This window comes from Salinisphaera sp. PC39 (genome assembly GCF_040361335.1).
GTDB lineage: Bacteria > Pseudomonadota > Gammaproteobacteria > Nevskiales > Salinisphaeraceae > APNM01.
The window spans coordinates 1-229,882 of record NZ_APNM01000003.1 but is presented as its reverse complement, the minus strand read 5'-3'; the positions used below and the strand labels follow the sequence as shown (position 1 = coordinate 229,882).

Below are 229,882 nucleotides of genomic sequence, written 5' to 3'. Positions count from 1 at the left end.
GGGCAGGGCGCGCAGGGCGTACATGGCATCCGCCGCCAGACCGGCGGCCTGGGCGTTGTCCAGGTCGACGGCTTCCTGGATGCGATCGACGACCCAGTTCACGGCCGCCCGCGCCATTTTCTCGTAGCGTCCCGGGAAACGCCCGGGCATCTCGCGCATCAGCACGCCGCGCACGATGTCGTGCGGGAACAGGCCCGTGTCGCCGCGCTCTATGAAGGACAGGCCGGCGAGCCAGTCGAACAGATCGCGGGCGTCGTCCAGCCCCAGCATCGCGGCAAGCAGATCCTCGTTGAGCTCGCGCGCCACGGCACAGGCATCCAGCGCCTGGCGCTGCCGCGCATCGCGGGCCTCGCGCGTGAAGCTCTCCAGCAGCGCCTGGTAGACGGGATGCCCGCCCTCTTCCTCGACCATGTGCACGGACTGGCCGGAAAGCACCGCGTCCGCGGCCATGGCCAGGGCCAGGGCATGGCCGCGGGAAAAGGCGGTGAGCTCGCGGGCCCGCGCCTCGGGCACCCCGCGCCGCCGCAGGTATCGGTCGCAGTCCGCCGCCGCCAGCGCACCCAGCCGGCTGATGTGCATCAGGGCCCGCCATCCGGGATCGGCATACCAATCGGTGCCCGGACCGTGACGGCCGGCGATGACCACGCACGGCTCGCCCGGCAGGCGCTGCAGCACCTCGTCCCGGAACCAGGCTTGCAGCTCGTGCCAGTATTCGAACGAATCGATCATCAGCACCGGCCGCCCGCTACCGCGGCAGAATTCGTCCAGGAGCATCCCCCCGGCGGCCCGCTCCAGCGCCGCGCCTGCGGCCGGCGGATTCGCGGGTACCTGCCGGGCATCCAGATGGAGGCAAGCGTGGCCCTGTTCCCCGGCGATCTCGCGACAAAGCTGCAACAGGGTCGACTTGCCGATCCCCCCCGGCCCCACCAGGAACCAGAGCGGCGGCGCGCCGGTCCCGTCCAGCATGCGGCGGAAATGGGCGATCTCGGCCTCGCGACCGACGAAGACGCCGCGGCGGGCGGCCGCGACCCGGTCGGCCAGGGTCACCGCCGTGCGGGTGTCGGACGGCCGCCTCATGCGCCCGCTCCCGCCCGCCGACGGTCGCGCCATAGCCGGCACGTCAGCTCGGTGCGCGCCGCGGCCAGATGGCGGCGAAAGGTCGAATACCCCATGCCCAGCGCGCGCGCCGCCGCACGCTGGCTCTCCGCCGGCGCGAAGTAGGCCCGGCGCAGCAACCGCCGCGCGCGCGCATCGCAACCGTCGGCGGCGCGTTCGATCGCGGCGCGGACAGCCGTCGCCCGATGGCTCGGGTCGCCGGCCGGCACCGGCGACCAAAGCCAGGCGCCCAGTTCGCTTTCGGCCAGGGCCCGGTCGTTGCGCCAGTGGCACAAGGCCGCCGCGACCGCCGCCTCGAACTCCGGCGCCGGCGGCATATCGGCCGCGCCGCCGTCATGACGCGCGAGCAGGTTCGCGACCAGGGCCTGCGCATGTTCCCTGGGCGACACTTGCCCCCACTCGCGATGGAACAGGCGTAGCCCGCACCCCGCGACCGCGCCGGCCACGGGCGACATGCCCAGCAGGCGCGGCCAGACGGCGGCCGGCGAACGGGGCGCCAGGGCCATGGCGACACGGCGCCGGCCGCGATCGGCCAGCAGGCGGACCGCGAGCACGGTCATCAGGCGGGTGACCTCGGGCGCGTCCCGCGGATCGCCGTCCCCGACCGACCAGTGGCGTATCAGCGTCAGCGGGCCGTGCCCCGGTGCCCGGCGCCGCAGCGTCCGGACCACCGGATCGGATTCGGCGCCGGGAACATCCGCGGGCCGGACCTCCAGGCATGCGGCCCGCACGCCTCCCTGCACGTCGCGGATCACGTACAGCCCCGCCGGCCGGCGCGCGCACCAGTCCCGGAACCAACGGGCGGACGCCGCGCCCTCGCGCCGCTGGATGGCATCCGCGAGCGCGGGCAGATCGCTGTCGCGGGCGATATCCGGATACAAACAACGCCCCGCGGCACCGCCGACCAGGCGGCGCACACGGGGCGGCGGGCGCAGGATGTCGGCGATGCGATCCGCCGTCCGGGCGGCCCGCGTCAGCGACCGCCCGGCGTCGCCGCTCCGATCCAGGACGCAGGCGACCGCGCGCCGGGCCAGCCGCTCGTAGCAATGCGGACGCTTTTGCCGCATCGCCGACAACCACGTCTCGCGGACCCGCTCGTGCAGACTCACGCCGCGATCGGCCGCCGTCGCGAACGGTAGGCCGCGCAACCAGGCGTGCAGGCGATCGGCGTCGTCGCCGGGCGACAGGCGGGCAAGCATGTCACGGTCCAGATCGGCCACCACCGCCGCGGCGTCCAGCGCCCGGCGCTGTGCGTCATCGCAGGCCGCCGACGCGAAAGCGGCCAGCAGACCGGACAGCGGCGCCTGGTCGTCGACTTCCGGAAACCCGGCCCCGGGTCGGGCACGGACCGCTTCGGCGGCCACGACGAGGGTGAGGGGACAGCCGTCGGCCAGGGCCAGCAACCGGCCGCGGAAACGGTCCGGCACACCGCTCGCGGCGAGGAGCCCCTCGGCCTCGCCGGGCGCCAGGCCCGCGAGGCGACGCACCCGGCACAGGCTCTGCCAGCCGGCATCCGTGCGCCACTCCAACCCGGGCTCGCGCCGGCTCGCGATCAGGAGCCTGAGATCGCCAGGCAGCCGCGGCAGACATTCGTCGCGCAGCCAGGGCTCGACATCGTGCCAGGCCTCGAGGCCGTCGATCACGATCAGCGGCGGACCGGCGGCGGCAGTGGGGCGATCCAGGGCGGCGCGGATCTCGTGGGGCACGGGGGGCACGTGGCGGGCGTCCACATACGGACCGGCGCGGCCGGCCGCGCGCGCCTCGGCATGGCATGCCCCCAGCAGCCGGGTCTTGCCGATGCCGGCGGGGCCGACCAGGAACCGGACGGGGCACGACTCGCCGTGGTCCGTCAGCCAACGGCGCAACGCGACCAACTCGGCGCGCCGCCCGTGGAATCCCGCCTTGTCGGCCGCGACCGGCGCATAGGCCGGCGGCAGGCGTTCCTCCGGACGGACGCCCGACATCTGCCACCTCTTGTGTGCAAACCCTGCGTCGCCATGCGTGGCCACGCATCGGCAGTGTAGGCAAACGCGGGCACACGATCCAGGCGCGGCGAGCAAATTCGAGCGCTTGCGGCCTTGGCAGCGAGCGCATCCCGGCTCGATGGTTACGTCCGACGCATTTCTGGCAGAGGGGACTGGGGAACCGACAAGAACCCACGTCGCGAATGCGGCCTGCCGAGTGGGCGCAAACCCTGCGTGCAAACTGGACCCGGCCCCTGGCCGGGTCATCTTTTGCCGACCGTTTCCGCGCCCGAGCGGCCCCGCCGCCGGATGGCGATATATCGATCCGCATGACACAGGAGTAATCACCGATGAGGGAACAACGTCATCACGGCAACCCGGGCCACGGCCTGTTGATCGTCGCGGCCGCGGGCGCCCTGGCGCTGGCCGGATGCAATGACGGCAGCAGCGGCGATGGCGACAGCGGCGACGGTCTGCCCTCCGCCTCCCAACAGGCACAGATCGCCGCCCTGATCGGCACCGACGCGATCTCCGAATTCGAGGAGCCGCCCGTCGGGGAGACGCCCCCACAGCAGGGTCAAAGCAGCATGCAGGCCCGGACGGCGGCGACGGATACGACCGACCAATGCGAGTCGCTCGGCGGCGAGGGCACCTACACCGTCGACGACGACCGGGCATTCAACCTGCGGGAACAGGGTTTCCCGGATGACTTTTCCAACGTGCCCGCCGACCCCGTCACCGGCACCCGGATCGTCGCCGATTGCGAGTCCGACGATTTCTCGTTCCGCGGACAGTTCGACATCGCGGACGCCGCCATGGACGGTGGCGAGATCGTTTATTACCGCGCCGGCGGCGACGGCGACGGTGGCGCCCCGGACGTCGATGCGTTCTACGATGTCGCCTCCGCCCAGGCCGGCGATGTCCGCACCCGCGGCGTGCTCTACTTCTGCGACGGTTGCGTCGCCGGCGACCTCGGCGACTTCTCCGGCACCGCCGGGGTCGACGCCACCCTGGCCGCGTTCCTGGTCATGGAGGTCCTGGAGTTCCGGCTCGAGGCCGGCAACGGCCTGGATGACCTCCTGGTATTCCAGCAGGAGGACCGAGGATCCGGCGCCGTGGAACAGACCATCGACGGACGCATGGCCTTCCGGCTGAACGTCGAGGACGGCGACCGGTGTGCCTTCGATGTCGACTACCGCACGGACACGCCGTTGCGAATCGAGGATTTCGACACAGCCGACGCCCGGGTCTCCACCGGCGCGCTCACCATCGCGGTGACCGGCACCGACGAGGCGTTCGACATCGAATACAACAACGGCACGGTATTCGTCGACGGCGAGGAGGTGACCCCGGAGGATGTCTCGGACCTCTGCCCGGAGGAGGCCTGAGCCGGACCCGGCCCGGGAGCCGCTCGCGGCTTCCGGGCTGGGCCCGCGGTCACCGCTGCCGTAAGATTCCGACCAGGACACCACGAGGAGATAGGGACATGCGAACAACGATGACGCTGGCGGGTTGCATGCTGCTGCTGGCGGCCGGCGGGGCCCTCGCCGAACAGGACCCCATATTCGGCGCGGTCCAGGAAAAGAGTTCGGAGAAGGTCGAACGCCAGGAGGAACGGCAGAAGCAGCGGGTGGAGTCCCGGGTCGACCGCGAGAGCGACAAGGCCATGGACAAGGCGGTCGACAAGGCGTTGGACAGCCTCTTCGACTGAACCGACGAACGTCAGGGAGAACGATCATGCCTCACCAACGATTCACCGCCGGACTGCTCGGCGGGCTGCTCGCCGCCCTATCCGCCGCGGTCTGGGCCGACGGCAGCGCCACGTGGGGCGCCGGCGGCCAGAGCATGAGCATCGCCTGGCGGGACGCGCAGACAGTGCGCATGGACGTCCAGGGTGGCGACTATATGTTGGTCCGCGACGGCAACGCCTACATGGTCAGTCATCGTGGCGGGCAGCCGATGGTGATCGACCTGTCCGCCATGCGCCAGGCCATGGGCGGCATGGCCGGCTCCGCCGGTCCCGCGGCCCCGGCGGCCGGCCCCAGCGGCGGCGACGCCCTGGTCGAGATCGAGGCCACCGGCCGCACGGAGACGGTGGCCGGTATCGAGGGCGAGATCTATCGCGTCGTGTACCGCGACGACGGCGGTCAGGGCACCCAGGAAATGGTGCTCTCGGACGATCCGTTGGCGGTGGAGATGACCCAGGCCTGGTTCGCGGCCATCGCGGCGTTGAGCGGCGGGAACGGCGGCGCCGACGCCGACCGCATGGACCGCGAACTCGCCGAGCGCGGCCTCGGCCTGTTGCGCGCCGGCGACGATTTCAAGGTGAGCTCAATCTCCGCCGGGGCCCGCGCGGCCGGCGATTTCGAGCTGCCCGCCGAACCGCAGGCCATGCCCGGCATGGGGCGCTAGGCCGAGTACGCGAAGCCGCCCGGCGTTACCGGGCTACGAAACGTGGCGAGCGAAGGCGGGTTGGTCGCCGCCGGAGCGCGGGAAGCGCGGCGCGTGTACGTATACATGAGCCCTCTTTCGGAAAGAGGGAGCACCGCCGGCGGCCAAGATGCCGGGCGCGGCAGTCTTGTAGACACCCTCCTAGACGATCGGCGGCTCGTCCCATTCCTCGTCGCCGCCGCCGTTCTCGGGCTCGTGCTCGCTCTGGAACGCCTCCACGCGGCCGGCCACCTTGCGCGCGGACGATACCTTGGCCACGTGGTAGAGGGCGTCGCCGGCGTGCGCCAGCGGCAGATTGGAGCGGCCGATCACCACCCCGGCGTGCTCCGCGCGCACCTCGACCTCCTTCTCGCCGAACGGGTCGGCGACCAGCGCCAGGGTCTGGCCCTTCACCACCCGCGCGCCGAGCTCGACCACCGAGCGCAGGATGCCCGACTCCGGCGCCCGGACCCAGTTGCTGTCCAGCGCGATCACCGGCGTGGGCGCGGCCTTGCGGCGGCCGCGCAGCGGCAGCATCTTCAGTTCCCGCAGCACGCCGGTCACGCCGCGCACCCCGGCCCGGATCGAAAACTCGTCGAAGCGCAGGGCCTCGCCGGCCTCGTACAGTAACAGCGGCACGCCGCAGGTATGCGCGTACTCGCGCAGCGAGCCCTCGCGCAAGGCGGCGTTGACCATAAGCGGACAACCGAAGGCCTCGGCCATGCGACGGGTCTCGGGATCGTCCAGGTTGGCGCGGATCTGCGGCAGGTTCGGACGATGGATCGCGCCGGTGTGGAGATCGATGCCGTAGTCGGATTTCTCCAGGATCTCGGCGACGAAGACCCGCGCCAGCCGCGCCGCCACCGAGCCATGTTCGGAGCCGGGGAAGCAGCGATTGAGATCGCGCCGGTCCGGCAGGTAGCGCGAATGCCGCAGGAAGCCGTGCACGTTGACGATGGGCACCGCGATCAGCGTCCCCCGCAGGCTCCGCAGCGCCGCCATCTTGAGCAGCCGGCGGATGATCTCCACGCCGTTGATCTCATCGCCGTGCAGGGCGGCCGAAACGAACACCGTCGGCCCCGGCCGCCGGCCGCGCACCACGTGCACGGGCATGGTCAGCTTGGCGTGGGTATAGAGATCAGTGATCGGCAGATCGAGGGTGACGCGCTGCCCGGCGGGGATGTGGGTGCCGCCGATGGTCAGGGCCGGTATGGATGCTTGCTTGGATTTCACCATGGATTCGGTTTCCGACCGGAAACCGCTCTTTGGAAACTGGAAACTGCTCTCCGGGTACTAAAAGCTACCCTCCGCCCCGCGTCCGCGTCTTGCCGTAGCGACTGTGCTTCTCGATGAACTGGATGATCTGGCCGGCCACATCCTTGCCGGTGGCGGTCTCGATGCCCTCCAGTCCGGGCGAGGAGTTCACCTCCATGACCACCGGGCCGTGGTTGGAACGCAACAGGTCCACGCCGGCCACGTTCAGGCCCATGATCTTGGCGGCCCGCACCGCGGTGGAGCGTTCCTCCGGGGTGATCCGGATGGGCGTGGCGACACCGCCGCGATGGATGTTGGAGCGGAACTCGCCCTCCTTGGCCTGGCGCTTCATGGAAGCCACCACCTTGTTGCCGATCACGAAGCAGCGGATGTCGGCGCCCTTGGCCTCCTTGATGAACTCCTGCACCAGGAAGTGGGCGTCCAGGCCGCGGAAGGCGTCGATCACCGACTCCGCGGCCTTGCGGGTCTCCGCCAGCACCACGCCCTTGCCCTGCGTGCCCTCGGTGAGCTTGATCACGAACGGCGGCCGGCCCACCAGGTCCAGCAGGTCGTCGGTGTCGTCCGGGGAGTGGGCGAAACCGGTCACGGCCACGCCGATACCCTTGCGCGAGAGCAACTGCATGGAACGCAGCTTGTCGCGGGAACGCGAGATGGCCACCGATTCGTTGAGCGGATAGACCCCGATCATCTCGAACTGGCGCAGCACCGCCGTGCCGTAGAAGGTGACGGAGGCCCCGATACGCGGGATCACGGCGTCACCGCCCTCCAGCTTGCGCCCCTTGAAGTGGATCTCGGGCGCATGCGGGACGATGTTCATGTAGCAGCGCAACGGGTCGATCACCCACACCTCGTGATCGCGCTCGCGCGCCGCCTCCACGAGCCGGCGGGTGGAGTAGAGATTGCGGTTGCGGGAGAGAATCGTGATCTTCATCGAATCCATCCAGTTATCCCTCTTCGCCGCCGGTCAGATAGGAGGCACTCGGGTCGACCCACAGGGCGCGCATCGCCGTGCGCCCGACCAAAAGCCGGAAAAGCATCGTATCGCGCGCGGTCAAGGTCAGCTCCACCGGCCAGGTGTCCGGCCCCAGCCGCAGCCGCGTGCCGATGACGTAGCGCCACTCGCGGTGGCCGCCCGAGTCCGAGACGCGACGCTCGTCGATGATCTCGGCCGTGCACCAGATCTCGCGCGTGTGGTTCCGCTGCAGGGGATGCACCCCGAACCGGACCCAGGGCGCGCCCTTGTCGCGGTAGGCCTCGAGCGCGAAGCTGTGCAGTGCCGATGTCCGCGCGCCGGTATCGATCTTCGCCTTGATGCGGTCGATACCCAGGTCCGGCAATCCGACCCATTCGCGCCAGCCTACGACCGCTTTCGCGGCATCAGGTTGCAGGTTACAGGTTACAGGGGACAGGGGGGAGTCGTCTTTTGGAGTCATGGTGGATCGAACTTACCGTGGCCGTTCATCGCGCGCCATCATAAGCCAAGCCCGCCACTTGTAACCTGTAACCCGTAACCTGCAACCTGCCTTCAGCGCCTGAGCCGCACCCGCGGCTCAGGCGCTGAAGGCTATCCGGTTTTCCAGGTTGTCGCGGGAATCGGCGTTCGCCAGGGCCACCTCGCGGTCGATACGGCCGGCCTGGTAGAGCTCGTAGAGGGAGTCGTCGAACGTGCACATCCCCTTGCTGTGGGCGGAATCCGCCATGGCCTCGCGTACGGCCTCGAAACGGCCCTTCAGGATGAGCTCCGCGACATAGGGTGTGTTCACCAGGATCTCCAGCGCGGCCACGCGGTGGCCCTCGCGGCTCGGCACCAACCGCTGCGACACGATCGCCCGCAGGTTCAACGACAAATCCATGTAAAGCTGCTCGCGCTGCTCGTGGGGGAACAGGCTCACGATCCGCTGCAGGGTCTGGTAGGCGTTGTTGGCGTGCAGGGTCGAGATGGCGAGATGGCCGGTGCCGGCGAGCTGCACGCAGGCCTCCATGGTCTCGCGATCGCGGATCTCGCCGATCAGGACCACGTCCGGCGCCTCGCGCATGGCCGAACGCAGCGCATTGCCGTAGGAACGGGTGTCCACGCCCAACTCGCGCTGGTTCACGATCGAGCGCTTGTGCGGATGCACGAATTCCACCGGCTCCTCCACCGTGAGGATATGGCCGGTGGCGTTCTCGTTACGGTGGTTGATCATCGCCGCGAGCGTGGTGGACTTGCCCGAGCCGGTGGCCCCCACGCACAGCACCAGACCGCGCTTGCGCATCGCCAGTTCGGACAGGATCGGCGGCATGCCGAGGTCCTCCAGGCGCGGCACGTCGCCGATGTTGCGCAGGACCATGGCCACCGAGCCGCGCTGCCGGAAGACGTTGACGCGGAAGCGGCCGCCGTCGCGGAACCGGATGGCGAAATCGACCTCGCGCACCGACCGGAAGGTGGCCTGTTGCTCGGGCGTCATGATGCCGTAGGCCAGCTCCGCGATCTGCTCCTGGGACAGCCGCGAGCCGCCCTGACCGCTAACCGAGTAGGTCTCGCCCTGGATGCGGACCATCACCGGGGCGTTGGTGGTGAAATAGAGATCGGAGGCGCCTTTGTCGACGGCCAGTTGCAGATAGGGGGCGATATCCTTCATGGCGGTTCGGTTAGCGGGTCAGGGTTCCCGGATCGTCCTCGTCCTCCTGCACGCTCATCGAGCGCACCATCTCGTCGTCGTCCAGATCCTGGCGGCTACGCTTGGAATGCAGCTTGATGTTGAGCCGCAGCTCGTTCTGGGAGTCGGCGTTGCGCAGCGCCTCGGCGTAGTCGATCACGCCACGCTCGAACAGCTCGAACAGGAACTGGTCGAAGGTGACCATGCCCTGCTCGGTGGAGCGCTGCATCACTTCCTTGATCTGGTTGACCTCGCCCTTGAAGATCAGGTCCGAGATCAGCGGCGTGTTGAGCATGATCTCCATGGCCGCGATGCGACCGCCGCCCTCGCGGCGCACCAGCCGCTGGGAGATGATCGCCCGCAGATTCAGCGAGAGGTCCATGAGTACCTGCTCGCGCTTCTCCTCGGGGAAGAAGTTGATCACACGATCCAGGGCCTGGTTGGCGCTGTTGGCGTGCAGGGTGCAGAGCACCAGGTGACCGGTCTCCGCGAACTGGATCGCGTATTCCATGGTCTCGCGCTCGCGCACCTCGCCGATCAGGATCACGTCCGGCGCCTGGCGCAGGGTGTTCTTGAGGGCGTTGTCCCAGGAATCGGTATCGGTGCCGACCTCGCGCTGGGTGACGACCGACTTGTTGTGCGGATGCACGTACTCGATCGGATCCTCGATGCTGATGATGTGGCCGGCGGCGTTGGCGTTGCGATAACCGATCATCGCCGCCAGCGAGGTCGACTTACCGGAGCCGGTGGCGCCCACGAAGATCACCAGGCCGCGCTTGGACATCACCACGTCCTTGAGCGCCTCGGGCAGATCGAGATCCTCGAAGGTCGGGATCTCGGTGTTGATGGTACGCAGCACCGCACCCACCCGGCCCTGCTGCACGAAGGCGGACACGCGGAAACGCCCGGTGCTCGGGCTGATCGCGAACTGGCATTCCTTGGTGGCGTCGAACTCCTTGGCCTGACGATCGTTCATCAACGCCCGCACCACCATGGCCGCGTTCTCGTTGGACAGCGGCTTCTCCATCACCGGGGTCAGCTCGCCGTCGAGCTTGATCGCCGGCGGAAAGCCGGCGGTCAGGAACAGGTCCGAGCCGCCCTTGGCCTTGAGCAGCCGCAGCAGCTCCATCACCAGCTTGAGTGCCTGATCACGTTCCATGAGTCGCTAGGCTCCGTGGGAGAGCGTCAAGGGCCGGGATGCGAGCCGGCCAGCGACCGCGCCAGTCGCTCGTCTTTCACTCTTGAATCTTTCAGCTTTCATCTTTCCGACCCTCAAAACGCATCCTTGTTGGCGGCCCGCCGGCGGGCCTCCTCGCGCGTGACCTGACCCTTGCGGACCAACTCGGTCAGGCACTGGTCCAGGGTCTGCATGCCCTGGGCCTGGCCGGTCTGGATCGAGGAGTACATCTGGGCCACCTTGTTCTCGCGGATCAGGTTCCGGATGGCGGGCGTGCCGATCATGATCTCGTGCGCGGCGATGCGGCCGCCGCTCCGCTTCTTGAGCAGTGTCTGCGAGATCACGGCGCGCAGCGACTCCGAGAGCATGGCCCGGATCATGTCCTTTTCCGCGGAGGGAAAGACGTCGATGATGCGGTCCACGGTCTTGGCCGCGCTGGAGGTGTGCAGGGTGCCGAACACCAAGTGGCCGGTCTCGGCCGCGGTCAGGGCCAGGCGAATGGTCTCCAGGTCGCGCAGCTCACCCACCAAGATGCAGTCGGGGTCCTCGCGCAGCGCACTGCGGAGGGCCTCGTTGAAGCCGAGCGTGTCGCGATGCACCTCGCGCTGGTTGATCAGGCTCTTCTTGGACTCGTGCACGAACTCGATGGGGTCCTCCACGGTGAGGATGTGGCCCATCTCGCTCTCGTTTTTGTGGTTCACCATGGCCGCCAGGGTGGTCGACTTACCGGACCCGGTGGGGCCGGTCACCAGAACGATGCCGCGCGGCAACTCCGACAGTTCCTTGAACACGCCCGGCGCGCCCAGGTCTTCCAGGGTCAGAACCTCCGAGGGAATGGTGCGGAACACCGCGCCCGCGCCCCGGTTCTGGTTGAAGGCGTTCACGCGGAAGCGCGCCAAGCCCGGAATCTCGAACGAGAAGTCGGTCTCGAGGAATTCCTCGTAGGCCTTGCGCTGCTTGTCGTTCATGATGTCGTAGACCAGGTCGTAGACCTGCTTGTGCGCCATCGCCGGGAGATTGATCCGGCGCATGTCGCCGTCCACGCGGATCATGGGCGGCAGGCCCGCGGACAGATGAAGGTCCGAGGCGCCCTGTTTCACCGAGAACGCGAGCAGTTGCGAGATATCCATAAGTTCCAAAGAGTAAAGATGAAAGGCGAATGAGGGAAGATGACGGCAGTATAGCCCCGGCGCCGTTGCACACGGCCGGCGTTCCTGCTTTCATCTTGCGCCTTTCAGCTTGTGCCTGACCCCATGAGCCGACCCGCCGACAACCTGGAGCGTGTACGCACACGCATCATCGAGGCCGCGCACGCCGCCGGCCGCCCGCCGGACGGGATACGTCTGGTCGCGGTGAGCAAGACGCGTCCGGCCGACGATATCGCCGCCGCGGCCGAGGCCGGCCAACGGGACTTCGGCGAGAACTACCTCCAGGAAGCGCTGCCCAAGATCGAGGCCCTGCGCGGGCGCGACCTGACCTGGCATTTCATCGGCCCGATCCAGTCGAACAAGACCCGCGACATCGCCGCGGCCTTCGACTGGGTGCATTCCGTGGACCGATTCAAGATCGCGCGCCGGTTGTCCGATCAGCGCCCGGACGACCTCCCCCCGCTCGAGGTCTGCCTGCAGGTCAACATCGACGACCAGGCCAGCAAATCGGGCGTGGCACCGGCCGACGCCCTCGAGTTGGCCCGAGCCGTGGCCGGATTCCCCCGCCTGCGCCTGCGCGGTCTGATGGCGATCCCTGCGCCCAGCGAAGACCCGGCGGCGCAGCGCGCCCCGTTCGCCGCCCTGCGCCGCCTGCGCGACGAGCTGAACGCGGCCGGCCTGTCCCTGGACACGCTGTCCATGGGCATGACCGGCGACCTGGAGGCGGCCGTCGCCGAGGGCGCGACCATCGTGCGCGTCGGCACGGCCGTTTTCGGGGAACGCCCCGCTGCGTAATGCGTGACGACGCCCTGTAACCTGTCCCCCGCAACCTGTAACCTGCTCACCATGACCGACCAGGACACACTGAAACGCCGGGCCGCCGAGGCGGCCTACGAATACGTCGCCGAGGGCGAGTACCTGGGTGTGGGTACCGGCTCCACGGTGAATCATTTCATCGACGTGCTCGCCGAGCGGCAACCGGAGTTGGCCGGTTGCGTGTCCAGCTCGGAGGCCACGACCACGCGCCTCAAGGCCGCGGGCCTCGACGTGGTGGACCTCAATACGGCCGGCGACCTGCCGCTGTACGTGGACGGCGCCGACGAGAGCAACGACCACCTGGAACTGATCAAGGGCGGCGGCGGCGCGCTGACCCGCGAGAAGGTGATCGCATCCGCCAGCCGGCGGTTCGTGTGCGTGGTCGACGAATCCAAGCGCGTCGGGCTGCTCGGCCGTTTCCCGCTGCCCGTGGAAGTGATCCCGATGGCCCGCAGCTTCGTGGCACGGCGCCTGGTCAAGCTCGGCGGCGAGCCCGAGTTGCGCGAGGGCTTCACCAGCGATAACGGCAACGTCATCCTGGACGTGCACAACCTGGAGATCCTCAACCCGATCGAACTGGAGGACGCCATCAACGCCATCCCGGGCGTGGTCACGGTCGGCCTGTTCGCGCGCCGGCCGGCGGACGTGCTCCTGGTGGCCGGCGCCGGCGGGGTGGAGAAAATCGAACGATGAGCCCGACCCTCCCCGAGCCCGAACGCGACCTGCCGGCCGCCGAGGACGACGGCGAGGCGGTCCTGGCCGGCGGTTGCTTCTGGTGCACGGAGGCGGTGTTCCAGGCCCTGGACGGCGTCACGGAAGTCACCTCCGGCTATGCCGGCGGCAGCGCCGAAACCGCCGACTACGAGTCCGTGTGCACCGGCAATACCGGCCACGCCGAGGCCGTCCGGGTGCGCTACGACCCGGCACGGATCAGCTACGGCACGCTACTGCGAGTGTTCTTCGGCGTCGCCCACGACCCCACCCAGCTCAACCGCCAGGGCGCCGACCGCGGCCCGCAATACCGCTCCGCGGTGTTCTACGCGGACGACGCCCGCAAGCACGTCGCCGAGGCCTACATCGACCAGATCGAACGCACCGGCCTGTTCGGCGCCCCCATCGTTACCACCCTGGAACCGCTGGACGCCTTCTACGAGGCCGAGGGCTATCACCAGGACTTCGTCGCCAGCAATCCCATGCAGCCCTACGTCTGCATGGTCGCGCAGCCCAAGCTGGACAAGCTGACCGGAACCTTCGGCGAGCTGGTCAAGAAAGAATAATCCACAGATTACGCAGATGGACACAGATTGAAAGAATCTGTTCCTGAAAAATCTGCGTGAATCTGCGTAATCTGCGGATATTCTTTCAAAATCGCCGCAAGGCGAACACCGGCACCGGTTCGTCGAAGCCCTTGAGGCGTTCCGGGGGTCGTGCCTCGATCGCATGGCCGCGGTCGGCCACGGCGGCGCGGGTGCGATCGTCGATCAGGATCTCGCCGTCCTCGGCCCGGTCGCACAGACGCGCCGCCAGGTTCACCGCGTTGCCCACCGCCATGTACTCGAGCTGGCCCGCGCCGCGCATAGCGCCGACGGTGACCGTGCCGGTGGCGATCCCCACGCCCAGACCCAGATCGGGCGCGACCTCCGCCAGCGCCTCGCGGACCCGGGCGGTCAGGTCCACGGCCAGCGCCGCGGCGACCGCGGCGTGGTCGGTAACCGACAGGGGCGCACCGACCAGGACCAGGACGCCGTCGCCGGCATGATCCTTGACCGTCCCGCCGTGCTCGGCCGCCACCGCCCCCACGGCGGCGTAGAAACGTTCCAGGGTCGCCGCCACGGTCTCTGAATCGTTCGCCCGGGCGAAGGCCGTGAACCTGCGCAGATCGCAGACCACGATACTCACGGGGCGGCGCCGCAGCCGCAGGACGCGATCCATGCCCTCGGTGCGCACCAGCCGCTCCACCTCGGGGGACAGGAACCGGCCCATGAGCCGCCCCCGCTCGGTCTGGATGATCAGATAGCGCATGGAGCCGTAGATCACCACCAGCAGCCCCAGGGCGATGGTGATCGGCACCAGGGTTTCGCCCACCACCAGTGCCGCGAGCAGGAACGGCGCCGCGAAGAACAGCACCCGCAGCCGCACCGCCTCGGCACGGTCGATACGCACCGCCAGCAGCAGGAGGATGGCGATGGCCGCGCAGAGCATGGCGGAGCCGAGCACCGGCGCGAATACCGCGAACTCCAGCGGCCGCGTGCGGATCAGGCCCGGCGCGTCGGTGCTCGCGGCGTCGGTGAACAGCACCACGTAGCCCAGCGACAGTCCCCAGTACACCAGCACCAGGATCTGCGCGGCCCGGAACAGGCCGTTGGCCGCCGCCCGCGCGCGGCCGCTGGCCGTGTTGCCGATGCGCCGTCCCCACTCCACCCCGGCCAGGATCGCCAGCGCGCGCACGCTCTCCAGCATCACGGTCGGCAGCCAGCCGCCGATCCGGGTCTCGTCGAGCAGGACGGCGACACCGATGGCGGCGAGGCACAGCGCCAGGGGCCGGCTCAGGGCGTTGTCGCGGTCGGTCCAGTAGACGATGGCGCCCAACCCCGCGGTGAGCAGGCCGGTGACCAGGTGGGCATTGTCGGCAAACCAGTTCATCGGCAACGGTGTTGGCGCGATCGGGGCCCCAGCATACCCTGTCGCACCGGCACGGCTCAGGCAGCGGCGGCGCGGCCCACCACCCGCAACCGCCAGGCCAGCAGCGCCGCCGCCACGCTCAGGCCCGCCAGCATGCCGATCCAGAAGCCGTGCACGCCGAGCGGCCCCGGCGGCAGGTCCGACAGGGCCAGCCAGATACCGGTGCCCAGCCCCACCAGCCAGTACGAGGGCAGCGTGATGAGCATGATGCTGCGGGTCGCCTCGTAGCCGCGCAGCGCGCCGGCGGCCGTCACCTGCAGGGTATCCGACAGCTGGAAGAAGGCCGCCAGGCGGATCAGCGAGACCGCGAGATCCCGGACCGCCGGATCCGCGGTATAGAGACGCACCGCGTATTCGGCGCCGACCAGCATGCAGCCGGCCTGGACCAGGCCCAGGAACCCGCCCAGGCGCATGCCGTTGGCGGCGCAGCGGCGGGCCGCCGCGGGATCGTCGCCGCCGCGGGCGAAACCCACCCGCACGGTCAGGGCCATGCCCAGGCTCAACGGCACCATGAACAGAACCGTGGAGACGTTGAGCGCGATCTGGTGGGCGGCCACCACGGTGGTGCCCAGCCCCGCCACCAGCAGGGTGATGGCCGCGAACAGGGTGACCTCGAAGAACAGTGACAACCCGATCGGCAGCCCCACCCGCAGCACGTGCAGCGTCGGCGCCCGGCGCAACCGCCAACGCCGCTCGAACAGCCCCGTGGCGGTGTAGGCCGGCGCGCGGCGCACGTACAGCCAGAGCGCGCCGGTCATGGTCCACATCGCCAGGCCGGTGGCGATGCCGCAGCCCAGCGCCCCCAGCGGCGGCACGCCGAACCCGCCGAAAACCAGCAGGTAATTGGCCGGCGCATCCACCGCCAACCCGACCAGGCTGACCCAGAGGATCGGCCGGGTGTCGTGCAGGCCCTCGCACAGGCTGCGCAACACCTGGAACACGCCGATCGCCGGCATGCCGGCGGCCACGCCGGCGAGATAGGCGGCGGCACTGCGGCAGACGCCCGGATCGATCCCGCTCACCGCCAGCCCGCGTTCCGCCAGCAGCAGCGCCGCGGCCGCCAATCCACCGGCGACCACGCCCAGCCACAGGGCATTGCCGAGATACGCGCCCAGTTCGCGCGCGCGACCGCCACCATACAGTCTGGCCACGTGCGGCGTCACGGCCATCAGGACCCCGGACAGGAACAGCAGCGCCGGAAACCAGATGCTGCTGCCCACCGCCACCGCCGCCAGGTCGTGCGCGGAATAGCGGCCGACGATGATGGTGTCGGCCGCGCCCATGCCCACGAGGGCGAGTTGCGCGCCCATGATCGGCAGCGCCAGCCGGGTCTGGGTGGCGGCGTCGCGGGCGAAATCGGTCCAGCGGTGGCGGGCCATGAGTCGGTTCGGGCAGTTGTCGGGTTTCGTATCGGCGACGGGGCGGCCGGCGCCGGCGGGCGCGTATTATGGCGCAAACGGCCCGGCGATCCCGCCGGGCGGCGACGAGACCGGACCATGACACGAACGCACCATCCCGAGCCGACCTTTCAGCTCCGCCTTGTCGCCGGCCGCGATGTCGTGGTCGGCCCCGGCAAGGCCGATCTGCTGGCAGCCATCGACCGCACGGGGTCGATCAGCGCCGCCAGCCGCGAGCTCGGCATGAGCTACAAGAAGGCCTGGCAGCTCATCGACACCATGAACCGCCACCTGCCGGAGCGCGCCGTCGAGACCGCCACCGGGGGGCGCGAGCGCGGCGGGGCGCACCTGACCCGCCTGGGCCGCGAGGTCCTGGACCGGTTCCGGGCCCTGGAGGCCCTGCTCGATCCGGCATGCTCCGACGACGCCGGGGCATTGCTGTCGCTGGTCGCACGCCGCGGGGACGCGAATTGACGATGTATTGGCCGCGTCCCCGCAATGGGTATATAGTCTTCGCTATATCCGAACGTACATAACGAGGTCGCGCATGACCGCCGTTCCGGGGTCCCGTCCTCCGGCGCGCCGCGCGCTCGCCGCGGCCGTCGTCCTGCTGCTGACACTCGCGGCATCCGTGGCCGCGGAGGCGGCACCGACGGTGCGAGTGTTCGCCGCCGCCTCGCTGGCGGACGCCCTAGACGCAGCCGTCGAGCGTTACGAGTCCACCCGCGGGGTCGACGTGGTGCCGGTCTACGCCGCCTCGTCCACCGCGGCGCGCCAGATCGCGCACGGCGCCCCGGCGGACCTATATATCGCCGCCAACCGGCAGTGGATGGACTGGCTCGCGGACCGGGGCATCCCGCTGCATGCCCGCGGCGATCTGCTGCGCAACCGCCTGGCCGTGGTGGCATCGGCGACCAGCGGCATCCGCGAATACGCGCCGGGCGCGGACGACCGGCCGCTGGTCGCCCTTCTGCACGGCGACGAACGCCTCGCCGTCGGTGACCCCGCGCACGTGCCGGCGGGCATTTATGCGCGTCGGGCCTTGATTTCGCTGGGCATGTGGGACGCTCTCGCGGGCCGGCTGGCACGGGCCGACAATGTCCGCGCCGCGCTCGCCCTGGTCGAGCGCGGCGAAACGCCGCTGGGCATCGTCTACCGTAGCGACGCGCACGCCGCCGACGATGTCGTGCGCCTGGGACTGTTCCCCGCCGACAGCCACGATCCCATCGCCTACCCGGCCGCCCTGGTGGGAACCTCGCCGAACCCTGCCGCCCGGGCATTCCGCGAGTGGCTGGGCGGCGACGAAGCGATGGCGATGTTCGCGGATTTCGGCTTCACGCCCGCCCGGGACTGACATGCTCTCCGACGCCGAATGGCAGGCCATCCTGATCAGCCTCCGGGTCGCGGGGACGGCCGTGGGATGGATCCTGGTCCCCGGCGTGCTTCTGGCCTGGCTGATGGCGAGAAAGGAATTCCGCGGCAAGGCCCTGCTCGAAGGACTGTTGCACCTGCCCCTGGTGCTGCCGCCGGTGGTGGTCGGCTACCTGCTGCTGATCTCGCTCGGCCGTCAGGGCTGGCTCGGCCAGTGGCTGGACCGGTGGCTGGGCATCTCACTGCCCTTCACCTGGCAGGGGGCGGCGGTGGCCGGCGGCGTCATGGCCTTCCCCCTGCTGGTGCGCGCCGTGCGCCTGTCCCTGGAGGCGGTGGACCCGGGCCTGGAGGCGGCGGCCGCCACCCTGGGCGCGAGCCGGCGGCGCGTCTGGCTCACGATCACCCTGCCCCTGGCCCTGCCCGGCCTGCTGACCGGGACGGTGCTGGCCTTCGCACGGGCACTATCGGAATTCGGCGCCACCATCACCTTTGCCGCCAACATACCCGGCGAGACCCGCACCCTGCCGCTGGCGCTCTACACCATGCTCCAGACACCCGGCGGTGAGGCCGCGGCGGCGCGTTTGTGCGCCGTGTCGGTGGCGATCGCGATGCTCGCGATCCTGGTGTCGGAGGCGCTCGCCCGGCGCGCGCGGCGGCGTCTGCAGGGGCGGGACGCCTGACCATGGATGCCGTCGGCCTGCAGCCTGACGACACCGGCGTCGAGCTGGACGTGCGCAAGCGTCTGGGCGATTTCCGCCTGGCGACGTCGCTGGCCATCCCGGCGCGCGGCGTCACCGCCCTGTTCGGCGCCTCGGGCAGCGGCAAGACCAGTCTGTTGCGGCTGATCGCGGGCCTGGACCGGCCGGACGCCGGCACCATCCGTATCGGCGGCGATATCCTGACCGATACCGCGCGCGGGCACTTCGTGCCGCCACACCGACGCGGCCTCGGCGTGGTGTTCCAGGAGGCCCGGCTGTTCCCGCATTACCGCGTGCGCGGCAACCTGACCTACGGCATGCGTGCCGCCGGGCGGCGGTGCTTCGACGACATCGTGGCGCTGCTGGGCCTGGACAACCTGCTCGCCCGCTTCCCGGCCACGCTCTCCGGCGGCGAGGCCCGCCGGGTGGCCATCGGCCGTGCCCTGCTCACCGAGCCCCGCCTGCTGCTCCTGGACGAGCCCCTGACCGGCCTCGACGAGGCCCGCAAGCGGGAGATGCTGCGCTACATCGGCCGGCTGGTGCGCGAGGTGGACATTCCGGTCGCCTACGTCAGTCACGAGCCGGGCGAGATCGCCGCCGTCGCCGATCGGCTGGTCCTGATCGAGAACGGCGGTGTGCTGGCCCAGGGGCCGCTCGACGAGCTGCTGGCCCGATTCGACCTGACACCTCATCTCGGCGGCTTCGACGCCGTCTCCGTCCTTGCCGCCACCGTGGAACGCCATGAAACCGACTACGCCCTCACGGATCTCGCCCTGGCCGACGGCCAGCGATTGACCGTGCCGGCCGTGGACGAGCCCGCCGGCACGACCCTGCGGCTGCGCGTGCCGGTGCGCGACGTCGCCCTGGCCCTGTCGGACCCGGCCGCCACCAGCTACCGCAACCGGCTGCACGCCACCATCGAACGCATCGGCGAGATCGGCACGGGCAGCGCGGTCGAGCTGCGTCTGCGCGTCGGCGGCCAGGCGCTGCGCGCCCGGCTCACCCGCAAGTCTCTCGCGGAAATGGACTTGCGCGAGGGTATGCCGGTGGTGGCCCTGATCCGCACGGTGGCGTTCGATATGCGGCTGTGAATCGCATGAAAAAGCCCGCCTGGCGGCGGGCCTTCCAGGCCCCGGATCGCAGTCCGGGGGCCAGATACGACAAAGCCCGCCTTAACCCGCCTTAAACGGCGGGCTTTCTAGGCCCCGGATCGGGGTCCGGGGCAACATTCTTCTAAGCTCGCTGCGCTCGCCAAGAAAAATTGTTGGCCGGGGAACCAGGATTACTCGGGGCTTACGCCCCTCGCCCTTCGGGCCAGCGTCGCTACGCTCCGCTGTTCCGATCCGCCATTGCGGATCGGTCGAACCGGTTCGAATCCCGGGATTCTCACGAAACAACAAAAAGCCCGCCTTGGAGGCGGGCTTTTCGCTGTTGGCTGGGGGACCAGGATTCGAACCTGGATTGACGGAGTCAGAGTCCGCTGTCCTACCGTTAGACGATCCCCCAAAATCGGGATTCAGGTTACAGATTACAGGTTACAGGGGTTAAGGCATTCAGGGTTCGGGGTTGGTCAGCGTGTTGACCATGGACTGAAGCATCCGCGTTATCTGTCCGGCTTCCTCGATCAACTCCGAAGACTGTGCCTTTTCAACAACTCCTATTTTCGTGCCGATATACAGTTGAGTCCGCAACTCGGCGCAAGAGCCCTTCGCGTAGTTGAGGAACTGGATGTACTCCGCGGTAGAGCCTCTGTCATATCCCTCGGCCACATTCGAGGGGATAGACAGGGCGGCGCGAGTGACCTGGTCCTTGAAACCGTACTCGCGCGTGGTGGCGAGGGCTTCGTAGACCTTCACGGTCAATCTGCAACCGCGTTTCCAGACCTCCAGGTCCGTGAAACGTTCCATGTCCGGCGCAAGGTGACTTCCCTGTAACCCGTAAACCTGTAACCCGTAACCTGCGCCGCGATGCTCGAAGCTAACGCTTCGAGTATTGCGGTGCCTTGCGGGCCTTGTGCAGACCGATCTTCTTGCGCTCGACCTTGCGCGCGTCGCGGGTGACGTAGCCGGCGGCGCGCAGGGTGCCGCGCAGGGTCTCGTCGTAGTCGATCAGCGCGCGGGCGAGGCCGTGGCGGATGGCGCCGGCCTGGCCGTTGGGCCCACCGCCCTCGACGGTGGCGTAGATATCGAAGCGCTCCACGGAATCGGTCGCTTCCAGCGGCTGGCGCACGATCATGCGCGAGGTGGGCCGGCCGAAATACTCGTCCAGCGGCTTCTTGTTGACGACGATGTCGCCCTTGCCGGGCTTGATGAAGACGCGCGCGGTGGCGGTCTTGCGGCGGCCGGTGCCGTAGCTCTGGGTGTCAGCCATCTATCTAAATCTCCAAGGCCTGGGGCTGCTGGGCGGCGTGCGGGTGCTCGGCACCCCGGTACACGCGCAGCTTGCGGTACATGTCGCGGCCCAGCGGGTTCTTGGGCAGCATGCCCTTGACCGCGGTCTCGATCACGCGCTCCGGATGCCGCTCCAGGGCGTCCTCCAGGCGCGTCTCCTTCATGTTGCCGGGGTAGCCGGTGTGCCGGTAATAGCGCTTCTGGTCGAGCTTGTTGCCGGTCACCTTCACCTTTTCGGCATTGATCACCACGATGTGATCGCCGGTATCCACGTGCGGGGTGTACTCCGGCTTGTGCTTGCCGCGCAGGCGAAAGGCGACCTCGGACGCCAGGCGACCCAGGGTCTTGCCTTCTGCGTCGACCACATACCAATCACCGGGCACTTCGCCCTTCTTCGCGGAAAACGTCTTCATGATCGTCTCTCGACTGCCGAAAAGGAAGCCGCGATGCGGCCCCGAAAGGCGCGCGATATTACCGAAACGCGCCCCCGTTTGCAATGTATGGCGCCCCGGCCGGGCCCGATGTCACGGCAGGGTCCGCAGGATTTCGGACACCGGCAGCCGGCGCGACCGCGGCCGGTGCGCCGGGTAGCCGTACCAGACGAGCCCGGTCACGTCCTCCGCGCCGGCATCGATGCCCGCGATCTCGTAGAAGCGGGGCTCGCGGGTGACATCACCCGTGGTCCACTTGGTGCCCACATCGTGCGCCGCCAGGAACAGCATCAGGTTCTGGATGGCGCAACAGCAGGCGGCGTAGTCCTCGCGCTCGCGCAACGGATCGTCGCTGCGGCGCTGGGTCACCACCAGCCAGCCCGGGACCGCGCCCCAGCGCCGGCGCTTGGCCTCCGCCGCCGCCTCGCCCTTGCGGGCGGCCACGAGGTCGGCATTGAGCGCCACCACCGCGGCGGCGGTCTCCGGCCCCAGGTCGTAGAAACGCCAGGGCTGGGTCAGATGGTGATTGGGTGCCCAGCGGGCGCATTCCACGGCGGCCTCGATCAGCGCCGGCGGCGGCCGCTCCGGCCGGAAGCGCTCGACGCTGCGCCGATGACGCAGCAGCGCCGCCGCCCGTTCGGGATCGGGCGGCGCGGCATCGCCGGGCGGCGGCTCATTCCGCGGCATCGACCGCGTCCAGCCGCAGCAGGATCAAATCCGCCAGCTCCGCCTGCATCGCCTGTTCCAATTCCTCGCGCTCGGCTTCGGCGGCCAAGCGCGCGGTATCGTCGAAGCTGTATTCGCGGCGCACCGTCAGGCTCTCGTGCGCCAGGCGCGTCTTGCCGCCGATCCGGAGGTCGAACACCGCCTCGGTCTCCAGCTCGTAGGCCGCGCCGCGCGCGTCCTCCGGACTGACCGCCAGCAGGCGGCGCCGCGTATTGATCTCGGCTATGTGCAGCCGGGCGTCGGCATCGCCGCCGCCGAGGGCGCCGCGGGCGCGCAGCCGCTGCTCGAGGACCAGCACCAGCGGCGGCTCCGCCACGCCATAGGGCTGATCGAAGGTCACTCGCACGCTGTCCACGCCGCCGGGCAACGGCGCCGTGCCCTGCAGCCGGAAACCGCAGGCGGCCAGGGTCAGGATCAGGGCGCCCGCGAGGGCGGCTGCGATCGCGCGGTTCATGTCACACCACCAGGTTGACCAGCTTGCCGGGCACGACGATGCGCTTGCGGATCGTCTTGTCGGCCACGAACCGGGCGACGTTGGGCTCGGCCAGCGCCGCCGCCTCGATGCTCGCCTCGTCGGCCTCGGCGGGCACCTCGATGCGCCCGCGCACCTTGCCGTTGACCTGGACCACGATCTCGGCGCGGGCCACCGCCAGCGCGCCCGGATCGTGTTCCGGCCAGGGCGCGTCCAGCAGCTCGTCGTCGCGGCCCAGGGCCCGCCACAGCGCGTGGCAGACATGCGGCACGATGGGGGCCAGCATGCACACCACCGCCTCCAGGGCCTCCTGCATGACCGCGCGGCCGCCGGGCGAATCGTCCTGGAAACGGCCCAGGGTGTTGCACAACTCCATGACGGCGGCGATGGCGGTATTGAAGGTATAGCGCCGGCCGATATCGTCGCCGACCTTGGCCACGGTCTCGTGCAGCTTGCGGCGCAGCTCCCGCTGACCGTCGTCAAGCGCCTCGGGATCGGCGATCGGTGCCGGGCCGGTCGCGGCATGAACCTGCACCAGGCGCCACAGACGCTTGATGAAACGGTAGGCGCCCTCGACGCCGGCGTCGGACCACTCCAGGGACTGCTCCGGCGGCGCCGCGAACATCATGAACAGGCGCACGGTATCGGCGCCGTAATGCTCGATCATCTCGCCGGGGTCGACGGTATTGCCCTTGGACTTGGACATCTTGGCCCCGTCCTTGAGCACCATGCCCTGGGTGAGCAGGCGCGCGAACGGCTCGTCGGCCCCGGCCAGGCCCTCGTCGCGCAACAGCTTCTGGAAGAAACGTGCGTACAGCAGGTGCAGGATCGCGTGCTCGACGCCGCCCACGTACTGGTCGACCGGCAGCCAGTAGTCGGCGCGCGCGTCGAGCATGGCGCTGTCGTTGTCCGGGCAGGCATAGCGGGCGTAGTACCAGGACGATTCCACAAAGGTGTCGAAGGTGTCGGTCTCGCGCCGCGCCGCCTTGCCGCAGGCGGGGCAGTCCGTCTCGTAGAACTCGGGCATCCGCGCCAGCGGCGAGCCGGTGCCCTCGGGCGTGACATCCTCCGGCAGGCGCACCGGCAACCGGTCCTCGGGCACCGGCACCGCGCCGCAGTCGTCGCAGTGGACGATGGGGATCGGGCAGCCCCAGTAGCGCTGGCGCGAGATGCCCCAGTCGCGCAGGCGGTACTGGGTCCGCCGCCGGCCCCGGCCTTCGGACTCTAGGCGCGCCGCGATGGCGTCGAAAGCCTGCTCTGAGGCCAGGCCGCTGTAGTCGCCGGAATCCACCAGCACGCCCCGTTCCTCGAAGGCGCCGTCGGCGATATCCGGCGGGGAAATCCCCCCTTGCCCCCCTTTTTCAAAGGGGGGTACTTCGTCGTCCGCCAACGTGGCCGGTGCGATCACAGGCTTGATCGGCAGATCATAGGCCCGGGCGAACTCCCAGTCGCGCGCGTCGTGGGCGGGCACGCTCATGATCGCGCCGGTGCCGTAGCCCATGAGCACGAAGTTGGCGACCCAGACCGGCAGCCGTTCGCCGGTGATCGGGTGCACCGCCTCCAGGTCGAGTCTGTAACCCTTCTTGTCGCGGGTCTCCAGGCCGGCCTCCGCGGTGCCGATGCTGCGGCATTCGGCGCAGAATGCCGCCAGATCGGGATCGCCGGGCTCCAGGGCCTTGACCAGCGGATGGTCGGCGGCCAGGGCCATGTAGGTGGCGCCCATCAGGGTGTCCGGGCGGGTAGTGAACACCGTCAGGCGGTCGTCACGGCCTTCGACGTCGAATTCGATCTCCACGCCCTCGGAGCGCCCGATCCAGTTGGACTGCATGGTACGCACTGCCGCCGGCCAGCCCTCCAGCCGCTGGAGGTCGTCCAACAGCTCATCGGCGTAGGCGGTGATCTTGAGGAACCACTGGGGGATTTCGCGCTGCTCGACCACCGCGCCGGAGCGCCAGCCGCGCCCCTCCACCACCTGCTCGTTGGCGAGCACGGTCTGGTCGACCGGGTCCCAGTTGACCACCGCGTTGCGGCGATAGACCAGGCCCTTCTCGAACAGCCGCGTGAACAGCCATTGCTCCCAGCGGTAGTAGTCGGGGTCGCAGGTGGCCAGTTCGCGGTTCCAGTCGTAGGCGAAACCCAGGCGCTGGAGTTGCCCCCGCATGTACTCGATGTTCTCGCGCGTCCACTGTGCCGGGGGTACGCCGTTCTTCATCGCCGCGTTCTCGGCCGGCAGGCCGAAGGCGTCCCAGCCCATCGGCTGGAGGACGTTCTTGCCGCACATGCGCTGGTAGCGCGAGATCACGTCGCCGATGGTGTAGTTGCGCACGTGGCCCATGTGCAGCCGCCCGCTCGGGTACGGGAACATGGACAGGCAATAGAATTTCTCGCGGCCGGGATCCTCGGTCGCGGCGAAGGCGTCGGTCTCCTGCCAGTGCGCCTGCACCTGCCGTTCGATCTCGTGCGGGTCGTAGTCCTCGCGCATCGGGCGGTCGTCGGTCCGGAATGGAAAGCGCGCTAGTGTAGCGTGCCCACCTCGCCTAGGCGAAGCGGGCGGCGCGCGGTCCCGCCAGGCGCGCCGCCACCAGGCAGAGCACGCACAGGGTCAGGGCGTACAGCGCCAGCGGCCGGTCGCCGTGACGCACGTAGGGCGTCGTCCCCGAGCGCGGCTGGATTGTCGTCTCGACGATGTCGGCAGCGTAGTGCGCGCTGCGCGCCAGCACGCGTCCGTCGGGCCCGATCGCGGCACTGATACCGGTCTGGGTCGCCCGCAGCATGGGCCGGCCCGCCTCCATCGCCCGCATGCGGGCGATGCGCAGATGCTGGTGCGGCGCGGATGTGCCGTCGAACCAGGCATCGTTGGTCATGTTCACCAGCACGCCGGCTTCGGGCAGGGCCTTGCGTATCTCGTAGCCGAACACGTCCTCGAAGCAGATGGACAGCCCCAGCGCCACGCCGTCGACGGTGATCGGCTCCTGCTCTTCCGGGCCGTGGTCGAAACTGCTGTAGCGCATGTTCACGCCATCCATGATCGCGCGCATGAAATCGGGCACCGGAAAATATTCGCCGAAGGGCACCAGATGGCGCTTGTAGTAGTGTCCCTCGTCCACGCCCAGGGCGTAGACGGCGTTGTATAGAGGTGCCTCGTACTCGGGCCATTGCAACACGCCCACGAGCAGGGTGCGCCCGCGCGCCTGCGCGCTGGCATCCAGGCTGTCCAGATAGCCGCGCGCCTGGTGGGCCAGCGCCGGCACCGCGGCCTCGGGCCAGACGATGAGCCGTCCCTCGGCGACGTCGTTGAGCTCGCGATAGCGTTCCAGCGTCGGCTCGAAGGCCGAGGGCAGCCATTTCAGATCCTGCGGGATATTGCCCTGGATGATGGCGATGTCCAGCGGCTCGCCCTCGGGCTGCGTCCAGTACTCGACCGGCGGCGCCAGCCACACCGCCACGGGCAACGCCGCGCCGATAGCCGCCACGACAAGCCGGTCCGCGAGACCGCCGGCCGCCAGCAGGTAGACGGCCCCCGCCAGCGTCAACAGCAACACGCCGATCAGGTAGACGCCGCCGAGCGGCGCCAGGCCGGTGACCGCGGCATCGGTCAGGGCATAGCCCGACGACAGCCAGGGGAAACCGGTACCCAGACGGGCCCGTACCAGCTCGCCCAGGGCCCAGGCGGCGGGCACCAGCAGCAGCGCCCAGACGACGCGGGGCAGGCGGGCGCCGTAGCCGGCGAGCGCCCCCACCAGGGCCGGGTAGACGGCCATGTAGGCCGGCAGCAGGCAGACCAGCAGCACCGCCACCGGCAGCGGCGCGCCGCCGTGGTAATAGGTACTGACGAAGACCCAGTAGACGCCCGTGCCGAAATGGCCCAGGCCGAACAGCCAGCCGCGCCAGGCCGCGCGCCGAGGGCCGGCGTCCCGCCACAACGCGAGCAGCCCGGCGAGGGCCAGCACCGTGACCGGGTACCAGCCGAACGGCGCGAATCCGAGCGTGGCGGCCGCGCCGAGCAGCAGCGGCAAGGGAAAGTCGAGCATGAAACGTCCGGCGCGCGCGAGAGAGCCGACCGCCGGCGCCGGCGCCCCACCGTTCCCGATCACGCGCCCTCGGCCTCGGGCAGCACCGCCATCTGGAACAGGTGGATGCGGCGCGAGTCGGCGCGCTGGACGTTGAACTGGAAGCGGTCAACGACCACCGTTTCGCCGCGCTTGGGCATGTGCCCGAATTCGTGCATCACCAAGCCGCCGATGGTGTCGAACTCCTCGTCCGAGAAGGTGGCGCCGAAGTAGCGGTTGAACTCGGGCACCGGCGTCAGGCTGCGCACCAGGAAGCGGTTGGCGTCCTGGCGCATGATGTAGGCGCCCTCGGCGGTGTCGTACTCGTCGTCGATGTCGCCGACGATCTGCTCCAGGGCATCCTCGATGGTGACCAGTCCGGCGACGCCGCCGTACTCGTCGACCACCACCGCCATGTGGTTGCGCGAGGCCCGGAATTCCTTGAGCAGCACGTTGACGCGCTTGGCCTCGGGCACGAACACCGCCGGCCGCAGCACCTGGCGCATATCGAAACCGGCCTCGCCGTTCTCGTCCAGGGCCAGACGCAGCAGATCCTTGGCGAGCAGGATGCCGACCACCTCGTCGCGCGAGTCGCCGATCACCGGAAATCGCGAGTGCCCGGACTCGATCACGGTGGGCAGGATGGCGGCGGGCTCGGCGTCACGCTCCACCACCACCATCTGCGAGCGCGGCACCATGATGTCCCGCACCTGGATTTCGGAGACATTGAGCACGCCCTTCATCATCCAGAGGGCGTCGCCGTCCAGTAGGTCGTTGCGCTGGGCCTCGCCCAGGATCTCCGTCAACTCGTCGCGATCGCGCGGCGGGCCGGCCAGGCTCTGGCCGAGTTGGCGCAGCCAGCCGTTCGAGGACGAGCGGCTACTGTCGGATTCGGAATCCTCACTCATGAGCGGATTGGATATGTTCCTTCAATAGGGGTCGGGATAGCCCAGCCGCGCCAGGATCGCGCGCTCCTCGGCCTCCATGGTCTCGGCTTCATGGTCGCCGATGTGGTCGAAGCCGAGCAAGTGCAGCACCCCGTGCACCACCAGGTGCGACCAGTGCGCCTCGACGGCCTTGCCCTGCGCGCGGGCCTCGGCGGCGACCACCGGCGCACAGATGACGAGGTCGCCCAGCAAGGACAATTCCGGCACGGCCGCATCACAGGGGAATGACAGCACGTTGGTCGGCCCGGCCTTGTCGCGATAACGCTCGTTGAGCGCGGCGGACTCGGCCTCGTCCACGATCCGGATGCACAGCTCGGCCGCGTCCCGACGCCCGGCCAAGGCCGCCTCGGCGGCCGCACGCAGCAGATCGTCGTCCGGGGCCGCGTGGTCGCCGGCCCGCTGGACCTCCAGCGTCAGTCTCACGTCCCGTCGTCGCCCTCTTCGTGGCGGTCGTAGGCCTCGACGATGCGCTGCACCAGCGGGTGCCGCACCACGTCGGCGCTGGAGAAGCGCGTGACCGCGATGCCCTCGACCCCGTCGAGGATATCCACCGCGTGCCGCAGACCCGACGTCTTGTGCCGCGGCAGGTCGATCTGGGTCATGTCGCCCGTGACCACGGCGGTGGAGCCGAAGCCGATCCGTGTCAGGAACATCTTCATCTGCTCGATGGTGGTGTTCTGCGCCTCGTCCAGGATGATGAAGGCCTCGTTGAGCGTACGCCCGCGCATATAGGCCAGCGGCGCGATCTCGATCACGTTGCGCTCGATCAGCCGTGCCACCCGTTCGAAGCCGAGCATTTCGTAAAGGGCGTCGTACAGCGGCCGCAGGTAGGGATCGATCTTCTGCGCCAGATCGCCGGGCAGGAAGCCCAGCCGTTCCCCCGCCTCCACGGCCGGACGCACCAGCAGCAGGCGGCGCACCCGTTCGCGCTCCAGGGCATCCACCGCGCTGGCCACCGCCAGGTAGGTCTTGCCGGTGCCGGCGGGGCCGATGCCGAAATTCAGATCGCTGCGCTGCAGGTTGAGCAGGTAGCGGCGCTGGCTGGGACCGCGCCCGCGGATCAGGCCGCGACGGGTCTTGATCACCATGCCGTCGCCGCCGCGATCGGCATCCGTGGGAGCGTCCCCGTCCTCCGCCAGGTCACGGGCCGCCGCGCGCACGGCGATATGCACCCGGTCCGGCGCGACCGGCCCCGAGGCGGTGGCGGCATAGAGATCGCGCAGCGCCGCGTGGGCGGCATCCACCGCCTTGTCCGGGCCGTGCAACTGGAAATGGTGGCCGCGGTTGTGCACGGACACCTCCAGGCCCTCCTCGATCTGCCGCAGGTGCTCGTCCTGCGGACCGCAAAGATAGGCCAGGCGCTCGGTATCGGCCGGCTCCAGGGTCAGGGTTCGGGTACTGTCGGCCAAGGCAGGTTCGGCTCAGGCGGGCTCCGCGGACGGCGTCGCCACGTCCACCACCCGTCCGCGCAGGGAGTTGGACAGGGCCTCGGTGACGGTCACGTCCACGAAATGGCCGATCAGCCGCGGATGGCCGTCGAAGTTGATCCAGCGGTTGGAGTCGGTGCGGCCGGCGAGCTGGCCGCCGCCGCGCTTGGCCGGCCCCTCGACCAGCACGCGCTGGGTGGTACCGACCATAGCGCGCATGTACTCGGCGTTGAACTCGTCGATCCGCCGCTGCAGGCGCTGCAGGCGCTCGCGCTTGACCTCGCGCGGCGTGGGGTCGTCCAACTCCGCGGCCGGCGTGCCGGGGCGCTTGCTGTAGATGAAGGAGAAGGCCTGATCGAAACGGACCTCCTCGACCAGTGCCATGGTGGCCTCGAAATCGGCCTCGGTCTCGCCCGGATAGCCGACGATGATGTCGGTCGACAGGCTGATGTCCGGACGCAATTCGCGCAGGGCCGCCACCTTGGCCTTGAAATCGGCCACGGTATAGCCGCGCTTCATGGAGGCGAGGATACGGTCCGAGCCGTGCTGCACCGGCAGGTGCAGGTAGTTCGCGAGCTTCGGCACTTCGCCGTAGGCGGCGACCAGGGAGTCGGAGAACTCCAGCGGGTGCGAGGTGGTGTAACGGATACGCTCGATACCGTCGATCTCGGCGACGTAATTCACCAGCAGCGCCAGATCGGCCACCCCGACGTCGTTGCCGTCGTCGTCGACCATGCGCCCGCGGTAACCGTTCACGTTCTGGCCCAGCAGCGTGATCTCCTTGACACCCTGGTCCGCCAGTTCCGCGACCTCCAGGATCACGTCGTCGAACGGCCGGCTGATCTCGGTACCGCGCGTGTACGGCACCACGCAGAAGCTGCAGTACTTGGAGCAGCCCTCCATGATCGATACGAACGCCGTGGGCCCCTCGGCCCGCGGCGTCGGCAGACGGTCGAACTTCTCGATCTCGGGGAAGGCGATATCGATCACCGAGGTGCGGTTGTCGCGCACGGTGTCGACCATCTCGGGCAGCCGGTGCAGGGTCTGCGGCCCGAACACCATGTCCACGAACGGCGCCCGCTCGCGGATGGCGTGCCCCTCCTGGCTGGCCACGCAGCCGCCGACCCCGATCACCAGGTCCGGGTTGGCTTCCTTGAGCGGGCGCCAGCGGCCGAGCTGCGAAAACACCTTCTCCTGCGCCTTCTCGCGCACGGAACAGGTGTTGAGCAGGATGATATCCGCCTCCTCGGGCGAGTCGACCCGCTGCGCGCCACGGCACTTGGCGAGTACGTCCACCATCTTGGCGGAGTCGTACTCGTTCATCTGGCAGCCCCAGGTCTGTACGTAAACCTTGCCGCTCATAGGGTGTTGGCGTCCTCGGTCGCCGGCATGCGACCAGTTTAGTGCAAAATACCCGCTCGGGGCCGCGGACTATAGCTAAATCGGGTTTTATAGACCACAGGCCGGGGGCGCCCGATATGCCGATTCACCGGACGCCGGCACGCCGGGGGGAGAACGGTGCGCCAGGCGGCGCCCCGGAACCGAACGATCCCGGCGCCGGGCGAACCGGGTCTCAGCCGACTTCCAGCACCAGCTTGCCGGTGGCCTTGCGGGCGAGCATGTCGTTGAGGGCATCGGCGGCCCGCTCCAGGGGATAGGTCCGGCTCACGACCGGCTTGAAGCCCCCCTGGTTGTACCACTGGATGAGCTGCATGAAGTTGGCCATGTTCTCCTGCGGCTCGACCTGCGCGAACCGACCCCAGAACACGCCCACCACGGCACAGCCCTTGAGCAGGATGCGGTTGGCGGCGGCCTCCGGAATCCGGCCGCTGGCGAAGCCGATCACCAGCAGGCGGCCGTCCCAGTTGATGCAGGACAGGCACTGGTCGAAGGCGTCGCCGCCGACGGGGTCGAAGATCACGTCCGCACCCTTGCCGTCGGTCAGTTCCTTGACCCGGTCCTTGAGGGACTCCTCGCTGTAGTTGACCACCTCGTCGGCACCGTGCTCGCGGCACAGCTCCAGCTTCTCGGCGGTGCTGGCCGCGGCGATCACGCGCGCGCCCATCAGCTTGCCGATCTGCACCGTCGCCAGGCCCACGCCCCCGGCCGCGCCCAGCACCAGCAGGGTCTCGCCCTCCCGCAACCGGCCGCGCTGCTTGAGCGCGTGGATCACGGTGCCATAGACCAGCGGGAAGCCCGCGCCCTCGTTCCAGGACATGTCCGGCGGCATCGGGATCACGCCGAAGGCGGGCACCACCGCCTTCTCGGCATAGCCGCCCCAGGTCATCAGGGCCATGACGCGGTCGCCGGGCTTGACGTGCGAAACGCCCTCGCCGATCTCCAGGACCTCACCGGCCACCTCGCCGCCGGGGGAGAACGGCATGTCGGGCTTGAACTGGTACTTGCCCTGGATGATCAGGGTATCCGGGAAATTGACCCCGGCCGCGTGCACCCCGATCAGGACCTCGCCCTTGCCCGGCGAGGGATCGGGGGCCTCCTCGTACACGAGGCTCTCGGGCGGTCCGTATTCCTTGCAGAGAATCGCTTTCATTGAAGACTCGGCAAACGGGAAATGGGAGACGGAAAACGCAGGCACAGACGGGTGTGCCGACAATCGCTGACATTTTCCGTTTTACGTTTTACGTCTTCCATCCTAGAAAGGGATATCGTCGTCCAGGTCGTCGTCGAAGTCGTTGCCGCCGCCCTGCTGGCCCGCGGGTGCCGCCTGCTGCGGCTGCGGGCGCGACTGCTGCCCGCCGCGCGGCGGACCGTCGAAGCTGGCGCTACCGCCGCCGCGCGAGTCCAGCATCTGCATCTCGTTGGCCACGATCTCGGTGGTGAACCGGTCCTGCCCGTCCTGGCCCTGCCACTTGCGCGTCTGCAGCCGGCCCTCGATGTAGACCTTGCTGCCCTTGCGCAGGTACTCGGCGGCGATCTCGCCCAGGCGCGCGAACAGGACCACGCGGTGCCACTCGGTGCGCTCCTGCATCTCGCCGGACTGCTTGTCGCGCCAGGTATCCGAGGTCGCCAGGCGCAGGTTGGTCACGGCGGTGCCGTTGGCGGTGTAGCGCGTCTCCGGATCGGCGCCCAGGTTGCCGATCAGGATGACCTTGTTGATGCCCTTGGCCATGTGGAACTCCGTTGAGCAGGGGTTTTATTGTCTTCCGTGCCGAATCGCCTAGTCTGCCCCGCCCGCCGAGACCCTGGCAACGGGCGGGCGCAGACCCGCCGCGAAAACCAGCCACAGCAGGCACAGCGCGGCGGCGCCGGCGAACACGCCGGCGTTGCCGAGCCGATCCTGCGCGATCCCGCCCAGGAAACCGCCGGCGAAGGCGCCCAGGAACTGGCTGCTGGAGAAGGCGCCCATGCCGGCGCCGCGCAACCGCGCGTCGCAGAGCCGCGACAGCAGCGACGGCATGCTCGCCTCCAGCAGATTGAAGGCGCCGAAGAACAGCAGCAGCGCCGCGACCAGACCGGCCAGCGTCGCCTGGGCCCAGACCAGCACCGCGCTGGCCGCCGCCAGGGCGGCGATGGCGGTCACGAAGACCGTCTTGAGGTGACCGCGCCGCTCACCCAGGTACATCAGCGGCAGCGTCAGGGCCAGGGAGGCGAGCATCACCGGCAGGTAGACCTGCCAGTGCCGTTCCGAGGGCAGACCCGCGTTGTCCGAGAGCGCGGCGGGCACCGCCAGGAAGATCGCGGTCAAGCAGGCGTGCAGGATGAACACGCCCAGATCCAGACGCAGGAGCTGGGACGAGGACAACACCGTGCGCAGATCGCGCAGGATGCCGGCGTGGGCCCGGCTCGGCATCGGTCCCGGGTCGGGCACCACGAACCAAACCAGGGGAATGCAGGCCAGCGCCAGGACCGCCGTGACGGCGAAGATGCCCGGCACGCCGATCCAGGCGTCCAGGACCGGCCCCAGGATCAGGGCCCCGGTGAACGAGGCACCGATGGCGATCCCGATCACCAGCATCGCCTGGGTGCGCCGCGCCTCGCGGGTGAGATCCGCCACCAGGGCGTTGCTGGCGGCGGCGATGGCGCCGCTGCCCTGCAGCGCGCGGCCGACGATGATCCAGTCCAGGTCGCGGGAGACCGCCGCCAGCACGCTGCCGGCGGCGAACAGCAACAGGCCCGCCACGATCACCGGCTTGCGCCCGAGACGGTCGGACGCCACGCCGAAGGGAATCTGCAGCACCGCCTGGGTCAGGCCGTAGATGCCCAGGGCGAGCCCGACGCGAACCGGGGTGGCGTCCGCCAGGTCGCGCGCGAACAGCGCGAACACCGGCAGGATCATGAACAGCCCCAGCATGCGGGCCGCGTAGACCGTCGCGAGACCGCCCGCCGCGCGCCACTCGAAGGCGTTCAACGCCGGTCTCCGGTGGGGATTGCCTCGGGTGTCGGAATCACGTAACGCAGGCTGCTATCGAGAATGAGCGAAGCGCCCGGGGCGCTTTGCGTGGGTTTTGCGCAGCGCAGTATAGTATCAGGTTGTTCCCCATTCCGGCCTTTGCGGCCCAGCCCTGGACGCCCAAACATGGACAAGATCGCCATCCGCGGGGCGCGAACCCACAACCTGAAGAACATCGACGTCGACCTGCCGCGCGACAAGCTGATCGTGATCACCGGCCTGTCGGGATCGGGCAAGTCCAGCCTGGCCTTCGACACCGTGTACGCCGAGGGCCAGCGCCGCTACGTGGAATCGCTGTCCGCCTACGCCCGGCAGTTCCTGTCGATGATGGAGAAGCCGGACGTGGACGGCATCGAGGGGCTGTCGCCGGCGATCTCCATCGAACAGAAATCGACCTCCCACAACCCCCGCTCGACGGTGGGCACGGTCACCGAGATCCACGACTACCTGCGGCTGCTGTTCGCGCGCTGCGGCATCCCTTACTGCCCCGACCACGACGAACCGCTATCGATCCAGACCGTCAGCCAGATGGTCGACCAGACCCTCGCCAAGGAGCCGGACTCGGCCTGGATGCTGCTGGCACCGGTGGTGCGCTCGCGCAAGGGCGAGCACCGCGACGTCTTCGAGCAGATGCAGGCCCAGGGCTTCGTGCGCATGCGCGTGGACGGCGAGGTCGTGGAGATCGAGGACGTCCCCGAGCTGAACCCCAAGGTCAAGCACGACATCGAGGTCGTGGTCGACCGGTTCAAGATCCGGAACGACATCCAGCAGCGCTTGGCGGAGTCCTTCGAAACCGCCCTGCGGCTGGCCGAGGGGATCGCCTGGATCATGCCCTGGCGCGGCGGCAACGAGCCCGAGGTGTTCTCGGCGCGCTTCGCCTGCCCGGTCTGCGGCTACTCGATCAACGACATGGAACCGCGGCTGTTCTCCTTCAACAGCCCGCACGGCGCCTGTCCCTCCTGCGACGGCCTGGGCTCGATGTCGGTGTTCGATCCGGACCGGGTGATCACCGATCCCGCGGTTTCCCTGGCCGGCGGCGCGGTGCGCGGCTGGGACCGGCGCAACCCCTACTTCTTCGGCATGCTGGAGGCGCTGTCCGAGCGCTACGGCTTCGACCTGGAGACACCCTGGGCGGACCTGCCCGAAACCGCGCGCGACGTGATCCTCTACGGCAGCGGCGACGAGCGCATCGAGTTCCGCTACGTCAACGCCCGCGGCCGCCGCAAGGTCCGGCGCCACGCCTTCGAGGGCGTGCTGCGCAACATGCAGCGGCGCTACGCCGAGACCGATTCGCTCGCGGTGCGCGAGGAACTGGCGCGCTATCTCTCGGACAAGCCCTGCCCCGACTGCGGCGGCGCCCGCCTCAACCGGGCCGCGCGCCATGTGCGCGTCGCCGACGCCACCCTGCCCGCGCTATCGGCGATGGGCATCGGCCGCGCCCTGGAGGCCGTGGGCGGGCTCGATATCGCCGGGCACCGCGGCGAGATCGCCGCGCCCATCCTCAAGGAGATCCGCCAGCGTCTGGAGTTCCTGGTCAACGTCGGCCTGGATTACCTGACGCTGTCGCGCAGCGCCGAGACCCTGTCCGGCGGCGAGGCCCAGCGCATCCGCCTGGCGAGCCAGATCGGCGCCGGCCTGGTGGGCGTGATGTACGTGCTCGACGAGCCCTCCATCGGCCTGCATCAACGCGACAACCGGCGCCTGCTGAACACGCTGGAACGGCTGCGCGACCTCGGCAACACGGTGATCGTGGTCGAGCACGACGAGGAGGCGATCCGCGAGGCCGACCACGTGCTCGACATGGGGCCGGGCGCGGGCGACCACGGCGGCCACGTGGTCGCCCAGGGCACCGCCGCCGAGATCGCCGGCGTGGAGGCATCGCTCACCGGCCAGTACCTGGCCGGCCAGCGCAGCATCCCCGTGCCCGAACGGCGCACGCCCTTCGACCGCGAGCGCATGCTCACGGTTCGCGGCGCGCGCGGCAACAACCTCCAGGGCGTGGACGTGGAAATCGGCCTCGGTCTGCTCACCTGCGTAACCGGCGTCTCCGGTTCCGGCAAGTCGACTCTGATCAACGAGACCCTGCTGCCGGCGGTCGCGCGGCAGGTGAACCGGGCGGTGACCCGGTCGGCACCGGTGGAGGCGATCGAAGGGCTGGCGCACCTGGACAAGGTGATCGACATCGACCAGTCCCCGATCGGGCGCACGCCCCGCTCCAATCCGGCCACCTACACGGGTCTGTTCACACCCATCCGCGAGCTGTTCGCGGCCACCCCCGAGGCCCGCGCCCGGGGCTACAAGCCCGGCCGTTTCTCGTTCAACGTCAAGGGCGGCCGTTGCGAGGCCTGCCAGGGCGACGGCGTGATCAAGGTGGAGATGCACTTCCTGCCGGATGTATACGTGACCTGCGACGTCTGCCAGGGACGCCGCTACAACCGCGAGACCCTGGAGGTCCGCTACAAGGGGCACACCATCAGCGAGGTCCTGGAGATGACGGTCGAGGCGGCGCTGGAATTCTTCCACCCGGTGCCGACCCTGCGCCGCAAGCTGGAGACGCTGATGGACGTCGGCCTGTCCTACGTCAAGCTGGGCCAGAACGCGACCACCCTGTCCGGCGGCGAGGCCCAGCGCATCAAGCTGGCGCGCGAGCTGTCCAAGCGCGACACCGGCAAGACCCTGTACATCCTGGACGAGCCCACGACCGGCCTGCATTTCCACGACATCGCCCAGCTCCTGCGCGTGCTCGGCCGTCTGCGCGACCACGGCAACGCGGTGGTGGTGATCGAGCACAACCTGGACGTGATCAAGACCGCCGACTGGCTGATCGACCTGGGCCCCGAGGGCGGCGACGGCGGCGGCCGCGTGATCGCCACCGGCACCCCCGAGGAAGTCGCCGGCGTCGAGGCCTCCCACACCGGTCGCTTCCTGCGCGACATCCTGCCGGGGGCCAAGCGCCGCAAGGCGGGTTAAATATTACTAACCACAGAGGCACAGAGACACAGAGCTGACAAACACGAAGAGCGTGAAGGCAAGACAAGATGAAGACGAGGCAATATGGCGTGTGCTTTGTGTCCTTCGTGCCTCTTTGCCTCTTAAAACTCTGAGTCCTCTGTGTCTCTGTGGTTAATGCCCTGTCTTTCGCGACTTGCGACAAGAGGCCTTACCGGCCATCTTTGCGCGCTTGAGTCAGACGGATGCGGACGCCCATGCACGCGGTGATCGAGGACATCGAGTATTTGCTGCCGGAGCGCACCGAGACCAGCGAGGAGCTGGCCCGGCAGTTTCCCGGCTGGTCGCTGGACAAGATCGCGGAGCGCACCGGCGTGCTCATGCGTCGCATCGCCGGCGACGACGAGTGCGCCTCCGACCTCGCCGTGGCCTGCTGCGAGCGCCTGCTGGCGCGGCGCCGGGAGTGCGCGGCGGATTTCGACTTCCTGCTGTTCTGCACCCAGACGCCGGACTATTTCCTGCCGACGACCGCCTGCCTGGTGCAGGAGCGCCTGGGCCTGCCCACCTCCGCCGGCGCGCTGGACATCAACCTGGGCTGCTCCGGCTACGTCTACGCCCTGGGCCTGGCCAAGGGACTGATCGAGACCGGCCAGGCCAGGCGCCTGCTGCTAGTCACCGCCGACACCTACAGCAAGTTCGTGCACCCCGGCGACAAGAGCGTGCGCGCCCTGTTCGGCGACGCGGCGGCCGCGACCGTGATCTCGGCCGACGCCGGGGCGAACACGATCGGGCCCTTCGTCTACGGCACCGACGGCCGCGGCGCGGGCGACCTGATCGTGCCTATGGGCGGCATGCGCGAGCCCTTCGGCGACGCCCCGCCGGAGGAATACGCCGACCGCTTCGGCAACCGTCGCAGCGCCCGGCACGTGCGCATGAACGGCAAGGCGATCGTGGATTTCTCCCTACGCGAGGTGCCGCAGTGCGTCGCGACGCTCTGCGAACGCGCCGGCATCACCCTGGACGATGTCGACGCCGTGGTCCCGCACCAGGCCAGCGCCAAGGTGCTCAACGGCCTGCGCAACAAGCTGGGGCTGGACGAGTCGCGCTTCTGGGTCTACATGAACGACATCGGCAACACCGTGTCCTGCTCCATCCCGATCGCCCTGGCCCGCGCGGGCGAGCAGGGCCGGCTGCGCGACGGCATGCGCCTGATGCTGGTGGGCTTCGGCGTCGGCCTGTCCTGGGGCGCGACGCTAGTGACTTGGCGGCCTTCAGAGAGCGGGGACTAACCACAGAGGCGCACGGAGGCGCACAGAGGGAAGAAGCGTTAACGGCATGCTTGTCACCGCAGTTCCGCGCTAGCAGGATCCGGGCTGACGACTGGCCGACCACTTCACGCAGTCCCGGAAGAGCGCCGTCGCGCTCTCCGACATGACAACAATGGCTTTACCTCTGAGCGCCTCTGCGCGCCTCAGTGGTTACATTCAAACCGTCTCGTCCCTGCTCCGCCGCAGGGTCTCGCCGCAGCGCCGGCAGAGGTAGCGGGTGCCGCGCCGGGCGCGGTTGTGGCGGATGCTGGTCAGTTCCACGCCCTCCGGGCAGGCGCAGCGGTAGCGGTAGCGGCGCAGGCGGCGGCTGGGCTCGGCCGGCAGCGTATGGCAGGCGCGCGCGGGCACGCCGAAATCGGCCATCACCGCACGCCATTCCGGACCGTGAGGCGCGGCCCGGCGGCCGTGGCGACGGGCGACCACCAGGTGCGCGATCTCGTGCGGCACCGTCTCTTCCAGCATTTCCCGCGGGTGGCCGGCGAGCAAGGCCGGGTTCAGTCGGATGATGTCGGGCCGGCGCCGACTGCCGCGCGGCTGTATCCGCGCCTGACCGGCGCCCTGCCCGCGCAGATCGAACCGGACCTCGGGCTCCGGCAACCGCAGGCGGGGATAGAGCCGGCGCGCCAGCGCGGCCCAGCGGGCGACCTCGCGCCGCGCCCGTTCGCGGGGATCGGTATCCGGGGTCGGCATGGTGCGAAGTATCGCATCCCCGGCGGCGCGGGACACGTCAGGCGCGATCGGCCAGGGCGCGGTCGGCCAACTCCGGTCGATGGAATGCGAACCCCTGGAACAACGGCACGCCCTGGCGCGCGAGATCGGCCACCGTCGCCGTGTTCTCGATGCCTTCGGCCACGATCTCCCAGTTCTTCTCCCGGCCCAGCTCGATGATCGCGGACACCATCACGCCGCCCACCGGGTCGCGATCCAGGTCGCGGATGAAGCTGCCGTCGACCTTGACGCCGTCCACCTCGAAGCGTTTGAGCAGGTCCCAGGAGTTGTAGCCGGTGCCGAAGTCGTCCACCCAGACCTTGTAGCCGCGGGCCCGCAGTTCCCCGATCAACTCCGGGTGGGCGACATCGCCCAGCTCCTCGGTCTCGGTGATCTCGAACCGGACCAGCCCGCCCGGGACCTCATGGTCGTCCACGAGCTGCAGCAACCGGTCCATGAATTCGGCGTCGCGCAGGTTCCAGGCACTGAGGTTGATGGACAGGAAGGCGTCCGTCGGCCACAGGCCGTCGCGGCGCAGGCGCTGTATCAAGGCCAGGGCCGAGGCCACGGTCCAGTAGTCGATGCGTCCCAGGAGGCCCAGCTTGCGCGCCGCCGGCAGGAACACGTCGGGCGTGACGTAACCGCCGTCGTCGTCGTCGAGACGCAGGAGGACCTCGTAGCCGCGGGTGTCGGCGGCGGCATCCACGATGCGCTGCAGGAACAGAGAAAAGGCGTCGTGATCCAGTGCGAACTTCACCCGCTGGCCGACATCCAGGCTGGTCCGTACCTGCTGGATCGATTCGTCGCCGCTGCGGAAGCTGCGATGGCAGCCGCGGCCGGACTCCTTGGCGGCATACAGCGCCGTGTCGGCCTGGGCCAGGAGATCGGAATGGCGTTCCGCATGCGCGTCCACCGGCGTGATGCCCACGCTGAGGCCGACACCGAAGATACGCCCCTGGTGGGAGAACTCGTGGTCGGTGATCACGCGGATCAGCTTGCGGGCCACCAGGTCCGCGATCTCGGGATCGCCGGTCTCGACGATGGCGGCGAACTCGTCGCCGCCGATACGGGCCAGGAAGTCGTCGCCCCGCAGCTCCGACTTGAGCAGCGCGGCCAGCTCACACAGGAGCGTGTCGCCGGCGGCGTGGCCGCAGGTGTCGTTGATGGCCTTGAACTGATCCAGGTCGAGGTACAGCAGATAGGCGCCACGCCGGCCCGCGCGCGCATCCCGCCAGTAGGCCTCCAGGGTCTCGTCGAAAGCACGCCGGTTGGGCAGGGACGTCAGCGTGTCGTGGCGGGCCAGGTACTCCAGCTCGGCGGCCATGGCCTGGATCTCGCTGACATCCTGGAAGACGAATACCGCGCCCATCACCGAGCCGTCGCTGCCGCGCACCGGCGATACGGAGTCGGAGATCGGCAGCAAGCGTCCGTCCCGGCGCCGCAGTCGCGTGAACACCGGCACGGAGGAGCGCGTTCCGGATCGCAGCACGTGCCCGACCGGGTCCTCGAGCCGCTCGTCGCGGTCGGGATCGTAGAGCCCCACCGCCTCGTCGAACGGCCGGCCGAGCAGGTCTTCTTCCCGCGAACCGATAAGCTCGCAGGCCGAGGGATTGACCAGGGTCACGAGCCCGTCCCCGTCCACCCGGATCACCCCCTCGCCGATCGAGTTGAGGGTCACCTGGGCGAGTTCCTTGGCCTCGAACAGGGCCGCCTCGTGCGCGCGCCGCTGACTGATGTCCTGAATCTGGGCGATGAAGTGCACCGGCTTACCGGCACTGTCGCGCAGCAGCGCGACATCCAGTTGCACGGGCACGACGTGTCCCTGCTTGTGCAGGTAGCGCTTTTCCATGCGATAGACGTCGCGGCGGCCGGCGAGCAGATCCCGGACGTGGTCCAGGTCGGTTTCCAGGTCGTCGGGATGGGTGATGTCCTGGAAACGCCCCGCCAGCAACTCATCTTCGCCGTAGCCCACGATCTCGCAGATTTCGCGGTTCACGGAGAGCCAGGTGCCGTCCGTCGCCACCAGGGCGAGGCCGATGGGCGCCTGGCTGAATGTCAGCGCAAAGCGCCGCTCGCTCTCCCGCAACGCCTCCTGGGCCGCGATGGTCTCGCTGATGTCGCGCCCCTCGGGCACCAGGTAGAGCAGATCCCCAGCCTCGTCGTAGGCCGGCATCAGCGAGAAGTCGATGATCAGCTCGCGGTCGTCGGCACCGCGGATCGGTATCTGATAACGCACGAAACCGCCCGCCGCGGCCCGCGTCACCGCGGTGCGCAGGTCGTTCTGGATCGAGGTGTCGTACCGGAACCAGGGGCAGTCCCAGACCTTGAGCCCGACGGCCTCGTCCCGCTCGATCCCGGCAAACGCCAGGGCGGCCCGATTGGCCTCGATCAGGGTACCGTCCGGCTCCATCAGGCCGGTGAACTGGAACATGGTCTCGAAGATCGCACGGAACCGGCGCTCGCCGCTGTCGCGCTCCGCTTCCACGCGTTTGCGCTCGTCGATGGCGACATGTGTGCCGATCATGCGCAGGGGCCGGCCGTCGGTGTCTCGTTCGATCACGCGGCCGCGGTCGAGGATCCACATCCAGTCGCCGTCCTTGCGGCGCATGCGGTGCTCGTTGACATAGCTTTCCGTGATGCCGTCGAGATGGGCCTGGAGATCGGTCTCGCAGCGCCCCCTGTCCTCGGGGTGGATACGGCTGCACCATTCCTCCAGGGAATCGCCGATCTCATGGTCGGCATAGCCGAGCATCGCTTTCCATTCCCGCGAGAACCGGACACGCCCGCTCGGCACGTGCCAGTCCCATACGCCGAGGCCGCCGGCCTCGACGGCGTGGCGCCACCAGCTCTCGTCATCACCGGCGCCTCGCTCCGAACCACCGGAGCCGCCGGTGGAGCACGCACTGGAGCCTTGAACGGGATTCGAACGCATGAAGGAGGCCGGCACCGGCATTGCTGCGACTTCCTGTTATCGGCCGACGCATGCCGTTTCTTGAGCCCGGGAAAATACGGCCTCAACCAACCGGAGTAACGGCCGATACCGGCATTGTCGATTCGCTTGCCGCGTGAGAACGGGCGTGCGGACCGGTAACACGGACCATGATGCCCGTTTGCGGTTGCAGACCCTCGAATGACGCCGGTTCGAAGGCCGGCGTTCCGTGTCGGATCCGGGGCCAGTTGTGCCCGGCCTATCGACAATATCGACGATCCGCGCCATGCGGCCATTCCCATCGCAGTGTCACCATGCTTTTCAACCTCGCACGACGCCTCAAGATCAATCTCTGGCTCGCCCTGCTCTACTGGACCATGGGCCGCCTCAGCATCATGCTCGCCCCCGAGCCGAGCTATGCCACCGGTATCTGGCCACCCGCCGGTATCGCCCTGGTCGCCGTGCTTTGCGGCGGCTACCGCTACCTGCCCGGCATCTTCCTGGGCGCGGCCGTGCTCAATTTCGGGTTTCTGGCCGATACGCTCGCGACACCCCAGGTCGGCACGAGCCTCGGGCTCGCCGCCCTGATCGGCGCCGGCTCCACGCTTCAGGCGGCCGTCGCGGCCTGGCTCGTCACTCGGTTCGTGGGCCGGCCCGTCGAGCTACGCACGCCGAGGGCGATCGTGCGGTTCCTGACGCTGTCGGGCCCGGTCGCCAGCCTGATCGCCGCCTCGGTGGCGACCGTGGCCCTGTACGGCAACGGCGCGTTCGGTCGTGAACCGATCGGCGTGCACTGGTTCACCTGGTGGCTGGGCGACACGGTCGGCGCCATCCTGTTCGGCCTGCTCGGTCTTTGCCTGGTCGGCGAACCCAGGAAAATCTGGCGGCCCCGTCTGACCTCCGTCGGTCTGCCGCTGGTGCTGGCCTGCGCCCCCGTGGTCATCGCGCAGGTCGGCACGTCGTTCCTGCTGTCCCAGCGGCATGACGCCGAGTTCCGTCACACCGGTGCCGATATCGCGTCGCAACTGGAATCCGACATCGGTCACGGCAGCCGGACCCTGGACCTTCTGGCGAGCCTGTTCGAGGGATCGGAGCATGTCACGCGGGCCGAATTCGAGCGCATCGCCTCGCGCCAGATCGGCCCGGAATCGAACCTGAGGTGGGTCGCCTGGCAGCCCGCCGACAGCGCGGAAACGGGCTACCGGCTGCCCGCCGACGACGCCGTTCCGGACCTGTCCGGCTACCTGCTCCCGGAACGGCCCGCGCCCGGCGACCGGCGCCTCTACCTGCCCGCCGGGACGGACGGCGATACCGCTGCGCTGCTCGCGACGGCGGTCGGGCGGGACGGGACCGACGGACGCCTGCTGGCGGCGCTCGACCTTTCCCGCATCTCCACGGACGCCCTGCCGCCCGAGACGGCCGGCATGCTGAACGTGACGCTACGCACGAACGGCGGGCCGGGACGGACCGTCCGGCTGCTCCGGCAGACACCCGGCCAACGGCCGGATCCGTTCCTGTGGCAGGGGAATATCGAACTGCACGGGCACACCTGGCACCTGGAGGTCGCCGGCCTGCCCTCCAGCTACAGCGGCGACTGGATGGCACACGCGTTGGTCACGGCCGCGGCGGGCGTGATCTACAGTCTCGCCCTGGCCCTGTTGCTGCTCTCGGATTCCAGCCGCCAGAACCACGCCGAACGGATTCTCACGCGGATCGCCGCCCGCCCCGGGACCGTCCATCATTGACGGTGACGGACACGAAAACGGGCCCATCACTCGATGGGCCCCTTTCGATGCTTGGCGCGCCCGGGAAGATTACTCGCATAGGGGGCTGTCCGCACTTAGCGCGCTGTCGCGTTGCAGTCCAAAATCGTGCCAGGCAAGGCGCGTGGCGCCGTGCCTTGGCTGGGTGCCAAGGCCAAGCTACGCAACGCCGGATGGCGCGATTTATCAAACTCCCGTGTCCTTGATGGGTCGGGAGTTCGAATACGATCCCGGCCACGAAAAAGGGGCCATCACTCGATGGGCCCCTTTCGATACTTGGCGCGCCCGGGAAGATTACTCGCGACTTCCTGTCGCTCGCCCTTCGGGCCCGCGCGGCCGGCGCCGCGCGGTTAATCGCGCCGTCCCTGGCGCGATTTATCGAACTCCCGTGTCCTTGATGGGTCGGGAGTTCGAATACGATCCCGGACACGAAAAAGGGCCCATCACTCGATGGGCCCCTTTCGATGCTTGGCGCGCCCGGGAAGATTCGAACTCCCGACCTCGTGGTTCGTAGCCACGCGCTCTATCCAACTGAGCTACGGGCGCGTATCTGGTTTTGCCTGGGCGACGTGATGCCACGTCATCCGGCCCTGCCCTCTCGTTACCGGCCAGCGGTATCCGAGTGGCGGAGAGGGAGGGATTCGAACCCTCGAAGGGGCTATAAACCCCTTACTCCCTTAGCAGGGGAGCGCCTTCAGCCACTCGGCCACCTCTCCGGTCTGTACTCGCCCGCGAGAGAGCAGGTTGCCCCCGGCTCGTCACCGGGGGCGCATAGGATAGCGGCGGCGGCCGCCCAGGTAAAGGCCGTCAGCCGGAAGAGGGGTCCGACGCCGATTCGTCGACGGCGGTTTCGCCCTCGCTCTGAATCTTGGCGTAGATCTCTTCCCTGTGAACGGAAACGTCACGCGGCGCATTCACGCCCAGACGAACCTGGTTTCCTTTCACGCCCAACACGGTCACGGAGATCTTGTCCCCGATAACGACCGATTCTCCAATCCTACGAGTCAAAATAAGCATGCGGTCCTCCCGCTGTTCCTAGCACGGTTGACAATACAAATGCCGATACGTTGCCGGCATGGTCGGGCTTTCCAGTCGCCCAATCTTCTCTAGGCCTGTTCGCTGCGGGGAGTCAACTCACTGTCGACCTCCTCCGGCGCCTGCTCGAGCCCGAAGGCATCGTGCAGGGCGCGCACCGCAAGTTCCAGGTACTTCGCCTCCAGCACAATCGAAATCTTGATCTCGGTGGTCGAGATCATCCGGATGTTGATGTTCTCCTCCGACAACGCCTTGAACATCCGGGACGCGACGTTGGCGTGGGAACGCATGCCCACGCCGACGAGCGACACCTTGGCGATGTTGGTGTTGCCGGCGACCTCACGCGCCCCCAGCGTGGTCGCGGCCTCCTCGAGCAGTTCCTTGGCCCGCTCGTAGTCGCGCCGGTGCACGGTGAACGTGAAATCGGTCAGCGTGTAATCGCTGGACGAGTCACCGGACACGTTCTGCAGGATCATGTCCACTTCAATGTTGGCCTCGCCGATCGGTCCGAGCAGCGAATAGGCGATGCCCGGCCGGTCCGGGACGCCGAGCACGGTAAGCTGCGCTTCGTCCTGGGTGAAGGCGATGCCGGATACGATTGGCTCTTCCACGTCTTCCTCCAAGGTGATCAGGGTGCCGGGTCCGTCCTCGAAGGTGGACAGCACCCGCAGCGGCACGCCGTATTTGCCGGCGAACTCCACGGCACGGATTTGCAGCACCTTCGAGCCCAGGCTGGCCATCTCCAGCATCTCCTCGAAGGTGATCTTCTCGAGTCGGCGGGCGCCGGACACCACGCGCGGATCGGTGGTATAGACCCCGTCGACGTCGGTGAATATCTGGCACTCGTCGGCCTTCAGCGCGGCCGCCAGGGCCACGGCGGTCGTGTCGGACCCGCCGCGCCCGAGTGTCGTGATGTTCTCGTTCTCGTCCACGCCCTGGAAGCCGGCGACCACCACCACGCGGCCGGCACCCAGCTCGTCGCGCAGGTGCTGGGCGTCGATCTCCTGGATGCGGGCCTTGGTGTGGGCCGCGTCGGTACGGATGGGCACCTGCCAGCCGGTGAACGAGCGCGCATCCACGCCGGCGTTGCGCAGCGCCATCGACAGCAGCGAGATGGTGACCTGCTCGCCGGTCGACAACAGCACGTCCATCTCGCGCGGATAGGTGTGCCCGATCTCGTCCGCCAGTCCTTGCAGACGATCGGTCTCGCCGCCCATCGCGGAAACCACGACCACGACATCGTCGCCGCGGTCGCGGTAGCCCTTGATCTTGTCGGCGATCCGGCGGATCTTCTCGACACTGCCGACGGACGATCCGCCGTACTTCTGAACGATTAAGGCCATACGGTTCCTGCCGGGTCTCCCTGGCGCGCTATGAATTGGAGGCGGCGGTGCCCGCCGTCTCGCCAAGTACGTCCGCAACCCAATCCCGGACGCCGGAAAGGGCCGCATCGAGCTGTGCCGGCTCGCTGCCGCCGGCCTGGGCCATGTCCGGCCGGCCGCCGCCACGGCCGCCGACCTTGCCGGCGACGAAGTTGACCAGGTCGCCGGCGCGCACCCGGTCGGTCAAATCCTTGGTAACGCCCGCGATCAAGGCGACCTTGCCGTCGTCCTCCTCGGCGCCGAGCACGACCACGCCGCTGCCCAGCTTGTTCTTGAGCTGGTCGACGGTGTCGCGCAGGGTCTTGCGGTCGGCGCCGTCGAGCCGTTCGGCCAGGACCGGCACCCCGGCGACGGTCACCGCGCGCGCGGCCAGATCCCCGCCCTGCGCCGAGGCCATCTTGCGGCCGAGCTGATCCACCTGTTTTTCGAGCGCGGCGTTGCGCTCGATCAGCTTGTCCAGCTTGTCCTCGAGTTCCACCGGCGCGGCCCGCAGGCGCTCGGCCAGGCGCCGCACGCGGGCCTCGCCGGCCTGGACGCCGGCCAGGGCCGCCTCGCCGGTCACCGCCTCGATGCGACGCACGCCGGCGGCCACGCCGCGCTCCTCGGTGAGCTTGAACAGGCCGATCTCGCCGCTGCGCGCGACATGGGTGCCGCCGCACAGCTCCACCGAGTAGTCGCCGTAGCGCACCACCCGCACGGTATCGCCGTACTTCTCGCCGAAGAAGGCCAACGCCCCCTCGGCGATGGCGTCGTCGTAGGAGCGGTAGTAGAACTCGCCCTCGATGTCGGCCCGCACCTGCTCGTTGACGCGCTTTTCGATATCCGCCAGCAGGTCCGGCGTCACCGTCTCGTAGTGAGCGAAGTCGAAGCGCAGCCGGTCCGGCGCCACCAGGGAGCCCTTTTGGCGCACGTGCGTCCCCAGGATCTCGCGCAGCGCGGCATGCACCAGGTGCGTGCCGGTATGGTTGAGCTCGACCGCGACCCGCCGGATGGCGTCGACCTGCGCCTCCATCCGCTCGCCGGTGCCGAGCTCGCCGGCCTCGACCCGCCCGAAATGCAGGTGCTGACCGTCGGTCTTCTGCGTGTCCTCGACCAGGAAGCGGCCGCCGGCGCCGGTGAGCACGCCGGTATCCCCGACCTGGCCGCCGGACTCGGCGTAGAACGGGGTGACGTCCAGTACCACCACGCCGGACTCGCCCTCGCGCAGGCGCTCGACGGTCTCGCCGTCGCGCATCAGGGCCATGACACGGCCCTCGTCGGCGGTGGCGTCGTAGCCGGTGAAGCGGGTCTCCCCCGCCGCCGGCGCCTTGACGTTGTAATCGACCTCGAAGCGGCTGGCGGCGCGGGCGCGCTCGCGCTGGGCGGCCATCTCGCGCTCGAAGCCGGCCTCGTCGATCTTGAGCCCGCGCTCGCGGGCCACGTCGTTGGTCAGATCGGCCGGGAAACCGTAGGTGTCGTACAGCTTGAACACCACCTCGCCCGGCAGCGTGTCCCCATCCAGGCCCGCGATGGCATCCTCCAGGATGCGCATGCCCTGGTTGAGGGTCTCCTCGAAGCGGGCCTCCTCCTGGCCGATCACTCGCTCGACATGCGCCGCGGCGTCCCGCAGCTCGGGATAGGCCGCGCCCATCTCGTCGACCAGCGGCGCGACCAGCTTGTGGAAGAACGCGCCGCGCGCGCCCAGCTTGTGGCCGTGACGGATGGCCCGGCGCATGATCCGCCGCAGGACGTAGCCCCGGCCCTCGTTGGCCGGCAGCACACCGTCCACGATCAGGAAGGCGGTGGCGCGGATGTGATCGGCGATCACCTTGAGCGAGCTGTCGCCGTCGTCGGCATGGCCCGTGGCCTCGGCCGCGGCGGCGATCAGACGCCGGAACACATCGATGCCGTAGTTGTCGTGGGTGCCCTGCATCACCGCGGCGATGCGTTCCAGCCCCATGCCGGTATCCACCGAGGGACTCGGCAACGGCTCCATCTCGCCGTCCGCCGTGCGGTTGTACTGCATGAAGACCAGATTCCAGATCTCCACGTAGCGGTCGCCGTCCTCCTCGGGCGTGCCGGGCGGGCCGCCGGCGATCTCCGGGCCGTGGTCGTAGAAGATCTCGGAGCAGGGACCGCAGGGGCCTGTGTCGCCCATGGACCAGAAGTTGTCGTGGGCGCCGATGCGCGAGAAACGCTCGGCGGAGACGCCGATCTCCTCGAGCCAGATATCGGCCGCCTCGTCGTCCTCCTCGTACACCGTGACCCACAGCTTCTCGGGCGGCAGACCGAGGGTGCCGGTCAGGAACTCCCAGGCGTAGGCGATCGCCTCGCGCTTGAAGTAATCGCCGAAGCTGAAGTTGCCCAGCATCTCGAAGAAGGTGTGGTGCCGGGCGGTATAGCCGACGTTCTCGAGATCGTTGTGCTTGCCGCCGGCGCGGACGCAGCGCTGGGCCGAGGCGGCGCGGGTGTAATCGCGCTTCTCGCGGCCCAGGAACACGTCCTTGAAGGGCACCATGCCGGCGTTGGTGAACAGGAGCGTGGGGTCGTTGCCGGGCACGAGCGGACTCGAGGCGACGACGCGATGTCCCCGCTCGGCGAAGAATTCCAGAAATTGGCTGCGCAGCGCGTTGGTGCCCGTCATGCCCGTGTCACAATGCCCGAAAATCGGTGGCGCAAAGGCACAATGGTACCGAAGCGCACGGCACCCGCGCTACTAACCGAACGGGTAGGTAGGCCGGCGCGACGGGGGTGCCGCCCTAGTCCCCCAGGGCGGCGCGGATGGTCCCGCCGTCGAAACCGCGCTGCTGCAGGAAGCGCATCTGCTTGGCCTTGGAGGGAAAATCGTCCGGCACGGCGGCACCGAACCGCTTGCGACGCACGGTCGATGCCAGGGCGGCCCAATCGACGTCGAGTTCCGCCAGGGCGTCGTCGATCGCGGCCTCGCCCACGCCGCGGGCGGAAAGTTCCGCCCGGATGCGCAGCGGTCCCTGACCCCGCTCGACCCGGCTACGGGCCATGCTTTCCGCGTAGCGACGCTCGGACAGCAGGTTCTCGGCTTCCAGCTCGGCGGCGACATCGGCGACCGCCGTTTCGTCGAAGCCGCGCCGCGCGAGCTTCGAGATCAATTCGCGCGGCGCATGCTCCCGACGGGCCAGCAGTTTCACGGCCCGTGCCCGGATGGCGGCGGGATCCGCCGGGTCCTCGGGGGCGGCCACGGGCTCGGTGGATCAGCCCTGGGCGGCCTGTTCCCCGGACTCCGCGGCCTCCTCGGCCTGCGACGCCTTCTCCTTCTTGGGCGGCAGCAGGCGCTCCCGGATCGCCGCCTCCAGATCGGCGGCGACCTGGGGATTCTCCTTGAGATAGTTGCGGGCGTTGTCCTTGCCCTGGCCGATGCGCTCGCCGTTGTAGCTGTACCAGGAGCCGGCCTTCTCGATCAGGCCCTGGGCCACGCCGTGCTCGATGACCTCGCCCTCGCGCGAGATGCCCTCGCCGTAGAGGATCTCGAACTCGGTCTGGCGGAACGGCGGCGCCATCTTGTTCTTCACCACCTTGACCCGGGTCTCGTTGCCGATCACCTCGTCGCCCTTCTTGATCGACCCGATCCGGCGAATGTCGAGCCGCACCGAAGCGTAGAACTTGAGCGCGTTGCCGCCGGTCGTGGTCTCCGGACTGCCGAACATCACGCCGATCTTCATCCGGATCTGGTTGATGAACATCACCAGGGTGCCGGTGCGCTTGATGTTCGCGGTGAGCTTGCGCAGGGCCTGGCTCATCAGCCGCGCCTGCAGGCCCACGTGGGAGTCGCCCATCTCGCCCTCGATTTCGGCCTTGGGCGTGAGCGCGGCCACCGAGTCGATCACCACGATGTCCACCGCCGCCGAGCGCACCAGCATGTCGGCGATCTCCAGGGCCTGCTCGCCGGTGTCCGGCTGCGAGACCAGCAGGTTCTCGACATCCACGCCCAGGGCCTCGGCATAGACCGGGTCCAGGGCGTGCTCGGCGTCCACGAAGGCGGCGGTGCCGCCGGCCTTCTGGGCCTCGGCGATTGCCTGCAACGTCAGCGTGGTCTTGCCCGACGACTCCGGGCCGTAGATCTCGACCACGCGGCCCCGCGGATAGCCGCCGACGCCCAGGGCGGCATCGAGCCCCAGGGAGCCGGAGGAGATCGCCGGCACGTTCTTCACCGCCTCGGCGTCGCCCATGCGCATCACCGCCCCCTTGCCGAACTGGCGTTCGATCTGGGACAGGGCGGCGGCGAGAGCCTTCTTGCGGTCTTCGTCCATAGTGACCTACTCGGTTCGGGCTTACGGTAAAGGCGCCATTATTCCACAGATGCCGGCGCGAGTGGCCAGCGCCGGAGCGGACGATAGACCGCCTTGCCCGCCACCCGCGCGCTCTCCGTCAATTCGAACGCATCCGGGCGCCAGGCCACCGGTTCCGGCAACCGGACGCGGCGTGGCGGCTCGGCCCGCCGGGCCACGGTGACGTGCGCCCGGAAGCCGCGCGTCTCGCGCCCGATGCCCGCCGCCGCCGCGGCCTCGCGCACGCCGGCCGCCAACGCCGCCAGCGGCGCCGGCGTCGTCTTGGGCCCGACCCACGCGGCGCGCGGCCCGCGGAAATAGCCCAGACGGGACAGGCAGAGATCGAAATCGACCGCCCGGATACCGTCGCCGGCCGCCAGCAGCGCGTCGATACGTTCCGCCGGCACATCGCCCAGGAAGGCGAGCGTCAGGTGCAGCTTCTCGGGCGGCACGAGCCGCCCGCGCACACCGCTGTCACGGGCCCGCACGGCGATCTCGTCGGCCACGTCCCGCGGCGGCCAGAGGGCGAAGAACAGCCGCCGCGATTCAACCGGCATCGCGGCCGCGCAGGCGCTCGCATAGCCCCGACAGCGCCACGGCCACGCTCGCCCGCCGCACGGCCTCGCGGTCGCCCGCCAGCACCCGGCGTTCCGTGGCGACATCGCCGTCGGCGGCCCAGGCGAACCAGACCGTGCCCACCGGCTTGTCCTCGGTGCCGCCGTCGGGCCCGGCGATGCCGGAGACCGCGACCGCCACGTCCGCGAGGCTGCGCGCCAGCGCGCCGGTCGCCATCGCCGCGACCACGGCCTCGCTGACCGCGCCCTCGGACTCGATCAGCGACGCGGGCACGCCGAGCATGTCGCTCTTGGCGGCGTTGGAGTAGGTCACGAAACCGCGCTCGAACCAGGCCGAGCTCCCGGCCACGTCGGTGCAGCACTTGGCGATCCAGCCGCCGGTGCAGGATTCGGCGGCGGCCAGGGTCTCGCCCCGCGCAGGCAGGGCCACGGCCAATTCGGCCACGAGATCGACGATAGCGTCTTCGGTGTCAGTCATGCCGTCAGTTTCCAGTTTCCCGTTGCCGGTTTCCAGTCGCGCGGCAGGGCACGCTCCGGGGCTGGAAACTTGATAGCATTCCCGCCCCATGAGCGCCGCCGCCGACAAACCCGCCCACACCCCAATGATGCAGCAGTACCTGGCCATCAAGGCCGAGTACCCGGACATGCTGCTGTTCTACCGCATGGGCGACTTCTACGAGCTGTTCCACGACGACGCCCGGCGCGGCGCGGCGCTGCTCGACATCACCCTGACCCAGCGCGGCGAGTCCGCCGGCGCCGCCATCCCCATGGCCGGCGTGCCGGTGCACGCGGCCGAACAATACCTGGCCCGGCTCCTGGCGCGCGGCGAATCGGTCGCCATCTGCGAGCAGATGGAGCCGCCCGGCAAGACCAAGGGCCCCGTGCGCCGCGAGGTGGTGCGCGTGGTCACCCCCGGCACCGTCACCGACGAAGCCCTGCTCGACGCCCGCGACGCCAACCTGCTGGTCGCGGTCGCCGCCGGCCGCGAGGGCTTCGGGATCGCCGCCCTGGAACTGGCGCGCGGCGATCTGGCGGTCCTGGAGGTACCGGACGCCGCCGGCCTGACGGCCGAACTCGCACGCCTGCAGCCCGCCGAACTGCTGTTCTCCGAGGATACGACCGAGAGTGCCCTGAAGGACCACGCGCGGGCCCAGCCACGCCCTCCCTGGGAGTTCGATCCGGCCTCGGCCCGGCGCCGGCTGCTGGATCACTTCGGGGTGGCCAACCTGCGCGCCTACGGCTGCGAAGAGTTGCCGCTGGCGGTGGCGGCGGCCGGCGCCCTGCTGGACTACGCCCGCAGCACCCAGCGCAGCGCCCTGCCCCACCTGCGTGGCATCCGCACCGAGCAACGCGACGAGGCGCTGGTCCTGGATGCGGCCACGCGCCGCAACCTGGAGATCGAGCGCAGTGTCTCCGGCCGCGACGAGCACACCCTGATCGGCGTCCTCGATCGCTGCGCCACCGCGATGGGCAGTCGCTGCCTGCGGCGCTGGGCGGCGCGCCCCCTGCGCGACCGCGACGCCCTGCGACGCCGCCACGACGCGGTCGGCGCACTCGCCACGGGCCGCCACGCGGACCTGCGCGGCGCCCTCGCCGGGATCGCCGACGTGGAGCGCATCGTCACCCGCATCGCCCTGCGCAGCGCGCGGCCGCGCGATTTGACCGGTCTGCGCGAAGCCCTGGGCCGGGTCCCCACGGTGCGCGCCGCCCTGGACGGCATCGACTCGCCGCTGCTGCGCGAGCTCGCCGCGGCCATGGGCGAGCACGGCGAGACCCGCGAGCTGCTGGAACGCGCCCTGATCGAGCAACCCCCGGTGGTCCTGCGCGACGGCGGCGTGATCGACGCCGGCTACGACGCCGAGCTGGACCGGCTGCGCGGCATCGCCGGGCATGCCGACGATTTCCTGCGCGACCTGGAGTCGCGCGAGCGCGCCCGCACCGGCGTGGACACACTCAAGGTGGCCTACAACCGGGTCCACGGCTACTACATCGAGCTGGGCAAGACCCACGCCGACAAGGTGCCGGCGGATTACACGCGGCGTCAGACCCTGAAGGCGGTCGAGCGCTACATCACCCCGGAGCTCAAGCGTTTCGAGGACGAGGTGCTGTCGGCGCGAGAGCGGGCCCTGGCCCGGGAGAAGGCCCTGTACGCGGAGTTGCTGGAGACCCTGGCGGCCGCCACGGAGCCGCTGCAGGCCTGCGCCGCGGCCCTGGCCGCCCTGGACACCCTGGCGAACCTCGCCGAGCGCGCCGAGGCCCTGGAACTGACCGCGCCCGAGCTGGTGACCACGCCCTGCATCCGCATCCGCGAGGGCCGGCATCCGGTGGTGGAGCAGGTACTGGACGGCCCCTTCGTCGCCAACGACCTGGCGCTGGACGACGACACGCGCATGCTCCTGATCACCGGCCCCAACATGGGCGGCAAGTCCACCTACATGCGTCAGACCGCGCTGATCGTGCTGATGGCGCACATGGGGAGCTACGTGCCGGCCGCGGCGGCGACCATCGGCCCGGTGGACCGGATCTTCACCCGCATCGGCGCGGGCGACGACCTGGCCTCCGGCCAGAGCACGTTCATGGTGGAGATGGCGGAGACGGCGCACATCCTGCACCACGCCACCGAGCACAGCCTGGTGCTGCTCGACGAGATCGGCCGCGGCACCAGCACCTACGACGGCCTCGCCCTGGCCCGGGCCACGGCCGAGCGCCTGGCGCACCACAACCGTGCCTTCACCCTGTTCGCGACCCACTACTTCGAGCTCACCGCGGTCGCCCAGCGGCTGCCGGCCACCGCCAACGTCCACTTCGACGCCAGCGAGTATCCGACCGCCGAGGGCGAATCCCTGGTGTTCCTGCACGCGGTGAAGCCGGGCCCCGCCTCGCGCAGCTACGGTCTGCAGGTGGCGGCCCTGGCGGGCGTGCCGAGGCCGGTGCTGGACGCGGCCCGCGCGCACCTGACGGAGCTGGAGCGCCAGACCCCCGAAACGGCGGAGAAGGACCGTCCCCAGATGCCGCTGTTCGAGGAAGCCGCGCCGCCGGCCCGCGACGAGCTACGCGAGCAGCTCAAGAGCATCGACCCCGACGACGTCACTCCACGCGACGCCCACGCCCTGCTCTACCGTCTCAGAAAGCTTCTGGAAGAATAAAACGAACCACAGAGACACGGGGACACAGGGAAAGACACGCTTTGCCCAGGTTCTCCGTGCCCCTGCGTCCCTGTGGTTGATCAATAATCAAGCGCCGGCCTGCGCCAGCACCAGCCGGACCACCAGCACCAGGACCAGGACGAAGATCACGGTCGCCACCAGGCCGATGAGGATGAAATGCAGCGGCCGGCCGCGGCTGAAGTCGCGCTGCCGGTTGGTGCTGCTCTGGACGCCGAAGAAGGCCGCCAGCACGCTCATGATGGTCTGCCACAGGGTCAGCGGCTCGTCCGGTTCCCGACGCTCGTCGTCTGTCATGATCCCTCTTCCAGCAATTGCCTCGTCACATCCAGATCGTCACGGGTACGCCGGACGATGTCCTCCGCCAGGAAACGCTCCAGGCGACCGCGCAGCAGGGGCACGCGCACGTCGACCTCGTAATCCAGGGACAGGCGGCTACCCGTGTCCCGCGGGCCGATGTCGAGATCGACGCCGACGGCCACCGGCGCGGCATGTACCAGGATATCGATTCGCCCGCACTGCCGCGAGCGATGCCAGGTATCGGTCTGGGTCACCGCGATGCGGTTGCCGACCAGCTTGCGCACGAAGCCCGGCAGCGGCCCCGCCGGCGGCAGGTGCCGGCGCACGGCGATGACGAAGCGCTCGCCGTCGTCCTCGCAGGACTCGATCTCGACGTCGCCGCCGTCGAGCCGGCGGTACTTGCGCAGGAAATACTCGCGATCGGTGAACGCGGCCAGCAGGTCCTCCGGCGCGCTGTCGAAATCGGCTTGATCGGTTATCCGCATACCTTGGGCGATACGTGTCGGTGGGCCGGACAAAGAGAGGCCGCCGCGGCGGATGCCGCGACGGCCGTGAACGGGCTCGCCGCCGCCGTCAGCGCGACGTGCGGCGCTTCAACGATTGCGGCGAGAAGTAACGATCCTCCAATGTGATGGAGAAATCGTTCGGCTTGCCTTCGTTGATCATCGCGGTGGCGAAGTACAGCCCCGACTGCAGGTCGTAGATCAACTCGGGCACGCCGCCGGCGATCTGCAGCGGCGGGAAGCTGATCGCCGCCGCCTCCTGGAACTTCCAGAGCTTGTCGCGGTTGTCGTAGCAATCCACCGCGACGATGTTCCAGCCGTCCTCGTCGATGTAGAACGTGCGCCGCTTGAACTGGTGGCTGGTGCCCTCGCGCAGGAAGGAGTCCACCACCCACACGCGGTGCAGCTCGTAGCGCATCAGGTCCTGATTGAAGTGCTTGGAGCCCAGGAGATCGTCCTGGTAGGTGTAGTCCGGATCGTTCACCCCGTAGTTGTTGTACGGAATGATGATCTCCTTCTTGCCCACCAGCTTGTAGTTGTAGCGGTCCAGGGCACCGTTGTACATGTCCACCTGGTCGTAGAACTGCTGGCCGTCGGTGCCCTCGTAGGGGTTGTCGTAGGCCACGTTCGGCGCCCGGCGCACCCGGCGCAGGCCCGGGTTGTACAGCCAGGCCGAGCGGTAGCCGACGTGCTCCCAGGCCAGCAAGTACTGACCGGCGTTGCGCGGCGGCGCCACCGTCTCGGACTGGTAGTAGATCATGATGTCGTCCTTGTCATTGATCTTGATCCGCTCGTCCTCGTTGAGCAGCGTGTACGGGAACTTGACGTTCTCGACCAGCTTAGTGATCTGGGTGGCGCCGTCCTGCTGCACGATCGCCTGGTCGTTGTTGCGCTGGACATACTCGCCGCGCCAGCGCAGGCGGTGGTTCCAGATCGCCTCGGCACCGTTCTGGGGAATCGGAAACGGAAACCCGAACTCGGCCTCGCGCAGGCAGTCGTTGCAGCCGTCCAGATGGGCGGTGGTGGCGTTCTGCTTGGTGAACTTCTCGACCTTGTCCGGGTAGCCCACGTTACGGTGCGTGGGATACACCTTCATCTTGTAGTCCGGGTACAGCTCGAACAGTGCCTTGTGACCCTCGGTGAGCTTGTCGGCGTACTGCTTGTAGTTGTCCGCCGTGATCACGAACTTGGGTTCCTCGGCAAGGATCTTGCCGACGGTGTCCGGGAAGTTCTCGGCGGTGAGGTCCTCGCCGCTGATCTTGCCCTGCTTCGGCCACGGATCCCAGGCGGGGATGGTGCCCGCCTCGTTGCCCTTCTTGACCGCGCCCACCGGGGTCAATTCGTTGCCGAGCTTGGCTGCTTCCTGCTCCGACACCTTGGCCGTGGACACGCCGGCGACGGCGATGGCCAACGCGCCGCCGAATACTGCGGCTGATTGAAACTTCATCGTGTTCCCTCTCCTCAGATCGATCGTCTACGCGACCGCGCCCAGTGGATCGGACTCCTCCCCGCTCCGAGGGCGGTACGGCGACCGCGCGCGATAAACCCCGTGAATGTCGTTTGATGAATATTCGTTCGAGTCGCGTGCGACCGGAATGTTCCTACTCAATCGCCATCCGACTCCGACACGCGTTGTAGATAATCGCCCAACAGGGGGCGGCCGTGCAATTCCGCGCGCAAGACCGCCATCAGCACGAACACCCCGCCGAGGCGGCGGTGCAGGAACACGATCTCTCTCGGAGGGATCCGGAACCAGCGCGAGATCGCCGCCCGCGAGATCGCGCGCGAGACCCGCCGGGGCAGGTCCGACTCGCCCCAGCGGTAGGCGCCGTCCGGCGTCAGGAGTTCCGCCGGCGGGGACTCGGAGAAGGGCTCGATCATCAGGAAACCGACCTCGGCGAAGGCGTCCAGCACCGACCGCGGCGAGTCCGGGCGCAACAGACCGATGCCCCGGGCGCCGCGGATCACCCGCTCGCGATCGCGCGCGTAGGCCCCGGCGACGATGTCGTAATACGCTTCCAGGAAGTCCGGCTCGAAACCGCGTACCGCGCCGAAGTCGATGCAGACGATGCGATCGTGGCCGTCCGCGTCCGTGCGCACGCGGTAGTTGCCGAAGTGGGGATCGGTCTGCACGCGGCCCCAGTCGAAGAATTCGTGGAAGAACAGGTGCAGCGCGTTCTCCGCCAGGCGGTTGCGCCGCGCCTGCGACAATCCCTGCACCGCGGCCGACTGCACGTGCTCGCCGGGCTCGTAGGAGGTCACCAGCACCGTCTCGGTGGAGTACTCCGGGAACACCTCGGGCACGACGAAGCGGTCGTCCTCCGCCAGCCGGTCGCGATAGGCGCGGGTCATGGCGAGCTCGTGCGCGTAATCCACCTCGCGGTAGATCATGTCGCGCACCTCGTCCATCACCGAGTGCAGCTCCACGCCGCGCGGCACCAGCCGCGCGATGCGCACGATATGGGTCAGGGTGCGGATGTCGCTGTCGATCGCCTCCGCCAGGCCGGGATACTGGATCTTGATGCACAGTTCGCGACCGTCCGCGACCCGCCGCGCGCGATGGACCTGGCCCAGGGACGCCGCGGCCAGCGGCTCGGGGTCGATATCCAGCTCGGCGAGCCGTTCCTCGCCCAGACGCTCGCGCACCACCGGCTCCAGCTCCGACCAGGCCACCGGCGGGCTGTCGTCCTGCAGGCTGCGCAACACATCCAGGGCCTCCGGGGGCATGAAGTACTGGCCGTAGACGGACAGCATCTGCCCCACCTTCATCACGCTGCCCTTGAGACGCCCGAGCTCGTCGGCGAGATACTGGGCCTGCTCGCGATAGAAGGTGCGGTCGCTCTCGGCGCGTGCCTCGCGGCCGCGGAAGAAGTTGCGCACCGTGTGTCCGGCGAACTGGGTGCCGGCGACCACGCCCATGCGGGCCATGGCGAGATTGCGGTCGAAGGCGCGGGTCTTGAGTTTGAGGGGACGCTTGTACTTGTCGTCGGCCATCTGCAGAGGAGCTCCCGATCGGCCGTGGATTGTAGCACCGGGGGCCGGCGGCCCCCGCCGCGGCTCAGTCTCCGAAGAGCTGACTCTCCAGCATGCGCACCCGGCGCCGCAGCGTCTCCACCTCCTCGATCAGTTCGACCGCCAGACCGGCGCCGGCCCGGTTCACGCCCAGGTCGCGCTGCAGACGGCGCACGGTCTGGACCCGGCGCACGGCGACGGCGGTGAAACGCGGACCGCGGCGGCCGTAGGCGACCGGCTCCAGGATGCCTTCCTCGACCAGCTCGATAACCCACTCGGCGGATACGCCGCAGGTCCCGCACAGCTCGGCGAGATCGAACGGGGTATCCGGCTCGAGCGGCTCGGCGGACGTCGTCTTGCTTGCTGCCATCAGCGACCTCCGTAGAGATGGGCCCGCGGATCGAAGGACGTCGCCTCCGCCAGCCGGCGGTAGGCCGCCTTGGCATCCTCGCTGTCCGCCGGCGGCGTGACGATGCGCAGCACCACGTACTGGTCGCCCTTGGTCTTGCCGGGCAGGCCGCGGCCCTTGAGCCGCAGCTTGCGTCCGGACTGCGATCCGGCGGGCACGGTCAGGTCCACCCGACCGTCCAGCGTGGGCACCGGCACCTTGCCCCCCAGGGCGGCCTCCCACGGCGCCACCGGCAGGGTCAGGATGACATCGCGGCCCTCGACCGAGAACAACGGGTGCGGCGCCAGCGAGACCTCCAGCAATATATCCCCGCGCGGGCCGCCGCCGGCGCCGGGCTCGCCCTGGCCGCGCAGGCGGATATGCTGGCCGTCGGTCACGCCCGGCGGGATCCGCACCTTCAGGTTGCGCGTGCGCTGGGTGACCCGGCCCTGCGCGTCCATGGCCGGCTCCTGCAGCGTCAGGGTGCGCTCGCCGCCATGGTAGGCCGTGTCCAGATCGATGGTGATGCGGGCCCGCTGGTCCGCGCCGCGCGTCGAGAAGCCGCCGGCGCCGGGGCCGCGCCGCCGGCCGCCGAACAGGGTCTCGAAGAACTCCGAGAAGCCGGCGGCATCGGCGTCCGTGAACCCGCCGCCGCCGAAGTCGAAGCCGCTCTCCCAGCCCGGCGGCGGCCCCCAGTCCGCGCCGCCGCCGGCGCCGCCGCGCGGCTGCGAGCGGACCTGGTCATAGGCCGCGCGCTTCTCCGGATCCTTCAGGACTTCGTAGGCCTCGCTGACGTCCTTGAAACGCGACTCGGCGTCGGGTTCGTCGCTGACGTCGGGATGGTACTTGCGGGCGAGCTTGCGGTAGGCGCGCCGGATCGCGTCCTGGTCCGCGTCGGGCTCGACCCCGAGTATCTCGTAATAGTCCTTGAACTCCATGCGGCATTGAGTAGGGGCGATCCCGTGGCTTTCAAGCGTAGCGCGTCAGCCACTCGCGCGCAGCCTCGGGCCGGTTGCTGATGATCGCGGACACTCCCAGGGACAGGGCGCGCCGGAAGGCCGGGGCGTCGTCGCAGGTATAGGCATAGCGCGGCATGCCCAGACGATCGAGCGCGGGCACCGTCTCGGGTCCGAAGCGCTCGATCGCGACACAGACCGCCGCCAACGGCAGGGGCGAACGGCGCAGGCCGCGCACGCCCGGCACCCAGCGCAGGTTACGGACCAGGGGCAGCCCCGGCGCGACCGCATGCACGTCCCGCAGGGCGCTGTCGTGGAAGGACAGTATCTCGACCGCCTCGTCGAGACCGTGCGCCCGCACCTCGGCGGCCACCCGGCGCGCCAGCTCGCGGTGCCGCGCCCGGCCGGCGAGTCCCTCGGTGTTCTTGATCTCCAGGTACAACCGGGTGCGGCCGCCCCAGCCCGCGAGCACCTCGTCCAGACGCAGCACCCGGTGACCGGTCTCGCGCCCGGCGAACCAGCGCCCCGCGTCCCGGCGCACGAGTTCGTCCCAGCGGCACTGACTCACATGGCGCCGGGCCAGTCCCAGCTTGTCCAGCGCCTTGTCGTGATAGACCGCGACCACCCCGTCGGCGGTGAGCTGCAGGTCCAGCTCGATCCCGTCCGCGCCCTCTTCCAGCGCCGCGTCGAACGCCGCCGCGGTGTTCTCCGGAAAACCGTGCGAGGCGCCGCGATGGGCGATGACGAGCGGGACAGCCATTGACCGAAAAGATACACGCCGCGCGATAACAACCACACAATAATGAACCACAGAGACACAGAGGCACAGAGAGAAAGCGGTTAACCACAAGGACATGAAGAGCGAAGTCTTTATTAGCTGCTTTTTCGCACCCTTCGCGGTTTTGACCTTCCTTAACTCTGTGCCTCTGTGCCTCTGTGCCTCTGTGGTTAGTCATTGAATTTTTCTGAACATTAACGAATCCGGCGCCGCACCGCCGCCGGCCGGAAGTCCACCGGCTCGTAGCGCCCGGTGTTGTAGCGGATGGGCGGTCCCTCGTTGACCAGGCGCGTGGCCAGGTAGCGCCCGTCCTTGAGGTCGTAGATGAAGGCCGGCGCCGTGTAGGTGAGCTGGAGGTCGTAATACTGCGCCGCGTGGCCCTCCTGGAAACGCCACAGACGGCCGGCGTGATCGTAGTTCTCCACCAGCAGGATCGACCAGGAGTCCTCGTCGATATAGAACACGCGGGTGCCGAAGCGGTGGCTGGCGCCGCCCCGCTCGCTGGCCTCCACCACCCAGACCCGGTGGCGCTCGTAGCGGGTGTACTCGGGATCGGGGAACCCCTCGTCCAGCAGCTCGTCGTATTCGACCTCGCCCGAGTGCAGCGGATAGGCGTTGTAGGGCACGATCAGCTCGCGCCGGCCCTGGAGCTTCCACACGTAGCGGTCGTAGGCGCCGTTGTACATGTCGATCTGGTCGACGAACATCAGGCCGTCCGTCGAGGGCCGGGGGTTGTCGTAGCCCACCGGCGGCACCCGGAACAGCCGGCTGGTGCCCGGCACCGACACCCAGATGCGGCGCTCGCTGCGGCGCCGGTCCAGGGTCTCGTGGGCCAGCACCGTGCCCTGGGAACGGCCGTCGCGCTGCAGGTAGGCGAGGTAGTAGGCGATGATGTTGTCGTTCATGCCTTCGGGCCGCGCCAGGTTGCCGTAACCGAACAGCACCTCTTCCACCCGCTCCAGCAGCGTGTAGTCCCCCTCGGCGTCGACCACGGCCTCGTGCGAGCGCACCCAGATGTCGTTGCTGCGATAGCGCAGGCGATGGTTCCACATCGCCTCCACCCCGTTCTCCGGCCGCCGGAAGGGGAAGCCCAGCCTGGCGCCCACGAGGGCGTCGGGGGTTTCCAGCCGCGCCCGCTTCTGGTTCGCCAGCGTGGCGCGGTAGATCGCCTCCGGGAACGCGGCCGAGCGGCGGGTGGGATACACCGGCATGCGGTAATCCTCGTAACGCTCGAACATCGCCCGGTGACCGGCGGAGAGCAGATCCGCGTAGCGCTTGTAGTTGTCCGCCGTGATCACGAACCGGGGCTCGTCGTCGGGGAACGGGTCGCGCAGGCGTTCGCCGGACTCGTAGCCCTCGGGGGCGTCGGCCGGCGTCAGGCCGCCGCGCCAGGGCGGGATGGTGCCGTCGTCGTTGCCCGCCCGGACCGCGCCCACGGGGGTCCAGCGATCGCCGGTGTCGGGCACGCTCGCCGGCATCGGGGCGGACGCGGCGCCGCCTCTGACGGCCGAGTCGGCGGTCTCCCCGTCCGCGCCGGGAGCGGCGTCGTCGGCATACTCGCCGCCACCCGACCCGGCCAGCCCGGCGATCTCCAGCGGCGCCAGCCCCTCGGGCCGCGCCTCCAGGAACCGCACCCACTGCTCGGCCAGATGCGCCACCCGGCCGTGCCGGCGCGCGCGCTCGAAGGCGGCACGCGCCTGCTGCGTGCGCTGCTGCTGGTAATAGGCCAGACCCTGGGACAGCAGCACCGGCCCGGCGCGCTCGCCGAGCCCGCCGGCCAGGGCGCGATCGAATGCGGCGGCGGCCCGCTGCCATTGGGCCAGGTCCATGTGGAGCTGGCCGAGCTGGGCGTAGAGCTGCGGGTCGCCGGTCGCATCCGCCGCCCGGCGCAGGGGATCGACGGCCTTGGCGATCTCCTCGGCCTCGGTCCAGGCGGTGGCCAGGAGCCGCCAGGTATCGCCGTTGACCGGCACGTCGCCGGCCTGCATCCAGTCCCCCAGGCGCCGCGCGGCGTCGAACGGATTGCCGCTCGCGAGCTGGGCGCGCACCCATTGCAGACGATCCTCCGGCGTGGTCAACATGCCCTTGTGGCGCGCCACCTCCAGGGCCGCCACCGCCTCGGGGTGGGCGCCGCGCTGACTGTGCACCGCCGCTAGCTGCATCCAGTAGGTCTTGTTGTCCGGCGCCAACTCCAGAAGCCGGCGCAGGGCATCCGCGGCCGAGTCCAGACGTCCCGCCTCCATCGCCACCGCGAGCTGCAATCGATACAGGGCCTCGTCGCGGGTACCCGCCTCGGAGGCGCGCTGCAGCGGCCCGACGGCCTGGTCCCATTGCCCCAGGTTGGCGTGGGCGTTGCCCAGCGCCAGCCAGGTGCGGGCGCTCAGCTCTTCGACCGCGGCCTCGTCGTCGAGTATCGGTTCGAGGGTCTCGATGACCTTGCGGTGGTCGCCGGCGGCGGCATGGAGTTGGGCCAGGTGCGACCGCATCTCGACCGTGGCCGGCGCCGAGAGCGCATCCAGCGCCAGCGCCTGTTCCAGGTAATCGCGGGCCTTGCCGCGATTGCCGTCGCGCGCGTAACGCCCGGCCAGATGACGCAGCGTCATGGCCTTGGCGTAGGGATCCTCCAGTTCGTCGAGCCGGGCCTCCAGATCGCGGTCGTCGACCTGCTCCGCCGCCTCGTCGGGCACCTTCCGGATCTGGGTGCGGTACTGTTGCGCCTGCACGGCATCCGGCACCGCCAGCAGGAGCGCGAGCGCCAACGCCAGCGCGCCCGGCGCGGGATTCGGCCGGCGGTGCATAGGTGTTTCGCGCGCGCTCATCCCGTGTCAGTCCCAGTTCAGCTTGCAGTCCTCGAGCTTGAACTCGAAACGGAAGGTGACCTCATAGGTCTCGCCGTCGGTGGCCTGGTACAGCCAGTTCTGCAGGCTCTCGACCATGGCCTGCTCGAAGATGCCGCGCGGCTGCGCGTCCAGGACGCGCACGTTGGTCACCTTGCCGCGCGGCGTGACGTTGAACTCGGCCAGGGCCCAGCCCTCGATCCCGCGCCGGCAGGCGCTGCGCGGGATCTGCGGCCGGGCCGTGGACAGCGGCACCAGGTCGCGTCCGCCGGCCCCCTCGCCCGACCCGGGACCGAAACCGGTGCCCTCGCCGCCGCCGGCGCCGCCCCCCGAACCGCCGCCACCGAAACCGCCCAGGGCCTCGCCCATGCCCGACATGCTGGACAGGTCGGTCTCGAAGTCGAGCTCGGGCATGAGCACGTCGCGGTCGGCCTTGGGCGCCGGGATGGGGATGCCGCTGGGCCGGTCCAGGCCGGGCACCGGCGGCGGCCCCGGCGGCGCGGGCGATCCGCCGCCTCCGGCCGCGGCGGCCTCCGGCTCGGGCTCCGGCGGCTCGTCCAGGCTGGCGACCCGCACCGAGGGCTTGCCCGCGATGTCGGTGCCTTCGTCCTCCGGCGGCGCCACCAGCCATTGCATCAGCCAGAACAGCGCCAGGCCGATGGCCACGGCGACGACGAATGCCCCGGGGAGGCGGCGCATGACGGCCCGTGCGACCCCGCTATTCCGGACTCGCGGCGATGGCCATGTCCTCGACGCCGGCGGCGCGGACCTGGTCCATCACCCGCACCAGGAGACCGCTGGGCGCCTTCTGGTCGGCCTGGATGATGACGGCCGAATCCGGGTTCTCGGCGCGCAGCCGCTCCACCGAGGCGCGCACCGCGCGCACGTCGACCGAGCGCTTGTCGATCCAGACCTCGCCGGCCGGATTGATGCCGATGAGGATGTTGCTGGACTCCTGGCGCTGCGCGGTCTCCGCGGTGGGCTGGTCGACCGTGATCCCGGACTCCTTCACGAAGGAGGTGGTGACGATGAAGAAGATCAGCATGATGAACACGATGTCGAGCATCGGGGTCATGTTGATCTCGGTGTCTTCCTCCTCCGCCAGGTTGAGGTGTCGTCTCCGAGCCATCAGGCCGCCTCCGCCTCACGGATGTCGAGCCGGTCCGCCAGCCGCCGCACCTCGAGCCGGGCACGCTGCGGCAGACGGGTGCCGAAATACAGGCCGGACAGGGCCACCACCATCCCGGCCATGGTCGGGATGGTGGCCCGCGACACGCCGCTGGCCATGGCGCGGGCGTCGCCGGTGCCCTCCAGCGCCATCACGTCGAACACCTGGATCATGCCGGTGACCGTGCCCAGCAGACCCAGGAGCGGACAGACCGCGATCAGGGTACGGATGGCACGCACCCCGGCGCGCAGCTCCAGGTCGGCCTGGGAGATGTTCTGGCGCCGGATCGCGCGCGCCCGCCAGCTCGACCGGTCGCGCCGCTCTCGCCACTCCGCGACCCAGGTGTCGCGATGCCGGGGGAAGACCCGCGCGTAGAACCAGAGCCGTTCGAGGATCAGGGTCCACAGGATCACGGTCACGGCGAGGATCGCCCACAGGGTGTCCCCGCCGGCATCGATGAAGGCCGCCAGCCATTCAGGCATGACCGCCGCCTCCCGACCGTTCGGCGGCACGCGCCAGTAGGCCGGAGCTCTGCTCCTCCAGCACCTGGATCACCGCGCGGCTGCGGGCGGCGAGCACGCTGTGCGCGAACAGCAGCGGGATCGCCACGATCAGGCCCATCACGGTCGTCATCAGGGCCTGGGAAATGCCGCCGGCCATCATCTTGGGATCGCCGGTGCCGAACAGGGTGATCGCCTGGAAGGTCGCGATCATGCCCACCACAGTGCCGAGCAGCCCCAGCAGGGGCGCCACGGCGGCCAGCAGCTTGATCAGCGGCTGGGCCCTTTGCAGGCCCGGCACCTCGCGCATCACGGCCTCGTCGACCTTGAGCTCCAGGCTCTCGGGGTCGTCGACGCCCGCCTCGCGGCCGGCGGCGAGCACGCGACCCAGGGGGTTGTCGGGGCTGGGCCGGTCCACCTGCTTGAGCTGGCGGCGCACGCGCCGGCCGACGGAAACCAGTCTCAGTCCCTGCCACAGCGCGATCACCAATCCGGCGAGCCCGATCACGATGATCACCGCGCCGACGCCGCCGCCCTGGCGGATGCGCTCGATCACGCCGGGACGCTGCACCAGCAGTTCCAGCACCGAGCCGCGGGTGGGATCGATCACCATGGGATGCACGCCCGTGCCGGGCCCGGCCGCACTCAGCTCGGCGGCCATCTCGCGCGCGCCGCCGCCCGGCTGGCGCGCCAGGGCCTTGAGGCCCGTGCCCGGCAGGTACTGCAGGAAGGTATCGCCGGCCACCGCCACGAACGGCCCCACGCGCACGACTTCCCGCTCGCGCCGGCTGCCGTCCGGCGAGACCACCGGCGCATGGAAGCGGACCACGTTGCCGGTGGCGGTCATCTCCTGCTGCAGCAGGTACCAGAGCTCCTCCAGCTCGCCCGTCGTGGGAACGCTGTCGCTGGCCGCCAGCGACGCCAGTTCGGATTCGCGTTCCGGGTACTGGGCGGTAACCAGGGAATCGCCGGCCACCGCCTGGAGATCGCCGGCGGCCTGGCGCACGACCGCGACCATCTGGTTGAGGTCGCCGGCCTCCTCGCTGAGCTTTTCCTCCAGCGCCTTCAGATCCTCCCGGAGGCTGTCGTAGCGCGCGCGCAGTTCCCCGGTACGCCGCTCCACGGGGGCCAGCTCGGCCCGGGCCTCGCGCAGCATCCGGGCCTGCTCCTGCTTGTTCTCCAGGAAACGGCGCTCGCGCTCGCTGTTGATTTCCTGGCTCTGCTGCTGCGCCTGGCGCAGCTCGCGCAACAGGCTCTCGGGGTCCGGCGCCGCCTGCGCCGGCACGGCCACGGCCAGAGCCGCCAGAAGGACGGTCACGACACGTTTCATGAGCCATCCTCCCCGCCGTCGCCGTCCTCGGCCGGGCTCGGCGCCGGCACCGCGATCTCGACCAGTTGCGGCGCGGCCTGGTCGCGGGCCACGCGGATGCCCTCGCGTACCGGCCGCCGATAGCGCGCGGGCAGCGGTTTCCAGGCCTCGGCTTGCGAGTCCCAGTAACCGACGTTGGCGTCGTCCGGGGAGATATAGAACAGCATCACCCGGCCGACGCGCAGGAACTCGACCAGCCGCGGTTCGCCGTCGAAGGTGAGCTCGCCCCGGTAGGTGCCCATGGTGCGGCCGTATTCGGCCTCCTTCTGGTAGGCCTCCAGCACCCGCCGGAACTGCTCGGCGGCGTTGGTGCCGGGATCGGAGACCGCGCCGCGCAGATCCTGGATACGCTGCTTGCGCGCCTCCAGGCGGAACGGCAGATCGGACTCGACGAACCGCTGCAGACCGTCGATCATGCGCAGCATCAGCGGTTCGATCTCCTCGCCGAGCCGGGCGACCTCGTCCACGCGCGAACTCAGCCGCTCCTTGCGGCGGACCTGCTCCTCGACAATCCGCGCCAGCTCGCGGTTGTAGACCTCGAGCTGCTGCTTGCGCGTGATCGCGGTGCGGTACGCCTCCAGCATCTCCCGGGTTTCCTCCGAGAGCTCGTCGATTCGATTCTGTGACGCGGCGTCCTGCCGGTTGGTCTGTTCCGCCGTCCCCAGGGCCTGGCCGGTGGCATCCGCGGCGGATGCCGGACCGGCGGCTCCCAGGATCAGAAGACAGCACAAGGACGCCGCCCCCGCGCGCATTGTTCGCAGCATGGTTCTCCTCGTTCGCACCCGGTTCGACAACGCGTCATCGCCGGTGTTGCCGAGCCGTTTCGATCTTAACAGTTGGGTTTCCTTTTCGCTCAGCGCAGCAACTGCGTGGTCTCGGCGAGCCGGCGGGCCTGGATCGCGTTCAGGTTCCGGAACACCAGCGCCGCGATCCGCGGGCTGCGGCGCCGCAGCCGGTCCAGATCGGCGCTGTCGAAGCGCAGGAGACGCACGTCCGAGACCGCGTCGACATTCGCGGTGCGGCGCTTGGCGAAATGCCCGACCTCGCCCATGACCGCCCCCCGGCGCATGCGCGACAGCTCCACCGTTTCCCCCTCGCGGGCCACCCAGGCGCGGAGTTCGCCGTCGATGACCACGAAGATGTCGCCGGCCTCGTCACCCTCGGAAAGCACCCGCTCGCCGGCGCGAAAGGTCTGCATGCGCGACAGCAGCGCGAAGATCCGGGCCTGGCGCAGGGACAAGCCCTCGAACAGGGGGATCGACTGCTGCGGGCTGTGCCCCAGGTCCAGACGCAACAGATCCCACAGGGTGACGATACGCACCCGCGAGGCCAGCGCCGGCGTGAACGTGACGTCCGTGAGCCAGGCCACCGCGACCGTGAAGGCCGCCAGGGCGCCGAACTGGACCTGGTTCTGCAGGTCGCTGGCGGTCAGTACCAGGAACCCGGCGACCAGGGCCAGCGAGGAATACGTCATGGGCCGTATCACGGTGCTCAGGGCGCTGCGGGTGGCGCGCGCCTCGTCCGCCAGATCGCGCGCGTCGCGGTTGAAGCGCGCGAAGTAGTACAGGGTGTCGTCCACCGCGATGCCGAGCACGATGCAGGCGATCAGGCTGGTGGTGGGGTTGAGGCTGATGCCGGCCAAACCCAGTGCCCCGAAGTAGGCCATCACCGGCAGCAGGTTGGGGACCAGCGTGATCAGCCCCACCCGCAGCGAGGTGAACAGGGCCGACAGCAGCAGGAACACCACCAGCAGGGCGGCCCCGACGGTCACTGCCTGGCCGCTGACGATCGCGTCGACGGCATTGGTCATGAGCACGGGCGTGCCCGTGACCCGCCCGGTCACCGGCGGCGGCAGGGCCGCCATCCGGTCCCGGATCCGCGCGACCAGGGATTCGATGGCCTCGCTGTCGGAGACCCGGGCGCGCACCCGCAGGTGGGTCATGGTCAGGCCGCCGTCGGCCAGGCCGTCCAGCGTATCGCCCCCGCCCAGCAGCAGGAGCTGCTTGACCGTGCGCCGGTCGTCCGGGAGCGCGGCGTCCTCCGCCCCGCCCATGGCGCGGTTCAGCACCGTGAGGTAATCGACCAACGACGTGACCGCCCCGACTTCCGGCTGGGCCTCCAGCCAGTCCTGGAAACCGGCCACCGCGCGCAGGACATCCGGACGCGCGAAGGTGTCCGCGACCGGACTCTCGAGGACCACGGACAGGGGCGTGGCGCCGCCGAAGTCGGCGCCGATGCGCTGGAAGTCGGCGCGTACCGGGTGATCGGGCGCGAAGCCCTGGATGTAGTCGGTTCCGGCCCGGATCTGGAGACTGCCGATCGCGGAGACCGCGAGCAGCAGGCCGCCCGCGGCCAGGATCGTCCGCCGGTGGCGCAGGTTGAAACGCCCCAGCCACTCGGCGAAATCGGCGAACCACTTGAGCGCGGGCGGTCCCGACAGGCGCCGGCAGCCGAACAGGATCAGCAACGACGGCAGCAGCGTGAGCGAGAGAAACACCGCGATCAGCACGCCCACGGCCGAGAGCCAGCCGAACTCCCGGATCGGCTGCAGCGGCGACAGGGTCAGGGCCAGGAAACCGGCGGCGGTGGTGGCGCCGGTCATGATCAGCGGCAGCGCGATGTCGAGCAGGGTCCTGCGCACCCCGTCGGCGCCGCCCTCGGGGGCGACCCGGTAATACGCGGACAGGAAATGCAGGGCGTAGGCCAGCCCGATGACCACGGTCACCGGCGGCACGATGGCGGTGATCAGGTTGAGCGGGCGCCCGCCGACGGCCAGCACCGCCAGGGTCCAGATCAGGATCGTGCCGATCACGGCGGCCGGCAGCAGCACACCGCGCACGCTGCGGAAGGCGGCGGCCAGGATCACGGCCACGAGCACGAACAGGCTGGGCAGGATGCGTCCGAGCTCCCGCATCAGCGCCTCGCCGGTGGCGGCCTTGACCACCGGCGGCCCCGAGAGCCGGACCTCGGCCCCGCCCGCGTCGTCCTCGAGTATCCGCCGGATCTCGCGCACCGCGTCGCCGGTGCCCGGCGCATCCTCGTAGGCCGGCCGCAGGTAGACCACCAGCGCGGTCGCCCCGTCGCCCGAGATCAGGGTGTCGGCATAGAGGGGATTCGAACGGACCGCGGTCCGGAGGGCCGCGGCTTCCGCCGGCGTGACCCCGGCGGCGGCGATGCCGCCGAGGTCGAGCGCGTCCCCGTCCGCGCGCAGATCGGGCGCGGCGGCCAGCGACCAGACCCGGGACACCCAGGACCGCGCCCGCAGCCGCTCGGTCATCCGGGCCACCGCGGCCAGGTTCGCGGGCGTGAAGGCATCCTCGACATAGACCGCGGCGACCACGGCCTCGGTATGTCCGAACACCGATTCCACACGGTCCAGATAGCGCCGCTCTTCGTTGTCCAGCGGCAGCAGCGCCTCCAGGGAGGGATCGATGACGAGCCGCGAGGTACCGACCGGCCAGCCCGTGAGCTGCACGGCGGCGAGCGCGGTGACCACGGCCACCAGCGCCGCGATCAGAAGCGGATGGCGCGCGACCCGGCCGGCGAGACGGTCCCCGGTCACGCCACCGCGCTCCCTGCTGCGTGCGCCCCGGGCCTCACCCGCTGCCGCCGCCCGGGGACGGCCCCGCGGCGCCCATGTGGAAGCTCCGGGGATTGAAGATGATGTCCGAGACGCCCTCGTCGTAACGCGTGTCCTCGACCGTCAGCACCGTGTGGGTGCCGTCACGCAGGTCGCGCATGACCAGGCGGGTCGCCAGCCAGCGCCCGTCGATGCGGCGCAGGCTGTCGGGATCGGCCTCGAGGCGCTTTCGAGGCGTGTCGCCCTCGACGAAGAACACCGTGCGCAGGGGCACGCAAGTGGTCCGGTCGACCGCGAATTCGATCCGCCGATAGGGGGTCTCGGCCTCCGCCGCCGCGGTGAGGGCGACCCGGTCCACAGCGCGCCCGTCGATCTCGCCCGGCGCCAGCCGGGTCGCCTCGCCCCCCGCCGACATCGAATGCAGTTGCCGGATGTCGGCGTAGGAGAAGTCCGTACCCATGAGACTGTCGCCGGCGGAATCGCCGGTGATACGGCGCACCCGTTGCATCGACGGCAGGTACAGGAAGAGCTGGTCGCCCTCCGCCCGGTCGATCATGAGATAGGCCATGCCCTTGACGTCGATCGGCGAGGTGAGGCGCAGCGTGCTGCGGGTCTCGTCGTGATCGGGATAGCGCTTCAGGTAGAAACGCCCGCCGCGCGACTGGGTGCCACCCGCCCGGTCGTGGACCTCGAGCGCCACCTCCTGGCGAAGGGTGCGGTCGGGCAGGTTCGCGCGCGAGCAGGCCCGCACTTCCTCGGCGCTCCGTCCGCCGTCGCCGGCCGCGGCGGCGCCGGCCAGCAGTACGGCGGCAGTGAGGCAGAATCGTCGCAGTCGCATGGGGAAAGAGTTCATGTCGGTTCCGCGGCAAGCGTAGCCGAAAAACACATCACAGGATATAGCAGCCGGTTCGACGCCGCCTTGCCGCCGTGCCGGCCAAATGCGATTCTCGAAGCCCTTTGCTGGGGCCGTCCCGGAGGACCCGCCATGCTGGAAGCCGGCCTGTTCGCCGTATTGTTCTGGATGCTCGTGGGCCATGCCCTGGGCGATTTCGCGCTGCAGACAGAATGGATGGTGCACGGCAAGAGCCCCGGCGCCCGGCCGCTGCGTGCCCTGGCCGGCCGCGACGAGCTGGTCTGGGCGCACGTGCTGACCGCCCACTGCCTGATCCACGGCGGCGCGGTGGCCCTGGCCACCGGCTCGGTGCTGCTGGGCGTGGCCGAGACCGTGGCCCACTGGATCATCGACTTCGGCAAGTGCCGGCGCTGGTACGGCTTCCATGTCGACCAGTTCCTCCACCTGGGGTGCAAGCTGGTCTGGGCGGCATGCTGGCTGGCGTTGTAGGCCCTCGCGGCACGCTGCGGGGGATCGGGGATTTCGTCCGCCTCTGGCGGACGGGCTCGCGCCTGGGTCTCGAACCGGACCAGGGCTACCCCCAGCGCCGGCGCATCGCGCTGGTCAACCAGATGGCGATGCTCGCGGCCGGTCTCACGCTGCTTTACGGCGTCGGCTCGCTGATCCTGGACTGGCGCAACCTTTGGCCCCTGGCCCTGGCGGCACCGCCCGAGATCGCGGCCTACCTCGCGGTCCTGCGGCTGAACCGCGACCGGCGCTACCACGTCGCCCGCATCGCCCTGGTGCTGCTGGCCAGCGTCCAGCTCACGTTCGCCGCCTGGCTGGTGAGCAACGAGGCCGGGGTCCAGCTCTACTTCTTCGTGCTCTGGGTCGCGCTGTTCCTGCTCTACGCCCGGGACAACCGCTGGATCTCCGTGGCATCGGCCGCGCTGTGGCTCGCCCTCTATTTCTGGATCCAGCTCGACTTCGACACACCCAATACCATGGCGTCGCTGTCGCCCGACTTCCTGAAGCTCTACTACTTCTTCAACGCCCTGGGGGCGTTCGCCTTCATCGGCCTGCAACTGACCCTGTTCTACACGGAGATCGACCGTACCGAGCGGCTGCTGCAGGAGGAATACCGCCGCTCGGAGGACATGCTGCGCAACATCCTGCCGGCGTCGGTGGCGCACCGCCTCAAGCGGGGACCGCAGGTGATCGCCGACGGCTTCCCCGAGGTCACCCTCCTGTTCGCCGACATCGTCGGGTTCACCCGGCTCGCGGATAAGCTGCCGCCGCACGAGCTCGTGGCGCTGCTCAACCGGGTCTTCTCCCGGTTCGATCGGCTGGTGGAGGCCTACGGCCTGGAGAAGATCAAGACCGTGGGCGACGAATACATGCTGGCCGGCGGCATCCCCCTGCCCCGTGCGGATCATCCCCAGGCGGTGGCTACCGTCGCGCTGCGGATGCTGGAGACGATCGCGGAACTCAACGAGGAGCTGGATCACCGCCTGGCCCTGCGCGTCGGCATCCATACCGGCGAGGCGGTGGCCGGTGTGATCGGCTCCCACAAGTTCTCCTACGATGTGTGGGGCGATACGGTGAATACCGCATCGCGCATGCAGTCGCAGGGACAGCCCAACCGCATCCAGGTGACCGAGGCCACCTACGAACGCCTGAAGGACGACTTCCGGCTGCGCCGGCGGGGCACCCTGCGGGTGCGCGGCAAGGGACGGATGCCGACCTGGTACCTGCTCGGCACCCGGGAACGCTGAACGGCACCGCGTTTGGCGGCTCACCCTGCGCGCGCCATACTGCCTGCCGATATCACAAGAATATGCGTCATGGCGTCCCCGGCGGACGCGACCGGTCAACGTGCCGGATCAATGCGGGAGACATGGATGGAACGCGTCGATAATTTCATCGCGAACGTGTACCGCTCGGTGCAGTTCCGGGGCACCGAGGGCTTCCGGGAGTCCGCCCTGCGCTCGCTGGGCGTGCTGCTGCCCTTCGACGGCGCCCTCTGGGGCACGGGCAATTTCACGTCCCAGGTGTTCCACAGCGTCGCCACCCTGGGCGTGCACGAGGACTACCCCCACGCCCTGGAGCGAACCAAGGACATCAATCCCATCCTGCCGCGGCTGATGCAGCACATCGGCAGCGCCATCGACATGGCCTCCGTGATCGACGACGAGACCTTCTACGGCAGCGAGGTCTACCGTCTGTGCTTCGGGCGCCATGGCGTGGAGCGCATCCTGAGCTATATCGACGTCGATCCCCGCAGCAACATCTATACCCTGGTCAGCCTCTACCGCTTCGACCGCGAGCAGCGCTTCACCGAGGAGGACCGCGCGCTATTCGAACGGGCGGCCTACCACATGGTCAACGCCGCGCAGCACGCCTTCTTCCTGCACATCGCGGCCGAGTCCGGCGCCAACCCGGAGATCAGCGCGGCCATCTGCGACAGCCACGGCCTGTTCTACCAGGCGATGCCGGAATTCCTGGACATGGTCGAGCAACACTACCCCGGCTGGCACAGCCAGGCGCTGCCCTTCCCCATCCCGGAGCCGGGTGAGCGAACCTCCGCGGGCGGGCTCTGCATCGAATCCCAGCCCTTCGCCGATCTCTACTGCGTTCGGATATGGGAGGAGCGCCCGACCGACACCCTGCCGGAGCGCGACCGCGAGATCGTGGCGGGCGTCTGCAAGGGCATGACCTTCAAGGAGATCGCCCGAGAGATGGACCTGGCGCCCTCGACCGTCTCCAACCGCCTCTACCGCATCTACCGCAAGCTGGGCGTGACCAGCCGCGCCTCCCTGGCCAAGCTGGTCCACGGCGAGTGATTCAAGCGCCGGCCGCCGTCTCCAGGTCGAGATAACGTCGCAACACGGCCTGCTCGGTCTCGCCCTTGCGGCGGGACGGCGCCGGAAAACGCAGCACCAGATCGATCCGCCCCGACTCGGGCAGCGACACCGTGACCGTGGGCTCCACCGACGGCGGATCGATACCCTCGCGGCGGGCGATGCGCCGGATGTGGCCGCCCGCCACCTCCAGGTATTCGCCGCAGACCTCGGCGGCGGCGGCCAGCAGGTGCCGCTCCGCGCGGCGCCAGTCGGCATCCGCCGGCAACGGCACAGTGGCCGTGTGCAGGGCATAGTCGCGGGTATAACTCTCGTTGAGCAACGGCTCGGACAGGAACAGGGCGTTCGGCAGCACCAGCGCGCGCCCGGTGTACATCTGGGACGCGTGGCCGGGGCCGATCTCGAGGATCGTCGTGGTCAGCATCTTCATGTCGACCACGTCGCCGCGCAGGCCCCGGACCTCGATACGGTGACCGATATCGAACATGCCCGACCCCGTGCGCAGCACCCCGCCGGTGAGGCACATCGCCAGTTCCTTGGTGATCAGGCCGATGGCCACCGCGAAGCCGACCATCGACAGGGCCAGCGTCCGCAATTGCGCCGCCCAGATCACGAACAGCGCGAAGACCGCGACCAGGATCGCGACGTTGCGCGCCATCACCACCCAGCGCCGACCGACCTCCGCGCTGTGCCAGTCGGTACGGCGGATGCGGGCGGCGATCAGGCGGTAGGCGACCGCCACGGCCACCATCACCAGCAGGCTGGCGATCAGGTTGCCGGCCGTGGAACTGTCCGCGAACGGGAAAATCCGGTCCAAGTCGGCTCCTCAGGCGGGGTGTCCCCCGACTCTAGACCGAACGCACCCGCCGCGTCACTCGGGCGGCACGCGCGGGACGACCCGCCCTACTGCCGGCTGACGGCGGACTCGCCCTGGCGCAGCACGTACTTCTGGATCTTGCCGGTGGCGGTCTTGGGCAGCTCGTCGACGAAAGTGAACCACTGCGGGGTCTTGAAGTGGGCCAGGTGCTCGCGCAGGAACGACCGCAGGTCCTCCTCGGTGGCTTCCTCGCCCTCGCGCACGATCACGAAGGCGTGCGGCGACTCGCCCCATTTCGGGTGCGGCATGCCCACGACCGCGGCCTCCTGGACCGCCGGATGCCGCAGCAGCGCGGCCTCCACCTCGACCGAGGAGATGTTCTCGCCGCCGCTGATGATCACATCCTTGATGCGGTCGCGGATCTCCACGTAACCGTCCGGATGCACCACGGCGGCGTCGCCGGTGTGGAAGTAGCCGTCGCGAATGGCCTTGTCCGTGGCCTCGGGATCGTTGTAGTAGCCCTTCATCACCACGTTGCCGCGCACCGTGATCTGGCCCTGGGTCTCGCCGTCCCACGGCACCTCGTCGCCATGATCGTCGACCACCCGCAGATCGCCCGAGGTGATCAGCTCCACGCCCTGCCGGGCCTTAATCGCGGCCCGCTCGGAGGCGGACAACTCGGCGTGCTCCGGACGCGGCTCGCAGATGGTGATGAAGGGTGCGGTCTCGGTCAGTCCGTAGGCCTGGGTCAGCTCCCAGCCCAGCTCGTCCTCGATCCGCTCGATGGTGGCCGCCGCCGGCGGCGCGCCCGCCGTGAACAACCGGATGCCGCGCGGCGCCTTCGCGCGCAGCTCCGGCGGCGCGTTGGCGATCGAGATCAGCACCGTGGGCGCGGCGCAGAACAGACTGATGTCCTCGACCTCCATCAGCCGGAAGATCTCGGCCGGATCCACCTTGCGCAGGCAGACGTGGGTACCGCCACAGGCCGTGATCGTCCACACGAACGTCCAGCCGTTGACGTGGAACATGGGCAGCGTCCACAGGTAGCGGTCCGCCGGCGTCAGGTGCTCGTGCGCGAGCGTGCCGACGCTGTTCATCCAGCCGCTGCGATGGGTCATCATCACGCCCTTCGGACGCGAGGTGGTGCCGCTGGTGTAGTTGATCGTGATCAGATCGTCCTCGTCGATCTCCGGCGCCTCGAAAACCGGCTCGGCCTCGGCCACCAGCGACTCGTAGTCCAGCCAACCGTCGCCCGATCCCTCCAGGGCGACGAAATGCTCGACCTCCGGCAGACGGTCGCGGATACCGTCCACCGCCGCGATATGATCGGCGTGCGCGCAGACCACCTTGGCGCCGCAGTGGCCGATGATGTACTCGAATTCCTCCGGCGAGAGCCGATAGTTGATCGGCACCATCACCGCCCCGATCTGCGGCACCGCGTAATAGCCCTCCAGGTGCGCATGCGTGTTGGGCGCGATATAGGCGACCCGGTCACCGGCCCGGACGCCGAGTGCCTGGAGCTTTGCCGACCAGCGGTCGCATCGGTCGAAGAACTCGCTGTAGGTCAGCCGCAGATCGCCGTCCACGACCGCCTCGCGGTCGCCGTACAGTCGCCGCGCGCGGCGCGCGAAATCCATCGGCGTCAATGGGATACGCATCCTGAACTCTCCTTCTCGCACCGGTGCCGGTATTCTTGTCCGCCCCGTCGCCGGCAACCCGGCCGGGGGTCTTCGAGTCGATTCTTGAACCCGTCCGCCCGCCGGTCAACCGTGGCGGCGGGAACTGAATCCAATCCTAAAGTACCGTAGCTTCGCACGACCGCCCAGGTCGCGCGCGGCGTCTACGACTAAAGGCGTAGAACGGCGCGTCATACCGGTGCGGCGCTGGAGAGAGTGACGGCGAATGGATGGGTGGAGTCAGGAGACGAAACCGCGGAGTCGGGAGGACGTCCGCCGGAGGCGGACGCAACCTCCGACATCGGCAATAACAATACGATGTCCGTTCACCGAAGCCATCGCAACCGACTGAATCGACAGAGGGAAAGTATGGTGGCTACGGGTGCCACCATATTATTCCATATAAAGCTCATATCTTGGTTTATATAGAATATTCTAGGGACAATTACCTCCATTTTTACCCCTGTCGCGCAGACTCTAGGCGACGCCGTGTAAAGGTCAAAACAAGGGCGCGTATAAAGTCCGCACCTTCTCGAAGATGTCCACTCCAAAGGTGTAGAACCCGTGGGCCCATGTCCCCGGGTGTGGCTGAGATATCACGCTCCAAACAAGTCTAGACCGACCTTAATTTTCGGAGCCTTCCTCACACGAGTCGGGACTTCGGGTAACTCATCGACATTGACTAGTTCGCCCGTGAGCACGCAGTTCAGCAGTTCCGCCTGTTCGGGATAAGCTGCCAGGGTCGCTTCCAAAATCCACAGAAGGTGCAGCAGCTCGGTCGTAAATTCGGCTGTCCAGCGCTCGGGGCCGATGTCATCCAGTGGGGAGGATCGTTTGCCCGCGCGCCGTTTCATGCGATACCCCAACCAGGATTGCACCACTTTCAAGCCCGACACCTCGAACTCCCATACCTCGGGCGACACCGGCGCGAACCTGCCACCGCCGACGAGAAGTGTCCGCCGGTCGGGATCGTAGTCGAAGGTTTCCGGGTAGTTGTCCTTTCCATCAGGCACAGCCACCGTGCAACGGGCCATACCCCTGGGCAACTGCCCCCGCCGCTTGCCATTGGGCACCATGCGCTCGCCGTATGTGTGTAGCCAGACTAGGTTGCGGCCAATGTGGGCCACCTGCTCGAATAAATCGCCACTCTTTGTGATGGGCACGCGCACTTCGCGTTTGCTCAGTTCGTCGTGAAACTGTTCAGTGTAGGCCGGCTGCGCCAGGATGCCGTAGAAGTAAGCTCCCCAGTCTTCCGGTGACACCTTCTGGCCATAGAGTTGGGCGAGCAAATCTAGCAAGCCGGGCATAATGTTGGGATGTTCGGCTGCTTTATCGCGCCAAAGCGGAATCACCTCTTTCGCACCGTAAGAACCACGAAAATGGTGCAAATCCGGCACGTCAGCAGCCACGGTTACGGCTGGCCCATGCCCAAGCGGATGATTCAATAAAGTGGTGTAATACACCTGCCGCTCGCTGTTGCTTTGCCATAGCACGGGTCGCATGTAGTCACCCACACGGTTGTCCGCGATGATGTATTGTCGATCGAGCGAGCGGTAGGCATATCGCCGGATGTCGGGTGGTTTCTCACTGACTCCAAGTTCAGCGATCGGCTGGAGATGGCCGCTCTGAGAAAACAGACTTGGGTACTTTCGGGTCACCCTGCGATCGCGTGTTTCCTTGAATGCCTCGGCCCGATTATCCGCTTTCAGCAATGCCTGCCATCGTCGTTCCAGTGTTTCCTTGTCAGGGGCAATCGGCCAAATGCGCTTCACCTGCGCACCAGATTGCTGCCACGGCATCAGGTCGGTCAAAAGCGGCCAGTCAAAGAAAGCTCCTTTGCCCGCGGGCCGAAAGGGCGCGTGCCAGCTTCTAGGGCAGTCTTCCCACGCTAGATCATCGAAACGGTGGATTTTGTCGAGATTCGCCAGCTTCTCGTCACGCGTGCCTTCGATGCGCGTGTAATGCACTTTCGCTGGCACATCCTCGTGCATGTGCCTAGTGGCACGAAAGGCGATTCCAATAGCGACCGGCGTTTGAATGGCGAAGACATTATCGGTTTTGCGTGTGCCGCGCCCCTCACCACCAAGGTCAATGATCCAGATTTCATCGCAAGTTCGACGCATGTGCTCACGCATGCCCACGAACGCATCGCCATCGAGATAGGATGACGCGGAAATGAAACTGACAATACCCGCGCCCAAACTTAGCGGATGTTCAAAGGTTTTCCAAAACGCCCAGCGCCAGAAATAGACATACAAATTGTAAAGATTTTTAAGGTGTCCTCCGTATCCGGCATTCTTTGCGGGTTCGATATAATCTTGAAGTGGCGCACGACCATCCTCGTCCAATTGACCCCATCGTATCCAAGCGCCGGTCATGGCGTGATTCTCGATGGTCGCGGCATTGTGACGATCATAAGGCGGATTGCCGATACACACACGAATGGGAGTGCGGTCTTTGACTTGCAGAGCGCGGTGGTGCTCCTTAGCGATCGGTTCATAGAACAGCGGAGGAGCTGGCGGCGCGGTGTACGGGGATTCAAGCGTATTGGTCAAATAGACAGGCGGCCCGCCACCGGGCATCGACCCCTTGTATTTTCGCAAGGACTGGCTCAGGCGCAGCTCCGCAACGGCATAGGGACTAACCAAGAGCTCGAAGCCGTGTATGTTTTGCCACAGCAAAGACGAGCGGGCGCGGACTGAGCCTTCGCCTTCCTCAACCGCAACACGCCCCATGGCGTGATCGATGATGCCCAGCAGATACGTTCCTGTGCCCACGGCCGGGTCCAGCGTGGTGACACTCCCGCCCTCTGCAAAACCCATTTCCATACCCAGACGATCAACCAGCAAATGGTCAACAAGACGAACTTGAGCGCGAACCACTTCAACAGGCGTGTAGTAAGCGCCAGCGTCCTTGCGTAGTTGCGGGTCGTAGGCAGCCAAAAAGTCTTCGTAGAAGTAAAGCCAAGGGTCAGCCTTGTCATCACTGGCGAGCGTATCAGGATCGACACTAGCAACCATGCGCTGCACCAGCCGTAGCGCGGGGCGGATTTCCTGCTCTGCCTGCTGATCAGTCATCACCTGAAGCGCACGAGATAACATGGTGTGCTCGTGGTCCTGCAGCGCCACAGATGCTTCGTGAAGGTCCAATACATTGGCGTTTTCAGCGCGAGCGAGGAGCAGTGCATATGTCACGGTTTGGGCATAGGCGTCAGCGAAGCGTTCATCACTTTCGCCGGGGAAAAGGTGTTCACGCCATTCAGCAGCCAAACGAACCAAAGGGGACTTCGAGTCCTTAAGCGCATCGGCAACTTCGTCACGCAGTATCCGACAGATGGGGGCAAGCAGTTCGGCTAGTTGTTTTGCACTCTTTGGCGGTATGACTTCCCATGACAGGAATTTGGCGAGCAGTTGAGACAGCTCCTCGGCATCTTCAGCATTAGCGGCTTTTTCACCATCTTCGGCTAGATCGCCCGTTAGGCGCACCACGCTGCCGGCCCGTTCGCCATTCTGGAACAAGGCCCATTCATTGCCGTCGGTATAAAAAATATTGGGTAAGTCCTGAAACCGCTTCCACTGCCGGCGGTTGCGTCCTTTAAAACGGCTGGCGTCCGCGCCGGTGCCTGGCGCCTTGGTTTCGATGTAGCCGACAAGCAGGCGGTCACGCAGTACGGCGAAGTCAGGAATGCCAACGCGATTATCTGCTTGCGATTCCGCCTGAATCGTAAGGTCCGGGTCCACCGCCCTAAGTAGTTCAAGCAGGGGGCCGTGAAGCTGCGCTTCAGGCTGGGCCCTGGACGGTGCATTCAATTTTTGCGCGACGGTCTCGCAGAACTCCTGCAGATAACCAAAAAAGGTTCGCGCTTCATTCATCATAGAATTTCCTTTCTTTTGTAAATATTTTTATTCATCCAATAAAAGCTAACTGTAGTTGACGTGCTTCGACTCCCAGCGCCCCGCCTGTTATCCCCGAAATTGCCCAGGCTAGCGAGCAACCACGCACGCGCATCCCATAACCATCATTCTGCCCTTTAATACAACCCCTTGAGAATCTCGCCGATCCGTTCGTCCTCTCTCACGCTGCGGCACTGCTTGCCCAACTCGGCGACCTCAATATCGGTGCGGTCAGGATTAGGGGATGCAGTTGGTCGGCCGACCACATAGCTAAATAGCAGTTTGGTCGCCTGCACGTCCCCATCCTTGGGGGCGCCAACCAAGCCCTGAGCGATGGCCTGTAAATCGTCCTCCGTGACCGCACCCAGCAACGCCGAACGCAGGTTAGCAACACGGCTGGCGTAAGGATTACCCGGCCCGCCGGGATTGCCTTTGGTGAAACGGCCGCTCGCGTCGCGGCCGTTATCACCGTTTGTTGACGGTTTCATAGTCATAACCCACCCCGAAAAAAGCCGGGACACCCGGTTCAGTTAATCTTCCGCTCGTTCGGTCTTGCGCTTAGCCATGACTAAGCCCCGCTCGTGCGCCTATTTTGGTGACACGAGAGAAGTTCCGGGTCCATTGCGGCACGCTGGTACGGCCCAGACTTCGGGCCAGTACGGATGGACCAAAGAGCGCAATCCGTACAGACACAGCGGGCAATTTGTTCGCGCCAGGTGCCGAGGCCACTCCGCTCGTCATCAATGAGCTAGTTGAGTATTTATCCGACACCCGCCCCTGCTGAGTTGGATTAAGCGGGGGTGGCCACCGGGGTCTCCGATAGACTCTTCGTTACCACACGCAGAGCTAGACAGGAGAATCCCCGATGACCACCGTTTCACAGAGTACCAAGCGCAAGTTGTCGCTGCTGCAATTGGCCGAGGAGCTGGGCAATGTCTCCAAGGCCTGCAAGATCATGGGCTATCACCGCGATACGTTTTATGAGGTCCAGAAGGCCTTCAAGGTCGGCGGTGTGGCCGCCCTGGTCGAACAACGGCGCGGGCCTCGCAATCCGCACCCAACCGGGTCCCGGAGGACGTCGAGCGCCAGATCCTGGAGTTGTCGCTGCAAAAGCCCACCTACGGCAGCCAGCGCATCGCCAACGAGCTGCGGCTGCAGGGCGTCGACGTCGGCCCCTCCGGCGTACGGGGCGTGTGGCTGCGTCACGAGCTGGAGACCCGCTATAAGCGTCTGATGCGGCTCGAGGCCGAGGCCCGCGAGCAGACCGTCGTGCTCTCCGACGACCAGGTCCGCTTGTTGGAGCGTCATTCACCGGAGTTTCGCATGCGCCACGTCGAGACCCAGCGCGCCGGGTGAACTGCTCAACCAGGACACCTTCTACTGGGGCACGCTCAAGGGCGTGGGCAAGATCTACGTCCAGGTCGTGGTGGATGCCTTTTGCTCCCTGGCCTTCGCCAAGGTCTACACCTCGAAGATGCCGATCACCGCGGCCGATCTGCTCTATGACCGCGTGCTGCCCTTCTATGAGGCCCTGGGCGTGCCGGTGAAGGCCGTACTCACCGACAATGGCCGCGAGTTCAGTGGCCGCCCGGAGCAACATCCCTATGAGCTGCTGCTGGCCTTGCACGACATCGAGCACCGCACCACCAAGGTCCGCTCGCCGCGCACCAACGGCTTTGTCGAGCGCATGAATCGCACGCTGCTCGACGAGCACTTCCGAATCAAGGGGCGGGAGAAGTAGTACGACTTGGCCGAGGAGATCCAGCGCGACCTGGACGTCTTCCTCGAGTTCTACAACCTCAAGCGCAGCCACCAGGGCTATCGCCTGAAGGGCCGAACACCGGCTCAGGCGCTACGCGAAGCGCTGGATCGTAAAAAGCTGCCACCGATCATACCGAAAGAGGAGGAAACCGCCGCCAGAGAGGCAGCATAATCGGAGTCATCGGAGACCCCATGTGTCGGGAAAATACGAAACTTGTACAGACTAGGGCAAAGATATGGTGGCTATAAATACCACCATATTTTTATGCTAACTAACTGAATAAACTGCGTTAGAAAAAGGGGAATAGAGTTATACCCCAATATACCCAATTAAGAACGCCTCAGAACCATTTACTCAAGGGGGTTGCTAACGCTTTCGATAGTGCTTACCACGCGTATCGGGTCATCAATACCCTTGGAGAAGAGGTTGCTAATACCGCAAGCGATAATCTTCACGTTACCGAAGCCGGATATCCGTCCAACAATGCCCAGGTAGATTTCAACCGCTTAGATAGACATAAGCTTTATCTCATCGCTACGCCGGATAATTGCAGCGGCCTGCGCTTACTATACCTTTTCTACTACCGGTAGCCCCGTAGACAAGAAATATATATTCTTAGGTTATAGATATGACAGATATACTTAATGGCGTATGAAGGGTGATACTGAGGTAGGCATCATGGTCGGCTTTTTCTTCAGTGGTGTGTTCCTAGGGAACGTCATCGCCTTAGACAGGCCGCCAACTTGGTTCACCGATTTATTTACAGCGATTGCCACGCTTCTGGCGGCGTATTTAGGTGCGCATTACGCGTTTCGGTTTAGTGAAAAACGTGCTGCTGAGCGCCGTGCTGCAGATGAGGTTAGCGCCGGTAACCAAGCTATATTCAACTTGATTAAGGCGTACAACAAATTTGCTGCGATACATCTTCAATTTATCGACCCACACCGCGACTCTCAATATCGTGCCTTTGAAATATTACCAACTGTCGGCGGCTTGGGCGGATTTGAGCCTGAGAGCTCAAAAAGCATAGCGTTTTTACTTGAATCCGATGATCCAGACATCCTTAACGAAACTGCTAGGTTAGAATCAGAGATAATAACAACATTAGAATTAATTCAAGAGCGGTCTTGGATTCATAGAAATGAAGTCCAGCCCGGACTAGAAGCAGCGAACGTATCGCAGGGGGATATCCTAAGAGAAGATGATATCAACGAGATACTAGGCGAGCGCGTAGTGACCACAATGGAAATGGCAACGGATCACATGATTAACGGAGTTGAATCTGTCCTTGAGGGCTGCAAAAGCTTGATACCTAGACTACATGACGCCCTAAAGAAGAGGCATCCAGAGCACGTTATTATTTCAATGGAAGAAGTCACCAGCAGAGATAATCCGGAAAGAGACCAAAGTTAGCATTAACCTCCTATTCGAACCCGACAACACACCCATCAATGAACCGGATAACCGCTGGCCACTTAGGCGCATGCCGCATGTAGACTCACTCCAGCGCCATTGGCTCGCTACCGAGTGACCGCGTGCTCCGCTTAGTGTCCTGATCGTGGGCACTCTCTGCCTGCGAATTGCTTCCGGCGTCATGTTCTAGACTACGTGATGGCACCGGGCAGTCTGCTCTATGACTTCATTTGTGGGGCCTATACCGAATCCCCTCGCTTACTCTCGGCGCGTTCGCGTGCCCTGATGGCTGCATCGCGCTTAGCCTGTACCTCCCTTTGCCGCCAGTCGTAGTGCTCGGCCATTTCATCGATGCTGTAGCCGCTCACGCCTAGCGTGTTGGCCCCATAGCCTGAGTAAGGCTCTAAGCGCTATAGCGCTCCGTTATACCCTCATTTAAAGGCTATTTATGGACTGAAGCTAACGGCCTCGTGGAGGAGGATAGTGGCTACGGGTGGATTTGATCACGCGGCGAAGCCGCGGGACGCGGAGCCGCGCAGCGGCGGAGCCCGGAGGGCGGGCACCGACAGGTGCCCGCAACCTCCGACACCGGCATTAAAGATACGGTGTCGGTTCGCCTTAGAGCACCACAATCGGCTGAATCGACAGGGGAAAATATGGTGGCTACGGGTGGATTTGAACCACCGACACCGGCATTATGAATGCCGTGCTCTAACCACTGAGCTACGTAGCCAGGCAGGAATGCGAGCGCGGATTTTACGCAAAATAAACTAGTCTCGTCGAGTCTTGGTGCTGCCTTCCAGGCATAGAGGCCGACTCGACCAGGACCCCTCACCCCGGCCCTCTCCCCAAAGGGGAGAGGGAGTAGCTTTTAATTTCTTCTATACGTTGAACCGGAAATGGATCACGTCGCCCTCGGCGACGATGTAGTCCTTGCCCTCGAGCCGCAGGCGGCCGGCCTCCTTGGCCCCCTGCTCGCCGCGGTGCGCGATGTAATCGTCGTAGCCGATCACCTCGGCCCGGATGAAGCCGCGCTCGAAGTCCGTGTGGATCACGCCGGCCGCCTGCGGGGCGCTGGCGCCGGCGCGCACGGTCCAGGCGCGGACCTCCTTGGGACCGGCGGTGAAATAGGTCTGCAGGCCGAGCAACCGGTAGGCGGCGCGGATCACGCGGTTCAGACCCGGCTCCTCCAGGCCCAGGTCGGCCAGGAACTCGGCCTTGTCGGCCTCGTCGAGCTGGGCCATCTCGCCTTCCAGGGCGGCACAGACGGCGACCACCTCGGCGCCCTGGTCGGCGGCGTGCCCCCGCACGCGTTCGAGTAGCGGATTGTCCTCGAAGCCGCCTTCGTCGACGTTGGCCACGAACAGCACCGGCTTGGCGGTGATCAGGTGCAGCTCGCGCAGCCGCACCCGGTCGGCCTCCTCCAGGGCGAGGGCACGCACCGGCCGGCCGCCGTCCAGGTGCGTGTAAACACGCTCCAGCAGGTCGAGCTGCGCCTTGGCTTCCTTGCCCCCGGCCTTGGCGGCCTTGACCGCCTTGTCGCGCGCCCGCGACACCGTCTCCAGGTCGGCCAGCGCGAGCTCGGTGTCGATGGTCTCGATATCGCGAACCGGATCGACGCCGCCGGCGACGTGCGTGACATCGGGGTCGTCGAAACAACGCACCACATGCACCACGGCGTCCGTCTCGCGGATGTGCGCCAGGAACTTGTTGCCCAGGCCCTCGCCCGCGGCGGCACCGGCGACCAAGCCCGCGATATCCACGAATTCCACCGTGGCGGGCACCACTTTCTGCGGTGCGACGATCTCCGCGAGGGTGTCGAGGCGCGGGTCGGGCACCGGCACCACGCCGACGTTGGGATCGATGGTGCAGAACGGGTAGTTCTCGGCCGGAATCTCGGCCGCGGTCAGGGCGTTGAACAGGGTCGACTTGCCCACGTTGGGCAGACCGACGATACCGGCGCGCAGCGTCATTCCTGGAGATCCCGTGTCATGTATCGCCTCTGGTGTGCAGGTACTGCGTGGCTTTGTCCCAACCTTCGCGCATCATCAACTCGAGACCGGCGACCGCCCGTGCCAGACCGTCGGCGAGTTCGCCCGCCTCCTCGCGCGTGGGCGCGGCCAACACATATCCCAATACCCGGCTCTTGTCGCCGGGATGGCCGATGCCGATGCGCAGGCGGGCGAAATCCGGGCCGATCGCCCGGGTGATGTCGCGCAGACCGTTGTGCCCGCCATGACCGCCGCCACGCTTGAGGCGGATGGTGCCCGGCGGCAGGTCGAGATCGTCGTGAACCACCAGCAACTCGGACGGCGCCAGTTTGTAGAAGGCGGCGAACGGCTGCACGGCGTCGCCGCTGCGGTTCATGAAGGTGCCCGGCTTGAGCAGCCAGAGGGGCTCGCCGCCGAACTCGATCTGGGCCAACTCGGACTTGAAGCGCCGCTGCTCGCGGAAGGGCTCGCCGGCGGCCCGGGCCAGCCCGTCGACCAGCCAAAAGCCCACGTTGTGGCGCTGGTCGGCGTATTTCGGGCCGGGATTGCCCAGGCCGACCAGCGCCCGGATCGGAGCGGACACGCGGACAGCGGCGACCGGCGCCTACTTGTCCTCTTCGTCCTCGCCGGACTCGCCCTCGCTGTCCTCGGTCTCTTCGGACGCGGCTTCGGAGTCGGCCTCGGCTTCGGCCTCCTCGGCGGCGGCCTCGGCCTCCGCGGCCTCCTCTTCCTCGAGCTCGATGGCGGCGCGCGGCAGTTGCACGGACACGACGGTACGGTCGGTGTCGTGCATCAGGTCGACCAGCTCGACGCCCTCGGGCAGGGTCAGCTCGGACAGGTGCACGGCGTCGTTGACGTTGAGGGCCGAGCAATCCACCTCGATGTACTCGGGCAGGTTGCGCGGCAGGCACTCGACTTCGACATCGTTCATGCTGTGCTGGATGATGCCGCCCTCTTCCTTCACGCCGGGGCAATCGTCCTCACCGATGAAGTGCAGCGGCACGTGCATGCGCAGGGCCTCGCCGGCCACCACGCGCAGCAGGTCCATGTGCTGGATGAAGGGCTTGCTCGGATGGCGCTGCAGGTCGCGCAGCACGGCCTCCTCGGCCTTGCCGCCGGCGACGTTGATCTTGATCACGTGTGAGTAGAAGGCCTCGTTGTCGAGGTGGTGATCCAGGTCGTCGTGATCCACGGACAGCATCAGCGGCTCGTCGTTACCGCCATACAGGACGGCCGGCACCTTGCCCTCGCGGCGCAGGCGGCGGTTGGCGGCACGGCCTTGCGCGGTGCGCTTCTCGACGTTGAGCTCGAACGGTTTCATAGCTTACTCCCATCGCCGGCCGGCGACTTTCGCGCGTGCCGGCGCCGGCGGAATCGATCCAGTTGTGACGGGGCCAGGGCCGAAGGCCCTCCAAAAAAGACCGCGCATTATAACGGCACGCGGCCGGATATGGCAGGGGCGGCGCACGCGGCGCCGCCCGCGCGGTCAATCCACGTACAGCGTGCTGACCGACTCCTCGTTGCTCACGCGGCGGATGGTCTCGGCCAGCAGCGCGGCGATATGCAACTGGCGGATCTTGGGGCAGGCGGCGGCGGCCTCGGACAGCGGGATGGTATCGGTCACCACCAGCTCGTCCAGCACCGAGTTGCCCACCTTTTCGACCGCGTTACCGGAGAGCACCGGGTGTGTGATATAGGCGCGCACGCTCTCGGCGCCCTCGCTCTTGAGCGCCTCGGCGGCCTGGCAGAGGGTGCCGGCGGTATCCACCAGGTCGTCCACGATCACGCAGTCCTTGCCGGAGACATCGCCGATGATGTTCATCACCTTGGACTCGTTGGCCCGCGGCCGGCGCTTGTCGATGATCGCGAGATCCGCGTCGTCCAGGCGCTTGGCCAGAGCCCGCGCGCGCACCACGCCGCCCACGTCGGGCGAGACCACGATCAGGTTGTCGGTCTTCTGGCGCCAGAGGTCGCCGAGCAGGATCGGCGAGGCGTAGACGTTGTCGACCGGCATGTCGAAGAAACCCTGGATCTGGTCGGCATGCAGGTCCACGGTCAGGGCGCGATCGGTGCCCACCGCCCCGAGCATGCTCGCCACCACCTTGGCCGAGATCGGCACCCGCGCGGAACGCGGCCGCCGGTCCTGGCGGGCATAGCCGAAGTACGGGATCACCGCCGTGATGCGACCGGCCGAGGCACGATGGAGCGCGTCGATCATCATCAACAACTCCATCACATTGTCGTTGGTGGGGCCGCAGGTCGACTGCACCACGAAGACGTCGCGTCCGCGCACGTTCTCCTCGATCTCGACCATCACCTCGCCGTCGGAGAAACGGCCCACGCTCGCCTTGCCGATCGGCAGCTTGAGGTAGCCGGCCACATCGCGGGCCAACGCCGGATTGGCGTTGCCCGTGAAGACCATCAATCTGGAATCCGCCATCGTGCCTCGATCTGTGGTTTGTCGCGCCGGGCCGCCGCGTTCGGGAAGCGTTCCCCGGCGATCACCGCGCCTCGTTTGCCCGGGGGCGTCCCGGTCCCGACTCCGGGATGAAATCGACGCGAACGCGTTGCACGAGTCCGCCCGTCAGTCCGGAAACCGGCTCACGTCCCGTGTCCCCGGACCGGGGGCCGGGGCAACGTTCTTCATAGGCTCGCTTCGCTCGCCAAGAAGAATTGTTGGCTGGGGCGGCAGGATTCGAACCTGCGATTCACGGGATCAAAACCCGTTGCCTTACCACTTGGCTACGCCCCAAATCAGGTTGCAAGTTACAGATTACAGGGAACAGAGGGCCACGGAGTATAAAGGAAGGATACGCCTTCTTCACCTGTAACCTGTCCCCTGTAACCTGCAACCTAGCGTTCAAGGTCGAACCAGCGATCGATCACCAGCTTGATGGTGTTGTCGCCGTTATCGAGGACGATGCGGCGAGGCAGGGTCAGACCGCCGGCTTCCCGGTAGTCGGTGTAGGCCAGCCGCCAGCCGGCCTGCCAGAGATCGGTGAGCAAACCGTCGCCGTCCACGGCGACCCGCCCCGGCATGCCCGGCGCCGGCAGGCCGATCGCCCAATAGCGCAGGCCGGTGAGCGGGAAACGCCAACCCACGATCTCCTCCACCAGGGCCTCGGGATCGTTGGTGTAGTAGGTCTCGTCCTCGGTGTAGATGCGTACCAGGCCCGGCTCGCCGCGGGCACGGAAACCGCCCGCGCCGAGCGGCCCCGACAGGCGCACGTCGAAGCTCTCGCCGCGCTGCCGCCAGCTCAGGTTGCCGCTCCAGCCCAGGACCTTGCCGGTCGCCGCCCGCCCCTGCAGGGACCAATGGTCGAAACCGGCCAGGTCCTGTTGCCGCTCGCGCCAGGCTTCGGGATCGGCGACACCGGGAGCCCCCGGCTCGGGCGCCCGCATGATGGCGCAGCCCCCGAGCACCAACAGGGCGGCGACGGCCGCCAGGCTTCTCATGGGGCCAGGCGCTCCAGGGTCTCGCGCAGCACCGGGTGGTCCGGATCCTCGGCCTCGGCGTCGGACCAGACGCGCCGCGCCTCCTCCTTGCGCCCCAGCTTCCACAGAACCTCGCCGAGATGGGCGGCGACCTCCGGGTCGGGCAGCCGGGCGTAGGCACGCTCCAGGTAATCCAGCGCCTTATCCAGGTTCCCGAGCCGGTAGTGGATCCAGCCCATGCTGTCGATGATCACCGGATTGTCGGGATCGGCCTCCAGGGCCTGCTCGATGTAGCGGCGTGCTTCCTCGTAGCGCCGGGAGTGATTGCTCAGCATGTATCCCAGGGCGTTGAGGGCACGCGGATCGCCCGGTTCCTGGGACAACACCGCGCGCAGATCGGCCTCGGCGCGGTCGATGTCACCGAGCCGTTCCCAGACCAGCGAGCGGGCGTAGAGCAGGTCCGCATCGCCCGGGTACCGTGACAAGGCCTCTTCGTAGAGTGCCAGGGCCTCGCGGTAACGCTGTGCCTTGTACAGCAGCTCGCCCTCGGCGATGTAGAGACGTTCGGCCATGTCCCCGCGCCGCTCGCGCAGGGATTGCAGCTCGCTCCGGGCGCGCGCCAGGTCGCCCTGCTCATAGTACGTGGCGGCGGCCCGCACCTGGGCCTCGAACAGGTGGGCACCCTCGCCGACCCGGCCATACCACTGCCGGGCCTCGGCGTAATCACCGCGGCTTTCGGCCACGGCGCCGAGGTAGAAGGCCGCGTCATCGCGCCGCCGGCCGCTGCGGTACAGGGCCGCGAAGGCCTTCTCGGCCCGCTCGGCCTGATCCAGGCTCAGGGCCAGCAGACCGAGCCCGTAGCGGGCATCGGCATTGTCGGGGTCCAGCGACAGGGCGCGTTCGAATCCGTCCGCGGCGGCATCGGGCCGACCGGCATCGAGCAACAGGCGGGCATATTCGATGTGATGCTCGGCACGTTCCGAGCGGCTGCCGGTCAGACCGGCGACCAACTCGTCGGCGGCGGCGATCCGGCCCTGACGCACCAGGACGTCGGCCTTAAGCATCACCGCCTCGGCCCAGTCCGGACGCAACGCCAGCGCGCGGCCGGCCGCGGCGTCCGCCGCGCCCAGTCGGTTGTAGCGCAGCGCCAGCAGACCGAGCGCGTAGTGCGCTTCGGGAAGATCGGGATATCCGGAGACCAGCTCATCGACGGCGTTCAGCGCGACGTCGCCCGCGCCCGGTTCGCCGCTGAGCACGTCCGCCAACTCGCGGAACCCGGCGGCCGGGCCCTCCGGGTGCAGATCGACCACCGCCGCGGCATGGGTCTCGAGTTGGCGCGGCGCGCCCGCGCGCAGCGCCAGGCGGGCGGCGGTCTGGTGCGCGTCGGCGCTGTCCGGCTCGACCTCGCTCCAGGCCAGCGCCGCCCGGAAGGCGAGATCGGGATCACCGGCGAACAGCGCGATCCGGGTCGCGCGCTGGGCCAACTCCGGGTCGTCGCTGTAATCCAGCGCCGCGACATAGGCCTGCGCCGCCTGCGCCGCGTAACCGCGCTGCAGGGCGGTCTCGCCGGCGAGGATGTAGTACTCGAGGTCGACCTGGGGATCGGGCGGCAGCGGGACGACGGCCTCCGGCCTCTCCGGCGGCTCGTCCACCGGCACGGTCTTGGCGGGTTGACCCGCGCATCCGGCGAGCGCGATCAGGCAGGCGCAGGCCGGCAGGCGGATACCCCGGATGGGTGACTGGGGCAAGGTGGCTACGTCGTTGAAACCGGGTCGGCGACTATAACGCGATTGCGAACCCCCCCGCCACGGCACGCGGGCGCGCAGCACCCCCCGCTTGCGCGGTAAAATACCGCCATGACGTTGCTGACCGTCGGCCTCAACCACAACACCGCCCCGCTCGCGGTGCGCGAGACGGTGGCCTTTCCCCCGGCCCAGTGCCGGGAGGCGCTGGCCGGCCTCGTGCGTCTGCCGCAGGTCGCCGAGGGCGCCATCCTGTCGACCTGCAACCGCACCGAGCTGTACACGGTCTCCCGCGACGCCGACGACGACGCCCTCCGTCACTGGCTTTGCGACCAGCGCGGTCTCGACGCCCGCGGCCTGGCCCCGCACTTTTATGTCTATCGCGACCGCGACAGCATCCGGCACACGCTGCGGGTGGCCGCGGGCCTGGATTCCATGATCCTCGGCGAGTCCCAGATTCTGGGCCAGATGAAGGACGCCTACCGCCAGGCGCGCGCGGCCCGCAGTGCCGGTCCCTTGCTGACCCGGCTGTTCGAGCACAGCTTCGCGGTCGCCAAGAGCGTGCGCAGCGAGACCGAGATCGGCGCCAACCCGGTATCCGTGGCCTATGCCGGGGTCAGCCTGGCGCGCCAGATCTTCTCCGATTTCGCCGAGACCACGGCGATGCTGATCGGCGCCGGCGACACCATCGAGCTGACCGCGCGGCACTTGGCCGAGGCCGGCCTGCAACGGCTGATCTTCGCCAACCGCAGCATCGAGCGGGCACAGGCCCTGGCCGGCAAGTTCCGCGGCTACGCGATACCGCTGGAGGACATCGGCGCGCACTTGGCCGATGCCGACATGGTCGTGGCCTCGACCGCTGCCCCGACCTACCTGGTGCCGCTGGACGACGTGCGCGCGGCCCTGCGGCAGCGCCGGCGCAAGCCGGTGTTCATGCTCGACCTGGCCGTGCCGCGCGACGTCGAGCCCGCGGTGGGCGAACTGGAGGACGTGTACCTGTATACGGTCGACGACCTGCAGGGCGTGATCCGCGAGAACCTGCGCTCGCGCCACCAGGCGGCGCTGGTGGCCGACGGCATGATCGACGCCCGTATCGACGAGTTCTACGCGTGGCTGGACTCGCGCCGTTCGGCGGCCACCATCCGCGCCCTGCGCCGCGACGCCCACGACCGCCGCGAGGAAGTCCTGGCCAAGGCCCGCCGGATGCTCGCCAAGGGCAAGGATCCCGACGAGACCCTGGAATTCCTGGCCCGCACCCTGACCAACAAGCTGATGCACAGCCCCAGCGCCGCGCTGCGGCGGGCGCGCGGCGAGGAGCAGCAGGCACTGCTGGCCGCCGTGCGCCGGCTCTACGATCTGGACCCGGATGCCGAGGCATCCGGCGACGACCCCGACGACGGTTAGACACCGCGGCGCCCGGCCGGTATCCGGACCCGCCGCGGGGGCCGGAGCCCGCCCGCGAGCTGCGATAATGGGAACACGATGAAGGAAAGCCTCCAGAACAAGCTGGCCGAGCTCGTGGAACGCCACGAGGATCTGGCGCACACCCTGGCCGATCCGGACGTGATCGCGGACCAGCCCCGTTTCCGGCGTCTGTCGCAGGAGTACGCCCAGCTCGAGGAGCTGGCGCGGGATTACCGGGCCTACCGCGAGCTGGAGGCGGAGATCGCCAATCTCGAGGACATGACACAGGCGGACGAGGCCGAGCTGCGCGAGATGGCCGACGAGGAGCTGGCCGCCTGCCGGGAACGGCGCGAGGCGCTGGAGGCGGAGCTGCGGCGGCATCTGGTCCCGCGCGATCCCAACGACGACGCCAATCTGTTCCTCGAGATCCGCGCCGGCACCGGCGGCGACGAGGCCGCGCTGTTCGCGGGCGACCTGTTCCGGATGTACGTGCAATACGCCGAGAAACAGGGCTGGCGGGTCGAGACCCTGTCGGAGAGCCCCGGCGAGCATGGCGGTTACAAGGAGATCATCAGCCGCGTCATCGGCAGCGGCGCCTACTCCCGCCTCAAGTTCGAGTCGGGCGCGCACCGGGTGCAGCGGGTGCCGGAGACCGAGTCCCAGGGACGCATCCACACCTCCGCCTGCACGGTGGCCGTGCTACCGGAGGCCGCCGAGGTCGAGGAGGTCGCCATCAATCCGTCCGACCTGCGGGTGGACACCTACCGGGCGGCCGGCGCCGGCGGCCAGCACGTCAACAAGACCGACTCCGCGGTCCGGCTCACCCACCTGCCGACCGGCATCGTGGTCGAATGCCAGCAGGAACGGTCCCAGCACAAGAACCGCGAGCGCGCCATGAGCCTGCTGCGCACCAAGATGCTGGACATCGAGCGCAGCCGCCAGGCCAGCGAACAGGCCGCGACCCGCAAGCAGCTCGTGGGCAGCGGCGACCGCTCGGAACGCATCCGGACCTACAATTTCCCGCAGGGCCGAGTCACCGACCACCGCATCAATCTCACGCTGTACAAGCTCGACGACATCCTCGCCGGCAACCTGGACGAAGTGGTCGACGCCCTGGTCAGCGAGCACCAGGCCGAGGCACTGGCGGCGATGGGGGCGGCCTGAGCGGCGCGCCCGCCGGCCGCGCCGCGGTCGCCAGTCTCCGATTTCGAGTTTCCAGTTGAACCACAAACGAGCCACGACGATCCGGTCGGCATTGCACGATGCCGCGGCCCGGATCGCGGCCGTCAGCGACAGTCCCGATCTGGATGCCGGGCTGTTGCTGACGCATGTCCTGACACGGCCGCGCAGCTATCTGATCGCGCACGCCGACGACCCCCTGACGGCGGACGACGACGCGCGGTTCCGGGCCCTGGTCGAACGCCGGCGGGCGGGCGAGCCGGTGGCCTATCTCACGGGGAGCAAGGGTTTCTGGTCGTTGGACCTGACGGTGTCGGCGGCGGTGCTGGTGCCGCGCCCGGAGACCGAGCTGCTGGTGGAACGGGCACTGGCCGTGCTGCCCCCCGGGGCGGACGGCCGGATCGCCGACCTGGGCACGGGCAGCGGCGCCTTGGCCCTGGCGCTGGCGAGCGAACGCCCGGGCATGACAGTGATCGCCACCGACGCCAGCGACGACGCCCTGGACGTCGCGCGCGGCAACGCCCGTCGACTGGGCCTGACGAACGTCGAATGCCGCCGGGGCGAGTGGCTGACCGCCCTGGAAGCCGACGGAAAATACCGCCTGATCGTCTCCAATCCGCCCTATGTCGCGGCCGGCGACCCGCACCTCGTGGCCCTGGGGCACGAACCGCAGTCGGCCCTGGTCGCCGGCCCCGACGGCCTGGACGCCCTGCGCCGGATCGTTGCCGACACCCCGGCCCATCTCGATAACGGGGGATACCTGATGCTCGAACACGGCGCCGACCAGGGTCCGGCGGTACGGGCATTGCTGCACCAAGCCGGCTTCCGGGACATCGAGACCCACTCCGACCTCGCCGGCCATCCCCGCGTCACGGTCGGTTGTTCTTCATGAACCACAGGGTCACAGAGGCACAGAGCTCAAGAAGTTATCAACCCGAAGAACACAAGGCAGTTTCTTGTACCCCGCGTGGTTTTTACCGTGGTTTTTAACCGTCTTTCTCTCTGTGCCCCTGTGCCCCTGTGCCCCTGTGCCTCTGTGGTTCCATTCTTCCTCTACAGTCGCTCGATTAACGCCTGCGTATACCCGGTCGTGGTGCCGTCCCCGCCCAGGTCGGGCGTGACCCGGTCGTGGTCGGCGATCACGCCCCGGATGGCGTTGCGTATGCGCGCCGCGGCCTCGGTCTTGCCCAGGTGGTCGAGCATCAGGGCGGCCGCCAGGATCAGAGCGGTGGGATTGGCAATGTTCTTGCCGGCGATATCGGGGGCGCTGCCGTGCACCGCCTCGAACATGGCGTAGTCGTCGCCGATGTTGGCGCCCGGCGCCAGCCCGAGACCGCCCACCAGGCCCGCGCACAGGTCGGAGATGATGTCGCCGAACAGGTTGGTGGTCACGATCACGTCGAAACGGCCCGGGTCCATCACCAGGCGCATGGCGCAGGCGTCGACGATCAGTTCCTCGTGTTCCAGGTCGGGGTATTCCTCGGCCAGCTTGCGGCCCACCTCCAGGAACATGCCCGAAGTGGTCTTGAGGATGTTCGCCTTGTGGGTGATGGTCACCTTGCGGTGCCCCTGGTTGCGCGCGAACTCGAACGCGAAGCGCACGATCCGCTCGCATTCCCGGCGGGTGATCACGGACAGGGCCTCGGCGCGCGAGCGGTCCTCGCTGAGGGTCTGGCCCTCGCCGGAATACATGCCCTCGGTATTCTCGCGCACGACCACGATGTCGACGTTGTCGTAACGGCTGACCGTCCCCTCGAAGGACAGCACCGGCCGCACGTTGGCGTACATGTCGAAGCGCTTGCGCAGGGCGACGTTCACCGAGCTGTAGCCGCCGCCGCTGGGTGTGGTGACCGGTCCCTTGAGAACCACGCCGGTCTCCGCGATCGCGTCCAGGGCTTTCTGGGGGAGCACGTCGTCGCCCGCCTCCAGGGCCGCCTGGCCCACGTCGACCTGGCGGTAGCCGAGACCGGCCCCCACCGCGTCCAGGACTTGCAGGGTCGCGTCGACGATGCTCGGGCCGATGCCGTCGCCGCGGATGACTGTGATCTCGCGTTGGCTCATGACAGGTTTCCGGGATTGGGCCGGCATGCACCGGCCCGGCGTTGCCGGTCCCGGCACACGCGTGACCGCGTCGGGCGGCCGGGACCACGAAAGTCGTATACGCTATTATCCTAGCGCGAATGCCCCGCTGAGGCGACTGCGACCATCGTCTAGGCCAATGAAATCATGAGGAAATCATACTTTCCGGCTGGCGCGGCCCGATGGTGGCCGGGACGGATCGTCGCTGTCCTGTCCGCCCTCCTGTTCACCGCCGCGGCCGCCATCGCTTCCGGGGAAGCCCCGGTCGATCTGGTGGTGGTGCTCAAATCCGACCGGGAAATGTATCTCTACCGCGACGGCCTGCCGGTCCGGCGCTACGATATCCAGCTCGGCTCCGAGCCGAACGGCCACAAGCGCCGCGAGGGCGACGGCCGCACGCCCGAAGGCGCCTACCTGCTGGATTGGCGCAACCCGGACAGCCGGTTCTACAAGTCGATCCACGTGTCGTACCCGAACCGGCGCGACATGACCGCGGCCATGCGGCGCGATGTGGATCCCGGCGGCCAGATCATGATCCACGGCCAGCCTTGGTACGCGGGCACGCCCCGGGTCGGCGACTGGACCGACGGCTGCATCGCGGTCTCCAACAAGGCCATGGACGAACTCTGGCGCCTGGTGCCGGAGGACACGCGCATCCATATCTATCCATAAGGCATCCACAGATTTCACGGATTACGCGGATTTCAAAAACCATCTGTCTGTGTAATCTGCGTAATCGGTGGATCGACTTACCTCCTCGAATCCCGTTCCGTGCCGAGCATTGACGCCGGTCAATGCGGATTGGTCCGGAGACACTAGCCTATGCCGATCCATCTGAATCCATGGACAGGTGAGCCCGCCTGGTGCTGTCGGCTGGGGGATGCCATCCTGCGGCGCGGCGGGTATCCTGTCGCGCCGATGCATGTCGGGGGATACGAATTGGACGAACCGCTGATTCCGCGGCCGCTGGCCACCAAGCTGCTGTTCGAGGCGCAGAAGTGCCCGGACGAAGAGGTGTGCGGGCTGGTCGGCGCGGGCGACGACGACCTGCCGCGCAGCCTTTATCCCGTGGCCAACGCCGCCGCGGAACGCAAGCATCGCTTCGAGATGGACCCCCAGGACCAGATCCGGGCGATGAAAGAGATGCGCGAGCGCGGCGAGACCCTGTGGGCCGTGTATCACTCGCATCCGGACGCCCCGCCCGAACCCTCGGCGCGCGATCTCGCCGAGATCGGCTATCCGGAGGCGCTCTATCTGATCATCTCGCTGAACATCAAGGGCGTGCTGGAGATGCGCGCCTGGCGGCCCGACGACGCCGGCGGCATGCGCGAGGTCACGCTCCGGGTGATGGACTGACCGGCCCGCTGCCGGCCAGGAAGGCCTCGACCGCCGCCAGGGTCTCGGCGGGCAATTCGATCTGGGGATAATGCCCGCAGGGCAGCTCGACCACGTCCGGATCGGGCACCAGCTCGCGGTAGCGCTGCGCCATGTGCCCGCCGGAGACGGGATCGTGGACGCCGTCGACGAGCCGCAGCGGCACCGGGGCATCACGCAACGCCCCGACCCAGCGCTCGCGGTGCGTGCGGCGATCCTCGATGTAACGGATCAGGCGATGGTAGACGCGGATGCCGCCGCGCTCATTCGCCAGTTGCCAGAATGCAGCCATTTCCACCGCCGAAGGCGGGGTCTCGGGCCCGAACACCTGGCGCATGCTGTGGCCGAAGGCCCGCTCCGAGATCAGCCGCGATACCAGCCAGCCGAACGGCCCCAGCAACAGCCGCTGCACCGGCCGCGCCCGGTGGGTCTCCGGGAACAGTCCGCCGTTGAGCAGGCAGACACCGAGAATGCGGCCGGGCTCGCCCTCCGCCCGGCGATCGATGTCGCGCGCCAGAAGTTCCTGGGCCACCGAATCGCCGTAATCGTGCGCCAGGATGCGGTAGCGATCGACGCCGAGCTCGGCCAAAAGCGCCTCGTGGAGATCGGCCTGGTCGTGGATGCGGTAATCGTGGAAACGCGGCTTGGCGGAGAAGCCGAAGCCCAGCATGTCCGGCGCGATGCAGCGATGCCCGGCGGCCAGCGCGGGCCACAGCCGGTGCCAGTCCCAGGAGGCCGTCGGAAAGCCGTGGATCAGCACCAGCGCCTCGCCGCCGCCCTCGTCCATGTGGAAGACATTATGGCCGCGGTAGCGGAAGCGCTTGCCGCGCGCCCGCCAGTCGTCGAGCGGCACATGCGGTCCGATTCCCGTCATGCCCGGATCATGCGCGAGCCGGCAGCCGCCCGCAACCGCCGCGCGCTCCTCGCCGGCGGCGGTTTCGGGTTAAACTGCCGGACCTAACCCGCAGTCGATTCGGTCGAGAAAACAACCGCATATGCGCCTGTCCAGATTCCCCCTGTTCACCACCAAGGAAACCCCGGCGGACGCCGAGATCGTCAGCCACCAGTTGATGCTGCGCGCGGGCATGATCCGCAAGCTCGCCGCCGGGCTCTACACCTGGACGCCGCTGGGCCTGCGGGTGCTGCGCAAGGTCGAGACCATCGTGCGCGAGGAGATGGACGCCGCCGGCGCGCTGGAGCTGCTGATGCCGGCCGTCCAGCCCGCCGAGCTGTGGCGGGAATCCGGCCGCTGGGAGGCGATGGGCGCGGAGATGCTGCGCCTCCGCGACCGCCACGAGCGCGAGTTCTGCTTCGGCCCCACCCACGAGGAGGTCATCACCGACCTCGTGCGGCGGGACTACCGCAGCTACCGCCAGTTGCCCGTGAACCTGTACCAGATCCAGACCAAGTTCCGGGACGAGATCCGGCCGCGCTTCGGCGTGATGCGCGCCCGCGAATTCCTGATGAAGGATGCCTATTCCTTCCACATGGACCGCGACGACCTGGGCCGCGAATACGACAACATGCGTGCCGCCTATACCCGCATCTTCGAGCGCATCGGCGCGGATTTCCGGATCGTGGACGCCGATCCGGGCGCGATCGGCGGCTCCAAGAGCGAGGAATTCCATGTCCTCGCCCAGTCCGGCGAGGACGCCCTGGCCGTCTCCGACCAAGGCGAGTTCGCCGCCAACGTCGAGGCCGCCGCCTGTCCGCCCCCCGATGCGGAGCGACCCGGCCCGGCGCAACAACTCGAGCGCGTCGCGACGCCCGGCGTCGCCACCATCGCCCAGCTCAGCGAGTTCCTGGGCGTGCCCGCCGAGCGCACCGTGAAGGCGGTCGTGGTCGAGGGCGCCGACGGCGACCCGGTCCTGCTGCTGCTGCGCGGCGACCACCAGCTCAACGACATCAAGGCCGCGCGCCTGCCGGCCGTGGCCGACCCCGTGACCTTCGCCGACGAGGCCACGATCCGGTCGCGTTTCGGCGCCGGCCCCGGCTCGCTCGGACCGGTGGGCGTCGACCTGCGCGTGATCGCCGACCACGCCCTGCGGCCGATGGCCGATTTCGTGACCGGCGCCAACGAGGACGGCCACCACCTGACCGGCGTCAACTGGGGCCGCGATCTGCCGGAGCCCGAGTTCGCGGACCTGCGCGAGGCACAGGCCGGGGATCCGAGCCCCGACGGCCGGGGCACACTGCGCATCCTGCGCGGCATCGAGGTGGGCCATATCTTCCAGCTCGGCCGCAAATACAGCGACGCCATGAACCTGACCGTGCTGGACGAGGACGGCAAGGCCGTGACCCCCGAGATGGGCTGCTACGGCATCGGCATCTCGCGCATCGTCGCCGCGATCATCGAGCAGCGTCACGACGACGCCGGCATTGTCTGGCCCGCGCCGATCGCGCCCTTCGAGCTGGCGATCCTGCCGATCAAGGCCGACAAGTCGCACCGGGTGCGCGAGGCCTGCGAGACCCTGTACGCCCAGTGCCGCGAAGCCGGCATCGACGTCGTGCTCGACGATCGCGGCCTGCGGCCCGGCCCCATGTTCGCGGACGCCGAGTTGATCGGCATCCCGCACCGGATCGTGGTCGGCGAGCGCGGCCTGGACGCCGGCACCCTGGAGTACAAGGGCCGCAGCGACGCCGAGGCCGAGCACATCCCGCACGATTTGCAGGCCGTGCTCGAGCGCGTAAAGAACGAACCACAGAGGCGCACAGAGGCGCACAGAGGTAAGTAATGGGAAAGCGGCTTGGGCCGATGTCTATGCTATAGATCAACGTTGGGGTACCGGCAAAGCCTTGAAGCGAACCCTGAAAAAACTTGTCTTCTTTCCCTCTGTGCGCCTCTGTGCGCCTCTGTGGTTGATCATTGCCTGTCTGCATGCCCTCCCGGCCCAGTCCGAGGACAAGGTGCAACGCCAGGCGCCGACGCCGGCGCTGCGCGAAGCCCTGGTCGCGGCGGTCAACGACAGCGAGGGGTTCGATAACCGGTTCGCCGCCGAGGTCTGGCTGCTGGACATGTCCACGCGCCTGGCGCCCCTGATCCCCGACGAGGAGCGCCGACTGCGGCTGCTGCGGGCCGTCCATCGCGAGGCGCGCCGTACCGATCTGCCGCCGGAGCTGGTGCTGGCGGTGATCCAGGTGGAGAGCGCCTTCAAGCGCTACGCGGTATCCTGGGCCGGGGCGCAGGGGCTGATGCAGGTCATGCCCTTCTGGGTGGACGAGATCGGCCGCCCGCGGGACAACCTGTTCGATCTCGAGACCAACCTGCGCTACGGCTGCACCATCCTGCGCCACTACCTGGATATCGAGGACGGCGACCTGTCCCGGGCGCTGGCCCGCTACAACGGCAGCACCGGCCAGTACTGGTATCCCACGCGCGTGCAGACCGCGCTGGAGGAGCGCTGGTACCGGCGCTGAATCCATCCATACCGAACGACGATCATGCTGCGCATCTACCACAACCCCCGCTGCTCCAAGTCCCGGCAGGCGCTCGCCCTGCTCCGGGAGGCCGGACACGAACCGGAAGTCGTGAAATACCTGGAGACACCGCCGGACGAGGCGGCCCTGCGCCGGGTGCTGGCCAAACTGGACACGCCCGCCGCCGGGCTGCTGCGCCACAACGAGCCGCAGTTCAAGGAGCTGGGCCTGGCGGACCGCGGCAACCTCAATCAACAGGCCGTGATCGATGCGCTGGTCGCCGCGCCCAAGCTGCTGCAGCGGCCCCTGATCGAGACCGACGAGCGAGCCTTCGTCGCCCGTCCGCCGGAACGCGTCAGCGAGCTCGGCGGGCCGCGCCGATGACGCGCGACATCCTGGTCCTCTACTACAGCCGCCACGGCGCGACCGCCGCGATGGCCGACGAGATCGCCCGCGGCGTAGTCGGCGTGCGCGGCGCGGATGCCCGCGTGCGTACGGTGCCCCCGGTGTCGCCCGACACCGAGGCCACGGCCGGGGAGCTCCCGGAGACCGGCGCGCCCTATGCCGAGTTGTCCGACCTGTCCGAGTGCGCGGGCCTGGCCCTGGGCTCGCCCACGCGTTTCGGCAACATGGCCGCACCGCTCAAGCATTTCCTGGACGGGACCGCGGCGGAGTGGCTGTCCGGCGCCCTGGCGGGCAAGCCGGCTGCGGTGTTCACCTCCACCGGCAGCCTGCATGGCGGCCAGGAAAGCACCCTGCTGACCATGATGCTGCCCCTGCTGCATCACGGCATGTTGCTGGTGGGTCTGCCCTACACCGAGGCCGCCCTGCACCGGACCACCTCCGGCGGCACCCCCTACGGCGCCAGCCACCTGGCGGGCGGCGGTGCCGACAAGGCGCTGACCGACGACGAACGCACCCTCTGCCGCGCCCTGGGCCGGCGCCTGGCGGAAACCGCCGTGAGGCTGGACCCGTGAGGCCCAGTCGTCACGCCCGCATGGCGGCGCTGGGCGCGCTGGCGCTGCTGATCGGGACCATCGCGCTCTGGAACGCCGCCAATCCATGGCTCGCGGTGGTCTTCATCGTGCCGCTGCTGCCGCCGCTTCCCGGCCTCTGGCGGGGACGTCCCTACACTTACGCCTGGACCAGCCTGCTGGTACTCGCCTACCTCGCGGGCCTGATCACCGAGTTCTGGTCCAACCCCGCGCGCGGCTACTCCGGCGTCGCCTTGTTCGCGGCCGCCGCCCTGTTCGTGGCCTGTCTGGCATTCGTACGGCTGCGTTCCCGCGAAGGCGCATAACGGCTTAAAACATCCACGGATTTCGCGGATTACGCCGATTCTCGAGGAGAATGGCTATCTATGTGATCCGTGGATACGACAAGAGACCGATTCAGCCCGCGGGCGCGGCCAGCACCAGGGAGTAGGCGCCGCCGGGGGCCTCATAGTGCTCGTCGATGGTCAGCCCGGCCTCGGCCAGCATCGCCGCCAGCGATTCCGGCGTGAACTTGCGGCTGATCTCGGTCAGGATCTCCTCGCCGGCCGCGATCGCGATCTCGGCGTCCAGCCGGCCCAGGCGCACGGTGTGGTCCCGCGTCGCGCACAGACGCATCTCGATGCGCGCCAGGTCGCGGTCGAAGCGGGCGCGGTGGCGATAGTCCGCCACCGGGAAGTCGGCATCCAGCTCGCGGTTGAGGACATTGAGGACATTGCGGTTGAAGGCGGCGGTCAGGCCCTGGGCGTCGTCGTAGGCCGCCTCCAGCACCGCCGGGTCCTTGACCCGGTCCGCCCCCAGCAACAGGCGGTCGCCGGGCCGCAGCAGCGTCCCGATTTCGCACAGGGCCGCCACCGCCTCGTCCGGCGCGAAGTTGCCGATGGTGCCGCCCAGGAACGCCACCAGGCGCCGGCCCTCGGCCGGCAGCGGGAGGCGCCCGAGCCCGCCGTTGTAGTCGCCGACCAGGGCATTGACCCGCAACCAGGGATATTCCGACACCAGTTCCCGACCGCTGTCGTCCAGCATCTCGGCGCAGACATCCAGCGGCCAGTACACCGGCCGCACGCCGCGGCCCTCGCAGGCATCCAACAGGTGGCGGGTCTTGCGCGCCGTGCCGCTGCCCAGCTCCAGGAGGTGTGCCGGGGCCACCCGCCCCACGATATCGCCGGCGTGGGCCCGCAACAGGGCATCCTCCGTGCGGGTCGGGTAATACTCGGGGGTGTCGCACAGGGCGTCGAACAGCCGCGAGCCGGCGTCGTCGTAGAAGTACTTCGGCGGCAACCAGCGCGGCGGCGCCAGCAGGCCGCGGCGGACATCGTCCGCCAGGGTCGGCAGCGGCCGCTCCGGCGCCACCGGCGTGCAGGTCAGCCGCTCCTCGATCTCGATCGCCTGGTCCATAAACACCCAGTCTGGACTGTTGACGTTACACTAGTGTCCTGTCACGGGTATTTTGCCGTATTCAGAGTGCCTGTGTGTTCCAAACACAAGACGCGTGACAGGACACTGGCAGCCTACGTGCCCCGCACCCATCGTTTGCATCAGGGTCTACCCCGAATGTGCCGGATCGCCGCCTATCTCGGCCCCACCCTGCCGCTGGAGCTATTCCTGCGGGCGCCGCCCCACAGCCTCTACCGGCAATCCTGGGCGCCGCGCGAGATGCGCACCGCCGTGGTCAACGCCGACGGCTGGGGCGTCGCCTGGTTCGCCGGGGACGGCCGGCCCGCGACCTACCGCAACCCCCTGCCGGTGTGGGCGGACGTCAATCTCGACGCCCTGGGCCGCAGCCTGCACGCCCGGCTGTGGCTGGGCAACGTCCGCAGCGCCACCGCCGGGCACGGCACCGACACCCTGAACACGCAGCCGTTCGCGGATCAACGCCTGGCCTTCACCCACAACGGCTTCATCGCCGACTTTCCACGCAGCCTGCGTCGCCGGCTGCGCGCCGTGCTCGACGAGCATGTCGAGGCCGAGATCGTCGGCAACACCGATTCCGAGCATCTGTTCGCGCTGGTACGCCAGCATCCGGGCGATCCGGGCGAGGCGCTGGCGGCCGCCATCGACCGCGTCCGCGGCTGGCTGGCGGACACCGACACCGAGGCCCTGCTCAACGCCGTGGTCAGCGACGGCCGGACCCTGCACGCGGTGCGGGCCGCGATCAACGCGCCGGCACCGTCGCTCTACTACCACGAAGCCTATCCGGCCTTGTCGGGCGGCACCGTGATCGCATCGGAGCCGTTCGACGACGATGCCGGCTGGCGGGAGGTCCCCTCGGGACACCGTCTGCGCGCGGGTCCGGACGAGCCGCTTCGCATCCTGCCGTTATGAGCGGGGCCGGGCGTCTGCAGGCATTGCGCGACGCCTGTCGTGCGGCCCTCGCGGACCTGGACGAGGCGGACCGCCGCGCCCGGCACCACCCCGAACTGAGCCCGCTGGCCTGGCATCTCGGCCATGTCTTCTTCGTGGAGAGCTACTGGGTGCAGGAGGTCGTACTCGGGCGCGACGACCAAACCCGATCCTGGCACACCCTGTACTTCCCGGAACTCTGCCCCAAGGGCGAGCGTCCGGCACGTCTGCCCGACGGCGAGGCGCTGCTCGCCTGGACCCGCGAGATGGCGGCGGCGAACGATGCCTGCTGGCCGGAGACCGGCGCTCATCCGTTGCTGCGGGACGGCTATCTCCGGCGATTCCTGGCGCAGCATTACGCGCAGCATCTCGAAACCATGCGGCTGGCCCGCCGGCAAATCCGCATGCGCGATGCCTCAACAGTGCCGCCCGCCCCGCTGACCGAGGCACGGCCGCCGGCGGCCGAGGCCGTCGACATACCCGCGGCCGGGATCGACCTGGGCGGCACCGGCGAAGATGCGGTCTACGACAACGAGCATCCGGTCCACCGGCGACGGATCCCCGGCTGTCGAATCGCCGCAGCCCCGGTGACCAACGCCGAGTGGCTGGCATTCATGGCGGACGGCGGCTATCGCCGGCCCGAGCTGTGGACACCGGCCGGGCACGACTGGCTCGCGACCGCCGGGGCGCGGGCGCCGGAACACTGGCGGCCGCATCCGGACGGTGGCTGGTACAGCGCCGATCCGGAAGACGCCTTGTCGCCGGACGCCCCGGTGCACGGCATCTGCGCCCACGAGGCCGATGCCTTCGCCCGCTGGGCCGGTGCCCGTCTGCCGCACGAGCACGAATGGGAATCCGCGGCGCGTCAGGGACACCTCGCCGGCGACGGCCGGGTCTGGGAATGGTGCGGCAACGCCCTGTATCCGTACCCGGGCTTCACCGCCTTCCCCTACGAGGGCTATTCCACACCCTGGTTCGACGGCGCCCACCGCGTGCTCCGGGGCGCCAGCCGCCTGACCGAGCCCGAGATCCGGCGCCCGAGCTTCCGCAACTTCTACCCGGAGGGCCACCGCCACGTCGTCGCCGGCCTGCGGCTGGCGTGGGACGCGGCGCCCTGAGCCCTTATACTCCGCGGTCATTACTCCGGCGGCGCAATAGCCGTATTTCGTCGCCGGCGCCATAAGTCGCAAGGGGGAGACACGAGAATGCAGCCGGAGACGCCCGAGGACATCGCGGACACCGTGGCCCGCGCCCTGGCCGAGGACATCGGCGACGGCGACCGCAATGCCGAGCTGGTGCCCGAGGGCACCCGGGTCCGCGCCCGGGTCACCGCGCGCGAGGCCGGCGTGCTGGCCGGCGCGCCCTGGTTCGACGCGGTCTTCGCGCAACTGGACGACAACGTCCGCATCGACTGGCACTTGGCGGACGGCGACGCGCTGCGCCCCGAGACGCCGGTGTGCGACCTGGAGGGACCGGCACGACCGATCCTGACCGGCGAACGCACCGCGCTCAATTTCCTGCAGTTGCTGTCGGGGGTGGCCACCGCCACGCGGCGCTACGTCGAGCGGGTCAAGGGCACCGGTGCGGCCATCCTGGACACCCGCAAGACCCTGCCCGGCCTGCGCTCGGCCCAGAAATACGCCATCCGCTGCGGCGGCGGCGTCAACCATCGCTTCGGCCTGTTCGACGCCGTCCTGATCAAGGAGAACCACATCGCCGCCGCCGGCTCCATCCGCGCCGCGGTGGAGACCGCCCGTCGGCTCCACGAGGACCTGACCGTGCAGGTCGAGGTGGAGAACCTCACCGAGCTGGAGGAGGCCCTGGCGGCGGACGCCGATTCGGTGCTGCTGGACAACTTCGCCAGCCACATCCTCACGCGGGCGGTGATCATGTGCCGCCGGCACCGGCGCCCGAACTTCGCCAAGGTGGAGATCGAGGCCTCCGGCGACGTCACGCTGGGCAATGTCCGCGACATCGCCGATACCGGCGTCGACCGCATCTCCATCGGCGGCCTGACCAAGCACGTCACCGCCGTGGATTTGTCGATGCGGCTGACCCGCATCGACTAAGCCGGCCGAAAAGGCAATCGCCTGCAGCGCGGGCATGGCCCGGCGCCGAGAGCACCCTGGCGTACCGGGCGGGGCGGGACAGTCCCGCCCCGCATCATCCCGGCTGCCGGGCGCCGGCTAGAATCGGTACGCGGCGCCGATCATCACCACCGGATAGAACTCGAAGTCCTCGAGGTCGTCCTCGATGTTGCGCTCCTCGTTCTCGACCTCCTGCTCCGCGAGGAAGATGCCCGAGGACGGGCCGCTGAGGCTGGCATCCACGTCCGGATCGCCCAGATAGGTAACACCCAGGTCGATCGACAGGCGCCATCTGCCCGTGCTCTCCGGCGTGCTGCTCCAGCCAAGGCCGAGATAGGGATGCACGTCGTCCGCGAACTCGACGTCGACATCGACCCGATCGCCCTGAAACAGTACATCCGTGCCATCGCCGAAGTTGCAGAGAGTCTGACGGCAGGTCGCGGAGCCGTCGCCCGAGTTGTCGCTGGCGATGACACCGGCCGTCAAGCGGAAGTTGCCCGTGAACGGATGGAAGTCGACCAGGGCGGCGGCGTTGCGCAGCTCCACGTCCGCGTCGTAGCGGAGATCCGACTGGCCGTCGGGCTCGATGTCGTGGCTGGCGTCCAGGCCGGCCGCCAACCCGCGTATCCGCACGCGGGGACTGAAGGCGTAGCCGACCTCGGCACCCAGGCCGAGGGTCCCGCCCGTCACACCGGCCGAGAACCGGTTCACGTCCTCGGCGGCCGTGACGGAGCCGGCCAGGCAAAGGCCGAAAAGAACTAGCGCTATGCAGCGGCGCATGGGCATTCCCCCTGTTGGCGCCCGTGTTCCCGGGCATGAATGTTTGAACCAGCATGCGTTCCCGGCAGAATCCTGACAAGGATTGCGATCCGGGCGGACATGCCGTAAGCCCGGAGACGCAACGGTGCCCGGCACGCCGAAAACGCATCCACTGATAACACGGTTCTAAGGACTGAAAAGTTCCGTTCGAATCGGCCTCCCCTCCGGATGCTGCAGGGGTGTCAAGGTCTTCGGATCGAATATAAGAAGAAGCAATCCACGGATTTCACGGATGACACAGAAAAAAGTCCGTGAAATCTGCGTAATCCGTGGATCGAACCGGTGCTGTGAACCGGCACGGCGCCGGCCGCGAAGCGTCCCGGCAACCGAGCTGCCGAGTTGGACACGGGCCTTGGCGGGCAATACCTGGAAGCAATAATCCGCAGATCAACGCAGAGGCACGCAGATTAAAGAGCAGTCCAACCAATCTGCGTTAATCGGCGTCAATCTGCGGACAAAACAAATGCCTTGACTCGGCGCGGCGTCGATCGCGCAGCGCCCCGACGACTGAATCGCGGAGCTCCTAGCCACCCAGTGCGGAGCTCAGGAAGAAGAAGAAGCAATCCACGGATTTCACGGATGACACAGATTCAAAGAAAGGCCCGAGCAACTCCGTGTCATCCGTGGATGGATGAACCTCAACCGCCAAGGCGTTCGAAGCCGGCCTCCAGGTCGGCGATGAGGTCGTCCACGTCCTCCAGGCCGGCGTGGATGCGCAGCGTCGGGCCGGACGCGGACCAGCGCGTCGCGGTGCGGTGGATCGCCGGGTCGGTGGGCAGGATCAGGCTCTCGTAGCCGCCCCACGAAAAGCCCATCCCGAACAGCGACAGACCATCCAGCATCGCCGCCAGCGAGCGCTTGTCGCAGGGATGCAGCACCACGCCGAACAGGCCGCTGGCGCCGAGAAAATCCCGTTTCCAGAGGGCGTGGTGGGGATCGTCCGGACGCGGCGGATACAGGATCCGTTCGACCTCCGGCCGCGCCGCCAGCCAGTCGCACAGGGCGGCGGCGTTGGCGGCATGACGTTCCAGGCGCAGGCGCAGGGTGCGCAGCCCCCGCAAACCGAGGTAGACATCGTCCGGACCGGCGCAGTAACCGAGCTGGATCGCGGTCTTGCGCACCCGGCGATAGTGGGTCTCGTTGGCGGTGACCAGTCCGAGCATCGCGTCCGCGTGGCCGACCACGTACTTGGTGGCGGCATGGATGCTGATATCCACGCCGCGCTCGAACGCCGGGAAATACAGCGGCGTGGCCCAGGTGTTGTCCAGCATCACCGGCACGCCGCGCTCGTGCGCCGCCGCGGCGATCGCGGGCACGTCCGGAATCTCGAAGGTCAGCGAGCCGGGCGCCTCCAGGAACACGGCCGCGGTCTCGGGGCGCATCAGCGCGGCGACCTCGTCCGCATCGGCGCAGGGGTCGAAATAGGTGGCGGTCACGCCCAGGCGCTTGAGCAGGCCCTCGCTCAGCTTGCGCGTGGGTCCGTAGACGTTATCGGCGATCAGCAGATGCGCGCCGGCCGCGGCCACGCTCATCAGGGCCACCGAGATCGCGGCCAGGCCGGAGCAGGTGGTGACCGCGCCGTGCCCGCCCTCCAGGCGCGCCATGGCCTCCTCCAGCGCAAAATGCACCGGCGTGCCGTAGCGGCCGTAGTAGACGCCCGCCAGCGGATCGGCCGCGGCCGCCTCCAGCTCGGCCACGGTATCGAACAACACCGTGGAGGCGTGATAGACGGGCGGATTGACCATGCCCTGCTGGCGCCGCGGATCGCGACCGCCGTGCACCAGCCATGTATCGTCCTTCATCGACCTCTCCGCTACCGTTGCGCGCCTACCATATACTGACGCCAGGGCAACGGAACAACCGCCCATGCCGCGATCGCTCAACCGCACCCTGCTCACCGGCGCCGAACTGGCGCTGGCCGCCCTGCCCCGGCGCGCTCCGGATGCCGCCTTGTGGCGGGACGCCCGTATCGTGGCCCACCGCGGCGACACCCGCGGCGGCCGGGTTCCGGAAAACACCCTGGCGGCCTTCGACCCCCTGCCGGACAGCGGGGTCTGGGGCATGGAGTTCGACGTGCGCTGGACCGCGGACCTGGAACCGGTGCTGCTGCACGACCCGGACCTGGCGCGGGTGTTCGGCACGCGGCTGCGGCTCGCCGAGCTGTCGTTCGCCGAATTGCGGCGGCGCTGGCCGCGGGTGCCGCACCTGGACGAGGTGGTCGAGCGCTACGCCCGCCGGCTGCACCTGATGGTGGAACTCAAGGCGGACGCCCATGGCGACCTGGATCGACAGCGGCGCCGGCTGGCGGCCTGCCTCGACGGACTGGAACCCGGCACGGACTATCACGTCCTGTCGCTGGACACGGACCTGTTCCGCTACGTCCCGGACATCCCCCGCCACGGGTGGCTGCCGGTGGCCCGCTTCGATGTCGCCGCCCTGAGCGATTTCGCCCTGCGCAGCGGCTGCGCCGGGGTCGCGGGACCGGCGCCGCTGCTGCGCTGGCGGCATCTGGCCCGCCACCGCGAGGCCGGCCAGGCGATCGGCGTCGGTTTCCCCTTCACGCGGGGGCTGCTGGAACGGGAACTCCTGCGCGGCGTGGACTGGGTCTTCAGCGATTACGCCCTGCGCCTGGCGCACTGGCGCGACCAGGCTTGTTCTTGAATTGGAACCACAGGGGCACAGAGGCACAGGGCTATCAAGAAACTGGCAAAGCCAAGAACAGAGGGCCGAATGAAGTGAGATCGCACTTCGCGTCCTTCGGGGTTATTTACCCAATGCCCTTCTCTGTGTCTCTGTGCCTCTGTGGTTAATTCTTGGCCCATTTAATCTGCCGAGGCGGCCAGAGCCTCAGGCGTCGTCGACCGTGTCGTCGCGGCGCCGGTCGCGCTCGGCGCGGCGCGCCGCCTCGGCGATCTCGAACAGGTCGGTGCCGAGGCCGCCGACCTCGCGGGTGACACCCTCCACCACCCCGTAGATGGTCGTGCGCTCGCCCCCGCGCCGGAACCATTGCTTGGCGTAACCCGCGATCAGGCCGTGGATGTTGCCGACCCGGCCCACGCCCGAGGTCACGGCCTGTTCGGCGCTGTCCTTCGCGATCTCCAGACGGCTGATCATGGTCTTCCTCCCCGGCACGGCTCAGGCGGCCTCCGCCAGCGGCGCCCGGCGCGGCGGCCCGGACCGGCCGCCCGGCAGCGCCAGGCGGCAGATGCGCCTGACCACGGTGCCGAACTGTTTCGACAACGGACCGGTATTGTACGGCAGTCCGTAACGCCGGCAGATGGCCCGCACCTCGGGCGCGATCTCGGCATAGCGGTGCGCCGGCAGGTCCGGGTACAGGTGATGCTCGATCTGGTGGCTCAGATTGCCGGACAGAATGTGGAATAAGCGACCGCCCTCGAGGTTGGCCGACCCCAGGAGCTGGCGCAGGTACCACTGGCCGCGGCTCTCGTTCTCGCACTCGTCCTCCGCGAACATCTCGGTGCCGTCCGGGAAATGGCCGCAGAAGATGATCATGAAGGCCCAGAGGTTGCGCACGACGTTGGCGCTGGCGTTACCCGCGAACACCAGGGGCGCGAACGGCCCGGCCAGCAGCGGGAACAGCAGGTAATCCTTGGCGAGCTGACGCCGCGATTTGCGCCAGACGCCGCGGGCCCGGCGCAGGCGCTCGGCGCGGCCCATGTCGTCGGGCTTGCCGATGCGGTCGACCTCCAGGTCGTGCAGCGCGACGCCCCACTGGAACAGCAGCGCCAGCAGCGTCGCGTACACCGGGTTGCCCAGGTAGTACGGATGCCAGCGCTGTTCCTCGGTCATGCGCAGGATGCCGTAACCGACATCGCGATCCTTGCCCACGATGTTGGTGAAGGTGTGATGCATGTAGTTGTGCGAATGGCGCCACTGGTCCGCCGGCGACGCGGTATCCCACTCGAACCGCCGGGAATCGAGCGCGGGATCGCCCATCCAGTCGTACTGGCCGTGCATCACGTTGTGGCCGATCTCCATGTTGTCCAGGATCTTGGACAACGACAGCGCCGCGGTGCCGGCCAGCCAGGCCGGCGGCAGGATGCCGGCGAACAGCAGCGACCGGCCCGCCACCTCCAGCCCGCGCTGGACCCGGATGACACGCCGGATATAGCTCGCGTCGCGTTCGCCGAGATCGTCGGTCACGCGCTGGCGGATGGCGTCGAGCTCGGCGCCCAGCGCCTCGACCTGCTCGGGCGTGAGGCGCGGGATGTCCTCTTTCGTGGCTTCGCTCATGGCTCGCCTCCTCGGTTTCATATCTGTAGCGTGACGTCGCCCGCCGGGGCGTTCACGCAGATGCGGATATCCTCTTCGCCGTCGCCGGACAGACGACCGGTCTGCAGGTCGCGTACCCGGCCCGCCGTCTTGCGGCAGACACAGCCGCGGCAGATGCCCATCCGGCAGCCGTGCGCGGGCGTCAGGCCGGCCGCCTCGGCCTGCTCCAGCAGCGGGCGCCCGTCGCCGGCGGCGGTCACGCCGCTGCGCTCGAAGCAAACACGGCCGGCGGCGTCGACGGCCGGCCGCGTCGCCGGCGGCCGAAAGAATTCGCGGTGCAGGCGATGCGACAACCCGGCGCGATCCCAGTGATCGGTCACGGCCTCGATCAGCGGGGCGGGACCGCAGACATAGGTTTCGCAGTCGGTGTGATCGCGCGGCAGGTGACCGGCGCGAAAGCGACCGCCGTCCCGTTCCTCGCGGGTGAGGATGGTTCGCGGATGGACGTTCGGATGACGCCGCGCCAGTGCCGCGACCTCGTCGGCGAAGATCGCGTCGCGCCGGGTGCGCGCGTAATGCAGGAAATCGACGCGTCCGTCGTGGCCCTCGTCACACAGGGTGCGCAGCATGGACATCACCGGCGTGATCCCGCTGCCGCCGCTGATCAGGAGCAACCGCGGCGGCCGCGGCCACGGCAGGGTGAAATCGCCGGCGGCGGGACCCAGGCGCAGGATCGTGCCGGGCCGCGCCCGTGTCACCAGGTGGCGGGAGACCCGGCCGTCGGGATGGATCTTGACGGTCAGCTCGATGCGCCCGTCGCGGCGATGCGCCGAACTGGCCACGGAGAAGCGCCGCTCGTGGCACACGCCGTCGATTTCCACACTCACCGGTACGTGCTGACCGGCCGCCATGCCGTCCCAGGCGCGGTTCGGTCGCAGCACCAGGGTCGCGCAATCGGTCGCTTCCGGGCGTACCGCCTCGATGCGTGCCCGGCACTCGCCGCGCACCCAGAGCGGCGACAACAGTTCCAGGTAGCGGTCCAGGCCGTGCGGCCCGGTCGCGGCCTCCCCCAGACGACGCGCGAGCGAAGGCAACCTGGGGCGCGGCAAGGCGGCGGTGGATGGCAGCATGACGGACAATCCATGTGAACGACTGTACACATCGTAGCGTCCGGCACCGCAATGTCAACACTTGCTCACTAAATAAATGCGCAAGAAATAGCTTTGCGCAATCAAGGGGCATGCCCTAGAATCGACCTATAGTGTAAACAGATATTCACATGCCACGATCCAGGCCCCAAGGCGGCACGCGAACGGCCCTGATGGATGCGGCCCTGGCATTGGTCGCCGCCGGCCACAGCTTGGGCGCCCTCAGCCTGCGCCAGCTCACGCGCGAGGTGGGTATCGTGCCCACCGCTTTCTATCGCCATTTCCCCGACATGGAGACGCTGGGCCTGGCGCTGGTCGCGGAGTCCATGCACAGCCTGCGGCAGCTCCTGCGGGCCGCGCGACGGGAGGATCTATCGGGCAGCGACGTGATCCGGCGCTCGGTCGAGATCCTGGTCCGTCACGTCCATGCCAACCGGCTGCATTTCGGCTTCATCGCCCGCGAACGCCACGGCGGCAACGCCGCGGTACGCGGGGCGATCCGTCAGGAACTGCGGCTGTTCGAGAGCGAGCTGGCCACCGACCTGGCGCGCTTCCCGATCCTGGAGCGCTGGTCCACCGAGGACCTGCAGATGCTCGCGGGGCTGCTGGTCAACGCCATGGTCTCGACCGCGGAGTCGATCCTCGACGCCCCCGCCCGCGACTCGCGCGAGGAGGCCGCCATCGTCGCCACCACCGAGAAGCAGCTCCGCCTGATCATGCTGGGCGTGCCCCACTGGCGCAGCGACGCCTCTGACCGGAAAGGCAAGGATACTCGCGCCGAAGGCGCCTGAAAGACAGTAATAACCACAGAGACACAGAGAACACAGAGCCAGACGTAAAGAAGCGCAGCACAGGACGTTTCGTCCGCTTAATGAACGGCGCAATAAATATGGCTTATCTCTGTGCGCTCTGTGCCTCTGTGGTTAGTTCCTTGCGGCGAGCTCAACGGTCGGACCGAGCATCCCGCCCGTGCGGCGCATCCAGGTCGAGCTCGGGACCCAGCGGCACGATCCCGGTGGGATTGATGTGGCCGTGGCTGCGGTAGTAGTGCTGCTTGATATGGTCGAAGTCGGTGGTCGCCGCGATCCCCGGCACCTGGTAGAGTTCGCGCAGATAGCCCGACAGGTGCGGGTAGTCGGCGATGCGCCGGATATTGCACTTGAAGTGCCCGTGGTAGACGGCGTCGAAACGCACCAGCGTGGTGAACAGCCGCCAGTCGGCCTCGGTCAGACGATCCCCGGCCAGGTAACGCTGCCCTCCGAGCCGTTCGTCCAGGGCGTCGAGGCGCGCGAACAGGCTGCGGCAGGCCTCCTCGTAGGCGTCCTGCGCGGTCGCGAAACCGGCCTTGTACACGCCGTTGTTGACCTCGTGGTAGATCGGCTCGTTGATCGCGTCGATCCGCTCGCGCAGGTCCGCCGGATAGTAATCGCGCGCCGGATGTCGGGCGACGGCGTCGAACTCGGCGTTGAGCATCCGCATGATGTCCGACGATTCGTTGGAGACGATGGTCCCGCGCTCGCGGTCCCAGAGCGTGGGCGTGGTCACGCGGCCGGTGTAGTCCGGCACCGCCTTGCGGTAGACCTCGTAGAGATAGCGCGCGCCGTTGACGGTGTCCGGGATGCAGCCGGGCGCCTCCGAGAAGGTCCAGCCGTTCTCGCCCATGTAGGGGTCGACCACCGACACGCCCACGGCCTCTTCCAGCCCCTTGAGCGCGCGCATGATCAGCGTCCGGTGCGCCCAGGGACAGGCCAGCGAGACATAGAGGTGGTAGCGCCCGGCCTCGGCGGGGAAACCGCTGCTGCCGTCGGCCGTGACCCAGTGGCGGAAACCGGGGCTTTCGCGCACGAAACGGCCGCCGGTCGACTCGGTGTCGTACCAGCGGTCCCGCCATTCACCCTCGATCAGTAATCCCATGGTTACGACAAATCCTATCCGCGGATTGACGCCGATGACCGCGGATCAGGGCCAAGGGCCCTCACGTATCCGCCTCTATCGGCGCGCATCCGCGGCTCGTGCATTCTCGGCCGGCGCCGGTTCGGGCGCCCGGCCGGCCAGGAAATCCAGGACCACGCGGTTGAACTCTTCGGGCCGGTCGATGGGCGTGCCGTGGCGGGAATCCCGGATCACCGCCAGGTGCCCGTCCGACAGGCGTTCGACCGCCGCGCGCTTCGCCGCCACCGGCGTGTAATCGTGCTCGGCGGCCACCATCAGGGCGGGACAGGTAATGCGCTCCAGCCGGTCCAGGACCTGCCAACCCGGCAGCGAGCGCAGCGCCCAGAGGTAGTGGCGCTTGTCGTTGGTGGCGTAGCGGCGCTCGAATTCGGACCGCAACTCCGCCTGCGACGGCGCCGGGAACAGGCGCCGGCCGACGATCGCCGCCATGCGGTCCATGCCCAGGCAACGCACCACCGCCAGGCGCATGCCTATCTCGAGCGCCTTCCGGGGCGAGTCGATCGCGAAGCTGGGCGGACAGTTCACCACCACAAGGCGGCGTACCCGTTCGGGTCGGCTCGCCGCCATCTCGAAGGCGGTCGCCCCGCCCATCGACAAGCCCACCAGGTTCGCCTCGGCGATGCCGAGCTTGTCGAGCAGCGCCCAGGTGTCCGCGGCGTAATCGGCGATACGATAGGGCCCCGGCGGCTTGTCGCTGTCGCCCGAGCCGCGCAGGTCCGGCACGATCACCCGGTGTCGCTCGGCGAAGGCCGGTATCTGGTATTCCCAGTCCCGGCCGCTGGAGCCCAGGCCGTGCAACAGCACGACGGGCTCGACATCCCCGGCCTCGCGGTAGTGGATGCGGACCCGGCCCCGGACCTGGACGCGCGGCATCAGCGATCCCCCGGCACGGCTCCGATCTCGCAGAAACAGTGCGCATAGAGATCGCGCGGATCGCTCAGGCCGTGACCGAGCCAGCGCACCGTCGAGTCCAGGGGCAGCCTCGCGATCCAGTCCGGCAGCCAGGACAGGCTCCCGACCTCCAGGGACAGCAGCTCGAGCAGCGCCGAGCGCCAGTCGTCGGCCTGACGGACAACCTCGAGCCGGTAGTCGCCCGGCTGCAGCCCCGCGGCCTCGGCGGCGGCGCCCATGGCCCGCTCGAGTCCGCCCAGCTTGTCCACCAGACCGATGCGCGCGGCATCCGCGCCGCTCCAGACCCGGCCCTGGGCGATGCGGTCGACGGCCTCCACGCCCATGCCGCGGGCCTCGGCGACCTCGCGGATGAAACGGTTGTAGGTGTGTTCGACGCCGGACTGGAGAATGCGCCTGGCCGTGTCGTCCAGGGGTTTGGTGGCCTGGAACGCACCCGACAACGGCGTGGTGCCGAGACCGTCGGTGTGGACCCCGATCTTCTCCAGGGGCCGCGCGAACGTGGGCACCAGGCCGAACACCCCGATCGAACCCGTGATCGTGGCCGGCTGGGCCCATATCTGGTCGGCGTTCATCGAGATCCAGTAGCCGCCGGAAGCGGCCACGCCGGCCATGGAGACGATCACCGGCTTGCCGGACTCGCGCAGCATGGCGATCTCGCGCCGGATACGCTCCGAGGCGTACACCGAGCCGCCCGGGCTGTTCACCCGCAGCACCAGGGCCGCCATGTGATCGTCGCGGCGGACCTTGGAGACCAGGCGCGCGATGTTCTCGCCGCTGGCCGCACCCGAGACCGCCCGGCCCTCGACGATCGGACCCTCGACCACGATCAGGCCGATGCGGCTGTCGGTGCGCGGCGCCGGTTGCTCCGAACGGGCGACACGCAGGTAGTCGCCGTGGAATATCTGGCGAAAGCTGCCGTGCTTGGGATCGCGTCCGACCTTCTCGCGCATATCGGCGCGCATCTCCTCGACCGTGGCCAGCTTGTCCACGAGCCCGGCGTTGAGCGCGGCGCGCGCGGCGTCGCCGGCGAGCCGGGTCAGGGTATCGCCGTAGCCCTCGACATAGCGAGTCACGGCCCCGGCCTCCAGCTCGCGGCCGGCGGTCACGCCCTCGCGATAGGTTTGCCACAGCGATTCCAGCCAGGCGCGGTTGGCGGCGCGTGCCTCGGGCGACATGTCGTTGCGGGTGAACGGCTCCACGAACGACTTGTACTCGCCCACGCGGAATACGTTGATCTCGACGCCCAGCTTGTCCAGGGCATCCTTGAAGTATTGCCGGTAGAGACCGAAGCCCTGGAGAAACACCTGGCCCAGCGGGTCCAGGTAGACGGTATCGGCCTGGGCGGCCAGGTAGTAGGCCCCCTGGTTGTAGGCCGGTGCCCAGGCGACCACCTCCTTGCCGGATTCCTTGAAGCGGCGGATCGCCGCCGCCAGGTCCTGGAGCTGGCCGGTGGAGGCGCCGCCGAGCTCGTCGAGCTTGAGGAAAGCGAATGCGATGCGATCGTCCCCGGCCGCGTGATCCAGGGAGTCGACCAGGTCGCGGACCACGCTCTCGTGACGGCGCTCCGCGGTGACCTGCTCGACCAGGGCTTCCTGCACGTTGCGGGTGCGCTGCTCCACCAGATCGCCGGCGGGCGCCCAGACCAGCGCCACGTCCTGCTCCACCGTCACCGCGGGACCCCCGAACAGGGTCATGTAGAGCACCAGCGGCACCAGGAGCAGCATGGCGATGCTGACCACCGCGTAGGTGACCGTCAGCGTGCGCCAGATCCCGCGGAAGAACCGTCCGATGAATGAGCCGCGCTTGGCGGAATCGCGTGATGCCACGGGGGCCTCTCGTCGGTTGCGGAAGAGCCCGGAATACTACGTCATCGGCCCCGGCAACCCAAGCATCGCCGTCGCCGACATGCGATAGGCCGCACCTATGAAGCGCATTGCGAATATCAACTTGCGCCGCCGCCGCCAGGCCTTAGAATGTTGCATTGCAACGTAGCCGCGCCCGGCGGCTGCCGGCACCCGCCCCGAGCGATCGCGGACCGCCGGGGAAACGTTCCATACGCAACTCAAGGAGACAGGAAATGAGCGTACTCGTGGGTCGCGAAGCCCCCGACTTCACCGCCGCCGCCGTGATGCCGGACGGCTCCATCCAGGAAGACTTCAAGCTTTCGGCGTATCGCGGGCAGTACGTGGTCCTGTTCTTCTGGCCGCTGGACTTCACCTTCGTGTGCCCCTCGGAGATCATCGCCCACAACAACCGTATCGATGCCTTCGAGGAACGCAACGTCCAGCTCATCGGCCTGTCCATCGACTCCGAGTTCACCCACTACGCCTGGCGCAACACGCCGGTGGACCGGGGCGGCATCGGCCCGGTCGGTTTCCCGCTGGTCTCCGACAAGTCGCACCGCATCTGCGGTGCCTACGGCATCGCCCATCCCGAGGAAGGCGTGGCGATGCGGGCCTCCTTCCTGATCGACAAGGACGGCATGGTCCAGCACCAGATCGTCAACAACCTGCCGCTGGGCCGCGAGGTGGACGAGATGCTGCGGATGGTCGACGCCCTGCAGTTCACCGAGGAACACGGCGAGGTGTGCCCCGCCGGCTGGCGCAAGGGGCAGTCCGGCATGAAGCCGGACGCCGAGGGCGTCGCCGCCTATCTTTCCGAGCATGCGGAGAGCCTCTGATCCACGGTACCCTGGACCGGCGGCCGGGCGCGTCCCGGCCGCCGGCACACTGAAGCAGCACGAGCGACCATGAGCGACAAGCAGACCGAGCACCACAAGCTGATCATCCTGGGGTCGGGCCCCGCCGGCTACACCGCCGCGGTCTACGCCGCGCGCGCGAACCTCGACCCGGTGCTGATCACGGGGATGGAACAGGGTGGCCAGCTAATGACCACGACCGACGTGGACAACTGGCCCGGCGATGTCACCGGCCTGCAGGGGCCGGCGCTGATGGAGCGCATGAAGGAGCATGCCGAGCGCTTCGACACCCGCATCGTCTTCGACCACATCCACACCGTGAAACTGGGCGAGCGGCCCTTCACCCTGGAGGGTGATCGCGGTGTCTACACCTGCGACGCGCTGATCATCGCCACCGGCGCCACCGCCAAGTACCTCGGCCTGGAATCCGAGCAGGCGTTCATGGGCAAGGGCGTGTCCGCCTGCGCCACCTGCGACGGCTTCTTTTACAAGGGCCGCAACGTGGCCGTGATCGGCGGCGGCAACACCGCGGTCGAGGAGGCCTTGTACCTGTCGAACATCGCCGCGCACGTCACCGTGGTGCACCGGCGCGACAAGTTCCGCTCCGAGAAGATTCTGGCCGACAAGCTGTTCGAGAAGGCGGAGAACGGCAATGTCAGCATCGTCTGGAACCATGTCCTCGACGAGGTCCTGGGCGACGAGATGGGCGTGACCGGCATGCGGATCAAGGACAAGGAAAGCGGCGAGACCCGCGAGATCGCGGTGGACGGCGTGTTCATCGCCATCGGACACAAGCCCAACACCGACATCTTCGCCGGCCAGCTCGACATGGAGAACGGTTACATCAAGGTGCAGAGCGGCACCCAGGGCAACCACACCGCCACCAGCGTGCCGGGTGTCTTCGCGGCCGGCGACGTCATGGACCATGTCTATCGCCAGGCCGTCACCTCGGCCGGTACCGGCTGCATGGCCGCTCTCGACGCCGAGAAATACCTGGACAGCCTGGCTGAGGAGAATCCGGCCCCGGCCGACACGGCAAAGGCGGTCGCCGGCGGCTGAGCCGGACGCCCGACCGTTCCGGCGATACGGCCGGCCCGGCGGCGACGCCCGGCCGGCCTTTCCCTATCGGCTCACGTGCTGGAGCGGCACGTCCGCATCAGGCATCATTGGCCGCATGCGACGTCCTGTCCCGTTCCTCGCCGCACTCCTGGCGGCCGCCCTGCTCACGGCCTGCGCCGGCATGAGCCTGCCCGGCGCGGGCGAGCCCGCGCCCACCGAGGCCCGCGGCGCGGTGATCGCGGCCGCGAGCGCCCAGATCGGCGCGCCCTACCGCTACGGGGGCGCCGACCGCAAGGGCTTCGACGACGCCGGATTCGTCCATTTCGCCTTCGAGGAGGCCGGGTTCGACCTGCCCCGCGACCGCGAGGCGCAGCTCCGCGCGGGACGCCCGATACGCTTCGCCGAGGCCCGCCCCGGCGACCTGCTGTTCCACCGCGTCGAACGCACCCGCAACGGGCGCGAGCGCGCCATCCTGCACGTGGGGCTCTACATCGGCGACGGCAGCATGCTGCATGCGTCGCTCGACCGCGACGAGGTGGCGCTGGAGACGGTCGACAATGCCTACTGGTTCCAGCGGCGCGTGGCGGTGATCCAGGTGTTGCCGTAGTTCAGTACAGGGCAAGGACGGAGACCCGACTTTCGTCAGTCCCCGATCAGGCCGCCTTGTTCCTGCCGAAATAAAGCAGTCCGGAGGCCAGCCCCAACGCCAGCAGCGCCACCATGGCACCGAACAACGGCCAGGGGCCGAAGTTGTAGATCAACGGCACCGAGATGCCGGTGATCAAGCCGCCGCCGAAGAAGGGTTCGAAGATCAACTGTTTGTAGCCGAAGGCCTCGTAGGCCGGCGACCGGTTCTCGGGATCGGCGATCTTCATCAGGATCAGGCCGGTGGCGGTCACGCCCATGGACTGGCCGAAGTCGCCGATGCCGCGCTCGAACCAGTAGTCCGGGATCATGCGCGGCGCCGCCCAGAGGAACAGGAACAGGCACCACAGGATGCCGCCCGCGGCCAGGACCGCGAACGGCACCAAGTTGTCCGCGATCACCGGCAGCGACAGGCTGGCGATCGCCGCGGCGATCAGCACGTCCAGGGACAGTCCCTGCAGGCGCAGCATGGTCTCGCGGTCCAGCAGGTTGGCCAGCCCCAGACGCCCCAACAGTGCCTGCACGGCGACGCCGCCGAGCATGGCCATCGGAAACAGCGGCACCGCGCCCAGCAGCACCGGACCGCCGTCGCGGGCCCAGGTCAGGCGCTCCAGCCAGCTCAGGGCCTCCAGCAGTCCCACGCCGATCAGGATCGCCAGCGCGATCATCGCCAGGTGCAGGGTCAGCGGTTCCATCGATTCCGGGCGCACGGTCATCGAACCCAGCGTACGCGGCGCCTCGTGGTCCTCGATCACGCCCCGCCGCTGGCCGTGCGACACGCTCGCCGCGCGCCCGTCCAGGCATACGGCACGGCCGCTGCGCGCGCCCCAGTTCACGAGTACGATGCCGGTGACGATACCGGCCACCACGCCCACCGTGGCCATGCCCACGGCCAGCTCTCCGCCGGCCGGATAACCCAGATCGTCGAACACGGCCTGCACGCCGGCGGCGGTGCCGTGACCGCCCTCGAACCCGATCTCGATCAGGGCGCCGGCCATCAGGGGGATGTCGAAAAAAGGCGCCAATACCAGCGCCACCAGCAGGATGCCGACCACGTACTGCCCCGCCCCCAGGGACAGACCGAAGGCGAGCTGCGGTCCGGCCAATCCCCATACCCGGCGCGGGGCCGGCAGGGGCACGCCCATGAGCAGGGTCGCGAACACGACGTTGATCAGCAGGCCCGGCAGTGTGCCCCAGACCTGGTAGATCCACGGCGGCACCGGCCCCTGCGCGAACGCGCCCTCGCCGACGGCGGCGACGGCGCCCAGCACGTGCGGCCCGACCAGCAGGCCCAGGAAACCGGCGAGGATCGAGCCGGGCAGGAACAGCGCCTGCGCGGGCCGCCAGTGCAGGCGCAGCCACTTGCCCGCATACAGCATCACCCCCAGCAGGAGAAGGGCGAAACCGACGCGCTCGGGGCTCATGGCGACGGCCGGCTCAGTCGAGCCGGTCCTCGTATATCTCGACCTGGTAATCGTCCTCCAGGCTCTTGCGCAGCGCGGCGTACTCCATGCCCGCGATACGGCCGCGCACGGCACGGGCGCGAGTGCCGGCGTCGGCGATGCCGCCGGCCGGCGGCTCGCCCGGCTCGACGCCGCTCAGCCGCAGCACGGCGGTGCCGCCGGCGGGCAGGGATGCCAGGGCGTAGCTGGCCGCGTCCGCCGGGCGCGGCATCGCGAACAGGGCATCGCGCAGCGCCGCGTCCAGATCGCCGTTCTCGCGGGTCACCCAACCGGGCTCGTGCAACTCGGCCGGCCCCGTCTCGGCGATCTCGGCCAGCGGCCGCCCGGACTCGGCCGCCGCCCTCGCCTCCTCGGCCAGGGTGCGGGCGCGCTCCGCGGCGGCCTGCTCGCGCAGCGTCGCGGCGATCTCGTCGCGCACCGCCGACAACGGACGGCGTTCGCCCTTCTGATGCTCGGCCACGCGCACCACCACCAGGCGGTCGCTGGAGAGCTGGATGGGCGTGCTGTTCAGGCGGTCCTTGAGCACCGCATCGGAGAAGGCGGCCTTGCGCACGGCGTCGTAATCGCCCAGCCCCTCGCCGCCGTCGCGGCTGATCCAGCCGCTCTCGCGGATCTCCAGGTCCAGCTCATCGGCAAGGGGTTTCAACGAATCCGGCGCCTCGAAACTGAGGCTGTCCAGCCGCTCGCTGAGCTGCCGGAAGCGCTGATCGCGTTCCTGGGCGCGATACACCTCGAGGAGTTCGTCCTGGACCTCCGGCGAATCGAACGGCTTGGTTTCGCTGGGATCGATCTCCTCAAGCTTGATCAGGTGCCAACCGAAGTCGGTCTTGACCGGGGCCGACACCTCGCCCTCCTCCAGCTTGAACAAGGCCTTCTCGAAGGCGGCGACCATGCTGCCGCGGGTCACCCAGTCCAGCATGCCGCCGTCCTTCGCGGTGGACTCGTCGTCGGAATGCTCGCGCGCCAACTCGGCGAAGGCGGCGCCTTCGTCCAGCCGGGCCGACAACCGCTGGATCTCCCGACGCGCGGCGTCGGCTTCGCCGTCCTCGCCGATGCGCACCAGGATATGCCGGGCCTTGCGGCGCTCGGCGGTGCGGAAGCGGGCATCCTTCTCCTGCTCGTAGAGCGCGCGCAGGAATTCCTCGTCCGGCTCGGCCGCCGGCGCGAGCTCGTTGCGGTCGACCTCGACGTACGCGAGCTTGACCCGCTCGGGGCGTGTGTAGGCCTGGGGATTCCGCTCGTAGTGGGCCTGGATCTCGCTGTCGCTGACGTCCACCTCGTCGCGCAGATCGTCGGCCTCGAAGGCCAGGTAGGCGAGCTCGCGCCGCTGTTTGTCGAGCCGATAGTCCGCCAGCACCTCGCGGTGGGTGGCGAAGGCGCTCTCGATCACGCCGGTGCGTACCTGCTGGACGACGAGGTCGTCGCGCAGGCCCGCCTCGAACTGGCCGGGCGCGAGACCGGCCTGCGACAGCAGGGCACGGTAACGCTCGGGCGAGAACCGACCGTCCACCTGGAACTGCTGTTCGGAACGCAGCGCCTGCAGCAGCGCGGCGTCGGTCACGCGGTAGCCCGCGTCGCGGGCGTATTGCTGCAGCAGTGCGTCCTGGACCAGCCCGTCCAGGATGCCGCGGCGGAAGCGCTGGGGATCGATCATGTCGTGATCGAAGTTATCTCCCATCAGGCGCTGCAGGCGCTGATAGCGCTGATCGTAGGCCCGCTGCAACTGGTACTTGGTGATCTCGACGTCGCCGGCCTTGGCGACCGGGGGGTTCGGGTCCTCGGTGAAGTACGAGCCGATGCCCCAGACGCCGAAGACCAGGCTGATGAGGCCGACGACCACATAGGCGATCGGGCCGCTGGCGTTGTCTCGAATCCGCTGCAACATAACGCTCTACCCGGGGCCGTGTCCCCGCGCGGTCCCGGCCGGGCCGCGCGGCGTTCCCTGCCCTCGTTGTAACAAAAACGGGGCGCCGAAGCGCCCCGTGTCGTTCGACGCGCGACCCGGTCCGGGACCGGATCGACGCGGTTCTTGCTAAATGGCGGAGCGGACGGGACTCGAACCCGCGACCCCCGGCGTGACAGGCCGGTATTCTAACCAGCTGAACTACCGCTCCGCGCTAACTGGTGGGTGCTGACGGGATCGAACCGCCGACATTCGCCTTGTAAGGGCGACGCTCTACCAGCTGAGCTAAGCACCCGGTGGGTGCCCGGCCCGGCCGCGGCCTACCCGGTCAGCACCCGGTGAAGGCGCGCTAGTTTACGGCATCCTTGAGTGCCTTTCCAGCCTTGAAGCCCGGCGTCTTGCCAGCCGGGATCGTGATCGACTGGCCGGTCTTGGGATTGCGGCCCTGACGCGCGGCGCGCTTGCGCACCGAGAACACGCCGAAGCCCACCAGGGAGACCTTGTCACCGCGCTTCAGCGCGTCGGTGACGGCGTCCACCATGCCGTCCACGGCACGGGTGGCATCGGCCTTGGAGAGGTCCGCCTTCGCGGCTACGGCGTCGATCAGATCGGATTTGTTCATGATGGAATCATCCCCTCTGGATTGTGTCGTGATGACCAGGCGCGCTCCCGTCACGTCCGGATTGCTTGTCGGCCGCAACCTTTTTGTGCGGGATAGCCCTGTCGCGATTCGTGCGCTCGCCGCCGGATTGCAAATCGCTGCGATGGCGAACGAGCCGGTTTTATACCAAGCGCCTCAACAACCCGTCAACCAACGTATTCATGCGGTTTCGCGGGGTTACCGCGGGTCCGGCGGACCCGCGGGGCCGTTCAGTGCGCGCGAATCTCCCCGCCCTCGGCCTTGGCTTTCGCCTCGGCCGCCAGGTCGGCCTCGGGTACCGGCTCCGGCATGCGCGACAACGCGATCTCCAGCACCTCGTCGATGCGCTTGACCGCCCGGATGTCGAGCTTGCTCTTGATATTCGCCGGTATCTCCGCGAGATCCTTGATGTTTTCCTCGGGGATCACCACCACCTGGATGCCGCCGCGATGGGCCGCCAGCAGCTTTTCCTTGAGGCCGCCGATGGGCAGGACATCCCCGCGCAGGGTGATCTCGCCGGTCATGGCGACGTCGGCGCGCACCGGGATTTCGGTGAGCGCGGACACCAGCGCGGTGCACATGCCGATGCCGGCTGAGGGGCCGTCCTTGGGTGTCGCGCCCTCGGGCACGTGCACGTGCAGGTCGTATTTCTGCATGAAATCCGGGCTGATCCCGAGCTTCGCCGCGCGGCTGCGCACCACGGTCAGCGCCGCCTGGATCGACTCCTGCATGACATCCCCGAGGCTGCCGGTGTTCAACGGCTTGCCCTTGCCGGGCACCACGGCCGACTCGATGGTCAGCAGCTCGCCACCGACCTCGGTCCAGGCCAGGCCGGTGACCTGGCCCACGCGGTCGACCTCCTCGGCGCGCCCGTAACGGTACTTGGGCACGCCCAGGTACTTGTCCAGGTTGCGCGCGGTCACGCGCACGCTGCTGCGGTCGCGGCCCTTGGCCGAGATCAGCTCCTTGACCACCTTGCGGCTGATCTTGCTGATGTCGCGCTCCAGGTTGCGCACGCCGGCCTCGCGCGTGTAGCGCCGGATGGTCTCGCGCAGGGCGTTCTCGGAGATCGACAGCTCCTCCGGCTTCAGGCCCGATTCCTTCATCTTCTTGGGGATCAGGTACCGGGTCGCGATGTGGACCTTCTCGTCCTCGGTGTAGCCGGACAGCCGGATCACCTCCATCCGATCCAGCAGCGCCGGCGGGATGTTGAGGGTGTTGGCCGTGCACACGAACATCACCTGCGACAGGTCGAAGTCGACCTCCAGGTAATGGTCCTGGAAGCTGTTGTTCTGCTCCGGATCGAGCACCTCCAGCAATGCCGAGGCCGGATCGCCCCGGAAGTCCATCGCCATCTTGTCGACTTCGTCGAGCAGGAACAGCGGGTTGCGCACGCCCACCTTGGCCATGTTCTGGATGATCTTGCCGGGCATGGAGCCGATGTAGGTGCGCCGGTGACCGCGGATCTCGGCCTCGTCGCGCACGCCGCCCAGGCTCATGCGCACGAACTCGCGGTTGGTGGCGCGCGCGATCGAGCGCCCCAGCGACGTCTTGCCGACGCCGGGCGGCCCCACCAGGCACAGGATCGGACCCTTGATCTTCCGGACCCGGGATTGCACCGCGAGATTCTCGACGATGCGCTCCTTGACCCGCTCCAGACCGTAATGGTCCTCGTCCAGGATGGTCTGCGCCCGATCCAGTTCCAGCCGGCTCTTGGTGCGCTTCTTCCAGGGCACGTCCACCAGCCAGTCGAGGTAGTTGCGCACCACCGTCGCCTCGGCGGACATCGGCGACATCATCTTGAGCTTGTTGAACTCGGTCTGCGCCTTCTTCTTGACCTCCTTGGGCATGCCCGCCTTCTCGATCTTGTTCTCGAGCTCCTCGAGATCGTTGGGGGCATCGTCGAGCTCACCCAGTTCCTTCTGGATGGCCTTCATCTGTTCGTTGAGATAGTACTCGCGCTGCGACTTCTCCATCTGCTGCTTGACGCGGCCGCGGATGCGCTTCTCGATCTGCAGCACCTCGATCTCGGACTCGACCTTGGACAGCACGTGCTCCAGGCGCTCGCGCACGCTGGTGAGTTCCAGGACCTCCTGCTTCTCGTCCAGCTTCAGGTTCAGATGCGCGGCGACGGTGTCGGCCAGGCGTCCGGCATCGTCCATGCTCGACAGCGACGGCAACAGTTCCGCCGGCACCTTCTTGTTGAGCTTCACGTACTGCTCGAACACCGACAGTGTCGAGCGCATGAGCGCATCCAGGTGCGACTCGTCCTCGCCGGTGCCGTCCGGCTCGAAGGGCACGCAGTCGGCCGCCAGGCCGGCGTCCTCGGTCTCGTGGAGGGACTCGACGCGGGCGCGCTCGCCGCCCTCGACCAGCACCTTGACGGTGCCGTCGGGCAGCTTCAGGAGCTGCAGGATGCTGGCGAGGGTGCCGATGCGGTAGATATCGTCCTCGCCGGGATCGTCGACGTCCGCCGCCTTCTGGGCAACCAGCAGGATGCGCTTGTCGTCGCCCATCGCGGCTTCCAGGGCGTTGATGGACTTCTCCCTGCCCACGAACAGCGGGATCGCCATGTGCGGGAACACGACGACGTCGCGCAGGGGCAGGACGGGGGCTCTATAGGACATTTCGCCCATGGGGTTCGACCTCGAGACGGACGCCGATGACATGGTGTGGTTATCGGCGAGCGTGGATGTTTCCTGACCACTAGATGTGGCCGGTCCGCCCGTGTTTCAAGCCGAGACGCCCCGGGGAGAGCGGCGGCCGGTCCCGGAGCCGATCAGGCTCCGGGACGCGGCGCGTCGCCGGCGGCACGGTTGGCGCCGGCGTTCTCGTAGACGATGTAGGGCTGGGCCTCGCCCTTCACGACCGCATCGTCGACCACGACCTTGGCCACGTTCTCCATCGAGGGCAGGTCGTACATCACGTCGAGCAGGATGCTTTCCAGGATGGTGCGCAGACCGCGGGCCCCGGTCTTGCGGGCCATGGCCTTGTGCGCGATCGCCTTCAGGGCGTCCTCGCGGATCTCCAGCTCGCAGCCCTCCATCTCGAACAGCTTCTCGTACTGCTTGGTGAGGGCGTTCTTGGGCTCGCGCAGGATCGAGACCAGGGCCGCCTCGTCCAGCTCCTCGAGCGTCGCCACGACGGGCAGACGGCCGACGAACTCGGGAATGAGGCCGTACTTGATCAGATCCTCCGGCTCGACCCCGGCCAGGACCTCGCCCAGGCTGCGCTGATCGTCCGTGCTCTTCACATCGGCGGAAAACCCGATGCCGGAGCGACCCGCGCGATTGGCGATGACCTTGTCCAGCCCGGCGAAGGCGCCGCCGCAGATGAACAGGATGCCGCCGGTGTCGACCTGCAGGAACTCCTGCTGCGGGTGCTTGCGGCCGCCCTGGGGCGGCACCGAGGCGGTGGTGCCCTCGATCAGCTTGAGCAGCGCCTGCTGAACGCCCTCGCCGGAGACATCGCGCGTGATCGACGGATTCTCGGACTTGCGCGAGATCTTGTCGATCTCGTCGATGTAGACGATGCCGCGCTGCGCCTTCTCGACCTCGTAGTCGCACTTCTGGAGCAGCTTCTGGATGATGTTCTCGACGTCCTCGCCGACGTAGCCCGCCTCGGTGAGGGTGGTGGCGTCGGCGATCGCGAACGGCACGTCCAGCAGCCGCGCCAGCGTCTCCGCCAGCAGGGTCTTGCCACAGCCGGTGGGGCCGATCAGCAGGATATTGGACTTCTGCAGTTCCACCCCGTCCTCGCTGGAGCCCGCGTTCAACCGCTTGTAATGGTTGTACACGGCCACCGACAGGACCTTCTTGGCGGGATCCTGGCCGATCACGTAGTCGTCCAGGACGCGCCGGATTTCCTGGGGGCTGGGCAGGCCCTTGTGCGCGGGCTTGCTCGCAAGCTCCTCGCGCATGATGTCGTTGCACAGCTCGACGCATTCGTCGCAGATGAACACCGACGGCCCGGCGATGAGCTTGCGCACCTCGTGCTCGCTCTTGCCGCAGAAGGAGCAGTACAGCGTCCGCCCCTGGTTGCCGTTGCCGCGGGCCTCGTCATTCATTGGGGGACCTCGACTCCTGAAACGATCCGGTTACCACGATAGTACAACACCGGCGTGACATGGTAGCCCGCCGGACGCCGCACGCCGCGGTCAGCCACCGGCCTCCGAGGCCATCGCGGAACGGGTGGTGAGCACCCGGTCGACGACCCCGTACTCGCGGGCTTCCTCCGCGCTCATGAAATAGTCGCGGTCGGTGTCCTGCGAGACCTTCTCGATCGACTGGCCGGTGTGGTGCGCCAGGATCTCGTTGAGACGCTCGCGGGCGTGCAGGATCTCGCGGGCGTGGATCTCGATGTCCGACGCCTGACCCTGAAAGCCGCCCAGCGGCTGGTGCATCATCACCCGCGAATGCGGCAGGCAATAGCGCTTGCCCGGCGCGCCCGCGGCCAGCAGCACGGCACCCATGCTCGCGGCCTGACCCACGCACAGCGTGGTCACGTCCGGCTTGATGAACTGGATGGTGTCGTAGATCGACATCCCGGCCGTGATCACCCCGCCCGGCGAGTTGATGTAGAGCTGGATGTCCTTGTCCGGGTTGTCGGACTCCAGGAACAGCAACTGCGCCACGATCAGGTTGGCCATGTGGTCGTCGATGCCGCCCACGACGAACACCACCCGCTCCTTGAGCAGGCGGGAATAGATGTCGAAGGCACGCTCGCCGCGCGCGGTCTGCTCCACCACCATCGGCACCAGGCCGATGTTGCTCGGACGCGGGTCGCGATCGTATGCGCTCATGCTCGCTCCTGTCTGCGTGACTGCCAGTACGTTTCGCCGGCTCAGGCGGATTCCTGCTCGCCGCCCAGCAGGTCGTCGACGTCGGTCTTCTTCTCCTTGACCTTGGCGCCCTCGAGCAACCGCTCGATGACCTGATCCTCCATGACCATCGCCTCGACACCCTGCATCATCTGCGGGTTGTTGCGATAGTAGCTCTTGACCGCCTCGGTCTGCTCGTAGCCGGCGGCGAGCTCGTCGAGCTTGGCCTCGACCCGGTCGCGATCCAGCTCGATGCCCTGGTCCGAGATCACCTCCGCGATCAGCAGGCCGAGCGCGACGCGCCGCTCGGCGCCCTCGCGCAATGCCTCATCGGGCAGCAACTGCTTGGCCTGCTCGGGATCCTGGCGCATCTGCTGGGGCAGCCGCGACAGCGCCTCGCCGCGCATGCGCTCGATCTCCTGCGCCACCAGGCCCTCCGGCACGTCGATCGGGTTGGCCTCGAGCACGCCGTCCATGACCTGGGTCTTCACCTTCTGGTCCACGGCGTTGGCGACCTCGCGGCGCAGGGACTCCGCGACCTTCTCGCGCAACGCGGTCTCGCCACCCTCCTCGACGCCCATCTTCTGGAAGAAGGCGGCATCGAGCTCCGGCAGCCGCGGCTCGGACACGCTCTTGACCGTGACCTCGAAGTCCGCGGTCTTGCCGGCCAATTGCTCGGCGCCGTAGTCCTCGGGGAAACTCACGTCGACCTGGAAGGTCTCGCCCGGCTTGCGGCCGACCAGCGCCCGCTCCAGGTCGGGCAGGAAGCGGCCTTCGCCCAGGGTGACCTCGACGTCCTCGCCGCTGCCGCCCTCGAAGGGCTCGCCGTCGAGGCGGCCGACGAAATCGATCACCGCCTGGTCGCCGTCGGCGGATTCGCGTTCGACCTCGGCGAATTCCTTGTTCTGCTCGCGCAGACGCTCGATGGTCTTGTCGATGTCGGCATCGGTGACCTCGGCGACCGGTTTCTCGACCTTGAGCTTGTCCAGGCCCTGGAGCTCGATCTCGGGATAGACGTCGAAGCTCGCGGTATAGGCCAGGCCACTCTCCGGCGACTGGTCGCCCAGCTCGAGCTGCGGCCGGCCGGCGGGCTTCAGCCCCTCCTGCTCGATCGCCTCGGGATAGGTCGCCTGCACCAGCTCGCTCGCCACCTCGGCGCGGGCGCTGTCCGCGTAGCGCTGGTACAGCACCTTGTAGGGCGCCTTGCCGGGACGGAAGCCGGGAATCTTGGCGTGGCGGCCCGCGCGGCGGACCTTCTCCTCCACGGCCTTCTCCACCCGCTCCGGCGGGACCTGGACCGTCATGCGGCGGGTGAGGCCGCCGGCGTTCTCAACCGATACTTGCATAGTGTTACTGGTGTTGGGGTCTTGCGTCATGGATTCAATACCGGACTCCGTCGTTCCGGCTGCGGATCTATTACGGGACGGGGATTATACGGATACTCGGCACCGATTACTCGGCACCGGCCGCGAGGGCCGACCTTCTCGACCGGTGGGGAAAATGGTGGGCCGTCAGGGACTCGAACCCCGAACCAATAGATTAAGAGTCTACTGCTCTACCAATTGAGCTAACGGCCCGCCGAAGACGCGGAATAATACCACAAGCGCCATACCGCGCCAGCGGTGGAAATGGGGTGGACGATGGGACTCGAACCCACGACGACCGGAATCACAATCCGGGGCTCTACCAACTGAGCTACGTCCACCATTGAAAACCGTTTCGTGTTTCGTGCCTCACTTGCTCAACACGAAACCTGAAACAAATTTTGGCGCGCCCGGCTGGATTACTCGGGGCCTGCGGCCCCTCGCCCTCCGGGCCAACGCCGCTGCGCGGCGTTGTTCGTATTCGCTGCGCGAATCCGTCGAACCATCTCTTTCATTGTCGCTGGTTCGCATCGACCGAATCCAGCTTCACGGCCTTATGACCATCTGTCGTCGAAATCGACGATTGGCGCGCCCGGCTGGATTACTCGGGGCCTGCGGCCCCTCGCCCTTCGGGTCAACGCCGCTGCGCGGCGTTGTTCGTATTCGCTGCGCGAATCCGTCGAACCATCTCTTTCATTGTCGCTGGTTCGAATCGACCGAATCCAGCTTCACGGCCTTATGACCATCTGTCGTCGAAATCGACGATTGGCGCGCCCGGCTGGATTCGAACCAGCGACCGTCGGCTTAGAAGGCCGATGCTCTATCCCCTGAGCTACGGGCGCATCTGCTCGAGATGGTCGGGGCAGCAGGATTTGAACCTGCGACCTTCTGCTCCCAAAGCAGACGCGCTACCAGGCTGCGCTATGCCCCGTTCCAAGGGTCCAACCTTAGCGCCCGTCCGGGGCCGCCGCCACCGTCGCGTCCGCTTTGCGAGCAGTCTGTTTCTAGGCTCGGCAAAACCTCGCCAAGAAACCCGGCCTCGGGCCTGCGCCCGTCGGCGTTCGCCCCGCTGCGTCCGTCCACCGGACGGACGGTCGGGGACTCACCCCAAAGCAGACGCGCTACCAGGCTGCGCTATGCCCCGTTCCAAGGGTCCAACCTTAGCGCCCGTCCGGGGCCGCCGCCACCGTCGCGTCCGCTTTGCGAGCAGTCTGTTTCTAGGCTCGGCAATGCCTCGCCAAGAAACCCGGCCTCGGGCCTGCGCCCTTCGGCGTTCGCCCCGCTGCGTCCGTCCACCGGACGGACGGTCGGGACTCACCCCAAAGCAGACGCGCTACCAGGCTGCGCTATGCCCCGCCGGTGCGCATTGTACCCGCGGGGAAAACGGCGCGCATTATACACGTGGGCGGGCCACGGTCGAAGCTTATTGTGCCCCGCGCTGACCCCGTGCGAGAATCCGCGCTCTTTCCAGCGACTGTGGACGGATGACCGCCCGGATCATCGACGGCAAGGCCATCGCGGCCGCCCGACGCACCCGCCTCAAGGAGCGGATCGCTCAACGCCGGAGCGACGGCCTGCGCGCACCCGGTCTGGCCGTGGTCCTGGTCGGCGACGACAACGCCTCCCGGGTCTACGTGCGCAAGAAGGTCGAGGCCTGCGAGGATGTCGGCATCGTCTCCAAGCCCGTCTATGCCGGCGCCGACCTTCAGCAGGACGAGTTGCTGGCCCTGATCGACGACTTCAACGAGGATCCCGAGATCGACGGGATCCTGGTCCAGTTGCCTCTGCCCGCCCACATCGGCAGCGGCACGGTGATCGAGCGCATCCGGCCGGACAAGGACGTGGACGGATTCCATCCCTATAACGTCGGCCTGCTGGCCCAGCGCATGCCGCTGATGCGCGCCTGCACGCCGCTGGGCATCGTGCGCCTGCTGGAGGAGATCGAGGAACCCTTCTACGGCCGCAAGGCGGTGGTGGTCGGCGCCTCCAACATCGTGGGCCGGCCGATGGCCCTGGAGCTGTTGCTAAAGGGCGCGACCGTGACCGTCTGCCACCGCTTCACCCGCGATCTGGAATCCGAGGTGCGCCAGGCCGAGATTCTGGTAGTGGCGGTCGGCAAACCGGGCCTGGTGCCGGGCGAATGGGTGCGCCCCGGGGCCACCGTGATCGATGTCGGCATGAACCGCTCGCCCGACGGCAAGCTGGTCGGCGATATCGAATTCGAGGCCGCGGCCGAGCGCGCCGCCTGGATCACGCCCGTACCGGGCGGCGTCGGCCCCATGACCGTGGCCATGCTCATGGAGAACACCCTGCTCGCCGCCGAGCGCCACGACGCCGATCAGGAAGGTTAACCACAGAGTCACAGAGAGCACAGAGAAAGAACGGTTTTTGCTTCTTCTCTTTATCCCTCTGTGTCCTCTGTGGCTCTGTGGTTAGTCCTTATTAATCCTTAACGGCTTTCAACCCGCCGCCAGGTGGTCCCCTCGGGCCCGTCCTCGAGTTGCACGCCCTCGGCCGCCAGTTCGTCGCGGATGCGGTCGGCCTCGGCGAAGTCGCGCTGTTGCCGTGCCGCCCGCCGGGCTTCGATACGGGCCTCGATGTCCTCCGCGTCCGGGCCGGTATCGTCGCCGCCCTGCAGGTAGGCGGCGGGATCTTCCTGTAGCAGCCCGATCCGGCCGCCCAGCCGCCGCATCAGGCCGGCGAGGGCCGCGGCCCGTTCCGGCTCACTGTCGCGCAGCCGGTTGATCTCGCGCGCCAGGTCGAACAGCACCGCCAGTGCCTCGGGGGTGTTGAAGTCGTCCGCCATCGCTTCGGCGAAGCGAGCCGCCTGGGGCGCATCCTCCGCGGGCGCGCCCGGCTCGATGCCGCGCAGGGCGGTGTAGAGGCGCGTCAGGCCGGCCCGGGCCGAGGCCATCTGCTCGTCGCTGTAGGCCAGCGGACTGCGGTAATGGCTGCCCAGCACGAAGTAGCGGATTTCCTCGCCGCGATACTCCCTCAGCAGATCCCGGATGGTGAAGAAATTGCCGAGCGACTTCGCCATCTTCTCCTCGTCGACGGTGACGAAGCCGTTGTGCATCCAGATGCGCACGAAGGGTTTGCCCGTGGCGGCCTCGCTCTGCGCGATCTCGTTCTCGTGGTGGGGGAACTTGAGATCGAGCCCGCCGCCGTGGATATCGAAGCTCTCGCCCAGGCAATGCGTGGACATGGCCGAGCACTCGATATGCCAGCCGGGTCGGCCGGCGCCCCAGGGCGCCTCCCAGCTCGGCTCGCCCGGCTTGGCCGGCTTCCAGAGCACGAAATCGAGGGGGTCCGTCTTGGCCTCGTCGACGGCGATGCGCGCGCCGGAGCGCAACTCGCCCAGACGCTTGCCGGAGAGTCGACCGTAGCCCTCGAAACGGCTGACGTCGTAGTAGACGTCGCCGTTGTCCCCGACATAGGCGTACCCCTTGTCCAGCAGGCGCGCGATCATGCCCCGTATCTGCTCGACGTGGGCGGTGGCGCGCGGCTCCTCGTCGGGCGCCACCAGTCCCAGCGCCGCCATGTCCTCGTGCATCGCAACGGTGAAGCGTTCCGCCACCGCCTCCGGCGATTCGCCCGTCTCGGTGGCGCGCTTGATGATCTTGTCGTCGATGTCGGTGATGTTGCGGACGTAGGTCACCTCGTAGCCGAGGGCGCGCAGATAGCGCACGACCATGTCGAAGACCACCAGCATCCTGGCATGGCCGAGATGGCAATAGTCGTAGACGGTGATGCCGCAGACGTACAGCCGTACCCGCCCGGGCTCCAGGGGTTCCAGGGGCTGCTTCTCCCCGCCGAGGCTGTTGTATATCCGCACCATCCGCTGCTCTGTCCGACCGCCGTAAAGGCGGCACAGTGTATCTTGGCGGCGTCGGCCGCTAAAGTAAGGGGATGCCCACGGCTCCCCCGTTCCCATGATGCGCGCCCTGCTGATCCTCGCCCTGCTGGCCGCGGCGGTGCTCGGGGCCGTGCTCGCGTCACCCCAGGTGGATGCGACCTGCCTGACGCAGCGCACCCTGCACCTCGGCGACGCCGAACACCGGCGCTGGAGCTGTCTGCACTATGCCGCGGCGCGCGGCGACACCCGGGCCATCGAGAGGCTTCTGGAAGAAGGGGCCGACGTGGACGGCCGCAACGCCGCCGGCCGCACACCGCTCGCCGAGGCGGCGAAGCGCGGCCGCCTTGCCGCCGTGCGCACCCTCCTGGACCATGACGCCGAGGTCGACGTCTACGACACCCAGAGCGGTTTCACGCCGCTGCATCTCGCCGCCGAGGGCAACCATGCCGCCGTGGTCCGGCGGCTGCTGGCGGCCGGCGCCCGCGTCGACGCCCGCAACCAGTGGAACCAGACACCCTTGTGGCAGGCCGCCTGGCAGGATTGGCACGGCAACACCGAGGTGGCGCACACCCTGATAGCCAACGGCGCGAGCGTGGACCTGGCGGACGACAAGGGGCATACGCCGCTGCACATGGCCGCTCGCGCCGGACACACCCCGATGGTGGCCTATCTGCTCGAAGCCGGCGCCGACATCGACCACCGCAGCGACAAGGGCCTGACGCCGCTCTATCAGGCGGTCACCGGCGACAACCCGGACACCGTGCGGATCCTGCTCGAGCACGGCGCCGACCCGGACGTGAATGTCGACGGCGTCTCCGCCCTGGCGCTCGCGCGCAAGCAGGACCGGGCGGCGGTCGCCGAACTGCTGGTCGCGCACGGTGCCGAAACGGACCGCGCGCCGGACGGGTCCGAACGAGCGCCTTCGGACAGCGGACGCTAGGACGGCGCCCGCGCCAGGTGCCATTGGGCCAGATGGAGCAACCGGTGGCGTAGTCGCGGTCCGTCCTGCCCGACTTCCAGGTCGTAACCGATCGCGGCGTCCCGCCAGAGTATCGCGGCGATATCGAACAGCCGGTCCGGCTCCAGCCCCGGCAGCAGGATCGCCCGGCGACAGAAGCGCCGCCACTTGGCGCGGGCGGCCTCGGCCTCGAAGGGTGACGGCGGCACCGGCCCCGGTCCGCGATACAGGCGCGCATAGCGCCGCAGAATGGCCACCGCGCCGGCACGATCCAGTCCGCGCCATCCCGGATCCGCGTTCTCGTACACGCTCACGCGCGGCGACGGCACGCCCGCCCACAGGCGACGCAGGGCCAGGGATTCGTGCAGCGGCTCCAGCGTTGCGCGCACGCCCGGACGGGCCACGGGCCGACCGTGCACCGCCCGCAGATAACGCGCGATCAGGGCGTCGTAAAACGGCTCGTCGTCACCCCCGTCGACGCCGGCGGCGACGTAGCGCGCCAACGCCACGCCATTGCGCCGCAGGATGCGCGGCTCGATCGCTTCCAGATCCGGCTCCGCGGGCATGCCGGCCGGCACGGGCATCCCGGATTCCAGCCAGCGCTGTACCCGCGCCCCGAACCACACCCGGGCGTGCCGGCACTGGGCCCGGAAATCGGGCCGGTCGCCGCGATCGACCTCGGCGAGCAGCGATTGCAGACGCACCTGCTCGCCGGCGAGTAGCGCGATATCGTAGCTGGGGTAGAAAGCGGCCGGTATGTCGTCGATCACGGCGAACCGCCGCACCCCGCCGATACTGTGACGGCTCCGGTCACCCATGGCAGATACCGTCCGGGTGGACGCCTCCAGCTTACGGCGATCGCCGTCAGGGCGCCAGGAGACTGATCCCGATCGCGATCGTCACCGCCTCGTAGCAACGTTTGATCAGGCGGTTGCCGCGGGCGATGGCCAGGTGCGCCCCGAGATAGCCGCCGGTCACGCTCCCCAGCAGCAGGGCCGGAAGCCAACCCCAGCGCACGTCGCTCAGCCACGCCAGCGCCAGGGCCCCGGTGCCGTTCCAGAACAGGCCCACCAGAACCAGCGTATAGGCGACCGCGCGCCGGTAATCGAGACCGAACCAGCGCACCAGCAGCAACGTGGCGAACAGCCCGGTGCCGGACGCCAGCGCCCCGTTGGCCAAGCCGATCGCGAACAACCCGGCACCGCCGGCGACCAGGCCGGCGCGGTCACGGTGGCGCGGCGTCTCGGTCTGGCCGAGCCCCGGCCGCAACACCGAGTAGAGGCCCAGTCCCATGGTCAGCAGCCCCAGCGCCACCTCGCCGGCACGCGGCGGCACGCTGACGGCCAGGATCGATCCCGCGAGCACCCCGGGCAGGCCGCAGGCCAGCAGGAGCGCGGCGAAACGCCATTCCAGGTGACGCTCCCGCCAGTGCCTCAGGGTCGCACCCGCGCCCAGGGCCACGGACGCGATCTTGTGGGTCGCCAGCGCCACCGGGAACGGCAATCCCAGGAAGATCAGCGCCGGGAACTGCACCAGCCCCGCCCCGCCGCCGGCCAGCGCGGAAAAGGTATTGGCCGCGAACGCGATCGCGAACAGACCCAGGTGCAGCAGGAGAACGGCCGGCTCGATCACACCCTAGCCGAAGTGGTCGTAGCCGCCGTCACCGGGCGGCGCGACCGGCGCGCCTGTCGCATCCACCAGGCGCAGACCGGGCTCGGACTCGATATGGCCGATGCGGGTGAGGCCGCAGCCGAGCGCGGCGGTCGCCGGCCCCACGGCCTCCGGCGGCAGGGTGACGCAAAGCTCGTAGTCATCGCCCCCCGCGAGTTGCAGGCCGGCGCGGCGACCGGCCGGGCACAGGGCCGCGAAGGCGGCCGAGCGCGGCAGGCGATCGACCTCGATCCGGGCGCCGACCCCGCTGGCCGCCAGCAGGTGACCGAGATCCGCCGCGAGGCCGTCGGAGACATCCACGGCGGCATGGGCGAGACCCCGCAGGCGCGCGCCGGGCCGCGGCCGCGGCCGGGCGAGTCGGGTATGCAGGTGCGCCTCGCGCCGATCGGCGGGCGGCTCGCCGCCGGACCAGCGCGCCAGCCCGAGGGCGGCATCGCCGAGGGTGCCGGTAACGCAGACCAGATCGCCGGGGCGGGCGCCGTCGCGCCGCAGGGCCGTGCCCGCGGGCACGGTGCCGAGGGCGGTGACGGTGACCGCGAGCGGGCCGCGGGTCAGGTCCCCGCCGACCAGGGCGGTACCGCTCTCGCGCAGAAGCTCGCCGAGCCCGGCGGCGAAACCATCCAGCCAGGCCGGATCGCGTTCGGGCACGGTCAGCGCCACCACCGCCCAGCCGGCATCGGCGCCCATGGCCGCGAGATCGCTGAGGTTGACCGCCAGCGCTTTCCAACCCACGTCGGCGGCGCGCGTGTCCTCGGGGAAATGTCGGCCCGCCACCAGGGTATCGGTGACCACGACCAGTTCGGTGCCGGGCGGCGTTCGCAGGACCGCACCATCGTCACCCGGCCCCACCGTTACATCGGCTCGCGCCGTCGGCAGGTCGGCGATCAGGCTCCGGATGGCGTCGAACTCCGACATGGCCGTGATTGGTGATTGGTGATTGGTGATTGGTGATTGGTGATTGGTGATTGGTGATTGGTAAAGAGCGTAACCCCCTCTTCCCAACCAATCACAAATCACCAATCACGGATCACTCCCCCTTGGCATCGACTTCGGCCGCCCGCCAGTGACCCGCACAGCGATGCAGCACACCGTTGACGTAGCGGTGACCCTCGGTGGCGCCGAAGGCCTTGGCCAGTTCCAGGGCCTCGTTGATCACGACCCGGTAGGGCACCTCGACGCGTTCCGCCAGCTCGTAGGCGCCCAGTAGCAGGATGGCGCGTTCGACCGGATCGAGTTGCGCCGGGTGGCGGTCCAGATACTCGCCGTACACGGCTTCCAGATCGGGCGCCGCGGTGACCGTACCCTCCACCAGCGTCCGGAAATAGTCGGCGTCGGCGCCGCGCAGATGGCCCCCGCGCCGGAACTGGAGCATCAGGTCGCCGACGTCCGTGGTCGCAACCTGCCACTGGTACAGGGCCTGCAGGGCGGCGCGGCGGGCGGCGCGGCGGCTGCCGGTCGCGCCCTCAGCGGTGGTCATGGCATCGTTCATTCATCGAGCTGCCGGAACAGGGTCACCATCTCGACCGCGGCATTGGCGGCCTCCGCGCCCTTGTTGTGGTCCTCGTCCGGCTGCGAGCGCGCCTCGGCCTGCTCGACGGTATCCGCGGTGATCACGCCCAGGGTCACGGGGATGCCGTACTCCAGGGCGGTGGCGGCCACGCCGCGGGCGCACTCTCCGGCGACGAAGTCGAAATGCGGGGTTTCGCCCCGGATCACCGCGCCGAGCGCGATCACGGCATCATAGTCGCCGCTGTCGGCCAGCCGGTCGCACGCCATGGGCACCTCGAAGGCGCCCGGCACCCGGACCAGGGTGATGTCGGCCTCGGCGACGCCGCAGTCGCGCAGCACCTCCAGCGCCCCGTCCACCAGCCGGTCGACGATGGTGTCGTTCCAACGCGTGGCGACGATGGCGAAACGCGCCCCGTCGGCCTCGAAATCCCCGATGATGCTGCGCATGGCCTGCACTCCGAAAGCTTGGAAATCCACCGTTGAGCGGGGCCGATTATACGCCCCAACCGACCGGCGGGGTCTGAGGTGATGCTGAAAAAAGGACTATCCCGCCCCTTTCGATACACGACCTCGCCCCGCGCCGGGGGCAACTAATCCTGGACGTACTCCACGACCTCCAGGCCGAAGCCGGAGATCGCGTTCATCCGCAACGGCGCGGACAGCACCCGCATGCGCTGGACGCCGAGGTCGGTCAGGATCTGCGCGCCGATGCCGTAGGTCCGTAGCTCGCGCGATTCCTCGCCGTCACCGTGGTGATGCTCGAACAGCAGATCGTCCTCGTCCACGACCTCGCCCTCCAGCAGACGAATGCGTTGAACCAGCTCGCGCGGCGATTCCGGCTTGCGCAGCACGACGACGACGCCGCTGCCCTCTTCGGCAACCCGCGCCAGGGCGCTGCGCAGCGGCCAGCCGAACTCCTGGTGCCGCACGCCGAGCACGTCCGCCAGGGTATTGCGCACGTGGACGCGCACCAGGGTGGGCTCGTCCGGATCGATATCGCCCTTGACCAGGGCGAGATGGACGACCTTGTCGACCTCGTCCTCGTAGGAGTAGAGGGTGAACGGGCCGTACTCGGTCTCCACCGGGGTCTCGGTAACCCGGACCACGGTGCGCTCGTTGGCGATGCGGTAGCGGATCAAGTCGGCGATGGTGCCGAGCTTGATGTCGTGCTCCGCGGCGAACCTCTCCAGGTCCGGCAGGCGCGCCATGCTGCCGTCCTCGTTCAGGATCTCGACGATCACCGACGCCGGCTCCATGCCGGCCAGCCGCGCCAGGTCGCAACCCGCCTCGGTATGGCCGGCGCGCGCCAGCACACCGCCCGGCTGGGCCATCAGGGGGAAGATGTGGCCCGGCTGCACCAGATCGGATGGGTTGGCGTCGGGCTTGACCGCCGCCTGGACCGTGGCCGCGCGATCGTGCGCGGAGATACCGGTGGTGACGCCCTCCGCGGCTTCGATCGAGACCGTGAAATTGGTGTGCTGCTGCGCCTGGTTGCCGGTGACCATGAGCGGCAGATGCAATTGCCGGCAGCGCTCGCGGCTCAGGGTCAGGCAGATCAGGCCGCGGCCATAGCGAGCCATGAAATTGATGTCCTCGGGGCGGGTCTTCTCCGCCGCCAGGATCAGATCGCCCTCGTTCTCGCGATCGGCGTCGTCCAGCATGATCACCATGCGACCGGCCTTGATGTCGGCGATGATGTCTTCGATCGGGCTGAATGCCATCGGCTTCGTCCTCTGTTCTATTTGTCCGTCGGAGCGCCGCGCTCGTCGAGCAGGCGCTCCAGGTAGCGCGCCACCAGGTCCACCTCGAGGTTGACCTGGTCGCCGGCGGCCAACGCCCCCAGATTGGTGGCGGTCAACGTGTGGGGCACGATATTCACCTCGAACTCGGCCCCCGCGACGGCGTTCACCGTCAGGCTCACGCCGTCCACCGTGATCGAGCCCTTGACCGCGATGTAACGGGCCAGCGGCGCCGGCGCCGCGAAACGCAGGCGGCGCGAGCGCGCCTCCTCGGTCCGCGAGACCAACTCGCCGACGCCGTCCACGTGCCCGCTGACGAGGTGTCCCCCCAGCCGGTCGCCGGCGGCCAGCGCCGGCTCCAGGTTCACCGGGGCATCCGGACCGAGACGGCCGAGGGTGGTCGCCCGCAGGGTCTCGGCGGAGACATCGGCCTCGAAACCGCTCTCGCCGACGCGCGTCGCCGTGAGGCAGACGCCGTCGACCGCGATACTGTCGCCGGGCGCCACCGGCCCCAGGTCGACGCCGGCGATATCGATCCCGACGCGGCTGTCGCCGCCGCGATCCTCGATCGACGCGATGCGGCCGACGCCGCGTACGATTCCAGTGAACATAGTCTCAGTCGTGTGATTAGCGATCCGTGGCGGATGTCCCGGCGGGTCGCGCGACGATCCGCCAATCGTCGCCCACCGCCCGGATATCCGTGATGGCCAGCGACCGCCGGTCCGCGAATCGCGTCACGCCCGGCAGGTGCAGCAGGCCCCGCCCACCGTCGCCGATCACGCTGGGCGCGACGTAGAGTACCAGTTCGTCGGCCAGTCCGGCGGCCACCAGGGCCCCGGCCAGGACCGGACCCGCCTCCACGAGAACGTCGTTGATCTCGTCCTCCGTGGCCAGCGACCGCAACACGGCCGTCAAATCCAGGCCTTGATCGGATACCGGCACCCGGCGGAGTTCCGCGCCGGCGACGGCAAGCGCATCCCAGTTGCGGCCCGCGGCCGCGGCCGTGAACACCAATGTGCGCCCCGGCAGACCGAGCATGCGCGCGGTCGGAGGCAGACGCAGGCGGCTGTCCAGCACCACACGCAGCGGCTGGCGCCAGCGACCGCCCGGTGCCTCGTCCGCCGGCAGACGCACGGTCAGGGACGGGTCGTCCGCCAGGGCGGTGCCGGTGCCGGTGACCACCGCGCCCGACTCGGCCCGCAACCGGTGCACGTCGGCACGCGCCGCCTCGCCCGTGATCCACTGGCTCTCGCCGTCGGCACCGGCGGTGCGGCCGTCCAGGCTCGCCGCGAGCTTGACCCGGACGCGCGGGCGCCCCGTGCGCATGCGCGTGGAGAAACCGGGATTCAACGCTTCGCAATCCGCGGCCAGAAGCCCCGAGGCGACCTCGATGCCCGCGGCCGCCAGCGCCCGCAGGCCGCCACCGGCGACCAAGGGATTGGGATCGGTCATGCCCGCGACCACGCGCGACACCCCGGCTTCGATCAGGGCGTCCGTGCAGGGCGGTGTACGACCGCTGTGGCGGCAGGGTTCCAGGGTCACATAGGCGGTGGCCCCGCGCGCACCGCCGACCCGGGCGGCGGCATCGCGCAGGGCGTTGACCTCGGCATGCGCGTCGCCGGCCCGGGCGTGCCAGCCCTCGCCGATCACCGTGCCGTCGCGTACCAGCACGCAGCCGACGCGCGGGTTCGGCGGCGTGCCGTACCAGCCGCGCCGCGCCAGCGCGACGGCGCGCGCCATGTAGCCCGCGTCGCCGGTCTCAGCCGCCATGATCGGCATCCAGCCGCCACGCGAACGCCGCACACGCGAGCGCGCGCCCGCAGTCCGGACCACGGTCGGCTTGCCTGGGGTCGGGGTTGCGGCGTCCGCCGGTCGTCATGGCGACATAGTGTACGCCCTGTGCCGGCCCGACCGGCAGCACGACCGCCCGGCGGTGCCGGTGCCGGGCGCTCCCGGAAAACGCCTTGCGGCCCCGGCCGGCCGAACGATCGCGGCCGGCCGGAGCACCGGAAACGCTGTCAGGCCGTGTCGACGGCCCGGCCGTCGGCGAGCAGTTCCTCGACCGACTCGCGCACGAAGGCGAAGGCCGCGGCGGCCCCCTCGGCGGCCATGCCGCGCTCGCCGATGGTGAGGTCGATGGCGTCCAATGCCTCGCGGAAGCGCTGCCAGTGGCGGGCGCGGCCGTCGGCGGGCCCCGCCAGGTGACGCGCCCCGAACACATCGGACAGGCCCAGTTCGCGGCGGACCTGCCTGCGCAGGACGGCGGCGCCGAGGCGGGATCCCTCCTGGACATACAACCAGCCGAGCGCGGCGGGCGTGGTCGGGATGCGCACGGTCCTGGCGGCGGCCCGGTCCCGACGGTACTCCGCCTCGCTCACGTTGAAATCGGCGCAATCGGCGACCACGGCCTCGAGGCGGTTGCCGTCCGCCAGGCAGGGCAGCCACGCGAGCAGACCGGGTTCCCCGTAGAGGGCGGCGGTCGCATGATGCAGTCGCAACTGCATCCGCAGGAAACGGACGTATCGCCGCTCGTCGGCAAAGGGGCGCAACGCCATGATGCGCTGATCCAGGCTCTCGTGCGCCTGGGCGGTATGTTCTTTCAGTTCGCGGGACAAGGCTATGGACGGAAAATCGGTTACGACTGCCATGAAAGGTTCTCCCCTCGGACCATACCCTGATAACGGTCGAGAGGACCACATGCCTCAAAACCGGCGCCGTGCCCGCTTCAGGGTGCCGTGTCCCCGCCGAAACAGGCCGCCACCACCCGCAGTTCGTCGGCACCCAGATCGCCGGCGAGCCGATGGAGTGCGACCCAGGCGCGCAGGTAGTCGTGACGCGCGCCGGCCAGATCCCGGGCGGCGGCGTAGCGTCGCTGTTCGGCGTCCAGCACGTCGGGGTTGATCCGCTCGCCGCCCGCGACGCTTTTCTGCGTGGCGGTCACCAACGCCCGCGCCGCATCCGCCGCCGCCCGGTAGGCGCGTATCCTGGCGCGCGCACCGGCGATGCGATCGAACTCGCGCCGCAGGTCCTCGATCACCCGGACGCGCGTCGCGTCCAGCTCGTGCCGGAGACGCCCGCGTTCGGCGATGGCCTGCCGGCGCCGGGCGCTGGTGCCGCCGCCGGCGAACAGGGGCAGGCTGACCTGGAGACCCACGGTATCGGTATCGTACACGCGGTCGTAACTGCTCTCCGTATCCGATTCCGTTTCCCGCGAGCTGAGATAGAGCGAGACCGAGGGCAGGTGGCCGGCGCGGGCGCGGGCCACGCCGCCGTCGGCGACCTCGACCTCGCGGCGCCGCACGGCCAGATCCGGATTGGCGGCCAGCGCCCGCTCACGCCAGTCGGCGAAATTGTCCGGTTTCAGGGGCGGCATGGCCGCTTCCTCGCGCAATGGCCGCAGGTCGTCCGCGCGCAGGGGCCGCCCCACGATGGCCCGCAGCTCGCCGAGGGCGTCGGCGGTGGCCTCGCGGGCCTCGATCAGCCGCGCCGACGCGGTCTCCAGCCGGGCCCGGGTCTCCAGGATCGCCGTGCGCGTACCCTCGCCGGCGTCGAACAACCGGCGATTGGCCTCCAACCGGCCGGCGTAGGCGCGCCGCCGGGCCGCCGCCAGGCGCTCCCGCTCCCGGGCCAGCAGGGTGTCGCTGTAGGCCTCGAACAATCGCACCATCAACGCTTGGCTCTCTTCGCGGAAGCGGGCGTCCGCCAGCAGGGACTTGGCGACACCCTCGCGATAGGTCGCCCAGGCCGCGTAATCGAACAGCGGCTGCTCGAGTCTCAGCACGGAGGCATGACTGCGGTAATCCCGTTCCAGCGTCGCTTCGTCGGTCGCGGTGAGCCGGGTGACCTCGGAGGCGTTGCGGGCGGTGCCGTAGCTGTAGGAGAGACTGGGCAGCAGCGCGGCCCGGCCGATCGCGCGGTGCTCGCGTCCGGCCGCGCGCGCGGCGATGGCCGCCCGGAACGCGGGATCGTTTTCCAGCGCCAGGACATAGGCGTCCCGCAACCCGACCGCATGGCCGGCCGGGGACAGACACGCCGCCAGGCAACCCGCCAGCACCGCGGTCCGGCCCCGCCGCCATGACCGGCGGGTTCCGCTCATCCGTCGGCCAGGACCGGGTGCATGCGGTCCAGCAGGGGTTTGAACAGATAATTCAACAGGGACCGCTCGCCGGTGCGCACGAACGCCTCGACCGGCATCCCGGGCCGGATCCGGCGTCCCCGCAGCCTTGCCATTTCGCCGGGCGCGACCCGTACCCGGATGCTGTAATAGGGCTCGCCCGTGCGCTCGTCCACCAGCCGGTCGGCCGATACCTGCGTGACTTCGCCGGCGAGACGCGGCGTGTCGCTGAGTTCGAAGGCGGTGAACAGCAATGCCACCGGCAGGCCCGGCTCCAGCTTGTCGGCCAACGACACGGGCGCCCGGCCCTCCACGAGCAGCGGCCGTCCCTGCGGTACGATCTCCATCAGGGTCTCGCCGGCCTCGACCACCCCGCCCTCGGTGAATACCCGCATGCCCACGACACGCCCGGTGGCCGGTGCCCGCACACGGCCGCGGGACAGCCGCGACTCCAGACCGTCCAGGCGCGCGCGCAGCTCGTCGACGCGCACGCTCACCTCGGCCAGGCGGTCCCGGACCTCGCGGTGATGACTTTCCCGCCGCTGTCGGACACGCGCCTCCAGCTCGCCGATGGTGCGCCGGATCCCCGTCGCCCGGGCGCGATCCTCGGCTAGTTCGCCGGCCAGGCGCTGGCGCTCGCGTTGACGCTCCAGGAAACGGTTGCGGGCGACATATCCTTCCGCGACCAACCCCGCCAGCCCCTCTAGTTGCTCTTCCAGCAACTCGTGCTGGCGGGACTTGCTGGCGCGTGCCGCCGCGATCCCCGACAGCCTCGCCCGGTTGCCGGCGATGCTCTCCCGGATGCCCTCGATCTCGGCTTCGAGCGCCCGCCGACGCTTGTCCAGGAGCTGGCGCTGCAACGCCAGCATCATCGGCACTCGGGGATCGTCGCTGTCGCGCAGCGCCGCCGGGAATTCGATCCGGGTCTCGCCCGCGCTCTCGGCCCGCAGTCGCGCCGCGGTGGCCATGGCACCCAACCATTGGACGCGGAGGCCGTCCGCCTCGGCCCGCAGGGCATCCCGCTCCATCTCTATCAGCACCTCGCCGGCCGCGACCGCGTCGCCCTCGCGCACCAGGATGCGCTCGATGCGGCCGCCCTCCGGAGGCTGCACCGCCTTGCGGTTGCCGGCGACCATGACCTTGGCCGGCACCGCCACGCCCTGATCGAGCGGCGCCAGCCCGGCCCATGCCAGGAACCCCGCGAAGCCGACCAGGACGATGACCAGACCCAGGCGCGCATGGCGCCGTTCGTCCATCTCCGGCGGAACGGCCGGCCGCTGCGGCGCGGTCACCGGCCACCCCCGATATCCGCGGCATCCGGCCGGCGATCCGCGCGGCGCCCGTCGGCGCCGCCGCCGAGTATGTCGGCGGTGGCGCCGAAGGCCCGGGCCCGTCCCTCATGCAACACCAGCAGCTTGTCCGTGCTTTTCACGATTCCGGGCTTGTGGCTGACGACGACCAGCGTCCGGCGCCGCTCCCGCAGCGTCGCCATCGCCGCCAGCAGGGCACGCTCACCCGCCTCGTCCAGGTTCGCGTTGGGTTCGTCCAGCACGATCAGCGCCGGCAGACCGTGCAGCGCGCGGGCCAATGCGATGCGCTGCTTCTGGCCGCCCGACAGGCCGTCGCCGCCCTGCCCCAGTTGCGTGTCGTATCCCTGGGGCTGGCGCAGGATGAGTTCGTGCACGCCGGCCATCTCGGCGGCGGCCACGACCCGGTCCGGCACGACCTCGCCGAAACGGGCGATATTGTCGGCGATGCTGCCGGCGAAGAGCTGGACGTCCTGCGGCAGATAACCGATGAAGGGACCGAGCGCGGCCCGATCCCAGTCGCGGAGATCGGCGCCGTCCAGGCGGACCTCGCCGGACCGGGGATGCCAGGCCCCCACCAGCAGCCGCGCCAGGCTGGATTTGCCCGACCCCGACGGTCCGACCACGCCCAGGGTCTCCCCCGGCGCCAGCTCGAAGCTCACACCGTCGAGCACGCGCGCGCGACCGCCCGGCGGCACCGCCACCACCCGCTTCACGGACAGGGCACCCGCGGGGGCCGGCAAGGGCATCCGGGCCGGCCTGGGCGGATAGTCCTGCAGCAGCCCCCGCAAACGGCGGTAGGACTGGCGCGCCGAGGTCCACTGGCGCCAGACGCCGATGACCTGGTCGATCGGCCCCAGCACGCGTCCCACCAGGATGGAGGCGGCGATCATCATGCCGGGCGTGATCACGCCGTCGATGGCGAGCCAGGCCCCCAGACCCAGCACCAGGGACTGCAGCGCCAGCCGCAGGGCGCGCGACCAGGCGGCGACGACCGCCGTGCGCTCGCTCGCCAGGTTCTGACGGGACAGGAATTCGCTGTGCTGCGCCGCCCAACGGTCGCGCAGGGCCGGCAGCATGCCCATGGCCTCGATGGCGCCGGTGTTGCGGAGATTGGCGGACGCCCCGCGCGCCGATCGGGCCGAGAGATCGCTCGCCTCCTGCAACAGCGGCGACGACCGTCGCTGGTTGAGCCACGCCAGCGCCAGCAGCAGTGTCGCGCCCGCCAGCGCCAGCGCCCCCAACCAGGGATGCAGCAGCGTGATGACCAGCAGGTACACGGGAAACCAGGGCGCGTCGAAGAACGCGAACAGGGCGTTGCCGGTCGCGAACTGGCGCAGGGCGGTCAGGTCGTTCAATGCCTGGGCCGCGCTGGTGCGGCCGCTGTTCAGGTTGCTGTCGAAGGCGGCGTCGAAGACCCGTCGATTCAGGCGCATATCCATTTGTGCCCCGAGACGGATCACCACGTAACTCCGGATCCACTCCAGGAGTCCCAGCAGCGCGTAAGCGCCCAGCACCATCAGCGTCAGCATCAGGAGCGTCATGGCATTGCCGGACGCGATCACGCGATCGTAGACCTGCAGCATGTACAGGGCCGGCGCCAGCATCAGCAGGTTGATCACCGCCGAGAAGACACCGATATCGATCAGGCCGCGCCGGAAGCCGGCCAGGGTGGCCCGTATCTCGTCGGACGGACGGGATTGGTCGGACGCCGTCATGGCACACCTCCGGGAGCCGTCCCGACGTGCCGCGCGGTGGCGCCGGCGGCACGGCACGGGATGTCGCACGAGCGCCGCCGCGGCCCCGGCTCTCGACCCGGAGCCGCGGCGGCACCGTCCCGCCATGGGGGGATTCCCGTGGCGTCAGGCGAAGGTCACGTCGTTCACGTCGGTGATACCCGTCAGCGTGATCGTGCCCATGGAGTTGGAGGACGCATCGAACACCTCCAGTTCCAGGTCACTGCCGACCACGGTGTCGGTATAGCTGTCGAACGCCGAGATATCGATCTCGTCGTCGCCGATCTCGTAATCGGTGACGGTGTCGTCGCCGAAGCCCGTGGCGCTACCGAAGAGATCGAACAGGAAGGTATCGTCACCGTTGTTGCCGGTCAGCGTGTCGTCACCGGCGTAACCGTTCAGGACGTCGTCGCCCGAGCTGCCGTCGATGTCGAGGTTCTCGGTGTTGAGGAAGTTCTCCAGCTCGGTGGCGTCGCCCTGCATCAGGCCGTAGACGATCTCGTGGATCTGGTTGTCGGCCACCGCGCCGGAGCTCAGGTCCAGGCCGTCGATGCTCAGTTCCGGCCCGGTATCGAACGAGTACGCCGTGCTGCTGCCGCCCACGATCTGATCGCCGAACTCGATGTCGTCGAGGTCACCGTATACCGTGTGGGTAGGTACCGAGAACAGGGTGTAATCCAGGTCGCCGGAGGCGATAAAGCCGGCGGTCGAGCCCTGGGCGCCGCTCGACATGGCGTACTGCTCGCCCGAGAGGGTACCGGGATAGAAACCGCCGGTATTGCTCGGGTGGTTGCCGCTGTCGAACTCGTTCTCCCACCAGGTCAGGTAATCATCCCCGCCGGTGTTGGTCGCCTTGTCGTGAGTGATGCTAATGGCCATGATTCAGCCTCCTTGGCTTCTTGCCACGTTTCTCGTGCCTGGCCTCGACCTGTGGCCGGGGCCGTCCCATTCCGCCGATGGCGGAAATCCCGAGGCAATGCCGAGAAGGACCATCCTGTCTCTCTTCGGCACGCCGAGCCCGGCGCAGGTCCGGCCTCGGTATCGGCCGGCCGAGCACTGATGCGCTTGGCCGACGACGGGACATCCCTGTCCCGCATCAGGGGAACCGCCTTTTCGGCGCCCCCTAGAATCGGAGTTCCACGCTGCCCTGCACCGTCCGGCCGCGTCCGAGCGTGACGGTCAGGGGGTCACCGTAGTTCACCAGGTAGGCGCGATCGAAGACATTATCCACGGTCAGGCGCAAGCTCAGGTGCTCGTCATGGCGATAGCGGCCGTACCAATCCCACACCGTGTATTCGTCCCAGACGGGCGGATAGGCATATTCCTCGCCCTTCGCACCCGATCTTCCCACACTTTCGTTGAAGCCCTCGGCATGACGCACCTTGACACCGATATCCAGAGCGCGATCGAGAAGCCGCACGCCGGCATGGATATTGAGTTTGTCGGGGGGCGGATATTCCGCTGCGCCGAAGACGGCACAGTTCGCCCAGGGATCGTTCGCAGGCTGGAAGTTGGTGTCGAGCTCATAGCCGAGGTACCACGGTCTGGAACAGAGATCGCCCTTGTTGTCGTCGACCATATTCGTATAGTTCAGTCCGGCGTACCAAGCACCGGCATCGTAGTCGAGATTCAACTCGGTTCCGCGGAAACGTGCCTCGTTCACGGAATTGTCGTAGGCCATCTGGAAATCGTTGGCCATAGACTGATGAGGTGCGTTCTTGCCGAACGACATGTAGATGAAATCCTCGATGCGGGTATCGAAATAGCTGAATTTGATGTGCAGAACATCGCGGTCGGTGAATAACCGTTCGGCCCCGATATTGAACCCCGCCTCCCAGGTCTCGGAGCGCTCCGGTTCAAGCTCCGGGTTGGGTAGGGTGCGCGACCGCGCGTCGCCGACATGGGCACCCGTGATCAACGTCTCCGTGATGGCCGGCATCCGCCAGGCGCGGCCCCAGCGGATGTAAGGCTGCAGCCAGTCGTTGGCCCGGACCGCCACGGACAAGGTCGGCGAGACGCGATTGAAGGTGCGGTCGATGTCGTAGTCGTACTCCTCGGTGAAGCCGGTCGAGTCGTTGCGCGCCCGGAAGCCGGTGTGTCCCCGAAGGTTGTAGTGGTCGTAGCGCAGGCCGATGTCGACCTCGATGACGCCGGCATAGTCGTACCCCAATGCCGTGAAGACGCTGACCGAGTCGCGCTCGCCCGCGGGCGTGGCGGTGGTGAGGCCGCCGATGGGGCTGCTCTCGAAGGTCAGAGTCGGGTCGGCCAGCGTCGCCTCGGGATCGGTCTCGTCGGTGTAGGCCTCGATGCCGTAGTCCGCGCTCAGGGCGTGGCGGTGCGTTTCCACGAGCCGGGATATGTTGCGGACTTGCAGGCCCCAGGTGTCGGTTCGATAGCGGGCCGCGTACGCGGGCGTGCAGAAACGGGAGACCCAATCCGGTATGGGATCGTAGGTGGCATACCAGTCGGCGCACATGCCGTCGGGCACCTGGTCGGACTCCTGCGCCCGGCGCCTCTGATCCAGACGGGTGGTCACATAGTAGAGCTTGGCCTCGAGGTCGACCCACGGCCCGCGCGGGCCGTAGTCATAATCCAGAGCATAGGTACGCGAGGTCACGTCGTCCTCGCCCCGCTTCTGATAAAGCGGCCCGTCGTTCTGGGCGAACTCGTCCGCGGTCGTGCTGCTGGCGTCGTATGCCACATCGGTGTCCAGAAAGCTGACCCCGACGCGCTGGTCGCCGGTGAGCATGAGCCCCGCCTTGGCCAGCGTGGAACGCGAGGTGCGGCCGGATTCCCGCACGACCGAATGTTTGTGGCGGTCGGAATCGCCGACCCGCCGGTCCGTGCCCAGGGATCCCTCCGTGCCGGGCTCGTATTCGTCGAGATGCTGCTGGCTGTGCGCCAGCAGGACATCCACGGTCTCGTCGCGGTACGCGGCGGCGAGGCTGCCGATGAAGTCCGTGCCGTTGGCGTACTCGCCGAGTCCGGTGGTCGCCCGCGCCCGCACGCCCCGGTCGCGGCCCGGCAGCAGGATATCGCGCGGCTCGATGGTGCGGAAGTTGGCGGTGCCGCCGATCGCGCCGGCACCGTGCACTCCGGCGCCGGGCCCCTTCTCGATCTCGACCGCGGCCAGCAGCTCCGGGTCGATGTACATCTGGCCGTTACGCTGCTGGTGGCCGCTCACCTGGAAGTTTTGCCGCGCCCCGTCGATCATCATGTTGACCCGGCCATAGTCCTGCATGCCGCGTATGTTCACCGACAATGCCGGGTCCTGTTCGCTGAACATGCTGTAGACACCGGCCTCCTCCTCCAGCATCTCGGCGGGGTGGCGCGGCGGCCGCCGGTCGATCTCCTCCGGGGTCACCACGGCCACCGAGCGGGGCGTCTCGTAGACCCAGCTTCCGACGGGCGCCATGACCCGGATCGGGCCCAGCTCCGTGGCCGCGCCGGCGGCGCCGCCCGCGGCACCCGCGGCGCGGTCCGCCACCAGCAGGACCGTACGGGCATCCTGGTACTCGAAACGCAAGCCGCTGCCCGCCAGCAGCCGCGCCAGGGCGGCATCGGCCGTCATCTCGCCGCGCACCGCCGGCGCGCGCGCTCAGGGCGCCGTTGCCGGAGTGCATGACCGAGATACCGGTCACCGCGGTGAACTCCCCCAACGCCGAGAGCAGCGACTGGCTCGGGATATCGAACGCATATTCGACGGGCGGTCCGTCCCGGGCCTGAAGATGGCCGGCGGCGGCGCATAGCGAAACCAGCACCAGGAGCCACCGGATACGGCGGGCCCGTAGACACGCGATCGCCGCATGACGTGGTGCGAGGGAATGATGGAGCATCGTGCCATTCGTCCTTCGTCCGTGATGAATGATAATCGTTATCATTCGTATAACGTTCAGGACGACGGGGTTCCTCAATCGGAGGCGGCGTCCATGTCAGCGACGCAACCACGTCAGGGTGCCGGGGATGCGCTCGACCCGGACACCGTAGTTCTTTTCCAGCGCCGCGAGCAACGCCTGCGGATCGTTCGCGGGGAAACTGCCCGACAGCGACAGATCGTCGAAATCCGAGCGGTCGAGGATCACGCGTCCCGGCAGCATGCGCTGCAGTTGCTCGGCGACCTCGCCGGCACCGGCACGGTCGAACAGGACGAGCCCGCGGGCCCAGGCCAGCTCGATGGCGGGATCGACGCGGCGCAAGTCGCCGACCCGGCCGGCCGCGACCGTGGTCTGCTCACCGACGCCCAGGGTCCGCGCATTGTCCGCGCCGCCACGCTCGCCGCCGACCTCGACACGGCCCTCTTCCACCGTGACCTCGACACCGGCGGTGCCCCGCGCCACGCCGAAGCGCGTGCCCGTCACCCGCACGCGCGCGCCACCGCTGGCGATCACGAACGGCCGGCCGGCCGGCGCGACATCGAACCAAGCGCGTCCGCGATGCAGCTCGACCCGCCGGACGTCGCCCGAGAGGTCGATGTCCGCGGCACTGTCGAAATCCAGGAATAGTTCGGAGCCGTCGGCCAGGGCCAGGGTCCGCGATTCGCCGGCACGGGTGGCGACATCGGACCCGAGCCGATGGATCAGGCCCGGATCCCGCCATAGGGTGCCGCCCGCGGCCAGCGTCAGCACCAGACTGGCCGCGACGGCCATTCGCGCCCAGCGCCGGTGACGTGCATGCCGCCGGCACGGCCGCGGCCGCGACTGCCGCGCCGCAACCTCGCGGGCGGGCGTTTCCAGGCGCTGCCAGAGCGCATCGACACGACCGTAGGCGGCGCCGTGACGATCGTCCGCGGCCAGCCAGTCCTCGAACCGCAGCCAGTCCTCGCCGCCGGCGCCCGGGTCCTTCAAACGCAGGTACCAGGCGAGCGCCTGATCCTCGATACCGTCGTCGCCGGGGCGATCCCTCGCTGGTGAGCCCAAGCCGGCCTCCTCTTCTGCCGTCGCCGGGACGGACAGACGTCTGTCTTTCACATCAGGGTAACGTTTCATGCCGGCCGTCTCCTCAATCCGGGTCCCGGCTTTCGAGCCACTGCCGGCAGGCCCGCATGGCCCGCATCATGTCCTTCTCCACGGTGCTCGTGGACACGTCCAGCATGGCCGCGATGGCGGCATAGGTCTCGCCGTCGACCCGGTTGAGCAGGAATATCCGTCGCGTGCGCGGCGGCAGGTCTTCCAGCACCTCGGCCAGTTGCCGCCATTCCTCGGCGACCTCCGCCGCCCGATCCGCGGGCGGCAGGGCCGTGTCGTCGGCACGGCTGCGCTCGGCGTGTCGGTGCCGCACCTTCTGGGCGCGCAGGTGGTCGAGCGCGAGATTGTGCGCCGTGCGATAGAGCAGGCCCGTCGAGTCGCCGTTGACGTGGCGACCCCAGAGTTTGAGGAAGGTCTCCTGGACCAGATCCTCGGCCACGGCTTCGCTCCTGACGATACGCTGGACGAGCTTGACCAACCGGCGGCGCTCGCCCTGGAAGAGCTCCGTCAGGACGCGGCGGGTGTCAGCCATGGTCGGCGCGGGGGGTTCTCCGGTCGATGACGGTGACTATCACCAGCGGGGAACGATTATCGGTCTTGTCCGGCCCCATGACTCCTCCAACGAATGGTCGCCGATTTCAGGACTCCGACCCGTTGTCGATCAGTTTGAGCTGGCGCCGGGCGGCGCTGCGGTCGGGTGTCGCCTCCAGCCGCTCGATCTCCTCGCGGAACGCGTTGACGTCCTCGAAGCGGCGGTACACGGAGGCGAACCGAACGTAGGCGACCTGGTCCAGTTCGCGCAGTTCCTCCATCACCCAGTTGCCGAGCTTGCGCGAGGGCACGTCCCGCTCCCCCTCGGTACGCAACCGGTGCATGATGCGGTTGACCGCGGTATCCACCGCCTCGGCCGATACCGGCCGCTTGTACAGCGCCCGGGTGATACCGCGCTTGAGCTTGGCTTCGTCGAAGGGCTCCGGCGTGCCGTCGTTCTTCACGATCCGCGGCAACACCAGCTCCGCGCTCTCGAAGGTGGTGAAACGCGCCCCGCAGGACGGGCACTCGCGCCGGCGCCGGACCTGGCTGCCTTCGGCCGCCAGGCGCGAGTCGACCACGCGGGTCGCGTCGGCGGCGCAGAACGGGCAATGCACGGAATCGCTCCCGGGGCGCTATCGCGGCATCGCCGTCTCCGCCCTCAGGCGGGGGCCGCTTCCCGGGCGGCCGCCGACCGGCCGTAGACCGGGTACCGGGAGCAAAGCGTCTCGACCTTGGCGCGGACCTCGGTCACTGCCTTGCCGGTATCACCGTCTTCGGCCAGCGTATCCAGGATGTCGCAGATCCAGGTGGCGACATCGGCCATCTCGGTCTCGCCGAAGCCCCGCGTGGTGGCCGCCGGCGTGCCGATACGCAGGCCGCTGGTCACGAACGGCGAGCGCGGATCGTCCGGCACGGCGTTCTTGTTGGCGGTGATATGGGCCTGCCCCAGCAGGGCCTCCGCGTCCTTGCCGGTGATGTCCTTGGCGATCAGGCTGACCAGCATCAGGTGATTGTCGGTACCGCCGGAGACCACGTCGTAGCCACGCTTGGTAAAGACTTCCGCCATGGCGCGGGCGTTGGCGACCACCTGTGCCTGGTAGTCCTTGAATCCCGGCTCCAGGGCTTCCTTCAGCGCCACGGCCTTGGCCGCGATCACGTGCATCAGGGGACCGCCCTGGGTGCCGGGGAAAACCGCGGAGTTGAGCCGCTTGTACAGCTTCTCGTCGCCGGCGGCGGACAGGATCAGACCGCCGCGCGGACCGCGCAGGGTCTTGTGGGTGGTCGTGGTGACCACGTGCGCGTGCGGGATCGGGCTGGGATAGGCGCCGCCCGCGACCAGGCCGGCCACGTGCGCCATGTCCACCAGCAGGTAGGCACCCACCTCGTCGGCGATCTCGCGCATCCGCGCCCAGTCGACCACACGGGAGTAGGCCGAGAAACCGCCGATGATCAGCTTGGGGCGGTGCTCGCGCGCCTGCGCCGCGATCGCGTCATAGTCGAGCTCGCCGGTGGCGGCGTCGATGCCGTACTGGACGGCGTTGTAATACTTGCCGGAGAAGTTGGGCGCGGCACCGTGGGTCAGGTGACCGCCGGCGTCCAGGCTCATGCCCAGGATGGTGTCGCCGGGCTTGACCAGCGCCATGAACGCGGCGGCGTTGGCCTGGGCGCCCGAATGCGGCTGCACGTTGGCGTAGTCGCAGCCGAACAGTTCGCAGGCGCGCTGGATGGCCAGCCGTTCGGCCACGTCCACATGCTCGCACCCGCCATAATAGCGCTTGCCCGGATAGCCCTCGGCGTACTTGTTCGTGAGCTGGGTGCCCTGGGCCTCCATGACCCGCGGGCTGGCGTAGTTCTCGGAGGCGATGAGCTCGATGTGGGCCTCCTGGCGCTCGTTTTCGGCGGTGATCGCCGCCGCCAGCTCGGCGTCGTAATCGGCAACGCGCTGCGCGGTATCGAACATGAGGGGTACTTCTCCGTCATCGAAATGAACAGCGTGTCATTGTAACGCACCCGGCGGGGCCGCGCCCCGCCGGGTGCGGTTTCATGTTTCGTGCTCCTTGAGAGGCGGCCCGTGCCCCCGGACGAGGCTCACATCACGAAACGCGAAGCCCGCAACCCGAAACAGCCGCCGTCAGGCCGTGATCTCGAGCATCAGGTCGAGCGCGGCCTTGGCCTCGCGGGCCTCGTCCTCCGGCACCCGGATGCGGTTAACCACGTGGTCCTCGACCAGATTGTCCATGACCCAGGCCAGATGCTGGGGATCGGTGCGGAACATGGTCGAGCACATGCACACCACCGGCGACATGAACTGCACCTTCACGCCCTTGGGCGCCATCTCGTTGTGCAGCCGGTTGACCAGATTGAGCTCGGTGCCGACCAGCCAATGGGTGCCGGGTTCGGAGGCGCGCACGGTCTTGAGAATGGTCTCGGTGGAGCCGACGTAGTCGGACTTCTGGCATACCTCGAAGGCGTTCTCGGGGTGCGAGATCACCAGACCGTCGGGATGCTGCTCCCGGAACTTGTCGATGTGGTTCGGGTGGAACATCTGGTGCACCGAGCAGAAACCCTTCCAGAGGATGATGCGGGCCTTGCGGATTTCCTCCTCGGTGAGACCGCCCATGGGCTTGTCGAAGTCCCAGGTGACCATCTCGTCCAGCGGGATGCCCATGTCGTGGCCGGTGTTGCGCCCCAGATGCTGATCGGGGAAGAACAGCACCTTCTCGCGCCGGGAGAACGACCAATCGAGCACGCCGCGGGCGTTCGACGACGTGCACACGATGCCGCCGTGACGGCCGCAGAAGGCCTTTAGATCGGCGGCGGAATTGATGTAGGTGACCGGCGTGACCTGTTCGTCCGGGTCCAGCACCTGGGCCAGTTCCTTCCAGGCGCGCTCGACGTTACGCAGGTTGGCCATGTCAGCCATGGAACAGCCGGCCGCCATGTCCGGCAGGATCACGGTCTGCTCCGGCCGCGACAGGATGTCGGCGACCTCGGCCATGAAATGCACGCCGCAGAACACGATGTACTCGGCATCGCACTCGGCCGCCTGCTTGGACAGCTTGAGCGAATCGCCGGAGAAATCGGCGTGCGCGAAGACCTCGTCGCGCTGGTAATGATGCCCCAGGATCACGCAGCGCTCGCCGAGCGCCGCCTTGGCGGCGCGGATGCGCTCGTCGCAGGCCGCGTCGTCGAGCCTGGAGAAGTCCTGGAGGGCGAAAGCTGTGGCCGCCATAACGCTCGTGTCTCGGGTCGATAACCCTTGCGGGTGGACCCCCAAGAGTATCACAGGGCGGCCCGCCCTGAACGTCCGGTCGGGCGGGTCCGGCCCGGACCGTCAGCCCTCCGTCGACTCGCCGCGGGGACGCTCCCGCAGCCGGATGCCGAGCTCGCGTAGCTGGGCGGCATCGGCCGCCCCCGGCGCGCCGGTGAGCAGGTCGGTGGCGGTCTGGGTCTTGGGGAAGGCGATCACCTCGCGGATCGAGTCCGCGCCCGCCATCAGCATCACCAGGCGATCCAGCCCGAAGGCGATGCCGCCGTGCGGCGGCGCGCCGTAGCGCAACGCCTCCAGCAGGAACCCGAATTTCTCCTCGGCCTCTTCGGCACCGATGCCCAGCACCTCGAATGCCGCACGCTGCATCGCCGGCTCGTGGATACGGATGGACCCGCCACCGAGCTCGGTGCCGTTGAGCACCAGGTCATAGGCCCGCGACAGGGCCTCGCCGGGCGCCGCGCGCAGGGCGTCGGCGTCGTCCACCGCGGGCGCGGTGAACGGGTGATGCAGGGCGTGCCAGCATTTCTCGCGGGCATCCCACTCGAACATCGGCCAGTCCACCACCCACAGCGGACGCCAACCGGCTTCGACCCGCCCCAGGTCGTGCCCCAGGCGCACGCGCAACGCGCCGAGGGCGTCGTTGACCACCTGGGCCCGATCGGCGCCGAAGAAGATCAGGTCGCCGTCGGCGGCGCCGGTGCGCTCGAGCACGCCGGTGATGGCCTCGTCCGACAGGAACTTGAGGATCGGCGAGGCCAGGCCCTCGCGGCCGGCGGCGGCATCGTTGACCTTGACATAGGCCAGGCCCTTGGCGCCGTAGCGGCCGACGAAATCGGTGTAGTCGTCGATCTGCTTGCGGGTGAGCTCGCCGCCGGCGGGCACGCGCAGGGCGGCCACCCGGCCCGCGGGATCGTTGGCGGGCCCGGAGAAGACCTTGAATTCCGCATCCGCGACCAGGTCGGCGATATCGACCAGCGCCAGGTCGATGCGCAGGTCCGGCTTGTCCGAGCCGTAGCGGCGCATGGCCTCGGCGTAGGTCATGCGCGGGAACGGCTCCGGCAGCTCGACCTCCAGCACCTCGGCGAACAGTTGCCGGATCATGGCCTCGTTCAGGGCCATGATCTCCGCCTCGTCCACGAACGAGGCCTCGATATCGAGCTGGGTGAATTCGGGCTGGCGGTCGGCGCGCAGGTCCTCGTCGCGGAAACAGCGCGCGATCTGGTAGTAACGGTCCATGCCCGCGACCATCAGCAACTGCTTGAACAGTTGCGGCGACTGCGGCAGCGCGAAGAACTGGCCCGGATGCGTGCGGCTCGGCACCAGGTAGTCGCGCGCGCCCTCGGGCGTCGCCTTGGTCAGGATCGGGGTCTCCAGGTCCAGGAACCCGCGTTCGTCCAGAAAGGCGCGCAGGGCGCGCGTGACCCGGGCGCGTAGCTGGAAATGCCGCTGCATGCGCGGCTTGCGCAGTTCCACGTACCGGTAGCGCAGGCGCGCCTCCTCGCCGACGTGCTCGGTCTCGTCGAGCTGGATCGGCGGGGTCTCGGAAGCGTTGAGCACGTTCAACTCCCCGCAGACGACCTCGACCTGTCCGGTCGCCAGCTTGGGATTGACCGTGCCCTCCGGCCGGTGCCGCACGCTGCCGGCGGCCTGGATCACGTATTCCGGGCGCAGGCGCTCGGCGAGCTCGAAGGTCTCGGCGTCGTCGGGATCGAAAACGAGCTGCAGGAGCCCGCTGCGGTCCCGCAGATCGATGAAGATGACGCCGCCGTGGTCGCGCCGCCGATGGACCCAACCGCACACCCGGACATCGCCGTCGATGTGCGTCTCGTTGACCTCGCCGCAGTAGTGGGAACGCATCGCTTACCGGATTGAATGGCCTGAAAGGCGCGCAATACTAAACGAGTTCGCGCCTCAGGTCAGTACGGACGGCGCCGCGCGCGAAATCAGCGGATCCAGTCGCGGTAGCGCGGATCGACCTCGCACATGTCCTGGAACAACCACACCATGCGGTCGCAGAACCAGAGCTTGCCGAGCCAGGCCACCAGGCCGCCCAGCAGCATCGGCCAGAACCATTGCATGAGCGCGCCCGCCAGGGCCACCGCCATGCCCAGTCCGGCCGCGGCCGTCAGGGCGTGCGGCAGCACCCGGTGCCGCGCCGGCAGCGTCAGCTCGTCGCGCCGCAGCCAGAGGCGTTCGCCGAAGGTGGCGCGCGACGACCAGCGGTCGGTGCGCCGTGGTGGCGGGAACAACCGGGGATTGAGCGCGATCCAGAGAAAGACCAGGACCACCGCGACCCAGGCCCAGGGTCCGATCCAGGCGCGCGACCAGATAGCCAGCAGCAGGAACGGCAGCGTCGCGACCCGGGTCCAGACGCTCCAGGGATTGGCGTGACGCTCCCAGGCGGCATCGTCCATGCCGTGCGCCCGGGCGGCGCCGCGATAGATGTCGAACGGCATATCGCCCTACCCGTTCAGCGGACGGTGAGCATGGCCGCCAGGGGGCGCGCAATCAAGGCGTCCGCGCCCCCGCGGGACCGCCGCGCGCCGGCGCCACCCCCACGTCCTCGGGCGTGACCACGCCCAGCGAGATCACCATGCGCAAACCGTCCTCCACGGACATGTCCAGCTCGATGACGTCCTCCTTCGGCAACAGGATCACGAAACCCGATGTCGGATTCGGGGTGGTGGGCACGAACACCGTGAGCAGATGGCGCGCGGTGCGGTCCTGGACCTCGCCGACCGGGGCGCCGGTCTGGAAGGCCAGCGTCCAGCAGTCGCGCCGGGGATACTCCACCAGCAGCACCTTGCGGAAGGAATTGCCGGCATCGCCGAACACCGTCTCGGCCAGCCGCTTGACCCCGGAGTAGACGCTGCGGATGAGCGGAATGCGAGCCAACAGGGACTCGCCCAGGTCGACCACCCGACGCCCGACGATGTTCGCGGCCAAAAAGCCGGTCACGAGCACCAGCAGCAGGCTCAGGATGATCCCCAGTCCCGGGATACCGAAGCCGAGCAGGGCCTCCGGACGCCACGACGGCGGCAGCAGGAGCAAGGAGCGATCGAGAAAATTGACCAGCAATTGCAGCACCAGCACGGTCGCCGCCAGCGGCAGCCAGACCAGCAGGCCGGCGATGAACCAGCGCCGGATCATGCGGTGGCGCCGGATCCCGTGCTGCTCTCGCTCTTGCTGCCGCCGCTCTTGCCGCCGTTGGATTTGCCACCGTCGGACTTGCCGCTATCGGACTTGGTCTCGCCGGCGCCCTTTTTCTCGGTGCCGCCCTGGTCGCCGGCCAGGTTGCGCTTGCCCTCGGACTTGAAATCGGTCTCGTACCAGCCGCCACCGGCCAGCCGGAAGCCGGCCGAGGAAATCTTGCGCTTGAGCGCGTCCTTGTGACAGGCGGGACACTCGGTCAGCGGCGCGTCCGAGAGCTTCTGCAGCTTCTCGATCTCCTCGCCGCACTCGCGACAGACGTATTCATAGATGGGCATGCCTACCCCCAAGCCTGATGCCGGACCTCCGGCGACTCGCGCCAAGATAGGGTCTGGCGCGGCGAATGCAAGGGCCGCGGGTCAGCCCCGGCGGCCGATACCGTAGTAGGTAAAGCCGTGCTCGGTGACGTAGGCGGGGTTATAGATGTTGCGGCCGTCGACCACCAGACGGCCGCGCATCAGGTCCCGCAGGCGGTCGAAATCGGGGCTGCGGAAGATATGCCACTCGGTGACCAGCACGAGCGCATCCGCGCCCTCGGCGGCCTCGTCGGCGCTCCCGCACAACACCAGATCGTCGCGCTCGCCGTAGATGCGGCGGGTCTCTTCCATCGCCTCCGGATCATGCGCCCGCACCCGGGCGCCCGCCTGCCACAGGGCTTCCATCAGCGTGCGGCTCGGCGCCTCGCGCATGTCGTCGGTGTTGGGCTTGAAGGCCAGCCCCCAGACCGCGATCGTCTTGCCCTCGAGGTCGCCGCCGAAATGTCCGGACAGGCGCTCGAACAGCACCCGCTTCTGGTCGTCGTTGACCGCCTCGATCGCCCGGATCATGCGGGTCTCGTAGCCGAGACCGGCGGCGGTGTGGCCGAGCGCGCGCACATCCTTGGGGAAGCAGGAACCGCCGTAGCCGCAGCCCGGATAGATGAAGTGGTAACCGATACGGTGGTCGGCGCCGATGGCCGTGCGTACCCGCTCGATATCCGCGTCCACGCGGTCGGCGACCTGCGACAGCTCGTTCATCAGGCTGATCTTGGCCGCCAGCATGATGTTGGCCGCGTACTTGGTCAGCTCCGCGGAGCGGATATCCATGACCATGGTGCGGTCGTGGTTGCGGTTGAAGGGCGCGTACAGGGCGCGCAGGTGCTCGGCGGCGCGGTCGTTGTCCACGCCGATGACCACGCGGTCGGGCTTCATGAAGTCCTCGACCGCGGCGCCCTCCTTCAGGAACTCGGGATTGGAGGCGACGTCGAATTCGAGCGCCGAGCCGCGCTTCGCGAGCGTGTCCGCCAGGGCCTCGCGCACCTTGTCGGAAGTGCCCACCGGCACCGTCGACTTGGTGATCACCAGGCGATAGCCGTCCATGTGCTCACCGATGGTCCGGGCCACCGCGAGCACATACTTCAAGTCGGCGGAACCGTCCTCGTCCGGCGGCGTGCCCACCGCGATGAACTGGAGCTTGCCGTGGGCCACGGCGCGCTCGGGGTCGCTGGTGAAGGACAGCCGCCCGGCCGCGTGGTTGTCGCGGACCATGGGCTCCAGGCCGGGCTCGTAGATGGGAATCTCGCCGCGTTCGAGGCGGGCGATCTTGTCGCGGTCGACATCCATGCAGAGGACATCGTTACCGGTCTCGGCGAGGCACGCACCGGTCACGAGTCCCACGTAGCCGGTGCCGAAGATGGTGATCCGCACGCTCGCTCTCCCAGATGCGTGCCGCCGACGGCGGCCGGACCCTGTCAGTGTCCCGCGGCCGGGTGACACTTCCGCGAAGACGATGGCGTCCCCAAGGGGATTCGAACCCCTGTTACCGCCGTGAAAGGGCGGTGTCCTAGGCCTCTAGACGATGGGGACAAGATGGTGGAGCCAGGGGGATTCGAACCCCCGACCTCGACACTGCCAGTGTCGCGCTCTCCCAACTGAGCTATGGCCCCGTACTGAACGCTTGCAGGTTACAGGGCACGGGTGACAGGGGGAAGAGATCGATGCGTTCGGCATTTTCCTTCCCGGTTCCCTGTAATCCGTAACCTGCGACCTGATTCAGAGGCGCGAATTATAGAGACCAAGACCCGCGGTCACAAGCGGCAATTCTCTCAGGCCCCGACCGCCGCCCGCAGGGCGGCGACCACGCGGTCCTGATCGTCCTCCGACAGGTAGGGATGCATGGGCAGGCTCATCACCCGCCCGGCGGCGGCCTCGGCGACCGGCACGTCGGCATCCACCCGCAGCGCCGGCTGACGGTTGAGCGGCACCGGGTAATGCACCGCGGTGGGCACGCCGGCCGCTTCCAGGGACGCGCGCACGCCGTCGCGGTCGTCGACCTCCACCGTGTATTGCGCGTACACGCTGGTGTTGCCTTCCGCGAGATACGGCGTCCGGACCGCGTCGCCGAGCAGCTCGGTATAGCGCGCGCCGAGACGCCCACGGGCCGCGACCTCGTCGTCGAAGATGTCCAGCTTCGCCAGCAACACGGCCGCCTGCATGGTGTCGAGCCGGCCGTTGATGCCGATGCGCGGGTGGTGGTAGCGCCGATCCTGGCCGTGGTTGCGCAGCTCGCGCATGCGCAGGGCGAGATCGGCATCGTCGGTGAAGGCCGCGCCGCCGTCGCCGTAACAGCCCAGCGGCTTGGCCGGGAAGAACGAGGTCGCCGACAATCGCGACAGGCCGCAGGAACGCCGGCCCTGGTAGGTGGCGCCGAAGCTCTGCGCGGCATCCTCGATCACCGGCACGCCGTGACGCTCGCCGACGGCGTTGAAGGCGTCCATGTCGGCGCACTGGCCGTACAGGCTGACCGGCACGATCGCCTTGGTGCGCGCGGTGATCGCCGCCTCGGCGCTCGCCGGATCGAGATTGTAGGTGCGCGGGTCGATGTCCGCGAACACCGGCGTGGCCCCCAGCAGCATGATCATCTCGCCGGTGGCGATGAAGGTGAACGGCGTCGTGATCACCTCGTCCCCGGGGCCGATGTCCAGGGCCATCATCGCCACCAGCAGCGCGTCCGTGCCGCTGGAAAGCGCCACGCAATGCTCGATGCCGGCGTAGTCGGCCAGTCGTTTCTCGAGTTCGTCGATCTCCGGACCCATGACGTACTGGCCGTGATCCAGCACCGCATGGATGCGCCGGTCGACGTCATCCTTGATCCGGTGGTACTGGGACTGGAGATCGATGAACTGCATGGGCGCCTCGCGCGGCATCGCTGAATGGGGGCCGGGATCGACCCGAACGGCGCACAGTTTACCATCGGCGCGGGAGGGCACCGCGCGTTGACGCGGCCCCGGCCAGCACTTACTATCCTGCGCCGGCTGGGGCGGTTAGCTCAGCGGGAGAGCACTGCCTTCACACGGCAGGGGTCGCTGGTTCGATCCCAGCACCGCCCACCAAATCATCAAGGGGTCGACCCAGCCGAACCGGCCGGCCCTTCCCGAAGCGCCTCCACCAGCAGGCGGTAGCCCCGCAACCGGGCATCGTGGTCGGTCACGTTGCTCACCACCATCAGTTCGTCCGCCCCGGTCTCGGCCGCAAGCGTTTCCAGCCGCGCGGCCACGTGCCCCGCGGTGCCGATGATGTGGCGCGCCCGGTTTTCCGCCACCAGCGCCCGCTCACCTTCCGAGTACTCGTACGCCAGCGCCTCTTCGGGGGTCGGCAGCGGCTGCAGATCGCCCCGTGCCAGACGCAGGGCGAACAGGTCGCCGCTGGCGGCCAGCCGTTGCGCCTCCTCGTCGGTCGGCGCGCACACCACCGAGACGCCCAGGATCGCGTGCGGCCGGGGGAAACGGGACGATGGCCGGAACGCCTCGCGGTAGCGCCGCAGGGCCGGTTCGGCGGGCGCGGGACTGAAATGGCTGGCGAAGGCGTAGCCCATGCCGGCGTCGCCCGCCGCCGCCGCGCTCGCCCCGCTCGACCCCAGGATCCAGATCGGCGGCAGCTCGACCCCGTCCGGCATCACGACCACCCCGGCATGGGGATGGTTTTCCTGCAGCGTGCCGTCGGCCAGGCCCACCATCTCCGTGAGCATGGCCCCGAAGCGCTCGCCGGAGACCGCGCCCAGCGCCCGGGACGCGCGGGCGTCCGAGCCCGGCGCCCGTCCCAGCCCCAGGTCCACCCGGCCGGGATACAGCGCCTCCAGCGTGCGAAACGCCTCGGCCACGCGCAGCGGGGCGTGGTTGGGCAGCATGATCCCGCCGGAGCCGATGCGGATGCGTTGCGTCAATGCGCCGATACGGGCGAGAAGCACCGCCGGCGCGGCGCTGGCGACCGCCGGCATGCCGTGATGCTCGGCGACCCAGTAGCGCACGAAACCGAGCTCCTCGGCCAGCCGCGCCAGGTCGAGACTCCTCTGCACCGCCTGCGCACCCGTGGTGCCCGCCGTCACCGGCAGCAAGTCGAGAATCGAAAGGTCGTATCGCATGGTCTTTGGCCGAGCTTTCTAGGCGGCAGTCAACAGGCCCGGCACCAGGCGCAGCGTACGCGCCAGCGCACCGCCGTGATCCTCGACCACGCGCGCCGCGCCGAGTCCCGCCATCTTGCGGCCGTGGTGATCCTCCAGACATTCGTCCACCGCCGATGCCAGGGCGGCGGCGTCGGCCACCCGGCAGAGCGCGCCGGCCTCGCGCAGCCAGTCGGCCACCGTCTCCCAGGCACCGAGATGCTCGCCGGTGACCACCGGCAGCCGCAGCGCGGCCGGCTCCAGCAGGTTGTGTCCCCCGATCCCCGGCACCAGACTGCCGCCGACCAGGGCCAGGTCGGCCGTGGCATAGAACAACACCAATTCCCCGAGGGTATCGCCGAGCAGGATCTGCGTTCCGGCGGTCACCGGCTCATCGCGGCTGCGCCGGGCGCAGGCAAAACCGCTGCGGCGGCACAACTCGGCGACACCGTCGAAACGCTGCGGGTGCCGCGGCACCAGCACCAACAGCAGATCGGGATGCCGGCCAACCAACTCCGCGAACGCGGACAGCACGATCTCTTCCTCGCCGGCATGGGTGCTCGCCGCGATCCAGACGGGCCGCTCGGCCGCCCCCCAATCCCGGCGCAGCGCCGCGCCCCGCTCTTCCACGCCGGCCGGCAGCTCCAGGTCGAACTTCAGATTGCCGGTCACCGCGACCCGTTCCGCGGGAACGCCCAGGGCCGTGAAACGCTCGGCGTCCTCGTCGGACACGGCGGCGATGCAATCGATGCCGCGCAGGGCGTCGCCGATCAGGCGACCCTGAACGCCACGGCGATAGCGGGCGGCCGCCGCCTCCGACAGCCGTGCATTGGCGAGCAGTACCGGCACGCCGGCGGCACGGCAGCCGTGCAGCAGGTTCGGCCAGAGCTCGGCCTCCAGCAGGATGGCCAGCCGCGGCTGCGCGTGCTGCAGGAAGCGACGCACCGCGCCGGGCAGGTCCAACGGCAGGTATACGACATGCGCCGTTCCGCCCAGCGCCGATCGCGCCCGGTCGCGGCCGGTGGGGGTGAACGTCGTCACCACCAGCGGCAAGTCCGGATCGCGTTCGCGCAATGCCCGCAGCAGCGGCACGGCGGCGGCCACCTCGCCCACCGACGCGGCGTGCAGCCAGATACCGCCGGGCGGCGGGCGGCGCCCCAGTCCGAGACGCTCGCCCCAGCCTTTCAAATAGCCGGGCTCGCGCAGGCCGCGCCAGAGGAAATAGAGAAAGACCAGCGGCAATGCCAGGTACAACAGACCGGTGTAAAGGGCGCGCATCAGCCGTCCCGCCGCGTGCCCAGCCGCGCGAGGATATCGGTGGTGGAATAGCCGTCCACGAAGTCCAGTACCCGGACCTCGCCGCCGGCCTCGCGCACGCAGCCGGCGCCGGCGATCTCGTCCGGCGCGTAGTCGCCGCCCTTGACCAGCACGTCCGGGCGCAGCTTGCAGATCAGGCGTTCGGGCGTGTCCTCGGAGAACGGCACCACCCAGTCGACCGCCGTCAAGCCGCGCAACACCTCCATGCGGTGGCGCAAGGGGTTGACCGGCCGGTCGTCGCCCTTGAGGCGCCGTACGGAATCATCGTCGTTGACCGCCACCACCAGCCAGTCGCCGAGCTCGCGCGCGGCCTCCAGGTAGCGCACATGCCCCGGATGCAGCAGGTCGAAACAGCCGTTGGTCATGACCACCCGCTCGCCGTGCGCGCGCGCCTCCTCCATGTGGGCCAGCAGGCCGTCCTCGTCGAGGATGCCGATGTCGCTGGTATGTCGGGCGCGCGCCGCGCGCCGCAGCTCGGCCACCGAGACCGTGGCGGTGCCGAGCTTGGCGACCACCACGCCGGCCCCGAGATTGGCGAGCTGGGCCGCTTCCGGCAGGGTCTGGCCGGCGGCCAGGCCGGCGGCGAGCAGCGCGATGACGGTGTCGCCGGCACCGGTGACGTCGAACACTTCCTGGGCCTGCGCCGGCAGATGCGTGTCGCCGTCGCCCTCGAACAGGCTCATGCCGCGCTCGCTACGGGTGACCAGCAACGCTTCCAGCTCGATATCCCGGCGCAGCTCGTGGGCGCGTGCGGCCAGCGCGGCATCGTCGGCGACCTCGCCCACGACGGCCTCGAACTCGCTCAGATTGGGCGTGATCAGGCTGGCGCCGCGGTAACGTGACCAGTCCGTGCCCTTGGGATCGACCAGGACCGGCTTGCCCGCGGCACGCGCGGCGGCGATCAGATCGGCGACGCCCGCCAGCGTACCCTTGCCGTAGTCGGAGCAGATCACGGCACCGGCATCCGACAGGGCGGCATCGAACGACTGTCGCAACGCCCGGCGGTCGAACGCCGTGGCCTCCCCCAGGCCCTCCTCGAAATCCAGCCGGATGAGCTGCTGGTTGCGGCTGATGACCCGCAGCTTGGCGATGGTGGGATGGTCGCCGCTGCGGACCAGATGCGCGTCGATACCCGCCTCGGTGCATAGCCGGGCGGTAATGCGGCCGGCCTCGTCGTCGCCGATCACCCCGACCAGGGTCGTCGCCACACCCAGCCGGGCCAGGTTCAGGGCCACGTTGCCGGCGCCGCCCATGCGCAGCTCCTCGCGTCCGATGCGCACGACCGGCACCGGCGCCTCCGGCGATATCCGGCCGGTGTCGCCATGCCAGTAGCGGTCCAGCATCACGTCGCCCACGACCAGCACGCGGGCGCTTTCGAAACAGGGAATACGCTGCATCGACTTTCAACGGGCAAACGATTCGCGCATCATACGGGCGCTTCACGGCGATGTGTACCGCCCCCGACGACACCCCGGATGGAAAAAGAAACACCTCCCTACGCGCCGCGTCACTGGCCGAGCTGGCTCTTGATGGGCCTCGGCCGGCTTCTGGGCGTACTGCCCTACCCGGTCCAGATGTGGCTGGGCCGCCGGATCGGCGATCTGGCCTACCCGCTGCTGCGGCATCGCCGGCATGTGGCGGACGTGAACCTGCGCCTGTGCTTTCCGGAGCTGGACGAGTCCGAGCGCCGCCGGCTGTTGCGCGAGCATTTCCGCTCGGTGGGCATGGGCGCGATGGAGACCCTGATCTGCTGGTGGGGCTCGGCCGCCAAGATCCGGCGCCTGACCGACCTGGAAGGACTACGGCACCTGGAATCGGCCGTGTCGAAGGGCCGCGGCATCCTGCTGCTGTCGGCCCACTTCACCTCGCTGGAGCTGGGCGTGCGCATGGCCCAGATCCATCTCAAGCGACTCGGTCTGACCACGACGGCGATGTACAAGCCGCCGCACGACCCGGTGGTGGATTACGTCATGCGGCGCCGGCGCGAGCACCACATCGGCGGACGCAGCATTCCCAACGACGACGTGCGCGGTCTGCTCAAGGCGCTCAAGCGCGGGGACGCGGTCTGGTACGCCGCCGACCAGAAGGCCCGCAACAAGTTCAGCGGCCAGGTGCCCTTCTTCGGCAACCCGGCCCGGACCAGCCTGGCCACGGGCCGGATCGCGGCGATGAGCGGGGCCGCGGTAGTCCCCTTCTTCACCCTCCGGCGCGAGGACGGCCGCGGCTATCGCCTGGTGGTACGCCCGCCCCTGGCGGATTTCCCGAGCGGGGACGAGTCAGCGGACGCGCGCCGTCTGAACGCCCTGATCGAGGACATCGTGCGCGAGGCCCCGGCGCAGTACTTCTGGCTGCACCAGCGCTTCAAGGACGGCAAGCACGACCCGTACGCGGAGCGGGCTTCGGGCTGAACGCCCGCAACGGAGGTCCTTGCCCGCTCAGTGCGCGCTCGGGCCCATGAGGTAACCGCCGTGCAGGGCCTGCCAGTCGGTCTCGCGGAAATGCAGCCCGCTCCCCTGCCCGGCAAGCTTGTCCAGGGAGCGGCGCAGGCGTGCGAGATTGTGGCGGCGCCAGCGGCCCGGTCGGCGCAGCCGGCCGCGGTCGAAGTCGATCAGCCAGAACCGACCCCGACCGTCGACCAGGATGTTGTGGGCGTTCAGGTCGTGGTGACAGGCACCGGCTTCGTGAAAACGCGCCACCAGATGTCCCAACGATTGCCACCGGGCGGCGGGAAGCGGCGCCCGGCCCAGGCGTTGGGCCAGACTCTCGCTGTCCGGGATACGGACCGTGATCAAGTCCGCCGCGTAGCGAATGCCCTGTCGCCGCACCCGCGCGGCCACCGGCGCCGGCACCGGCAACCCTTGCCCGGCGAGGACCGCCAACAGTCGCCATTCCGCGAAGGCGCGGGTGCGGCGAATGCCGGTCCAGAGATAATGATCCTCGATCCAGCGCGCGACCAGACCGCCGCGGCGGTAGTGGCGCAGGACCCATTCCCCGCCCGCGCCATGCACGAACCAGGCGGCTCCGCGGCCGGCCACCACCGGCCGCAATTCGCCGCGGTCCGCCCACCAGTCGGGATCGAAATGCTGCGGCCGGGCGCGCGTCAGGCGCCCGGCGTCCCAGAGCAGCAGGTTGTCGCCGTCGCGGCTCTCCCGCGCGCGGGACGCGACGTCGTCCGGCTTCACACGAAGGTCAGCCACTCCGGATGATCGTCGCGCTTGCCGGTCACCTGGTCGAAGTAGCGCTGCTGGAGTTGCTGGGTCACCGGCCCGGGCTTGCCGTCGCCGATGGGTCGATTGTCCAGCTCCCGGATGGGCATGACCTCGGCCGCGGTGCCGGTGAAAAAGGCTTCGTCGGCGATGTAGACATCGTCCCGGGTCAAGCGCCGTTCCCGGCAGGGAATGCCCAGGTCCTCGGCGTAGGTCAGGATGGTGCGGCGGGTGATGCCGTCCAGCGCGCTGCGCAGGTCCGGCGTCAGCAACTCGCCCTCGCGCATGATGAAGATGTTCTCGCCGCTGCCTTCCGCCACGTAGCCGTCGGTATCCAGCAGCAGGGCCTCGTCGTAGCCGTCGGCGCTGACCTCGTTGACCGCCATCATCGAGTTGAAGTAGTGGCCGTTGGCCTTGGCCTTGCACATCGCGGAGTTCACGTGGTGCCGCGTGTACGAGGAGGTCTTCACCCGGATGCCGCGGGTCATGTTGTCCTCGCCCAGGTAGCTGCCCCAGGTCCAGGCCGCGACCATGACGTGCGTCTTGAGCGAATCCGCGTGCAGACCCATGCCCTCCGAGCCATAGAAGCACATCGGCCGGATATAGGCCGACTCGAGGCGGTTCTCGCGGATCACCGTCTTCTGCGCCTCGTTCAGGGTCTCGGCGTCGAACGGCATCGGCATGTTGAGGATCTTCGCCGACCGGAACAGGCGGCGCGTATGGTCTTCAAGACGGAAGATCGCGGGCCCGCGCTCGGTGGCGTAGGCGCGTACGCCCTCGAACACCCCCATGCCGTAGTGCAGGGTGTGGGTCAGGACGTGCACCTTCGCCTCGCGCCAGGGCACGAGCTCGCCGTCCAGCCAGATGAGACCGTCGCGGTCCGCCATCGAAGCCATGCTGCCTCCGCTAAGAGTGATTCCCGGTCGCGGTCATGCCGCTTCCCGTACCAACCATACGTCGGGGGACGAAATCCCCCCATGCCCCCTTTTTTCAAAGAGGGAAATAAATGGTCCTCCCCTTTCGCGAAGGGGAGACAGAGGGGATTTCGATCCGCCCGCTGGATCCCGGATAACGGCTCCGCCGTTTCCGGGATGACCGCCCCGGCGCCGCGCGCCGGGGCGGTCATTTGACCACAGGGGGCAGCCTCTCCGCCAGCGCCGCCGCGACGTCGCTCACGCCGATGCGGGTCAGGCACTGGGTGTGACCCAGCGGGCAGACCCGCTCGAAGCAGGGACTGCAGGCCAGTCCCAGGTGCAGCACGCCGGCCCGGTCCGACAATGGCGGCGTATACGCCGGGGTCGAAGAGCCGTATACCGCGACCAGCGGCACGCCCATGGCCGCGGCGACGTGCATCAGCCCCGAGTCGTTGCTGACCGCCGCGCGACAGGCCGCGAGCAGGTCCACGACGTCCACCAGCTCGGTGCGGCCGCAGAGATTGACGGTGCCCGGGGCGTAGGCGGCGATCCGCTCGCCCAGCGTCCGCTCCTTGGGCGAACCGAGGATCACGCAGCGGTGCCCCTCGGCGGCCAGACGTTCCGCCAGGCGACCGAAATGGGAGACCGGCCACTGCTTGGCCGGACCGTATTCGGCGCCCGGCATCAACGCCACCAGGGAGGCCCCGCCGTCGAGACCGTGCTCTGCCAGCAGGGCCGCCCGGCGGCCGGAGTCAACCGTCAGCGCCGGGTACGGCACCATCGGCGGCTGCGGTGCGTCCGGCGGCAGACCGAGGGCCACGAAACGCTGCACCGTCTGGGTCAATACCGACTTATCCAGGTCGCGCATGTCGTTGATCAGGCCGTAGCGCGATTCGCCGCGGTAACCGGTGCGCACGGGGATACGGGCGAACCAGGGCACCAGCGCCGCCTTGGCCGATCGCGGCAGCACGATCGCGCGATCGTAACCGGCCGCGCGCAGCTCGTGTCCCAGCCGCCGGCGCTTGCCCCAGCCGAGTTCGCCGTGGCCGGTGGGCAGCTCGATACCGCGTCGTGCCTGGGGCATGCGCGCGATGATCGGCTGACTCCAGGCCGGGGCCAGCACGTCGATCTCGGCCCCGGGCGCGCGCTCGGCCAGGGTCGTCAGCAGGCTCTGGGTCATGACCATGTCACCGACCCAGGCGGGGCCGACGACCAGTATCCGTCCCGCCATCATCGTGTCCGGTCGCGGGACGGGCTCAAGCCGGCGCCCGGCCTCATTCGTTCTCGGGCGCGACCAGGGTCACGGACGGGAAATAGGTCCGGAAACGTCCCGCATCGCGGGTGACCAGCGTCAGACCGGCCACCGCCGCGTGCGCGCCGACCAGGAAATTGGGCATCGGCGAGCGCCGCTTGCCGCCGTCCCTGCGGTAGCGCATGAAACGCTCGCCCGCCATGCGCGCCGCCTCGGGCGGCAGGGACAGACGGCGGAAATCGCTGGCCGGCAGGACCCGCTCCATGTCCTCGATACGCTCGAAGCCCATGGAGACCTCGGCATAGATGATGGGATTGATCGCCATGGTGCCGTGCTCGGAGATCTCGGCCAGGGTGTCGGCGGACCAGGCGAACCACTCCGGGTCTTCCTGGACCACGTCCAGCAGGATGTCGCTGTCGATGAGATAGGTCATGGCCGCTACTCCCCGCGCGTGAGATCCATGATCTCGTCCGTGCGGCTACGGGCGGTGGCCCGGCCGCGCATCCGCTCCACCAAGGCGCGTCCGCGCCCCGGCAACCCCGGCAGGCGACGCAGCACCACCCGGCCGTCCTCGACCACGAACTCGACCTCGCTGTTCGGCGTGATCCCCAGCAGCCGGCGGATATCCACCGGAATCGTGACCTGCCCCTTGGATGTGACGCGCATGCTTCGGCTCCCGGCAAAGGTATTACCTCGGATAGTAATACCTCCGCCGGGGAAAAACCAGGGGACAATCAATCCGCCGACTGCGCCGCCAACCAGTCGAGATAAAGCGGCACGCCCTCCTCCACCGGCCGGAAGCGGCCGTCGTAGCCCGCGGCCCGGAGCTGGCCGAGATCGGCCTCGGTAAAGCTCTGGTAGCGGCCCTTGAGCTCGTCCGGGAACGGGATGTAGCGCTTGCGGCCGTCGCCGCGCCAGGCGATCACGGCGTCGGCGACCTCATTGAAGGTCTGGCTGCGGCCGGTGCCGCAATTGAAGATACCGGAGACCCCCGAGCGCCAGAGCCAGAGATTCACCGCCACGCAGTCGCCGACATAGACGAAATCGCGCCGCTGCTCGCCGTCGCCGTAACCGTCGCTGCCCGCGAACAGCCGGCACTCGCCCTCGGCCTCGATCTGGTTCTTGAAGTGGTAGGCCACGCTGGCCATCTTGCCCTTGTGCTGCTCGCGCGGGCCGTAGACGTTGAAATAGCGCAGGCCGGCCACCTGGCAGCCCAGTTCGCCGACCCGCGAGCGCACGTGCTGGTCGAACGCGAACTTGGAGAACGCGTACATGTTCAGCGGCCGTTCGTTGGTCCGGTCCTCGGCGAAATCCGGGCCGGCGCCGTAGACCGAGGCCGATGAGGCGTAGATGAAGGGGATGTTGCGCGCCGAACAATAGTCCAGGAGGGTACGCGAGTAGCGGAAATTGTTGGCCATCATGTAGCGGCCGTCCCACTCCGTGGTGTCGGAGCAGGCCCCCTGGTGGAAGACCGCTTCGATGCCGAGGTCGTCGCCGGCGGCGAGCCGGGCCTCGAACTCGTCGTGCTCGAAGTAGTCGCCGAAATCGAGATCGGCGAGGTTGCGGCACTTGGTGCCGTCACGGAGATCGTCCACCACCGCCACGTCGCGCCGCCCCCAGCGATTGAGCCCCTCGACCAGGTTGCTGCCGATAAAGCCCGCTGCCCCTGTCACTACGATCATGTCAAACCCGCACCGTCGGTAAATCCGTCATCGAGAAATCATCCCCCTTGAACAGCAAAGGTTGTCGCAGAATCCTGGCGAGCGCGTAGGCAAAGCAATCGCCGTAGTTGAGGCCCGCCGGGTGGTTGCCCTTGCCGTAGTTGCGATAGGCGCGCCGGGCCAGACGGGCCTGGGCCTCGTCGACCGGCACGGTCTCGATACCCGCGCGATAGATATAAAGGTCCAGATCGTCGCAGGCCTCGGGCGAAAAGCGCCGTTCCAGCGCGATCGACGATTCCAGCAAGGTCGCGGCCGACAGATAGCAGTGCGGTGTCCGGGCTATCCGGTCGGAGAAAACCGCCGCCTCCGGCTCGCCGAAGAAGATCGCGGCTATCGCCGAGGTGTCGAGGACCATCAGCGCGGCAACCCGTGCTCGTCATAGCCGACCAACTCCTCCGGCGTCCGGCGGTCGCGGACTGGCCGCTGTGCACATCGCCGGGCGATCTCCTGTAGATCGTCGGCAATCAGGTCGCAATCCTCCCGGTCCCGCAACGTCCGTAACTGCTCGCGCAACGCCGCGGTGACGGCATTGGTCAGACTCTGGCCGGTGCGCGCCGCGAGCTCGCGGGCAAGACGATCAGCTTCTGCATCCTTGATACTCAGCGCCATATAGATTTCTACCACGCATATATACAGGAATCATAACACGCCCAGTTCCCGATACAGCGCCAGGTAACGCTCGGCCATGGCGGCGGGGGCGTAGGCCGCCACACGACGGCGCCCCGCCTCGCCCAGCCGCCGCCGCAGCGCCGGGTCGCGAACGAGGCGTTCCAGGATATGCGCCAGTCCCGCCGGATCGCCGGGCTCGGCCAGCAGGCCGTTGTCGCCGTCCGTCACCAGTTCGGGGATACCGCCGACGCGGGTCGCCGCGATCGGCAGTCCGGCCTGCATGGCGTCCAGCAGCGCGGAACCCAGGCCCTCGTGCAGCGAGGGATAGGCAAAGATATCGAAGGCCGCCAGGTAATCACCCACGTTGTCCGTGCGCCCGGCGAAGATCACGCCGGGCGTGTCCGCCGCCCGGGCCCGGAAACGCGCCTCGTCGACACCGTCGCCGACCAGGACCAGGCGCAGGCCGGGATGGCGCGGCGCCAGGCGCGCGAAGGCTTCTATCAGGTCGCCCTGCCCCTTGTGGGCGTGGTGCAGGGCGCCGACGTGGCCAATGACCAGGTCCCCGCTCCACGACCGCCGCAACGATTCGGTCCGCGCCCGATCCGCCGCGAGGCCGGCCGAGGCACTCGGAATGACCACCGTGTCCAGGCCGGGATCGTAGTCGCGCATCACCGCGCCGATGGCATCCGAGAGCACGACCACGCGTGCGGCGGCCCGGTACATGGCGCGCGTCGTCCGGCTGCGTCCGGGCGCGTTGTCCACCCGGCGGGTGATCAGATAGGGAGTCCGCGTCAGGATATGCGCCCAGTGCGCCAGGTGCGCGGCCTTGGCCTCGTGGGCATGGACGATGCAGCCGCGCAGGAACGGCAGGGCCCGCAGGAAGGGGCGCGCCACCTCACGTCGCGCCAGCCCCGGCACGTCGGCCAGGCGCGATCCCAGCGGCTGGCCGCGGCGGGTCACGATCCGTTGCGGCACGCCGCGCTCGGCAAGCGCCCGCACCAGCAGTTCGGTCTGGCGCTCGCCGCCGCGGAAACCGCGCGCCAGATTGACGTGGCAGACCGGGATCACCCGGCGGCCGCCGCTCCGGCGTCGCGGGTCGGCCATTCGCGCTTGAACGCCAGCGCCCCGAAATACAGCGCCCAGACGTAATAGGTGAACAACTCGCGGTACTCGCTCATGCTGTTGTCCAGGTAGTTCGGCTCCGGCGGAACCGTCTCCTCCAGGGTATGCGCCAACTCCGACAGCAACACCATCGCCAGCGCCGTGAGCAGGTACCAGCGGCTGGGCTGCAGGAACCGCACCCACACCCGGTGCGCCGCGAAGCGGAACCAGGGCAGGATCACGAAGAACACGACCAGCAAGAGGTTGCCGACGAACTTGAAGCGATCCGAGTTCTCGCCCTGGTTGTGGATATTGAGCACCGGCCGGGTTTGCCAGTCGAGGCCGTGCAGGGCCCACCAGAAATGGGTTCCCCAATCCAGCTCCTCCATGAGTATGAATACGCTGGCGGCCGCGATCAGCCCGAAGAATCCGCGCTCGACCGTCTCCCGCGCCCGGCGCAGCCGGACCACCATCATCACGATGATCGCCACCAGAACCGCGTTCTGCAGGTTCTCCAGCAGGCCGAGCTCACGATTGACCTGCGGCGCGAGTATTTCCATCAGCGGCGGCACGTTCGAGAAATACATCCCGAGGAGCACCAGGATCACTGCCGTGGGCAAAATCCAGTAGATGACATGATTTCGAAGATGCATCGTTGTTGTACGCCCCTTCCCGTTCGGTTTTTCGGCCTGCCGTGCTGAACCGTCGATACCTAGTCCGACGTCAGGCGCGGCAAGGTCCGCCAAGCATGCTCGATCATCAAACGTATGTCCGCCAGTTCCGGCTCCCATCCCAGGGTCCGCCGCGCGAGCTCGTAATCGGCGACCGCATAGGGCGGATCACCGGGCCGCGCGGGTGCGAAATCGTAGGGGACCGGGCGGCCGGTGACCTCCTCGGCCAGCTTCACGATCTGTAGCAGCGAGAATCCCGAGCCGGTGCCGAAATTGACCGCGGCGGGCGCATTGCCGGCGAGCAGCGCATCCAGGGCCAGGACGTGGCCGCGCGCCAGATCCTGTACGTGCACGAAATCGCGCACGCAGGTGCCGTCCGCCGTCGGATGATCGTCGCCGTTGATGGTCAACGGCCCGGCAGCGCCGGCGGCCGTCTTGAGCACGTTGGGGATGAAATGCGGCTCGGGGTCGTGATCCTCGCGGAGTTCGCCTTCCGGGTCCGCGCCGGCGGCATTGAAATAGCGCAGCGCGGTGGCCCTCAGGCCGTGGGCCCTGGTTTCGTCGGCGATCATGCGCTCCGCGACCAGCTTGGTGAAACCGTAGGTGCTGTCCGGGGCCTGCGGCGTGGCCTCGGTGATCGGTCGCGAATGCACCCCGCCGTAGGTGGCGCAACTGCTGGAGAAGACCAGATCGCGCACGCCGGCGCGGCGCATCGCCGCAAGCAGGCTCCAGGTGCCCTGGACATTGTTGCGGTAGTAGATCTCGGGCCGGGCCATGGATTCGCCCACGTAGGCGAACGCGGCGAAGTGCATCACCGCGGCGGGGCGCGCCTCGCGCAGGGCGCGCTCCAGAGCGGCGGTATCCAGCACATCGCCTTCGACCAACGGCCCCCAGCGCACGCTGTCGCGGTGGCCGCGGGACAAGTCGTCGTACACCACCGGCCGATAGCCCTGACCGGCCAGCGCCTTGCAGGCGTGGCTGCCGATGTAGCCGGCGCCCCCGGTGACGAATACGGTCGGTCGCTCGCTCATGCCGGGTCAGCCGCCGCGCGGGGTATTGTCGTTGGGCGGGTCGTTGGGCAGGTCGTCGCGCGGGCGCACGCGGGTCGCTTCCATCGCGTAGGCGTACTTGAGGATCGCGCTGAACATGCTGGTATAGGCGATGACCAGACCGCGCCAACCGTCGCGCCAGCCGCCCTTGAGCAACAGTGTGCGAACCAGCCGCCACAGCGGCGAGAAGATCAACTTGTGCTGGGGTATGCGGCGGCGGCGCTTGACCAGCTCGGCACCCGAGATGCGGCCGTAGCCGAGGGTCTTGTCCAGGTGATGCGCGAGGTCGCGCACCGGATAGTGCGGCAGGAAACCATCCAGCCTCGCGGTGCGGCCGTCCACGGCCAGCCACTCGTGCGGATTCACGCCCTCCCAGCGGGCCTTGTCGCGCCGCGCCAGGCGTACGCGCCATTCCGGGAACCAGGAGTGCCGGACCCAGTCGCCCAGGAACCATGTCAGTCGGTTGACCGCGTAGCCGTCGTATTGGGGCGTGCCGCTCAGGGTCTCGACGATCCGGGTCTGCAGGGTCTCGTCCAGGGCCTCGTCGGCATCCAGACACAACACCCACGGCTGAGTGCAGTGTTCCAGGGCCACGTTCTTCTGCGCGCCCATGCCGGGCCAGTCATTGTGGATGAAGCGGGCGCCGTAACGCTCGGCGATCTCGCGCGTGCCGTCGGTGGAGCCGGAGTCGATCACCACGATCTCCGCGGCGAGGCCGCAGACGCTCTCCAGACAGCGGCCCAGGTTCGCCGCCTCGTTGAGGGTGACCACGTTGACCGACAACGGCAGGTTCACCGGCTCGCTCAGCCGCTTCGCGGGGGCGGTTTCGATTTTTCGCATAGGTCTCGCAGACAGGCGGGAAGCCCCGCTCCGCCGCGGCGGGGCGGGGGACGGGCCCATAAACCGTCTATGTTACCCCGGCAGCCGGCCCGGATGCATCGCCGGCGTCCGCCGATCCCAGCCAATCCCGCCAGAGCCGCCGCACCGCCTCGCGCTCGGTCGTCAGCTCGTCTTCGCCGATCATCGCGCGGGTCTGCTGCAACGCCGCCGCGTGCACCCGCATGCGGTAGGCCCGGTAGGCGTCGGTGAGCGCCTTGGTGCTCTCGTAGTCGAGCAGACGCCCGGACTCCAGGGTCTCGAGGATGCGGATGGTATCGGTGAACATCATCAGTTCGCGGCACTCGCCGGCATGGCGTAGCACGGCGTACTGCGCCAGGAACTCGATGTCGATCAGACCGCCGGCGGTCTGCTTGAGATCCAGCGATCCCCCGCCGCTGCGATCCAGATTCTCGCGCATCCGCCGGCGCATGTCGGTGACCTCGCGGCGCAGCGACGCCTCGTCGCGCGAACGCGAGAGGATTTCCTCGCGCAGGGCGCGGAAACGCTCGCCGAGTCCGCGGTCGCCGGCCACGGGCCGGGCCCGGACCAACGCCTGGTGCTCCCAGGTCCAGGCCTTGTCGCGCTGATAGGCCGCGAAACCGTCGATATGGCTCACGAGAAGGCCGGACTGGCCGCTCGGGCGCAGGCGCATATCCACTTCGTAGGCGCGACCGGCACCGGTCTGGGTGCTGAGGACATGCACCAGGCGCTGCGCCAGGCGCAGGAAGAAGGCCTGATGGCTGAGGCTGCGATCGCCGTCGGTGGACTGGTCCCCGGGGCTGTCGAACAGGAACACCAAATCCAGGTCGGAGGCATAACCCAGCTCGAAACCGCCCAGCTTGCCGTAGCCGATCGCGGCGAAGCCCGCGGTCTCGCCGTCGCGCTCGCCGCCGCGTATCACCGGTTTGCCGTAGCGCGCCACCATCTGCGACCAGGCGATGTCCAGCGCCGCCGACAACACCACCTCCGCCACCGCCGTGAGATGGTCGCTGACCACCATCAGCGGCATGGACTCGGTGACGTCCGCGGCGGCGACCCGCAGCACCGATGCCTGCCGGAAGCGTCGCAGGACATCCATGCGGCGTTCCAGGTCGTCCTCGGGCAGGACCGCCAGTTCCTCGCCGAGCCCGGCGCGCAATTCCTCGTAATCGGGCGCGCGATAGAGCATGCGCGGGTCCAGCAGACTGTCCAGCAGCACCGGCTGGCTCTTGATCTGCTCGGTGATCCAGGAACTGGCCGCGCACAGACGCACCAGGCTCGACAGCACCGCCGGATGCTCCACCAGCAGCGCGATGTACGTCGCCCGGCCGGTGATCGCCTGCAGCACATCCAGCCCGCGGATCACCGCCCGGTCGGGCTCCTCGGTATTGGCCGCGGCCGCGAACAGCAGCGGCAGCAGACGCGCCACCCAGCGGCGCCCGCGGTCGCCCATGGCCCGGGTCAGGGCGTCGTCGCGCAGACGGTCGAGGGCCGCGACCACGGCCGCCGGGTCGCGCATGCCGTAATCGGCCAACACCCGCTCGGTCTGGCCCTCGTCCAGGTCCTCCTCCCACAGCGCCAGGATGCGGGCGCCCTCGCCCGGCTCGTCATCGGCGTGCGGCGAGGCGAACACCTGTTCGAAGGCATCGCGCACGCCGCGGCGGTGCTCGGACAACGCCGCCGCGAAGCTATCCCAGTCGTCGTAGGCCATGGACTCCGCCAGCGCGGCGCGGCGCGCCTGCTCGCGCGGCAGTTCGTGGGTCTGCTGGTCGCGCCACATCTGCAACCGGTTCTCGGTGCGGCGCAGGAAGCGGTAGGCGGCCTCCAGGTCGGCGGCGGCATGCTCGGGCAGATGCCCGGCCTCGGCCAGGCGCGCCAATGTCGGCAGCAGCCGGTTGTCCTGCAGGGCCGGCTCGTGGCCGCCGCGTATAAGCTGAAACGCCTGGGCGATGAATTCCACCTCGCGGATGCCGCCACCGCCCAGCTTGACGTTGTCTTCCAGACCCCGGCTAGCGACCTGACGGTTGATCAGGGCCTTCATGTCGCGGATGGACTCGAAGGCGCCGTAATCCAGGTAGCGGCGGTAGACGAACGGCCGCAGCATCTCCAGCACGCGCCTGCCGCCGGCCATGTCGCCGGCCACCGGGCGCGCCTTGATCCAAGCATAGCGTTCCCACTCGCGGCCGTGCGCCTGATAGTAGCTTTCCATCGCCGGCAGGCTCGCCACCAGGGCCCCGGCGTCCCCGAACGGCCGCAGCCGGGTGTCGACCCGGAACACGAAGCCGTCGGCGGTCTGCTCCGACAACAGCCCCACCACCTCCCGCGCCAGGCGCTTGTAATATTCGGCGGCGGGCACCCGGCGACGGCCGTCGGTCTCGGCATCGCGCCGGTAGGCGAAGATCAGGTCGATATCGGAGGAGAAGTTCAGCTCGCGGCCGCCCAGCTTGCCCATGCCGATCACGATCATGCGCTGGGCTTCGCCGTCATCGGTGCGCGGCGTGCCGTAGCGCTCTTCCAGCTCGCGCTCGGCGAACGTCAGGGCCGCCTCGATGGCGGCGTCGGCGAGATCGGACAGCGACGCCAGGGTCTCCTCGAGCGCCGCGCCGCCGACCAGGTCGCGCCACGCGATCAGGAACAGGCGTTCGTTGCGCCAGCGCCGGAGCAGGCGCATGCAATCGGCGGCCGATGCCGCGGCCGCGGCATCGGCCGCCAGTTGCCGGGCGTCGATCTCCGGCGCCCGGTCGAGGGCGCCCGAGCGATCCAGCGCCTCGAAACGCCCGGCCTGCGCGTCCAGCCATTCCGCGCAGAACGCGCTATAGCGCCTGACCCTGTCCAACGCCGACTTTTCGGTACTCTTTTTCATTGCATTCATGCCCCAGCCGCGGGCCCGGACCGAACGCCCGCGAGCAGGTAATCGCAAAGTTCACGGACCTGTCCGCGCAGACGCGCCAGGTCATGCGGCATGGCGGCCGCCATCGCAGCCCGTCGCAAGGACTCGCGATCCGCGACGCCATCGATACGGCCAATGGCATCGGCCCAGGCATCGATATCGAGCGCATCGTTGAGATAGCCATTCTCCCCCTGCCGGATCAACGCATTGGCTGCACCGCATTGACGGCTGCCGAGCACCGGCAGCCCAGCGGCCATGGCCTCCAGCACCACCAATCCATAGGCCTCGTAGAGTGCCGGATGGAGCAGACCGTCCCCGGCCCAGTAGTAGGGACGCACGTCTGCCTGACGGCCGACGAAATGGACTCGGCCCGCCACCCCCGACCGTGCCGCGAGCCGGCGGTAATGGCGGGCATGACGATCACGTCCCACCACGGCCAGATGAGGCGTGCCCGGCGCGCGCGCCAGGGCCCGCACGGCAACGTCAAGCCCTTTCCGTTCGAAACCGGACCCGACGAACAGCCAAAGCGCGGCGCCCGCGGGCACGCCCAATTTCTGACGCAGGGCCAGGGCCTCGCGCCGCGCGTTCGCCGGCGGCCGATAGGCGTCCGGGTCGAGGGCGTTCTCAATGACGTGCAAGCGCTCCGGCGCGACGCGGTAATGACGCAGGATATCGTCACGGACCATCGCGGAATTGCAGATAACGGCCCGCAGATGCGGCGACTCATAAGTCGCGCGCTCCAACGCCAGTTTCGCCCGTTGATGCGGATCCCAACGTTGCCAGGTCCTCTTGAGCGGGCCCTGCACGCGTCGCCGTTGCCGCAGCCATTCCGCATGTGCGCCGCCGCCCGCACGATAGACATGACAACACGGCATGTGCTCCTGGGAGAGAACCAGGTCCGGCCGCAGGCTGGACAACTTACGGCAAGCGGCACGCGCGAAGCCGGTCACGCGGCCGGCCCGGCCGAGGTGCGGCGGGTTCACGCGATGAAACTCGAACCCGTCGGGAACGCCATCCATGTGGCGCGCCACCACGCTCAGACGCACGTCGAAGGAGCGAAACACATCCAGAAACACGGAAGCCATCCGCTCCGCCCCGCCACTTGCGCGCAACTGCTTGAACACCAAAGCCACGTGCGGCACGCCGTTCGCTCCGGTATCGGATTGGCGGGGTTGCCGGCGGCTCATGCGCCGATTCCGGCGAACGTGTGGATGGCCCTGACCATCTCCTCCACATACCGGTCGAAGCGAAAGCGGTTCCTGGTCCGGTCAATCGCTGCCGCGCTCAAGCGGGCGTAGCGATCCGGATCCGCCAGCAGATCGGCCACGGCCCGCGCAAGATCGTCGGGGTCGAGGCATCGGAGTTCCCGCAAGGAATCGCTGTCGGGATCGTAGACCAGATCGGGCAAACCCGACAGTCGTCCCCCGAGCCGGTGATACCGATCCAGATCGAGTGTTTGCGGCAACGTGATGCCGGTCACATCGTGTTCCACCGTCTCGGCGAGCCCGTCCACCCGGCCGGCGATTACGATGCAGCCGTTGGCCGCGGCCTCGATGCATACGTTGCCCAAAGGTTCCCGCAAGGCCGGATGCAGGAAAATGTCGATATCCCGATAGAAAGCGGCCATATCACGCTGCGGCCCCAGGAAGGCGACATGCTCCGAGACGCCCAGCCGAGTCGCGAGCGCTTCCAGGTCGGCCCGGTCCGGTCCTCCGCCGGCGACCCGGAGAACCGCGGACACGCCCTGTTCGCGCAACACGGCCAAGGCATGAATCGCGAGCGCCGTTCCCTTGATCGAGACCAGACGTGAGGCGCATCCGAGAATGGTCGTTTCGCGCGGTTTCCTCGGCTTCGGGGACGGCAGCAGCGCATCGGGCCGAATGCCGCCCAGGCATATCCTGCTCGGGCCACGATATCCCCATTTCAGCTCCAGCATGCGCCGCGAGGCATTGGTATTGCACACCGCCCCGGACACTTCATCCAGAAAAACCCGGGCGCTGTCGGGGTTCGCGCCGCCCCAGGCCGCTCCGCCTTCCCGATATATGAGCGGCAAGCCGTGTCCCCGGCAGGCATTGGCCAGGGCCGGCTTGGCGAACGCGCTCCATGCCAGGAGCGCATCCGCCCCCGATACACGCACTATCCGGTCGAGATTGCGGTCACGACATATCCGCGGCCGCCTTGGCAACTTGAAACCGCGCCATTGCTTGTAACTGTAGACGGCACCGGTTCGGTCGACGATATCGGCCGACAGGTCGGGGTGAACCGGATCGCCGACCAGCACGTCGTGTGTCATGCCCCGTCTGGCGGCGTCGTGAGCGACGAACGCGCGGAATTGGTTCTCCACGCCACCGGAGACATTCAAGTTGATGCGATGCAGGAGCTTCACGGAATCGGACGGGTGTGGGCAGCATGTCGATGCCGATCCGGCACCGGCCAAGGGTGTATCATGATATCCGATCCTTTATTCGCTTGACGTAATCCGTACGTCCGGACGCCCGGCGGGCCTGCCCCTGCCACCCGGTCCCGACTGCCAAAGACCCAACACTACCCTACTCATGTGCGGCATAACCGGTATCCTGCAGGCTGGCGCCGACGCGCGCGGCCTTGCTCCCATCGATGCGATGCGTGACGCCCTGACCCATCGCGGGCCGGACGACAAGGGCACCTGGATCGATACCGATGGCGGCCGCGTCGCGCTTGGTCATCGACGCTTGTCCGTCGTCGATCTCTCGCCGGCCGGGGCTCAACCGATGGTCTCCGAGGATGGCCGATACGTCCTGGCCTTCAACGGCGAAATCTACAATTTCCGGACCCTGCGCGAAACGCTTCACGGGCATGGTCACACCTTCCGTGGCACCTCTGACACCGAAGTCGCATTGGCAGCGTTTCTGGAGTGGGGTATCGAGGAGTCGCTGCGACGCTTCGAAGGCATGTTCGCGATCGCACTCTGGGACAAGCGCGACCAGTGCCTGTACCTGGCACGCGACCGTTTCGGAGAAAAGCCGCTTTACTACGGCATGGACCGGGGCACATTCCTGTTCGGTTCGGAACTCAAATCCCTGAGGCCGCACCCCGACTTCAACCCCGAAATAGATCGTGACGCGCTGACCATCCTGCTGCGCCATTCCTATATTCCGGCGCCACATTGCATCTTCGCCCACTACCACAAGCTCCCGCCGGGATCATACCTGTGCGTGACTTGCGACTTGCGATCGCATGGCCCGACCAGCTACTGGAGCCTGGAAAGCCTGTCCACCGCGCCTTATACCGACCTGCCCGAGAAAGAGGCTGTCGACGAACTGGAGCGGCTCCTGTCCGATTCCATCCGCGACAAGATGGTCGCGGACGTGCCCGTCGGCGCATTTCTCTCGGGTGGCGTCGATTCCACGCTGGTGGTTTCCCTGATGCGCCAGTACTCGGAACAACCCATCCGAACCTTCACGATCGGTTTCCATAACACCAAGCTGAACGAGGCCCAAGAGGCAGGCTTCACGGCCAAGTTCCTGGGTACCGACCATCAGCAGCTTTACGTAAGCGACCGGGAGTTGCTGGATATCGTGCCGAGGATTCCCCGCATATACGACGAGCCTTTCGCCGATCCGTCGCAAATTCCAACGACCCTGGTATCCCAGCTCGCCCGGCAACAGGTCACCGTCGCACTCTCCGGTGACGGCGGAGACGAGTTATTTGCGGGATACAACCGCTACGGCGACATACTCCGGCGCTGGAAGCGGGCACGTTACACGCCGCGCGGCATCCGAGGGCTGCAAGCCGGTTATCTGCAACTCAAGGCGAAGGTGCGTCGACGCAAGCGGACCAAATATCTGCAGCAAAGTCTGATGAAGCGGTCGGCGGACGACCTGAGGCTCTATTACCGCAACATGATGAGTTACTGGGGGGACCCGGAGGCGATCGTGCTCAATGGCAAGGAACCCGCGACGCCGTTTCTGCGTGACACGCCCGAGGATGCTGCCGCCGACCCATGGCGCTGGCTGCCGGCAACCGACGCACTCTGCTATTTGCCGGACGACATCATGACGAAGGTCGACCGGGCAGCCATGTCGACAAGCCTGGAGACCCGGGCTCCCTTCCTGGATTCGCGGATTGCCGCGTATGCCTTCACACTGCCGCCACACTACAAGTTCCGGGACGGCACACCCAAGTGGCTGCTGCGCCAGCTTCTATACAGATACGTGCCCGCGGATGTCGTGGAGCGCCCCAAACGGGGCTTTGGCGTACCGTTGGATGAATGGCTTCGGGGCCCCCTGCGCGAATGGGGAGAAGAATTGCTGGACGTCGATCGTCTAGAGAACCAACAATTCTTCAGTCCCGGCTCGATCAGACAGACTTGGAACGACCATGTACGGGGGAACACCAATTCGATGTGGCCCCTCTGGTGTGTCTTGATGTTTCAGGCGTGGCTGGATGACTTCTTTGCATAACGTCACGAGGCAGGTCATCCGGCTCACGCGCCCGCAGTCGGATCAAGAAGCGTCGCCGGCACTCATCTGCAGCAAATGTCCAAATAAGTCCCGATAACGCGCAACCGGATCGTAATGCCGCCGAGACCAGTCCAGGCATTGCTCACTGACCCTTTCATAGCGTTTATCCTCCGCCACCAGTGACTCCACCGCGGACGTCAGACTCGTGGGGTCGAGGGCCCGTGGCCTTGCTATCTCATCCCTGCCTGGGAAATAAACCGCTTTGGGCTGACCCGTGGCGGCCACGCCCAGTTCGGCATAATCGCGCTCGGACAGGGTCGGCTCCATGACGGCGCCGCAATCGGGATGCATGACTTCGGGTATGCCGTCGACATTCGCCGCCAGCACTGGGCACCCGAAGTGGATCGCCTCGGCAACCGCGTTCGAGGACGGTTCACATAGCGCCGGGTGCAGCAGGCAATCCACCTCGGCATAGAAACGGGGCATGTCGTTGACGACGCCGTAGAACTCAACCCGCTCCTCGATCTCCAGTTTTCGCGACAACGCCGCCAACATCGGCCTGTCCGGACCGGTGCCGGCAATCCTCAGCCGCACCTCAAGGCCCTGCCGGACCAGCATGCGTAGCGTGTGCAGGGCGAGGGCAACGCCCTTGTAGGGAACCAGTCGCGCAACGACCGCCAAGGTCAGGGGCCGATCCCTGGGCAGGTGCTTGGGGGCGACTTCATGCTGGAACATCTCGGGGTGCAGACCATTGCGGCAGATCCCGACATGGCCGCGGAATCCGTGGTAGCGAAGCATCCTCGCGCCTGCGTCGGAGTTGGCCAATGCGTGGTCGATGGAATCAAGCATCAGAACCGTCCGCGGATCATGATGATCCGCGTGCCAACCGCTGCCGCGCTCCCAGTAAACCGGCCTCAATCGCGCATCCCGTGTCAGCGCGGCCATTTGCCCTTCCCTGATCTGATTCCAGAAAAGCGCGATCCCTGGCGAGTAGTTACGAAAAACCGACTGCCAGTGGGCTCGCCGTATAATACTCGGGTATCGGGGAAGTTTTATTCCCCTGCGATATTTCTTGTTGAAAACCGGAATGCCCGCGCAATCCAGGGTTTCACGAAAAAAAGGATGAATGCCGCCCCCCGTCAGGAATAGCCCCTGGCCTCCGGCAACCTGGCTTGCCCCTCCTTGGATATAGCCCATGAAATACCGCTCTGCGCCGCCTACACTGGCCAGATTGGCAAAGTGCAGCACTCGGAGCGGTCGCCGAGCCTCATGAAATTCATCTTGATTGTTGTACAAGACTTGTGTCACCAGCCCAAAAACAATCGATCTATCTTGTTATCACGCCTCCCGACGGGCGATGCGGATCACATAACTGGCGTTCCGCCCCGCCGGATTCCGGAACCATCCCCGGACTCGCAGCACTGCCATACATAGCGACGACTGCATCTCGCGAAGTTTCCGGAGCAACCAAACTTTGATTTTAGCCCCGGGCGCATCCGGTTCCAACTCGTCCAGCTTGGGGCGCCGAAGTGACAGGGATAGCCGCGGGTATGATTATCGAATCGGCGCTTTTGTTAGGCGACGGTCAGCGGCCCTGTCTTGCATTCCAACCTCCCGCCTGAGCCCGGCCCGGGGCATGGATCAAAGTGGCGCCGCTCGGAGCAAGCACAGGCTGAAGCGATTCTGCGCAGTCCGACCGCGCATCATGACTGCGTGTCGCTTGTCAGAATGAACAAACGACCTTCAAGGTGAGTCACCCTGACATCGGAGAAACGCCCGCTGACATCCCTGAGTCGCTGCAGTCTCTCCTCCATTTCACCCAGCGCCGTGCTGGGCCATTTCTGCAGCTTCAGCGGCTCGGGCTTGCGCTCCGCGATCGGTTGTCTGCGAAGCCGTCGCCGCAGTCGCCGTTCCAGCCGCTTGCCGGCGGCCAATATCCGAGACCGGGCATAGTTCGGGTTGAGCCAAGTGTATTCGAGTCTCCTCGGCTTGCTTTCCAGTCGGGCGAGCAGGTCGAGCGTGGCTTCCGCGGCCGTCCGATCCGGGGTAACGCGTATGTAGCGACCGAGACCGCGATCATCGGCCTGCCGTTCCTCCGGCTCGGCCTCGATCACGGTCCGCAATATATCCAGCAGGGATTCGATCTTATCGACGCTGGATCCCACCCTCGCCTGAAAGTGGTACTCGAAGCGATCATCCCAGAAGGGATGATAGGAGATGGGTCGCTTACCCAGGAGAACCGCTTCTACCGCAGTCGTACAACCGTTATGAAAGATAGCGTCCGCACCCAACAGCCAGGGGATCGCGGCGCCTTCGTACAGCACTTGGCAACGGTCGATACCTGCCACGAGATGTCGCCATTGATCGGGATCGTCGGCCGGATGCGGACGCACCACCAACGCATGATCCGGAAACCTATGCCGGATTGAATGCAGCGCCTCCACGAAGGCGTCCAATACCCGCTGTCGATGCACCCGCCGTTCGGCGTGCATACGGACATCGTCTTCATTGCGCACCAGTCCGGCGGCGCGGGCCTGTTTCAAGCGAAAGTCGGGACCGTTGACGTGCAGCAGATCGCAGAAATTCGAGGGCAGCAGGATGTAACGGCCGATCCGTTCACGGATGCCGTTGGCCTCCCCGGCATACAATTCCCGCAGTTGCGTGGCCAGCAAATCCACCCGGGGATTACCCACCGTATGCACCCGATCCGCGTACTCGGGGTATGCGCCACGAACGAGCTCGGCCTGCCGCTCTCCCCAGGCGAAAAAGAACGCCGTCATCGACAACGATTCCGAACTGAGACGGCTGTCCAGGAAGCGCTGCGGGTAGTTGTACGCCATCAACGCCTCCTCGTCGTTCACGCACAGCCGATAGCCGGCCCGGTGCATGCGCCGCAGCGCCTTCAGCTTGCCGGACGCGATCGATTTATCCAGGCAAATGCCCCGCGGCAATGCCAGGTATTTCTCGTGAAGCTCATCCATTTCCCCGAGAATCACGCCATAGCCGCGCTCCACGGCACAGCAACCGAGCCACAGCTTGGCGTCGAGTTCCCGGTGCTTGGTCTCCACCGGCAGCAGCAGCCAGCGAAGCGGTCCGTGACGGCGCATGACGGTCACGATGCCGACGGCCGCGTGCCCAGGGCGCGTTCGACGCGCCCGTGGACCTTGGGAATCAGGCGTGCGTTGTTGTCGGAGGCTACCGCCAGGTGGGGCGCGACCAGGTTGCCGGAGGCACCGTGTATGCGCTCCTCGCAGCCCGCCAGGAAGGCGCCCAGGTCCTCGGTGCTGACGACACCGCGCGAGACCCGCTTGAAATCGAAGAACACGGGTTCGGCACCGGCGTCCACGAAACCCAGCTTGCGCAGGGAGGTCAACCAGCGCGACCGCCACTCGTCGGCACCCAGACGGGCCTCGTCACCCACGGTGGTGTACTCGACCTGCAGGGTATGGGAATCGCTCCCGCCGGCGATCAGGCCCGGGAAGTTGATGCGCCGGACCGGATGATCCGGGTCGGCGAACAGGACTTCGTGGAGCCCCCTGTCCACCGGCCGTTCGAACGTGAAGCTGCCCAGCAGTTCCCACTGCGGCTCGCCCGCCGGCAGCGTCCAGCCCAGGTAACGACAGAGCACGGGCAGCGGCGCGCACCAGAACACCCGGCCGGGCCGATAGCGGATACCGCCGGTGCTCACGCTGCGCACCGCCAGGCTCTCGGGATCGATATCGATGTCGATATCCTCCGCGCCCAGGTGCAGGTCGAAACCCTCGCGGCCGTCCTCGAGCATCGCCTCCACCAGACGGCCGAAGCCGCCCTCCTCGGGGTACATCACGCTCTCCCTGGGTGGATTCGCATGCCGGCAGTCGTAGTGGTAGCGCCGGCTTTCCTCGCTGTAGACGCCGGCGCGGTCGCCCGCGTCCGGCGGCGCCTCCGCCTCGCTGCGCGGGAAAAACCAGGGGAAGATCCAGCGCATGAGATGCGCCTCGGGCACGCCGCGCTCGCGGTGCCAGGTCAGAACCGGGTAGGCCGCCATCATCTCGTCGAAGGCGAGATCGGCGAACCAGCGACCGTAGGCCCGCGCGAACGCCTCGCGGCTCGACCCCAGGCCGACCCGCGCCCCGGGATCGAGGCGGACGCGCTCGCGCAGCGCCTCGGGCCAATCCGGCAACTCGGCGGCGTAGGGGATCAGGTGCCCGCGCACCACCAGACCGCGCTTGAGATCGAACCGACGGACCCGGCCGCGTAGCACTTCGGTCACGAACTCGGTCGTGAACGCCGAACGGCCGTCGCTGATCACGTGACGTCCGTGATCGAACCAGTTGCCCCGGTCGTCGGCGAAGCTGCCGTTGACCCCGCCGGGGTCGGCGTTGCGTTCCACCAGCACGCCCCGCTGCCCGTGCCGCGCCAGGGTGCGGGCCGTCACCGCGCCCACCAGACCGGCGCCCACGATCAGGTTCTCGACAGGCTTGTCTCTCACGATGACTCGGCCTCCCGCTTGCGCACGACCATCAATGTCTGGTTCGCGATCTGCCAGGCGCCGTTCATCAGCCAGGTCCCGCCGTCCTCGTCGCGCACGCTCCAGACACGGATGGGATGCTCGGGATCGGACGCCAGATCGATATCGTAGCTGCAGGGCTCGAACGCGACCGAGTCGGCCTCCGCGGAAAGCCGTTCCCGGATGCCGCGCTGCGAGTGACGATTGAAATCGCTGCGCCACCGGCCGCGCGTCTCCGGCCGGCTGTTGTCGCAGAACTCGACCCGCACCTCGATATCGAAGGGATTGAACAACCCGGTCGCCAGCACCAGCCCGCCCGGACGGCAGAGTGCCATCAGCTTCGCCAGCGGCGCCTCGATCTCCCGGAACAGGGACAGGAAGCAGGTGGCGATCACGATGTCGTAGCTGCCCTCGATATCGAACAGGTCGGCCCGGTGGAATTCGACGCCCTCCAGACCGGGGAAGCCGCGTGCCTTCTCGACGAATTCGGCGGTATGGTCGAAGCCGGTCAGACGCCAGGCGGGGAAGCGGCGCCTGAGCAGGTACAGCAGCTCGCCGTTGCCGCAGCCGATGTCCGCGACGGTATGGCGGCGGTCCGGATCGGCCAGGTCCGCCAGCCGATCGGCGATGGTCTTGAAGTCCTCCTTGGGATTCTCGTAACGGCCCGCGTCCGTGTAGCGGCTGAGCTCGGGATGACGCTGGTACATCGAGGGATCGCCGCCGCTCATGCGCCGCTGTCCTCCGTGGCGACGGCCGGATCCACCGGCTCCCAGCCGTCCCAGTCGGGCACGATGAAGCCGTCGATCACCCAGCGGCCGTCGCGCCGGCGCCAGATATCCGGGTTGCGGAAGCGCTCCGCGATCTCGTGGAAACGGCGCTCGCCGATGCCCAGATACTCGCAGAAGGCACGGATGTCCTCGTGGGGCGTTTCCGCGCCGCGTTCGCGGATGATTTCGATCGCCTCGTCACGGCTCAGGCGACCCGCCCGGATCTCGATGGACAGGTTGTCGAACAGGCGCGTGCAGCCGAACTTGTACCACTTGAGGTAGTGGTGGATGGAGATGAAACCGGAGTCCACGTCGTCGAAGGCGTAATAGCCCGGTCCGGACTCGGGCGCGCGAAAGCCGTGCCGCCGGGCAATCTCGTGGGTGTGCACGGGATCCCAGGGATAGTAGTAGCCCAGGTAGACGCCCCGTACCGGGTTCGCCTCCAACTCCTCCCGCGCCGGCGGGAAATACGGCGTGAGTTGCTTGCGTGTCAGGTCGTCGGCGATCCAGTCCTCGGCGGTCGTGCCCTGGGTAACGCCGTGCCGCGTCAGCCAGTCGTAGTCGACATCCACGCCCTCGCCGGCACCGGGATCGATATCGCCGTACTCGATGGCGGCGTTCTCGCCCCACACGATCAGCGGGATGCGGAACTTCACTGCGAACTTGAGCGGGATGTTGTACAGCGCCATGTGCTTGGGGATGCCCGGCACGCCGTAAATCTCGAACGAGCGCCGCAGGAAGCGCCGCTCGGCTTCCGGGTTCACCCAATGGTCGATGTGGTCGACGCCGATGCGGACCAGATTCTCGAGGTTCTCGCGGCCGATCTCGAGCCGGGCCGGATCGCGCCAAGTGACCGTAAGCGGGTTCAGACCGTGCTCCAGACAGGTGACCACCTGCCAGTAGCTGTCCTTGCCGCCGCTGACCGGGATCAGGCAGTCATAGCCGCCGCCCCGGCCACGGGCCCAATCCGCCACCTCGGCAAAGCGGCGGGCGGCCCCCCCCCCCCCCCCCCCCCCCCGCCGGTCCCAGGCGCGGCAGGCGCTGCACAATCCGCTGTCGTCCAGGCGCACGCGCGGGTGACTCTCGGGTGTGACGCAGCGCTGGCAATACCTCATCGAATCCTCGCGTCCGGGCCGGGGCCGTGCCCGGGCGTTCTCGCTTCCAGGGCCGCGATCATAGCGGCCCCCGCACACGGGGCGAAAGCCGCCTTCATTCGCCGCGCACCGAGAACACGGGCCGGATCAGGGGGCATGACAGCCGTTTCTCCAGGCCGGGCCGGCGCAGTTCCCGCGCCAGGCGCTCGAACGCGCCGTCGAAGGCCGCGGCGACCCGCGACACGTCATCGCGGTCATGGGCGTACATCACGTTCAGGGCGCCCGTGGTCAGCACCCCGCGCGCCAGCATCTCCGTGACGTAGAGCGTGCGGATGGCGTCCGCGGCGGCGTTCGGATGATCGGCGAAGGTAACGCCCTGCATCGGGGCGGGACCGCCCACGCGGACCACGTCCGCGAGACCATGGGCGGCCGCGGCCTCGCGCAGGGCCGACGTCAATGACCGCCCGGTCCCCCACAGGGCGGGGATGACCGGTTCGCCCGCGATCTTATCCAGCACCGCGATGCCGGCCGCCAGCGACAGGCTCTCGCCGCCGAAGGTCCCGGACACGAAGATGTCGTCGAACTCGGCCATCAGGTCGCGCCGACCCGCCAGCACCGACAGCGGCATGCCGTTGCCCAGGGCCTTGCCCAGGCAGGTCAGGTCGGGCGTGACGCCGTAGTGCGCCTGGGCGCCGCCGGCGGCGATCCGGCAGCCGGTGATGATCTCGTCGAAGACCAGCACGGCGCCGTGGCGGTGCGCGAGCTCGCGCACGCCCGCCAGATAGCCGGGCGCCGGCTCCTCGCCGTGGACCGGCTCCATGATCACGGCGGCGATACCGTCCGGGTGGGTATCGAAAGCTGCTTCCAGGGTGGCGAAATCGTTGTAGGGCACGCGCTCGGTCAGCGCCGCCACGGCGGCCGGCACCCCCTTGCGACGGGTGGTCGCGCCGATATACCAGTCCTGCCAGCCGTGGTAACCGATCGCCACGACCCGGTCACGGCCGGTGGCCGCGCGCGCCACGCGCACCGCCGCCGCGGTGGCATCGCTGCCGTTCTTGAAGAAACGCACCATCTCGGCACTGGGCAGGATGTCCGCCAGCCGCTCGGCGAGCGTCCCTTCGAGCCGGGTCGCCAGGCTGAAGCTGATACCGCGCCCGAGCTGGTCGCGGATGGCCGCGTCCACGTCCGGATCGCGATAGCCGAGCATCACCGCCAGCAGCGCCGCCATCAGGTCGACATACTCATTGCCGTCGATGTCGCGCACGCGTCCGCCCCGCCCCTCTTCCAGGAAATGGGGGGCGTGCCCGCGCGGCAGGTGCAGCGGGCTTTTCGAGAAGGTCTGGGTGCCCGTCGGGATCACCCGCTCCGCGGCCGTGAGCGCGGCCAGGCTCGCCGCGTAGCGGTCTCCGTGATCGCTGTCGCTCATGCCGCCTCCCCGTCGCGGATCGCCAGCGCCGTCGCCAGCTCGGCGGCGGCCGTGGCACCGTCCAGCAAGTCGGTGTCCGGCCCGCCCGTCGCCGCCGCCAGGAAGCGTTCGAGCATGTTGCGGTAGGCAATGTCCGGATCGAGGTCCGGCTCCTCCATCAGCGTATCCCAGCCCTCGCTGTCGCGCCGATACAGCCGCACCCGGCAATGCTCGGGCCGCTTGCCCTCGCTCTCCCAGACGAGCACGCCGTCGGTGCCCACGATCTCGCAACCGCGGCGCTTGCGGGCACGCAGATAATCGAGATGGATCTGCGAACGCACGCCGCCGTGGTCCAGCGCGATCGCGGCATAGTCCTCGGCGTCGACCGTCACCGTGCCCAGGCGGGCCGTGTCGCCGCGCGCGGCGGTGACCGGCCCCAGCAGCCAGGTCAGGTAATCCAGCTCGTGGATGCCGTCGAGCACCACGCCGCCGCCGTCGGCACGGCGGGCGCAGTAGAGATCGCGGGGATCGACGCCGGGGCGCATGCCCGGCAGCCAGTTGCCGAAATGGGCGCGGGCGAACAGCGGCCGGCCGATGGCGGCCAGGTTCGTCTTGAGCGTGGCCGGGCCGGCATGGAAGCGCATGTTGCAGGCCACGTACAGCCGCCGGTCCGCCGCGGCGGCGCGCTCGACCAGGTCATGCGCCGCCGCCAGACGGTCCGCCAGCGGCTTCTCGACCAGGCAGTGGCAGCCGGCCGCGAGCAGGCGGGCGGCGGTGGCGGCGTGCTCGCCGTGCGGGGTCGCCACGATCGCGGCGGCCGGCCACCGGGCGAGCGCGGCCTCCAGGGTGTCGCAGGCGGTCGTACCGGTCGCCGCGGCCACGTCCCGGGCCCGGTCCGGATCGCGGTCGTGCAGCAGGACTTCCGCGCGACCCACCGCGTTCGCGGCGTGCCGGCGGCCGATCGACCCCGCCCCGACAATCAGCAGCCTCACGGCAACCCGCCCGTGTCGGCCAGCCGCCGCGCCAGCGCCAGGTCCTCGCCCTCGTCGATGTCGATCGAGCGCGCGAAGGGCATGCACCAACCGCGCAGGCCGGGGCCATGGAAGCTGCGATGGCGGCGGAACGCCCCCACATCCGCGGCATAGGTGCTGCCGTTGTCCACATACAGTTCGCCCAGCTCGGCCGCACGCCGCTCCACCAGTTCGGGCCAGAAGGGGCGCAGGCGACCGTCCCCCTCAGCAACCAGGGCCTGGTGTGGCGGGTGCGTGTAGCGGGTGGTCGCCATCGCAAAGTCGCACACCCCCGGCTCCAGCAAGTCCAGGACCGCGGCGATGTCGTCGGCGCGGCGCAGGGGGGCGGTGGGATAGAGGCAACACAGCGTGCCGTAGTCCCGGCCCTGCGCGCTTTCGCGGTCGAGCAGATCGAGGCAGGCATCCACGACCCGCGCCGCGTCCGACGCCAGTGCCGGAGGCCGTTCTGCGACGGCCGCGCCGGCATCGGACGCGACCCGCGCGATATCGGCGTCGTCGGTGGACACCACGACCCGATCGAAACGGCCCGTCTCCAGGGCCGCGGCCACGGTCCAGGCGATGATCGGCCGGCCGCCGAAATCGGCGATGTTCTTGCGCGGCAGGCGCCGCGAGCCGCCCCGCGCCGGAATCACGGCGAGACAGCTCATGTCGATACCAGATCGGCGACACCGAGCTTGGCGCCGGCGGGCAGGTCGCGGGCGAAGCGCGCGTCGAGCAGGCGTTCGTAGGCGTCCGGCGCCAGGCCGTCGCCGGGCCGGCGGAAGACCACCGGGGCGTCGCCCAGCCGTGCACCGGCGCACACGTCGCCGGCGAGGAAGGCACTGCGCCGCACCTGCAGCCGACGCCGGCGCTCTTCCGCGTGCAACTGCCGGCGCGTGTCGCCGAGCGCGACCTCGAGATCGCGGATGGCGCGCACGAAATCAGTCATATCCGCGGGCTCCAGCGACATGATGTGCTCCACCGAGCGGGTCGTCCGATCCTCGGTGATGGTCTTCTCCACGAGATCGGCGCCCAGCGCCACGGCGGCGATGTCCATATCCCGGCCCGGCGTGTGATCGGAGAAGGCCACGGGGTGGGGGAACAACTGCTTGAGCGTCGTGATGATCCGCAGGTTGACGCTCGCCAGGCGCGCCGGGTAACCGGAGGGGCAGTGGTGGATGATGATGTCGTCGTTGCCGGCGTCCCGGATCGCCTCCACCGCGGTCTCGATCTCGCCGAGCGTGGCGCTGCCGGTGTCCAGCTGGATGCAGAGGCCGGTGGCCGCCGCGCGCCGGATCAGCGGCAGGTGATTGACGTCGGCGGAGGCGATCTTGATCGAGTGACAACCGAGTTCGCGTACCAGGTCGATCTCGTCCTCGAAGGCCACCGTGGCGAAGAACGCCAACCCGGCCTCGTCCGCGTGGCGCTTGAGACGGCGCCACTCGTGCGGCGACAGTGCCCGTCGCGCCAGCAGATCGTACAGCGGCTCGCTGACCCGCTCGGTGCGCCCCGTGGCGCGATCGGCCAGCACCTCGTATTCGAACGGCTGCGTCCTGTCCGCGACCATGCGATCCGGATCGACCACCTGGAACTTGACCGCGTCCGCGCCCGCCCGCGCGGCGGCCGTGACCAGCCGCTTCGCGGATTCGAGTCCGCAATGGGTGGGCCCCGCCTCGAAGGTCACGTAGACCGGCGCGCCGCCGCCCACCTGCCGGTTGCCGAGCTGGATCGGTTTCACGTTCGCTGCATCCTGCCGGGACACGAATCAGGTCAGATGCTATAAGAAACCGGCGGGGGCGGCACGCGAACGGCGGTTGCGGCCCCGCCACGGCCGGGGGCATAGTCTGCCGTTCCCACGGGGGCGCGGGGAAAACGGGGAGAATATGCTCGACGACAAAAGCATCCTGGTGACGGGCGGCACCGGCTCGTTCGGACAGCGTTTCGTGCGCACGGTGCTCGAACGCCACCGCCCCCGGCGTCTGGTGATCTTCTCCCGCGACGAGCTCAAGCAATACGAGATGCAACGCGGCCTCGACCACGAGTGCCTGCGCTTCTTCCTCGGCGACGTGCGCGATCGGGCGCGCCTGCAGCAGGCGATGCACGGCATCGATTACGTGGTGCACGCCGCTGCCCTGAAGCAGGTGCCGGCCGCCGAATACAACCCCATGGAGTGCGTGAAGACCAACGTCCACGGGGCGGAGAACGTCATCGACGCGGCCCTGGCCAACGACGTCGAGCGCGTGATCGCCCTGTCCACCGACAAGGCCGCCAACCCGCTCAACCTCTACGGCGCGACCAAGCTCGCTTCGGACAAGCTGTTCGTGGCCGGCAACAACATCGCCGGCGGCCGGCCGACGCGGTTCTCGGTGGTGCGCTACGGCAACGTCGTCGGCTCGCGCGGCTCGGTGGTGCCCTGCTTCCGGAGCCTCCTGGATGAGGGCGCCACCGAGTTGCCGATCACGGACGAGCGCATGACCCGGTTCTGGATCACCCTGCAGCAGGGCGTGGACTTCGTCCTCAAGAGCTTCGAGCGCATGTACGGGGGCGAGACCTTCGTGCCCAAGATCCCCTCCGTACGCATCATCGACGTGGCCCGGGCGATGGCCCCGGACGCCACCACCACGGTGGTCGGGATCCGGCCGGGGGAGAAGCTGCACGAGGTCATGTGCCCGGCGGACGACTCCCACCTGACCCTGGAGTTCCGCGACCACTACGTGATCAAGCCCACGATCAAGTTCCACAACCAGGACATCGACTACGCGACCAACGTGCTGGGCGAGACGGGGACCCCGGTGCCCTTCCAGTTCGAGTACCAATCGGGCACAAACGAGCACTTCCTCGACGTCGACGAGATCCGGCGCGTCAACCATCTCGCCGGCCTATGATCCCGTACGGACGCCAGGAGATCACCGAGGAGGACATTGCCGCGGTCACCGAGGCGCTGCGGGCCGAGCTGATCACCCAGGGCCCGCGGGTCCCGGCCTTCGAGGCGGACCTGGCCGACCGCGTCGGCGCCGCCCACGCGGTCGCCATGAACAGCGCCAGCTCGGCGCTGCACGCCGCCTGCCGCGCGCTGGGGCTCGGTCCCGGCGGTCTCATGTGGACCTCGCCCGTCACCTATGTCGCCTCGCCCAACGCCGCGCGCCTGTGCGGCGCGGACGTGGATTTCGTCGACGTCGATCCCGAGACCCTGAACATGGACCCGGCGGCGCTGGCCGCCAGGCTCGCCGAGGCGCGCGAGCGCGGCCGCCTGCCGGACGTGGTGATGCCGGTGCATTTCGCGGGACGTTCCTGCGACATGCGCGCCATCGGCGCGTTGGCCGAGGAGTACGGCTTCCGCGTGATCGAGGACGCCGCCCACGCCGTCGGCGCTCGCCACGCCGGCGCGCCGGTCGGCGCTTGCATGTTCTCGGACATCACGGTATTCAGCTTCCATCCGGTCAAGATCGTCACCACCGGCGAGGGTGGCGCGGCCACGACCGATGACCCCGAACTGGCGGCGCGGCTGCGGCGGGTCCGGAGCCATGGTGTCACCCGGGACACGGACGACGTTCCCGACGCGCCGGACGGCCCCTGGGCCTACGCCCAGGTGGAACTCGGCGGCAACTACCGCATGACCGAGATGCAGGCCGCCCTCGGGCGCAGCCAACTGCGGCGCCTGACGACTTATGTCGAGCGTCGCAACGCCCTGGCCGAGCGCTATGATCGCGCGCTCGCGCATCTGCCGGTCACGCCGACCCCGCGTCCCGCGCCTCCGGACCTGTCCGCCTGCCATCTCTACGCCGTGCGCCTGGACGCGGAACTCGTCCCGCGCCGGCGCCGGATCTTCGAGGCGATGCGCGCCGCCGGCGTGGGCGTGAACGTGCACTACATCCCCGTGCACACCCAGCCCTATTACCGCGCCCGGGGATTCGCGCCCGGCGATTTCCCCGAGGCCGAGCGCTACTATGCCGGCGCCCTGACCCTGCCGTTGTTCCCGACAATGGCGGAGGCCGATCAGGATCGTGTGGTGGCGGCTCTCGAACGCGCGCTGGACACGGCCTGAGCGCGATGCCGCGGAGGGCCGGGGCATGAGGATCGCGTTCCGCGCCGACGCATCGCGGACCATCGGCAGCGGCCATGTCGCCCGTTGTCTCACGCTGGCGCGGCGGCTCGCCCGCGACGGCCACGACTGTCGCTTCGTCAGCCGCGCCCTGCCCGGCGATCTCATCCGGACCGTCCGGGACGCCGGCTTCCCCGTGACCGTCCTCGACCGCGGCGAAGCCGGCGAGGACGGCGGCCCGGAGGCGATGCTCCCGGACTGGCGGCCCGATGCCGACGGCACGGCCGCGGCCCTGGATGACGGCGTCCCCTGGGATTGGCTGGTGGTCGACCATTATGGCCTGGAGGCACACTGGGAGGATGCCGTGCGGCCATGCAGCGACAACCTCCTGGTCGTCACCGACCTCACCGACCGTGATCACCGCTGCACGGCGTTGCTGGATCAGACCCCGTACCGGCAACCGGCCGACTACGCCGGCCGCGTGAATCCGGACGCGCGCCTGCTGTTGGGGGCGGATCACGCCCTGCTGCGGGACCAGTTCGCGGCGCAACGCGCCCGGCTGGCGCGGCGATTCGACCGGCCGCGAAAGCGGCTGTTGGTCAGCCTCGGCGGCGTCGACCGCGATAACGGAACGGGTGCCATCCTGACCGCCCTGGGTCGGACAGACCTGCCGGCGGAAGCGGACATCACCGTCGTCAAGGGCGGCGGCGCCCCCTGGCTCGACGACGTATGCGAGCGCGCGGCCGCCCTGGGCGGACACTGCCGGGTGCGGGTCGACGTGGCGGACATGGCGGCACTGATGGCCGCGCATGATCTGGCGATCGGCGCGGCGGGCACCACCTCCTGGGAGCGCTGTTGTCTCGGCCTGCCGACGGTGGTGACGACGCTTGCCGCCAACCAGGCCCCGATCGCCCGGGCCCTGGTGCGGGCGGGCGCCGCCATCCACGTCGAAGGACCGCCGCAGATGCCGGCGACCGCCGACCGTGTCGCGCGGGCCGCGCGCCGGCTGCTGGCCGAGCCGGGTACCATGCGCGAAATGAGCGCATGCGGCATGGCGCTCGTCGACGGTCGGGGTGCCGGACGCGTCGCCGCCGCGATGACCGGGGACGGCCCATGGATATAAGCATCCTCTGCAGCAGCCCGGACCATCCCGTGAACGCCTGGCTGGAAGGCTGGATCGCCCGCCGGCGCGAGCATCACGACATCCGCCTCGCGCGCTCGACCCGGGAACTGACGGGTGGCGACCTGCTTTTCCTGGTGTCCTGCGGCGAGCTCGTCGATGCCGCGACGCGGGCCCGGTTCCGGCACGCCCTGGTGCTGCACGCCAGCGACCTGCCGCGCGGCCGGGGCTGGAGTCCGCATGTCTGGTCGATCCTGGAAGGGGCGGAGACGATCACGGTCACGCTGCTGGCGGCCGCCGACGAGCCGGACACCGGCGCCATCTGGGCGCAGCGGCGGATCGACGTGCCGCCGCACGCCCTCCACGACGAGATCGACCGGCGCCTGTTCGAGGCCGAGCTGGCGCTCATGGACGAGGCCCTGTCGCTGGCAGCCGACCCGCGCCCCCGGCCGCAACCGACGGACATCGAACCCACCTACCGCCGTCGGCGCCGCCCCGCGGACAGCGAGCTCGACCCCCACGACACCATCGCGGCGCAATTCGACCGGATGCGGGTGGCGGACCCGGACCGCTACCCGGCCTTCTTTCGGCTGCGCGGCCACGTGTACAAGCTGAGGCTGGAGAAACTGGATCATGATCCCGGAGATTGAGATCGCGGGCCGCCGGATCGGTCCGGACCGGCCGCCCTTCATCGTGGCCGAGCTGTCCGGCAACCACGACGGTTCCCTAGAGCGCGCGCTGCGCATCGTGGACGCGATCGCCGAGGCGGGCGCGGACGCGGTCAAGCTGCAGACCTATACCGCGGACATGCTGACCATCGACAGCCGCCGCGAGGACTTCCTGATCCGCGACTCGGGCACGCCCTGGGAAGGCCGCAACCTGTACGAACTTTACGAACAGGCCCACACCCCGATGGACTGGCACGCCGCCCTGTTCGAGCGCGCCCGGGAACACGGCCTGATCTGCTTCAGCAGCCCCTTCGAGCCGGAGGCGGTGGATTTCCTGGAAGGACTCGACTGCCCCGCCTACAAGATCGCCTCCTTCGAGAACAATCATCTCGAGCTGATCCGCCACGCGGCGGCTACCGGCAAGCCGGTGCTGATTTCCTCCGGCTTGTCCGACGTCGCCACGCTGGACGAAGCAGTGGCGGCCGTGCATGCGGCGGGCGGGGATTCCCCCCTGCTGTTCAAGTGCACCAGCAGCTACCCCGGCGATCCCCGGGACAGCCATCTGCGGACCGTGCCGCACATGCGGGACCTGTTCGGCTGTCAGGTCGGCCTGTCCGACCACACGCCGGGAATCGGCGTACCCGTGGCGGCGGTGGCGCACGGGGCGGTGGCGATCGAGAAGCACGTCACCCTGGACCGCGCGGCGGGCGGCGTCGACGCGGCTTTCTCCCTGGAGCCGGCCGAACTCGCCGCGCTGGTCACGGAGACCCGCCGGGCCTGGGAGGCCGGCGGCGGCGTGCGCTACGAGCCGACCGACGCCGAGGCCGGCGCCCGGCGCTTCAAGCGCTCGCTCTACGTGGTCCGCGACCTGCGCCGGGGCGACACCCTGACGCGCGAGAACTTGCGGGTGATCCGGCCGGGATACGGCCTGGCGCCGCGCCATCTCGACGCGGTACTCGGCATGTCGGTCAACGCGGACATCGAACGCGGCACGCCCCTGTCCTGGGATCTGCTCCGGCCCGACACATAAAAAAACCCCCGCCCGAAGGCGGGGGTCGTTTCCGGGCCGGAATGGCCGGACGGCTTTACATCATGCCGCCCATGCCACCCATGCCGCCCATGTCGGGCGCGCCGCCGCCCTTGTCGTCCTCCTCCGGCACCTCGGCTACGGCGGCCTCGGTGGTCAGGAGCAGCGAAGACACGGACGCGGCGTTCTGCAGCGCGGTGCGGGACACCTTGGTCGGGTCCAGGATGCCCATCTTCACCATGTCGCCGTACTCGCCGGAGGCGGCGTTGTAGCCGTAGTTGCCGTCCTTGGACAGCACCTCGTTGACCACCACGGACGCCTCGGCACCGCTGTTGAAGACGATCTGGCGCAGGGGCTCCTGGATCGCCCGGCGCAGGATGCGGATGCCCGCGTCCTGGTCGGTATTGTCGCCCTTGAGCTTCTCCAGCGCCTTGAGCGTGCGCAGCAGGGCCACGCCGCCGCCGGGGACGATACCCTCTTCCACCGCGGCGCGGGTGGCGTGCAGGGCGTCCTCGACGCGCGCCTTCTTCTCCTTCATCTCGGTCTCGGTGGCCGCGCCCACGCGGATCACGGCGACACCGCCGGCCAGCTTGGCCACGCGCTCCTGCAGCTTCTCCTTGTCGTAGTCCGAGGTGGATTCCTCGATCTGCGCACGGATCTGCTTGATGCGCGCCTCGATGGCGTCGTTGGAGCCGGCGCCGTCGATGATGGTGGTGTCTTCCTTGCCGACCTGGACCTTCTTGGCCTCGCCGAGATCGTCGATGGTGGCCTTCTCCAGGCTCATGCCGAGCTCCTCGGAGATCACGCGACCGCCGGTGAGCACCGCCATGTCCTCGAGCATGGCCTTGCGGCGATCACCGAAGCCGGGCGCCTTGGCCGCGGCCACCTTGACGATGCCGCGCATGTTGTTCACCACCAGGGTCGCCAGGGCCTCGCCCTCGATGTCCTCGGAGATGATCATCAGCGGGCGGTTGGCCTTGGCCACGCTCTCCAGCAGCGGCAGCAGGTCGCGGATGTTGGAGATCTTCTTGTCGTGCAGGAGGATGAAGGGATTCTCCAGTTCCGCCTGCATGGTCTGGTTGTCGGTCACGAAGTACGGGCTGAGGTAGCCGCGGTCGAACTGCATGCCCTCGACGACGTCGAGCTCGTTATGCAGGCCGGAGCCCTCCTCGACCGTGATCACGCCTTCCTTGCCGACCTTGTTCATGGCGTCGGCGATGATCTTGCCGATCTCCTGGTCGGAGTTGGCGGAGATCGCACCCACCTGAGCGATCGACTTCTCGTCGTCGCACGGCTTGGACAGCTTCGCCAGCTCGTCGACGGCGGCCTCCACGGCCTTGTCGATGCCGCGCTTGAGGTCCATCGGGTTGAGACCGGCGGACACCGCCTTGATGCCCTCCTTGACGATGGACTGGGCGAGCACGGTGGCGGTCGTGGTGCCGTCGCCGGCCACGTCCGAGGTCTTGGAGGCGACCTCCTTGACCATCTGCACACCCATGTTCTCGAACTTGTCCTCGAGCTCGATCTCCTTGGCGACCGAGACGCCGTCCTTGGTCACCGTGGGCGAGCCGAAGGACTTCTCCAGGACCACGTTGCGGCCCTTGGGACCCAACGTCACCTTGACCGCGTTGGCCAGCGTGTTGACGCCCTTCAGCAGCTTTTGCCGGGCGTCGTCGCCGAAACGCACTTCTTTAGCAGCCATTGCCACTTACCCCTTGCTTAACCGTTGATTCGTTGGAAGAAATCGTCACGCACAAAAAAGCGGCGCCGAGTTACTTCTCGAGCACCGCCAGGATGTCTTCCTCGCGCATGACCAGCACTTCCTCCTCGTCGACCTTGACCTCGGTGCCGGAAAACTTGCCGAACAGCACCTTGTCGCCGACCTTGACGTCGAGCGCGCGGGTCTCGCCGTTATCGAGGATCTTGCCGTTGCCCACGGCGACGACCTCGCCCTTCTGCGGCTTCTCCGCCGCGGTGTCCGGGATGACGATCCCGCCGGAGGTCTTCTGCTCCTCTTCGAGCCGCTTGATCACGACGCGATCGTGTAGAGGACGGATATTCATGCCACCCTTCTCCTCGTTAGCCGAATGTTCAGTGGTCCCAAAACCGATGACGCCCTGCGTGGCAAGGCGCTGCCCGCTTGTTAGCACTCGTCGCGAGCGAGTGCTAATCATAGGGGCGAGCCAGGGTGAATCAAGGGCCGGTCCGAAATTTTTTTCGCGGGCCCGGAATCCTTGTCGCTGCGGGGGTTACGTCTTAGTTTATCCGCACAGGCATGCACGCCGGCGAGCGCCGGCCCGAACCGGAGCGAATCATGGCCACCGATCTGCCCCGTCGCGTCGCCGTGGTCGGCGGCGCCCGCATCCCCTTCTGCCGGGCGAACACGGCCTATACCGGCCTGTCCAACCAGGACATGCTGACCGGCGCCCTGTCGGCCCTGGTCCGCAAGTACGACCTGGCCGGCCGGCGCATCGGCGAGGTCGCCGCCGGCGCGGTGCTCAAACATTCACGTGACTTCAATCTCACCCGGGAATCGGTGCTGGGCTGCGGCCTGGACCCGCACACGCCGGCCTTCGACGCCCAACAGGCCTGCGGCACCAGCCTCGAGACCACCATCCTGCTGGCCAACAAGATCGCCATGGGCCAGATCGACACCGCCATCGCCGCCGGCGTCGACACCACCTCGGACGCCCCCATCGCCCTCAACGACGGCCTGCGCCGCATCCTGCTCGACGCCAACCGCGCCCGCGGCGCCGCCGACCGACTGAAGGCACTGGCCCGCATCCGCCCGAAGCACCTGATCCCGGACTACCCGGGCACGGGCGAACCGCGCACCGGCCTGTCCATGGGCGAGCACTGCGAGCTCATGGCCAAGGAATGGGGCATCACCCAGGCGGCCCAGGACGAGTTGGCCTACGCCAGCCACATGAACGGGGCCCGGGCCTACGAGGAGGGCTTCTACGACGACCTCGTGTTCCCGTTCCACGGCGTCGACCGCGACAACAACCTGCGTCCCGACTCCAGCCTGGAGAAACTGACCAAGCTCCGGCCCGCCTTCGACAAGGAGCACGGCACGCTGACCGCGGGCAACTCCACGCCCCTGACCGACGGCGCCGCCGCGGTCTACCTGGTGTCGGAGGACTACGCGAAGCGGCACGATCTGCCCGTGCAGGCCTATGTCACGCCCTATTCCCAGACCGCGGCCGTGGACTTCGTGGACGCCGGCGAGGGTCTGCTGATGGCGCCGACCTACGCGGTGGCGCGGATGCTGGACCTGGCCGGCCTGACCCTCCAGGATTTCGATTTCTACGAGATCCACGAAGCCTTCGCCGCCCAGGTGCTGTGCACGCTGGAAGCCTGGGAATCCGAACGCTATTGCAAGGAGGCCCTCGGCCGCGACGCCCCGCTCGGCGCCATCGACCGCGACAAGCTCAACGTCAAGGGATCGAGCGTGGCGCTGGGGCATCCCTTCGCCGCCACCGGCGCCCGGATCGTCGCCACCCTGGCCAAGCTGCTGGACGCCAACGGCGGCGGCCGGGGACTGATCTCGGTCTGCGCGGCGGGCGGCCAGGGCGTGACCGCGATACTCGAACGCTGATCAGCCGCCGGCCCGGGCGGCGACCTCGTCCTGCAGGGAACACCAGGCCGCCAGCACCGAATCCAACGCGATCGGGCCGGGGCGCCAGTCGGCGAGCGGCACGCCACCCGGCGTGACCTCACGCGCCAACCCGCTTGCCGACAACGGCCCGAAGCGCGACGGATCGGTCGCCTTGAACAGGGTCACGACGGGGCAGCCGACCGCGGCGGCCGCATGCGACGGGCCCGAGTCCAGGGCGACCGCGCCGCGGGCATGCGCCAGCAGCGCCAACAGACGCGTCACGGTCATCTCCGAGGCCACGGCATGCACGCGCGGGGATGCCGCCGAGGCGGCGATCGCCGCGGCCAGGCGTTGTTCCACCGGCGCCCCCACCACCAGGATCCGCGCCCCGGGCCGCGTCTCCAGCAGACGGTCACAGAGCCGTGCCCAATCCTCGATGGGCCAGTGCTTGCGGTTTGAGCCGCGTTCGTAGGAACGGCGGGACATGGTCCGCTTGTTGCCCGGCGCCACTATCACCAGTTCATCGTCCGACCAGCCACGACCGGCCAACCAGGCATCGCGGTCCTCGCGCCAGGCCGGCGCGACCGGGACATGCAGGCGCTCGTCCAGATCCTCGATATCGCCTCGTCCCTCCAGACGCATGCGCACGCGCGAAAGCATGGCCCGGACCTGGTGGCGATAAGCCGGGTCCACCGGCATATCCTGGAACCCCAGTACCCGCCCGGACGCAACACCCGCCCGGCGCAACAGCTCGGCGGTCTTGGCGTCGCCCTCGAGATTAAGGAGCAGCCGTTGCCGGCGTACCGCCAACCAGCGGACCATGGCCTGCTGGTCGCGGTTGAACAGGAAGGGCACCCGCTTGCTGTGCAACTGGCAGATCTCGCCCACATCCGGGTGCGGTTCCAGGATCGGCAGCGACCAGGGGCCTCGCGCGGCAAAATCCGCCGGCGCACCGAAGTGGCGGGCGAGATAACGGAAGACCGGCGTCAACATCAGGGTATCCCCGAAGGCGCCAAAGCGGATCACGACTGGTGGCTGCATCACGTGCGAATCGACGTCTCCGGGCGTCCGGCGGCGCTTAACCTAACATAACCGCGGTCGGACACCGCCGCGGCGGGCGCTTCGCGGCTCCGGGCACGGCGGGTTACCCTGCCGGGGTGACCGATCTCACCGCGCAATTGTATACCGTCGTCGGCGCCATCAACGGCGCGGTGTTCTCCGTGCCCGTGCTCTGCGTGCTGGTAGCGGCGGGCGTGCTGTTCACCGTCTGGACCGGCTTTGGGCAGCTACGCGCGCTGACCCACGGCATCGCCCTCACCCTGGGCCGTTACGATACCGGCACGGGGCCCGGCGCCATCAGTCATTTCCAGGCGGTCTCGGCCGCGCTGTCCGCCACCGTCGGGCTGGGCAACATCGCCGGCGTGGCCCTGGCGGTGGAGTTCGGCGGCCCCGGCGCGGTGTTCTGGATGTGGGTGGTCGGCCTGGTGGGCATGGCCGTGAAAATGGTCGAGGTCACCCTGGCGATGCTGTATCGCAACGTCGACGATCCCGACAATCCGCACGGCGGCGCCATGTGGGTGGCCCGGCGCGGTCTCGCCGAACTGCGCCCGGGACTGGCGCGGGCCGGCAAGTGGGTCGGCGGCATTTTCTGCCTCGCCCTGATCACCAACGCGGTCACCGCCAACGCGATCTTCCAATCCTGGAACGTGGCCGACACCACCCGCAGCTATTTCGGCGTGGAACCGGTGATCACCGGCGCGGTCCTGGCCGTGCTGGTGGGACTGGTGACCCTGGGCGGCGTGCGCCGGATCGGCCGGGTCGCGGGCATCCTGGTGCCGTTCATGGCCCTGCTCTACGTCGCCGCCGGCCTCGTGGTGCTGGCGATGAACGCCGAGGTCGTGCCCGCGATGCTGCGGCTGATCGTGACCAGCGCCTTCGCGCCCACCGAGGCCGGCCAGGCATTCGTCGGCGCGAGCGTGGCCACCGCCTTCATCTGGGGCCTGAAGCGCGCCCTGTTCTCCAGCGAGGCCGGCCTGGGCACCGCTCCCATCGCCCACAGCGCCGTGAAGACCCCGGAACCGGTCACCGAGGGCATCGTCGCCGGGCTGGAGCCATTCGTAGACACGCTGGTGGTCTGCACCATCACCGCGCTGGTGATCCTGTCCAGCGGCGTCTGGGACCGGCCGCCGGAAGGCGAACTGCCCCGGGACACCGCCTTGACGGCGACCGCGGAGGCGCACTGGGGCCTCCCGGACACACCGGTGCCCGACGACATGCGTACGGCCTGGGCCGAGGACGACCGGCTGTTCGTCCTGGTGGCGACCGGCGAGGGGCGCCAACGCCTGTTCGGCGATGTCGTCCACCGCGACGGCCAGCGCGTGATCGCCTGGGAGAACGTGGTCGCCGACGTCCGACCGGCCCTGGTGGGCAACGGCGTCTACGCCGACTACACCGGCTCCACCCTGACCGCCCACGCCTTCGACAGCGCCGCCGCCGGCCTCGGCAAATGGCTGATCACGCTGGCGATCTGGATGTTCGCGCTGTCCACCATGATCACCTGGAGCTATTACGGCGAGCAGGGCGTGATCTATCTCGGGGGCGAACGCTGGGTCACGGGCTACCGCTTGATGTTCTGTGCCCTGATCGTGGTGGGTTGTGCCGGTCTCATCGAGGGCGCCCGCCAGCTCGATCAGATCGGGGTACTGGGGGTGGCCTTCATGCTCTGTATCAACCTGCCGCTGACCCTGGTCCTGGCGCACAAGGCGATCACCGCCTATCGCGACTACCTGCGACGACTCGATTCCGGCGAGCTGCACGGACTGCGCAATCCCGGGCGCTTCCGTTAGACTCGACCGCTTGTTCCAAGCTCCACGGGGGAACCGTCCATGGCGCGACGCGAGCACTGGGGGACGCGTTTCGGCTTCATCATGGCCACGGCCGGCTCCGCGGTCGGTCTCGGCAATGTCTGGAAATTCCCGTACATGGCCGGCGAGGAGGGCGGCGGCGCCTTCCTGATTCTCTACCTCGGCTTCATCCTGGTCTTCGGCCTGTCGCTGATGCTCGCCGAGCTTCTGATCGGGCGCAGCACCCAGAAGAATCCGGTCGGCGCGTTCCGCGAGCTTGCCGGCGGCCTCTGGCCCCTGGCGGGCATGCTGGGCATCATCACGGCGTTCCTGGTGCTGTCCTATTACATCGTGGTGGCCGGCTGGACCCTGGCCTATATCGCCCTGAGCGCGGAGGGCGCGATCCACAGCACCGACGGCGAAACCGTGCGCACCGTGTTCCAGGATTTCGTCGGCGATCCCGTGGCGCCCCTGGCCTGCGCGGCCCTGTTCATGACCCTGACGGCGATCGTGGTGGCCGGCGGCATCGGCGCCGGTATCGAGCGCACCTCCAAGTTGTTCATGCCCCTGCTATTCGTGCTGCTGCTGATCCTGGTGGTGCGCGCGGTGACCCTGCCGGGCGCCGGCGAGGGTATCGCCTTCTACCTGCGTCCCGACTGGAGCAAGGTCGGTCCCGACACCTTCGTCGGCGCCATCGGCCAGGCCTTCTTCTCGCTGTCACTGGGCCTGGGCGCGCTGATCACCTACGGCTCGTACATGACCCGTGACGACAACCTGGCCGCGGACGCCGGCATGATCACCGGCCTCGACACCCTGATCGCCTTCCTCGCCGGCCTGGTGATCCTGCCGGCGGTGTTCGCCGCCGGCGTCGCCCCCGACCAGGGCCCGGCGCTGACCTTCATCACCCTCCCGACGGTCTTCGCTCAGATGCCGGCGGGGCAGATCTTCAGCACCCTCTTTTTCGTGCTGCTGGCGATCGCCGCGCTCACCTCGGCGGTTTCCCTGCTGGAGGTGATCGTCACGTACATCAAGGACGAGCACGGCCTGCGTCGCCACAGCGCCACACTGCTCGCGGCGGTCATCACCTCCGCGCTGGCGGTGCCCTCGGCCCTATCGATGGGGCTCTGGTCCGGCTTCACCGTCAACGGCCAGGACTTCCTGACCTTCGCCGACACCCTGGCCACCTCGGTGCTCATGCCCGGCGGCGCCTTCGTGACCGCCCTGTTCGTGGGCTGGAAGCTCGGACCCAAGGCCATTTCCGCCCTGACGCAGGACGGCCGACACCCGATACCGGGCACCGGCCTGTGGCTGTTCATGCTCCGATTCGTGTGTCCGCTCGGCATCCTCTGGATCGCCCTCAACGGCCTCGGCGTGGTCTGAGCCCATGGAAACCGTCTTCGGCATCCTGGAGTCGATCAACGCCGTCACCCTGTCGGTGCCGGTCCTGCTGGTGCTGCTCGCGGTGGGCGTGCTGTTCACGGTCTGGAGCGGCTTCCTGCAGTACCGGGCGCTGACCCACGGCTTCGGACTGCTCACCGGCCGCTGGACCGCGCCGGGCGGCCCCGGCGTGCTCAGCCACTTCTCCGCCCTGTCGGCGGCGCTGGCGGCCACCGTCGGCCTGGGCAACATCGCCGGCGTGGCGATCGCGGTCGAGATCGGCGGCCCCGGCGCGGTGTTCTGGATGTGGGTGGTGGGCTTCGTGGGCATGGCGATCAAGGCCACGGAAGTGCTGCTGGCGGTGATCTACCGCGATGTCTCCGATCCGGCCAACCCCCACGGCGGCACCATGTGGGTCGCCAAGCGGGGGCTCGCCGAGCTGTCGCCCCGGCTGGCCCGCACCGGCACGGTGGTGGGCGGCGCTTTCAGCGTGGCACTGCTCACCTACGCCTTCTTCGCCGGCAACATGTTCCAGTCCTGGAGCGTGGGCGACACCACGCGCGAATACTTCGGCGTCGCGCCCTGGCTCACCGGTCTGGTCCTGGCCGCGGCCGTGGGCGTGGTGATCATCGGCGGCATCCGGCGCATCGGCGCGCTGGCGGCGCGGCTGGTCCCGATCATGGGCAGCATCTACGTACTGGCGGGGCTGTGGGTGCTCTACATGAATGCCGACGAGCTGCCCGGCACCTTCGCCCTGATCCTGACCAGCGCCTTCTCGCCGGCGGACGCCGGCGGTGCCTTCCTCGGCGCCGGCCTGGCCACCGCCTTCATCTTCGGCATGAAGCGCGCCCTGTTCTCCAGCGAGGCGGGGCTGGGCAGCGCCCCGATCGCCCATGCCGCCGTGCGCACCCGCGAGCCGGTCACGGAAGGCATCGTCGCGGGACTGGAGCCCTTCATCGATACCCTGGTGGTCTGCACCGTGACCGCCCTGGTGATCCTGGTCAGCGGCGTCTGGGACCGCGGCCCCTCGGCCGCCTGGGAGGAGCCGCCCGCGTTCGAGCAGACCGACAGCGGCTGGATCCCCGGTACCGACACGCCGCCCGTCTGGGAGGACGGCGGCTGGCACGCCGGCGACTCGGTGTTCGTCGTGGTCGCCGGCGACGACGGGCGCGAGCGCCTCTACGGCCGCATCGAGCCGGGCAACGCGGGGCCGCGCATCCAGTGGACGCCCCTGCCCCTGGACGGCGAGCCGCGCCTGGTCGAGGACGGCCTGTTCGCCGACTACACCGCCTCCACCCTCACCGCCAAGGCGTTCGACTCGGCGGCCGACGGCCTCGGCCAATGGATGGTGACCCTCACCATCTGGCTGTTCGCCATCTCCACCATGATCACCTGGAGCTATTACGGCGAGCAGGCGATCACCTACCTGTTCGGGCAACGCTGGATACCGCCCTACCGCGCGGTCTACTGCGGCCTGATCGTGCTCGCCTGCACGGGGCTGATCCAGACCACGCGCGAGCTGGACACCCTCAGCACCGTCGGGGTGGGCCTGATGCTGATCATCAACCTGCCGCTGATGGTGATCCTCGGGCACAAGGCCATGGGGGCGTACAAGGATTACGTCGGGCGACTGGAACGGGGCGACATCCACCCGTGAGGGCCGGCTCCTGTAAAATACCGCGGCAATGACGGTACCCAACGAACGCGACGCCCCCCTGGGCGTGCTCCTGACCAACCTGGGCACGCCGGAGTCGCCCGAACCGGGGGATGTGCGGCGCTATCTCGCCGAATTCCTCGGCGACCCCCGCGTGGTCGAGGCGCCGCGCTGGCTGTGGCTGCCCCTGCTCTACGGCGTGATCCTGACGACGCGGCCGAAGAAGTCCGCCGAGGCCTACGCCAAGATCTGGTGGGACAGCGGCTCGCCGCTGCTGGTGATCGCCCGCCGGCAGTGCGAGGCCCTGCAACAACGGCTGGATGCCGACCTGTCGCGGCCGGTACACGTGGCACTCGCCATGCGCTATGGCCGGCCCTCGCTCGCCCAGGGCCTGGAAGAGCTGCGCGACGCCGGCGCCGAGCGCATCCTGCTGCTGCCGATGTACCCGCAATACTCGGCCACCACCACCGCGACCACGTTCGACCGGGTGACCGAGATCATGCGGCGCTGGCGCAGCCAGCCGGCGCTGCGCACGGTGACCCACTACCACGACGAGCCCGCCTATATCCGCGCCCTCGCGGATTCCGTGCGCCGGCACTGGGACACGCACGGCCGCGGCGAGCGCCTGATGCTCTCCTACCACGGCATCCCCAAGCGTTACGTCAAGAACGGCGACCCCTACCCGCGCGACTGCGGCATCACCGCCCAGCTCCTGGCCGCCGAGCTGGGCCTGAGCCGCGGCGAATGGAAGGTCTGTTTCCAGAGCCGGTTCGGCCGCGAGCCCTGGCTGCAACCGTACACGGACAAGACCCTGGAGGCCTGGGGCCGCGACGGCGTGCGCAGCGTGGACGTGCTCTGCCCGGGCTTCTCCGCGGACTGCCTGGAGACCCTGGAGGAGATCGCCATCGGCAACCGCGAACTGTTCGAGGAAAACGGCGGCGAACGCTTGAGCTATATCCCGGCCCTCAACGACGACCCGGCGCACATCGATATGCTGGCCGGGATCGTCACGCGCGAGCTGGGCGGCTGGTTGTAGGCTCTCGCCGTCGCCCGGCAGGGCGTTCCCCGTTTCGTTTTTCGGACTTCGCCACGAGCGTCGTCGCCGCGACTTGACGCGCCGAACACGAAACACGAAACATGCAATCCGACACAGCAAGGATCTCTCATGGAAGCGTTCACCCAATTGCTCGCTGACTACGGCCTGTTCCTGGCCAAGACGGTAACCGCCGTGGTCGCGATCGGCGTCGTGGTCGCCTGGGTCGCGGCCTCAGTTCAGCAACTGCGGCGCCAGGCCGGGGAAGGGTTGGAGGTGACCCACGTCAACGACCGCCTGGAGCGCATGGCCGATACCCTCCACGGCCACCTGCTCGACAAGCGCGAGCGCAAGGCGCGGGCCAAGCGTCGCAAGGCCGAGGAGAAACAGCGCGCCAAGGCCGCCAAGCTGGGCAAGCCGCGGCAGGCCTCGCGTCTGTTCGTGGTGGACTTCGACGGTGATATCCGGGCCTCGGCGGTAACCAACCTGCGCGAGGAGATCACCGCGATCCTGCAGGTGGCCGAGCCCGACGACGAGGTCCTGCTGCGCCTGGAATCCGCGGGCGGCCTGGTGCACAGCTACGGCCTGGCGGCCTCGCAGCTCCGGCGCCTGCGGGAATCCGGGATCAGGCTGACCGCCGCGGTCGACCGGCTCGCCGCCAGCGGCGGCTACATGATGGCCTGCGTGGCCGACCGCATCGTCGCCGCCCCCTTCGCCATCATCGGCTCCATCGGCGTGGTCGGGCAGCTCCCGAACTTCAACCGCCTGCTCAAGGACAAGCACATCGACTTCGAGATGCACACCGCCGGCGACCACAAACGCACCCTCACCCTGTTCGGCGAGAACACCGACGAGGGGCGGGCCAAGTTCCGCGAGGAGCTCGAGGCCACCCACGGCCTGTTCAAGCAGTTCGTGGCCGACAACCGCGCCGAGGTCGACATCGACCGCGTCGCCACCGGCGAGCACTGGCACGGCACCCAGGCCCTGGAGCTGAAGCTGGTCGACGAGATCAAGACCAGCGACGACCTGATGCTGGCCGCGGCGGCCGACAAGCGCGCCGTGTACCGGGTGCATTACAAGACCAAGCCCGGCGTCATGGAACGGCTGGGGGAACGTGCCGCCGCCGGCATCCGCCGCGCGGCCGACGGCTGGCTGTGGCGCTGAGACCCGCGACGGCGCCGCGCGGCGTCGCTAGACGAGGTGCGGACGCGTCGTTAAGGTCGGGTTCGGATTTGCAACGGAGGTGGCCATGAAGCTGACGACCACGGCATTCGCGGACGGCGGGGTCATTCCCGACCAGTATGCCTTCGCGGTGCCCGATCCCCAGACCCACGTGCGTTTCTCGGACAACCGCAATCCCGAGTTGAGCTGGGACGACCTACCGGACGGCACGCGCTCGCTGGTCCTGATCTGCGTCGACCCGGACGCGCCCAGCAAGCCCGACGACGTCAACCAGGACGATCGCGAGATCCCCTCGGACCTGGCGCGCGTGGACTTCTACCACTGGGTGATGGTCGATATCGACCCGTCCCTGGGCAAGATCGCGGAGGGCGCCTGCGCCAGCGAGGTCACGCCCCACGGCAAGGCCAATCCGCCGGGACCGGCGGGCGCCCGCCAGGGGCTGAACAATTACACCGAGTGGTTCGCCGGCGACGCCGACCTGGGCGGCACCTACTACGGTTACGACGGCCCGGCCCCGCCCTGGAACGACTCCATCCCGCACCGCTACCGGTTCCGACTGCTGGCGACGGACCTGGAACGCTGCCCGGTAGAAGGCGACTTCACCGCCGACGACGTCCTCGCCGCCGTTTCCGGACACGTCCTGGACGAGGCCAGTGTCACCGGCACCTACACCCTGAACCCGAGGCTCCGCTGAGCCATCGCCGGCCGTGCGGAGCCGCGCGATGAAACTCACGCGCGGCTCCGCGGTCACAAGGCGACGTACCGGCCCGCACGCCGCGGGTCCGTTTTCATCGGAGACAAAGGAAACCGTGCGATGACCAGAGTTACCGTGCGTGCCGCGGGGGCGCTTGTCGCGGCCCTGCTCTTCGCCCAGGCCGCGAGCGCCGCCCTGCCCGCCGGCCTTCTATCCGGCAACGACGAGCCCACGCTGGCGCCGATGCTGGAAGACGTGCTGCCGGCGGTGGTCAATGTCGTGGTCACCGGCAAGGCCCAGACCCTGCCCGACCACCCGTTGTTCCAGGACCCCTTCTTCCGGCGCTTCTTCGACATGCCCGAACAGCAGCAGCAACGGCCCCAGGCCGCGGGCTCGGGCGTGATCATCGACGCCGACAAGGGTCTGATCCTGACCAACCACCACGTGATCGACAAGGCCGAGGAGGTCACGGTCCGCCTCAAGGACGACCGCGAGTTCCCGGCGGAGCTGGTCGGTGCCGACCCGGAATCCGACATCGCGGTGCTCAAGATCGACGCCGACGGCCTCCGGGACATCCCGGTCGCCGACTCCGACAAGCTCCGGGTGGGCGACTTCGTGCTCGCCGTGGGCAACCCCTTCGGCCTCCGACAGACGGTGACCTCGGGCATCGTCAGCGGTCTCGGCCGTCACGGTCTGGGCAAGCGCTACGAGGACTTCATCCAGACCGACGCCTCCATCAACCCCGGCAACTCCGGCGGCGCCCTGGTCAACCTCAAGGGCGAGCTGGTCGGCATCAACACCGCCATCCTCTCGCAGTCCGGCGGCAACATCGGTATCGGCTTCGCCATCCCGACCAATCTCGCCACCACGGTGATGCAGCAGATCGTGAAGCACGGCGAGGTCCGCCGCGGCCGCCTCGGCGTAGTCGGCCAGGACCTGACCAACGAGCTGGCCAAGGCCTTCGATCTCGACGTCAACGACGGTGTCGTCATCGCCCAGGTGGTCCCCGATTCGCCGGCGGACAAGGCGGGGCTGCGCGAGCGCGACGTGATCGTCGCGGTCAACGGCAGCGAGATCGGCGACTTTTCCGAACTGGCCAACGCCATCGGCCTGCGCCAGCCGGGCGAGAAGGTCAAGATCACCTACATCCGCGACGGCGAGCGCCGGACGGTGACCGCCACCCTCGCCCAAATGGAGGACGAGGAGATGGCCGCGGCCGCGGGCGAGGGCGGCGGTTCGGGCGACCTGTTCGCGGGCCTCGCCGGCGCCCAGTTCGCGCCCGTGCCGGAGAATCATCCGCTGGCCGGCAAGATCCAGGGCGTGGCCGTCACCCAAGTGGCGCCCGGCAGCCGCGCGGCACGCGCGGGCCTGCGCCCGGGCGATATCATCACCTCCGTGAACCGCGAGCCCGTGAAGAGCCTGGAGGCCTTCCGAGAGGCCGCCGGCGCCGACCAGAAACAGCTCCTGCTGCACGTGCGCCGCGGCCGCGGGGCGCTGTTCATCCTCGTACGCTAGGCAGGATCAACCACAGAGGCACGGAGACACAGAGCCAAAGGCAATAAAACCGGGCAAGGCACGCTGGACGCGTGTCTTCATGTCCCCGCAAAAAGCCTGTCTTTCTCTGGGCCTCCGTGTCTCTGTGGTTAAACCGTCTTGTCCGGGTATTGGCCTGCCGACCTGAAAGGCTATACTGGCCCCGGTTTCCGACGATCACGCCGAGCCGCGAGCGCCATGGCCGAGTTCGATATCTACCAGTTCGAGGATCGCATCGAGGAATTGCTCGTCACCGTCCGCAAACTGCGGGCGGCGAACGAGAACCTCACCCGCGAGTTCGAGTCCCTGACCCGGCGCAACGCCGAGATGAAACACCGGCTGTCGGCCGTGGTCGAGCGTATCCGCGCCCTGGAGGACGAGGCGGAGGCGCAGAAGGCATGAACGCGTCCCGCGACCAGACCCAGCTCACCGTGCGCATCCTGGGCCGCGACTATCAGGTGGCCTGCCCGGAAGGTGAGCGCGAGTCGCTGCTGGCGTCCGCCGAGTACCTGTCCCGGCGCATGAGCTCGGTACAGAAGAAGGGCAAGACCCTGGGCATGGAGCGTATCGCCGTGATGACGGCCTTGAACATGGCGCGGGAACTGCTGGACCACGAGCGCCGGCGCCAGCGGGCGCCGATCGACGACCAGACCAGCGAGCGTCTGCAACAGCTCCAGTTCAAGATCGAGTCGGCGCTCGACGAGACGCGCTAGAACGCCCGTCGCGGCGTTTGCAGAACCCCCCTCCGCGGGCGTAGCATTTCACCTCGGCACTCCTGCCGTGTTCGACGGCCGCCGGGTACCGCTTGAGCCTATTTACCAACCTCGGGGCCATAAAGCGCCGTTGGTGAGCATGTCCGCCCTGGCCGCGGAAAGCCTAAGGCGGCGTGGTTGGCCCCACTTGAGATTTTGTCTCAAGGTCGAAGGCGGTCGACGGCACTGGCGGGAGTCGCCGCTCGATTCCTGAAGGCCGCGCCCGTGAGCGAAACGACCGATCGACGCCATCTGCGCCGGGCGCTGCGCGCCGAACGGCGCGGCCTTACGCCGGCGACGCGGCGCGCGGCCTCGCGCCGGGCCTGCGCCCGCCTGCGGCGCTTGCCCTGGTTCCGGCAGGCCCGCGACATCGCCCTCTACCTGCCGCTCCCGGACGAGGCCGATCCGCGTTTCCTCGCGGACCGCGACCGCGTCCACCGGTTCTTCGTGCCGGCCATGGTCGGCCATGACCGCATGCGCTTCGCGCGCTTGGACCCGCGGCTGCCCCTGCGGCGCAACCGCTTCGGCATCCCCGAGCCGCAGCATCCGGGGCGGCGACTGCGGCGCCCGGCCACGCTGGACCTGGTGGTGATGCCGCTGGTGGGCTTCGACGACCACTGCAACCGCCTCGGGCAAGGCGGCGGCCACTACGATCGCGCCTTCTCCTTCCTGGTGCACCGACGACTGCGCCATGGCGGACCGCGCCTGGTGGGCCTGGCGTTCGAATGCCAGCGCGTGACCGGGTTGCCGCACCGTCACTGGGACGTGCCGCTGGACGCCGTCGTGACCGAGGCCGACATCCATATGCGCTAAACTGCGCGCTGCCATTTCCACCGCAACGCGACCGGCATGCGCTACTGGCTGATGAAATCGGAGCCCGACGAATTCGGGATCGAGGATCTCAGGAATCGTCCCGACCGCACCGAACCCTGGGACGGTGTACGCAACTACCAGGCTCGCAACTTCATGCGTGACGAGATGTCGGTCGGCGACCGGGCCTTTTTCTATCACTCCAACTGCAAGGAGCCGGGGATCGTCGGCATCATGACGATCAGCCGGGCGGGCTATCCGGACGACACCGCCTTCGATCCGGAGGACAAGCACTACGACCCCAAGTCCGATCCCGAGAAGCCGCGCTGGTACCGCGTCGACGTCACCTTCGAGCGGACGCTGGACCGTTGCATCAGTCTCGCCGAGCTCAAGCAGCACGCCCAGGCCCTGGAGGGGCTGCATTTGCTGCGCCGGGGCAACCGCCTGTCGGTGATGCCGGTCAGCGCGGACCACTGGCGCTACATCCTGTCCCTGGAGTGAGAGCCGAAAGCCCATGAGCGAAATCCGAATCCCCGTCGCCACCGGCGAGCTGCTGGACAAGATCACCATCCTGCGGATCAAGTCCGAGCGCATCGCCGACCCCGACAAGCTCGCCAACGTGCGCCGCGAGCTGAGTCTGCTGGAAGGCATCTGGGCCGGCATCGACGCCGGCGATGCGCGGGTCGCCGACTGCATCGACCGGCTCAAGGAGGTCAACGAGGCCCTGTGGGAGATCGAGGACCGCATCCGCGTCAAGGAATCCCGGTCCAACTTCGACCAGGACTTCATCGAGCTGGCGCGCAGCGTCTACTTCACCAACGACAAGCGCGCCGCGATCAAGCGCGAGATCAACGACCTCACCGGCTCGACGCTGACCGAGGAAAAATCGTACGAAGAGTATTGAAGATTAACCACAGAGGCACAGGGGCACAGGGGCACAGGGGCACAGGGGCACAGAGAATAGGCGATGTGAATACTCCACCGGCTAAAGCCGGTGGCTTCGGGTTACGGCTCAAAGCCGGATCGGTCGGCCCTACGGCCGACCCTGAATTCCCTCTCCCCGCCGGGGAGAGTTAGGGTGAGGGGGCCACAAAACAGCGCGGCCGGCCGCGCCACCCCCTCTTCCCAACCTTCTCCCCCAAGGGGGAGAAGGCGAAAAATCGGCCGCCTGAAGGCGGGGGATTTGCGGACCCCCAATCACGAAGGACACGACGTATTTTCTTATGCTTCTTCACCTTCGTGTCCTTCGCGGTTTTAAACTCTTCCTCCGTGCCTCTGTGTCTCTGTGGTTACATTCTTCAGCATGACGGCGTCGAGGCGTTCGGTGACGTCGGCGACCCGGATCAGGTCCATCACCCCCTCCCGCTCGATCTTGGTGCCCCAGGCCAGGTCCGAGGCCGGCCGCTCGAAATAGCGGCGCGCGGCGTCGTCGTAGCGGTCCACGCACCATTGCAGGCTCGTGTACGGCCCGCTGCGGGCGCTCTCGGTCGCCGCGTGCAGGGCGATGGTCGGCACGCGGGCGGCGTTGGCCATGTGGGCCGGGCCGGAGTCGGGCGTGATCAGGCAGGCCGAACGGCGCATGAGCGCGATCAGGCACTTGAGCGGAGAACGGCCGATCAGGTCGATGGCCTCGCCGCGCATGTGCGCCAGAATGGCGTCGCCCATCGCACGCTCGTCGGCGGACGGGCCGCCCACCAGCGCCACCCGCATGCCGTGCCGCCCGATCGCGTGGTCGGCGACCGCGGCATAGCGCTCCGCGCGCCAGTTGCGGCGTGGGTGGCTGGCGCAGGGACTGATCAGCAGGACCGGCGGCCCCGGCGGCAGCGCCTCGGCCGCCTGCGCCGCGGCCTCGGCGGGTATGGGGACGGACCAATCCAGCACCCGGTCATACACGCCGAGCGCCTCCAGGAACGCGAAGTAGCCGTCCACGACATGGCGGCCGTGGGCCGGCTCGATACGCCGATCCACGAACCAGCGCTGGCCGTCGCGGCTGCGGGCGGCGTCGAAGCCCAGTCTTAGATCGGCGCGCACGGCGCGGCTGACCCGGTTCGCGCGCCAGCTCGCGTGCATGTGCAGCAACACGTCGAAGCGGCGGTCGGCCAACTCGCGCTTCAGCGCGCGTATACCGCGGCCGCCCGCCTTCTTATCCACGACATGGAAATCGACGCCGGGGAGATCCCCCACCAGCCGTGCCTCGGCCGTGCCCGTGACCCAGGCGAGACGGGTCTCCGGCCAGCGGCGGCGCAGCGTATGCACGACCGGCACGATATTGATGCAGTCCCCCAGCGCCGACAGCCGCAGCAGACAGATGCTGGCGGGCGGTCGCCCCCCGGTATCAGCAGCCGCCATGCGCGCGCGTTCCGGCCGAATGCCGTTCCGGGGTTCGCGGTCCGAAGCCGGCGACGACCATCGTCAGCCGCCGCTTAGGAAGAAGCGGTAGGCCGGATTGTCGCTCTCCTCGGCATAGGTATAGCCGAGGGCATCGAGCGCGGCACGGCAATCGTCGCGCTCATCCGGCGACACCTGCATGCCCACCAGCACCTGGCCATAGGCATGGCCGTGGTTGCGGTAGTGGAACAGCGAGATATTCCAACGCTCGCCGACGTTGTTCAGGAACTGCAGCAGGGCGCCGGGACGCTCCGGGAACTCGAAGCGGAACAGCATCTCGTCCTCGGCGCCGGCGGCGCGGCCGCCGACCATGTAGCGCACGTGCAGCTTGGCCATCTCGTCGGTGCTGAGGTCGGTCACCGGATAGGCCGCGGCACGCAGCTCCGCGATGATGCTCTCGCGCTCGGCGGCGCCCTTGTCGAGCTTGACGCCGACGAAGATATGGGCCTCGTCGGCATCCGCGTAGCGATAGTTGAACTCGGTGACGCCGCGCACGCCGAGTATCTCGCAGAAGCGGCGGAAACTGCCCGGCCGCTCCGGAATGGTCACGGCCAGCAGCGCCTCGCGGTGTTCGCCCAGCTCGGCACGCTCGGCGATGTAGCGCAGCCGGTCGAAATTGACGTTGGCCCCGCTCTCGATCGCGACCAGGTGTTGCCCGGTGATGCCGGTCTCGGCGACATACTTCTTCAGGCCCGCGAGCGAGAGCGCGCCGGCCGGTTCCGCCAGCGAGCGGGTGTCTTCGAAAATGTCGCGCACCGCGGCGCAGATCTCGTCCGCCGAGACCGTGATCATCGCATCCACGTGCCGGCTGGCGATCCGGAACGGCTCCTCGCCCGCCTGGCGCACCGCGGCACCGTCGGCGAACAGACCCACCTGCTCCAGGACCACGCGCTCGCCGACCTCCAGCGCCCGGGTCATGCTCGGCGCATCGTCGGGTTCGACGCCGATCACGCGGATATCCGGGCGCACGCTCTTCACGTACGCGGCGATGCCCGATACCAGGCCGCCGCCGCCGACGCAGCAGAATATGGCGTGCAGGTCCTGCGGATGCTGCTGCAGGATCTCCATGCCGATGGTGCCCTGGCCCGCGATCACGTCGGGATCGTCGTAGGGATGGATATAGGTCAGCCCCTGCTCGCGCTCCAGCTCGTGCGCATGGGCCGAGGCCTCGTCGTAGCTGTCACCGTGGAGCACGATCTCGCCGCCCAGCGCCTCGACCGCCTTGACCTTGATCGGGGGTGTGGTGCGCGGCATCACGATCAGCGCGCGGATCCCCAGGCGCCGTCCGGACAACGCCACGCCCTGGGCATGGTTGCCCGCGGAGGCACAGATCACGCCGCGCTCGCGCTGCTCGGCGCCGAGGTGGGCGATCTTGTTGTAGGCGCCGCGCAGCTTGAAGGAATGCACCGGCTGCATGTCCTCGCGCTTGAGGAAGACCTCGTTGTCCAGGCGCTTGGAGAGCTGGTAGGCCGGCGACAGCGGGGTCTCGACGGCGACTTCGTAGACCCGCGCGGCGTTGATCCGGCGCAGGTATTCGGCGTCGCCGATGTCCACGGCGGTGTCGGCGGCGCCGCGTACGGTCTTGCTGAGATCGGTGGTCATGGGTGCACAGGATACAGAGGGCGGCTGGCGGCGCCCAGCACCGCGACGATCCAGAGGCCGCCGCCTGGGCACTCGCGGCGGGCATCCAGTATCATGCCCGCTGGTCGAAACGCGACGAGGTCCATGCACGACACCATCGTCTTCATCGGTGGCGGCAACATGGCCGCCAGCCTCATCGGCGGACTGCGGCACGCGGGCCATCCCGCCGACCGTATCCGGGTGGTGGAACCGGATGCCGGGCGCCGGGAATCCCTGTCGGCCGACCAGGGCGTGACGGTCGCGGCCGACGCCGACGCCGCCCTCCTGGCCGCGGACGTCTGGGTGCTGGCGGTCAAGCCGCAGATGATGGCCGAGGTCGCGACCGGCCTGGCTCCCATGCTGCCCGAACGACGGCCGGTGGTGATGTCCGTCGCGGCGGGCGTGCCCACGCGGGCCCTCGCCGGCTGGCTCGGCGGCGATGTCCCGCTGGTGCGTTGCATGCCCAATACCCCCGCCCTGATCGGGGCCGGCGCCAGCGGCCTGTTCGCCCTGCCCAGCGTCGGCGAGACGCAGCGCGCGAGCGCCGAGGCGGTCGCCGCCGCCGCCGGCACCGTGGTCTGGGTCGCCGAGGAGTCGGCGCTGGATGCGGTCACGGCGACCTCGGGCAGCGGCCCCGCCTACTTCTTCCGGTTCATGGAGGCGATGCAGGCGGGCGCGGAGGATCTGGGGCTGCCGCCGGAGACGGCGCGCGAACTGGTCCTGCACACCGCCCTGGGCGCGGCCCGGATGGCCCTGGAGTCCGGCGACGATCCGGCCACCCTGCGGGCCAAGGTCACCTCGCCCGGCGGCACCACGGAACGGGCGCTGGCGGCCTTCGAGGACGGCAACCTCCAGGCCCTGGTCACCACCGCCATGCGCGCCGCCGCCGATCGCTCCCGCGAGCTCGGTGCCGGCTTCGACGCCGAGTAGGCAAAGGACACCCATGTACGGCAACGCCAACGACGCCCTGCTCTTCCTGGTCGACACCCTGTTCGCCCTGTACATCGTCGTGGTGCTGCTGCGCATCCTGCTGCAGTACACCCGGGCGGATTTCTACAACCCCATATCGCAGTTCGTGTGGCAGGTCACGCAGCCGCCGGTCGGGCTGCTCGGGCGCGCGATCCCGCGTTGGGGCCGCTTCGACGCGGCCGCCGCCGTGTTCGCCCTGGCGCTGTGCTTCCTGAATATCGAGGCCGATATCTGGCTGCACCCGCTGGACATCCGGGCGCAGCCCCTGATGGCACTGTGGTGGTCCGTGCTCAAGGCGCTGGTGCTGCTGTGCAACCTGTATTTCTTCACCATCCTGGTGCAGGTACTGGTGTCCTGGCTGTCGCCCGGCACCCACAGCCCCGCCACCGCGGTGCTCTGGAGCCTGAACGAGCCGCTGTTGCGTCCCGTGCGCCAGTACCTGCCGCCGATCGGCGGCCTCGACATCTCGCCGCTGGTGGTGATGATCGGGCTCCAGGTGATCAGCCGGCTGCTGCCGCTACCCGGACTGTTCCGCTGAATGTGCGTTAGAATCTTGCGCGTTTTCCAGACTCCCGCATCATGAGCAAGTCGTTACCGGCCGATTCCGTCGGCCTGGTCGAGCCCAGGAAGCTGCATATCGACGAACCGCTGCCGCTGGATTGCGGCAAGCGGCTGGACAGCTACGACTTCGTCTACGAGACCTACGGCGAACTCAACGCCGACGCCAGCAACGCCCTGCTCATCTGCCACGCACTGTCCGGCGACCATCACGCCGCCGGCTACCACCATCCGGACGACGCCAAGCCGGGCTGGTGGGACAAGTGCGTCGGCCCCGGCAAACCGATCGACACGAATCGTTTCTTCGTGGTCTGCCCCTCCAACCTGGGCGGCTACAAGGGCTCCACCGGCCCCGGCAGCATCAATCCCGAGACCGGCCGCCACTACGGCCCCGATTTCCCGGTGGTCACGGTGCGCGACTGGGTCCGTTCGCAGAACGTATTGCGCGAGCGGCTGGGCATTCCCTATTGGGCCGCGGTCGCCGGCGGCAGCCTGGGCGGCATGCAGGTGATGCAGTGGGCGATCGACTTCCCCGAGTTGATCCGGCACGCAGTGGTGATCGCCGCCGCGCCCAAGCTGTCCGCCCAGAACATCGCCTTCAACGAGATCGCGCGCCAGGCGATCGTGACCGATCCCGAATTCCACGGCGGACGCTACTACGAGCACGGCGTCGTACCCCGCCGCGGCCTGATGCTGGCGCGCATGCTGGGGCATATCACCTATCTCTCGGACGAGGCGATGCGCGCCAAGTTCGGCCGCGACCTGCGCGCCGGACGGATCAATTACGGCTTCGACGTCGAATTCCAGGTCGAGAGCTATCTGCGCTACCAGGGCCAGTCCTTCGTCGACCGTTTCGACGCCAATACCTACCTGCTGATGACCAAGGCGCTGGACTACTTCGATCCGGCGGCGGACTTCGGCGACGATCTCGCCAAGGCCTTCGCGCGCGCGACCGCCCGCTTCCTGGTGGTTTCCTTCACCTCGGACTGGCGCTTCTCGCCGGCACGCTCGCGCGAGATCGTGGATGCGCTGGTGGATGCGGGCAAGGCGGTGTCCTATGCCGAGATCGAGGCCGAGGTGGGGCACGACGACTTCCTGCTCACCATGCCGCACTACGTGCGGACCCTGGGCGGCTACCTGGACCGCGTGGCGCGGGAGGCCGAACGATGAGCGATCTGCGCGCGGACCTGTCCATCATCAGCGGCTGGATCCCGGAAGGGGCCCGCGTGCTGGACCTCGGCTGCGGCGACGGCACCCTGCTGGCGCACCTGCACGCGGTCCAGGGCGTGACCGGCTACGGCCTGGAGATCGAACCCGACAACGTCGTCGCCTGCGTCGAGCGCGGCGTGAACGTGCTGCAGATCGACCTGGACGAGGGCCTGGAGCAGTTCGAGGACGACAGCTTCGACTTCGTGCTGATGACCAGCGCCCTGCAGGAGGTGCAGCGGCCCGACCTGCTGCTGGAGGAAATGCTGCGCATCGGACGCGAAAGCGTGGTGACCTTCCCCAATTTCGGTCACTGGAAGCCGCGCATCTCCCTGGCCCTGCACGGCATCATGCCGGTCTCCAGCAACCTGCCCAACCAGTGGTACGACAGCCCCAACATCCACCTGTGCACGGTGCGGGACTTCGAGAACCTGTGCGCGGAGCGCCGCATCGAGATCACCCGGCGCTACGTGGTCAACCGCGCCCATCGCAGCAACTGGGGCATGCGTACTTTCCCCAACCTGCTGGGGGAGATCGCGCTCTATCAACTCCGGCGCAGCACGCGCCGGGACTGACGTCGCGGGTTCCGTGTTGCGGGTTTCGTGCCCGTCGCATCCGGGCGCGGCGTCGCGGATACCCGCACCACGATACCGGCCGAGCTAACCGTCTCCCTGGACGGCCAGCTTGGCCTTGATGAACTCGCTGTGCGGCATGTGCAGCAGTTCCGACAGATGCCGCAACAGGTGCTCCTCCTGAGGATCCAGCCGCTCGTCGGCATAGGCGACGCGCCAGAGCATCTCCAGCACGCGCCGCTTCTCCGGCATCGACAGGCCGTCGTTGAGGGCGCGCAGGAACCCGTGCAGGGAGACCGACTCGCGGGCCTCGGGCTCGGCGGCGGCCAGCAGGGCCACGACCTCGTCATCGTCCAGATTGAAATGCGCCTTGAGCTGGCGCTCGATCTCGGCGCGCTCGGTCGTCTCGTAGACGTGGTCGGCGTGCTCCATCTCCAGGAGCAGGACCGCGGCGGCGAGCTGCAGGCGGTGTTCCGGATCTTCGTCCGCCGCGGAATCGCCGCCGAGACTGTTGCGAAGCTTCTCCAGCAGGTTCATGTCGCTCGGATGGTTTCCGGATGGTGATATGTATCAGGCGCCGGCCCACTGCCGGAAACGCGGCGCCACCGTTTCCCTGAGGTCCGACAACCGGCCGTGGAAAAAATGCCCGGCGCCGGCCAGGACCTCGATCTCGGGTGCCGGCGTCAGCACCCCGAGACGACGCACGGCCTCGGCGCAGTCGGCGACGTCGTCGGCATCGCCGTGAACCGCCAGCCAGGGACAGTCCGGGCGCGGCAGCGCATCGAAATACCGTACCGGCAGGGCCACCGTGGCCAGGCCCCGGACATCGCGCCCGACGGCCGCCCGCAGCGCGATCGCGGCGCCGAAGGAGAAACCGGCCAGGACCAGGCCGCCGGCGGCGGCTCCGGCCCACTCGATCACCGCCCGGGCGTCGTCCAGTTCCCCGGCGCCCTCGTCGTAGACGCCCTCGCTCTTGCCCACGCCCCGGAAGTTGAACCGCACCGCGGCCAGACCGGACTCGCGGGCGGCCCGCGCCAGGGTGAACACCACCTTGTTATCCAGGCTGCCGCCGTACTGCGGATGCGGGTGACAGATGACGGCCGCGCCGCACGGTTCGTCCTCCGGCAGCGAGACATCGACCTCCAGCGCCCCCGCCGGGCCGTCGACGAGGCCGCGATCCTCGCCCCCGCGCCCGGGCCACTCAAGCATCGTCGCGCTCCCCGCTGTCCGCCTCGCGTTCGCGGCGGCGGGCGTTCTTGGCAGCGCGATCGCCGCCCTTCTTCGGCGCGTAGTAGATCACGGTGCTACCGACGGTGGGCTTGGCGGCGTTCTCCGCCGGCTGGAAGATGAAGATGCCCTCGGCGTACTGGACGCCGACGACAATCGCCTCCGGCGGGCAATCGCGCCGGAAGGCCTCGTAATCGTAATCCTCGGTCAGCCGGGTCTTGTAGAACTGCCAGCTCTGGAAATGACGCCGCCAGAGTTCCTCGTACTGGGCGTTCGGGTGGAAAGCCGGCCGGCCGCGCTTGGGCCGGGCCACGCGCTTGCTGTCCTGGCTGTCGTCGGCGGCGTACATCGGCAACTGGAACACCCGGTCGTGCTCCAGCTCGCTGGAGAAATTGTTGCAGACCAGGGCGTTGTAGGCGTCGTTACTGGTCGCGGCGAGCAGACAGGCGATCTCGTTCAGCTCCAGCGACTGCTCGATCTCCTCGGACAACACTTCCCCGTACATGACCCGCACGCCGGCCAGCCGCGCGGCGCGCAGACGATGCCAACTCGAATCCACCAGCAACACCGGCAGATTGAGTTCGTTGGTCAGGGCGCGCGCCAGCTCGGTGCTCCAGGGCGAGGCACCGACGATCAGCACGCCGTGCGGGTCGGTGGCCAGGCGCAGGCGCCGTGCCAGCCAGCCGATGGAGAAGCCGTGCAGCACGACCGTGGCGAAGACGATGGCGAAGATCAGCGGCTGCAGCAGCTCACCGTCCTGGTAACCGGCACCGACCATGGGCGCGCCGAACACACCGCCCACGGCGGCGGCCACGATACCGCGCGGCCCGATCCAGGAAACCAGCACGCGCTCGCGCCAGTTCATGTCGGTGCCCACGGTCGCCAACAGGACGGTGGCGGGCCGCACCACCAGGATGATCGCGGCCACCAGGGCGATGGCATGCCAGTCGAGATGCGTGAGCACCTCGGTGTCGAGATCGGCCGTCAGCAGCACGAACACCGACGACACCATGATCACGCTGACGTATTCCTTGAAACGCCGCAGCTCGGTCTTGCTCGGCAGCTCGGCGTTGCCCAGCGTCATACCCATCGCCGTGGCCGCCAGCAGCCCCGCCTCGCTGAAGACCAGGTTGGCGAGGCCGTAGACCGACAGCACCGTGACCAGGGTCACCGGCGCCTTGAGGAATTCCGGGATCCAGGACTCACGGAAGGCGTGCGCCAGGAACAGCGCCGCGCCGACGCCCAGCACCAGGGCCGCCAGGATCGCCCAGCCGAGCTGGACGAACACCTGCTCGGGCGCGGTCTCGGTGCCCGCCAGCAGGAAATACTGGAAGGCCAGGACCGCCGCCAGGGCGCCCGTGGGATCGTTGATGATGCCTTCCCACTTGAGGTACGAGGCGGTGCGCCGGTTGAGGTTGGACTGGCGCAGCATGGGCATGATGACGGTGGGCCCGGTCACGACCAGGATCGCACCGAACACCAGGGCCACCGGCCACTCCAGGCCGCCGACGTAATGCCCGGCCAGCGCCGAGAACACCAGGCTGAACACCGCGCCAAGCGTCACCAGACGCTTCACGCCCGAGGCGGCCTCGCGGAACTCGTGCCAGTGCAGGTTCATCCCGCCCTCGAACAGGATCACCGCCACCGCCAGGCCCACGATGGGCCCGAACAGGCCGCCGAAATCGGCGCTGGGATCGACCAGCCCCAGGATCGGGCCGACCACCAGGCCCGCCAGCAGGAACAGCACGATGGCCGGTATGCGCGCGCGCCACGCCAGCCATTGCGATCCCACGCCGAGGGCGACGATCAGGATCAGTTCGAGAGAGAGGTGGTGTTCGTCCATGCGGAAATCCGTCGCCCGAGCCGCGCTGAGGCCGCGCCGGCGCTACCGTCGTTGAAACGAGTCGCTAGACGGTACCGGCCCGGTCGCAACCGCACAAGCAGCCGATGGCCGCGCTGATCAAAGGGAGTCCCAGCTGCTACGGCGGCGGCCGCGGAACAGAGGCAGCAACAGTCCGATCAGGATACCCCCGGCCAGCACCAGGGCCCCGATCTTCATGCCCTCGCGCCGGCTCTGCAGCGCCTTGTTCTCGTGCCGGAGCTGTTCCAGCTCGCTCTGCAGGGCCAGCAACCGTTCCCGGAACTCCTGGTTCTCCTTGCTGATACGGATGGCGTTGGATGAGGCCTCGCGAATCTCGGCCAACTCCTTGCGCAGCGTCTCGTTCTCGGCGACGAGTTCCTTCTTGAGCTTGCCCAGTTCCTCGGACCCGTCCAAAGCCTGCGCCAGTTCCTTCTTGAGCTCGGCGTTGGTCTCCTCCAGTGCGGCGACGCGCTTCTTCATCGCCGCGAGCTGGTCCCGGGCGGCCGGGCTGTCCGACAGGAAACGCGTCAGCACGTAGCCTTCCTCGCCGCCGGCGGTCCGCACCTTGCTCCACCCATCGGCGGCGCGTTCCAGCACCTCCACGCGGGTGCCCGCCTCGACCAGCTCGGTGATGCGGTACTCGTTGCCGGGGCCCCGGCGCAGGTTGATGGACAGCTCGTCGCTCACGTAGCGGGTGGCGGCCTGCACCGAACCCGCGAACAGGGCGGTGGCGGCCAGCATCGAGACGACGACCGGGCGGATGCTCATAGGGCGCTCTCAATCTCGCGTAAAGCGGGCGATTCTAGCAGAGCGCCCGGGCGCCGCGCGCCGGTTGCCTCGCTCGACACGCATCGCTAATCTAGCCTGGAACACTATAAGCCTAAGCCCCGACGCCGTCGTCCGCGCACGGGGCCCGCACAGGGAGGGGGAGCATGCGCACCACGATCTTGGCCCTGGGGACGATCCTCGCCGCCACGCTCGGCCTGTCCGGCACCGCCGTCGCCGGCGACTGGGACTATGGCCCACAGGCTTCGCTGTACCTGTCGTATGCCTTCGATGGCCCGTCGGCGGCGGCCGGTGACGAGGGCATCCGGTACGGCTTCCGCGTCGACCACGAACGGCAGCGGCGGCTCACCCCGAACGCCCCGCCGATGGTGCGCTGGGAATTCCGTCGCGCCCGTTTCGACCACGTCAGCATCGCCGGCGTCCCGCTGGTCAGCCGCGACCTCGTGCTGAACGCCGAGGACGGCGGCACCCTGGACTTCGTCAAGAACAATCTGGGCAAGATCGCGCTCACGGTCGCCGGGGGCATCCTGCTGTACGCCGTGGTGGAGGGCGAAAGCAACTCCGACGGCCGCGACACCGACGACATCGACGGGCCGGGCTCGGTGGACGACCAGGACCCCGAGTTCGACTGCGACGCCGAGCCGCGCAGCGACTTCTGTACCCCCGACTGAGAGGGTGTCTACAAAACGTGGCGAGCAAAGGCGTACCGTAGGCCGGGATAAGCGAAGCGTTCCCGGCATTCCCCTGCCGAAGATCACGACGGCGGGAAGCGCCTCGGCAAACGGCCAGCAAGAGCATTGACCACAGAGGCGCACGGAGGCACACAGAGAGACTTGACTGTCGCCCCGGAAGCCGCGCCAGCGGCTATCCGGGGCCCAGGGAACCATTCATCAGGCCAGGGATTGTCTGGATACGGATCGGCACGAAAGTCTGCTGCGGACACGGATCCATAGCCCCCATCAAAAACCTCTGCGCGCCTCCATGCGCCTCTGTGGTTTCATATCCCGCCAACCAAAGCCTGTGGGCCGGGATAAGCGAAGCGTTTCCAGCCTACGGTCTGGCCGGCGGGAATTCGACTACTGGCCAGACGGCTCACTCATACCGATTGATTTCATAGACACCCTCTGAGAAGGCGTTTACGAAACGCCGCGAGGGAACGCGGGTTGAGCGCTGTCGTTTTGCAACCCTGCCCTGAGCGCAACGGTCGCATCGTGTAGACTCCCGCGTTCCCGCGGCCCGGCCGGCCGCGGGCACCGTCACACGACCGCACGAACCGCTTCGCCATGGACCTGATCGACATCGGCGCCAACCTGGCGCACGAGAGCTTCGCGTCCGACCTCGAGGACGTGCTGGAACGCGCCCGCCGGGCCGGCGTGGGCCGACTTGTGGTGACCGGCTCCGATCCCGAGAGCAACCGTACCGCCGCCGCGATGGCCCGGGCCCATCCGGGACGGCTGTTCGCGACCGCCGGCTGCCATCCCCACCTCGCGGCCGAGGCCGGCGAGGACCTCTACGATCAGATGCGCGAGCTGGCCGCCGAACCGGGCGTGGTGGCGCTCGGCGAGATGGGACTGGATTTCTTCCGGGACCTGTCGCCGCGGCGGCTGCAGGAGCGGGTGTTCGAGCGACAGCTCGAGACCGCGGCGGCGGCCGGCATGCCGGTGTTCCTGCACCAGCGCGACGCCCACGAACGCTTCCTGCCCATCCTCAAGGCATACCGCGACGCCCTGCCGGCGGCGGTGGCGCACTGTTTCACGGCCGGCAAGGAAGAGCTCTACGCCTATCTCGACCTGGATTGCCACATCGGCATCACCGGCTGGATCTGCGACGAGCGCCGCGGCCGGCATCTGCTGGAGCTGGTCCGCGACATCCCGGCCGACCGGCTGATGCTGGAGACGGACGCCCCCTACCTGATGCCGCGCACCATCCGGCCGCGGCCCAAGACCCGCCGCAACGAGCCGGCGAACCTGCCCTACGTGCTGGCGACGGTCGCCGAGGCGCGCGGCGAGACGCCGGAAGCGGTGGCCGCCGCGAGCACCGCCACCGCGGAGCGCTTCTTCAATCTTCGCGGGAAGTAAAATCTAACCACAGAGACACAGAGGACACAGAGGCTTTCGAAGAACGGCTAAGAGCCTTGAGAAGGCCATGTGCCTCGTAACCGTTCTCTTTCTCTGTGCGCTCTGTGCCTCTGTGGTTCACCAATCAGAAAAGATCGGCGTCGGTAACCGCGCCCTTGCTGGCCGTGGACACCAGCTTGGCGTACTTGGCCAGCACGCCACGCTTGGCGCGCGGCGGGCGTGGCGACCAGCGCTCGCGGCGGCGGGCCAGCTCGGCGTCGTCGACGTTGAGCTGCAGCAGCCGGGCCTCGGCGTCGATGGTCACCGAGTCGCCCTCCTCGACCAACGCGATGGTGCCGCCGGCCGCCGCCTCGGGCGCGACGTGGCCGACCACCATGCCGTAGGTGCCGCCGGAGAAACGGCCGTCGGTGATCAGGCCGACCGACTCGCCCAGACCGCGGCCGACCAGGGCCGAGGTCGGCGACAGCATCTCGCGCATGCCGGGACCGCCCTTGGGCCCCTCGTAGCGGATCACCACCACGTCGCCGGCCTTGATCCGGTCCTCCAGGATCGCGGCCATCGCCTCCTCCTCGGAGTCGAAGACCCGGGCCGGACCCGTGATCGCCGGTTTCTTGAGACCGGTGATCTTGGCCACGCCGCCTTCCTCGGCGAGGTTACCCTTGAGGATGGCGAGATGACCGGTCTTGTATAGCGGATCGTCGATGGGCCGGATCACCTCCTGGCCCGCCGGCGGCCGCGCCGGCACGTCGGCCAGCACCTCGGCCAGGGTCCGGCCGGTGACGGTGCGGCAATCGCCGTGCAGCAGGCCGGCTTCCAGCAGCATCTTCATGACCTGGGGCACGCCGCCCGCCCGGTGCAGGTCCACGATCACGAAACGACCGGACGGCTTGAGATCGCAGAACACCGGCACACGTCCGCGGATGCGCTCGAAGTCGTCGATGGTCAGTTCGACCTCGGCAGCGTGCGCGATCGCCAGCAGATGCAGGACCGCGTTGGTCGAACCGCCCATCGCCATGATCACGCTGATCGCGTTCTCGAACGCCTCGCGCGTCAGCAGGTCGCGCGGCCGGATGTCGGCCTCTATCGCCGCCACCAATGCTTCGGCCGCGGCCGCGGCGCTGTCCGCCTTCTCTTCGTCCTCGGCCGCCATGGTCGAGGAATACGGCAGGCTCAGGCCCATGGCCTCGAACGCCGAGGACATGGTGTTGGCGGTGAACATGCCGCCGCAGGCACCGGCGCCCGGGCAGGCGTTGCACTCCACCTTCTTCAGGCGCGCGTCGTCGATCTTGTGGGCGGCATACTGACCGACAGCCTCGAACGCGGAAACCACGGTGAGATCCTCGCCGTCCAGCTTGCCGGGCTTGATGGTGCCGCCGTAGACGAAGATCGCCGGGATGTTCATGCGGGCCATGGCGATCATGGCGCCGGGCATGTTCTTGTCGCAGCCGCCGAGCGCGATCACGCCGTCCATGGACTCCGCCTCGCAGGCGGTCTCGATGGCGTCGGCGATGACCTCGCGCGAGGCCAGGGAATACTTCATCCCCGGCGTACCCATGGAGATGCCGTCGGACACGGTGATGGTGCCGAAGGTCTGCGCCTTGGCGCCCGCCCCTTCCAGGGCGGCCACCGCGCGGTCGGTGAGGGCGTTCAGGCCCATGTTGCAGGGCGTGATCGTGGAATAGCCGTTGGCCACGCCCACGATGGGCTTGCCGAAATCCGCGTCGGTGTAGCCCATGGCGCGCAGCATGGCGCGGTTGGGCGTGCGCGCCGGCCCCTCGGTGATGGTGCTGCTACGGCGTCTCTTGTCGGTCTTCTGGGACATGTCCCGGCTCCGGGTCGCTTCGCGAAAGGCGCGTATTATGCCCGCGATGGGCGTCGCGGGTCATGCCCGGCGCGACAAAAAGCCCGGACGGGCGTATTGCCCGGCCGGGCCGTTCTTAACGTCGCCGGAAAACGCATCGGCGTGGACCCGGCATGGCATGAGGCTCTCACCATTCGTCATCCCGGACACGCCGTAGGCGTGATCCGGGATCCAGTGGCCAAGCCACGCCGGTATTAACCCCTGGACCCCGGATCGCGGCCTGCCGGCCGCGTCCGGGGTGATTGATTCCCGGTCTACCGGGAATCAATCACTTGCCCGGCTGCTTGGTGACGCGCAGATAGGGCTTGAGGGTCTTCCAGCCGTCCGGGAAGTGCTTCTTGGCCTCCTCGTCGGACAGGGTCGGCACGATGATCACGTCCTCGCCGTTCTTCCAGTTCACCGGCGTGGCCACCTTGTAGCCGTCGGTGAGCTGGATGGAGTCGATGACCCGCAGGATCTCGTCGAAGTTCCGGCCGGCGCTCTTCGGATAGGTGAGCGTCATCCGGATCTTCTTGTTGGGATCGATCAGGAACACCGAGCGCACGGTCGAGGTGTCGCCCTCGCCCGGATGGAGCATGTCGTACAGCTCGGAGACCTTGCGGTCGGTATCGCCGATGATGGGGAAGTTCACGGCGCAGCCCTGGGTCTCGTCGATGTCGCCGATCCAGGCCTTGTGATCCTCGACCGAATCGACGGAAACGGCGATCACCTTGGTATTGCGCTTGGCGAACTCTTCCTTGAGCTTGGCGGTGGCGCCCAGCTCGGTGGTGCACACCGGCGTGAAGTCGGCCGGATGCGAGAACAGCACGGCCCAGCCGTCGCCGATCCAGTCGTGAAACCGGATGTGGCCCTCGGTGGTATCCGCCTCGAAATCGGGAGCGGTATCGCCCAGTCGCAGACCCATAATCGCCTCCTTCATTGAACTGGCAGCGGGCGCGTATGGTATCAGGCGGACTTAATACACATAAAGAATAAATAATAAGAACTTAATAACTCGTTTGAATCAAAAGGGCGGCCGACGGATGACGCCCGTGGGTCCGCCGCGTATCATCGCGTGCGATCCTACCGACCGCGACGGAGACGGCCCGAAAGCCGTGACGAGGAGCCATGGCAGACGACATCCGCATCGTGTACGTGACCTGTCCGGACCCGGACACCGGGGAAACCATCGCCCGCGACCTGGTGGACGCGAACCTGGCGGCCTGCGTGAACGTGGTGCCGGGACTGCGATCGGTCTATCGCTGGCAGGGCAAGGTGGAGATCGACGACGAGGTGCTGCTGCTGATCAAGACGGCGGCGGACCGCTTCGAGGCGCTGCGGGAGCGGGTCCGCGCCCGGCATCCCGACGACGTGCCGGAGATCGTCGCGGTGCCCGTGACGGAAGGCCTGGAGAGCTACCTGCAATGGGTACGCGACGAAACCGCCGCGCAGTGAACGGACCCCGTCGCCTGCTCGCCGCGCTGTGCCTGCTCTGGCCGGCCCTGGCGGCGGCCGCGGGCGGGGGGCTTCTCGGCGGCGGCGGTAACGATTTCCTGTCGGTGGACGAAGCCTTCCGGCCGAGCGTCGAGCGTACCGGCGACGGTCGTCTTGCCGCCGCGTGGGACATCGCCTCCGGCTACTACCTCTACCGGCACGCTTTCGAGTTCGAGTTGGCGGAAGCCGGCGACGCGGCCCTCGGCGAGCCGGCGATTCCGGCCGGTGAGAAACACCAGGACGAGTTCTTCGGCGAGGTCGAGACCTACCGCGACCGCGTGGTCGTGACCCTGCCCGTGACCGGCGCGCTGCCGCCGGGCACTGAATTGCGCGTGGGCTACCAGGGCTGCGCGGACGCCGGCCTCTGCTACCCGCCGCAGACCCGCACCCTGTCCCTGGACGGGACGACCGCCACAGCGGCGCCGGCCGGCGACAGCGACAACACCGGCGAACGGTTCGTCGCCGAGCAGGACCGGCTGGCCTCGCGTCTGGCGGACGGCGACCTGCTCTGGAGCGTGCTCACCTTCCTGGGATTGGGCCTCCTGCTCGCCTTCACGCCCTGCGTCCTGCCGATGCTGCCGATCCTGTCGGGACTGATCGTGGGCGCCCACGCCGGCCGTGCCGACCGCCGCACCGCGGCCGCGCGCGGCCTGGCGCTCTCCCTGGCCTACGTGATCGCCATGGCCGTGGCCTACACCGTGTTCGGCATCCTGGCCGGGCTGCTGGGCGCCAACCTCCAGGCGGCCCTGCAATCGCCCTGGGCGCTGGTGCCGTTCGCCCTGATCTTCGTGGGCCTGGCCCTGGCGATGTTCGGGGTCTACGAGCTGCAGTTGCCGTCGTCGTG

Annotated in this window: 206 protein-coding genes, 14 tRNA genes, 1 other RNA gene and 1 pseudogene (1 of these 222 cut by a window edge); 69 read left to right on the top strand and 153 right to left on the bottom strand. The window is 68.5% G+C overall.

Annotated elements, in window-relative coordinates; translation table 11 throughout:
• A protein-coding gene (locus PC39_RS04920; protein ID WP_353252248.1) for an ATP-binding protein crosses the window boundary here: on the bottom strand, positions 1–1,077 show its 5' portion. Its footprint begins 1,035 nt before the window's first position; only the first 1,077 of its 2,112 coding nucleotides appear in the window; its start codon is at positions 1,075–1,077; the stop codon falls past the left edge of the window.
• Positions 1,074–3,080 carry a hypothetical protein gene (locus PC39_RS04915; RefSeq protein WP_353252247.1) on the bottom strand — a complete coding sequence of 669 codons (2,007 nt, stop codon included), beginning with the start codon at positions 3,078–3,080 and terminating at the stop codon, positions 1,074–1,076. The genes PC39_RS04920 and PC39_RS04915 overlap by 4 nt, the downstream gene beginning before the upstream one ends.
• A gap of 350 nt (positions 3,081–3,430) precedes the next feature.
• On the opposite strand from PC39_RS04915, the gene PC39_RS04910 reads away from it, so the two are divergent.
• The 3 genes from PC39_RS04910 to PC39_RS04900 all read left to right on the top strand — a co-directional run bounded on the left by PC39_RS04910 (position 3,431) and on the right by PC39_RS04900 (position 5,492).
• The gene (locus PC39_RS04910; protein WP_353252246.1) at positions 3,431–4,468 is read left to right on the top strand and encodes a hypothetical protein; all 1,038 of its coding nucleotides are present in this window, start codon (positions 3,431–3,433) and stop codon (positions 4,466–4,468) included.
• A gap of 98 nt (positions 4,469–4,566) precedes the next feature.
• Positions 4,567–4,791 carry a hypothetical protein gene (locus PC39_RS04905; RefSeq protein ID WP_353252245.1) on the top strand — a complete coding sequence of 75 codons (225 nt, stop codon included), beginning with the start codon at positions 4,567–4,569 and terminating at the stop codon, positions 4,789–4,791.
• Positions 4,792–4,817: 26 nt separating this feature from the next.
• Positions 4,818–5,492 carry a hypothetical protein gene (locus PC39_RS04900; protein ID WP_353252244.1) on the top strand — a complete coding sequence of 225 codons (675 nt, stop codon included), beginning with the start codon at positions 4,818–4,820 and terminating at the stop codon, positions 5,490–5,492.
• Between the two features lie 180 nt (positions 5,493–5,672).
• On the opposite strand, the gene PC39_RS04895 is transcribed toward PC39_RS04900, so the two are convergent.
• From PC39_RS04895 to PC39_RS04870, 6 genes are all read right to left on the bottom strand, one after another.
• Positions 5,673–6,746: a succinylglutamate desuccinylase/aspartoacylase family protein gene (locus tag PC39_RS04895; protein ID WP_353252243.1), complete on the bottom strand. Its 1,074-nt coding sequence runs from the start codon at positions 6,744–6,746 to the stop codon at positions 5,673–5,675.
• A 64-nt stretch (positions 6,747–6,810) separates the two neighbouring features.
• Positions 6,811–7,716, bottom strand: coding sequence for a 30S ribosomal protein S6--L-glutamate ligase (rimK, locus tag PC39_RS04890; RefSeq protein WP_353252261.1), 906 nt, complete (start codon positions 7,714–7,716; stop codon positions 6,811–6,813).
• Between the two features lie 13 nt (positions 7,717–7,729).
• Positions 7,730–8,218 (bottom strand): ATP-dependent zinc protease family protein, encoded by a 489-nt coding sequence (locus PC39_RS04885; RefSeq protein WP_353252242.1) that lies wholly within the window; start codon positions 8,216–8,218, stop codon positions 7,730–7,732.
• A 117-nt stretch (positions 8,219–8,335) separates the two neighbouring features.
• Positions 8,336–9,406 carry a PilT/PilU family type 4a pilus ATPase gene (locus tag PC39_RS04880; RefSeq protein ID WP_353252241.1) on the bottom strand — a complete coding sequence of 357 codons (1,071 nt, stop codon included), beginning with the start codon at positions 9,404–9,406 and terminating at the stop codon, positions 8,336–8,338.
• 10 nt (positions 9,407–9,416) lie between these two features.
• Positions 9,417–10,583: a PilT/PilU family type 4a pilus ATPase gene (locus PC39_RS04875; RefSeq protein WP_353252240.1), complete on the bottom strand. Its 1,167-nt coding sequence runs from the start codon at positions 10,581–10,583 to the stop codon at positions 9,417–9,419.
• Between the two features lie 113 nt (positions 10,584–10,696).
• Entirely contained in the window at positions 10,697–11,731 is a 1,035-nt protein-coding gene (locus tag PC39_RS04870) for a type IV pilus twitching motility protein PilT (protein ID WP_353252239.1), read from the bottom strand.
• A gap of 123 nt (positions 11,732–11,854) precedes the next feature.
• Here PC39_RS04870 and PC39_RS04865 point away from each other — a divergent pair, with 123 nt between their 5' ends.
• From PC39_RS04865 to msrA, 3 genes are read left to right on the top strand one after another with little or no spacing between them, the layout of a single operon-like run.
• Positions 11,855–12,544, top strand: a complete 690-nt coding sequence (locus tag PC39_RS04865; RefSeq protein ID WP_353252238.1) for a YggS family pyridoxal phosphate-dependent enzyme — start codon at positions 11,855–11,857, stop codon at positions 12,542–12,544.
• A gap of 51 nt (positions 12,545–12,595) precedes the next feature.
• Positions 12,596–13,258, top strand: a complete 663-nt coding sequence (gene rpiA / locus PC39_RS04860) for a ribose-5-phosphate isomerase RpiA (RefSeq protein WP_353252237.1) — start codon at positions 12,596–12,598, stop codon at positions 13,256–13,258.
• Entirely contained in the window at positions 13,255–13,842 is a 588-nt protein-coding gene (gene msrA / locus PC39_RS04855) for a peptide-methionine (S)-S-oxide reductase MsrA (protein WP_353252236.1), read from the top strand. The genes rpiA and msrA overlap by 4 nt, the downstream gene beginning before the upstream one ends.
• Before the next feature lie 85 nt (positions 13,843–13,927).
• On the opposite strand, the gene PC39_RS04850 is transcribed toward msrA, so the two are convergent.
• Both PC39_RS04850 and PC39_RS04845 read right to left on the bottom strand, forming a co-directional pair.
• A complete protein-coding gene (locus PC39_RS04850; protein ID WP_353252235.1) occupies positions 13,928–15,208 on the bottom strand; it encodes an adenylate/guanylate cyclase domain-containing protein in 1,281 nt (426 codons plus the stop codon).
• 56 nt (positions 15,209–15,264) lie between these two features.
• Complete coding sequence (locus tag PC39_RS04845; RefSeq protein ID WP_353252234.1) at positions 15,265–16,626, bottom strand: MATE family efflux transporter; 1,362 nt, start codon at positions 16,624–16,626, stop codon at positions 15,265–15,267.
• Between the two features lie 117 nt (positions 16,627–16,743).
• Here PC39_RS04845 and PC39_RS04840 point away from each other — a divergent pair, with 117 nt between their 5' ends.
• The 4 genes from PC39_RS04840 (at position 16,744) to modC (ending at position 19,804) form a co-directional block, all read left to right on the top strand.
• On the top strand, positions 16,744–17,118 hold the full coding sequence (locus tag PC39_RS04840) for a winged helix-turn-helix domain-containing protein (protein ID WP_353252233.1): 375 nt from the start codon (positions 16,744–16,746) through the stop codon (positions 17,116–17,118).
• Positions 17,119–17,191: 73 nt separating this feature from the next.
• On the top strand, positions 17,192–17,998 hold the full coding sequence (modA, locus tag PC39_RS04835; protein WP_353252232.1) for a molybdate ABC transporter substrate-binding protein: 807 nt from the start codon (positions 17,192–17,194) through the stop codon (positions 17,996–17,998).
• Between the two features lies 1 nt (position 17,999).
• Positions 18,000–18,695 (top strand): molybdate ABC transporter permease subunit, encoded by a 696-nt coding sequence (gene modB / locus PC39_RS04830; RefSeq protein ID WP_353252231.1) that lies wholly within the window; start codon positions 18,000–18,002, stop codon positions 18,693–18,695.
• 2 nt (positions 18,696–18,697) lie between these two features.
• Positions 18,698–19,804, top strand: coding sequence for a molybdenum ABC transporter ATP-binding protein (modC, locus tag PC39_RS04825; protein ID WP_353252230.1), 1,107 nt, complete (start codon positions 18,698–18,700; stop codon positions 19,802–19,804).
• 341 nt (positions 19,805–20,145) lie between these two features.
• Here the strand turns inward: modC and PC39_RS04820 are convergent.
• The 15 genes from PC39_RS04820 to PC39_RS04750 form a co-directional block, all read right to left on the bottom strand.
• Positions 20,146–20,219, bottom strand: a tRNA-Gln gene (locus tag PC39_RS04820).
• 47 nt (positions 20,220–20,266) lie between these two features.
• On the bottom strand, positions 20,267–20,620 hold the full coding sequence (locus tag PC39_RS04815; protein WP_353252229.1) for a four helix bundle protein: 354 nt from the start codon (positions 20,618–20,620) through the stop codon (positions 20,267–20,269).
• Positions 20,621–20,690: 70 nt separating this feature from the next.
• Entirely contained in the window at positions 20,691–21,083 is a 393-nt protein-coding gene (gene rpsI, locus PC39_RS04810; protein ID WP_353252228.1) for a 30S ribosomal protein S9, read from the bottom strand.
• A gap of 4 nt (positions 21,084–21,087) precedes the next feature.
• Positions 21,088–21,516, bottom strand: a complete 429-nt coding sequence (rplM, locus tag PC39_RS04805; protein ID WP_353252227.1) for a 50S ribosomal protein L13 — start codon at positions 21,514–21,516, stop codon at positions 21,088–21,090.
• Positions 21,517–21,627: 111 nt separating this feature from the next.
• Positions 21,628–22,221, bottom strand: a complete 594-nt coding sequence (locus tag PC39_RS04800; RefSeq protein ID WP_353252226.1) for a nitroreductase family protein — start codon at positions 22,219–22,221, stop codon at positions 21,628–21,630.
• On the bottom strand, positions 22,208–22,714 hold the full coding sequence (locus PC39_RS04795; RefSeq protein ID WP_353252225.1) for an LPS-assembly lipoprotein LptE: 507 nt from the start codon (positions 22,712–22,714) through the stop codon (positions 22,208–22,210). The genes PC39_RS04800 and PC39_RS04795 overlap by 14 nt, the downstream gene beginning before the upstream one ends.
• A gap of 1 nt (position 22,715) precedes the next feature.
• Positions 22,716–25,214, bottom strand: a complete 2,499-nt coding sequence (gene leuS, locus PC39_RS04790; protein WP_353252224.1) for a leucine--tRNA ligase — start codon at positions 25,212–25,214, stop codon at positions 22,716–22,718.
• Positions 25,215–25,269: 55 nt separating this feature from the next.
• On the bottom strand, positions 25,270–26,763 hold the full coding sequence (gene lnt, locus PC39_RS04785; RefSeq protein ID WP_353252223.1) for an apolipoprotein N-acyltransferase: 1,494 nt from the start codon (positions 26,761–26,763) through the stop codon (positions 25,270–25,272).
• Positions 26,764–26,822: 59 nt separating this feature from the next.
• Entirely contained in the window at positions 26,823–27,689 is an 867-nt protein-coding gene (locus PC39_RS04780; protein ID WP_353252222.1) for a CorC family transporter, read from the bottom strand.
• A 21-nt stretch (positions 27,690–27,710) separates the two neighbouring features.
• On the bottom strand, positions 27,711–28,151 hold the full coding sequence (gene ybeY / locus PC39_RS04775; RefSeq protein WP_353252221.1) for an rRNA maturation RNase YbeY: 441 nt from the start codon (positions 28,149–28,151) through the stop codon (positions 27,711–27,713).
• Positions 28,148–29,137, bottom strand: a complete 990-nt coding sequence (locus PC39_RS04770) for a PhoH family protein (protein ID WP_353252220.1) — start codon at positions 29,135–29,137, stop codon at positions 28,148–28,150. Before PC39_RS04770 ends, ybeY begins: the two co-directional genes overlap by 4 nt.
• 12 nt (positions 29,138–29,149) lie before the next feature.
• On the bottom strand, positions 29,150–30,517 hold the full coding sequence (gene miaB, locus PC39_RS04765) for a tRNA (N6-isopentenyl adenosine(37)-C2)-methylthiotransferase MiaB (protein WP_353252219.1): 1,368 nt from the start codon (positions 30,515–30,517) through the stop codon (positions 29,150–29,152).
• Between the two features lie 211 nt (positions 30,518–30,728).
• Positions 30,729–31,706 (bottom strand): NADPH:quinone oxidoreductase family protein, encoded by a 978-nt coding sequence (locus PC39_RS04760; protein WP_353252218.1) that lies wholly within the window; start codon positions 31,704–31,706, stop codon positions 30,729–30,731.
• 102 nt (positions 31,707–31,808) lie between these two features.
• Entirely contained in the window at positions 31,809–32,285 is a 477-nt protein-coding gene (ssb, locus tag PC39_RS04755; protein ID WP_353252217.1) for a single-stranded DNA-binding protein, read from the bottom strand.
• A 48-nt stretch (positions 32,286–32,333) separates the two neighbouring features.
• Entirely contained in the window at positions 32,334–33,524 is a 1,191-nt protein-coding gene (locus PC39_RS04750) for an MFS transporter (protein ID WP_353252216.1), read from the bottom strand.
• A gap of 168 nt (positions 33,525–33,692) precedes the next feature.
• Here PC39_RS04750 and uvrA point away from each other — a divergent pair, with 168 nt between their 5' ends.
• Positions 33,693–36,536: an excinuclease ABC subunit UvrA gene (uvrA, locus tag PC39_RS04745; RefSeq protein WP_353252215.1), complete on the top strand. Its 2,844-nt coding sequence runs from the start codon at positions 33,693–33,695 to the stop codon at positions 36,534–36,536.
• Between the two features lie 236 nt (positions 36,537–36,772).
• Positions 36,773–37,804: a 3-oxoacyl-ACP synthase III family protein gene (locus PC39_RS04740; protein ID WP_353252214.1), complete on the top strand. Its 1,032-nt coding sequence runs from the start codon at positions 36,773–36,775 to the stop codon at positions 37,802–37,804.
• 195 nt (positions 37,805–37,999) lie between these two features.
• On the opposite strand, the gene PC39_RS04735 is transcribed toward PC39_RS04740, so the two are convergent.
• Both PC39_RS04735 and PC39_RS04730 read right to left on the bottom strand, forming a co-directional pair.
• On the bottom strand, positions 38,000–38,533 hold the full coding sequence (locus PC39_RS04735) for a SprT family zinc-dependent metalloprotease (protein WP_353252213.1): 534 nt from the start codon (positions 38,531–38,533) through the stop codon (positions 38,000–38,002).
• A gap of 37 nt (positions 38,534–38,570) precedes the next feature.
• Entirely contained in the window at positions 38,571–41,483 is a 2,913-nt protein-coding gene (locus PC39_RS04730; protein WP_353252212.1) for a bifunctional diguanylate cyclase/phosphodiesterase, read from the bottom strand.
• A 311-nt stretch (positions 41,484–41,794) separates the two neighbouring features.
• Here PC39_RS04730 and PC39_RS04725 point away from each other — a divergent pair, with 311 nt between their 5' ends.
• On the top strand, positions 41,795–43,225 hold the full coding sequence (locus PC39_RS04725; protein WP_353252211.1) for an MASE1 domain-containing protein: 1,431 nt from the start codon (positions 41,795–41,797) through the stop codon (positions 43,223–43,225).
• Positions 43,226–43,712: 487 nt separating this feature from the next.
• Here the strand turns inward: PC39_RS04725 and PC39_RS04720 are convergent.
• From PC39_RS04720 to PC39_RS04680, 9 genes are all read right to left on the bottom strand, one after another.
• Positions 43,713–43,789, bottom strand: a tRNA-Arg gene (locus PC39_RS04720).
• A 77-nt stretch (positions 43,790–43,866) separates the two neighbouring features.
• Positions 43,867–43,959, bottom strand: a tRNA-Ser gene (locus tag PC39_RS04715).
• A gap of 91 nt (positions 43,960–44,050) precedes the next feature.
• Positions 44,051–44,260 (bottom strand): carbon storage regulator CsrA, encoded by a 210-nt coding sequence (gene csrA / locus PC39_RS04710; RefSeq protein ID WP_353252210.1) that lies wholly within the window; start codon positions 44,258–44,260, stop codon positions 44,051–44,053.
• Between the two features lie 89 nt (positions 44,261–44,349).
• Positions 44,350–45,621 (bottom strand): aspartate kinase, encoded by a 1,272-nt coding sequence (locus PC39_RS04705; protein WP_353252209.1) that lies wholly within the window; start codon positions 45,619–45,621, stop codon positions 44,350–44,352.
• 28 nt (positions 45,622–45,649) lie between these two features.
• Positions 45,650–48,283 (bottom strand): alanine--tRNA ligase, encoded by a 2,634-nt coding sequence (gene alaS / locus PC39_RS04700; RefSeq protein WP_353252208.1) that lies wholly within the window; start codon positions 48,281–48,283, stop codon positions 45,650–45,652.
• A gap of 115 nt (positions 48,284–48,398) precedes the next feature.
• Entirely contained in the window at positions 48,399–48,857 is a 459-nt protein-coding gene (locus tag PC39_RS04695) for a regulatory protein RecX (protein WP_353252207.1), read from the bottom strand.
• Positions 48,858–48,869: 12 nt separating this feature from the next.
• Positions 48,870–49,925 (bottom strand): recombinase RecA, encoded by a 1,056-nt coding sequence (recA, locus tag PC39_RS04690; RefSeq protein ID WP_353252206.1) that lies wholly within the window; start codon positions 49,923–49,925, stop codon positions 48,870–48,872.
• Positions 49,926–49,963: 38 nt separating this feature from the next.
• Positions 49,964–50,500: an RNA 2',3'-cyclic phosphodiesterase gene (gene thpR / locus PC39_RS04685; RefSeq protein WP_353252205.1), complete on the bottom strand. Its 537-nt coding sequence runs from the start codon at positions 50,498–50,500 to the stop codon at positions 49,964–49,966.
• Positions 50,490–50,996, bottom strand: a complete 507-nt coding sequence (locus tag PC39_RS04680) for a CinA family protein (protein WP_353252204.1) — start codon at positions 50,994–50,996, stop codon at positions 50,490–50,492. The genes thpR and PC39_RS04680 overlap by 11 nt, the downstream gene beginning before the upstream one ends.
• An 88-nt stretch (positions 50,997–51,084) precedes the next feature.
• Here PC39_RS04680 and mutS point away from each other — a divergent pair, with 88 nt between their 5' ends.
• Positions 51,085–53,664: a DNA mismatch repair protein MutS gene (gene mutS, locus PC39_RS04675; protein WP_353252203.1), complete on the top strand. Its 2,580-nt coding sequence runs from the start codon at positions 51,085–51,087 to the stop codon at positions 53,662–53,664.
• 87 nt (positions 53,665–53,751) lie between these two features.
• Here the strand turns inward: mutS and PC39_RS04670 are convergent, their stop codons facing one another.
• From PC39_RS04670 to PC39_RS04600, 15 genes are all read right to left on the bottom strand, one after another.
• Complete coding sequence (locus PC39_RS04670) at positions 53,752–53,979, bottom strand: DUF2970 domain-containing protein (protein ID WP_353252202.1); 228 nt, start codon at positions 53,977–53,979, stop codon at positions 53,752–53,754.
• Entirely contained in the window at positions 53,976–54,467 is a 492-nt protein-coding gene (locus PC39_RS04665; RefSeq protein ID WP_353252201.1) for a DUF2505 domain-containing protein, read from the bottom strand. The genes PC39_RS04670 and PC39_RS04665 overlap by 4 nt, the downstream gene beginning before the upstream one ends.
• 88 nt (positions 54,468–54,555) lie before the next feature.
• Positions 54,556–55,932: a DUF1329 domain-containing protein gene (locus PC39_RS04660; protein ID WP_353252200.1), complete on the bottom strand. Its 1,377-nt coding sequence runs from the start codon at positions 55,930–55,932 to the stop codon at positions 54,556–54,558.
• Between the two features lie 158 nt (positions 55,933–56,090).
• The gene (locus PC39_RS04655; protein ID WP_353252199.1) at positions 56,091–57,479 is read right to left on the bottom strand and encodes an ABC1 kinase family protein; all 1,389 of its coding nucleotides are present in this window, start codon (positions 57,477–57,479) and stop codon (positions 56,091–56,093) included.
• Between the two features lie 64 nt (positions 57,480–57,543).
• Positions 57,544–57,867: a chaperone modulator CbpM gene (locus tag PC39_RS04650; protein ID WP_353252198.1), complete on the bottom strand. Its 324-nt coding sequence runs from the start codon at positions 57,865–57,867 to the stop codon at positions 57,544–57,546.
• Positions 57,867–58,823, bottom strand: coding sequence for a DnaJ C-terminal domain-containing protein (locus PC39_RS04645; protein WP_353252197.1), 957 nt, complete (start codon positions 58,821–58,823; stop codon positions 57,867–57,869). Before PC39_RS04645 ends, PC39_RS04650 begins: the two co-directional genes overlap by 1 nt.
• A 31-nt stretch (positions 58,824–58,854) precedes the next feature.
• Entirely contained in the window at positions 58,855–59,601 is a 747-nt protein-coding gene (locus PC39_RS04640) for a glycerophosphodiester phosphodiesterase (RefSeq protein WP_353252196.1), read from the bottom strand.
• A gap of 212 nt (positions 59,602–59,813) precedes the next feature.
• On the bottom strand, positions 59,814–62,417 hold the full coding sequence (locus PC39_RS04635) for a DUF1329 domain-containing protein (protein WP_353252195.1): 2,604 nt from the start codon (positions 62,415–62,417) through the stop codon (positions 59,814–59,816).
• 27 nt (positions 62,418–62,444) lie between these two features.
• Positions 62,445–63,155, bottom strand: a complete 711-nt coding sequence (locus tag PC39_RS04630; RefSeq protein WP_353252194.1) for an energy transducer TonB — start codon at positions 63,153–63,155, stop codon at positions 62,445–62,447.
• Positions 63,156–63,174: 19 nt separating this feature from the next.
• Positions 63,175–63,585, bottom strand: a complete 411-nt coding sequence (locus tag PC39_RS04625; RefSeq protein WP_353252193.1) for an ExbD/TolR family protein — start codon at positions 63,583–63,585, stop codon at positions 63,175–63,177.
• On the bottom strand, positions 63,585–64,106 hold the full coding sequence (locus PC39_RS04620; RefSeq protein WP_353252192.1) for a MotA/TolQ/ExbB proton channel family protein: 522 nt from the start codon (positions 64,104–64,106) through the stop codon (positions 63,585–63,587). Before PC39_RS04620 ends, PC39_RS04625 begins: the two co-directional genes overlap by 1 nt.
• A complete protein-coding gene (locus PC39_RS04615; RefSeq protein ID WP_353252191.1) occupies positions 64,099–65,454 on the bottom strand; it encodes a MotA/TolQ/ExbB proton channel family protein in 1,356 nt (451 codons plus the stop codon). Before PC39_RS04615 ends, PC39_RS04620 begins: the two co-directional genes overlap by 8 nt.
• Positions 65,451–66,257 (bottom strand): DUF3450 domain-containing protein, encoded by an 807-nt coding sequence (locus PC39_RS04610; protein ID WP_353252190.1) that lies wholly within the window; start codon positions 66,255–66,257, stop codon positions 65,451–65,453. Before PC39_RS04610 ends, PC39_RS04615 begins: the two co-directional genes overlap by 4 nt.
• An 89-nt stretch (positions 66,258–66,346) precedes the next feature.
• On the bottom strand, positions 66,347–69,055 hold the full coding sequence (locus PC39_RS04605; protein WP_353252189.1) for an MMPL family transporter: 2,709 nt from the start codon (positions 69,053–69,055) through the stop codon (positions 66,347–66,349).
• Between the two features lie 34 nt (positions 69,056–69,089).
• The gene (locus tag PC39_RS04600; protein WP_353252188.1) at positions 69,090–69,911 is read right to left on the bottom strand and encodes an outer membrane lipoprotein-sorting protein; all 822 of its coding nucleotides are present in this window, start codon (positions 69,909–69,911) and stop codon (positions 69,090–69,092) included.
• A gap of 147 nt (positions 69,912–70,058) precedes the next feature.
• Between PC39_RS04600 and PC39_RS04595 the strand changes: the two genes are divergently transcribed.
• The 3 genes from PC39_RS04595 to PC39_RS04585 all read left to right on the top strand — a co-directional run bounded on the left by PC39_RS04595 (position 70,059) and on the right by PC39_RS04585 (position 72,748).
• On the top strand, positions 70,059–70,415 hold the full coding sequence (locus PC39_RS04595) for a DUF3307 domain-containing protein (RefSeq protein ID WP_353252187.1): 357 nt from the start codon (positions 70,059–70,061) through the stop codon (positions 70,413–70,415).
• Complete coding sequence (locus tag PC39_RS04590; RefSeq protein WP_353252186.1) at positions 70,397–71,680, top strand: adenylate/guanylate cyclase domain-containing protein; 1,284 nt, start codon at positions 70,397–70,399, stop codon at positions 71,678–71,680. Before PC39_RS04595 ends, PC39_RS04590 begins: the two co-directional genes overlap by 19 nt.
• A 126-nt stretch (positions 71,681–71,806) precedes the next feature.
• Complete coding sequence (locus PC39_RS04585) at positions 71,807–72,748, top strand: helix-turn-helix transcriptional regulator (RefSeq protein ID WP_353252185.1); 942 nt, start codon at positions 71,807–71,809, stop codon at positions 72,746–72,748.
• A gap of 1 nt (position 72,749) precedes the next feature.
• Here the strand turns inward: PC39_RS04585 and PC39_RS04580 are convergent, their stop codons facing one another.
• The 4 genes from PC39_RS04580 to PC39_RS04565 form a co-directional block, all read right to left on the bottom strand.
• Complete coding sequence (locus PC39_RS04580) at positions 72,750–73,583, bottom strand: mechanosensitive ion channel family protein (RefSeq protein WP_353252184.1); 834 nt, start codon at positions 73,581–73,583, stop codon at positions 72,750–72,752.
• 86 nt (positions 73,584–73,669) lie between these two features.
• A complete protein-coding gene (locus PC39_RS04575) occupies positions 73,670–75,241 on the bottom strand; it encodes a long-chain-fatty-acid--CoA ligase (protein WP_353252183.1) in 1,572 nt (523 codons plus the stop codon).
• A 614-nt stretch (positions 75,242–75,855) separates the two neighbouring features.
• Positions 75,856–79,134: a type ISP restriction/modification enzyme gene (locus PC39_RS04570; protein ID WP_353252182.1), complete on the bottom strand. Its 3,279-nt coding sequence runs from the start codon at positions 79,132–79,134 to the stop codon at positions 75,856–75,858.
• Between the two features lie 155 nt (positions 79,135–79,289).
• Positions 79,290–79,646, bottom strand: coding sequence for a hypothetical protein (locus PC39_RS04565; RefSeq protein WP_353252181.1), 357 nt, complete (start codon positions 79,644–79,646; stop codon positions 79,290–79,292).
• A 371-nt stretch (positions 79,647–80,017) separates the two neighbouring features.
• Here PC39_RS04565 and PC39_RS04560 point away from each other — a divergent pair.
• Positions 80,018–81,085: pseudogene (locus PC39_RS04560) on the top strand (IS481 family transposase).
• Between the two features lie 507 nt (positions 81,086–81,592).
• Positions 81,593–82,327 (top strand): hypothetical protein, encoded by a 735-nt coding sequence (locus tag PC39_RS04555; RefSeq protein ID WP_353252180.1) that lies wholly within the window; start codon positions 81,593–81,595, stop codon positions 82,325–82,327.
• A 657-nt stretch (positions 82,328–82,984) separates the two neighbouring features.
• Here PC39_RS04555 and PC39_RS04550 read toward each other — a convergent pair.
• From PC39_RS04550 to PC39_RS04515, 8 genes are all read right to left on the bottom strand, one after another.
• Positions 82,985–83,060 (bottom strand) — tRNA-Met (locus PC39_RS04550).
• A 148-nt stretch (positions 83,061–83,208) separates the two neighbouring features.
• Positions 83,209–84,300 carry a redox-regulated ATPase YchF gene (ychF, locus tag PC39_RS04545; RefSeq protein WP_353252179.1) on the bottom strand — a complete coding sequence of 364 codons (1,092 nt, stop codon included), beginning with the start codon at positions 84,298–84,300 and terminating at the stop codon, positions 83,209–83,211.
• Positions 84,301–84,316: 16 nt separating this feature from the next.
• Positions 84,317–84,901 (bottom strand): aminoacyl-tRNA hydrolase, encoded by a 585-nt coding sequence (pth, locus tag PC39_RS04540; RefSeq protein ID WP_353252178.1) that lies wholly within the window; start codon positions 84,899–84,901, stop codon positions 84,317–84,319.
• A gap of 21 nt (positions 84,902–84,922) precedes the next feature.
• Positions 84,923–85,639 (bottom strand): 50S ribosomal protein L25/general stress protein Ctc, encoded by a 717-nt coding sequence (locus PC39_RS04535; protein ID WP_353252177.1) that lies wholly within the window; start codon positions 85,637–85,639, stop codon positions 84,923–84,925.
• 165 nt (positions 85,640–85,804) lie between these two features.
• Positions 85,805–86,758, bottom strand: coding sequence for a ribose-phosphate diphosphokinase (locus tag PC39_RS04530; protein ID WP_353252176.1), 954 nt, complete (start codon positions 86,756–86,758; stop codon positions 85,805–85,807).
• A gap of 237 nt (positions 86,759–86,995) precedes the next feature.
• Positions 86,996–87,070 (bottom strand) — tRNA-Gln (locus tag PC39_RS04525).
• A gap of 101 nt (positions 87,071–87,171) precedes the next feature.
• Positions 87,172–87,774: a lipoprotein insertase outer membrane protein LolB gene (gene lolB / locus PC39_RS04520; protein WP_353252175.1), complete on the bottom strand. Its 603-nt coding sequence runs from the start codon at positions 87,772–87,774 to the stop codon at positions 87,172–87,174.
• Positions 87,771–89,501 carry a tetratricopeptide repeat protein gene (locus tag PC39_RS04515; RefSeq protein WP_353252174.1) on the bottom strand — a complete coding sequence of 577 codons (1,731 nt, stop codon included), beginning with the start codon at positions 89,499–89,501 and terminating at the stop codon, positions 87,771–87,773. Before PC39_RS04515 ends, lolB begins: the two co-directional genes overlap by 4 nt.
• Before the next feature lie 108 nt (positions 89,502–89,609).
• Here PC39_RS04515 and hemA point away from each other — a divergent pair, with 108 nt between their 5' ends.
• From hemA to prmC, 3 genes are all read left to right on the top strand, one after another.
• Complete coding sequence (gene hemA, locus PC39_RS04510) at positions 89,610–90,899, top strand: glutamyl-tRNA reductase (protein ID WP_353252173.1); 1,290 nt, start codon at positions 89,610–89,612, stop codon at positions 90,897–90,899.
• A 78-nt stretch (positions 90,900–90,977) separates the two neighbouring features.
• Positions 90,978–92,063, top strand: a complete 1,086-nt coding sequence (gene prfA, locus PC39_RS04505; RefSeq protein WP_353252172.1) for a peptide chain release factor 1 — start codon at positions 90,978–90,980, stop codon at positions 92,061–92,063.
• 55 nt (positions 92,064–92,118) lie between these two features.
• Positions 92,119–92,970 (top strand): peptide chain release factor N(5)-glutamine methyltransferase, encoded by an 852-nt coding sequence (prmC, locus tag PC39_RS04500; RefSeq protein WP_502950845.1) that lies wholly within the window; start codon positions 92,119–92,121, stop codon positions 92,968–92,970.
• A gap of 161 nt (positions 92,971–93,131) precedes the next feature.
• Here the strand turns inward: prmC and PC39_RS04495 are convergent, their stop codons facing one another.
• Positions 93,132–94,139 (bottom strand): isocitrate dehydrogenase, encoded by a 1,008-nt coding sequence (locus PC39_RS04495; protein ID WP_353252171.1) that lies wholly within the window; start codon positions 94,137–94,139, stop codon positions 93,132–93,134.
• A gap of 165 nt (positions 94,140–94,304) precedes the next feature.
• On the opposite strand from PC39_RS04495, the gene PC39_RS04490 reads away from it, so the two are divergent.
• Complete coding sequence (locus PC39_RS04490) at positions 94,305–94,829, top strand: L,D-transpeptidase family protein (RefSeq protein WP_353252170.1); 525 nt, start codon at positions 94,305–94,307, stop codon at positions 94,827–94,829.
• Between the two features lie 267 nt (positions 94,830–95,096).
• Positions 95,097–95,513 (top strand): M67 family metallopeptidase, encoded by a 417-nt coding sequence (locus PC39_RS04485; protein ID WP_353252169.1) that lies wholly within the window; start codon positions 95,097–95,099, stop codon positions 95,511–95,513.
• Here PC39_RS04485 and PC39_RS04480 read toward each other — a convergent pair.
• A complete protein-coding gene (locus PC39_RS04480) occupies positions 95,491–96,405 on the bottom strand; it encodes an alpha/beta fold hydrolase (RefSeq protein WP_353252168.1) in 915 nt (304 codons plus the stop codon). The genes PC39_RS04485 and PC39_RS04480 overlap by 23 nt on opposite strands.
• A 121-nt stretch (positions 96,406–96,526) precedes the next feature.
• Between PC39_RS04480 and PC39_RS04475 the strand changes: the two genes are divergently transcribed.
• The 5 genes from PC39_RS04475 to PC39_RS04455 all read left to right on the top strand — a co-directional run bounded on the left by PC39_RS04475 (position 96,527) and on the right by PC39_RS04455 (position 100,248).
• Positions 96,527–98,266 (top strand): proline--tRNA ligase, encoded by a 1,740-nt coding sequence (locus PC39_RS04475; RefSeq protein WP_353252167.1) that lies wholly within the window; start codon positions 96,527–96,529, stop codon positions 98,264–98,266.
• Between the two features lie 172 nt (positions 98,267–98,438).
• Complete coding sequence (locus PC39_RS04470) at positions 98,439–98,948, top strand: lytic transglycosylase domain-containing protein (protein WP_353252166.1); 510 nt, start codon at positions 98,439–98,441, stop codon at positions 98,946–98,948.
• A 24-nt stretch (positions 98,949–98,972) separates the two neighbouring features.
• Positions 98,973–99,332 carry an arsenate reductase (glutaredoxin) gene (arsC, locus tag PC39_RS04465; protein WP_353252165.1) on the top strand — a complete coding sequence of 120 codons (360 nt, stop codon included), beginning with the start codon at positions 98,973–98,975 and terminating at the stop codon, positions 99,330–99,332.
• Positions 99,329–99,925 carry an NAD(P)H:quinone oxidoreductase gene (gene wrbA / locus PC39_RS04460; protein ID WP_353252164.1) on the top strand — a complete coding sequence of 199 codons (597 nt, stop codon included), beginning with the start codon at positions 99,329–99,331 and terminating at the stop codon, positions 99,923–99,925. The genes arsC and wrbA overlap by 4 nt, the downstream gene beginning before the upstream one ends.
• Positions 99,922–100,248 carry a DUF2069 domain-containing protein gene (locus PC39_RS04455; RefSeq protein ID WP_353252163.1) on the top strand — a complete coding sequence of 109 codons (327 nt, stop codon included), beginning with the start codon at positions 99,922–99,924 and terminating at the stop codon, positions 100,246–100,248. Before wrbA ends, PC39_RS04455 begins: the two co-directional genes overlap by 4 nt.
• Before the next feature lie 91 nt (positions 100,249–100,339).
• Here the strand turns inward: PC39_RS04455 and egtD are convergent, their stop codons facing one another.
• Positions 100,340–101,338 (bottom strand): L-histidine N(alpha)-methyltransferase, encoded by a 999-nt coding sequence (egtD, locus tag PC39_RS04450; RefSeq protein WP_353252162.1) that lies wholly within the window; start codon positions 101,336–101,338, stop codon positions 100,340–100,342.
• 156 nt (positions 101,339–101,494) lie between these two features.
• Here egtD and egtC point away from each other — a divergent pair, with 156 nt between their 5' ends.
• The 3 genes from egtC (at position 101,495) to nadC (ending at position 104,352) form a co-directional block, all read left to right on the top strand.
• Positions 101,495–102,265 (top strand): ergothioneine biosynthesis protein EgtC, encoded by a 771-nt coding sequence (egtC, locus tag PC39_RS04445; RefSeq protein ID WP_353252161.1) that lies wholly within the window; start codon positions 101,495–101,497, stop codon positions 102,263–102,265.
• A complete protein-coding gene (locus tag PC39_RS04440) occupies positions 102,262–103,401 on the top strand; it encodes an SUMF1/EgtB/PvdO family nonheme iron enzyme (RefSeq protein WP_353252160.1) in 1,140 nt (379 codons plus the stop codon). The genes egtC and PC39_RS04440 overlap by 4 nt, the downstream gene beginning before the upstream one ends.
• An 87-nt stretch (positions 103,402–103,488) precedes the next feature.
• Positions 103,489–104,352 carry a carboxylating nicotinate-nucleotide diphosphorylase gene (gene nadC / locus PC39_RS04435; RefSeq protein WP_353252159.1) on the top strand — a complete coding sequence of 288 codons (864 nt, stop codon included), beginning with the start codon at positions 103,489–103,491 and terminating at the stop codon, positions 104,350–104,352.
• A gap of 117 nt (positions 104,353–104,469) precedes the next feature.
• Here nadC and PC39_RS04430 read toward each other — a convergent pair whose 3' ends face one another.
• Both PC39_RS04430 and metC read right to left on the bottom strand, forming a co-directional pair.
• Positions 104,470–105,150: a hypothetical protein gene (locus tag PC39_RS04430; RefSeq protein ID WP_353252158.1), complete on the bottom strand. Its 681-nt coding sequence runs from the start codon at positions 105,148–105,150 to the stop codon at positions 104,470–104,472.
• Between the two features lie 677 nt (positions 105,151–105,827).
• Positions 105,828–106,991, bottom strand: a complete 1,164-nt coding sequence (gene metC / locus PC39_RS04425) for a cystathionine beta-lyase (protein ID WP_353252157.1) — start codon at positions 106,989–106,991, stop codon at positions 105,828–105,830.
• A gap of 64 nt (positions 106,992–107,055) precedes the next feature.
• Between metC and PC39_RS04420 the strand changes: the two genes are divergently transcribed.
• Positions 107,056–107,850, top strand: a complete 795-nt coding sequence (locus tag PC39_RS04420) for a glycerophosphodiester phosphodiesterase (protein WP_353252156.1) — start codon at positions 107,056–107,058, stop codon at positions 107,848–107,850.
• 186 nt (positions 107,851–108,036) lie between these two features.
• Here the strand turns inward: PC39_RS04420 and PC39_RS04415 are convergent, their stop codons facing one another.
• Genes PC39_RS04415 through PC39_RS04405 form a run of 3 tightly spaced genes read right to left on the bottom strand, consistent with a single transcriptional unit; the run spans position 108,037 to position 110,552 of the window.
• A complete protein-coding gene (locus tag PC39_RS04415; protein ID WP_353252155.1) occupies positions 108,037–108,303 on the bottom strand; it encodes a hypothetical protein in 267 nt (88 codons plus the stop codon).
• Between the two features lie 21 nt (positions 108,304–108,324).
• Positions 108,325–109,443: a fatty acid desaturase family protein gene (locus PC39_RS04410; protein ID WP_353252154.1), complete on the bottom strand. Its 1,119-nt coding sequence runs from the start codon at positions 109,441–109,443 to the stop codon at positions 108,325–108,327.
• 17 nt (positions 109,444–109,460) lie between these two features.
• Entirely contained in the window at positions 109,461–110,552 is a 1,092-nt protein-coding gene (locus PC39_RS04405) for a ferredoxin reductase (protein ID WP_353252153.1), read from the bottom strand.
• A gap of 149 nt (positions 110,553–110,701) precedes the next feature.
• Between PC39_RS04405 and PC39_RS04400 the strand changes: the two genes are divergently transcribed.
• Entirely contained in the window at positions 110,702–111,361 is a 660-nt protein-coding gene (locus tag PC39_RS04400) for a TetR family transcriptional regulator (RefSeq protein ID WP_353252152.1), read from the top strand.
• A gap of 151 nt (positions 111,362–111,512) precedes the next feature.
• Here PC39_RS04400 and PC39_RS04395 read toward each other — a convergent pair whose 3' ends face one another.
• The 3 genes from PC39_RS04395 to sppA all read right to left on the bottom strand — a co-directional run bounded on the left by PC39_RS04395 (position 111,513) and on the right by sppA (position 115,261).
• Positions 111,513–112,484, bottom strand: a complete 972-nt coding sequence (locus PC39_RS04395) for a glutathione S-transferase family protein (protein WP_353252151.1) — start codon at positions 112,482–112,484, stop codon at positions 111,513–111,515.
• Between the two features lie 75 nt (positions 112,485–112,559).
• Positions 112,560–113,396 (bottom strand): alpha/beta fold hydrolase, encoded by an 837-nt coding sequence (locus PC39_RS04390; protein WP_353252150.1) that lies wholly within the window; start codon positions 113,394–113,396, stop codon positions 112,560–112,562.
• Positions 113,396–115,261 carry a signal peptide peptidase SppA gene (gene sppA, locus PC39_RS04385; RefSeq protein WP_353252149.1) on the bottom strand — a complete coding sequence of 622 codons (1,866 nt, stop codon included), beginning with the start codon at positions 115,259–115,261 and terminating at the stop codon, positions 113,396–113,398. The genes PC39_RS04390 and sppA overlap by 1 nt, the downstream gene beginning before the upstream one ends.
• Positions 115,262–115,512: 251 nt before the next feature.
• Between sppA and PC39_RS04380 the strand changes: the two genes are divergently transcribed.
• From PC39_RS04380 to PC39_RS04370, 3 genes are all read left to right on the top strand, one after another.
• On the top strand, positions 115,513–116,115 hold the full coding sequence (locus PC39_RS04380) for a peroxiredoxin (protein WP_353252148.1): 603 nt from the start codon (positions 115,513–115,515) through the stop codon (positions 116,113–116,115).
• 69 nt (positions 116,116–116,184) lie between these two features.
• Complete coding sequence (trxB, locus tag PC39_RS04375; protein ID WP_353252147.1) at positions 116,185–117,192, top strand: thioredoxin-disulfide reductase; 1,008 nt, start codon at positions 116,185–116,187, stop codon at positions 117,190–117,192.
• A 115-nt stretch (positions 117,193–117,307) separates the two neighbouring features.
• Positions 117,308–117,799: a C40 family peptidase gene (locus PC39_RS04370; RefSeq protein WP_353252146.1), complete on the top strand. Its 492-nt coding sequence runs from the start codon at positions 117,308–117,310 to the stop codon at positions 117,797–117,799.
• Between the two features lie 46 nt (positions 117,800–117,845).
• On the opposite strand, the gene PC39_RS04365 is transcribed toward PC39_RS04370, so the two are convergent.
• The 13 genes from PC39_RS04365 to PC39_RS04305 all read right to left on the bottom strand — a co-directional run bounded on the left by PC39_RS04365 (position 117,846) and on the right by PC39_RS04305 (position 128,957).
• A complete protein-coding gene (locus PC39_RS04365) occupies positions 117,846–119,261 on the bottom strand; it encodes a sodium/glutamate symporter (RefSeq protein ID WP_353252145.1) in 1,416 nt (471 codons plus the stop codon).
• A gap of 13 nt (positions 119,262–119,274) precedes the next feature.
• The gene (locus PC39_RS04360) at positions 119,275–121,185 is read right to left on the bottom strand and encodes a SurA N-terminal domain-containing protein (protein WP_353252144.1); all 1,911 of its coding nucleotides are present in this window, start codon (positions 121,183–121,185) and stop codon (positions 119,275–119,277) included.
• A 152-nt stretch (positions 121,186–121,337) separates the two neighbouring features.
• Positions 121,338–121,414: transfer RNA gene (locus tag PC39_RS04355), tRNA-Asp, on the bottom strand.
• A gap of 8 nt (positions 121,415–121,422) precedes the next feature.
• Positions 121,423–121,498: transfer RNA gene (locus PC39_RS04350), tRNA-Val, on the bottom strand.
• Between the two features lie 54 nt (positions 121,499–121,552).
• Positions 121,553–121,825, bottom strand: a complete 273-nt coding sequence (gene hbs / locus PC39_RS04345) for a non-specific DNA-binding protein Hbs (protein WP_353252143.1) — start codon at positions 121,823–121,825, stop codon at positions 121,553–121,555.
• Positions 121,826–122,073: 248 nt separating this feature from the next.
• Positions 122,074–124,479 (bottom strand): endopeptidase La, encoded by a 2,406-nt coding sequence (gene lon, locus PC39_RS04340; protein WP_502950844.1) that lies wholly within the window; start codon positions 124,477–124,479, stop codon positions 122,074–122,076.
• A 143-nt stretch (positions 124,480–124,622) separates the two neighbouring features.
• Positions 124,623–125,909, bottom strand: coding sequence for an ATP-dependent Clp protease ATP-binding subunit ClpX (gene clpX, locus PC39_RS04335; RefSeq protein WP_353252141.1), 1,287 nt, complete (start codon positions 125,907–125,909; stop codon positions 124,623–124,625).
• A gap of 90 nt (positions 125,910–125,999) precedes the next feature.
• Positions 126,000–126,644 (bottom strand): ATP-dependent Clp endopeptidase proteolytic subunit ClpP, encoded by a 645-nt coding sequence (clpP, locus tag PC39_RS04330; protein ID WP_353252140.1) that lies wholly within the window; start codon positions 126,642–126,644, stop codon positions 126,000–126,002.
• A gap of 41 nt (positions 126,645–126,685) precedes the next feature.
• A complete protein-coding gene (gene tig / locus PC39_RS04325) occupies positions 126,686–128,008 on the bottom strand; it encodes a trigger factor (protein ID WP_353252139.1) in 1,323 nt (440 codons plus the stop codon).
• 155 nt (positions 128,009–128,163) lie between these two features.
• Positions 128,164–128,239 (bottom strand) — tRNA-Lys (locus PC39_RS04320).
• 52 nt (positions 128,240–128,291) lie between these two features.
• Positions 128,292–128,367, bottom strand: a tRNA-His gene (locus tag PC39_RS04315).
• A gap of 425 nt (positions 128,368–128,792) precedes the next feature.
• A tRNA-Arg gene (locus tag PC39_RS04310) sits at positions 128,793–128,868 on the bottom strand.
• Between the two features lie 12 nt (positions 128,869–128,880).
• Positions 128,881–128,957: transfer RNA gene (locus PC39_RS04305), tRNA-Pro, on the bottom strand.
• Between the two features lie 553 nt (positions 128,958–129,510).
• Here PC39_RS04305 and folD point away from each other — a divergent pair.
• Positions 129,511–130,377, top strand: coding sequence for a bifunctional methylenetetrahydrofolate dehydrogenase/methenyltetrahydrofolate cyclohydrolase FolD (folD, locus tag PC39_RS04300; RefSeq protein ID WP_353252138.1), 867 nt, complete (start codon positions 129,511–129,513; stop codon positions 130,375–130,377).
• Between the two features lie 98 nt (positions 130,378–130,475).
• Here folD and cysS read toward each other — a convergent pair whose 3' ends face one another.
• A complete protein-coding gene (cysS, locus tag PC39_RS04295; RefSeq protein WP_353252137.1) occupies positions 130,476–131,864 on the bottom strand; it encodes a cysteine--tRNA ligase in 1,389 nt (462 codons plus the stop codon).
• A gap of 94 nt (positions 131,865–131,958) precedes the next feature.
• On the opposite strand from cysS, the gene PC39_RS04290 reads away from it, so the two are divergent.
• On the top strand, positions 131,959–132,822 hold the full coding sequence (locus PC39_RS04290; RefSeq protein WP_353252136.1) for an ankyrin repeat domain-containing protein: 864 nt from the start codon (positions 131,959–131,961) through the stop codon (positions 132,820–132,822).
• Here the strand turns inward: PC39_RS04290 and PC39_RS04285 are convergent.
• From PC39_RS04285 to PC39_RS04155, 27 genes are all read right to left on the bottom strand, one after another.
• A complete protein-coding gene (locus tag PC39_RS04285) occupies positions 132,819–133,658 on the bottom strand; it encodes a hypothetical protein (RefSeq protein ID WP_353252135.1) in 840 nt (279 codons plus the stop codon). The two genes, PC39_RS04290 and PC39_RS04285, sit on opposite strands and share 4 nt — an antisense overlap.
• 46 nt (positions 133,659–133,704) lie before the next feature.
• Complete coding sequence (locus tag PC39_RS04280) at positions 133,705–134,472, bottom strand: sulfite exporter TauE/SafE family protein (RefSeq protein WP_353252134.1); 768 nt, start codon at positions 134,470–134,472, stop codon at positions 133,705–133,707.
• A 3-nt stretch (positions 134,473–134,475) separates the two neighbouring features.
• Positions 134,476–135,426 carry a thiamine-phosphate kinase gene (gene thiL, locus PC39_RS04275; protein WP_353252133.1) on the bottom strand — a complete coding sequence of 317 codons (951 nt, stop codon included), beginning with the start codon at positions 135,424–135,426 and terminating at the stop codon, positions 134,476–134,478.
• 112 nt (positions 135,427–135,538) lie between these two features.
• Positions 135,539–135,988, bottom strand: a complete 450-nt coding sequence (gene nusB / locus PC39_RS04270) for a transcription antitermination factor NusB (RefSeq protein ID WP_353252132.1) — start codon at positions 135,986–135,988, stop codon at positions 135,539–135,541.
• Positions 135,989–135,996: 8 nt separating this feature from the next.
• A complete protein-coding gene (gene ribH, locus PC39_RS04265; RefSeq protein WP_353252131.1) occupies positions 135,997–136,467 on the bottom strand; it encodes a 6,7-dimethyl-8-ribityllumazine synthase in 471 nt (156 codons plus the stop codon).
• Between the two features lie 143 nt (positions 136,468–136,610).
• Positions 136,611–137,741, bottom strand: a complete 1,131-nt coding sequence (ribBA, locus tag PC39_RS04260) for a bifunctional 3,4-dihydroxy-2-butanone-4-phosphate synthase/GTP cyclohydrolase II (protein ID WP_353252130.1) — start codon at positions 137,739–137,741, stop codon at positions 136,611–136,613.
• Between the two features lie 17 nt (positions 137,742–137,758).
• Positions 137,759–138,370: a riboflavin synthase gene (locus PC39_RS04255; RefSeq protein ID WP_353252129.1), complete on the bottom strand. Its 612-nt coding sequence runs from the start codon at positions 138,368–138,370 to the stop codon at positions 137,759–137,761.
• A gap of 16 nt (positions 138,371–138,386) precedes the next feature.
• A complete protein-coding gene (ribD, locus tag PC39_RS04250; RefSeq protein ID WP_353252128.1) occupies positions 138,387–139,529 on the bottom strand; it encodes a bifunctional diaminohydroxyphosphoribosylaminopyrimidine deaminase/5-amino-6-(5-phosphoribosylamino)uracil reductase RibD in 1,143 nt (380 codons plus the stop codon).
• A gap of 248 nt (positions 139,530–139,777) precedes the next feature.
• Positions 139,778–140,407 carry a biliverdin-producing heme oxygenase gene (locus tag PC39_RS04245; RefSeq protein WP_353252127.1) on the bottom strand — a complete coding sequence of 210 codons (630 nt, stop codon included), beginning with the start codon at positions 140,405–140,407 and terminating at the stop codon, positions 139,778–139,780.
• Between the two features lie 77 nt (positions 140,408–140,484).
• Positions 140,485–141,855, bottom strand: a complete 1,371-nt coding sequence (locus PC39_RS04240; RefSeq protein ID WP_353252126.1) for a TolC family outer membrane protein — start codon at positions 141,853–141,855, stop codon at positions 140,485–140,487.
• A complete protein-coding gene (locus tag PC39_RS04235; protein WP_353252125.1) occupies positions 141,852–143,165 on the bottom strand; it encodes an HlyD family type I secretion periplasmic adaptor subunit in 1,314 nt (437 codons plus the stop codon). The genes PC39_RS04240 and PC39_RS04235 overlap by 4 nt, the downstream gene beginning before the upstream one ends.
• On the bottom strand, positions 143,162–144,898 hold the full coding sequence (locus PC39_RS04230) for a type I secretion system permease/ATPase (protein ID WP_353252124.1): 1,737 nt from the start codon (positions 144,896–144,898) through the stop codon (positions 143,162–143,164). The genes PC39_RS04235 and PC39_RS04230 overlap by 4 nt, the downstream gene beginning before the upstream one ends.
• A gap of 144 nt (positions 144,899–145,042) precedes the next feature.
• Complete coding sequence (locus tag PC39_RS04225; RefSeq protein WP_353252123.1) at positions 145,043–145,795, bottom strand: heme acquisition protein HasA; 753 nt, start codon at positions 145,793–145,795, stop codon at positions 145,043–145,045.
• A gap of 244 nt (positions 145,796–146,039) precedes the next feature.
• Complete coding sequence (locus PC39_RS04220; protein ID WP_353252122.1) at positions 146,040–148,487, bottom strand: TonB-dependent hemoglobin/transferrin/lactoferrin family receptor; 2,448 nt, start codon at positions 148,485–148,487, stop codon at positions 146,040–146,042.
• Between the two features lie 361 nt (positions 148,488–148,848).
• On the bottom strand, positions 148,849–149,832 hold the full coding sequence (locus tag PC39_RS04215; protein WP_353252121.1) for a FecR family protein: 984 nt from the start codon (positions 149,830–149,832) through the stop codon (positions 148,849–148,851).
• Positions 149,833–149,914: 82 nt separating this feature from the next.
• Entirely contained in the window at positions 149,915–150,412 is a 498-nt protein-coding gene (locus PC39_RS04210) for an RNA polymerase sigma factor (RefSeq protein WP_353252120.1), read from the bottom strand.
• 106 nt (positions 150,413–150,518) lie between these two features.
• Complete coding sequence (nrdR, locus tag PC39_RS04205; protein ID WP_353252119.1) at positions 150,519–151,028, bottom strand: transcriptional regulator NrdR; 510 nt, start codon at positions 151,026–151,028, stop codon at positions 150,519–150,521.
• Between the two features lie 44 nt (positions 151,029–151,072).
• Positions 151,073–152,374, bottom strand: a complete 1,302-nt coding sequence (gene glyA / locus PC39_RS04200) for a serine hydroxymethyltransferase (RefSeq protein ID WP_353252118.1) — start codon at positions 152,372–152,374, stop codon at positions 151,073–151,075.
• Positions 152,375–152,545: 171 nt separating this feature from the next.
• Entirely contained in the window at positions 152,546–153,646 is a 1,101-nt protein-coding gene (gene nadA / locus PC39_RS04195; RefSeq protein ID WP_353252117.1) for a quinolinate synthase NadA, read from the bottom strand.
• Positions 153,647–153,748: 102 nt separating this feature from the next.
• Positions 153,749–155,542 carry an aspartate--tRNA ligase gene (gene aspS, locus PC39_RS04190; RefSeq protein WP_353252116.1) on the bottom strand — a complete coding sequence of 598 codons (1,794 nt, stop codon included), beginning with the start codon at positions 155,540–155,542 and terminating at the stop codon, positions 153,749–153,751.
• Positions 155,543–155,628: 86 nt separating this feature from the next.
• Complete coding sequence (locus PC39_RS04185) at positions 155,629–156,141, bottom strand: DUF6653 family protein (RefSeq protein ID WP_353252115.1); 513 nt, start codon at positions 156,139–156,141, stop codon at positions 155,629–155,631.
• A gap of 52 nt (positions 156,142–156,193) precedes the next feature.
• The gene (locus PC39_RS04180) at positions 156,194–156,835 is read right to left on the bottom strand and encodes a DUF502 domain-containing protein (protein WP_353252114.1); all 642 of its coding nucleotides are present in this window, start codon (positions 156,833–156,835) and stop codon (positions 156,194–156,196) included.
• A complete protein-coding gene (locus PC39_RS04175) occupies positions 156,832–157,173 on the bottom strand; it encodes an FmdB family zinc ribbon protein (RefSeq protein ID WP_353252113.1) in 342 nt (113 codons plus the stop codon). The genes PC39_RS04180 and PC39_RS04175 overlap by 4 nt, the downstream gene beginning before the upstream one ends.
• Before the next feature lie 81 nt (positions 157,174–157,254).
• Positions 157,255–158,580 carry a UDP-glucose dehydrogenase family protein gene (locus tag PC39_RS04170; protein ID WP_353252112.1) on the bottom strand — a complete coding sequence of 442 codons (1,326 nt, stop codon included), beginning with the start codon at positions 158,578–158,580 and terminating at the stop codon, positions 157,255–157,257.
• 83 nt (positions 158,581–158,663) lie between these two features.
• Positions 158,664–158,739: transfer RNA gene (locus PC39_RS04165), tRNA-Glu, on the bottom strand.
• A gap of 4 nt (positions 158,740–158,743) precedes the next feature.
• Positions 158,744–158,819: transfer RNA gene (locus PC39_RS04160), tRNA-Ala, on the bottom strand.
• Positions 158,820–158,978: 159 nt separating this feature from the next.
• Positions 158,979–160,061 carry a DegT/DnrJ/EryC1/StrS family aminotransferase gene (locus PC39_RS04155; protein ID WP_353252111.1) on the bottom strand — a complete coding sequence of 361 codons (1,083 nt, stop codon included), beginning with the start codon at positions 160,059–160,061 and terminating at the stop codon, positions 158,979–158,981.
• Positions 160,062–160,190: 129 nt separating this feature from the next.
• Between PC39_RS04155 and PC39_RS04150 the strand changes: the two genes are divergently transcribed.
• Positions 160,191–160,265: transfer RNA gene (locus PC39_RS04150), tRNA-Val, on the top strand.
• A 5-nt stretch (positions 160,266–160,270) separates the two neighbouring features.
• Here PC39_RS04150 and PC39_RS04145 read toward each other — a convergent pair.
• Genes PC39_RS04145 through hldE form a run of 3 tightly spaced genes read right to left on the bottom strand, consistent with a single transcriptional unit; the run spans position 160,271 to position 164,025 of the window.
• The gene (locus PC39_RS04145; protein ID WP_353252110.1) at positions 160,271–161,293 is read right to left on the bottom strand and encodes an LLM class flavin-dependent oxidoreductase; all 1,023 of its coding nucleotides are present in this window, start codon (positions 161,291–161,293) and stop codon (positions 160,271–160,273) included.
• Positions 161,294–161,311: 18 nt separating this feature from the next.
• Complete coding sequence (gene waaA, locus PC39_RS04140; protein ID WP_502950848.1) at positions 161,312–162,592, bottom strand: lipid IV(A) 3-deoxy-D-manno-octulosonic acid transferase; 1,281 nt, start codon at positions 162,590–162,592, stop codon at positions 161,312–161,314.
• Positions 162,589–164,025, bottom strand: a complete 1,437-nt coding sequence (hldE, locus tag PC39_RS04135; protein WP_353252108.1) for a bifunctional D-glycero-beta-D-manno-heptose-7-phosphate kinase/D-glycero-beta-D-manno-heptose 1-phosphate adenylyltransferase HldE — start codon at positions 164,023–164,025, stop codon at positions 162,589–162,591. The genes waaA and hldE overlap by 4 nt, the downstream gene beginning before the upstream one ends.
• Positions 164,026–164,103: 78 nt before the next feature.
• Here hldE and lpxL point away from each other — a divergent pair, with 78 nt between their 5' ends.
• Positions 164,104–165,036, top strand: coding sequence for an LpxL/LpxP family Kdo(2)-lipid IV(A) lauroyl/palmitoleoyl acyltransferase (gene lpxL, locus PC39_RS04130; protein WP_353252107.1), 933 nt, complete (start codon positions 164,104–164,106; stop codon positions 165,034–165,036).
• Positions 165,037–165,063: 27 nt separating this feature from the next.
• On the opposite strand, the gene PC39_RS04125 is transcribed toward lpxL, so the two are convergent.
• The 15 genes from PC39_RS04125 to PC39_RS04055 all read right to left on the bottom strand — a co-directional run bounded on the left by PC39_RS04125 (position 165,064) and on the right by PC39_RS04055 (position 179,285).
• A complete protein-coding gene (locus PC39_RS04125) occupies positions 165,064–165,825 on the bottom strand; it encodes a 3-deoxy-D-manno-octulosonic acid kinase (RefSeq protein WP_353252106.1) in 762 nt (253 codons plus the stop codon).
• Positions 165,807–166,730: a branched-chain amino acid transaminase gene (locus PC39_RS04120; RefSeq protein WP_353252105.1), complete on the bottom strand. Its 924-nt coding sequence runs from the start codon at positions 166,728–166,730 to the stop codon at positions 165,807–165,809. The genes PC39_RS04125 and PC39_RS04120 overlap by 19 nt, the downstream gene beginning before the upstream one ends.
• A 226-nt stretch (positions 166,731–166,956) precedes the next feature.
• Positions 166,957–167,979 carry a lipopolysaccharide heptosyltransferase II gene (gene waaF, locus PC39_RS04115; RefSeq protein WP_353252104.1) on the bottom strand — a complete coding sequence of 341 codons (1,023 nt, stop codon included), beginning with the start codon at positions 167,977–167,979 and terminating at the stop codon, positions 166,957–166,959.
• Positions 167,980–168,022: 43 nt separating this feature from the next.
• On the bottom strand, positions 168,023–168,433 hold the full coding sequence (locus PC39_RS04110) for a type II toxin-antitoxin system VapC family toxin (protein WP_353252103.1): 411 nt from the start codon (positions 168,431–168,433) through the stop codon (positions 168,023–168,025).
• A gap of 5 nt (positions 168,434–168,438) precedes the next feature.
• Positions 168,439–168,666: an AbrB/MazE/SpoVT family DNA-binding domain-containing protein gene (locus tag PC39_RS04105; protein ID WP_353252102.1), complete on the bottom strand. Its 228-nt coding sequence runs from the start codon at positions 168,664–168,666 to the stop codon at positions 168,439–168,441.
• 68 nt (positions 168,667–168,734) lie between these two features.
• Positions 168,735–169,682 carry an ADP-glyceromanno-heptose 6-epimerase gene (gene rfaD, locus PC39_RS04100; protein WP_353252101.1) on the bottom strand — a complete coding sequence of 316 codons (948 nt, stop codon included), beginning with the start codon at positions 169,680–169,682 and terminating at the stop codon, positions 168,735–168,737.
• Position 169,683: 1 nt separating this feature from the next.
• The gene (locus PC39_RS04095; RefSeq protein ID WP_353252100.1) at positions 169,684–170,076 is read right to left on the bottom strand and encodes a type II toxin-antitoxin system VapC family toxin; all 393 of its coding nucleotides are present in this window, start codon (positions 170,074–170,076) and stop codon (positions 169,684–169,686) included.
• Entirely contained in the window at positions 170,076–170,330 is a 255-nt protein-coding gene (locus tag PC39_RS04090; RefSeq protein WP_353252099.1) for a type II toxin-antitoxin system VapB family antitoxin, read from the bottom strand. Before PC39_RS04090 ends, PC39_RS04095 begins: the two co-directional genes overlap by 1 nt.
• A 30-nt stretch (positions 170,331–170,360) precedes the next feature.
• Positions 170,361–171,434: a glycosyltransferase family 4 protein gene (locus PC39_RS04085; RefSeq protein ID WP_353252098.1), complete on the bottom strand. Its 1,074-nt coding sequence runs from the start codon at positions 171,432–171,434 to the stop codon at positions 170,361–170,363.
• Positions 171,395–172,039 carry a hypothetical protein gene (locus PC39_RS04080; RefSeq protein ID WP_353252097.1) on the bottom strand — a complete coding sequence of 215 codons (645 nt, stop codon included), beginning with the start codon at positions 172,037–172,039 and terminating at the stop codon, positions 171,395–171,397. The genes PC39_RS04085 and PC39_RS04080 overlap by 40 nt, the downstream gene beginning before the upstream one ends.
• Positions 172,040–172,143: 104 nt before the next feature.
• Complete coding sequence (galE, locus tag PC39_RS04075; RefSeq protein WP_353252096.1) at positions 172,144–173,133, bottom strand: UDP-glucose 4-epimerase GalE; 990 nt, start codon at positions 173,131–173,133, stop codon at positions 172,144–172,146.
• A gap of 6 nt (positions 173,134–173,139) precedes the next feature.
• Positions 173,140–173,991, bottom strand: a complete 852-nt coding sequence (locus PC39_RS04070) for a glycosyltransferase family 2 protein (protein ID WP_353252095.1) — start codon at positions 173,989–173,991, stop codon at positions 173,140–173,142.
• Between the two features lie 67 nt (positions 173,992–174,058).
• Positions 174,059–176,872: a bifunctional [glutamate--ammonia ligase]-adenylyl-L-tyrosine phosphorylase/[glutamate--ammonia-ligase] adenylyltransferase gene (glnE, locus tag PC39_RS04065; RefSeq protein ID WP_353252094.1), complete on the bottom strand. Its 2,814-nt coding sequence runs from the start codon at positions 176,870–176,872 to the stop codon at positions 174,059–174,061.
• 5 nt (positions 176,873–176,877) lie between these two features.
• Positions 176,878–178,086 carry a glycosyltransferase family 4 protein gene (locus PC39_RS04060; RefSeq protein ID WP_353252093.1) on the bottom strand — a complete coding sequence of 403 codons (1,209 nt, stop codon included), beginning with the start codon at positions 178,084–178,086 and terminating at the stop codon, positions 176,878–176,880.
• Entirely contained in the window at positions 178,083–179,285 is a 1,203-nt protein-coding gene (locus PC39_RS04055; RefSeq protein WP_353252092.1) for a glycosyltransferase family 4 protein, read from the bottom strand. The genes PC39_RS04060 and PC39_RS04055 overlap by 4 nt, the downstream gene beginning before the upstream one ends.
• 169 nt (positions 179,286–179,454) lie before the next feature.
• Between PC39_RS04055 and asnB the strand changes: the two genes are divergently transcribed.
• Complete coding sequence (asnB, locus tag PC39_RS04050; RefSeq protein WP_353252091.1) at positions 179,455–181,341, top strand: asparagine synthase (glutamine-hydrolyzing); 1,887 nt, start codon at positions 179,455–179,457, stop codon at positions 181,339–181,341.
• 42 nt (positions 181,342–181,383) lie between these two features.
• On the opposite strand, the gene PC39_RS04045 is transcribed toward asnB, so the two are convergent.
• The 9 genes from PC39_RS04045 to PC39_RS04005 form a co-directional block, all read right to left on the bottom strand.
• Positions 181,384–182,589 (bottom strand): glycosyltransferase, encoded by a 1,206-nt coding sequence (locus PC39_RS04045; protein WP_353252090.1) that lies wholly within the window; start codon positions 182,587–182,589, stop codon positions 181,384–181,386.
• A gap of 455 nt (positions 182,590–183,044) precedes the next feature.
• Positions 183,045–184,448, bottom strand: a complete 1,404-nt coding sequence (locus PC39_RS04040) for a surface carbohydrate biosynthesis protein (protein ID WP_353252259.1) — start codon at positions 184,446–184,448, stop codon at positions 183,045–183,047.
• 5 nt (positions 184,449–184,453) lie between these two features.
• A complete protein-coding gene (locus PC39_RS04035) occupies positions 184,454–185,812 on the bottom strand; it encodes an NAD(P)-binding protein (protein ID WP_353252089.1) in 1,359 nt (452 codons plus the stop codon).
• Positions 185,809–186,558, bottom strand: a complete 750-nt coding sequence (locus PC39_RS04030) for a class I SAM-dependent methyltransferase (RefSeq protein ID WP_353252088.1) — start codon at positions 186,556–186,558, stop codon at positions 185,809–185,811. Before PC39_RS04030 ends, PC39_RS04035 begins: the two co-directional genes overlap by 4 nt.
• Positions 186,555–187,712: an N-acetyl sugar amidotransferase gene (locus tag PC39_RS04025; RefSeq protein WP_353252087.1), complete on the bottom strand. Its 1,158-nt coding sequence runs from the start codon at positions 187,710–187,712 to the stop codon at positions 186,555–186,557. Before PC39_RS04025 ends, PC39_RS04030 begins: the two co-directional genes overlap by 4 nt.
• A 94-nt stretch (positions 187,713–187,806) precedes the next feature.
• Positions 187,807–189,117, bottom strand: coding sequence for an aminotransferase class III-fold pyridoxal phosphate-dependent enzyme (locus PC39_RS04020; RefSeq protein ID WP_353252086.1), 1,311 nt, complete (start codon positions 189,115–189,117; stop codon positions 187,807–187,809).
• Positions 189,114–190,088 (bottom strand): Gfo/Idh/MocA family protein, encoded by a 975-nt coding sequence (locus PC39_RS04015; protein WP_353252085.1) that lies wholly within the window; start codon positions 190,086–190,088, stop codon positions 189,114–189,116. Before PC39_RS04015 ends, PC39_RS04020 begins: the two co-directional genes overlap by 4 nt.
• Positions 190,085–190,774: an acylneuraminate cytidylyltransferase family protein gene (locus PC39_RS04010; protein WP_353252084.1), complete on the bottom strand. Its 690-nt coding sequence runs from the start codon at positions 190,772–190,774 to the stop codon at positions 190,085–190,087. The genes PC39_RS04015 and PC39_RS04010 overlap by 4 nt, the downstream gene beginning before the upstream one ends.
• Positions 190,771–191,844 (bottom strand): N-acetylneuraminate synthase family protein, encoded by a 1,074-nt coding sequence (locus PC39_RS04005; protein WP_353252083.1) that lies wholly within the window; start codon positions 191,842–191,844, stop codon positions 190,771–190,773. The genes PC39_RS04010 and PC39_RS04005 overlap by 4 nt, the downstream gene beginning before the upstream one ends.
• A 145-nt stretch (positions 191,845–191,989) precedes the next feature.
• Between PC39_RS04005 and pseB the strand changes: the two genes are divergently transcribed.
• From pseB to pseI, 5 genes are read left to right on the top strand one after another with little or no spacing between them, the layout of a single operon-like run.
• On the top strand, positions 191,990–192,991 hold the full coding sequence (gene pseB, locus PC39_RS04000) for a UDP-N-acetylglucosamine 4,6-dehydratase (inverting) (RefSeq protein ID WP_353252082.1): 1,002 nt from the start codon (positions 191,990–191,992) through the stop codon (positions 192,989–192,991).
• The gene (pseC, locus tag PC39_RS03995; protein WP_353252081.1) at positions 192,988–194,151 is read left to right on the top strand and encodes a UDP-4-amino-4,6-dideoxy-N-acetyl-beta-L-altrosamine transaminase; all 1,164 of its coding nucleotides are present in this window, start codon (positions 192,988–192,990) and stop codon (positions 194,149–194,151) included. Before pseB ends, pseC begins: the two co-directional genes overlap by 4 nt.
• Positions 194,152–194,176: 25 nt before the next feature.
• A complete protein-coding gene (pseG, locus tag PC39_RS03990) occupies positions 194,177–195,271 on the top strand; it encodes a UDP-2,4-diacetamido-2,4,6-trideoxy-beta-L-altropyranose hydrolase (protein ID WP_353252080.1) in 1,095 nt (364 codons plus the stop codon).
• A complete protein-coding gene (locus PC39_RS03985) occupies positions 195,262–195,918 on the top strand; it encodes a formyltransferase family protein (protein ID WP_353252079.1) in 657 nt (218 codons plus the stop codon). Before pseG ends, PC39_RS03985 begins: the two co-directional genes overlap by 10 nt.
• Positions 195,902–196,966, top strand: a complete 1,065-nt coding sequence (pseI, locus tag PC39_RS03980; protein WP_353252078.1) for a pseudaminic acid synthase — start codon at positions 195,902–195,904, stop codon at positions 196,964–196,966. The genes PC39_RS03985 and pseI overlap by 17 nt, the downstream gene beginning before the upstream one ends.
• A 55-nt stretch (positions 196,967–197,021) precedes the next feature.
• Here pseI and groL read toward each other — a convergent pair whose 3' ends face one another.
• Together groL and groES are read right to left on the bottom strand one after the other, a co-directional pair.
• Positions 197,022–198,665 (bottom strand): chaperonin GroEL, encoded by a 1,644-nt coding sequence (gene groL / locus PC39_RS03975; protein ID WP_353252077.1) that lies wholly within the window; start codon positions 198,663–198,665, stop codon positions 197,022–197,024.
• Between the two features lie 70 nt (positions 198,666–198,735).
• Positions 198,736–199,026, bottom strand: coding sequence for a co-chaperone GroES (gene groES, locus PC39_RS03970; protein ID WP_353252076.1), 291 nt, complete (start codon positions 199,024–199,026; stop codon positions 198,736–198,738).
• Between the two features lie 251 nt (positions 199,027–199,277).
• Here groES and PC39_RS03965 point away from each other — a divergent pair, with 251 nt between their 5' ends.
• The gene (locus tag PC39_RS03965; RefSeq protein WP_353252075.1) at positions 199,278–200,561 is read left to right on the top strand and encodes an acetyl-CoA C-acetyltransferase; all 1,284 of its coding nucleotides are present in this window, start codon (positions 199,278–199,280) and stop codon (positions 200,559–200,561) included.
• Here the strand turns inward: PC39_RS03965 and PC39_RS03960 are convergent, their stop codons facing one another.
• Positions 200,562–201,602: a glycosyltransferase family 9 protein gene (locus PC39_RS03960; RefSeq protein ID WP_353252074.1), complete on the bottom strand. Its 1,041-nt coding sequence runs from the start codon at positions 201,600–201,602 to the stop codon at positions 200,562–200,564. It abuts the gene before it with no gap.
• Positions 201,603–201,718: 116 nt separating this feature from the next.
• Between PC39_RS03960 and PC39_RS03955 the strand changes: the two genes are divergently transcribed.
• From PC39_RS03955 to PC39_RS03895, 13 genes are all read left to right on the top strand, one after another.
• Positions 201,719–203,407, top strand: a complete 1,689-nt coding sequence (locus PC39_RS03955; RefSeq protein ID WP_353252073.1) for an alanine/glycine:cation symporter family protein — start codon at positions 201,719–201,721, stop codon at positions 203,405–203,407.
• A gap of 39 nt (positions 203,408–203,446) precedes the next feature.
• Entirely contained in the window at positions 203,447–204,784 is a 1,338-nt protein-coding gene (locus PC39_RS03950) for a sodium-dependent transporter (protein WP_353252072.1), read from the top strand.
• Between the two features lie 4 nt (positions 204,785–204,788).
• Positions 204,789–206,438 (top strand): alanine/glycine:cation symporter family protein, encoded by a 1,650-nt coding sequence (locus PC39_RS03945; RefSeq protein WP_353252071.1) that lies wholly within the window; start codon positions 204,789–204,791, stop codon positions 206,436–206,438.
• 28 nt (positions 206,439–206,466) lie between these two features.
• Entirely contained in the window at positions 206,467–207,471 is a 1,005-nt protein-coding gene (gene hemH, locus PC39_RS03940; RefSeq protein ID WP_353252070.1) for a ferrochelatase, read from the top strand.
• Between the two features lie 129 nt (positions 207,472–207,600).
• Positions 207,601–208,632, top strand: coding sequence for a protease SohB (sohB, locus tag PC39_RS03935; RefSeq protein WP_353252069.1), 1,032 nt, complete (start codon positions 207,601–207,603; stop codon positions 208,630–208,632).
• Between the two features lie 85 nt (positions 208,633–208,717).
• The gene (locus PC39_RS03930; RefSeq protein WP_353252068.1) at positions 208,718–209,344 is read left to right on the top strand and encodes a YbhB/YbcL family Raf kinase inhibitor-like protein; all 627 of its coding nucleotides are present in this window, start codon (positions 208,718–208,720) and stop codon (positions 209,342–209,344) included.
• 120 nt (positions 209,345–209,464) lie between these two features.
• On the top strand, positions 209,465–210,859 hold the full coding sequence (locus PC39_RS03925) for a DegQ family serine endoprotease (RefSeq protein WP_353252067.1): 1,395 nt from the start codon (positions 209,465–209,467) through the stop codon (positions 210,857–210,859).
• 216 nt (positions 210,860–211,075) lie between these two features.
• Positions 211,076–211,279, top strand: a complete 204-nt coding sequence (locus tag PC39_RS03920) for a hypothetical protein (protein WP_353252066.1) — start codon at positions 211,076–211,078, stop codon at positions 211,277–211,279.
• A complete protein-coding gene (locus tag PC39_RS03915; protein ID WP_353252065.1) occupies positions 211,276–211,590 on the top strand; it encodes a cell division protein ZapA in 315 nt (104 codons plus the stop codon). The genes PC39_RS03920 and PC39_RS03915 overlap by 4 nt, the downstream gene beginning before the upstream one ends.
• Before the next feature lie 56 nt (positions 211,591–211,646).
• A non-coding RNA gene (gene ssrS, locus PC39_RS03910) (6S RNA) lies at positions 211,647–211,829 on the top strand.
• Positions 211,830–211,854: 25 nt separating this feature from the next.
• Positions 211,855–212,442 carry a 5-formyltetrahydrofolate cyclo-ligase gene (locus PC39_RS03905; RefSeq protein WP_353252064.1) on the top strand — a complete coding sequence of 196 codons (588 nt, stop codon included), beginning with the start codon at positions 211,855–211,857 and terminating at the stop codon, positions 212,440–212,442.
• A gap of 36 nt (positions 212,443–212,478) precedes the next feature.
• Entirely contained in the window at positions 212,479–212,940 is a 462-nt protein-coding gene (locus tag PC39_RS03900) for an EVE domain-containing protein (protein WP_353252063.1), read from the top strand.
• Between the two features lie 13 nt (positions 212,941–212,953).
• Positions 212,954–213,343, top strand: coding sequence for a DUF6165 family protein (locus tag PC39_RS03895; RefSeq protein WP_353252062.1), 390 nt, complete (start codon positions 212,954–212,956; stop codon positions 213,341–213,343).
• A gap of 350 nt (positions 213,344–213,693) precedes the next feature.
• On the opposite strand, the gene PC39_RS03890 is transcribed toward PC39_RS03895, so the two are convergent.
• Positions 213,694–214,788 carry a glycosyltransferase family 9 protein gene (locus tag PC39_RS03890; RefSeq protein WP_353252061.1) on the bottom strand — a complete coding sequence of 365 codons (1,095 nt, stop codon included), beginning with the start codon at positions 214,786–214,788 and terminating at the stop codon, positions 213,694–213,696.
• Positions 214,789–214,851: 63 nt separating this feature from the next.
• Positions 214,852–216,429 carry a threonine ammonia-lyase, biosynthetic gene (ilvA, locus tag PC39_RS03885; RefSeq protein WP_353252060.1) on the bottom strand — a complete coding sequence of 526 codons (1,578 nt, stop codon included), beginning with the start codon at positions 216,427–216,429 and terminating at the stop codon, positions 214,852–214,854.
• Positions 216,430–216,552: 123 nt separating this feature from the next.
• Here ilvA and proC point away from each other — a divergent pair, with 123 nt between their 5' ends.
• Genes proC through metW form a run of 4 tightly spaced genes read left to right on the top strand, consistent with a single transcriptional unit; the run spans position 216,553 to position 219,755 of the window.
• Complete coding sequence (gene proC / locus PC39_RS03880; RefSeq protein ID WP_353252059.1) at positions 216,553–217,377, top strand: pyrroline-5-carboxylate reductase; 825 nt, start codon at positions 216,553–216,555, stop codon at positions 217,375–217,377.
• Positions 217,378–217,390: 13 nt separating this feature from the next.
• On the top strand, positions 217,391–217,954 hold the full coding sequence (locus PC39_RS03875; RefSeq protein ID WP_353252058.1) for a YggT family protein: 564 nt from the start codon (positions 217,391–217,393) through the stop codon (positions 217,952–217,954).
• A gap of 41 nt (positions 217,955–217,995) precedes the next feature.
• Positions 217,996–219,144, top strand: coding sequence for a homoserine O-succinyltransferase MetX (gene metX / locus PC39_RS03870; RefSeq protein WP_353252057.1), 1,149 nt, complete (start codon positions 217,996–217,998; stop codon positions 219,142–219,144).
• Positions 219,141–219,755 carry a methionine biosynthesis protein MetW gene (metW, locus tag PC39_RS03865; RefSeq protein ID WP_353252056.1) on the top strand — a complete coding sequence of 205 codons (615 nt, stop codon included), beginning with the start codon at positions 219,141–219,143 and terminating at the stop codon, positions 219,753–219,755. The genes metX and metW overlap by 4 nt, the downstream gene beginning before the upstream one ends.
• An 84-nt stretch (positions 219,756–219,839) precedes the next feature.
• Here the strand turns inward: metW and PC39_RS03860 are convergent, their stop codons facing one another.
• The 4 genes from PC39_RS03860 to PC39_RS03845 all read right to left on the bottom strand — a co-directional run bounded on the left by PC39_RS03860 (position 219,840) and on the right by PC39_RS03845 (position 223,608).
• Complete coding sequence (locus tag PC39_RS03860) at positions 219,840–220,289, bottom strand: tellurite resistance TerB family protein (protein ID WP_353252055.1); 450 nt, start codon at positions 220,287–220,289, stop codon at positions 219,840–219,842.
• A gap of 33 nt (positions 220,290–220,322) precedes the next feature.
• Entirely contained in the window at positions 220,323–220,961 is a 639-nt protein-coding gene (locus PC39_RS03855) for an alpha/beta hydrolase (protein ID WP_353252054.1), read from the bottom strand.
• Entirely contained in the window at positions 220,954–222,822 is a 1,869-nt protein-coding gene (locus tag PC39_RS03850) for a cation:proton antiporter (protein WP_353252053.1), read from the bottom strand. The genes PC39_RS03855 and PC39_RS03850 overlap by 8 nt, the downstream gene beginning before the upstream one ends.
• A 117-nt stretch (positions 222,823–222,939) precedes the next feature.
• Positions 222,940–223,608 (bottom strand): TIGR04211 family SH3 domain-containing protein, encoded by a 669-nt coding sequence (locus tag PC39_RS03845; protein WP_353252052.1) that lies wholly within the window; start codon positions 223,606–223,608, stop codon positions 222,940–222,942.
• Positions 223,609–223,772: 164 nt separating this feature from the next.
• Here PC39_RS03845 and PC39_RS03840 point away from each other — a divergent pair, with 164 nt between their 5' ends.
• The gene (locus tag PC39_RS03840) at positions 223,773–224,297 is read left to right on the top strand and encodes a hypothetical protein (RefSeq protein WP_353252051.1); all 525 of its coding nucleotides are present in this window, start codon (positions 223,773–223,775) and stop codon (positions 224,295–224,297) included.
• Between the two features lie 612 nt (positions 224,298–224,909).
• Positions 224,910–225,704 carry a TatD family hydrolase gene (locus tag PC39_RS03835; protein ID WP_353252050.1) on the top strand — a complete coding sequence of 265 codons (795 nt, stop codon included), beginning with the start codon at positions 224,910–224,912 and terminating at the stop codon, positions 225,702–225,704.
• 124 nt (positions 225,705–225,828) lie between these two features.
• On the opposite strand, the gene ilvD is transcribed toward PC39_RS03835, so the two are convergent.
• Positions 225,829–227,526 carry a dihydroxy-acid dehydratase gene (gene ilvD, locus PC39_RS03830; RefSeq protein WP_353252049.1) on the bottom strand — a complete coding sequence of 566 codons (1,698 nt, stop codon included), beginning with the start codon at positions 227,524–227,526 and terminating at the stop codon, positions 225,829–225,831.
• A gap of 307 nt (positions 227,527–227,833) precedes the next feature.
• The gene (locus PC39_RS03825) at positions 227,834–228,469 is read right to left on the bottom strand and encodes a peroxiredoxin (protein WP_353252048.1); all 636 of its coding nucleotides are present in this window, start codon (positions 228,467–228,469) and stop codon (positions 227,834–227,836) included.
• A gap of 203 nt (positions 228,470–228,672) precedes the next feature.
• Between PC39_RS03825 and cutA the strand changes: the two genes are divergently transcribed.
• Both cutA and PC39_RS03815 read left to right on the top strand, forming a co-directional pair.
• Positions 228,673–228,999: a divalent-cation tolerance protein CutA gene (gene cutA / locus PC39_RS03820; protein ID WP_353252047.1), complete on the top strand. Its 327-nt coding sequence runs from the start codon at positions 228,673–228,675 to the stop codon at positions 228,997–228,999.
• Positions 228,996–229,882 (top strand): cytochrome c biogenesis protein CcdA (locus PC39_RS03815; RefSeq protein WP_353252046.1); only part of this gene is annotated, 887 nt, incomplete at its 3' end. The genes cutA and PC39_RS03815, both read left to right, overlap by 4 nt.

Coding starts and splice junctions, on each gene's coding strand:
- prfA (WP_353252172.1), top strand. CDS start 90,978: ATGAAGGAAAGCCTCCAGAACAAGCTGGCCGAGCTCGTGGAACGCCAC.
- PC39_RS04440 (WP_353252160.1), top strand. CDS start 102,262: ATGAGCGGGGCCGGGCGTCTGCAGGCATTGCGCGACGCCTGTCGTGCG.
- modB (WP_353252231.1), top strand. CDS start 18,000: ATGCTCTCCGACGCCGAATGGCAGGCCATCCTGATCAGCCTCCGGGTC.
- PC39_RS04795 (WP_353252225.1), bottom strand. CDS start 22,714: ATGAACCGCGCGATCGCAGCCGCCCTCGCGGGCGCCCTGATCCTGACC.
- PC39_RS04240 (WP_353252126.1), bottom strand. CDS start 141,855: ATGAGCGGAACCCGCCGGTCATGGCGGCGGGGCCGGACCGCGGTGCTG.
- PC39_RS04625 (WP_353252193.1), bottom strand. CDS start 63,585: ATGGCTCGGAGACGACACCTCAACCTGGCGGAGGAGGAAGACACCGAG.
- PC39_RS04730 (WP_353252212.1), bottom strand. CDS start 41,483: ATGCGTTCGAATCCCGTTCAAGGCTCCAGTGCGTGCTCCACCGGCGGC.
- PC39_RS04010 (WP_353252084.1), bottom strand. CDS start 190,774: ATGAGCTGTCTCGCCGTGATTCCGGCGCGGGGCGGCTCGCGGCGCCTG.
- hbs (WP_353252143.1), bottom strand. CDS start 121,825: ATGAACAAATCCGATCTGATCGACGCCGTAGCCGCGAAGGCGGACCTC.
- PC39_RS04475 (WP_353252167.1), top strand. CDS start 96,527: ATGCGCCTGTCCAGATTCCCCCTGTTCACCACCAAGGAAACCCCGGCG.
- rpsI (WP_353252228.1), bottom strand. CDS start 21,083: ATGGCTGACACCCAGAGCTACGGCACCGGCCGCCGCAAGACCGCCACC.
- PC39_RS03915 (WP_353252065.1), top strand. CDS start 211,276: ATGAACGCGTCCCGCGACCAGACCCAGCTCACCGTGCGCATCCTGGGC.
- PC39_RS04085 (WP_353252098.1), bottom strand. CDS start 171,434: ATGGCCGACCCGCGACGCCGGAGCGGCGGCCGCCGGGTGATCCCGGTC.
- ribH (WP_353252131.1), bottom strand. CDS start 136,467: ATGCGCAGCATCATCGGGGATTTCGAGGCCGACGGGGCGCGTTTCGCC.
- PC39_RS04290 (WP_353252136.1), top strand. CDS start 131,959: ATGATGCGCGCCCTGCTGATCCTCGCCCTGCTGGCCGCGGCGGTGCTC.
- PC39_RS04635 (WP_353252195.1), bottom strand. CDS start 62,417: ATGCACCGCCGGCCGAATCCCGCGCCGGGCGCGCTGGCGTTGGCGCTC.
- PC39_RS04610 (WP_353252190.1), bottom strand. CDS start 66,257: ATGCTGCGAACAATGCGCGCGGGGGCGGCGTCCTTGTGCTGTCTTCTG.
- PC39_RS03890 (WP_353252061.1), bottom strand. CDS start 214,788: ATGGCGGCTGCTGATACCGGGGGGCGACCGCCCGCCAGCATCTGTCTG.
- PC39_RS04800 (WP_353252226.1), bottom strand. CDS start 22,221: ATGCCGCGGAATGAGCCGCCGCCCGGCGATGCCGCGCCGCCCGATCCC.
- clpX (WP_353252141.1), bottom strand. CDS start 125,909: ATGAATGACGAGGCCCGCGGCAACGGCAACCAGGGGCGGACGCTGTAC.
- pseC (WP_353252081.1), top strand. CDS start 192,988: ATGATCCCGTACGGACGCCAGGAGATCACCGAGGAGGACATTGCCGCG.
- PC39_RS04180 (WP_353252114.1), bottom strand. CDS start 156,835: ATGATCCGGCGCTGGTTCATCGCCGGCCTGCTGGTCTGGCTGCCGCTG.
- PC39_RS03965 (WP_353252075.1), top strand. CDS start 199,278: ATGGCCACCGATCTGCCCCGTCGCGTCGCCGTGGTCGGCGGCGCCCGC.
- nadC (WP_353252159.1), top strand. CDS start 103,489: ATGCAGCCGGAGACGCCCGAGGACATCGCGGACACCGTGGCCCGCGCC.
- PC39_RS03895 (WP_353252062.1), top strand. CDS start 212,954: ATGAGCGAAATCCGAATCCCCGTCGCCACCGGCGAGCTGCTGGACAAG.
- asnB (WP_353252091.1), top strand. CDS start 179,455: ATGTGCGGCATAACCGGTATCCTGCAGGCTGGCGCCGACGCGCGCGGC.
- PC39_RS04245 (WP_353252127.1), bottom strand. CDS start 140,407: ATGGCAGTCGTAACCGATTTTCCGTCCATAGCCTTGTCCCGCGAACTG.
- ribD (WP_353252128.1), bottom strand. CDS start 139,529: ATGGCGGCTGAGACCGGCGACGCGGGCTACATGGCGCGCGCCGTCGCG.
- PC39_RS04725 (WP_353252211.1), top strand. CDS start 41,795: ATGCTTTTCAACCTCGCACGACGCCTCAAGATCAATCTCTGGCTCGCC.
- PC39_RS04380 (WP_353252148.1), top strand. CDS start 115,513: ATGAGCGTACTCGTGGGTCGCGAAGCCCCCGACTTCACCGCCGCCGCC.
- PC39_RS04740 (WP_353252214.1), top strand. CDS start 36,773: ATGCACGCGGTGATCGAGGACATCGAGTATTTGCTGCCGGAGCGCACC.
- proC (WP_353252059.1), top strand. CDS start 216,553: ATGCACGACACCATCGTCTTCATCGGTGGCGGCAACATGGCCGCCAGC.
- folD (WP_353252138.1), top strand. CDS start 129,511: ATGACCGCCCGGATCATCGACGGCAAGGCCATCGCGGCCGCCCGACGC.
- metC (WP_353252157.1), bottom strand. CDS start 106,991: ATGAAGGACGATACATGGCTGGTGCACGGCGGTCGCGATCCGCGGCGC.
- clpP (WP_353252140.1), bottom strand. CDS start 126,644: ATGAGCGCATACGATCGCGACCCGCGTCCGAGCAACATCGGCCTGGTG.
- PC39_RS04530 (WP_353252176.1), bottom strand. CDS start 86,758: ATGGCGGATTCCAGATTGATGGTCTTCACGGGCAACGCCAATCCGGCG.
- PC39_RS04645 (WP_353252197.1), bottom strand. CDS start 58,823: ATGGAGTTCAAGGACTATTACGAGATACTCGGGGTCGAGCCCGACGCG.
- pseG (WP_353252080.1), top strand. CDS start 194,177: ATGAGGATCGCGTTCCGCGCCGACGCATCGCGGACCATCGGCAGCGGC.
- egtC (WP_353252161.1), top strand. CDS start 101,495: ATGTGCCGGATCGCCGCCTATCTCGGCCCCACCCTGCCGCTGGAGCTA.
- galE (WP_353252096.1), bottom strand. CDS start 173,133: ATGAGCGAGCGACCGACCGTATTCGTCACCGGGGGCGCCGGCTACATC.
- miaB (WP_353252219.1), bottom strand. CDS start 30,517: ATGAGCGGCAAGGTTTACGTACAGACCTGGGGCTGCCAGATGAACGAG.
- PC39_RS04665 (WP_353252201.1), bottom strand. CDS start 54,467: ATGCGGATAACCGATCAAGCCGATTTCGACAGCGCGCCGGAGGACCTG.
- PC39_RS04590 (WP_353252186.1), top strand. CDS start 70,397: ATGCTGGCTGGCGTTGTAGGCCCTCGCGGCACGCTGCGGGGGATCGGG.
- nadA (WP_353252117.1), bottom strand. CDS start 153,646: ATGGCGGCCACAGCTTTCGCCCTCCAGGACTTCTCCAGGCTCGACGAC.
- metX (WP_353252057.1), top strand. CDS start 217,996: ATGAGCAAGTCGTTACCGGCCGATTCCGTCGGCCTGGTCGAGCCCAGG.
- PC39_RS04565 (WP_353252181.1), bottom strand. CDS start 79,646: ATGACTATGAAACCGTCAACAAACGGTGATAACGGCCGCGACGCGAGC.
- ilvD (WP_353252049.1), bottom strand. CDS start 227,526: ATGTCCCAGAAGACCGACAAGAGACGCCGTAGCAGCACCATCACCGAG.
- PC39_RS04615 (WP_353252191.1), bottom strand. CDS start 65,454: ATGAAACGTGTCGTGACCGTCCTTCTGGCGGCTCTGGCCGTGGCCGTG.
- PC39_RS03900 (WP_353252063.1), top strand. CDS start 212,479: ATGCGCTACTGGCTGATGAAATCGGAGCCCGACGAATTCGGGATCGAG.
- PC39_RS03845 (WP_353252052.1), bottom strand. CDS start 223,608: ATGAGCATCCGCCCGGTCGTCGTCTCGATGCTGGCCGCCACCGCCCTG.
- PC39_RS04225 (WP_353252123.1), bottom strand. CDS start 145,795: ATGGCCATTAGCATCACTCACGACAAGGCGACCAACACCGGCGGGGAT.
- PC39_RS04360 (WP_353252144.1), bottom strand. CDS start 121,185: ATGTTGCAGCGGATTCGAGACAACGCCAGCGGCCCGATCGCCTATGTG.
- PC39_RS04285 (WP_353252135.1), bottom strand. CDS start 133,658: ATGGGTGACCGGAGCCGTCACAGTATCGGCGGGGTGCGGCGGTTCGCC.
- PC39_RS04040 (WP_353252259.1), bottom strand. CDS start 184,448: ATGCGCCGTCACGGACCGCTTCGCTGGCTGCTGCTGCCGGTGGAGACC.
- modC (WP_353252230.1), top strand. CDS start 18,698: ATGGATGCCGTCGGCCTGCAGCCTGACGACACCGGCGTCGAGCTGGAC.
- PC39_RS04870 (WP_353252239.1), bottom strand. CDS start 11,731: ATGGATATCTCGCAACTGCTCGCGTTCTCGGTGAAACAGGGCGCCTCG.
- PC39_RS03945 (WP_353252071.1), top strand. CDS start 204,789: ATGGAAACCGTCTTCGGCATCCTGGAGTCGATCAACGCCGTCACCCTG.
- PC39_RS04815 (WP_353252229.1), bottom strand. CDS start 20,620: ATGGAACGTTTCACGGACCTGGAGGTCTGGAAACGCGGTTGCAGATTG.
- PC39_RS04570 (WP_353252182.1), bottom strand. CDS start 79,134: ATGATGAATGAAGCGCGAACCTTTTTTGGTTATCTGCAGGAGTTCTGC.
- PC39_RS03835 (WP_353252050.1), top strand. CDS start 224,910: ATGGACCTGATCGACATCGGCGCCAACCTGGCGCACGAGAGCTTCGCG.
- thpR (WP_353252205.1), bottom strand. CDS start 50,500: ATGCCGGTTGAATCGCGGCGGCTGTTCTTCGCCCTCTGGCCGCCGCGG.
- PC39_RS03960 (WP_353252074.1), bottom strand. CDS start 201,602: ATGCAGCCACCAGTCGTGATCCGCTTTGGCGCCTTCGGGGATACCCTG.
- cysS (WP_353252137.1), bottom strand. CDS start 131,864: ATGGTGCGGATATACAACAGCCTCGGCGGGGAGAAGCAGCCCCTGGAA.
- PC39_RS04880 (WP_353252241.1), bottom strand. CDS start 9,406: ATGAAGGATATCGCCCCCTATCTGCAACTGGCCGTCGACAAAGGCGCC.
- PC39_RS04090 (WP_353252099.1), bottom strand. CDS start 170,330: ATGGCGCTGAGTATCAAGGATGCAGAAGCTGATCGTCTTGCCCGCGAG.
- metW (WP_353252056.1), top strand. CDS start 219,141: ATGAGCGATCTGCGCGCGGACCTGTCCATCATCAGCGGCTGGATCCCG.
- PC39_RS04210 (WP_353252120.1), bottom strand. CDS start 150,412: ATGGCTGACACCCGCCGCGTCCTGACGGAGCTCTTCCAGGGCGAGCGC.
- PC39_RS04420 (WP_353252156.1), top strand. CDS start 107,056: ATGCCGCGATCGCTCAACCGCACCCTGCTCACCGGCGCCGAACTGGCG.
- PC39_RS03930 (WP_353252068.1), top strand. CDS start 208,718: ATGAAGCTGACGACCACGGCATTCGCGGACGGCGGGGTCATTCCCGAC.
- PC39_RS03875 (WP_353252058.1), top strand. CDS start 217,391: ATGTACGGCAACGCCAACGACGCCCTGCTCTTCCTGGTCGACACCCTG.
- PC39_RS04370 (WP_353252146.1), top strand. CDS start 117,308: ATGCGACGTCCTGTCCCGTTCCTCGCCGCACTCCTGGCGGCCGCCCTG.
- csrA (WP_353252210.1), bottom strand. CDS start 44,260: ATGCTTATTTTGACTCGTAGGATTGGAGAATCGGTCGTTATCGGGGAC.
- pseI (WP_353252078.1), top strand. CDS start 195,902: ATGATCCCGGAGATTGAGATCGCGGGCCGCCGGATCGGTCCGGACCGG.
- wrbA (WP_353252164.1), top strand. CDS start 99,329: ATGACGCGCGACATCCTGGTCCTCTACTACAGCCGCCACGGCGCGACC.
- PC39_RS04145 (WP_353252110.1), bottom strand. CDS start 161,293: ATGCGATACGACCTTTCGATTCTCGACTTGCTGCCGGTGACGGCGGGC.
- ychF (WP_353252179.1), bottom strand. CDS start 84,300: ATGACGCTGCGCGCCGGTATCGTCGGTCTGCCCAACGTGGGCAAGTCG.
- PC39_RS04025 (WP_353252087.1), bottom strand. CDS start 187,712: ATGAGGTATTGCCAGCGCTGCGTCACACCCGAGAGTCACCCGCGCGTG.
- PC39_RS04390 (WP_353252150.1), bottom strand. CDS start 113,396: ATGCCGCGCGTCCAGGTCCGGGGCCGGGTCCGCATCCACTACCGCGAG.
- rpiA (WP_353252237.1), top strand. CDS start 12,596: ATGACCGACCAGGACACACTGAAACGCCGGGCCGCCGAGGCGGCCTAC.
- ilvA (WP_353252060.1), bottom strand. CDS start 216,429: ATGACCACCGATCTCAGCAAGACCGTACGCGGCGCCGCCGACACCGCC.
- PC39_RS04600 (WP_353252188.1), bottom strand. CDS start 69,911: ATGCGACTGCGACGATTCTGCCTCACTGCCGCCGTACTGCTGGCCGGC.
- PC39_RS04255 (WP_353252129.1), bottom strand. CDS start 138,370: ATGTTCACTGGAATCGTACGCGGCGTCGGCCGCATCGCGTCGATCGAG.
- lnt (WP_353252223.1), bottom strand. CDS start 26,763: ATGCTCGACTTTCCCTTGCCGCTGCTGCTCGGCGCGGCCGCCACGCTC.
- rimK (WP_353252261.1), bottom strand. CDS start 7,716: ATGAAGATCACGATTCTCTCCCGCAACCGCAATCTCTACTCCACCCGC.
- PC39_RS03860 (WP_353252055.1), bottom strand. CDS start 220,289: ATGAACCTGCTGGAGAAGCTTCGCAACAGTCTCGGCGGCGATTCCGCG.
- PC39_RS04430 (WP_353252158.1), bottom strand. CDS start 105,150: ATGCGCCGCTGCATAGCGCTAGTTCTTTTCGGCCTTTGCCTGGCCGGC.
- PC39_RS04895 (WP_353252243.1), bottom strand. CDS start 6,746: ATGGTGAAATCCAAGCAAGCATCCATACCGGCCCTGACCATCGGCGGC.
- PC39_RS04480 (WP_353252168.1), bottom strand. CDS start 96,405: ATGACGGGAATCGGACCGCATGTGCCGCTCGACGACTGGCGGGCGCGC.
- trxB (WP_353252147.1), top strand. CDS start 116,185: ATGAGCGACAAGCAGACCGAGCACCACAAGCTGATCATCCTGGGGTCG.
- rfaD (WP_353252101.1), bottom strand. CDS start 169,682: ATGATCGTAGTGACAGGGGCAGCGGGCTTTATCGGCAGCAACCTGGTC.
- leuS (WP_353252224.1), bottom strand. CDS start 25,214: ATGCGCGAGGACTACGACCCGCACGAGATCGAACGGCAGGTGCAGGCG.
- lolB (WP_353252175.1), bottom strand. CDS start 87,774: ATGAGAAGCCTGGCGGCCGTCGCCGCCCTGTTGGTGCTCGGGGGCTGC.
- PC39_RS04840 (WP_353252233.1), top strand. CDS start 16,744: ATGACACGAACGCACCATCCCGAGCCGACCTTTCAGCTCCGCCTTGTC.
- PC39_RS04915 (WP_353252247.1), bottom strand. CDS start 3,080: ATGTCGGGCGTCCGTCCGGAGGAACGCCTGCCGCCGGCCTATGCGCCG.
- PC39_RS04910 (WP_353252246.1), top strand. CDS start 3,431: ATGAGGGAACAACGTCATCACGGCAACCCGGGCCACGGCCTGTTGATC.
- mutS (WP_353252203.1), top strand. CDS start 51,085: ATGAGCGCCGCCGCCGACAAACCCGCCCACACCCCAATGATGCAGCAG.
- aspS (WP_353252116.1), bottom strand. CDS start 155,542: ATGCGTTCCCACTACTGCGGCGAGGTCAACGAGACGCACATCGACGGC.
- PC39_RS04415 (WP_353252155.1), bottom strand. CDS start 108,303: ATGATCAGCCGTCTGGAGATCGCGAAGGACAGCGCCGAACAGGCCGTG.
- hldE (WP_353252108.1), bottom strand. CDS start 164,025: ATGCAGCGTATTCCCTGTTTCGAAAGCGCCCGCGTGCTGGTCGTGGGC.
- ribBA (WP_353252130.1), bottom strand. CDS start 137,741: ATGGCATTCAGCCCGATCGAAGACATCATCGCCGACATCAAGGCCGGT.
- PC39_RS04660 (WP_353252200.1), bottom strand. CDS start 55,932: ATGAAGTTTCAATCAGCCGCAGTATTCGGCGGCGCGTTGGCCATCGCC.
- PC39_RS04900 (WP_353252244.1), top strand. CDS start 4,818: ATGCCTCACCAACGATTCACCGCCGGACTGCTCGGCGGGCTGCTCGCC.
- PC39_RS04020 (WP_353252086.1), bottom strand. CDS start 189,117: ATGAGCGACAGCGATCACGGAGACCGCTACGCGGCGAGCCTGGCCGCG.
- PC39_RS04555 (WP_353252180.1), top strand. CDS start 81,593: ATGGTCGGCTTTTTCTTCAGTGGTGTGTTCCTAGGGAACGTCATCGCC.
- PC39_RS03950 (WP_353252072.1), top strand. CDS start 203,447: ATGGCGCGACGCGAGCACTGGGGGACGCGTTTCGGCTTCATCATGGCC.
- PC39_RS04405 (WP_353252153.1), bottom strand. CDS start 110,552: ATGCTGCCATCCACCGCCGCCTTGCCGCGCCCCAGGTTGCCTTCGCTC.
- PC39_RS04575 (WP_353252183.1), bottom strand. CDS start 75,241: ATGCGTATCCCATTGACGCCGATGGATTTCGCGCGCCGCGCGCGGCGA.
- PC39_RS04705 (WP_353252209.1), bottom strand. CDS start 45,621: ATGGCCTTAATCGTTCAGAAGTACGGCGGATCGTCCGTCGGCAGTGTC.
- PC39_RS04155 (WP_353252111.1), bottom strand. CDS start 160,061: ATGCAGTTCATCGATCTCCAGTCCCAGTACCACCGGATCAAGGATGAC.
- hemA (WP_353252173.1), top strand. CDS start 89,610: ATGACGTTGCTGACCGTCGGCCTCAACCACAACACCGCCCCGCTCGCG.
- PC39_RS04185 (WP_353252115.1), bottom strand. CDS start 156,141: ATGCCGTTCGACATCTATCGCGGCGCCGCCCGGGCGCACGGCATGGAC.
- PC39_RS04845 (WP_353252234.1), bottom strand. CDS start 16,626: ATGGCCCGCCACCGCTGGACCGATTTCGCCCGCGACGCCGCCACCCAG.
- egtD (WP_353252162.1), bottom strand. CDS start 101,338: ATGGACCAGGCGATCGAGATCGAGGAGCGGCTGACCTGCACGCCGGTG.
- hemH (WP_353252070.1), top strand. CDS start 206,467: ATGACGGTACCCAACGAACGCGACGCCCCCCTGGGCGTGCTCCTGACC.
- PC39_RS04395 (WP_353252151.1), bottom strand. CDS start 112,484: ATGGGATTACTGATCGAGGGTGAATGGCGGGACCGCTGGTACGACACC.
- PC39_RS04365 (WP_353252145.1), bottom strand. CDS start 119,261: ATGAGCCCCGAGCGCGTCGGTTTCGCCCTTCTCCTGCTGGGGGTGATG.
- PC39_RS04620 (WP_353252192.1), bottom strand. CDS start 64,106: ATGCCTGAATGGCTGGCGGCCTTCATCGATGCCGGCGGGGACACCCTG.
- PC39_RS03925 (WP_353252067.1), top strand. CDS start 209,465: ATGACCAGAGTTACCGTGCGTGCCGCGGGGGCGCTTGTCGCGGCCCTG.
- PC39_RS04905 (WP_353252245.1), top strand. CDS start 4,567: ATGCGAACAACGATGACGCTGGCGGGTTGCATGCTGCTGCTGGCGGCC.
- rplM (WP_353252227.1), bottom strand. CDS start 21,516: ATGAAGACGTTTTCCGCGAAGAAGGGCGAAGTGCCCGGTGATTGGTAT.
- PC39_RS03825 (WP_353252048.1), bottom strand. CDS start 228,469: ATGGGTCTGCGACTGGGCGATACCGCTCCCGATTTCGAGGCGGATACC.
- groL (WP_353252077.1), bottom strand. CDS start 198,665: ATGGCTGCTAAAGAAGTGCGTTTCGGCGACGACGCCCGGCAAAAGCTG.
- tig (WP_353252139.1), bottom strand. CDS start 128,008: ATGCAAGTATCGGTTGAGAACGCCGGCGGCCTCACCCGCCGCATGACG.
- PC39_RS04630 (WP_353252194.1), bottom strand. CDS start 63,155: ATGCGCCGCCTCCCCGGGGCATTCGTCGTCGCCGTGGCCATCGGCCTG.
- PC39_RS04230 (WP_353252124.1), bottom strand. CDS start 144,898: ATGACGGCGTCCGACCAATCCCGTCCGTCCGACGAGATACGGGCCACC.
- PC39_RS04680 (WP_353252204.1), bottom strand. CDS start 50,996: ATGACTGACACCGAAGACGCTATCGTCGATCTCGTGGCCGAATTGGCC.
- PC39_RS03920 (WP_353252066.1), top strand. CDS start 211,076: ATGGCCGAGTTCGATATCTACCAGTTCGAGGATCGCATCGAGGAATTG.
- glyA (WP_353252118.1), bottom strand. CDS start 152,374: ATGTTCGATACCGCGCAGCGCGTTGCCGATTACGACGCCGAGCTGGCG.
- cutA (WP_353252047.1), top strand. CDS start 228,673: ATGGCAGACGACATCCGCATCGTGTACGTGACCTGTCCGGACCCGGAC.
- PC39_RS03850 (WP_353252053.1), bottom strand. CDS start 222,822: ATGGACGAACACCACCTCTCTCTCGAACTGATCCTGATCGTCGCCCTC.
- PC39_RS04670 (WP_353252202.1), bottom strand. CDS start 53,979: ATGACAGACGACGAGCGTCGGGAACCGGACGAGCCGCTGACCCTGTGG.
- PC39_RS04655 (WP_353252199.1), bottom strand. CDS start 57,479: ATGGCCGACGACAAGTACAAGCGTCCCCTCAAACTCAAGACCCGCGCC.
- PC39_RS04650 (WP_353252198.1), bottom strand. CDS start 57,867: ATGGCAGCAAGCAAGACGACGTCCGCCGAGCCGCTCGAGCCGGATACC.
- PC39_RS04585 (WP_353252185.1), top strand. CDS start 71,807: ATGGAACGCGTCGATAATTTCATCGCGAACGTGTACCGCTCGGTGCAG.
- PC39_RS04105 (WP_353252102.1), bottom strand. CDS start 168,666: ATGCGCGTCACATCCAAGGGGCAGGTCACGATTCCGGTGGATATCCGC.
- glnE (WP_353252094.1), bottom strand. CDS start 176,872: ATGAAAAAGAGTACCGAAAAGTCGGCGTTGGACAGGGTCAGGCGCTAT.
- ssb (WP_353252217.1), bottom strand. CDS start 32,285: ATGGCCAAGGGCATCAACAAGGTCATCCTGATCGGCAACCTGGGCGCC.
- PC39_RS04060 (WP_353252093.1), bottom strand. CDS start 178,086: ATGAGCCGCCGGCAACCCCGCCAATCCGATACCGGAGCGAACGGCGTG.
- lpxL (WP_353252107.1), top strand. CDS start 164,104: ATGGAAAAAGAAACACCTCCCTACGCGCCGCGTCACTGGCCGAGCTGG.
- PC39_RS04735 (WP_353252213.1), bottom strand. CDS start 38,533: ATGCCGACCCCGGATACCGATCCCCGCGAACGGGCGCGGCGCGAGGTC.
- alaS (WP_353252208.1), bottom strand. CDS start 48,283: ATGACGGGCACCAACGCGCTGCGCAGCCAATTTCTGGAATTCTTCGCC.
- PC39_RS04535 (WP_353252177.1), bottom strand. CDS start 85,639: ATGAAACCGTTCGAGCTCAACGTCGAGAAGCGCACCGCGCAAGGCCGT.
- PC39_RS04640 (WP_353252196.1), bottom strand. CDS start 59,601: ATGGCTGTCCCGCTCGTCATCGCCCATCGCGGCGCCTCGCACGGTTTT.
- thiL (WP_353252133.1), bottom strand. CDS start 135,426: ATGTCGGAGTTCGACGCCATCCGGAGCCTGATCGCCGACCTGCCGACG.
- uvrA (WP_353252215.1), top strand. CDS start 33,693: ATGGACAAGATCGCCATCCGCGGGGCGCGAACCCACAACCTGAAGAAC.
- pseB (WP_353252082.1), top strand. CDS start 191,990: ATGCTCGACGACAAAAGCATCCTGGTGACGGGCGGCACCGGCTCGTTC.
- PC39_RS04175 (WP_353252113.1), bottom strand. CDS start 157,173: ATGCCCATCTATGAATACGTCTGTCGCGAGTGCGGCGAGGAGATCGAG.
- PC39_RS04865 (WP_353252238.1), top strand. CDS start 11,855: ATGAGCCGACCCGCCGACAACCTGGAGCGTGTACGCACACGCATCATC.
- nusB (WP_353252132.1), bottom strand. CDS start 135,988: ATGACCACCGCTGAGGGCGCGACCGGCAGCCGCCGCGCCGCCCGCCGC.
- arsC (WP_353252165.1), top strand. CDS start 98,973: ATGCTGCGCATCTACCACAACCCCCGCTGCTCCAAGTCCCGGCAGGCG.
- lon (WP_502950844.1), bottom strand. CDS start 124,479: ATGGGCGAAATGTCCTATAGAGCCCCCGTCCTGCCCCTGCGCGACGTC.
- PC39_RS04120 (WP_353252105.1), bottom strand. CDS start 166,730: ATGGCTTCGATGGCGGACCGCGACGGTCTCATCTGGCTGGACGGCGAG.
- PC39_RS04875 (WP_353252240.1), bottom strand. CDS start 10,583: ATGGAACGTGATCAGGCACTCAAGCTGGTGATGGAGCTGCTGCGGCTG.
- PC39_RS04030 (WP_353252088.1), bottom strand. CDS start 186,558: ATGAGCGGCGGCGATCCCTCGATGTACCAGCGTCATCCCGAGCTCAGC.
- PC39_RS04490 (WP_353252170.1), top strand. CDS start 94,305: ATGAGGAAATCATACTTTCCGGCTGGCGCGGCCCGATGGTGGCCGGGA.
- modA (WP_353252232.1), top strand. CDS start 17,192: ATGACCGCCGTTCCGGGGTCCCGTCCTCCGGCGCGCCGCGCGCTCGCC.
- groES (WP_353252076.1), bottom strand. CDS start 199,026: ATGAATATCCGTCCTCTACACGATCGCGTCGTGATCAAGCGGCTCGAA.
- PC39_RS04595 (WP_353252187.1), top strand. CDS start 70,059: ATGCTGGAAGCCGGCCTGTTCGCCGTATTGTTCTGGATGCTCGTGGGC.
- PC39_RS04850 (WP_353252235.1), bottom strand. CDS start 15,208: ATGAACTGGTTTGCCGACAATGCCCACCTGGTCACCGGCCTGCTCACC.
- PC39_RS04760 (WP_353252218.1), bottom strand. CDS start 31,706: ATGAAAGCGATTCTCTGCAAGGAATACGGACCGCCCGAGAGCCTCGTG.
- recA (WP_353252206.1), bottom strand. CDS start 49,925: ATGGACGAAGACCGCAAGAAGGCTCTCGCCGCCGCCCTGTCCCAGATC.
- PC39_RS04495 (WP_353252171.1), bottom strand. CDS start 94,139: ATGAGCCAACGCGAGATCACAGTCATCCGCGGCGACGGCATCGGCCCG.
- PC39_RS04220 (WP_353252122.1), bottom strand. CDS start 148,487: ATGACGGCCGATGCCGCCCTGGCGCGGCTGCTGGCGGGCAGCGGCTTG.
- waaF (WP_353252104.1), bottom strand. CDS start 167,979: ATGGCGGGACGGATACTGGTCGTCGGCCCCGCCTGGGTCGGTGACATG.
- PC39_RS03840 (WP_353252051.1), top strand. CDS start 223,773: ATGCGCACCACGATCTTGGCCCTGGGGACGATCCTCGCCGCCACGCTC.
- PC39_RS04410 (WP_353252154.1), bottom strand. CDS start 109,443: ATGAGCGAAGCCACGAAAGAGGACATCCCGCGCCTCACGCCCGAGCAG.
- PC39_RS04070 (WP_353252095.1), bottom strand. CDS start 173,991: ATGCGAAAAATCGAAACCGCCCCCGCGAAGCGGCTGAGCGAGCCGGTG.
- PC39_RS03985 (WP_353252079.1), top strand. CDS start 195,262: ATGGATATAAGCATCCTCTGCAGCAGCCCGGACCATCCCGTGAACGCC.
- msrA (WP_353252236.1), top strand. CDS start 13,255: ATGAGCCCGACCCTCCCCGAGCCCGAACGCGACCTGCCGGCCGCCGAG.
- sohB (WP_353252069.1), top strand. CDS start 207,601: ATGGAAGCGTTCACCCAATTGCTCGCTGACTACGGCCTGTTCCTGGCC.
- PC39_RS04110 (WP_353252103.1), bottom strand. CDS start 168,433: ATGACCTATCTCATCGACAGCGACATCCTGCTGGACGTGGTCCAGGAA.
- PC39_RS04095 (WP_353252100.1), bottom strand. CDS start 170,076: ATGGTCCTCGACACCTCGGCGATAGCCGCGATCTTCTTCGGCGAGCCG.
- PC39_RS03855 (WP_353252054.1), bottom strand. CDS start 220,961: ATGCTTGAGTGGCCCGGGCGCGGGGGCGAGGATCGCGGCCTCGTCGAC.
- PC39_RS04400 (WP_353252152.1), top strand. CDS start 110,702: ATGCCACGATCCAGGCCCCAAGGCGGCACGCGAACGGCCCTGATGGAT.
- PC39_RS04780 (WP_353252222.1), bottom strand. CDS start 27,689: ATGAGTGAGGATTCCGAATCCGACAGTAGCCGCTCGTCCTCGAACGGC.
- PC39_RS04885 (WP_353252242.1), bottom strand. CDS start 8,218: ATGACTCCAAAAGACGACTCCCCCCTGTCCCCTGTAACCTGTAACCTG.